The sequence below is a fragment of the Streptomyces sp. NPDC043680 genome (assembly GCF_056436685.1).
In genome coordinates this window covers 57,672-281,911 of the sequence record NZ_JBWKCE010000004.1, presented here as the reverse complement: position 1 = coordinate 281,911, position 224,240 = coordinate 57,672, and the positions used below count along the sequence as shown (strand labels likewise).

Here is a 224,240-nt window from a genome sequence, read left to right as displayed (position 1 = left end):
GATCGCCCAGTTCTCCAGGGTCTTGGCGACCATGTCGGCCTGCTTGTTGGAGCGGCGGGTGGCGATCGAGCCCTCGTCGTAGTCGATGTCCTCGGGGTTGACGATGACCTCGATGTTCGGCGAGTGGTCCAGCTCGCGCAGCTCCATGGGGCTGAACTTGGCCTGGGCGGGGCCGCGGCGGCCGAAGACGTGCACTTCGAGGGCCTTGTTGGCCTTCAGGCCCTCGTACACGTTCGGCGGGATCTCGGTCGGCAGCAGCTCGTCGGCCGTCTTCGCGAGGATGCGGGCGACGTCGAGGGCGACGTTGCCGACGCCGAGCACGGCGACCTTCTCGGCCTCCAGCGGCCAGGTGCGCGGGACGTCGGGGTGGCCGTCGTACCAGGAGACGAAGTCGGCGGCGCCGAAGGAGCCGTCGAGGTCGACCCCCGGAATGGCGAGCGCGCGGTCGGCGGTCGCGCCCGTGGAGAAGACCACGGCGTCGTAGAAGGCGTGCAGCTCGTCGAGGCTGATGTCGTTCGGGTAGTCCACGTTGCCGAAGAGGCGGACCTGCGGCTTGTCGAGCACTTGGTGGAGGGCGGTGATGATGCCCTTGATCCGCGGGTGGTCGGGGGCGACGCCGTACCGGATCAGGCCGAAGGGGGCGGGCATCCGCTCGAAGAGGTCGATGGAGACGCCCGGCTCGGCGGCGGCCTCGGACTTCAGCAGCGCATCGGCGGCGTAGATTCCGGCAGGGCCGGCACCGACGATTGCTACCCGCAGGGGGCGAGGCATGACAAGTTCCCTTCGACCGACAAAAATGGATCAAGGGGAACACTAAGCTAAGGGCACCCTAAGCGAGCACCCGGGCCCGGCTTATAATCCCATAAGCTGAACTTATGGCCTCCCCAGGACATCCTTGGAGCCCCCGGTCACACTGGTGGCGTGGCGCGGGTGTCCGAACCGCCGGTACGAGGAGGTGCCCCGATGGACCCGGTGGCGGCGCTGGAGCGGATCGCCTTCCTGCTGGAGCGCGGGCAGGCGCCCACGTACCGGGTGCAGGCCTTCCGCACGGCGGCGGCAGCCCTGGTCCGCATGGGAGAGGACGAAGTGGCCGAACGGGTGGCCGCCGGCTCTCTGGAGGCGGTGAAGGGCATCGGCCCCAAGACCGGCCAGGCCGTCCGGGAGGCGCTCGCGGGAGCCGTCCCGTCGTACCTGCAGAAGCTGGAGGACGAGGTCGCCGCGCACCCCGAGGGCCCGCCGGCCACCCCGGGAGCCCGTGCGCTGCGGGCGGCCCTGCGCGGAGACTGCCATCTGCACTCCGAGTGGTCCGACGGCGGCAGCCCGATCGAGGCCATGGGGCGCGCCGCGGCCGGGTTGGGCCACGAGTGGGCGGTGCTCACGGACCATTCGCCGACCCTGACCGTCGCCCGGGGGCTCTCGGCGGAGCGGCTGCGCGAGCAGCTGGCCGTGGTGGCGGAGCTGAACGAGACGTGGGCGCCGTTCCGGCTGCTCACCGGCATCGAGTGCGACATCCTGCTCGACGGCACGCTCGACCAGGATCCGGAGCTGCTGGACCAACTGGACGTCGTCGTCGCCTCCGTCCATTCGAAGCTGCGGATGGAGTCGCCCGCGATGACGAGGCGGCTGCTGAAGGCCGTACGCAATCCGCTGATGGACGTCCTCGGCCACTGCACGGGCCGACTGGTGACCGGGCGGGGCCGCCCCGAGTCGCAGTTCGACGCCGAAGCGGTCTTCGCCGCGTGCGCGGAGTCCGGGACCGCGGTGGAGATCAACAGCCGCCCCGAACGCCTGGACCCGCCCCGGCGGCTGCTGCGGCTCGCGGTCGAGACGGGCACGCTGTTCGCCGTCGACACGGACGCCCACGCCCCCGGCCAGTTGGACTGGCAGCTGAACGGCTGCGAACGGGCCGCGGAGTGCGGGGTGCCGGTCGAACGCATCGTCAACACCTGGCCGCTGGACGACCTCCTCACCTGGACCCGCACCCGCCGGCCGCCCTCCGCCGCGGCAGCGGCCTGACCGGGCCTCAGACCGCCGGGAAGAGCCCGGCGCCGCGGACCAGCAGCAGGGTCACGTCGGCGGCGGCGACCGCCAGTACGGCCAGGAAGGGCACCCGGCCGCGGCGGCCGCTCGTGCCGAGCACCGCCGCGGCCGTCACGGCCAGCAGGGCCCAGCCGTACGGGCCTACGCGGCCCGGAGGCCCGAGCACCAGGGCCGCGGTGGAGCCGAGGACCAGCAGTCCTCCCAAGGCGGCCGCACGCCGCGCCCCGAGCCGGTGCGGCAGGCCCGCCACTCCCGTGGCCAGGTCGTCGTCGAGGTCGGGCAGTACGTTGGCGACGTGCGCCCCCGCTCCGAGCAGGGCGGCCGCGGCCGTGAGCCAGGCCGGCGGCCAGGGCGTACCGGGCAGGCCCAGCGTGACGAAAGCGGGGAGCAGCCCGAAGGCGAGGGCGTACGGGAACCAGGACCAGGCGGTGCGCTTCAGCCGGAGGTTGTACGCCCAGGCGGCGGCCACCCCGCACAGGTGCGCGCAGCCGGCCGGGACTCCGGCGGCCAGCGACAGTGGCACGCAGAGCAGCAGGGTGGTGAACGCGGCGGCCGTCACCGCGCCGGGCCGCACCGCCCCCGCGGCCAGCGGCTTGTCCCTCCGGCCGGTCATCAGGTCCCGGCGCAGGTCCACCCGGTCGTTGCACCAGCCCACCGAGAGCTGCCCCGCGGCCACCGCGGCCACGGTGAACGCCGACCCGGGCAGGTCCCGGCCGACGGCTGCGGCCAGGGCAGCGGTGAAGAGGGTCACGGCGGCCGCGGGCAGCGGGTGGCAGGTCTTGAGCAGGGCGACGGCGCCGGCGACGGGCGGCCGCAGCCCGGCGAGGCCGGGCCGCGCACCCTCAACGGGCCGTGCGGCGGTGGGGGTCTGCTGCACGGCACCACGCTAAGCCCGGGTCGGGGACGGCGCCGCGCCCGATTCACGGGATTCCTTGGGAAATGTCAGTTATTCCCTATGTTGGGGCAATGACCCGTGTCATGGCAGTGAGCAGTGTGTTCCCGCCCCACCGCTACCCCCAGTGCGAGATCACCGCGGCACTCTCCCGTTTCATGCCGTCACCGGCCGATTCGGCCCGTCTGCACCGGCTCCACGCGTCGGTGGGGGTCGAGACGCGCCACCTCGCGCTTCCGCTGGACCGGTACGGCCCGGCGAACGACTTCGGCACGGCGAACGCCGTCTTCCTCACGACGGCCGAGGAACTGGGCGCCCGCGCCCTGGAATCCGTGCTGGCCGGAGCCTCGGTGGCGGCGCACGAGGTCGACCTGGTCATGTCGACGACGGTGACCGGGCTCGCGACGCCCTCGCTGGAGGCCCGCCTCGCCGCCCGCGCGGGGCTGCGCCCCGATGTGAGGCGCCTGCCGCTGTTCGGGCTCGGCTGCGCGGGCGGCGCGGCCGCCCTCGGCCACCTGCACGATTACCTGGCGGGACGCCCGGACCACGCGGCGCTCATGCTCTCCACCGAGTTGTGCTCGCTCACCCTCCAGCCCGCCGACACGTCGCCCGCGAACCTCGTGGCCGGCGCCCTCTTCGGCGACGGGGCCGGTGCCCTGCTCGCGGTGGGCCGGGGCCATCCGCTGCACCGCACGGCCCCCGGGCCCTCGGTCGTGGCCGCGCGCAGCCACCTCTATCCCGGTACCGAGGGCCTGCTGGGCTGGGACATCGGCCACTGGGGGTTCCGGATGGTGCTGGGGCGGGAACTGCCCGACCTGGTCCGGCTGCACGTGGCCGGGGACGTGGAGGGCTTCCTCGCCGGACACGACCTCAAGCCCTCGGACGTCGACGCCTGGATCGTCCATCCCGGCGGCCCGAAGATCCTCGACGTACTGGCCGACGCGCTCTCCCTGCCGGGCTCGGCCTTCGGCGCGAGCCGCCGCTCGTTGGCGTCCGCGGGCAACCTGTCCTCGGCCTCGGTGCTGCACGTGCTGAGCGGGATCCAGGCGGCCGGCCCGCCCCCGCCCGGCGCAGTGGGGCTGATGGTCGCCTTCGGACCGGGCTTCGCCTGCGAACTCGTCCTGCTGCGCTGGTGAGTCCGATGGCCTTCCCGTCCGCCGTGCCCTTCCTGGCCGCCGTGCCCGTCCCGCCCGCCGTGCCCGCACTGCCTTCCCTCGCCCTGTCGACGGCCGCGACCCTGACCCCGTACCTGCTGCTGGTCGGGCTCGTGGCCGTCGAGCGGCTAGCCGAGCTCGCCGTCGCCCGCCGCAACACGGCCTGGAGCCTGGCGCGCGGCGCCCGCGAGTACGGCCGGGGCCACTATCCGCCCATGGTGGCCCTGCACACCGCGCTGCTGCTCGCCTGCGTGGTCGAACCGCTCGCCGCGCCGCGTCCGTTCCTGCCCGCGCTGGGCTGGACCGCCCTCGCCCTGGCCGTGGCGGCCCAGGGCCTGCGATGGTGGTGCATCGCCACCCTCGGCCCGCGCTGGAACACCCGGGTGCTGGTGGTGCCCGGGCTGCCGCTGGTGGCGGCAGGCCCGTACCGCTTCCTGCGCCATCCCAACTACGCCGCCGTGGTGGTGGAGGGCGCGGCGCTGCCGCTGGTGCACACGGCATGGGTGACGGCGCTGGGCTTCGGCGTGCTGAACCTGCTGCTGCTGAGGGTGCGCGTGCGCTGCGAGGAGGCCGCTCTCGCCGATACGGCGCCGGCGCGCCGCGCGGCCGTGCCGGCCGAGGACGGCGCCCGGTGATCGACCTGCTGGTGGTCGGGGGCGGCCCGGCCGGGCTGGCCACGGCCGTGCACGGAGCGCTGGCCGGGATGGAGGTGGTGGTCCTGGAGCCCCGCCCCACCCCCATCGACAAGGCGTGCGGGGAAGGGCTGATGCCGGGGGCGGTACGCCGTCTGGCGGAGCTGGGCCTGTCCGTGCCCGGCCGTCCGTTCCACGGGATCCGCTACCTGGACGGGATGACCGGCCGGCACGCGGAGGGGCGGTTCCACTCCGGCCCCGGCCTGGGCATCCGCCGTACGGTCCTGCACGCCGCGCTGGCCGACCGCGCCGCCCGGCTGGGCGTACGGGTGCTCGCCCGGCGCGCGGGAGAGGTCCGCCAGGACGAGGACCGGGTCGGCGCCGCCGGGCTGTGCGCCCGCTACCTCGTGGCCGCCGACGGCCTGCACTCCCCCGTCCGGCGGAGCCTGGGCCTGTCGGCGCCGCCCGCGCCGGGGCGGCCCGCCCGCTACGGGCTGCGCCGCCACTACGCGGTGGAACCGTGGAGCGAGCTGGTCGAGGTGCACTGGTCGCAGCGGTGCGAGGCGTACGTGACCCCGCTCGGGCCCGGGCGCGTGGGCGTGGCGGTCCTCACCGGGGACCGCGCACCCTTCGAGGAGCAGCTCGGCCGTTTCCCGCTGTTGGCGGCGCGCCTGCCCGCCTCGGCCCAGACGCCGGTGCGCGGGGCCGGGCCACTGCGCCAGCGGGCCCGGGTACGGGTCGCGGGGCGCGTGCTGTTCGTCGGGGACGCCGCCGGGTACGTGGATGCGCTGACCGGTGAGGGGCTCACCCTGGCTCTGACCGCCGCGGGCGAACTGGTCCGCTGTGTACGGGCCGGCCGGCCGCAGGCGTACGAACGGGCCTGGCGGGACCTCTCACGCAGCTATCGTGCGCTCACCGCCTCCCTGCTCTGGGCGCGTCAACAGCCCCGGCTCGCGGGACGGATCGTGCCCGCGGCCGCCCGCATGCCCTGGCTGTTCACGCGGGCCGTGAACCTGCTCGCCTAGTGCTGTGACCGGAAGGGTCCACCGGGTCGCGCCGCCCGGCACGGCACCTCGCTCCGTTGTCGGACCGCGCAAGTACGTCCAGTACGAGCCGCGGGCCTCCGCCTTGCGATGCACCGCACCGGACAACGCGACCCGGCCAACCTTCCCGGCCACAGCACTAGACGCGGCGGGGACGGGAGCGGGCACACCCGCGCGCTTGGTCACATTCAGCGGCAGCCCGCACCGCCGCGCCACTCGGGGCGGGCGAACGGGGGATCCCTCAGGGTGGCGTCACGCCCGGTGACGCTTCGAGATGCGCAGCCGCGGCGCTGCTGTTTCGCTGGTTCCGCCCGTCTTTCCCCCACACCCCCAAGGAGTGAGCATGAGCATTGCAGGTGATTCCCAGGGCCGTTCCCGGCAGTTGCGCGAGAAGGCGCAGGAGCTGAACAAGGCGGCGGAGCGCTCCACCGACCCGGAAGAGCGCCGGAGGCTCCAGGAGAAGGCCCGGCGGCTGGAGGAGCAGAGCAAGCAGGAGAGCAAAATCGACGACCGGGGTATGGATCCCATGTAGTGCGGGTCCCGCGCAGCACGCATCGGCCGGTGGCAGCGCCCCGGCCGATGCCGTACGTACAGGTGCACATGAACACGTATGGGGACGGTGGATGAAGGCGACGGAGGTCTTGGCCGACGGGTACGGGCGGATCCGGGAGGTCGTGCACGAGGTGGTCGAGGGGCTCTCGGCCGAGGAGTTGAACGACCGGACCGATGCGGGGGCCAACTCGATCACCTGGCTGGTGTGGCATCTGACCCGGGTGCAGGACGACCACGTGGCGGACGCTTCGGGCCGGGAACAGGTGTGGCACGCCCAGGACTGGGTGACCCGGTTCGCGCTGCCCCTGCCCGCCGACGCCACCGGCTTCGGCCACAGCTCGCGGCAGGTGGGTTCGGTCCGGGTGGACTCGGGCGAGCTGCTGCTGGGGTACTTCGACGCGGTCCACGAGCAGAGCCTCGGATTCCTGCGGGGTCTGGCCGCCGCCGACCTGAACCGTGTCGTCGACGAGCGCTGGGACCCGCCGGTCACGCTCGGAGTGCGCCTGGTCAGCGTCCTGGCCGACGACCTCCAGCACGCCGGCCAGGCAGCCTTCGTACGCGGCGCGCTGCAACGCCGCCGGCGGGCCACCCGCTAGCAGGTCACCCGCGGGACGTGCTGGGTGACGCAGTGGACGCCGCCGCCGCCCCAGGCCAGGGTGCGCGCCGGGGTGCCGACGACCTCGCGGCCGGGGAAGAGCGTCGCGAACTGGGCGAGGGCGAGGGAGTCCGCCGGTTCGCCTGAGGTGGGGACGACGACGCTGCCGCTCGTCAGGTAGTAGTTCGTATAGCTGAAGGTCTCCACCATCAGGCCGTTGTGGCGGAAGTGCGGCTGGTGATGCATCTCCACCACGTTGAAGGGGCGCCCGCACGCGTCGGTCGCGGCGTCGAGCACCGCCTTGTTGGCCGCCATCCGGGCGTGGTTGGGGCCGGCCGGGTCGGGCTGGGTGTGCAACAGCACCTTGGCGGGGCCGAGGTAGGCGGCGACGAGGTCGACGTGGCCGTTGGTGATGGTGTCGCCGGCGAGGCCGTACGGGAGCCAGATCAGCTTGCTCGCCCCGTACGCCGCGAGCAGCACGGACTCGATCCGGGCGCGGCTCATGTCGGGGTTGCGGTTGGGGTTGAGCAGGCATTCCTCGGTGGTGATCAGGGTGCCCTGCCCGTCGGTGATGACGGAACCGCCCTCCAGGACCATGTCGACCGGCTTGCGGGTGTCGCCCAGGTACGTACAGACGCCCACCGGCAGGAGGTCGTCCTTGTCGTAGGGGTACTTGTTGCCCCAGCCGTTGAAGCCGAAGTCCAGGCCGATCCGGTGGGTCCTGGCGGCGTTCACGGCGAAGACCGGTCCGGTGTCGCGGGTCCAGCAGTCGTTGACCGGGTACTCGGTGACCGTCACCGTGCTGCCGCACTGGGCTTGCGCCTGCGCCGCCCTGCCCGGTTCCGCGACCATGGTGACGGTCTCATAGCGGGCGATGGCCTTGGCGATGCCGGCGATCTCGGCCTGGACACTGCCGAGCAGCGAGCCCCAGCCGACCGTCTTGTCCCAGGGCCAGGCCATCACGCAGCCGGAGTGCGGCTCCCATTCGGCGGGCGCGTGGTGCGGGTCCTCGGCGGGGGTGGCGAAGGCGCGGCCGCCGAGCAGGGGGACGGCTGCGGCGGAGAGGGCGGCGGCACCGAAGGCACGCCGGGACATTTGCGGCAGGTTCATGACATGACTCCTCGGGATGAGGCCGGCGGCGGCCGGGTGGCGCCGTCCGGCGGGGAGGGCCCATAAATCTAACGTCGTTAGGTATCGGGTTGCGGGGACCTTAACGCGCCGCACCACGGTTGGGAAGCCCCTGCCCGCGGGTAACCTCACCGCGGAATTCGGCAAGGCAGACCCGGTGAAAGGGCGTCAACGTGCCTTCGGTGGATCTGGTCCGGCGCGGCATCACGGCGCTGTGCCTGCTCGCGCTCTGGCCGGCCGCCGCCGTCGGCGCAGGGCCGACGGCCGCAGCGGCAGAGGGCCCCGTGCCCGCATCGGTGGTCGGGCCCGTGGTCACTGCGGCGGACGGCCCGGTGGCCACTGCGGCGGACGGCCCCGTGGTCGTCACCGATCGCGGGCCGGTACGCGGTCGGGCCCGGGGCGGACACCTGACCTTCGAGGGCATCCCGTACGCCGCACCGCCGACCGGCCGGCTGCGCTGGCGGCTGCCGGAGCCCGCGGCGCCCTGGGCGGACGTACGCGACGCCGGCGCGCCCGGGCCCCGCTGTGTGCAGCTGCCCCCGATCGGGCCGGGCGGTCCGACCGGCTCGGAGGACTGCCTGTACCTCAACGTCACCGGGCCCGACCCGGCACCCGCGCGCTCAGCGGCCCAGGACGGGCAGCGGCGGCCCGTCCTGGTCTGGTTCCACGGTGGCGGCTTCGCCAACGGCGCCGGCGACCTCTACCGCCCGGACCGGCTCGCCCTCCAGGGCGGCGCGGTGGTCGTCACGGTCAACTACCGGCTCGGCGTCTTCGGCCTGTTCGGGCATCCGGCGCTCGGCGGGGCACCCGACTTCGCCCTGGCCGACCAGCAGGCGGCCCTGCGCTGGGTGCGGGCGAACGCGTCCGGCTTCGGGGGCGACCCGTACAACGTCACGCTGTTCGGCGAATCAGCGGGCGGGCTCAGCGTCTGCGCCCACCTGACCTCGCCGGCCTCGGGCGGCCTCTTCCAGCGGGCGGTCCTGCAGAGCGGCTCCTGCTCGACCACCATGCCGCCCTGGTCGCTGCTCCCCACCCTGGGCAGGTACGAGCCCTTCGTGCCCGAGCCGCGCACGGTGGAGAAGGGAGTCGCCGCCGCAGGCCGGCTCGGCTGCGACCGGGCGGAGCCGACCGCCGTGCTGGACTGCCTGCGCGAGCTGGACACGGCACGGCTCGCGACCCCCGAGCTGATGCAGGACTTCTCCCTCGTCTCCTACGGCACCACCCTGCTGCCGGTGGAACCGCGCCGGGCCCTGGAGCAGGGCCGCTTCCACCGGGTGCCGGTGATCCAGGGCACCACCCGGGACGAGATGCGGATCTTCCTGGGTCAGACCCTGGCTGCCTACCCCGTCGCCGACGAGGCCGGCTACCGGGCCCGGTTGGAGCGCTCCTTCGGTGCGTCGGCCGCCCGCGCCATCGCCGCCCGCTACGCCGTGCGGGCGTACCCGACGCCGGCGCTGGCCTTCGCCGCCGTGCTGTCCGACGCCTCGTTCACCTGCCCGGCGCTGCGGGACAGCCGGGCGCTGGCCCGGCACGTGCCGACGTACGCCTACCGGTTCAGTGATCGGGACGCGCCGAACTTCACCGGCCTGCCGGAGGTGGTGGGCCTCCCGTACGGCGCTTCGCACGGCTTCGAACTGCCCTACCTGTTCAGCATGGGCGTCCCGCTGACGGGACCGCAGCAGGAATTGTCGGACCGGATGATCGGCTATTGGACCGGGTTCGCGCGCAGCGGTGTGCCGCGGGCCGCCGGGGCGCCCGACTGGCCGCGCTTCGGACCCGGCCGGGCGGTGGTGTCCTTGGCGCCCGGGGCAGGGGGGATCCGCACCGTGGATGCCCGCGCCGAACACCGGTGCGACCTGTGGGACGCGCGGTGGCCGTGAGGCGGCCGGTGCCGGTGCGGTGCCGGCCGCGGGGGCGCGCCGGTCACCAGAGCGCGGTGGTGATGACCTCGCCCCCCGTCGTCCGGACCGACACCGTGCCCTTGTCCCCGTAGACCTGCTGCCGCCATGCGGTGAACACCCGGGCCAGGCGGCGGGCGTCCTCCCCGACCCCCTTGCCGACGGAGCGGGTCGCGAAGGTCAACTCGGCCTCGCCGGCTCCGCCGGCCGTACGGACCTTGGCCTGCCGGACGGGCTGCGCGGGCAGGAAGCCGTCCTCGGCTGTGCGGTGCTCGGCGTAATAGGCGTTGAAATCCCGGGTCATGTCGAACCATCCGGCGCCACCACAGGGGCCCGCGCCGTTGGTCACGTCCGGGTCGGTGGGCGGGCCGGCGTAACCCGCCTCCTCGTCGGTGGGCGGGCCCGCGTAGCCCGTCCCCTCATCGGTGGGCGGGCCGGCGTAACCCGTCTCCTCATCGGTGGGCGGGCCCGCGTAGCCCGTCTCCTCGTCGGTCGGCGGGCCCGCGTAACCCGTCTCCTCATCGGTGGGCGGGCCCGCGTTTCCGGCGCCGGCGCCGTCGTCGTCGGTGGTCAGATCGCGGTCCAGGCCGCACGTCTCGTGCGCAGGCACCGGGGGCGGCGGCGCGGCGGCCTCACCGGCATGCCGGGTCCCGCAGGCCGCCAGTACGGCGCACAACAAGGCCGCCGCCACCGCTCTGCGGGCCGCGGACCCGGTCATGGACACGGATACGGATGCGGATACGGCTTTCTTCGTCACGATCGTCCTCCCCCTCGACCATGGAGAGGTGATCGGGCCCGCCACGGTTCCGCCTCCGGGCGACGACTATCGTGAGGAGGATGACCGGTGCAGGACGGCCGCGGCCGCTTCTCTTCCTCGACGTCGACGGCCCGCTCATCCCCTTCGGAGCCACGCCGCAGCAACGGCCGTACGGCTACCCGACGTACGGGGAGGACTCCGCGCATCCGCTGGTGGCCCGGATCGACCCCTCGCTCGGACCTCGGCTGGCGGCGCTGCCGTGCGCGCTGGTGTGGGCGACGACGTGGGGGGACGACGCGAACGAGTGGGTCGGGCCCCGGGCCGGGCTGCCGGAGCTGCCGGTGGTGTCCTGGGCCGAGACCTCGGAGGCCGGGGAGGCGGGCGGACTCCACTGGAAGACCCGCACCCTCGTCGAGCGGGCGGCGGGGCGCCCGTTCGCCTGGATCGACGACGAGATCACCGACGCCGACCGGCGGTGGGTGGCCGCCCACCACCCCGGCCCGGCCCTGCTCCACCGGGTCGACCCCGCGTTCGGTCTCACCGACGCCGACTTCACCGTCCTCGCCGCATGGCTGCGCGAGGCGGGTCGTCCGGACACCTCGGTGTCGCGGGTCCGGGCCTAGGCCGACGGCAGGGTCTCCTTCCAGGAGGCGGCGACGAGCGAGCGCTGGGCCGCCTCCAGGTGCGTCGCCGCGGCCAGCCAGGCCCAGGCGTAGGCGTCGGCCGAGGGGTCGGCCAGGCGGCCGAAGGCGTCGCGGGGGCGGCGGTCCGCCTCGGCGGCGAGGGCGGCGGCCGACTCCGCCGCCGCGGTGAACCCGGACCGGCGGAGCGCACCGTTCGCGGCGAGCGGCTCGGCTCCGCGGGCCGCTTCGGCGACGGCCCGACGGCCGCCCGCGACCCCGGTTTCGAGCAGGCGGCGGACCCGCCACAACGGGGAGTCCGCCAGCGGGTCCGGGCCGGCGGAGACGGGAACCGTCGGGTCCGGACCGGCGGAGGCGGGCGGGAAGTGGCTGCCCTGCAGCCGGTCGTAGCCGAGGTCGGCGCGGCCGAGCCACTCCTCGGGCAGCCGCAGGGTGTACTCCGCACCGGGCGCCGGGCCGACCGCCAGCGGGCGCAGGGTCGCGGCCCGGTCCAGGTCGGGCCGGCCCAGCACGCGGATCACCAGTCCGGGGCGGGCGGCGATCCGGCGCAGGTTGTCCGTGTACGGGAGCTCCGGGTGGGGGTGGGCGGCGCGCAGCCGGAGCAGCGGGCCGTCCTCGCGGGTCTCGCGGACCAGGAGGTCTTCGCCGCAGGCTCCCACGACGCGCACCTCGCAGCCCAGGAGCCGGGGCCCCTCCTCCGCCTCCGGGGCGACATCACGGTCGGGGTCGGCCGACTGGGCGGCCACCGCCTCCGCCGCCGGCCGGGCGAACAGGGCTGCCGCCGGTTCCCCGGTCCACGGGACTCCGCGCAGCGGTGTCGCCTGCACCCCGCGTCCGGCGCCGAGGCGGCCGTCGGGGGACACGGTGGCCCCGGCGATGCGCAGGCCACCGCGGGCGAGGCCCGCATGGTCGAGGGTGGCACCGCCGAGCGCCACCGGGGCGGATCCTGCGCCCCGGGCGCGGGCCAGGCCGCCGGGGCGCACGTCGGAGACCGAGTAGGCGGCGCCGTCGGAGCCCATGAGGTGGGTGACCACTCCCCCGTATCCGGTGGCGGAGAGCACGGGCTCGCGGCACAGGCCGTACACGCGCAGGCTGCCGCCGGGCCGGTAGGCGCGGCGGACGGTGCCGGTGAGTTCGGGGCCGGCCGCGCCGGAGGCCAGCAGCCCGGCGGTGTACAGCAGTTCGCGGAGGGCGGAGGTGAGCTCCGCGAGCCGGTGGCCGCCGCTGCGCTCGCGGGCCGCGCGCAGCCCCCGCACGACCCGCAGCGCGGCGGCCTCGGCCCGCGGCAGCCCTGCCAGGCGGGCGGTGTGGCCGGCCCGCAGCAGCTCGGCCTGGACCACCGCACCACCGGCGGTGACGCCCGCGGCCAGGGCCTCGGCCGCCGCCTGCCACAGCCCGCCGGCGGCCCGCAGCTGCGCCCCGCTGAGCGCGGGCGCCGTCTGCGTCGCCCCGCCCGGATGGCCCGCCTCCTGCCCCGCTCGGTAGGCCCCGGGGTCCCGCGGCCGGCCGAAGCCCTCGCCGGAACCGGTCCCGCGCACCTGGTCGCCACCCGGCCCGGGCTCCGAGCCGGAGCCGGGCTCCAGCCCGGAGCCCGGGCCTCCTTGCGGCCCCGAGCGGGCGCCGGGCGTCGCGCCCCAACCGGCCTGCGGGCCGGAACCGCTCACCGGACCGGGGCCGGGCCTCGGAGCGGCATCCGGTCGCGGGGGAACGGTCTCCGGCAGGGAGGGGTCGGGACCGGGCTCCCCCTCGTGGTCCGGGTCGGGCCACGGGGTGGGGGCGGCGAGGGGGGAGGCGGCGAGGGCCGCCGTGCGGTGGAGGCAGCGGGGGGCCAGCAGGCAGCTGCACTGCGCCTGTTCGGCGGTGGCGACGGTGCCGTCCGGACCGGGCCGCAGGGTGACGAGGGCGTCCTCGCCGAAGCGTACGGTGACGCTGCCGTCGGACCCCGCCTCGGCACCGTCGGCGCAGCCCGCGATCGCGGCGTCGAGCTTCTTGCGCAGCCGGGCGGTGAGGCTCTCCACGGCTTCGGCGAGGACCTCGGGGGCGACGGGCGGCAACTGCGGCTGCGGCTGCGGCGGCAGGTGGTCGGTGCTCAACGGGCTTCTCCACGGAGGCGGTCGCCCACCCAGCGGGCGAGGGCAAGGGGGCTGAGGGCGGCCACCGGCATCCCGGCGGCGACGAGTTGGCGCGCGACGGGGACCGAGTACCGCGGCGTACCGGAGTCGTCGAGCGCGGCGCAGCCCAGCAGATGGGCTCCGGAGGCGGCGAGGGCGCGTACCTCTCCGAGGAGGCCGCCGATCGGGCCGCCCTCCTCGAAGTCGCTGACCACGACGACGAGCGTGCGGCTCGGCACGGTGATCAGGGAACGGGCGTGGGCCAGGCCCGCGGCGATGTGCGTACCGCCGCCGACCCGCACCTCCAGCAGGAGCGAGAGGGGGTCCTCGACCCGGTCGGTCAGGTCCACCACCTGGGTGGAGAAGGCGAGGAAGTGGGTGGACAGGGTCGGTACACCGCCGAGTACGGCCGCTGTGAGGGCCGACCAGATGACGGAGGCCTCCATCGAGCCGGACACGTCGACGACGAGGATCAGCCGCCAGTCGGCCTCACGACTCATACGCGTGCTGAAGACGGGCCGTTCGGGGACGACGACCGTCCTGCCGTCGGGGAGGCGGCGGGTGTGCGCGAGGTTGGCCCGCAGCGTCCGCGCCAGGTCGAGCGGGCCGCCGGGACGGCGGGTGGGGCGCGGGCCGGCGAGGCCGGAGAGCGCCGGGCGGAGCCGGGTGGCCAGCTCCTTGCCGAGTTCGTCGACGAGCCGCCGCACCAGGGGCCGCAGCCGGGCGAGTTGGGCCTCGGGCATGCCCCCGGCGAGGGAGAGCACGGAGCTCAGCAGCTCCACGGAGGGACGTACGGCCTGCGGGTCGAGCTGGGTCAGTACGTCGGCGCGGCCCGCATCCGCGGCCTCGGCGAGCACCTCCTCGCGTACGTCGGCCCCGAACAGGGCCTCCAGCTCCTGCGCCCACTCCCGCGCCGTGGGGAAGGAGGCCTCCTGGCCCCCTCCCGCGCCGGCGCCGCCTCCCGCACCGGAGTCGAGGTCGGCGGCGCCCTCGCCGCGGCCGGCGCCGTACAGCTCGTCCAGGGCATGGGCGTAACGGCGTGCGCCCGACGGCAGTTGGTCGCGGCGGCGGCCGAGCAGCAGCCGCCAGCGGTCGGCGGGGGCGAGCCTGCGGTCCTCCGGTACGGGGACGGGTCCGCGCGAGGCGGTGGCCGCCGGCCCCGCATCCCGCGGCGGGGGCGGCGTGTCGCGCCGTGGCAGCGGGAGTCCCTTGACGGCGGCGGCACCGGCGGCGTCCGCGGCGGCCCAGAGTGCGAGCAGGGCGGGGGACGCGTCGAGGGACACGTCGACGCGGTCGCCGAGCCGGTCGGTGACGGTGCCGAGCAGCCGGTCGCGGGCGGCGGGCGCGAGGGCGTCGAAGCCGCCGCGCAGGGCCGGGAGCCGGTCCAGGAACTCCTGGTCGGCGAGGGTGTCGACCCGGTCCAGGACCGGGGTGAGGGCGGCCTCGGAGGACGCCAGCAGGGGCCCGGCGGCGGCCAGGACGCCGCCGAGCCGGCGGGTCAGGGCGCGGCGGCCGTCCGGGGTGCAGGCGCTGTCGATCCAGCCGGCGGCGCGGTCGCCCAGCCGGGCGGCCGGGTCGAGGTCGAGGAGGACCCGTACGGCCAGGGCGGCGCCCTGCATCAAAGGGGAGGCGGTGGCGGCCAGTTCCGCCAGGGCCGTGTCCATGCGCAGGCCCAGGTGCCGGGTGGCGGCGCGGTCGGCCAGGGCCACGAGGGCGCGTGCGTCGGCGGGGTCCTCGCTGCCGGCCAGACCGGGCAGGGACCGTACGGCGGCTTCGAGCAGCTCACCGGCGAGAACGGTGGCGGCGGTACGGGACGCGTCGCCGGTGCCGGGCAGGTGGCCGCGGGCCAGGCCCTCCAACAGGTCGAGGGCCTCCAGCAGTTCGGGCAGGGTGGCCGTCTGCGGGAGGGTGGCCGCGGCCTCCTCCAGCCGTACGTCGACCAGCTCGGGCAGATCGCACCGCGCGGCGGCGGCCAGGCCGGCGAGGATCTGGGCGGGGGTCGGACCCCCGTCGGCGGCGGCCCGCCGGGCGGTGTCCCGGAGGGTCCCGGCCGCGGCCTGGGCGGCGGTGACCCCGCGGACCCCGGCGAGGTCGAGGCGGGCGGGGACGGAGGGCGTCCAGCGGAGGCGCCACTTGGTGCCGAGGGCGGCGCCGTCGCCGGTGGCGGCCACGGCGAGGGGCTCCCCGTACGAGGAACCGCAGACGAGAAGGCGTTGCAGGAGGACCTCGCGGCGTCCGTCGAGCGCGGAGCGCAGCGGATCGAGGCGGACCTCCCGCGCGGCCGGTTCCTCGGGGCCGGGCAGCCGCAGCTCCGCGAGCTCCGACTCGACGGAGGGGCCGAGTCCGGAGCGGGGCGCGCGGGGGCTGATCCGGCCGCGGCCGGTGCCTATCAGCACGGCTTCGAGGGCGCGGGCCAGCGCCCGTCCCCGGCCCAGCGGTTCGCCTTGGCCGAGCACGGTGGACACGGCTTCGAGGAGCTCGCCCCGGCCGGGGGCGGGCAGCCCCCGCAGGACGGCCAGGTCGCAGGCGAGCCGCAGCGTCTCCGCGGCCTCCCCGGTCCCGGCGGTGTGCCCGGCCCGCCGCAGCTCCCGGCAGATGCCGACGACGGTGGCGGACGCCGCGTCGCGCAGCCGCCGGGGATCACCGCCGGCGTCCAGGACGGCCTGCTGCCAGAGGGGGTCGCGGATACCGGCGGGATAACCGGAGCGGGAGTCGAGCAGGTCGAAGGAGTAGGGCACGAACGAGGTCACCACGGCCCCGTCCGCCACCGCTCCCCCTCCCGCGGCGGGCATCCCGTCGGCGCGGGGAGCGCCGCTGCCGGCCGGTACGCCGTGGTCTGACACGGCCACCGGGGACCCTGATCCGGCCGGCGGGGAGACCGCGGCTGCGATCGCTCCGTGCCCCGCGGCCGGTGCCGCGGCTGCGCCGGATCCGGCCGGCAGGGGTGCGGTCAAAGCCGGGGCGTGGAAGGCGCCGATCACCGCCGCCACCCGGCGGCCCCCGGCGGCGGCGTCGCTGAGGACCGCGCGCATGCAGGCCTCGCGGGCCAGGTCCGTGGCGGGGACCGGGGCGTCCTGGCGCAGGGCCCAGCCGACGCCGAGGGCCGCGCGGCGGACGGCCTCCGGGGTGCAGCCGGGAGCCAGGACCTCGACCGCCCGGTCCCACAGGTCGTCGCCGTAGCGGCCGGTGCCGGCTGCGGCGAGGGCGTCGGCGAAGTTCCGCCGCGACCGCGCCGGGGCCTCGGTGGCCGGGTCCGCAAACCGGTCCGCCTCCGGGTCCGCCGGGTCCGCGCCCGCAGCCGCGGGCTGCGGGGACCCGGGCGCGCCCGGGGGCAGCGCCGGGGAGGGGGCGTCGGGACGGGCCGGAGAGGGGTCCGTCCAGGCCGGGGACGACAGCGGGAGGTCGCAGCAGCGGACCTCCACACCGCGGGCCCGCGCCCAGCGGATCGCCGCCAGCTCCGGGGAGAAGTCCGCGAACGGGTAGAACGCCAGTCGGCCGTCCACGCCCGTGCCCGCCAAGGCGACGGGGGCGACCGTCTCCGGGTCGGCCAGGTGGTCCAGCCACGGCTGGAAGTCGGCGGGGAGCTCGACGCAGACCACCTCCGCCCCCGACGCGTCCAGCAGCGCGGGGACCACCGCGGCCAGGGCGGGGCTGTGGTGGCGCACTCCCAGCAGGTACGGCTCGCGCGACGCGGCGAGCGCGTCCACCACGGCCCGCGGACCGGCCCCCGCGTCCGTGTCGGCCTCCGCCGCCCCGGTGGCGGCCCTTGACCGGGAGCCGGACGCCAAAACCGGGCGGGCGGGCGCCGCGGCCGCGGCCGGGCGGGACCTCGTCATCGCAGGCTCCCGCGCAGGTCCCACAGGCGGCGCCACATCGCCGAGCCGTCCTCGGCGCGGCGGCGGACGGGGCCGTCCCAGTACCCCAGCAGGCGGCCGTGGTCCGCCGGGTCGTCCTTGCGGACCACACCCAGCAGGTGCCCCGGCAGCAGGTCCAGGACGTCGCCGCCCGGCAAGTACGCCGCGGCGACCCCCAGGGAAGCGGCCACCTGGACGGCTTCGGCGGTGGACATGACCGTACCGGGGCGTTCCACGTCCCAGCCCTCCGCCGAGCGCCCCGAGCGCAGGTCCCGGAAGACGGTGACGAGCGCGTCGAGGACGGCGTCGTCGACTCCGAACGCGGCGCCCGCCCGCTGCACGGCGGCCACGGCCTGGCGGCGGATCAGGGTCGCCTCCGCGTCCGCGTCCGCGATCGGCGCGACCGTCTCGAAGTTGAAGCGCCGCTTGAGGGCGGCGGACATCTCGGAGACGCCGCGGTCGCGCAGGTTGGCGGTGGCGATGACCGTGAACCCGGGGGCCGCCGAGACCACGGCATCCTCGGTGGCGGTCAGTTCGGGCACGCTGACGCGCCGGTCGGACAGGATCGACACCAGAGCGTCCTGCACCTCGGGCAGGCAGCGGGTGATCTCCTCGACGCGCACGACCCGACCGGTCCGCATGGCGGAGAGCACCGGGGAGTCGACGAGCGCCTGCCGGCTGGGGCCCTGGGCGAGCAGCAGGGCGTAGTTCCAGCCGTAGCGGAAGGCGTCCTCCGTGGTACCGGCGGTGCCCTGCACCGTGAGGGAGCTGGTGCCGCAGACGGCGGCGGCCAGCAGTTCGGACAGCATCGACTTGGCGGTCCCGGGTTCACCGGTCAGCAGCAGGCCGCGCTCCCCCGCGAGGGTGACGACGCAGCGCTCGACGAGGGCGCGTTCGCCGACGAACTTGGGGGCGATGGCCAGTTTGGCGGGGAGTCCGGCGCGGCGCTTGGGCAGGGCGAGCTCCACGCCGTCGCTGCCGCAGACGAAGGTGACCACGGCGCGGGGGGTGAGCGCCCAGCCGGGCGGGCGGGGTCCGGTGTCCTGTGCGGCGAGGAAGGCGAGTTCGGCCGCGTGGCGCTCCTCGGCGGGCAGGGTCTGCCGGGGCGGCGCGGTAGCCGCTGGCGCGGTGCTCGACGGCCCGGCGGCCTGGTCGGTGAGGGTCATGGGAGGGTCCTCTCGGGTTTTCGGGAAGCAGGAGGGTGGGGCCGGGGGGCACCCGCCGCAAGCGGGTGCCCCACGGCCGGACGGGCGCCGACCGGCGAGGGGCCGGCTCACCGCCGGCCGGAGCGCGGCGGCGTCAGCGGCGGGCCGCCCGGGAGCGGGTGCGCTTGACCTTCAGTTCCTCGAAGCGCGGTACGTCGCCCTCGCGGACCCGCTGCCAGGCCCGCCGGTAGAGGTCCGCGGCCGGTTCGCCCGGCACCAGGACGCCCAGCACCGGGGATCCGCCCGGGGCGAGGGAGTACATCGGGAGCTTCCACTGCTCCACCGGCACGGTCGGGGAGGTCATCTCGGCCCAGCCGCCGGGCAGGAACAGGGAGCGCCCGGCCCGGGTCCGGCTCGCCGACACCACCAGGTCGGTGGCGGCCAGTTCGGCGCGGGCGGCCTTCAGCCGGGCGGGCTTCCAGCCGGTCCAGCGCGCCACGTTGCGGTCGCTGGGGTCGGGCATGGCGAGCAGCGTGAGGTAGACGGTCGCGGCGTCCGCGCCCAGCCCGTGGGTCCGGGACACTTCCGCGACCAGGTCCGGTACCGATCGGCCCGGGTCCTGCGGCCACCAGGTGCCGTCCTTGTCCACCGCGCCGGCCGCCGGGGCGCCGGGGTCGGCGAGCAGTGCGGCGAAGCGCGGGTCGTGGGCGGCCCGCAGTGCGGTCTCGACCCCGGAGGGCTGCTGGTCGGGTCCGCGCAGGGCCGCCAGGTACGGGTCGGAGCCGGTGGAGTCGAGCAGGGCCGTCCGCAGCGCGGGCTTCGGCCGGTCGTCGTGGGTGGCCATGACCACTGCGCCGTAGCGCTCGTAGCCCTCGCCGGTCTCGGTCGGCGTGCCCGCCGCCTTCCGGAAGTCCGGGAGGCTGGTGTAGTGGCCGACGTTGAGGAGCAGTTCGGGCGCGGCGAGCCGCTGGCGTACGGCGGTGAGCGCGGGCGGCAGGGCGGAGCGTCCGGGGTCGCCGGCGGGCAGCCGGTGGGCCAGCCAGGCCGTGAGGGCGAGGGCGCCCGTCAGGATGTGCCCGGTGAAGGGCTCGGTGGCGGGCTCGCACGGCTCGGCGTGGTCCCCCTTCACCGTCCAGGCGACGTCGACGCCGAGCGACGGGGACGCGGCGGGGTCCAGGACCGCGGCGAGGGCACGGTGCGTGGCCCACCCCGTCCGCACACCGCGGGCGGTCTCGGTCAGCAGCCATTCGGGTACGGGCGTACGGCGGCCCACGCGCCGGAGCCACACCTCCGCGGCGGCGGCCACGTCCGGGCCGTCGGTCCACAGCCGGGCCGGGTCGGCGGGCAGCAGGGCCGCGACGAGGGCGCGCCGCACTTCGGCGTCGAGGGACTTCAGTTCGCTGCGGGCGTTCTTCGCGTCGGGCAGTTTGACGCCGAGGGCGGTGCGCAGGTCGGTCGACAGGAAGTGGTGCTCGTAGCTGTCTATGTGGGGCAGGCCGGCGAGCAGCAGCTTCGCCAGGGTGGTGGAGACGCCGGTGAGGCGGGCGAACTCCTCGGCGGCCTCGGGGAAGAACGGCGCGGGCCCGCGGTCGGCCGCCTCGGTGAGGAACTTCGCCAGCCAGTCCGGCCCGCGGTCCCGGTCGCCGAGCGGGGCCTCGCCGCGCAGGGTGTAGGGGTCGGGCGCGGCGAACCGGCCTGCCGGGTCGTACAGCAGCGCCCCGAACTCGTGCCCGTCGGGCACGGACGCACTGTGCTCGGTGAGCGCGAGGACGGCTCCGTCGCCGAGCGGGAGCAGGCTGCGGTGTGGGAGGCTGCGCTCGTTGCCGTCGGGGGTGCGCAGGTGGCGGTGGTCGAGGTGGACCAGGACCCGGCGCCAGCGGTCGGCGGAGCCCTCGGCCGAAGCCAGGCCCAGCGCGTCCACCTGGCCGAGCAGGGTGCACAGGGCGGCCCGGTGCTCCTCGGTGGTGCCGAGGGAGACGGCGCGGTAGGCGACGGCGGCGGGCTGGTCCAGCAGCGGGGTGAAGGGGAGGGAGGAGTAGGTCAGGGCGGGCATGTCGAAGTGCAGCCGGCCGGGCACCTCGGCGGCACCGGTGTCGGCGCAGGCCTCGGCGAGGCGGCGCAGGAAGCGGTGTGCGGCGTCGCTGTGGGCACCCCAGCGGTAGTAGCCGGTACCGAGCAGGCCGTGCAGGGCGTCGGCGAGCAGGTGGTCTTCGGGGCCCGCCGGCTCGTCGGACCCGGCCTGCGTGCCGGGATCCAGGCGGGCGGCGACGGCGTCCAGCGCCTTCTGCTGGGTGAGGGCGAAGCGCAGCACCTCGACGATGCCCCCGATGAGCTGGGGGGCGGTGACCTGCGGCAGCGCCGCACTCACCAGGCCGGGCAGGTCGGAGTCCTTCTCGGCGGTGGCGGCGGCCCGCAGCAGGGCGGCGGCGGTGTCGCGGTCGGCCGCGCGCAGGGCGGCCGAGCCCTCGGGGTCGCGCGGGCGCAGGGCGTACCAGAAGGGCAGCGGCGGGAGTTCGACGCTGCCGGTGGCGAAGGCCACGGCCCGGTGGTGGCTGCCAGACTTGGCGGTGACGACACCGTCGGGGTCGCTGATGCTCAGCTCGCGCCAGCGGTGCGTCAGGGCGCGCGGCCGGTCGTCACCGGGGAAGGCCAGGGCCGCGACGGGAACGTCGCTGCCCTCGGGCGCGGTGACGGTCCGTCCGGCGGTGTCGCTGCCCTGCCAGCCCTGGCCGGGCAGGCGTACGGCACGCCAGCCGAGCAGCCCGTCCACGGGGGCGCCGAGCACCGAGCCCTCGACGGCGGGTGCGGGCCGCAGCCAGCAGGCCTGGGCGGACAGCGCGGCCTCGGGGCGGGCGCGCAGTGCGGCGGGGAGGAAGCCGGGCTCGGAGAAGCGGCCGTGCTCACCGCCGGCCGGGTCGTACTCGCGCCAGCCGCTCTCGTTCGACTGGTCGCGTCGCTGCCACACCCAGTACGAGGTCCCGTCGGACAGCAGCGGCCGCTCGGCGGGCAGCCGGGTGTCCCCGCGGTGCAGGACGCCGCCTCCGGTGGCGCGGCCGCCGCCGGGCAGCGGCAGGCTGATGTTCTCGGAGCGCAGCGACCAGCTGTTGTGGTCGGCGTCGAGGGTGAGGACGGTGCCGGGCGCGGAGTGCCAGTAGCCCTGGATCTGCTTGGCGCTCCAGGAGTTCCAGAAGACGAGCAGATCGCCGTCGACGTAGTGGAATCCGTACTGGTACGAGGGTCCGCGCGGCGCCCGCAGGTCGTGCGTGAGCACGGTGGAGTGGGCGTCGATGACGCGGACCTGGGTGGAGTTGGCGACGATGAGGTGGGGCCAGGCCTCGTAGACGTTCAGTCCGTGGCCTCCCTGGCCGGCGGGCGCGAGTTCGGCGACCGCGCTCTCCCAGGCGGGCCACGTCAGTTCCTCGAAGAGGCCGCCGCGCAGGGTGCGGGCGAGGATCTCGCCGAGGTCGGCGGCGGCCGCGGCGGCCACGTCCTCGCGGGCCAGTTCCAGGGCTTCGGCGGGCAGCCAGCTCAGCCGTTCGATGGCGTCGGGCAGGCCGGGCAGGCCCGCGGCGGTGGAGGCGCGGGCCACCTCGTGCATCCACTCGGCCAGCATCGGGCGGCCGCCGGGCGAGGCGGCGAGGCGGCACATGACGTCGGCTCCCGAGCCCGCGTCGCCGAAACTGTACGCGGCGCGCCGGAACGCGGGCCGGAACCGCTGGTCGGCGGCGAGGGCGAGGAGGTCGCGGCGCTGGTCGCCGCGCGCCCAGTCGGCCAGGTTCAGCTGGTCGTGCCGGCTCCAGGCGGGGGCGTCGGTGGCGGGATCGGCGACCGGGATGCCGAGGGAGAGCAGCAGGTCGAGGAGGTTGGCGTCCTCGACGCCCACCTTCAGGCCCGCCTCGCGGCCGGGCCGGGCGAGTTCGGCGCGCAGCCGGTCGGCGGCCCGGGTGACGAGGTCGAGCAGGACGGGCGGGGTGCGGCGCGGGCCCCAGCCGGCGTGCCGGGCGGCGTGGAATCGCTCCAGCCAGCCTGCGGCGCCGTCGGCGCACTGCTCCTCGGCGGGCAGGCCGGCGTCGACCAGCCCGGCGGTGGCGCCGGATTCCTCCAGTACGTCCAGCCATAGGGCCGAGAGTTCGCCGTCTCCGCCGCCGGGCGGCATCAGGTCGAGCATGGTGCCCCGCAGGGCGGGTCGGCGGCGGGCCAGGGCGATCAGTGCGGTGCGGTGCGCGTTCCACCAGCCGTAGGCCGCCCGCAGGGTGGCGGGCAGCGGGAGGAGTTCGGCGAGGTACTGCTGCTCGGCTTCGCTGCCGGTCAGTCCGGCGTTGCGGGCGAGGCGGCGCAGTTCGGCGGTGGCCTGGGCGGAGGGCGGCAGGCCGCCTGCCGTGCGGCGCACGCACAGGCGCCGGAAGCGCTCGTAGGCCTCGGCGGGGGCGACCCGCGTGGACAGCTCCTTGCCGTAGCCGGTGAGCACCTTGACGGGGAGGGCGCCGGCCAGGGCGAATTCGAGGAACACGGCGTCGAGGCGGTCTTCGTCGATGTTCAGGCCGTACCGGCTCTCGCTGCTGCGGGCGCGGCCGAACAGCTGGGCGGCGTACGTGGTGTTCTCGACGGCGAGGAAGATGCGGGCGGCCTGCTCGTAGAAGACGGGCAGGAAGTGGGGGACGGCTGCGGCGAGCCGCTCTGCCAGTTCGTGGCAGGCGTCGAGGGCCGCCTTCGGCTTGGTCTTGGCCTGGCGGGCGGCCCGGTCGAGCTCGGGGACGACGGCGAGGGCGTGGTGGCCGTCCTCGGGGTGGTGGACGAGCACCCATTCGGGGAAGCCCAGGGCCTGGCGCTGGCCGAGGCCGACCACGGGCGGCTCGCCCTCGTCGAGGACGAGCCCCAGGAATCCGGCGGCGAGATCCTCGGCCGGGCCCAGTTCGGCGGCGGTCAGCCGGACGACGACGCGGTCGTCGCCGAGGGCGGGGTGGCGGTAGGTGCGGGCGGTGAGGTCCACGGCGGAGGGGCCGGCGCCGGGGGTGCCGGCGGGCAGCACGGCGCCTGCCTTGAGGAGCAGTTCGGCCTCGGTCGCGCGGGCGTCACCCGCCGCGCGGGCGGCCTCGGCGGCCTCGGTGGCCGTCGTAGCCGTGACGCCGGCCATGGCCGTGTCGGTCGTGGTGCCAGTGGTACCGGTGGTGCTCATCGTGCGTCCCCGCCCTCTTCGATCGTGCGCCCGGCGTACAGCGCCGCGGCCATGCGCATGCCCTCGGACCAGGCCACTGGTCCGACCTCCGCCAGGCGTACCGCCCGGCCTTCCTCGTCGTGCCAGCTCAGGGCCCCGGTGGTCGAGTCGTCGTCGTAGTACGGCTCGCCGATCCACACCGCTGCCTCCGCTCCTCGACCGGTGTCGCGGACCTTGCAGGTGGCGTAGCCCCCGGACACCCGGTAGCCCAGGCCGGTCGCCCGGGCGGCCAGGCTGAAGCGGTTCGGGAACTTCCCGCCCGCGTAGTCGCGCACCTCGGCGGCGGTGGCCGCGAGCCCCTCGGGCTTGTGCCAGGTGGGCCGGTGGATCTGCTCGACGCGCTGCACGATGCCGAGTTCGGCCGCGAAGTCCCGCAGGTCCTCCAGATCGGGCAGCAGCACCGGGTGCGGCAGGGTCACCGTGCGCGGGGAGAGCCGTACGGTCTCGCCGTCGAGGTTGACCACCTTCAGCTCGCCGGCGTCGGTGGCGTCCCGCAGGAAGCCCACCTCGTCCGGGTCGTCGCCGACGACGGCGATGTCGCGCAGCGCGCGCTGCCAGGCCTCGTCCGGCCACACCCGGGCGAGCAGCGCGGTCGGCACCGGCAGCGAGGACACCATCCACGTGTCCACCTGTGCCGCGCAGGCCAGTTCGTGCCGGTCGAGCCACGCGGCGAGCCTGCGCAGCCGGTCCACCTCCGGGTGGTCGCGCAGCGCCTTGGGCAGGGTCTTCAACTGCCGTCCCGCCGCGCGCCCGGTGGCGGACCGCGCCGCCACCTTCCCTTCCACCAGGGCGATCTCGTACCCCTCGCCCGCCGCCAGCCATGCCATCAGTGCGTGCCCCTCCGCCTGCCCGATCCGGATTCCGCGCAGCATCGACCGAGGCGGGAAAGCCCCCTGAGCTGCGGTATGCCGGGAGACTAGCGAGGGGCACTGACAACGCTCGCCCAGGGGTGGGCAGCCGGTTGGATGTCCGGTTCTGGGTAGTCTTCCCGGGGACAGGGTGCGGAGCCGACTGCTCGGGGTGGTCCATGGAACGTCAGATACGGGTGCGGGGTGCGGTTCTGGCGGCTTCGGCGCTGCTGGCCGCGACCGGGTGCTCCGGCGGGCCGTGGGGCGGGGATCCGGAGGCGTCGGCCCCGTCGTCCTCCGGTCCGGCGGCGCCCGGTGGCGATGCCAAACCCGTCGGCGGGGACGTACTGCCGGGGATGGTCAGCGCGGCCGTGGCCCGGACCCAGTTGGCGGCCCTGAAGGTGGCGGCGCCCGGGACGATGGCGGGGTACAGCCGGGCCAAGTTCACGCACTGGGCCGAGCAGGGCGACAAGTGCGACACCCGCGAGGTGGTCCTCAAGCGGGACGGCACCGGCGTGGTCCAGGACGGCGAGTGCCGAGCCGTGTCCGGGACGTGGAAGAGCCTGTACGACGGCTCCACGGTCACCGACGCGTCGAAGATGGACATCGACCACGTCGTGCCGCTCGCCGAGGGGTGGCGCTCGGGCGCGGCCGCCTGGGACGCGGCGAAGCGCAAGGCGTTCGCGAACGACCTGACCCATCCCCAGCTGCTGTCGGTGACCGCGGCCGCCAACCGGTCGAAGGGCGACCAGAGCCCCGACCTGTGGCAGCCGCCGGACCCGGCGAGCTGGTGCCAGTACGGGCGGGCCTGGACGACCGTGAAGTCCACGTACGGCCTGACGGTCACGGAAGCGGAGAAGAAGATGCTGACGAAGATGCTGGACGGTTGCGCCGCATGACGGAACGGCAGCAGGTGCAGTGGCAGGACCGGGTGGCCGCCGGACCCGGCGGGGCGATGACCGACGAGGTCGGGGTGATCACCGGGCCGGTGACCGTGCGGACGACGGTGGCGGCGGGCGGCCTCGTCCGGATCGAGATCCAGTACACCGACGCGGAGGAGTGGTACACGCTCACGGGCAGCCCGGTCCCGCACCACGGCCGCCCCGCCGACGTGCATGCGGCCGCGCTGGCGGCGGTGCGCGCGGGCCGCGCGGCACAGGTCCCGCGCACCCCGCCGCCGGGCTGATCCCGGCGCGGGGCCGGCCGGGGCGGGGTGCGCGGGCCGGTCAGGCCTCGTACTCCGTCAGGTCGATGCTGTGGATCTGGAGGAGGTGGCCGAGTTCCGGGTCGGTCGCCTCGCGCTCGGACACCATGCCGAGCTTGCGGATCACGTTCTCCGACTCCTCGTTCCCCACCCGGTTGATCGCGACGATCCGGTCCAGGCCGCGGTCCTGGAGCGCGAACTCCAAGGTGGCGTGGGCGGCCTCGGAGGCGTAGCCCTGGCCCCAGAACGGGCGGCCCAGCCGCCAGCTGATGTCCACGGCCGGCAGCACTTCCGGCAGGAACTCCGGCACGGACAGCCCCACCGCTCCGATCAGCTCCCCCGAGGCGAGCAGCTCGACGGCGAAGACGCCGAAGCCCTCCTCGTCCCATTCCTCTTCCCAGCGCTCGATCTCGTCGGCGGTCTGCTCCTGGTCGAGCGTGGCGCCGTCGCCGATCCAGCGCATCACCTCCGGGTCGGCGTTGATCTCCGACAGGGGGACGACGTCGTCGTCGGTCCAGCGGCGGAGGAGGAGTCGGGGGGTGCGGATCTCGGTCATGCCCCCCATCCTGCCGAACGTGGCCGACCAGCGGTAATCGACTCCCTCAAGGGGTGTGGAAGCGCACTTCCGGGGCGTCGGCCGCCGGGCCGTCGAGCAGCGGCTGCGGGATGCCGCGCAGGTGCTGGTCGAAGAAGGCCGCCACGTAGCGCCGGGTGAGGTCGACGGAGCGGGCGCCGGGCAGCGGTGAGTCGGCGGGCAGGCCGAGCTGGTCGCTCATGGTGGGCCAGTCGGTGAAGCTGAAGTGGTTCGAGCCGTCGAAGGTGATCCAGCGCTTCCAGCCGTCCAGCCGGGACCAGTTCGCGTCCCAGCCGCTCATCCCGCCGCCGGGCCGGGCGTCCTGCGAGCCCAGCAGCAGGAAGGGCCGGCCGCCCAGGCCGCCGTCGGGGAGCAGGGTGGGCATGCCGCCGTCCATGTTGATCCCGGCGCGGATCCGCGGGTCGGCGGCCATCGCGGCGGCCGCCGAGGTACCGCCGATGGAGTGGCCCGCCATGGCGATCCGGCCGGGGTCGATCAGCCCCGTGTGCCGCCACACCGGGTGGCGTCCGGTGAGGCGGTCCAGCAGGAAGGACACGTCCCGGGCCCGCGTCCGGGCCACCAGCCGCCGCCCCTCGTCGTCCGTGACCTTCTCGCAGGCCAGGCAGGTCAGCACCCGGCCGCCCGGGAAGGCGGTACCGGCGCTCTCGTACGCGTGGTCCACGGCCGCCACCACGTACCCGCGCGAGGCCAGCTCCTCGGCGAGGGCGGTGAGGGTGGCCCGCGGGACGGTGAAGCCGGGCGAGAGCACGACCAGCGGGTGGCGGCCGGCCACGGGGCGGGCACCGGTCCGGGCGAAGGCCTTCGTGCCAGCCAGGCTCTCCACCGGGACGGCCTGGTCGAGCCCGCGGTCCACCAGCAGCAGCCGGGCTTCCTCGTCGGTGAGGTACGGGCGCACCGGCCCGCCGGTGTCACGGTGCGCCGGATAGCGCATGGTCACCATCAGCTCCCGCGGGCCGGTTCCGGCCCAGGGGTCGGTCCGGCTGCGGTCCACCAGGTGCAGGGTGTCCTGGCCGACGGCGAAACGGCCGCTCGGAGGCGGAAGCTGCGGCACCGCGGCCTGCGGCGCGGCCGCGGCCGGCGGCACGGGCGCGGTCGGCGGCACGGGCGCGGCGGCCGCCGCCACGGCCGGGGCGGCGACGGCGAGCGGCAGCGGGAGGAGGAGGGCGAACAGGGCAACGGATGCGAGGGGGCGGTTCTGCTTCGGCTTCGGCTCATGGGGTCGAACGTAGGCAGCCGGAACTGACGGCACATCACCGTGCGGGCGGACGCACCCTCGTACGCGAGGAGGGCGGGGTCGGCCCTGCGTCCCCCCTGAGTCGTAGCTCAGGGGACGCTGATCGCGTCCAGTTTCGCCCGCAGGTAGGTGTGGGAGTCGACGGGCTCGTGCCGCACCCGGCCGATCGGCGCGGGCAGGGACTCCACCCGCGTGTGCGGATCGCACTCGTAGAAGTAGACCAGCGAGACCAGCTCCTCGGCCGGTGCGTCGGCCGGCGGCGGCAGCACGCGGTGGCGGCCGGCGCGCCACCGGTCGCCGGTCCAGCGGGCCATCAGGTCGCCGATGTTCACGGTGAGCGCGGCCGGGTCGTACGGGGCGTCCTGCCAGCCGTCGGCCTCGGTGTGGATCTGGAGCCCCCCGGCCCCCGGCTCACGGTCGAGGAGGGTGACCGTGCCGAAGTCCGTGTGCGGGCCGATGCGGAACTGGTCCGGCAGGGGCGGGCCGAGGGTCTCGGTGCCCGGGTACCAGTTGAGATTGAAGCCCCAGGTGGGATGGCCGGTGTGGCGGGTGAAGTGGTCCGCGGGCAGCCCGAGGGCGGTGGCGAGGAGCTCCAGCAGCTCGTCGGAGAGGGCCCGCATCCGGGAGAGGTACTCCGCCACCAGCGGCTGCAGGGCGGGCACCTCGGCCGGCCAGACGTTGGGGCGGAACCACTCGGCGTCCACCGAGGCGATCCCGGTGGGGTCCTCCGCCGCGCACGACCAGGACTCCTTCAGGTCGGGCGGCGACGCCGTGCCCTCCGCGTGGCTGTTGGCCTCGGCGCCCGGCCCGAGCCACCCGCGGCCGCCGACCGCCACCGCGTACGACTCCTTGGCCGTGGCCGGGAGCCGGAAGAACGCGCGGGCGGCGTCCCGGATCCGTGCGGGCAGCCGCGGGTCCACCCCGTGCCCGGTGACCAGGAGGAAGCCGGCCGCCTGCAGGGCCTCGTCGACGCGCGCGGCGATCTCCGCCCGCACGGCCGGGTCACCGGACCGCCACGGGCCGAGATCGATCACGGGAACCTGGGAACGGGCCACGGTGAGCCGCCTTCCGATCCGGTGTCGCACATCCGCTACGGAACCTAGCCTTCCAGACCGCTGCACGGCGGTGAATAGGCCACGTACGGCAGGTGGGTGGCCCACTGGGCGCGGGTGATGCGGGGTCCGGTGTGTGCGCAGGCGCCGCCGATGACCCGGGCCAGGTCGGTCCCGGCGAGGCGCAGGGAGGCGTCGAAACCGCCGGAGGCCAGCACGGCGCCGTCGGGACTGAAGGCGACCGAGCTCACCGCGGTGACGTTGCCGGTGAGCGTGACCGGCGGAGTCGGGTGCGCGGGCCGGTCCACGCTCCACACGCGGACCGTACGGTCGTCGCCGGCGCTGGCGAGGGTGCGCCCGTCGGGGCTGAACGCCACCGAGCCGACGACGTCGGTGTGGCCGAAGAGGGTGGCGAGCAGGACCGGGTGGCGCAGGTCGGTGAGGCTCCACAGCCGCACCGGCGTGTGCCCGCCGCCGGCGGAGGCGAGCGTACGGCCGTCGGGGCTGAAGGCCACGGAGAAGGCAGCGGTGTCGTGGCCCTCCAAGGCGGCCAGCGGCTCCGGACGGCGCGGGTCCGTGATGTCGGTCAGCCGCACGGCCCCGTCCTCACCGGCGCTGGCCACCGTACGGCCGTCGGGGGCGAAGGCCACCGCACGGACGGCGTCGCGGTGTCCGGTGACCCGCGTGAGCAGGGTGGCGGCGGCGGGGTCGGCGACGTCCCAGAGCCCGACGCTGCCGTCGCTGCCGGAGGTGGCGAGGGTGCGGCCGTCCGGGCTGTAGGCGAGGGAGCGTACGTCTCCTCCTTGCCCGGTGAGTGAGGCGAGCACGGCGGGCCCGGAGGGCGCCACCGTGTCCCACACCCGCACGCTCCCGTCGGCGGACCCGGTGGCCAGCAAGCGGCCGTCCGGACGGTAGGCCACGGCCCGGACGTCGTCCCCGTGACCGCTGAGGGTGGCTTCGGCGACGGGCCGGTCGGTGCCGTGCACCCGCCACAGCCGCGCGGTGTGGTCGCCGCTCGCGGTCGCCAGTTGGCGTCCGTCGGGGCGGTAGGCGACGGCGAGGACCTCCTTGGAGTGGGCGGGGAGGGAGGTCATCAGGGTGCTCAGCAGGGCGTCGCGCGTCTTGGCCGTCGGCGCGAGGCGGTAGGCGGTCAGGCCCAGCTGGACCGCGAGCCCCGGATCGGTGTTGGTGAGGTCCGTCGCGCTGTCGGCGAGGGTCTGGGCGACGGCGTCGTTGCGCTGGCGGGTGACCTCGCCCTCGGCCCGCAGGGCGTTGGCCGTGGCCACCGCCGCGACCACCACGAGCACGGCCAGCAGGGCGACGAGGGCGCGCAGGCGTCGGGCGCGCCGCCGGGCCGAGTTCCCGGCGGCGGCCTCGGCCGCGGTGCCGGCGTCCACGAAGTCCTGTTCCCCGGCGGTGAGTCCGATCCCGTGGCGGGTGACGAGGTCGCGGGCGAGGGCGAGCCGGGCTCCGCGGTAGAGGGCTCCCGGGTCCCGTCCGAGGGCCTCCCAGGCGCGGGCGGCGTCGGCGAGCTGGCGGTGCAGCCGCAACTGCTCGCGGTCGTCGGCCAGCCAGCCGCGCAGCCGGGGCCAGGCGCGGATGAGCGCCTCGTGGGTGAGTTCGACCCGCCCGTCGTCGAGGGTGAGCAGCCGCAGTGCGGCGGCCCGGGCCAGCACGGTGGCGGTGTCGGGGTCCTGGCCCAGTTCCCCGCGGGAGACGGGCCGTTTGGTGTCCTCGGTCCCCTCACCGAGGGCGATGAGGTGGACGAAGGTCCGCCGGGCCAGCTGCTGCTGGCGGCCGGTGAGGGAGGAGTAGAGGCTTTCCGCGGACTGGGCGAGGGCTCCCTCGAATCCGCCGGCGGCACGGAAGCCGTCCAGGGTCAGGGCGGCGCCGCGCCGCCTGCGCCAGGTCTCCAGCAGCGCGTGGGACAGCAGGGGCAGGACCCCGACCTGCCCGTGGGCGTGGGCGACGAGGGTGGCCTGAAGGGCTCCTTCCACGGTCAGGCCGGCCCGCCGGGCGGGTTCGACGACGGCGCGCCGCAGTTCGACGGCGCTCATCGGCCCGACGACGACCTGCGCATCGCGCAGGACGGCGACGAGGGGGGCGTGGCGCGTGCAGTGGGCGTAGAAGTCCGCGCGCACCCCGAGGACCACCCGGCAGCCGGATCCGGGCCGCTCCGCCTCCTCGACGAGGGCGGTGATGAAGCGGGCCCGCTCGTCGGCGTCGGTGCAGACGGTGAAGACCTCCTCGAACTGGTCGACGACGAGCACCAGTTCCCCCGCTCCGGATGCCGGCTCCGCCCCCTGGTGGGCGGCGAGTGCCTTCTCCAGGCGTTCCTGCGGGTGGGGACCGGGGGTGAGCACCTGCACGGTGCGGTGCGGTGCGTCGGCGGCCAGCCGCGGCAGCAGTCCGGCGTGCAGGAGGGAGGACTTGCCGGCTCCGGACGCGCCGACGAGGGCCACGGCCCGCTGTCGGGCCAGGGTGGCCAGGAGGTCCTCGACGAGGCGCTCGCGGCCGAAGAACAGGTCGGCGTCCTCGGTCCGGAAGGCCGCCAGACCGACGTACGGAACGCCGTCGGGGCCGGGCAGGTCCTCCGGGCAGGGGGGCTGCTCCTGCGCGCCCGGCTGCGCGTGCGGGGTGCCGGCTGACGGTGCGGCCCGCAGTTCGACGGCCACGGCATGCCAGCGCCGCTCCCACTCCTGCGGGTCGCCGCCGCAGGCGCGTACGTACGACAGCGTCACGTCCAGGCTGGGCAGCCGCCGCCCGGACGCGGCGCCGGACAGGGTGGCCACCGAGTAGTGGGCGCGGTGCGCCAGGTCCCGGTAGGGCGGGGATCCCGCCTCGTGGCGTAAGCGGCGCAGGGCCGCGGCGAACCGCAGCAGCGGTCCGTCGCCTTCCTCCAGCGGACGCTCCTTGCGGGCCATCCCGCCCCCTTTCCCCGCTCGGGCCTTCCCCGCTCGGGCTTCCCCACCTGGTCAGTTTTCCGCCCTCTGGGGTGGATTGTTCAGCAATTGTTTGTTCACTGCCACCGGCCCGGCGCCGAACAACGGACGGCCGCTAGACCTGGGTTCGCACACACCACGTGAGCCGGAACGAGAACGAGGACGAGAGGGAGAGGAGGGACTGCGCCGATGAGGCGTCACCGTGCAACCGCCGCGACCGCGGCCACCGCCGCGGCCACCGGCTTGGCCGCGGCCCTGCTGCTGGGCGGATGCGGAGCGGCCACGGGCGGCGGCCCGCCGCCGCGGCCGGCCTCGGCGGGACCGTCCGGCGAGCCGGGCCCGGAGGACTTGCGCGTGCTGGCACGGGCGGAGCAGGTCCTGATCAGCCGGTGCATGGGCGCGCGGGGTTTCCCGTACGAGGTCACGGAGGGCGCGGGGGCCTCCGGCGAGGCTGCGCGGTCGTTCCCGTACGGGTTGGACGACGTAGCGTGGGCCCGCGCCCACGGCTACGGGGGCCGGGAGGAGCGCCGGACGGCACAGGCGCGGCAGGCCGACCCGAACCAGCGGTACTTCCAGGGGTTGTCGCCGTCCGCACGGGCAGCCGCCCGTACCGCGCTGATGGGGTCCTCCCCCGTGGGGCTCTCGGTGAAGGCGCCCACCGGGATGACGATCACCGCTTCCACCGAGGGCTGTATCGCAGACGCCGAGCGCACCCTCTACGGGGACCTGAAGGGCTGGTTCCGCGTCAAGGTCGTCACCATGAACCTGCGTCCCGTCCGGGAGGCGCGCGTACGCGAGGACCAGCGGTACGCGGACGCGGTGCGGCAGTGGGCCGCGTGCATGCGGGCGGCGGGCCGCCCGTACGCCAACCCGGACGAGTCCCGGCAGGCGGCGGCCCGCTACGCCGAGAGCCTGCCGGCGCCCGAGGCGGACGCGGCCGAGACCGCACTCGCCGTCACCGAAGCGACCTGCGCGACCGCCACACCGCTGGCGCAGGTCTCCCGGGCCCTGGACCGCACCTACGGCGAACGGCTCCGCGCGGAGCACCGGGAGGAGATCGCCGAGAGGTGGAGGTTCCAGAACGCCGCGCTGCCGATGGCGCGGCGCATCGCACCACCGTCATCACCCGATTCGGGGAAGACCGAGACCTCTGGAGGGTCCCATGCGTAAGTTCCGCACCATGCTGCTGGCCGGCGCGCTCGCCCTGCCGCTGCTGACCGCCCCGGCCACCCTGACCGCGGCGAGCGCCGCCACGGCCGATGCCTCCGGCGTGGCCGCCGACGGCAACTACTGGGTGTGGGAGGACACCAACCGCGGCGGCCGCTCCTGTGGGTGGAGCGGCAACGACAACGACTGGCGCACCTGTGGCGCGGGCGGCAGCTTCAACATGAACGACCGGGCCTCGTCCTGGTGGAACAACGGCTACGCCGGTTCCTTCGGGGACGTGCGCGTGTACGAGAACATCAACTACGGCGGCGCCTCCACCTGCGCCCCCAACGGCGGCGCGGGCAACATCCCGTGGGAGTGGAACGACCGCATCTCCTCCCACAAGTGGGTCACCAACTGCGGCTACTGACCGCCGCTCCCCCGCCTCGGGCCCTCCCGGGCGTCACGCCCGGGGGGCCCGCAGGACGTAGCGGACGAGGCCGTCCGCGGCGCCGGTCCGTTCGAAGCCCACCCGGGCGAGGACCCCGTGGGAGGGCGCGTTGTCCTCGTCGACCGTGGCGTGCAGTGCGGTCAGGCCGGGCTGCGCGAACGCCCAGGCGACCAGGCCTGCCAGGGCATCGGTGACGAAGCCCGCGCCCCTGGCCGAGGGGACGAGGTCGTAGCCGACCTCCGCGTTCCCCTCGGCGTCCGGGGCACCGTGGAAGCCGATGCCGCCGATCGCGCGGTGGTCGTCCCTACGGACGATGGCGTACGGTCCCCAGCCCGGGCGGTACGCCCCGGCCTCGTACGCCGTGAACGCCATCCCCGCGGCGACCCGGGTGCCTTCGCCGGGGCCGTCCGCGGTCCAGGCGAAGCCGCCGGTCCCGCCGTCGCGCAGGTCTGCGGCGACGTCCGGGGAGAGCTCGCAGAGCACGACGCGGCCGGCCGGGACTGGTTCGCCGTACCAGCGCCAGACCCCCTGGGCGGGCAGCCCCGGGAGCTCGCCGCGGCCCGTCGCCCACAGGAGCGTCTGCCAGGGCCCCGCGATCCCGCGGGGCACCTGCGGGAAGAGCAGGTCGAGGACCTGGGCGCACAAGGACGCGTCGGGCTCCTGGTCTTGGACGCCGAGCCCGCCGAGGATGTCGTGGGTGTGGACCAGCATCTCCAGGACGCCCACCGCGGCGTACCCGTCCGGGCCGACGGTGCCGTAGGGATGCCAGGCGCGATCGCCCGGCCGGGCCGCGGCCACGGCGGCGGAGAGCAGGCCGGCGGTGGCCTCCAGCACCTCGATGAGACCCGCGGGGCCGGTGCCGGGGGCGGCCGTGACCTCGACGGGTACGAACGCACCGGCGGCCCGGGTGGTCAGCTGGGCGCCGTAGCGCGTGAACGCGCGCGCCATGTGGACGGCGGTGTGCTGACAGCTCCACTCCAGGCCGGCGGCCGGAACCGACCAGTCGAGGTGCGCAACGGAGCGCAGGACCCGGGCGCTGTAGGCGGTGGCGAGCTCTATGGACTGCGGTCCCATGATCGTCATGGGGAGACCCTAGGGTGGCGCGCGGGCGCGGGGCCATCGGTTTCCCCGCGCGTCCGACCGATGATTTCCCGGCGGCCGCGGGAGTCTGCATTCCAGGAGGCGGCCCGGTCGGCCGCACATCGGGAAAGGTGGAGTGATGAGCAGCAGCCTGCGCGACATCCTGGAGCCGTACGTGGACGGCGGAGCGCTGCCCGGGGCGGTGGGCCTGGTGGCCCGCGGCGACCGGGTGGAGGTCGAGGCGGTCGGATCGGCCGATCGCGAGGGCACGGCTCCGATGGTCGCGGATTCGATCTTCCGTATCGCCTCGCTCACCAAACCGGTCATCGCGGCGGCGGTGATGATGCTGGTCGAGGAGGGGCTGCTCGCCCTGGACGACGAGGTCGCGCCGTGGCTGCCGGAGCTGGCGTCGCCGGTCGTGGTGCGCACGCCCGCGAGCCCGGTCGACGACGTGCTGCCCGCGGTCCGCCCGATCACCGTGTACGACCTGCTGAGCTCATGCGCCGGGTACGGGTTCCCGGCCGACTTCTCGCTGCCCGCGGTCGGACTGCTGTTCAGCGAACTCCTCCAGGGGCCCCCGCAGCCACAGCGCGTCGTCGCACCTGACGGGTGGATGAAGAAGCTGTCGCAGATCCCGCTGCTGAACCAGCCGGGCGAGGCCTGGCTGTACAACACCACCTCCGACATCCAGGGCGTGCTGGTCGCCCGGGCCTCGGGGCAGTCCCTGCCCGCGTTCCTCGCCGAGCGGATCTTCGAGCCGCTCGGCATGCCGGACACGGGGTTCTCCGTACCGGCCGCCGATCTGGGCCGGTTCACCGGCTACTACCGCACCGGTGACGGCGGTCTGGAGCTGGTCGACGCCCCCGAAGGGCAGTGGAGCAGCGTCCCCGCCTTCCCCTCCGGGGCGGGCGGCCTGGTGTCGACCGCCGCGGACTGGCACGCCTTCGCCCGGATGCTCCTCGCCGAAGGCGCCGTCGACGGCGGCCGGGGCCGGCTGCTCTCCGCGGAGTCGGTCCGGCTGATGACCACCAACTGCCTGACGCCCGCTCAGATGGCGGCCGGGGAGCTGTTCCTGGAGGGGCAGGGGTGGGGCTTCGGCGGTTCGGTGGACGTCGCGCCCCGTGATCCGTGGAACGTGCCGGGGCGCTACGGCTGGATCGGCGGCACCGGGACGGCGGCCCACATCGTCCCCGCCACCGGCACCGTCTCCCTCCTGCTCACCCAAGTGGAGCTGGGCGGGCCGACCCCGCCGGACCTGATGCGCGCGTTCTGGCGGTATGCGGCCGGGGCCTGAGCCCGGCCGCGAACCGCCGCCCACCCGCTACAGGCGGACCTTCCAGTCGGCGGTCGCCCGCAGGGTGCGGGCGATCCGCGGGTCGCGGACGGAGGCCGTGCGGTCCTCGGCCGTGACCGACAGCTTGTGCGTGCGCAGGTCGAGCAGCCACAGCTCGGCCACGGCGACCTCGGTCCGGCCGGCGAAGCGTTTCAGCTCCCGGCCGTCGAGGTACCAGCGCACGTCCAGCTGCCGCCCGTCGGCCCCGGCCAGCCGGGGTACGGACACCTGCGCCGTGTGGCGCAGCCGCAGCGTCCGGTCGGTCGGAGTGAGCGGGCTGAGCGGCCGGGCGTGCTGGTAGAACCCGGCGATCATCGACTCGACGCCGGGCAGGTTGAAGGGCTTGCCGAGCACGCGCATGAGCGAGGCGTCGGTGGGCCGGTACAGGCCGGTGACGTAGTAGCCGCCGCCCTCGTACGCGCCGACGGTGCCGCCGTCGGGTGAGGTGGCGCCGAGCCAGCGGTACCACTTCGACCGCGCGTCGGCCATGCGGTCGGCGGTCAGGACGGAGCTGTTGGATTCGGCGGGCTCGGGGCCCTCGTACTTCTCGTAGCCGGGGGTGCCGGGGTAGAAGTACTCGTCGGCGAGCTTGCCGAGCGAGTGCCCCGTCTCGTGGATGGCGACCTGGCCGGACTTCGCGTTGCCCGCCGAGGCGGTCGAGATGCCCTCGTAGCCGAGGGTCGCGCTGGGCTCGTTGTAGCCGGCGCCGCCGTACTTGGCGCTGTTGGCGAGCACCAGGACGAGGTCGGCCGCGGGCGCCTTCGCCACGTACGCGTCCACCTTCGGCTGGTCGATGCAGAGCAGCCGCTCGATGTCCTCGCACCAGAAGTAGGAGCCGAGCGCGGTGTCGCGGACGGTGTCGGGGGTGGGGTCCCCGGAGACGCCGGACACGGCGGAGACGGCGTCGACCGTCCACACGTTGAACAGGTTCCGGTAGGTGGCGTACGGCTCGACCGCGGCCAGCTCCGCCCACTTGGCCTGCGCGTCGGCGTGGAAGCGGTCCAGTTCGGCGGCGGTGTACCCGTCGCCGACGACGACGATGTCGAGGCGGTCGGCGGTCGGGCCGTTGTCGACCAGCTTGCCGACCTTCCCGTCGGACGCCCGCTCCGCGCCGGACAGCCGGGGCGCGCTCCTCGCGCGTCCCGCGGCCGGTACGCGGGTGTGGCCGGATCCGGCGGCGGTGCCGTCCTGCGGCCCGGGTATCTCCACCTCGGCCGTCGCGGACGGGGACGCGGGAGCCGGCTGCGGCGCGGCGGCCGCGGGACCGGCCGGGCCGGCGACGAGCAGGACGGCGGTCGCGCAGGCAGCGGCGGCGGCTGCGCGCAGTGCCTGGCGCAGGGGTGAGTCCATGAAGTCCCCCTCCGGGGAAGGAAGTTAAGTGATCTGTTAACTCGGCTGAACTGGTTGCTTAAATTAGGTGCCGTGCAGGGCGTGCGCAATGGGCCGCCACCCCTGAATACTTGGGGAGTTCGAGCCAGTCAGGGGGTCTTCATGGACGAACCGGCCGTGATCGGTCGCAGAGTTGCCCGGATGCGGGCCGAACGCGGGCTGACGCAGCGGTCTTTGGCCGAGCCCGCGTACACGTCCGCGTACATCTCCACCCTGGAGTCGGGGAAGGTCCGGCCCTCCGAGACGGCTCTGCGCTTCCTCGCGGGCCGGCTCGGCACCTCGTACGAGGAACTGGCCACCGGGCGGCCCGCCCACCTGGCCACCGAACTGCGGCTCGGTCTCACCGACGCGCAGCAGACCCTGGCCACGGGTGACGCCGAGGAGGCCGCCGCCCGCTACCGGCCGCTCCTCGCGGAGGCCGAACGGCTCGGCCTGGACCCCGAACGGGCGGAGGCGCTGCTGGGGCTGGGCGAGTGCGCGCTGGAATCGGGCGAACTCGCCGAGGCCAAGAGCCGTTTCGAGGCCGCCGAGCGCCTGCTGGCGGCCGAGCCGCTGCCGCGCCGGGTCCGCCCGATCCGCGGCCGGGCCGTCGCGCACCTGCTCGCCGGGGAGCTCCGGTACGCCTGCTACCTGCTGGAATCGACCATCGACGAACTGAACGCGAGCGGGCTCGCGGACCCCGAGGCGCTGGTGCTGCTGTATGCGGCGGTGATCGGGCCGTACACGGACATGGGGGCCCATGCCCGGGCCGCGCACGCCGCCGAGATCGCCCTGTCACTGGCTCCGCGGGTCGAGGATCCGGCGCTGGTGGCGGGCATGCACCGGCAGGTGGCGCGGACCTTCCTGACCGCGGGCCGCCCGGCCGACGCGGACGCCTCCCTCGCGAAGGCGCAGGCGATCTACCGTCAGCTGCGCCTGCGCACCGATCTGGCGCACTGCCACTGGATGCGGGGGTACGTACAGGCACAGAACGGGGATCTCGCTGCGGCGGAGGCGGAGTTGCGCACGGCGCGGGACATGCTCGCGGCGCGGCGGGCCGCCCTCTACACCGCGCAGGTCGAGGTCGAACTCGCCGACGTGCTGCGCCGCCTCGGGCGGTGCGAGGAGGCGGCCGAGCTGCTGTCGGGGCTGCTGGAGCTGGGGGACAGCCACGGTGCGGTGCACGCGGGCGGCGCCCACCGGCTCCTCGGGCTGATGGCCGAGGAGCGCGGCGAGACCGAAGCCGCGGAGCAGCACTACGTGCAGGCGCTCACCCTGCTGGAGCGCAGCGGGGCGACGGGCGATCTCGCGGACCTGTGCCGGCTGCTGGGCGACCTGCTGCGCCGTACCGGACGGATCGAGGCCGCGCTGGACGCGTACCGGACGGGGCTGGGGCACCGGGCGGCTCCGGGTACGACCACGCTGGGCCCGGCGCCCGCCGCTCCCCCGAGGCGGTGAGCGCCGCGGAGGAGCGGTCCGGTCCGTGCGGGCCGCGACCCGGTCAGTGGTTCTCGGTGGGCCGCAGGTCGCGCGGGATCAGCGTCCAGGTCGTGGCCGCCGCGGCGATCGCGAGGGCTCCCGCGAGCAGGAACGCCGGGGTGATGGCGAGGGTGTAGGCCTGCGAGGCCGCCTCGATCAGGGTCCGGCCCGGTGCGCCGCCGAGCTGTTCGGCGAGGTGGGCGGCGGCGCCGACGGACTCGCGGGCCGCAGCGCCGGCGGAGCCGTCCAGGGGCAGGGCGGGCAGGTTGCCGCGGTACAGCGCGGCCGCGGTGCTGCCGAGGATCGCGACGCCCATGGCGGAGCCGAGCTCGTAGCAGGTCTCCTCGATGGCGGCGGCGCTGGAGATCTCGGCCGCGGGCGCGGCCGAGATCAGCGTGACCGAGGCGACGGTGGTCGCGATACCGGCGCCGAGGCCCATCACGGTCAGGGCCGCGGCGAACTCCGGGTAGCCGAGCGGGGAGTACTGCTGGAGGGTCCAGGGCAGGGCCATGCCCGCGGCGAGGAGCACCAGTCCGGCGCCGAGCACGTGGCGGATCGCGAAGCGCTGCATCAGTGCGGGCGCCACCATGGAGGCGCAGATGAGTGCGAGCGGTGCGGGCAGCAGACGCAGGCCCGCGGCGAGCGGCGGATAGCCCTGTCCGTACTGGAACCACTGCGTGACGAGGAAGAGGACCGCGCCCATCCCCACCATGGGCAGGAAGATGGCGGTGGCGGCGACGCCGAAGGCGGGCTCGGTGAACAGCCGCACCTGGAGCAGCGGGTTCGGCACGCGCAGCTGGCGGCGTACGAAGACGGTCAGCGCGAGGGCGGCTACCGCGAGCAGGGCCCAGGGAAGCGGGTCGCTGACGCCGGCCTGGCCGAGCTCCTTGATTCCGCCGGCGAGGGCGAGCATGCCGACGATCGACTGGCCGACGCCCCACCAGTCCCACGCGCCGGTGGCGTGCGGGGAGCGGGACTCGGGGAGGTAGCGCAGGCCGGCCGTGACGATCAGGGCGGCGACGGGGAGGTTCAGCAGGAACGCGGAGTGCCAGCCGTGGCTCTGGACGAGCAGGCCGCCGACGACCGGGCCGAAGGCCATGCCGCCGCCGAAAACGGCCGCCCAGACGGCGAGGGCGAAGGCGCGCTCCTTGGCGTCGGTGAAGACGCTGCGCAGGATCGACAGCGTGGCCGGCATGATCGCCGCGCCGCCGACGCCGAGCAGGGCGCGGGCGGCGATGACGTGCCAGGCCTCGGTGGACAGCACCGCGATCAGCGAGGCGAGACTGAAGATCCCGAAGCCCGTCATCAGCACGCGCTTGCGGCCCCAGCGGTCGCCGAGGGCCCCGGCGGTGACGAGCAGCCCGGACAGGGCGAGTGCGTAGACGTCGATGATCCACAGCTGTTGGACGGCGCCGGGCCGGAGGTCGCCGACGAGGGAGGGGAAGGCCACGTTGAGGATCGTGGTGTCCATGGAGATGAGCAGGAGGCTGCCGGAGAGGATCGTGAGGACGGTCCACCGGCGCGGGCCCGGCGCCGTGCGTATCGCCGTGGCGGCGTGGCTGCGTGCGGGGGCGGTGGCGGCGGGCATGGGGGTTTCCGTTCAGGGGAGGGTGGCGGGCCCGGATGCGGGTCGTGTGCCGCCGAGGAAGGACTGGAGGACCAGGCGGCCGATGTCGCGGGGCGCGAGGTGGCCGTCGCGTACGCCTTCGGCTGCGGCATCGAGCAGTCCCCACAGCGAGTACCAGATCCAGTACGGCGGCAGGTCGGTGCGCAGCCGCCCGAGCCGCTGGCCGAGGGCGATGAAGCCGAGTGCGCGCTGGTCCTGGCGGTCCACCCCGGCCCGGAACTCCGGGTCGGCGAGAACGGTGGCGTCCCGCGAGGTGAACCCGTAGAGGTGCGCGGCCGGCATCAGGTCGCGGACCAGCTGTTCCAGGGCCGCGTCGAACGCCGCACCGTCGGCGGTCTCCGGCAGGTCGACCGGGGTCAGGCAGGCGTCGACGACGTGGATCGCGCGGACGGCCACGGCTTTCAGCAGGGCCTCGCGGGTCGCGTAGCGCCGGCTCAGGGTGGCGCGGCTGGTCCCGATGCCGACGGCGATCTGCACCATCGAGGCGCTGTGATCGCCGGCGAGGATGCGCGCGGCACTGTCCAGCAGTTCTTCTTCCCGCATCACAATGAACCTCCTTCGCCTCAGATGATACAGATTTGTATCATCTGAGGCAAAGAAGGCTCATCTCACGGTCATGTCTCGCCGCTTTGTGTCACGGTCGTCCCTCGGCGAACGGGCCGGGAAGGAGCGGCCGGGCCCTCAGTCTTGCCGGGCCCCCAGTCTTGCCGGGCTCTCAGTCCTCGCCGGTGCGGGCACGGGCGCCCGAGCGGGTGCGCCCCGCCGTCTGGGCGCGCGCCGGGTGCCTGCGGACGTACTCGTGTTCCAGCTCGTTCATCCGCTGGGTATGGGTGACCAGCGCTTCGTCCGATCCGTGCAGCAGGGTCTCGTGGCGGGTGCGGTGGATGGCCTCCAGCTCCTTGAGCAGCCTGCCTTCCTCCAGGTCACGTGCCGACGGACCGCCCTCGTGCTGCGTCATGGCCGGTACACCTCCTCCTCCCCCTCGTTCGCCCTGGGGCCCGGTCACTCCATCATCCCCTTCCCCGGCCCTTTCGTCAGCGCTGCCGGGCGGCCGCGGCCCGGGCCGTGCAGGTTCGGGTCACCTCGTCGGCGAAGACGCGGGCCAGCGGGGCCAGTGCGGCCCAGCGGCGGACGGCCCAGCCGACCGCGAGGGGCGGCAGGGCGGGGATCGGGACGAGCCGCAGCGGGCCGTCGGAGCCGGGCACCCGCCAGCCGGGCAGGGCGGGGACCACGGCGTGGCCCAAGCCCAGTTCGGCCAGCAGGAGGGCGGTGTCCCAGTCGGCGACGCTGGTGTCGGAGCGCACCCGGACGCCCGCTTCCGCCAGGGCGGCGTCGAGGTGGGCGCGGGAGGCGGAGTTCTCCGGAAGCCGGATGTGCCGGATCCCGCGGAGATCGGCCGGCTCGATCCGGGACCGGGTGGCGAGGGGGTCCTCGGCGCCGACCGCCAGCACCCAGGGCAACTCCATCACGGGGCGCTGCTCGATGCCGCGGACCGGTCCGCCGATGGTGATCCAGGCCAGGTCCAGGTCGTCGGCGGCGAGGGCGTCGAAGCAGCTGCGGCTGGAGTTCTCCGTCTGGAACTCCAGGCTGACCCGGGGGTGGGTGCGGCGGAAGCCCACCACCGCCTCGGACATGAAGTGGCGCACGGTCGTGGCCCCGGTCGTGATGCGTACGGAGCCGCCGTCCCCGCGTACGAGGTCGTCCAGGCGGCGCAGCGCGCCGTCCAGGCCGGCGATGCCGTCGGCGGCGGCCGCCTGCAGAATGCGGCCCGCCTCGGTGGGGACCACGCCCCGGGCGTGGCGTTCGAGCAGGACCGCGCCGGTCTGCTTCTCCAGCCGCCGCACGTGCTGGCTGACGGCCGACTGGGTGCAGCCCGCGTCGCGGGCGACGGCGCTGAGGCTGCCCGCCCGGCAGACGGCCACGAAGACGCGGAGATCGTCGAGAGTCATGGGACCCAAGCTATCGCTTGGGAGTTGGTAGGGATCCGGTGGATTGACTTGGGTGTGGGGGTGGTCGATGATCTTCGCAGGGCCCAGGGCGGCAACCCGTCCCTGCCGTGCGCCACGGTCCGGAACACCTGTGCACGTCAGGACGGGTGCCGACCCGCTCAACCCGATCGGGGCAGGGCGCCGGGGACCCGGCGGCCCGGTCTCAGGGGGTGAAGGTCCAGCGTTGGGCCGGGCTGCTGTCGCAGGCGGCGCGGGTGAGCTTGGTGCCGTTGGCGGTGCCCGAGCCGACCGGGGCGAGGCATTGGCCGAGGGTACGGAGGCTGCCGTCGGGGCCCTGCCGCCAGATCTGCCCGGTGGCGCCGCCGCAGGTCTGGACGGTGATGCGGGAGGCGCTCGTACCGTCGAGGCAGACCCCGCCGAGGCCGGTGACGCGGCCGTCACCCTGGAGGGTCCAGCGCTGGTTCGGGCCGCCGTGGCAGGTGTACAGGGTGGGTTCGGTGCCGGGGGTGGTGGCGCTGTACGGAAGGTCGACGCATGTGGCGGAGGCCGCGTTGACGAGGCCGGCGTCGGCCGGGAGCGGGGCGGGCCGCCCGGTGAGGGTGATCTCGGCGGCGCTGCTCCAGGGGCCGCGGCCGCCGGCTTCGGTCAGGGCCTTCAGGCGGAGGTAGCGGCCCGTCTTCGCTGCCATGGGAACGGTTTTGGCGGCCGGGGTGTCGGCGAAGGTGCCGGTCGCCACCGGTGTGCCCCAGTCGGTGGTGGTGTCGGAGACGTAGACCTCGTAGCCGCCGATCCGGCCGTTGACCCCGCCGTCCTGACGGGGCAGGTAGCCGAGTCCGTCCACGGCGTAGCGGGCGCCGAGGTCGATCTGGATCTCGTGCGGGAGCGGGGCCGGGGTGGTGGAGGACCAGGCGGTGTGCCAATGGCTGGCCGGGTTGCCGTCGAAGGCGCCCACGGCGGCGCCGTTCTCCGCGGCGGTCTCCTGGCTGTCGGCGGAGACCAGGGACCAGCCCGCCCGGGAGATGGGGGCGGAGCCGGCCGGGACGGGGTCGGCGGCGGGGACGGAGGTGCCGGTGGCGGTGATGCTGAACGCCCCCGCCTTGCTCCCCGACTTGACCCACAGGATGCCGCCGCGGTCGGCGGCGTCGAAGAACCAGCCGGTGGCGGCCGCGTCGTAGGCGGCCTTGGAGGTCTGGCGGGTGAGGCCGCCGCCGTCCAGGGTGACGTCACTGGGCGCCGACGCGACGTGGAGTGTGAACTCGTAGCCGCGCGAGGCCGCTTTGCCGGTGTAGCTGCCGGTGGGGGCGCCGACGGCGACGGTGACGGTACCGGAGCCGGCGGCCGGGGCGGTGACGTCCACCTGCTGCCGGGCGTAGGCACCCGACTGGTAGGCGCGGGTGAGGCCGTCGTCCTCGTAGAGGCTGAAGGAGGAGGCGCCGCGGGGGTGGATGTCGTAGGTGAGGGTGGAGACGGGCTTCTCGCCCGTGTAGTTCATCTGCGGCCACATCGGCACGATCGCCCCTCCCTTGACGAACAGGGGCAGGGTGTCGAGCGGGGCCTGGTAGTTGTTCAGCCAGCCCGGACCGGCGTACGTCCTTCCGCTCCAGTAGTCCGTCCAGGTGCCGGCGGGCAGGTAGATGCCGTCGCGGACGGAGGTGTCGGAGACGACCGGCGCGACGAGGAAGGAGTCGCCGGCCAGGAACTGTCCGCTGGTGAGATTGCCGCGGGCCACCGGGTCGTCCGGGTACTCCAGGACCATCGCGCGGGTGCTCGGCACGCCGCTCTCGTGGGCGGTCCGGCTCATCGTGTACAGGTACGGCATGAGGCGCATCTTCAGCTGGAGGTACTTGCGGTTGATGGACAGGTACGGCTCGGCGAAGCGCCAGGGCTGCTTGTCCTGATAGCCCGCGGACGGGTTGGTCGCTCCCCAGCCGGACATGGTCATGAAGGCCGGGGTGAAGGCCTTCCACTGGAGGTCGCGGGTGTACGTCTTGGGGCTGCCGCCGAAGATGCCGTCGACGTCACCGGAGGCGTAGTTGAGGGCGGACAGGCCCGCGCCGGTGATCGCGGGGACGTGCCAGCGCATGTCGTCCCACGTGCCGTTGGTGTCGCCGGTCCAGACGACGGCGTTGCGCTGGGTGCCGGCCCAGCCGTCGACGGTCCACACGTAGCGGCGGGCGTCGGAGTTCTTCTCGATCCCGTCGACGGCCTGTTGCACGCCGGTGAAGGCGGTCTTGTAGCCGCCGCCGATCCAGGCCACGTCGGTCTTCACCCCGCGGGTGCCGGCGGTGCCCACTTCGGTGGCGATGTCGGTCAGGCCCGTCGAGGTCCACAGGCCCGTCTGGAAGCCCTTGGCCCGGAGGGCGTCGACCGTCGACTTCAGGGGGGCGGTGTAGCCGCAGCCGTAGCCGTCGTTGGGCAGGAACCAGCCCGAGGGCATGTCGGCGGCCCGGGCGTCGGCCGCGTAACCGGCCACGTCGGGGGTGGTCTGGTGGCGCAGCCGGTTGTGGTCGCCCTGGTAGTCGGGGTTGGAGGCGTTGAAACAGTCCGCGTTGCCCAGTTCCAGGCCCCACATGGGGGCCATGAAGGGTTTGCCGCTCACATCGGTGTAGGCGTCGAGGACGGATTTGAGGGAGTCGCCGGTGAAGTACCAGGCGTCGAAGCGCTTCTCGTCGTGGGTGAGGGTGGTGGGGGCGTTGAATCCGTACGAGCCGGGGGCCCAGGTGTTGCGCATGACGCCGTAGCCGTTGGTGGACATGTAGAAGGGGGCCGGACTGGCGTTGTCGTTCTCGCGCCACTTGTTGTCCACGGCCACGGGGACGGTCTTGCCCCGCAGGGCCCATTCACCCAGACGCAGGCCGGTTCCGTAGAACTGCTCGTCGGCGCCGCGGGCCAGGTACTGGGTGGTCCGGGTACCGGTCCAGGAGGTGGGCTGGGTCTCCTGCCAGACGAGGGTGGCGTTGTCGGCCCGGTAGACGGAGAACTGCAGGGGGGACTTGTTGACGCGGATGGAGAGGGCTCCGGTGGTGATGCGGTAGTACGCGCCCGCGTCGCTGAAGGCGGTGCTGACGGGGCCGAAGTCGGTGGTGGGGGCGAGGTCGCGGCCGGCCGGATCGTTGGTGAAGGCTCCGTCGGGCGAGAGCCAGAGCCGGAAGATGTCGGCGCGGGCGACGACGACGCGGGCCTTGGCGCCGCTGGACGCGGTGACGGTGAAGGTGTTTCCGGTCTGGGTGAAGCCGGTGACGTTGCCTGCGGTGGCGGGGGCGGGCGCCGCCGCGGCCGGGGAGGCCACCGGCCCGGCCGCGGCCAGCCCAGCCGCGGCGAGGGCGCCGGCGAGCAACGCGGCCAACGGGACGCGTCGGCGCCGGTGCGGGCTCCGGCGGATGCTGATCAGTCTCATGGGGCAGCTCCTCGTGCGGTCCGGATCGCGGACACACCGCTTTGGCATGCGCCTGGCAAGATAGCGGCCCATGGAGATCACTTGAAGAAAGATGCTCGAAGTCGTCTTCAAACAAGCAACTTTGAGCACGGGTCACCGGGCGCGGAAAGCCCGCCTCCGGACCGGTGGGGTGGCCGGGGCAGGGGGGGCGGGCGAGGGGCGGGCAAGGGGCGGCCGCCCCGGTTTCCCGGGGCGGCCGCGTGCCGTCGGAGTGGGTGGCTACTTGGGTGGCAGGGCCTTCTTCAGGGCCGTGGCCAGGTCCTTGGCCAGTTGCTCGTCCGAGGGCGGGTTGTCGCCCTGCAGGCGGGCCATTTGGGCGGTGAAGGTCTGGGTGAAGGCGCCGTAGAGGGGGGTGCGCGGTCGCTGCACGGCCTTCTCCAGTGCGGGCAGCAGGGTGCCGCGCGCGTAGCCGGGGCGGCCGTACGCGTCCCGCGGCATCCGGTCGGTGCGCTCGCTCGTCGGGGCGGCGGTGGGCTGGCCGGGTGTCTTCGCCGCCCGGCAGGTCAGATCGTTGAAATCGTACGCGGAGCGCCTGGTGGCCGCGAAGCCCGCATCGAGCAGGCAGCGCTCGCTCTCCTTGCTGGTGAGGAACTGGATGAGCTCCCGGGCGGCGTCGGGGCGCTGCGACCCCCGCGCCAGGGCCAGGTTCTGGCCGCCCAGCACCGCTCGGCCGGGGAGCGGGGCCACCCCGAGCTTCTCCTCGGAGAAGGACTGGTGGAGCGTGCGGTAGGCGTACGGCCAGTGGCGGAGGAAGGCGGTACGGCCGCCCGCGAAATCGGTGAGCGTGTCCGCCTCGTCGGAGCGGACGGCGTCCGGCAGGGTGTAGGCGGCCTGGGTGCGGTTGCGCAGCTCGGCCACCCCCGCCTTCAGGGCGTCCACGGAACCTGCGTAGCGGCCTTCCTTGTCGGTCACGGTGAAGCCGTCGGTCGCCGAGGCGAAGGCCTCGATGCCGTTGACGGTCAGGCCCTCGTACGAGGCGTCGAGCTGTGCGGTCCAGCCCTTCTCATAGGCTTCGTCCGGCTTCCTGCCCGGCGCGCCGAGGTCGCCGATCAGTTTCTGGACGACGGGCCACGTGGTGCCCTTGCCGAGGTCGGTCTCCGTGACACCTGCGCTCTTCAGGTAGTCGCGGCGGTAGTAGAGCAGCCCGACGTCGCTGTTGAAGGGGACGGCGTACACCTTGTCTTCCCAGCGGGCGGTGGCGGCGACGGACTCGATGACGTCGGAGTCCACCAGCTTGTCGGGGAGCGGCTGGACGAGACCTGCGGCGGCGAACTCCGGTACCCAGGTCACGTCGAGGTTGACCACGTCGTACTCGGCGCTGCCGGACTGGAGTGCGCCGAGGAGCTGGCTGCGCTGCTGGTCCGCCGAGCCCGGCAGCTCGACCAGGCGGGCCCGGTGGCCGGAGCCCTTGGTCTCCTGCTGCCGGTTCCACTCCTCGATCAGCTGCTGGCGGATGCCGCCCTTGCCGGTCACGTCCCGGCCGCTGGCCAGGACGATGTCGCCCGGCGGTTCGACGGTGCCCGCGGTCGCGGACTGTTCGCCGCCGGCTGCGCCGGATGCATCCTGCGCGCCGGAGTCGCAGCCGGCCGTCAGCAGCATGACGAGGAGCAGGGCGCCCGCGCCGCGCCGCCGTCCGTGGCCGTGCCTCATCCTTCGTCCCCCGTTCCGGTCCTGGCGACCTCGTCCCGCAGCCGGGCGACGAGATCGCCCTTGGTGTCCAGGCAGCGGCCGCCGCTCGCCTCGGAGATGAGCGCGTCCGGTTTGCCCTTGTCGCAGCCGCCGCTGTCCAGGGAGGCCATGACGACCGGGATCTTCTTGTCCCGCGCGGACCGGAGCAGATCGTCCAGCCGGCTGCCCTCGGTCAGCCGGTTGTTGTCCTCGTCGTCGGTGAGGTAGACGATCAGCTGCGGGCGGCGGCTGTCGGTGCCGCGCCCCTTCATGTCCTCCAGGGCTGCGTCCAGCGCCAGGTACGGGTCGGCTTGCAGGTCCCTGACCCGGGCGGTGGTCTGGATGACCCGCTGGGCCTCTTCGCGCGGGTGCGTGCCGAACCGCAGCAGCTCGCTGTACGCGCGGGGGCTGCCCGGCTCGGCGGGAACCGCCCAGACGCCGTACTCGTCTCGGCCGCCGAGACCGGCGAGGGACTGGCCGATGATGCCGGGCGCGCCGCCAGGGCCTTCCCACAGCCCGCCCATGGAACCGGACGAGTCCAGCAGGAAGAGCACCCGGCCCGGCCCGTTGGCCTCCCGGTAGCCCTTCAGCGCCCCGGTCAGCGCGGCGGGAAGGGCGGAACCGGTGAGCGGGCCGGGGTTCTCCAGCGCCCCGAAGCCGCTGAAGGAGGTGCCGGTACCGGTGCCGAGCGGTGGGTGCGCGGCCGAGGCGCTGCGGAAGCCGTCCTTCCCGAATACGGCGAGTCCCCCGCCGGCCGCCGGCGCGGACGCCTTCGCCCCGCCCTTCCCGGCGGCCTTGGTGCCGGTCAGCCAGAGGCGGAACCGCTCCGCGGCGGCGTCCCGCGCGTCCTTGTCCCGGTCGGCGCCGACACCGAGCCAGCGCACCCGTACGAACGTCGGGCTCAGGCCCGGGACGTCGATGGGGTATTCGGCCATCCGGCGGATCCGCGTCGTGCTGTCGCAGCCCACTCCGGTGCGGAGCAGGAATTCCGGCACCAGCGCCGCGGTGCGGTTGTCCACCGCCTCGTCGTCGGGCAGGGTGCACAGCAGCTCCCCGCCGGTGCGCGACGGGGGTCCCGGCTGGGCCACGGCGTGTTCGCCGGCGACCGGATCCTGCTGGCCCGGACCGTAGAGGCCGACCGTCGCGAGCAGGCCGGAGTCGGTGTTCTCCGGGTCGGGGCGCCGTATCTCTGCCTTCGGCGCGCGGTTCTTGAGCGCGGTCGTCAGGGCTGCGAGACCTCCGACCCGGTCGGCGAGCGCCTCCGCCGCCATGTCCTGCGGGACGGCGAGTACGACCGGCGAGTACGCGAAGGGCTCGGGGTCGGCCTTCATTTCGGCATAGGCCCGCTCGCTGGGGGCGGGACGGGCACGGTCGACGCTCGCGGACGAGGCCGGGATCCAGATGTCCGGCTGGGGTCCGATGTCGCGCTGCGGGTTGTTGTCGCCGCCCGTCGGCCGCTGCCACGGGTCGGACTGCCGGTTGAACGCGGCGATGACCGAGGCGGCTCCGGCACTGTAGACGGTGATGCCGCTGTGCCTGCACCCGCTGCCGGTCCTGTTCTCGTCCGACGTGAGGTACGCCTCCGTCGCCTTGCGGACGGTGGCTTCCAGATCGGGGTCGGTGAGCAGCCGCAGTTCCAGCGGTGGCTTGCAGGGGGGCCGGTCGTCGCCGCCGAAGGCGGCGACGCCGGTGGCGACGAGGCCGGCGATCGCCAGGGGGACGCCGATGACGGCCGCCATCCTGCGGCCGGTGAGGGGACGGAGCCTGCCGAGCCGGCCGGGCTTCCCGAGAGCGCGCAGACCGCGGAGGGCGCTGAGCCCGAGTGCCCTGAGCCCGCCGAGTGCGCCGGATCCACCGTCCCCGTCCGGTGCGCCGGGGGTCCCGTCGGGAACGTCGGGAACCGCGCCCCCCTCCGGAGGCCGCGAGCCGCCCGCTCCTCCTGCCGGTTGCGTCGGGGGCCGTCCGCCGCCGACGGGGTCCGGGCCGGCCGGGATCGAGGGCGTGCCCGACGGGCGTAAGGGCGGGACGGCGAGCAGTACGTCGGCGCCCGAGGTGGCGGAGCGGCTCTGCGGCTCCCAGTCCTCGGGGGGCTCGCGCAGCGTCTTGTAGTGCCTGGGCATGTGGTCCTTGAGCCGGCCGGCGAGACCGTCGAAGCCGACCTCGCCGCCCTCGCCTCCCAAGCCCTCGCTCAGGAAGCGCACGAGCTGTGCGGTGAACGGCGTGGGCGTGTCGTCGCCGCCCGCGTCGATGCGGTTGTTGGCCTGCACGCTCATCAGCAGCGAGGTCCGCCGGCGCTGGGCGGCGCCGAGGGCGTCCCAGGCCGCCGAGGCGTTGCCCGCGTAGCAGCAGTCGAGGATGACGACCACGTGCTCCGCCCTGGCGCCGGACAGTACGGCCAGGACGCTCTTCCACGGTGCGGCGCCCAGGAACACCGCTTCGGCACCCGGGACGATCGTGGCCCGCCGCATCAGCAGCCAGAGCTCGTCACCCGTGCTGGGCACGGCTCCGTGGCCGGAGAAGTAGAGCAGGAGCAGCCCGTCGGCCGCGTCGACCGCGGCGTGCAGCTGCTCGTCGAACTCGTCCACGGAGCGCGGCCGGCTGACGGTGATCCCGCCGTCCGCGAACACCCCGCCCTCGCGGAGCGAGCGCTCCAGTCCGGCGAGGTTGTGCTCGACCGCCTTGAGGTCTCCGGACACCCCGGCGGGGTGCTCGGGCTGTTTGAAGTCGTACGCGGGGACTCCGACGAGCAGCGCCCGGTTCACCTTCCCCCGCGGGTCGAAGCGCGCCACCGGGCTATCTCCCGTCGCTGTCCGCCGTGACCTCGGCCTCCGGGGGCTCGCCGCGTTCCACGGCGCGGCGGTTCTCCCGCCAGGCCCGTACCCCGCTCTGCACCTGCTCGAACACCACGTCGAACAACTTGGGCGAGACCGCTCCGATCAACACCAGCGTGATCTCCAGCCCGGCCCCCATCGGGCTGGCGGACCCGTCCTGCGCCCCCGCCCGTTCCTGCACCTCCAGCTCACCACTGTTCCTGAGCGCTTCGAGCTTCTGCTCCCGCTCCAGCCACGCCTTGAGCGCCCTGATGTCGCTCTCGCTCGCGCCCTGCATCAGGCGCACGCGGATGGCGGTGTTCGCCATGGCCTCCCCCTTAGCAACAACTCAGCATCATGACATGTGATTTGGGCGGTGGGGGACCCCTTGGTCAGCACCGCACCGGCGAGGCTGACCATCTCGGGTTCCCGGATGCGGGACGGCAGCCCGGTGCCGGCTGCGTCCTCGTTGTCAGACCCCTGCGCGACGATCGGGGCATGACGATCACCACCGCTCCTGCCCTGGCCACCCGTGACGAGTACGCCGACGCGATCGGCACGGCCATCAGGGCGTCCGCCGCGTACTACGGCTCCGGCGAATCACCGCTCGACGACGCCTCGTTCGACCTCCTCGTCTCGCTGATACAGGCCTACGAGGAGCGGTATCCCGAGCACGTGGACCCGGCTTCGCCGACCGGGAAGGTGGCTTCAGGAGCGGTTCCGGCCGGGGACGTGGTGCACACGGCGGCGATGCTGTCGCTGGCCAACGCGTTCGGCCCGCAGGACCTGCTCGACTGGGAGGCCTCGCTGGTGCGGCGCCTGGGGGGACCCCCGGCCGGAGGGTACGCGGTCGAGCCCAAGCTCGACGGGGCCTCGCTGGCCGCGCGGTACCGCAACGGCCGGCTGGTCCGGCTCGTCACCCGGGGCAACGGCACCGCCGGCGAGGACGTGTCCCACGCGATCGGCACCATCGTCGGACTGCCGCCCCGGCTGGCCACGGACGCCTCGTTCGAGGTGCGCGGCGAGGTCCTGCTGACCACCGCGCAGTTCGAGCGGGCCAACGCGGTACGCGCCGCGCACGGGGCCGGTCCCTTCTCCAATCCGCGCAACGGCGCGGCCGGCACGCTGCGGGCCAAGGGCCGCCCGTACAGGGTGGAGATGACCTTCTGGGCCTTCGGCGCGGTCGAGTTCGGTGCACCGCTGCCGGGGGTGAGCCACGCGGAGGTGATGGCGCACGTCGCCGAGGCGGGCGTCCAGACGGCCGCCGCCACCCCCGCCGGACTGACGGTCGTGGCCTCGATCGCCGAGGTCCAGGCACAGGTCGACCGGATCGCGGCCCTGCGCGCGGGGCTGCCCTTCGGGATCGACGGGGTCGTCGTGAAGCTGGACTCCCTGGCCGAGCAGGTCGCGGCCGGGACCGGCTCACGCCATCCGCACTGGGCGACGGCGTACAAGCTGGCGGCCGTCGAGCGGCGGACCCGGCTCCTGGACGTGACGTGGGCCGTGGGCCGTACCGGCGTGCTGGCACCGACCGCCGTTCTGGAACCGGTGGAGATCGACGGCTCGGTGGTGCGGCACGCCACCCTGCACAATCCCGCCGACATCGAGCGCCGGGGCTTGCGGATCGGCGACACGGTGACCGTGTACAAGGCGGGCGACATCATTCCGCGCGTCGAGGCGCCGGTGGTGGAGCTGCGCACGGGTGAGGAGCGGCCCGTCGAGCCGCCCGCGGTGTGCCCGGGCTGCCAGGGCGACATCGACCGGTCCCAGGAGCGGTGGCGGTGCGCCAGGCCCGCCGACTGCGGGCGGATCGCCTCGATCCTGTATGCCGCAGGCCGCGACCAGTTGGACATCGACGGCCTGGGCGAGAGGTACGTACGGGCGCTGGTCGAGGCGGGGCGTGTCCGGGACGTGGCGGACCTCTTCACCCTGGACCACGCCGCGCTCGCGCAGGCGGCGGGCAGCGAGAAGCGGGCCGTCAAGCTGCTGGAGCAGATCGAGGCCGCCAAGGGTGCCGGGCTGGCCCGGGTGTTCTGCGCGCTCGGTGTTCTCGGCACCGGGCGGGGGATGTCGCGGCGCATCGCCCGCCACTTCGGGACGATGGAGGCGATACGGGCCGCCGACGCCGCGGCCATGACCGAGGTCGAACTGGTCGGCGGGGCCAAGGCCGCGGCCATCGTCGCCCAGGTCGCGGAGCTCGGGCCGGTCATCGACAAGCTGGCGGCGGCGGGGGTCGTTCTGGCCGAACCGCGCGCTGAAGCGGGCGAGGACGTGGACGGTCCGCTGGTCGGCGAGACCGTGGTGGTCACGGGCCGGATGACGGGCGCGCTGGCCGCCCATGACACCCGGGACAAGGTACGGGCGCTGATCGAGCGGGCGGGGGGCAGGTCCGCGAGCAGCATATCCGGGCGTACCACCCTGCTCGTGGCGGGCGAGAAGGCCGGCAGCAAGGTCGCCAAGGCCCGGGAGGCGGGTGTCGAGGTCGTGGGAGAGGAGGCGTTCGCCGAGCGGATCGCCGCGTTCCTCGCCCACTGAGCAGGCTTGCCCCCGCTGTCCGGAGCGGCCGCGGCGCCGGTGCGCGCCGGGACGGGGGTACCGTCCCGGGCGCACCGGCGCCGTCGCGGCCGGGCCGTGCTACGCGGCGGCCGCCTTGGTGACCTCCGGGTTCTCCGCCAGCCAGGCGCGCACCGCCTGCTGCTCCTTGCCCTTGCCCGTTTCCTGGATCTTCGCCTCCAGGCCGGTCAGCTGGGCCTCGGTCAGCTTGAACGAGCGCAGCCACTTGGCGACTTCGGGCTCGTCCTCGGCGAATCCCTTGCGGGCCACGGTGTGGATGCCGTCGCCCTTGCCCCAGACGCCCCGGGGGTCCTCCAGCTTCCTCAGGTCGTACGAGGCGTACGCCCAGTGCGGGGACCAGAGCGTGACCGCCACCGGTTCCTTCTTGTCGTAGGCCCGCTTCAGCTCGGCGAGCATGCCGGGGGTCGATCCGTCGACGACCTGGTACTCGCCGTCGAGGCCGTACTCCTTCAGGAGCTTGTCCTTCAGGAGGGCCATCTCGCCCGCGCTGGGCTCGATGCCGATGATCCTGCCCTTGAACCGGTCGCCCTTGCCCTTGAGGTCGGCGAGCGAGCGGACGTCCTTCATGTAGGAGGGGACGGACAGCTCCAGGGAGGTCGGACCGTACCAGGAGCCGAGGTCCTCCAGCTTGTCGCCGTACTTCTCCCAGTACTGGGCCTGCGTGCCGGGCAGCCAGGCGTCGGTCTGGAAGTCGACCTGGCCGCCGGCGAGTCCGGTGAACAGGGCGCCGAGCTCCAGCTGCCGGGCCTCGACCTGGAAGCCGCGGCGCTCCAGGAGCTCCTTCCACAGGTAGGTGGAGGCGATGCCCTCGTCCCAGGGGATGTAGCCGATGCTGACCGTGCGGCCCTTGCCGATGCCGTCGCCCTTCGCGGCGGCCGGGCGGCCGGAGCCGCCGAAGGTGTTCAGGCCGCCCGCGACGAGGGCGAGGACCACGGCCGCGGTGACGGCGTAGGCCGGCTGCGGGCGGTGGCTCCACACCTTGGCGAGGCCGTTCGCGGCGCTCTGGGCCTTGGCGAGGGCGCGGCGGCCGAGCGGGGAGACCTGGCGGCCCAGCGCCCCGGTCATCCGGTCCAGGTACATGGCGAGGATGACGATGGAGATGCCCGCCTCGAAGCCGAGGCCGATGTCGACGCTGCCGATGGCGCGGTAGACCGCCCCGCCGAGGCCGCCACCGCCCACCATGCCGGCGATGACCACCATGGACAGGCCGAGCATGATGACCTGGTTGATGCCCGCCATGATCGTGGGCAGGGCGAGCGGCAGCTGGACGCGGACGAGGGTGTTGCGCGGGGTGGTGCCGAAGGCGGCCGCGGCCTCGACGAGTTCGGCGTCGACCTGGCGGATGCCGAGCTCGGTCATCCGGACGCCGGGCGGCAGCGAGAAGATGATGGTGGCGATGATGCCGGGCACCACTCCCACCCCGAAGAAGATGATGCCGGGGATGAGGTAGACCATCGCGGGCATGGTCTGCATGAAGTCCAGTACGGGCCGCAGCACGGCGCTGACCCGGTCCGAGCGGGAGGCCCAGATGCCCAGCGGGACCGCGAAGACCAGCGTGACCAGGGTGGCGACCAGGACCAGGGACAGGGTGGACATGGCCTCGCCCCACAGGCCGACGGAGTCGACCAGTGCGAAGCCCGCGAAGGCGAGGAGCGCGGCGAGCAGGCCGCGCAGCCACCAGGCGGCGACGGCGAGGATCCCCGCGAAGAGCAGGGGCGCCGGGGCGGACAGGACGGCGTGGACGCCGTCGTACAGGCCGGTGACGAGCGCGCTGATGGCGTCGAACAGCCAGGACAGGTGGCGCTGGAGGAAGTCGACGCCGGAATCGACCCAGGCGCCGAGGTGCAGGCGGGGCATCAGGCGGCCACCTCCGCGCAGCGCACCGGTTCCCGCTGTTCGTCACCGATGAAGGCGACGAGTCGGTCCTGCGGTACGGAACCCACGACGACACCGGCCTCGTCGGTGACGGCGACGGGGTGCGGGACGCGGGCACTGACCGCGCACAGGTCGGCGAGCGGGGTGTCGGCGGTGACGCTGGGGCAGCCGCAGGCACAGCCGCCGGCGGCGGGCTCGGTCATGACGGCGTCGGCTGTCAGGACGCGCGAGCGGTCCACGTCCTGGACGAAGGAGGCTACGTAGTCGTCGGCGGGCCGGGTGAGGATGTCCTCGGCGCTGCCCTGCTGCACGATGCGGCCGTCGCGCATGACCGCGATGCCGTCGCCGAGCCGCATGGCCTCGTTGAGGTCGTGCGTGATGAAGACGATGGTCTTCTTCAGCCGCTGCTGGAGCTCCAGCAGCTGGTCCTGCATGTCGCGGCGGATGAGCGGGTCCAGCGCGCTGAAGGACTCGTCCATCAGGAGCAGGTCGGCGTCGGTGGCCAGGGCGCGGGCGAGGCCCACACGCTGCTGCATGCCGCCGGAGAGCTCGTCGGGCCAGGACTTCTCCCAGCCGGCGAGCCCGCACAGCTCAAGGGACTCGGCGGCGCGGCGCTCCCGCTCGGCGCGGTCGACGCCCTGCACCTCCAGCCCGTAGGCGGCGTTCTCCAGGACGCTGCGGTGCGGGAAGAGGGCGAAGTGCTGGAAGACCATGCTGATCTTCCGGGACCGGACGTGGCGGAGCTCACGTCGGGAGAGGCCGGTGAGGTCCTGTCCGTCGAAGAGGATGCGTCCCGCGGTGGGCTCCAGCAGTCCGTTCAGCATGCGCAGCAGCGTGGACTTGCCTGATCCCGACAGACCCATGACGACGAAGATCTCGCCGGGCTCGACGCGGAACGAGGCGTCGATCACAGCGGCCGTCGTGCCGTCGGCGCGCAGCTCGTCGCGGCCGGTGCCGCTGCGGAGCGCGCGCACCGCGGCGCCGGGTCGTCTTCCGAACACCTTGTAGACGTGTTCGGCTTGGAGCGTGGACACATACACCTCGCGGGTCGTACCGGAGAACGGCCCGCGCCGGTGGGCCGGCCGGGCCGTGGAGCGGTGCGGGATCCGCCCGCCCCGTGCCCGGCCGCACCGCGACCGGGCGGAAGGGTCCGCTCCGGTTGCGCCGCTGCCCGGCCCCTGCCGGGGGTAAACGCCGAGGTGAGCCACCTCACGCCGGACACGCTCAGGCCTGCGGCCCCGGCTCCGGGTCGTCCAGCATGGAGCTGCGCAGGTGGGCGAGGAGCCGGCTCAGCAGCCGCGAGACCTGCATCTGGGAGATGCCGAGGGCCTCGCCGATCTGGGCCTGGGTGAGCTCCTCCCCGAAGCGCATCTGGAGCATGCGGCGCTCGCGCCCGGTGAGCTGCTCCAGCAGCGGCGCGAGGGTCTGGATGTCCTCGACGCGCTCCAGGGCCGGCTCCTCGGCGCCCATGACGTCGGCGAGGGTGTGGCCGTCGCCCGCGTCCCCGCCGTGTTCGGGCTGCGGGGCGTCCAGGGAGCCGCTGGTGTGGCCGTTGGCGGCGACGAGCCCCTCGACGACCTCGTCCTCGGAGAGGGACAGGTGCGCGGCGAGGTCGGCGACCGTGGGCACGCGGTCGAGGGTGGTGGTCAGCTCCTCCCTCGCCTTGGCTATGTCGATGCGCAGCTCCTGGAGCCTGCGCGGGACGCGGACGGCCCAGGAGGTGTCGCGGAAGTGCCGTTTGATCTCGCCTGTGATGTACGGCATGGCGAGGGTGGCGAATTCGGTTTCGCGGGCCGGGTCGAACCGGTCAATGGCCTTGATGAGGCCGATGGTGCCGACCTGGACGATGTCCTCGATGTCGCCTACGTCACCCCGGATGCGGAAGCGGCGCACGGCGTACTGGACGAGTGAGGCGTTCATCTCGATGAGCGCGTTGCGGACGTACTGGTGCTCGGGGGTTCCCTCGGCGAGCTGGCTCAGCCTCTTGAAGAAGACCCTCGACAACTCCCTCGCATCCGCGGGGGCCACCTCCCTGGGCTCCTCGATCCGGGGCAGGTCCGCGATCCGGGCGGCTTCGGTGCCGCGGCGGGGATGGGGGACGGCTGCGACGGTTTCAGTGGTGGAGGACGGGGCAGGGGCGGGCATGGGGTTCGCTCCTTGGGCTTTCGGCTTGCGGCGCGTGACCTTGACTGCGTAGAGGATGGTCTCTTTCCGCTTGTACGTCAAGAAATGCCAAATGCACAGGATTACCCCTATGTGATACGTGTCACCCCTGGGGCCCGGTCGGTCAGCTGACGCGGAATCCGGTTCCTATGCGGTCGCGCCGGTCCCGGGTGAAGGTCAGCCGGCCCCAGGTCGGGAAGGCCAGGTCCGTCACCGCGAGCAGCCTGCCGCAGTGGTCGTGCAGGGTGCGGCGGACGGACAGACCGCAGGACGCCGCGGCCGCCGGCGGGTGCGTCCTGCGGGTCATGGTGAGGGTCTCGGCAATCCTGCCCTCCTCGGCCGTCCGCTCCAACCAGCGGTGCAGGGGACCGAGATCCTCGTCCCGCACCGCCGAGCGGTCCAGATATCCGGCCAGTTCGGCGGTCGCGGCGACCACGTCCGGCCGCAGATACGTGACGGCGTGCCACAGGGTCTGCCCAGCCGGACCGCGCTCGCGGTCGTGGAGGACGAGGGTGGGCTCCCCTCCTCGCATCCCGAGCAGCGCGGCGAGCGAGGGCGGCACGGTGACCAGGGTGAGCCAGCTGCCGGACTGCCCGCGGCCCCGCTCCTGCCCCGGCGCCCACCCCTGCTGCCGGGGCCGCCCGTCCCCCTGCCGCCCAGGCTGCGGGCGGTCCGCCGTCACGGCTCCGGCGGCTGCCGACCGGGTACCGCGGCGCCCCGTGACGATCAGGCCGTCCTCGCGCAACTGCTGGAGGGCGGCCCGTACCGTCTGGCGGTTGACCCCGTAGCGGGCGGCCAGGTTCCGTTCGGACGGCAGCCTGCCGGCGGTCCCCTGCGCGGCGGCGCTCTCCAGATCACGCCTCAGCTCCGCGGCGATCCGCTGGTACTTGGGCAGGGCGGCGGGGCCGCCGCCCCGTGAAGGGGAGGGCATGGCTTCTCCTCTGACGGGTGGTCAAGGACTGCGCGGTCTGCCCGACCAACGTAGCATTGGTCTATACCTGTCGTGGACGCCTGCGCGGAACCCGGAGCAGCTTGGCCGAATCCCGCCCTCCGAGGCCCGCTCCCCCTCAGCCCCGGAGCGGGTTGGGCAGCGGCAGGTAGCGCGCATCGGCCCCGTCCGCCCGCGTCCACCGCAGCAGCAGGTTCGTCTTGGCCGGGAGGGTCGGCGACGCGAGCAGCTCCGCGATCTCGGGCAGACCGTGGGCCGCGTCGTACCGCAGGAACTCCTCACGCACCGCGGGCCACACCAGACCGGCGGCCGCCGGGTGCTCCTCGGCCAGCGCCCCCGCCACCTCCGCCAGATGGTTGACCACCAGGCAGTAGACGAGCCGCTGCCAGGCGGCCCGCCGCTCCGTGTCCCGCGGCAGCTTCACCCCTTCCGCGTCACGGAACAGGGCCTGCACCGGCACGCCCTCCGCGTCGACCGCGACGAGGGTGTTCTGCAGATGGGCCTCCAGTACGACGCCCCGGCGGGCGAACAGGTCCAGGACCGGCGGGACGACATGGCGCAGGTACGCCCGCCACCAGCCCGCCGGATCGGCGGATCGCGCGAGCGGGCTGTCCGCGTGCCCCTCGGCGAGGGAGGCGGCCAGCAGGGCGGTGGCCCCCGGCTCCAGCTGTGCGCGCAGACCGTCGCGTACCAGGACGGCGAGTTCCTCGAAGGCGAAGGCGGCGGTACGGTAACCCCGGTCGGCGAGCCAGGCCGCGTTCGACCCGGCCTCCCGCAGCCCGGCGAAGCCGGCCCCGGTCGCCGCATCCGTGGTACGCAGTTTCCGCAGGTCGTGCCGCCACAGCCGGCGTACGTCATTGGTGATCCGCACGTCCAGGCTGAACTTCACGAAGAGGTCGGTGTCCGCGCCGGGTACGTACACCGTCCGGATCGAGGCGGTCGGCCAGGCCGGAAGCCGGCCGGCACCCAGCCGCAGCAGCCTTCCGTCGGCGAAGGCCGCGCGGACGGCGGGCGAGCCGCCCACCAGGTCCAGCTGCCAGGGATGGGCGGGCAGCAGCCGGTAGCCGGCGGGCGGGCGCGGCCCGTCGAGCAGTCCGGCCAGGGCGTCGATCGCCTCGGCGGCGGGCGCCCCGCCCTCCTCGGCCACCTGGTCCTCGCGCAGTCCGAGGAAGACGAGCGGGAAGCGGGCGTGCGCCTCCGGTGCGTACGGAAGCCAGCTCGCGGCCGGTGCGCCGCCGCGCGCCTTGGGCGCGGGATGGTAGGGGTGGCCCATGACCAGGGACTGCTCGGAGCGGATGTACGGGTCCTGCGGTGGGTGCGCCGCCGCACGGGCGGCCAGCAGGGCGGCGACGGCCTCACGGCTGTCGGCGATCTCGACCGGGAGTTCGTCGTTCGTGAGGCCCGTGTACTGGAGCAGCTCGTCGGCGGTGAGTTTGACCAGTTCGGTGTGGCTGAGCCGGCGCCAGCCCTCCGCCGTGCGCAGTTCGCCGCGCCCGGGCCGGCGCCCGCCCCGCACCCGCAGCAGCCGCCCGCTGCCGCGCAACCGGTGGACGTCCCCGCCCTGCGGGTCGGCCGCCTCCCGGAGCAGGCAGTTGAGCAGAGGGGCGGCGGCGTACGCGTCGGCTGCGGCGTTGAGGTCCACGGATTCCATTCGGTCCATCCAGTGCGCCGGAGGTTCGCGGGGCGTACCAGCGGCCGTGATCTTCAGTATCCGCGAATACCCGGGTATCCGCGATGATGACATGATCATCACGTCGTACGTGAGAGGAGCAGGGCCCTGCACCCCAGCATGAACCTCCCCGCCTCCCCCGCCGAGGAGGCCGTCTCGGCCGAACTGGCCGAGGTGCGCCCCACCCTCGGCAGCGCCTACCTCGCTGCGCTCGACGGCGCCCGGGCCGCCGTGCTGACCCGCCTGTGGCGGGCGCTCGCCGTCGAACCGCTGCCGTGGGTGGTGCGCCGCAAGCGGGGCTCCGACGGGCTGGTGGTCCTGCTGGCCGGGGGCGGACGGCTGGAGGGCCCGCTGCCGGACCCGTACGCCACCGGGCCGTACGTGTCCGAGGTGCTGCTCGACGGCCGGGCGTACCGGCAGGCCGCGCGGCTGGTCAGCGCACTGGGCCTGCCGCACGGGGAGGCCTTCGCCGCCGAGCTCGACGACAGCACCGCCTCGCTGGCGCTGTCCCGTGCGGGCCGGCCGGCCGGGCCGCAGCCCGAGCCCGCCGCGGTGTGGGAGTGGGAGCAGCGGCTGGTCGACGGGCACCCGTACCACCCCAACTGCCGTTCCCGGCCCGGCTTCTCGGTGGCCGAGCAGCTGGCGTACGCGCCCGAGCACCGGCCGCTGGTCGAGCTCGGGCTGCTCGCCGTACCGGCCGGGGAGTGCCTGGTCACGGGCGCTTGGCCGGACGCGTTGCGGGACGGCCCGCGGCTGCTGCTCCCGGTGCACCCGTGGCAGGCGGAGCACGTCCTCGCCCGGGCGGATCCGGCGCGGGGCGCGGTCCGAGCCGGCTTCCCGGCCCACCCGCTGATGTCGCTGCGGACCCTGGCTCCGGCAGCGGGCGGCGGCCCCGTGCCGGAGGCGCACGTGAAGACGGCCCTGAGCACCCGGCTGACCTCCTCCGTACGGGACATCTCCCCCTACTCCGTCGAGACGGCCGCCGCGGTCTCCGCCTTCGCGCAGGCGCTGTGCGAGCGGCTCGACGGGCGGCTGCACATCACACGCACCCTGGGCGCCGCCACCGCGCACAGCCCCGACCTGGCGGCGGTGCTCCGCGAGCCGCCCGAGCGGTACGCGGACGGGGCGGCGGGCGAGCGGCTCCTGCCGGTGGCGGCCCTCGCCGGGACGGCGTACGCGCGCTCGGCGTCCTGGCGGGCCGAGTTCGCGCGGCTCGCGCTCGACGTGTGCCTGCGGGTGCTCGACCTCGGGGTGGCGCTGGAGGCGCACGGTCAGAACCTCCTCGTGGTGCTCTCCCCCACCGGAACGCCGCTGCGGCTGGTCTACCGGGACCTCGCCGACATCCGGATCAGCCCGGCCCGGCTGGGCCGGCACGGGCTGCCGGGGCCGCCCCTCGCGGGGCGGCTGATCACCGACGACGAGACGGCGCTGCGGCGCAAGTTGTTCGGTTCCCTGCTGACGGGAGCGCTCGGTGCCACCGCCGGCTCGGCGGCGGCCTTCGGCGAGGCCCTGTCCATGGCCGCCGCCGACCTGCCCGCCACCGCCGACACGCACGCCCTGCTGAGCGCGCCGCTGCCCACCAAGGCCCTGACGCTGATGCGACTGAGCCCCGAGGTGCCCGGCGACCAGTGGGCCGAGCTGGACAATCCGCTGGCCGGGGGCGAGTCGGGCGCCAGGGCGCACTGCGCTCCGGGAGCGTGACGACCTCGTACCCCTAACCGTCGGACCGGGCCCTGCGGGCCGCCTTCGCCGAGTGCCTGCACGGTGAGGGCGGCCCCGGGGGCCCCTGACCGGGTTGCCGTCGAGGGCGGCTCTGCGGGGCGGGTGGGCCCTGGGCCGTTCGGGGGGCAACGCGAGCGCCGTGGGCCCGCCTTCGCCGTGATCGGCGCGGGCGATGGCAGGAAGGAGGAATGAGCCTCCACCGCCGCCGCGTCCTGGGGAGCGCGGCCGCCGCCGTCCTCGCCGCCCTCGGGGCGGCGGCGCCCGCGCGGTCCTCCCCGTCGGGGCCGGACTTCGGGGCCCTGGCGCGCGCACTCGACGGGCGGGTGGTACTGCCCGGAGACCCGGACTACTCCGAGGCCCGGCGGCTGTTCCAGCCCCGCTTCGACACCGTTGCGCCGGGCGCCGTGGCCTATCCCGCGCACGCCGGCGACGTGGCCGTCTGCCTGGACTTCGCCCGCCGCTCGGCCGTCCCCGTGGTGCCGCGCGGCGGGGGCCACGGCTACGCCGGCTGGTCGACCTGCGCCGGCGGGCTCGTCGTGGACGTCGGCGCGATGGCGCAGGTGGCGCTCGACGGCGCCGGGACCGCGCCCGGGGTGCGGATCGGCGCGGGGGCCCGGCTCGGGGACGTGGCCGCGGCCCTCGCCGCCCGCGGACTGGGCATCCCGACCGGGCTGTGCCCCTCGGTCGGGATCGCCGGTCTCACCCTCGGCGGTGGGCTGGGCCTGGCCTCCCGGGCGTACGGCACCACCTCGGACCGGCTCACGGCCGCGACCGTGGTCACCGCCGACGGCTCGGTGCGCGAGGTGGACGCCGACCGTGACCCCGGCCTGTACTGGGCCCTGCGCGGGGGCGGGGGCGGCAACTTCGGGATCGTCACGCAGTTCCACTTCCGCACCCACCCGGTCGCCGACGCCGCCTTCGCCGAACTCCACTGGTCCGCCGCACGATCCCCGGCGGTGCTGCGCGGCTGGCAGCGCTGGCTGACCGCCCTGCCGGAACCTTTCTGGAGCCAGGTGGAGTTCACCGTCGACGGCGGGCCGGTGTCGGCCCCGGCCCTGCGGGTGGTCTGCCTCGACGGGCGCGACGAGCTGGACCGGCAGCTGACCCGGTTGTCCGGCCTGGTCGGCGGGGAGCCCCGGGACGACTGGACCGTCGTCCGCGGCTACGGGGACACCGTACGGGCCGTGGCGGGCTGCCTGGAGCTGAGCGCGGCCCAGTGCCGGCTGCCGGGATCCCTGCCCGGCCACGGTCCGCAGGGGCGGCTCGGCCGCGACGCGTACGCCGCCCGTTCGGACTTCTGGGCCGGCCCGGGGCTGCCGGAGGCAGCCGTCGACGCGGTCCTGGCCGCACTGGCGCGGTACGCGCAGGCGGCGCCGCGCGGCGGCATCGGGGTCGTGCAGTTCGACGGGGTCTGCGGCGGGGCGGTCAACCGGGTCCCGGCCGCCGCCACCGCGTTCGCCCACCGCGACAGCGCCTTCCTCGCCCAGTACCTCGCCTACTGGCCCGCGACCGCCCCGCCCTCCGAGGTGCCCCGGCACCAGGCCTGGCTCGACGGGCTGTGGCAGGACCTGCGGCCCTGGGCGAGCGGCAGCGCGTACCAGAACTACACCGACCCGAAGCTGTCCACTTGGCGCGAGGCGTACTACGGGCCGAACCTGCCCCGTCTCGAAGAGATCCGGCGCCTCCACGACCCGGACCGGCTGTTCCGCTTCCCCCAGGCGATCTAGGCGATGCAGGCGATCGAGGCGATGCAGGCGATGCAGTGCAGGCGATTCAGAGGAGCCCGAATGCGACGTGTGTTGACGGTGGCCGCGGCAACGGCCGCCCTGTTGCTGCCCAGCGGCCCGCTGCCCGAGGCCGAGGCGGGCAGCGCCCTGCCGGGCCCCGGCCGGTGGTCCGCCCGGGAGGCGGAATCCTTCTGGACGGCGGACCGCATGGCCTCCGCGGTGCCGATGACCCCGGGGTCGGCGGCGGCCGCCACCGACCCCGGCACCGGCCAGGACTTCGACGGGATCCCGGTCGTGGGCCGGATGTTCGTGATGAAGGGCGGCGGAGCGTACTTCTGCACGGCCAGCGTCGTCTCCTCGCCCGGCCGCAACCTGGTGCTCAGCGCCGCGCACTGCCTGCTCGGCACCGATGCCCGCCAGGTGGCCTTCGTACCGCTCTACACGGCGCAGACCCCTCAGCCGTACGGCATGTTCCCGGTGGTGCGCGACACCGCCGGACGCTCCAAGGTGTGGATCGACCCCCGGTACAAGAGCCTGGGCCCCGACAAGGGGGCGACCCTGGACGTGGCCTTCGCGCAGGTCGGGCCGGATGCGGACGGCTTCCCGGTGGAGGACGTGGTCGGCGGCAACCGCCTGGTCACCGGCGCCGGCTACGCGCACCCGCGGGTGTCGCTGATCGGGTATCCCGCGTCCGCCGCGCGGCCGCGGCTGTGCGTGAACCGTACGACCAGGTTCACCAGCACCGATCCGGGCATCCCGGGATCGTTCCTGCGGATCGACTGCACCGGCTACCCCGGCGGGACCAGCGGCGGCCCGTTCCTGACCCGCTACGACAAGGACACCGAGACCGGCGACGTGGTGGGGGTGATCGGCGGCTGGAAGACCGGCGGGGACACCGCCGACACCTCTTACAGCTCCTACTTCGGCCAGGACGTCAAGGCCCTGTACGAGAAGGCTGTTGCCGGGGCGGGGACGGGGTGAGCGCCGGGACCCGGCGGGTCCGGCGCGGGTTGCCCACCGTACGCGGCGTCTGCACCAGGCCGTCGGCGGTCAGCGGGTCGGCGGGTGCCAACGCGAGCTGACGCCGCAGGTTCGCGAGGGCCGCGTGGACGGGCGCGAGGATGAGCGCGGCGCGCGGGTGGGTGTACGCCAGCGCGTGCGCGGTGGTCTCGATGGTCTCGGCGGCGTCCTCGGCCGCGCCGCGGCTCCAGCCGCCCGGCTCGCCGCAGCGCCGGGGGACGACGGCGTCGTACAGGTGGCAGGCGGCATCGGCCGCGGCATCGGCCCTTTCACCGACGCCCGGCGCCGCGATGATCGGCAGCAGCTCCATGCCCCGTCAACGAGCGGGCCCGCGCCGGGGAACGGACACGGCGCCGACCGGTCCTCACACCACTGCCTGGAGCCACAGCGGGAGCAGCAGGAGCGAGACCACCGAGCTCTTGATCACGAGGGAGGCGGAGAGGTCGACCCCGACGTCGTAGCGCTGGGCGAAGATGAACAGGTTCTGCGGGGTGGGCATCGCGGCGATCAGGACGAGGTACGTGAGCCACTGGCCGCCGACTCCGAAGAGCGCCCCGCACACCGCCCAGGTCAGCAGCGGGAAGCCGAGGCACTTGAAGGCGACGAGGGCCATCTCCTCGCGGCTGGTGCCCCGGACGTCCAGCCCCTGGCCGCCGAGGTGCAGACCGAGGGCGAACAGCGCGACGGGCGAGGCGCTGTCGCCGACGAAGGCGGCCCCGTCCAGCAGCACCTCGGGCAGGTGCACCGACAGCAGGTTGAGCAGGATCCCGGCGTTGCAGGCCAGGACCAGCGGGGTCACCAGTGAGGCGCCGACGGCCCGCGCGAGCCGCTGCCCGGGGCCGCCGGCGCCGGGGCCGGTCCGGCCGAGCTCCATGATGGCGATCACCACGAGGGACAGCACGCAGACCTGGAACAGCAGCACGGGGAAGATCGGCGCGGCCGTCCCGAAGAAGGTGATGAAGACGGGGACGGCGAAGTAGGCCGTGTTCACCTGGACCCCCGCCATCACGCGCAGCGCCACGGCGCGCGGCTCGCGTACGCCGTAGGCCGCGGCGGCGAGGGCGACGGCGAGCACCGCGAGGGCGGCGGCCGCGGCATAGCCGCCGATGGCCCGCCAGTCGAAGAGGGCACCGAGGTCGCTGGCGTAGATGTTGCCGAACAGGTAGCAGGGGACCGCGAAGAGGAAGGCGTAGTCGGCGAAGACCTTCGAGGCCTCGGCGGGGATGATCTTTCGGCGTGCGAGCAGCGCACCGGCCCCGAAGGCCAGCAACACCGGCACCAGCTTCTCAAGTGCGGCTGCCAAGCCCATGCGTACCGGCTCCCCCGTGATCGACTGCGTGCAGCCTACCCGGACCCGGTGCCCCACCCGGGCCTGCGCCTCCGCCCCCGCGCACCAGGTCGTATCGGCACCGGAGGATCTAGTCTGTCCGATCATGAGCGACCGCGCCCCTACTCCCGCCGCCGCCCGGGCGCCCCGTGCACTGACCCGGTTCTCCGTGGCCCTGCGCACGCCCCCCGGGGCGGCCGAGCCGCTGCTGGCGCAGGCCCCCAGGGCCTGGCAGCGCCGCCTGCCGTACCTGGTCGCCGCCGTCTGCGTGCTGACGCTGGTGCCGGTGACGATCACGGTGCTGGTTTCCCAGTACCGGCTCGGCGGGGGGTGGGCCGGCGCGCTGGGGGTCGCGCAGGCCGTGCCGCTGCTGCTGGCCGTGACCCGGCCGCTGGCCGCCTGGGGTCTGGTCCTGGCCGCGGACACGCTCGGGGCGGTGCTGCTGATCGACGCTGGCGGGGTGGCCGGGCACGCCTGGCCCTGGACCCCGATGGCCGTCGTGGGCTACCTGGTGCTGATGGTCTGCCTCGGACTGCGGGAGACCGTCCGCACGCTCGTCGCGGTGTGGCTGGTGACCGGCGGCGTCGGGGTGGTGCTCGGCTTCTACCGGCCCACCGGGGTGACCGACACGATCGCCCTGCTGTTCGTCCTCGGCGGCACCGTCCTCGCCCTGACGGGCGCGCTGCGCGGGCTCGGCGAGGCCCAGCGGCGGATCGCCGAGCAGGAGAGCATCAGCGAGGCCGAGCGGGCCCGGCGCACGCTGCTGGAGGAACGGGCGCGCATCGCACGCGAGTTGCACGACGTGGTGGCCCACCACATGTCGGTGATCACCGTGCAGGCCGATTCGGCGCCGTACCGGCTGCCGGGGATGCCCGAGCCGGTGCAGGAGGAGTTCGCCGCCATCGCGGCCAGTGCGCGGGAGTCCCTGGGCGAGATGCGGCGGCTGCTGACCGTGCTCCGCGGCGACGGGAAGGAGAGCGAGCGGGCGCCGCAGCCGGGGCTCGTGCGGCTCCAGCAGTTGATCGAGACGACGGTGCGGGCCGGTCAGCCGGTGGAGCTGTCGATGGCCGCCGGCGTGCCGGAGGCGGTGCCGCCCGCCGTGGACCTGTCGGCGTACCGCATCGTGCAGGAGGCCCTCGCCAACGTGGTGCGGCACGCCCCGGGCGCGCCGACGCGGGTCTCGGTGAGCCGGGCCGCCGAGGAGGCGGACGAGGTGCTGCTGGTGCTGGTGGTCAACGGGCCCGCCCCGGAGGCCGTGGTGGCGCTGGAGAGCACGGGCACGGGGCACGGCCTGGTCGGCATGCGCGAGCGCGTACGGTTGACCGGCGGGACACTGGACACCGGACCGCTGCCCGACGGCGGCTTCCGGGTCGCCGCCCGCCTGCCCCTGAACGCTTCGGACGAGGACGCCAGTTGACCATCCGCGTGATCATCGTCGACGACCAGGCCATGGTGCGGGCCGGGTTCGCCGCGCTGCTGTCGGCGCAGGCCGACATCGACGTGGTGGGTGAGGCCCCCGACGGCCGCCAAGGGGTCCTCGTGGCCCGCTCGGTCCACCCGGACGTGGTCCTGATGGACGTACGGATGCCCGAGATGGACGGGCTCGCCGCGGCCCGGGAGATCCTCGACCCTCCGCCGGGCGTGGTGCACCGCCCGAAGGTGCTGATGCTGACCACCTTCGACATCGACGACTACGTGTACGAGGCGCTGCGGGCCGGGGCCTCCGGGTTCCTGCTGAAGGACGCCCCTCCCGCCGATCTGATCGCGGCGGTCCGGGTGGTGGCCTCGGGCGAGGCGCTGCTCGCACCCTCGGTGACCCGGCGGCTGATCGCGGACTTCGTGCAGCAGCGCCCGGCCCCGCGCAAGGACCCGGCGCTGCGGATGAACGGGCTGACCCCGCGGGAGACCGAGGTGCTGGAGCTGATCGCGCGAGGGCTGTCGAACCAGGAGATCGCCGGGCACCTGGTGGTGGCCGAGCAGACCGTCAAGACGCACATCGGGCGGGTGCTGGCCAAGCTGGACCTGCGCGACCGGGCGCAGGCCGTGATCTTCGCGTACGAGGCGGGGCTGGTGCGGCCGGGCGACAGCGCCTGAGCCCGTCCCGCCGGCGCCCGGTGCGGGGGCCGTCTCCGGGGGGCCGTCTCCCGGGTGGGCCGTCTCCGGGGGAGCCGTCTCCTCCACCCCCTACCGGGGTATGACACCGAACTTGGCTCCACGGTCCGACGTACGGCCCGGCACCCCCTTCCTACCTTCCTCCTCGTCACGAGGAGAGGAGAAGGGGCATGCGCCGCTTCGGAAGGACCCTGGTCGCGGCCGCGCTGGCGGTGACCGTGGTCGCGGGCACCGCGGGATGGGCGGCCGGCGACAGCCAGCAGGCGGTCACCGGCCCGCCGCCGGGCGCCGCCGCCTGGCGGGCCGACACGTCCGGCCCGGCCCTGCCCGACCCGGCGAGCGCCCGCCCGCACGACGTGGCGCGGTTCTTCGCCGGGCTCGACCGGGCGCGGCAGCGGGACCTGGTGCGCCGCCACCCGCTGGTGGTGGGCAATCTGGACGGGGCCCCGGTCGCCCTGCGGTACGAGGCCAACCGGCAGGCGATCCTGGCGACCGGCGAGGCGCGCTACGCCTCGCTGGCCTCGCCGGGACGGCAGATCCTCGCCTTCGATCCGCGGGGGCGCGGACAGGTGGCCGAGGTGTTCGGGGACCTGGAGCGGGCGGCCCGCGTGTCGGTGATCGTGCCGGGTTCCGACAGCGACGCCACGAGCCACGACGCGCCGCGCGCCGCTCACACCGGCCCGGCCGGGATGGCCCGGTCCCTGCGCGCCTCGGCCGGTGCGGACACCGCCGTGGTGGCGTGGACCGGCTACACCACACCGGTCGGCGTGGGACTGGACGCGGCGGGCGGGCGGCTCGCGGAGGCGGGCGCGGTCCGGCTGGCCCGTTTCACGGAGGGGCTCGACGCGGTCGGCGCGCCCGATCCGGTGCTGTTCTGCCACAGCTACGGGTCGGTGGTCTGCGGGCTGGCCGCCCGGCACACCGATGCCACCGACCTCGTCGTCCTGGGCTCCCCCGGCGTGCGCGCGGGCAGCGCCGCCGCTCTGCACACCCGTGCCAGGGTCTGGGCGGCGCGCGGCCCCTCCGACTGGATCGCGGACGTACCGAACGTGGAGTTCGCCGGGATCGGCCACGGCGCCGACCCGGCCTCCCCCGCCTTCGGCGCCCGGAGGGTGCCGGCCGCCGATGTCCGGGGGCACACCGGCTACTTCGCGCCCGGCACCCAATCCCTGACGGCTTTCACCGCCCTCGCGAAGGGAGAGGTCCGATGAGCGTGCCGACCCTGCTGAGGCGGACGGCCGAGCGGATCGACCGGCGGACCCCCGCGCACCGCGACCGGGCCGTCGACGGGCTGCGCGCGCTCGCGCTGCTGGCCGTACCGACGGGCCACTGGCTGCTCGGCGGGTTCACCCTGGACGCGCAGGGCGCGCTGCACAACGCGAGCCCGCTGTCCTCGTTCGGTGCTCTCGCGCCCGCCGGCTGGATCCTGCAGATGCTCGGCGTCTTCTTCCTCGTCGGCGGCTACGCCTCGGTGCTCTCGTACCACCGCAGGAAGGGCTCCGCCGGCGCCTGGCTGAAGGGCAGGGCGGCCCGGCTGGGGCGGCCGGTGCTCGGCGTCACGGCGGTGTGGGCGCTGGCCGCACCGGTGCTGTACGCGGCGGGGGTGCCCGGAACCACGCTGCGGACCGCGGCGACGCTGGTGGTCCAACCGCTGTGGTTCGTGGGCGTGTACGTGGTGATCACCGCGCTGACCCCGTACTGCGTGCGGGCGGCGCGCCGTCTCGGCGGCTGGGCGGCGGCTCCCCTGATCGCCTTCGTCGCGGTGGTGGACCTGCTGCGCTACGGCCCGCTCGCGGACTCCGTACCGTCCTGGCTCGCGCTGCTGAACGTCCTGCCGGGCTGGCTGTTCGCCTATCAGCTCGGAGTGTCCTGGGGCGAGGGGCGGATCGGTCGGCACGGGGCCCGGCTGCTGCTGGCGGGCGGGACGGCCCTGTTCGCCGCGCTGCTGCTGGTCTTCCACTACCCGGTGTCGGTGGTGGGCGTGCCGGGTGCCTCGCGCACCAACTCGCACCCGCCGTCGCTGCTCGTACTGGCCCTGGCCGCGGCGCAGTCGGGGGCGGCCGTCCTGCTACGGGAGCGGCTGGCGCGGCTGCTGTCCCGGCCTGCGCTGTGGGCTCCGGTGGTCGTGGTCAACCTGTGCGCGATGACGATCCTGTGCTGGCATCAGAGCGCCATGCTGGCGGCGGCGGTGCCCGGTTCGTTCGCCGGCGCGGTGCCCGGACTGACGACGGCTCCGGACAGCCTCGGCTGGATCGCCGCCCGAGTGGCCTGGATGCCGGTGTTCGCCGCGCTGTTGGTGCTCCTCGTCCGGTACGCGCGGCGGTTCGAGGAGCCGTGGACCCGGGTCACCGCCCTGCGGCGGACGGCCGCGGGGCTGCTGGCCGCCGGGTTCGCGGCGTTCGCGCTCGGCCTGGCCTGACGGCTCGCGCCGGGCCTGGCCTGACGGCTGCCGTCCGGCGCCGGGTCAGGCGATGGAAGCGGCCACGATGGCCGCCACCGCCAGGTTGCACGAGGCCGTGACCCAGACCGCCGGGTGGGGCTCCGGGTCGACGACGATGGCGCCGAGCCGGCCGGGGGTCACCAGGTCCAGGACGAGGAAGGCCACGGCCATCAGGACCAGGCCCAGGAGGCCGAACGCCGCGGTGGACAGCAGGCCCTTGCCGAAGTCCTCGTACGTCGTCCAGATCGAGGTGAAGACGATCCCGCCGACACCGAGGAGCGCGGAGCTGAGCATCACGGCCGCGTTGCGGTTGCGCTCCTCCCAGATCTGCTTCGGGAGCTTCCCCGGCGTCAGCACGTCCACCAGGACGATGCCGAGGATCAGCAGGACCAGGCCGAGGGCGCCGTAGGCGCTGGTGCGGCCGAGTCCGCTCAGGATGTCGCTCATGGGAAGCCTGTCTCCGCTGGGGGTGGGAACGGGTGGGAACCTGTGGTCGGGGTGGCCGAATCTATCGCACGGACTCCCCGCGGACCACGGGGAGTCCGCGGGTTGGCACAGGCACAGGGGGCGGAGCATGGCCGGGCTGAGGGCGGCGCGGGCCGGGGAGGCACATGAGCTCAGCGCGCTCGCGCTGCGCTCCAAGGCCCACTGGGGGTACGGGGCCGCGTTCCTGGCCGCGTGCGCGCCCGAGTTGGAGATCCAGGAGGGGGAGCTGGCGGCCCGCCGGATCGTGGTGGCGCAGGAGGGCGGGCCCGCAGGCGCGGTCCTCGGGCTCGCCTCCTTGGAAGGGTCGCCGCCGCGGGGGCGGCTGGGGCTGCTGTTCGTGGAGCCGGAGGCGATCGGGCGGGGCGTGGGGCGGCTGCTGTACCGGGACGCGCTGCGGCGGGCCGTGGAACTGGGCTTCGAGCGGCTGGTGATCGACGCCGATCCGCATGCCGCCGGGTTCTACCGGGCGATGGGGGCCGTGGCGCCCGCCGGGCGGTCCGGCCACGACGACGTGCCGCCGGGCCTGGTGCGCTTCGAGGTGACCCCCGTCCCGCTCGCCGGCTGGGCGCGGGCCTGGACCGGAGGCGGACCCGCGGTGCACGTGGGCAACGTCGCCGAGTACAACGCCCAGTTCGCAGACGCCTCCCTGGACCGCGGGCAGCGGGCCGCGCACCACTATGCCTGCCTGGCCGCCTTCTACAGCCCGCTCCCGGGGGCGCTGGTCCTGCCGCTGCCGGTGTCCCGGGGCTGGATCGGGCTGGTCTGCCGCCCGCTGGGCTGGGAGGGGGTGGAGGTGTACGACGGGCTCGCGGAGCAGGGGCCCGCCCTCTCGGATGCCGTACGGGCCCGCCCGGCGCTGGCCGCACTGCTGACCTCGGGCGGGCTGCCCCTCGTACCGTGGGGGCGGACCGCCGCGTTCGGGCGGCTGGCGGGGTGGCCGTGGCGGCCGCGGCAGCTGCGGTACGAGTCGAAGGCGGCGGCGCACGGCCTGTTCGCCCGGATCCTGGCGGACGGCGGGCATCCCGCGATCGTGCTCCCCGCCCAGTGGCGGGCCCGGAGCCGACGGGCCGCGGCCGGGATGCTGGCCGCCCGCGTCGAGGCGGGCCGGTGCACGGTGCTGAAGTCCGAGCACGGGGTGGGCGGTTCGGGCACCGTGATCGCACCGCCCGGCCGGGTCCGGGCCGCCGGCGGGGCCCGGGCCTTCCTGCGCGGACTGCCGCGGGGGCCGCTGCTCGTGGAGGAGTACGTGTCCGGCCCGGCGGAGCCCGGTGCCGTACGCGACCTGACCTACGACGGCTTCGTCGACGCGGCGGGCGGGGTGCACGAGGTCGGCGGCGCGGTGATGGACGTCGAGGGCTCCGGCTACCGCGGAGCGACGGTCGGGCCCGGCGTGGTGCCGGCCGGGGCGCTGGAGCCGCTCCTCGGGTTCGGCGGCGCGGTGGGCCGGGAGCTGGCCGCGGCCGGCTACCGGGGCTGGTTCGACGTGGACTTCGTCGCCGACGGCGACGGACGCCTGGCGCCGACCGAAGCGAACCTGCGCCTGACCGGGCCGTCCATCGCCTTCATGGTGGCGGCCCGGCTGGACGCGCTGCGGGGTGCGGGACACCTCGTACGGATCGTCGACCGGGTGGAGTTGGGTGCCCGGCTGCCCGATGCCCCGCTGGAGGAACTGTGCCGGGAGTGGGCGCGGGCCTGTGCCGGACTGGGGGCCGTGTTCGTGCCGGCGATCACGACCGGGGCTTTCGACCCCCAACCCTGGCTGGGAGTCCTGCTGGCCGCGCACAGCGCCGGGACCCTGGATGCGGCGGAGGCCCTGATCCGTTCCCGGGCCCTGGAGCCGGGTGCGCCGTTCCGGTGAAACCCCGCCGCCGGAGTGTGCGGCGGGGCGCCCTCAGGCGTCCTCGCGCAGGTGCTGCGCCTGCGCGGTGAGCCAGGCCGGGGGGACCATCTCCGCGTTGCGGCCGGCGCCCTCCGCGGCCCGGTCCAGGGCGTCGGCGGCCGCGCGCGGGGCGGGCACCGCACGGGCCCGGGCCGCTTCGACGAGCGCCTGCGCCGCCGCGGCCTCGGCGGCCCCGGCGCGCTCCAGGGAGGCGGCCGCGCGCTCGGCCATCTCGGCCGCCTGCCCGTACCGGCCCAGCGTCCACTGGGCCCAGGCGATGTTGTAGAGGCACACGCCCTCGGTCCGCGGGTTCTCCATGGCCGAAGCCGCGCGCAGCGCCTCCTCCAGCGGGGCCAGGGCCTCCTCGGGCCGGCCCAGGGCGAGGAGGGCCACGCCCTGGGCGTTCAGCGCGTAGTCCGTCGCCTCCTGGACACCTGCGGCCGCGTAGGCGCGTACGGCCCGGTCGCCCGCCGCGATGGTCTCCTCCCAGCGCCCCAGGGACAGCAGGGCCGTGAACCGGGCGTTCCAGGAGCGGGCCTCGGTGAGCCGGTCCCCCGAGGCCGCGGCGAGTTCGCTCAGCCGGTCGGCGCCCGCCAGGGCCGCTTCGCCGTCGCCGAGGGTGCTGTGGGCGAGGCTGAGGCTGAGGACGGCGTGGGCCTCGGCTTCGGCGTCGCCGTTCTCCCGGGCCAGCTCGCCGGCCCGGGCCAGCGGGCCCGTGGCGTCCTGGAGGCGGCCCAGCTGCCGGTGCGCGTCGCCGAGGCCGAACACGGCCTCCTGGAGCGCCGGGCGGTCTTCGAGGCGCTCGGCCACCTCGGCGGCCTCCGTGAAGAGTTCGAGCGCGTGCGGCAGCGGGCCGCCGCTCAACCGGGCGTGGCCGAAGCTGATGAGATGGGCGAGACGTGCCCGGTCGTCGGTCACTTGTTCCTCCAGCGTCAGGTGCATCGAGATCGCCGCGAGCACGGAGCCATGCCAGACCATCCATTCCCCGATGGCGGCGAGGACCAGCGCGGCACCGTCCATGTCCCCGGCCCGCACCCGGTGGTCGAATGCGCGCCGGTGCGCCTGTACGTCGTCCAGCGTGCGCCAGTCCCGGCGCGGCGGGGCGATCCGCACGTACCAGTCGGCCGCCCGCAGTTCCAACGCCCGCCGCCCCAGCGGTCCTTCGGCGGGAAGGGCGCCGTAGGCGAGGTCGGCGTCCATCGGGTGCAGCGCATACGTGCGGGTTCCCCGGTCCACGGACAGCATGCGCATCCTCAGCAGCCCGGACAGGGCGGCCGTGACGTCGAGGGCGGGATCGAGGCCGCCGGCGATCCACTCGACCGCCTCCCGCGTCGCGGGGGTGCGCAGCACCGCGAGGACGTTCAGCACGCTGCGGCTGTCGGCGCCGAGGCGCCGGTAGCGGTCCTCGGCGAGGCCGGCGACCACGTCGCCGCGCAGGGTGAAGTCCTCCAGCACGTCCTCCAGGGTCGGCAGCATCAGCGTGTCGTCGGCCATGGCGCCCACCAGCAGCTCCAGCGCGCGGGGGACCCCGTGGACACGGACCGCCGCCTGCAGCAGCTGCTCGTCCGACAGCTGCGCCACTCCGAGGCTGCCGTCCTGGTCGAGTTCGCGCAGCAGCGCGACGGATTCGGCGGGCGGCAGTCCGTCGGACAGCTCGACCTCGGCGGCGAACCGGCGCAGCTCGGGCGGGAGCCGCAGCGGCAGCTGCGAGGTGATCAGCAGCCGCGGCGTGGCCCGTGCCCGGAAGAGGCAGTCGAAGAAGGCGTCGAGCTCCTCGTCGTCGAGCCGGCCGTCGTCCAGGAGCCGGTCCTCCAGGTTGTCGACCAGGATGACGAAGAGCCGGTCCCCCATCGCGGCGAACAGTTCGCCGATCTTGTCCGGGACGGGGCGGTCGGCGGCCCAGACCTCCAGGAGGCGGGCTTCGTGTGCGGGGCCCAGGGCGCGGGCGCAGTCGAAGTAGAGGCGTTCGAGGGAGACCCCGGAGGTGCGGGTACTCAGGTTGATGAGGCCCGCCGGAAGCGGCCCCTGCGCGTGGCCCGGCCACTCACCGCGTTCCAACGTCTCCATGACCTTGGCGGCGACGGCGCTCTTGCCGATGCCGCGGCGTCCCGTGACGGTCACCATGCGGATGGCCGAGTCGGCGAGGTGGCGGCCGATCAGGTCCCGCGCCTCGGTGCGGTCCTTGAACAGCTCCAGCCCGTGGGCGACCGGCAGCCCGATGACCTTCGAGGTGGCCTGCGGGGTCGGTGTGTCCTGGCCGGGCGGCTCGGCGCCGACGTCCGGCAGCGCCGCCGGATCGGGGATCGCCAACAGCGCCGCCAGCTCCGCCCGGCGGGCTTCGGCGACCCCGTGCAGCGTGTGGTCGACACGGACCGCCGTCAGCCGGCCCAGCCCTTCTCCACGGTGGTGTTCGGCGACGACCCCGACGAGGTACGGCCCGGCCCATACGGCGGCCCCGGACATGCCGGACCACGGTGACACGGCGGGATCGGGGTCGGCCGCGGCCACCGGCACCGTGATCTCCAGGGTGCCGGTACGCAGGTTGGAGAGGGCGGCAACGGTCCCGTCGGCCTGGTGCAGTTCCCGGAACTGCCTGCCGTCGGAACCGCGCCGGCGCTTCCACAGGGGAAAACCCGCCGCGTGGACGTCGATGACGGCATGGCGGTCGTCGCCGATGCGGCCGAACCGCGCGGGCGGAACGGGCCCCGCGCCCGCCGGGGGTGTGAAGGTCAGCACCGCCACGTCGGTGGCCGGATCCGACCAGGCGAGCTCCGCCCCGGCCGCCCACTGGCCCGGCCGGTCGGCGTCGAACCGCACCCGCACCGCCGCGGCCCCCGCCACCACGTGGAAGGCGGTCAGCACCGCCGTGTCACCCACCCGGTACCCCGAGCCGCGCCGCCCGCCTCCGGCGGAGGTGGTGACGATGACCTCGGCGATGCGGTGCGGGTCCAGTCCGCCGCTCCAGGCGGGCGCCTCAATCCTCACCGAGCAGCTCGTCCCCGGAGATCAGGGCCATCTGCTCCGGCGCGTCCGCCCGTACGGGCTGGAGCGTCAGCGTGAGCTTCTGGGTGACCGTGGCCGAGCGCTTGGCCGAGGCTCCGGCGTCGAACACCCAGAACCTCACCTTCACGCCCGGTTCGCGGGTCCGCTCCACTCCCACGGTCAGTTCCAGTTCCACGCGCTCCGCCTTGAACTTCAGGTCGGAGTCCTCGCCGTCGGACATGGCCCGGCTCAGCTCCCGGCGCAGTTGCGTGATCATGTCCGCCAACTCGACCGCATCGTTCACAGGAAAGGCCCCCCAGACCGGATCCGCACGTCAACTACGCACGATAGTAGGCAACATCATCGCGCATCATCGCGCACGGGCGGACCCGGGTTCAGGGGGTTTCCCCGTCGTCGGAGGGCGGGGCGGGCTCGCGGCTCAGGAAGTGGGCCACGATGGCCGCCGCGATCATCAGCGGGATGTTGAAGGCGTAGACCAGGGCCGCCTGGAGCGGCCAGTCCCGTTTTCCGGCGAGGCGGTAGAAGTTGTCCTGGGGCCACCAGGCGACCAGCAGGTAGACCACCGCCAGGTGTGCGGCCGTGGTCAGGGCCCGGCCACGGCCCTGGCGCAGCATCGCCGCCCGGCCCGCGAAGAGGAAGACCACCCCGACGGTGAAGGCGGCGCCCTCGAAGAGGTAGAGGACGAAGAAGAGGAAGGCCCAGAAGCCGGGCACCCCGGCCAGGTCGGTCGCCCCGGGCCACAGGGCCCGGGTCAGCAGGTAGAGCACGAACCCGGCGACGCCTGGCCCGAGGGCCCCGCAGCCCACGGTGCAGGAGGTGGGGAGCTGCGCACCGCGTGCGGCCGTGTACTTGCCTCCGTACTTGCCTCCGCTCCGGGCGGCTCCGCCGGCCGGCTCGCCCTGCCGGGGCTGCGCCAGGGCGGCCCGGTCCTCGCGGCCCGCGCGGGTGCGGGGCAGGGCCCGGAGCGGGAACACCGCGTCCGGGGTCTGCGCCGGGAGCACCTTGCCGGCCAGGTGGTCGCGCAACGTTTCGATGTCCGGCAGGTCGGCGGCCGGGGGCCGGGCTTGCGCGCCGGCCGGCGGGGCGAGGTGGGCGACCAGCCGCCGCCCGCCGGGCCCGGTCTCCGTCTCGGCCACGAGCGCGGCGCCGACGGCCCGGTGGCCCCGGATGGCGGCTTCGACCGGGTGCGGGTCCAGTTCGCGGCCGCCGGTGGTGATCCGGTCCTGGACCCGGCCCGTGAACTCCAGCAGCCCGTCGGGGCGCAGCCGCCCGAGGTCGCCGGTGGGGATCGGGTCGCCCCCGTCGGGCGGGGTCAAGTGGATCTCGGCGCCGCGCAGTTCGACCCGGCAGCCGGGGAAGGCGGTTCCGATCAGGCAGAGTTCCGCGGGGTCGTCCAGGGGGCGGGGCAGCTGGGACAGTTCGAAGCCGGTTCCGGTGCCGGCGGTTTCCGCGAGCGCGTAGACGTTCACGACGCGGGCGCCGGTGCGCAGGCTGCCGTGCAGGGCGTCCTGTTCGTCGAGGAAGAGGCGGTCCCCGGTGACGGTGACCAGCCGCAGCGAGCGCAGGGCCGGGTCCGGGTCCGGCCGGCCGCGCACCCCGGGCGCCTGCTGCCCGCGCAGCAGCAGCCGGGCCGCTCCGGCCGGGTCGGTGTGCAGGACGTCCACCTGCTCCGCCTCGACGGCCCGGCGTATCTCCTCGGGCTTCCAGGGCGAGCGGCCGGGAAGGACCAGGGCCCCGCCCGAGCACAGGGCGCGGGTCCATCCGGCGGCGAAGGCGGCGAGATCCGCTCCAGGGGTGATCAGGTGCCGGTCCTCGGGGGTCAGCCTGCCCAGCTCGGCCCAGCTCTCGTACGCGGCGAGCAGCCGGGCGTGGCCGACGGGGACCGGGCGGGCGGACACGGCGCTCGTTAAGAGGACGGCCGCCGGGCCGGCGGGCGCGGTGCGCGGCGGCGGCCCGGTGGGCCGGTCGGCGATCGCGGCCGCTTCCGTGTCGAGGCGGAGCACCCGCAGGTCCCCTCCGGTGTCGAGGCCGGCGTGGTGGGCGGTGTCGGTGAGCAGCGCACGGGGCGTGAGGGCGGCGAGCTGCTGCTGCCCCGTGCGCGGGTGTTCCACGTCGATGACCGCGTAGCTCCCCCCGGCCTTGAGGACGGCGAGGAGGGCGGTGACGAGCTCGGCCTGCCGGGCGGTGCCGATGGCCAGGAGGCCGCCCTGCGGTAGACCCGCGGCGAGCAGGTGGTGCGCCAACCGGTCGGCTCGGGCGTCGAGTTGTCCGTAGGTGAGGCTGTCCGGTCCGGCGATGACGGCCCGCGCCCGAGGGGCCCTGCGGACCCACTGCTCGAAGCGGCGCAAGGCGGTGTCGACGGCCGGCCGGTGGAGGTGGTCGGAGTCGTCGGGCTCTGCTCCCTGCGTCATCCGCCGATGATGGCACCCCCCGCTGACATCCGGACCGGGACCACTCACCTCAACCGGCCATTGACCTCAACCACGGTCGAGGTCCTAGCGTTCGGACCATGGACATGGAAGTCACCGCTTGGACATCGCTGCACAGCGCGATCAACGCCCAGCAGGACCGGCGGCCCGTCTCGCGGGCGAGCCTGCGCCGGGTCGCCGCCTTCGCCCGCCCGCACCGCCGCGGGCTGACGCTGTTCCTCCTGCTGAGCGTGGTGACCGCGCTGCTCGCGGTGGCCACGCCGGTCCTCGCGAGCCGGGTCGTCACCGCGATCGTGGACGGCCGGGACAGCTCCGTGGTCACCCGGCTCGCCCTGCTCATCGCATTGATCGCGGTCGCGGAGGCCGGGCTGGGGCTGCTCACCCGCAAGCTCTCCGCCACCCTCGGCGAAGGGCTGATCCTGGACCTTCGGACCGCCGTCTTCGACCACGTCCAGCGGATGCCGGTCGCGTTCTTCACCCGCACCCGGACCGGCGCGCTGGTCAGCCGCCTGAACAACGACGTGATCGGCGCGCAGCGGGCGTTCAGCAACACGCTGTCCGGCGTCGTCGCCAACACGGTCACCCTGCTGCTGACCCTGGCGGTGATGCTCGGCATCTCCTGGCAGATCACCCTGCTGGCCCTCGTCCTGCTGCCGGTGTTCGTGCTGCCCGCCCGCCGGATGGGAGCGCGGATGGCCGCGATGCAGCGGGAGGCGTCCGCGCTCAACGCCTCGATGGGGACGCAGATGACGGAGCGCTTCTCCGCGCCCGGCGCCACCCTGGTCAAGCTCTTCGGGCGCCCGGCGGACGAGTCCGCCGAGTTCGCGGCCCGCGCCGCCCGCGTGCGCGACATCGGCATCCGTACGGCGATGGCCCAGTCGGCGTTCATCACCGCGCTCACCCTGGTGTCGGCCCTCGCCCTCGCGCTCGTCTACGGGCTGGGCGGGTACTACGCGCTGCGCGGGACCCTGGACGCCGGGAACGTCGTGGCCCTCGCGCTGCTGCTGACCCGGCTGTACGCGCCGCTGACGGCGCTCGCCGGCGCCCGGGTCGAGGTGATGAGCGCCCTGGTGAGCTTCGAGCGGGTCTTCGAGATCCTCGACCTCAAGCCGCTGATCGAGCAGCGGCCGGATGCCCGCCGGGTCCCGGACGGGCCGGTGGCCGTGGAGTTCGACCGGGTCTCCTTCGGCTACCCCTCCCCCGACAAGGTCTCGCTCGCCTCCCTGGAGGAGGTCGCGACCCTCGACGCGCGGGGCGGCACGCAGGTGCTGCACGAGGTGTCGTTCCGCGCCGAACCGGGCCAGATGATCGCGCTGGTCGGCTCTTCGGGCGCCGGCAAATCGACCATCGCGCAGCTGCTGCCGCGGCTGTACGACGCCGACGCGGGCGCGGTCCGGCTGGGCGGGATCGACGTACGGGAGCTCACGGCCGACTCGATCCGCGAGACGCTCGGCATGGTCACCCAGGACGGGCACCTGTTCCACGAGTCGGTACGGGCCAACCTGCTGCTGGCGCGGCCCGGGGCGACGGAGGAGGAGCTCTGGGAGGCGCTGCGCCGGGCCCGGCTGGACGGGCTGGTCGCCTCGCTCCCCGACGGGCTGGACACCGTCGTCGGCGAACGCGGCTACCGCCTGTCGGGCGGCGAGCGGCAGCGGCTGACCATCGCCCGGCTGCTGCTGGCCCGGCAGCGGGTGGTGATCCTGGACGAGGCCACCGCGCACCTGGACTCCACCTCGGAGGCGGCGGTGCAGGAGGCTTTGGGCGAGGCCCTGGCGGGGCGCACCGCGGTGGTGATCGCGCACCGGCTGTCGACCGTGCAGGCGGCCGATCTGATCCTGGTGGTCGAGGACGGGCGGATCGTGGAACGCGGGACGCACCCCGAGCTGCTGGCCGCGGGCGGGCGCTACGAGGAGCTGTACCGGACCCAGTTCGCGGCGGCCGAGGAGGCGGCGGCCGATGCCGCGCCGGGCGGCGCGGTTCCCGCTGCGGGCGCATGATGCCGACGGGCCCGCGCGCCGGGCACCCGCCGACCGTGGAGCAGCCGACCGTGGAGCAGCCGATGGACATCAAACTGGAACTGGTCACCGTCCCCGTCACCGATGTCGACCGGGCCAAGGCCTTCTACGAGCGGGTCGGCTTCCACGCCGATCACGACGTCACCGTCAGCGAGGACCTCCGCTTCGTGCAGCTGACCCCGCCGGGGTCCGCCTGCTCGATCGCGCTGGGCATGGGCCTCACCCGGATGGCCCCGGGCTCGCTGGACAACCTCCAGGTCGTCGTCGCCGACATCGAGGAGGCCCATGCGGACCTGCGGGGCCGGGGCATCGAGGTGAGTGGCATCCAGGACATGCCCTGGGGCTCGTTCGTGTACTTCGCCGACCCGGACGGCAACCGCTGGTCGGTCCAGCAGACGACGCCCCGCACGGCGGCCGGGGCCTGAGCGGCAGGTCGGCCTCCGCACGGTTGACCCCGCACCGGTTGCCCCCGCACCGGTTGACCTCCGCACCGTTGACCTCCAAGCGGGGTGAACGTCGACAATCAGCGCCATGGACGACGACACCCCGCCCGGCCCCGTGCACCCGGTCGCCGTGGCGGTGACGGTGGTGATGGGGGTGTCCGGCACCGGGAAGACGACCGTGGGACGCCTGCTCGCGGAGGCGCTCGGCGTCCCCTACGCGGAGGGCGACACCTTCCATCCGGCGGCCAACGTCGCCAAGATGTCGGCCGGGATCCCCCTGGAGGACGCCGACCGGTGGCCGTGGCTGGACGCCATCGGCGACTGGATCCGGGCGCGGCGGGGTTCCGGGGGTGCGGTCGTGGCCTGTTCGGCGCTGCGGCGTGCCTACCGGGACCGGTTGCGCGCCGCCGCGCCCGGCGCGGTCTTCGTCCACCTGCACGGCGAACGCCCGCTGATCGAGCGGCGCATGGCCGGGCGGACGGGTCACTTCATGCCCCTCGCGCTGCTGGATTCGCAGTTCGCCGCGCTGGAACCGCTCCAGGAGGACGAACCCGGGGTCGTCGTCGACGTCACCGGATCACCGCAGCAGATCACCGCACGGGCCCTGGCCGCGCTGGCCGAGCTGCCCGCCGAGAGGGAGTGACGGTCAAGGCCTCCGCCGGCGGCCCGCTTCCAGCTGGGCCGCCGCCAGGGCGAAGCCGTCCGCCGCGGTGGTGCAGCGGTCGGCGAGGGCGGTGACCTCGGCCCGGAGGGCGTCGCCCTGCGGGCCTTGGCCTCCCAGCTCCTCGACGGCCGCGCGCAGCCGCTCCGCATGGGCGCGCAGGACGGCGCTGTGGGTGCGCAGGCCGAGGGACGGGTCCGGCGGCCGCGGACGCAGCCGGGGCGCGGGGCTCACCGGTTCCGCCACGGCTGGACGAGGAGGATGCCGCCGGTGCCGATGAGGCCCATGGTGTGGACGCATCCGGCGTGCCCGGCGCTGCGGGCGGGGATCGTGCGCCCGCCGGTGCTGCGGTCGCGGTCGAAGAGGGCGCGCAGGGCGGCGCCGAGGCCGAGGAGCGGCTCCGCGGCCATGGCACGGCCGGTTGCCACCTGCCAGCCGGCATGGTCGTTGAAGGGGTTCGTGTCCGTCAACGCGTTCCAGGCCAGCAGGTCGGCGAAGGAGGAGGCCAGCAGCGCGAAGGCGCGCTCGGCTCCCCGCTCCCGCAGGACCTTGCGGAACAGGCGGACCGCCGCGGCCTGTCCGTCCTGCTCGACCGCCCGGAGGATGGCCGCCGCCTCGGGGTCGTCCAGCAGTTCGGGGCGGTCCACGCGCGCTGCCCGGATCCGTGCCTTCAGCCCGCAGACGGCGAGGCTGACGGCCAGGTTCTCGCGGCCCGTGAGCACCCCCGCGAGCCAGCCCGCCCGTGCGACACCGCGGCCGCGGGGGGCCCAGCCCAGGCCGGAGGGATCGGTGAGGAGGCGCAGCAGGGTGCGCCAGGCGGGTCGGCGGCCGGGAGGTCGGCTCCGGCCGTGGCGGCCCGGATGGGCCCGCAGGCCGGGCCCGAGGGCCAGCCGCGAAGCGTAGAGGGCGGCTTCACCGACGGCGTCGGCGGCCTCGGCGAGTTCGCGGCACAAGGCGTCCAGCAGTTCGACGTCCGGGTCGGTGGACGGGGAGGTCGCGGCGTCGGACATGGAATCCTCGCGGGGCGGTAGTCGGGACGGGAGCCGCGTCAGCGGCGGGTGAGGGTGAGCCGGATCCCGCGCGGGTCCAGTGCCGTCGGCAGTGGTCCCGGCGGGTCCAGCACCGGCCGTACGGCGGAGATGCGCGTGCGGCGCAGGATCTCGGCGCAGAGAGCGGTGGTGACGAGCAGCCCGAGCCGGTCACCGGGGCAGCGGCCGGGGCCGTGGCCGAAGGGGGACATCCGGATGTCCCGGTCGGCGCCCGGACTCTTCCACCGGCCGGGTACGAAGACGTGCGCGGCGGGCACGTGTTCGGGATCGCGCTGGTGGAAGTGGGCGGGCAGCAGCACCGCGGTGCCCGCCGGGTGGCGCACGCCCCGCCACTCGGTCTCCGTGCGGGTGACCCGGATCAGGTCGGGCACCGCCGGATACAGGCGCAGGGTCTCCTGGACGCAGGCGCGCAGCCTGGGCCGTTCGCCCGGGGCGCCGCCCGCGGCGGCCTCGGCCGCCGCGGCGTCCTGCTCCGCGGGGTGGCTGCCGAGCAGGAGCAGGGTGCGCAGCACGGTCGCGGGGATGGTGTCCACGGCCCGCAGCCACGGGCGGACCGCAGCCTCCGCGGCGCCCGCAGCGTCCGCAGCGGACCGGCCGACCGCACCGGCGGGACCGAGAGCACCGCCGGCGGGGCCGGCCGGACCGGCGGCGCCCACCGCGGCGAGCCGCCGGGTGGCCCGGGCCGGCAGGGCGTGCGCGTCGGCCAGCGCAGCCCGTGCCCGGTCCCTCCGCCGCAGCGGGCCGGGCCGGGCGAGGAACTCCTCGGCGCCCCCGGCCCCGTCACCGAGCACGATGCGGCGGGCGGTGCGGGCGACCGCATCCCGTACCCGTCCGAGGTCCAGGACTGCACCGGCGGTCAGCTGCCGGGCCTCCTGTGTGAGGACGGCGTGGAGGGTTCCGCACGCGGGCGGGACCGGGCCGCCGACCGCCCCGGCGGGTTCGGCGTAGAACTGCCGCAGTTCCTGCGGGTCGAGGAGGACGAGCACGTTCCCGGTCAGCCCGCGGACGAGGACGGGGGCTCCGCCGTGGCGGGCGCGCAGCGAGCGCAGCGTGTCGGGGGAGAAGACCGGCCGGGGGCCGGCGAAGCCGCGGCCGAGGAGCGGAAGGGCGCGGCCGGCGACGAACCGTACGGTCTCGGCGCACCCGGCCCGCGCCGCCCCCGCCGCGCGGGGACCGGCCGTGACGGCGGGCCCCGCCCTGGACGGGTCGCGGCCGTGCCCGCCGGGGCGTCTGAGTACGCCGAGGGCGGCCTCGTGAAGCGTGCGCATCCGTATCCCTCCGCGCAGCCGGGACCAACGGTCGGTGACTTCCAGCTCACCGTACGTCGGCCCCGGGGCGAGCGCCCTGCGGGAACGGCCCAACCGGGTCGGGCACCCGTTCAGCGAGTGGCAGGGCGGGCGAAGGCCGCCTCGCGGAAGGCGGCGCGCAGGGGCCCCGGGGGGCGGGTCGGCAGCAGGAGCGCCCAGCGGCGGAGGCGGGGTGAGACCCATACGCAGGAGGAGTCGCCGTGGTACCAGACGCCCTGCGGGGCGGGGTGCCACAGGAGGCCGCGGGCGGGCGTGAGTTCGCCGGTGCGGATCCGGAGGGACTCGGTGGTCCAGGCGCGGGTGACCGGGTGGTCGGCCGGGGAGAGGAGGTGGCTCAGGAAGCGCACGAGGTCGGCGAGGGGTGCGTGCAGGGCGGCGCCGGCGAAGCGCGTGCCGGTCATGCCGAGGGGGTGCCAGATCCGGGTGGCGGCGAGTTCGGCGAGGGGGGTGCCGCCGAGGTGTTCGGCGAGGCGGGTGAGGGCGGCGGTGTGGTCCGGGGGGCCGCCGGTACGGGTGAGCAGGTGGTGGGCGGTGGTGGCGCCGACGGCCCCGTGGCCGGCTTCGGCCCCGTAGGCGGTGAGCGGGGTGTGCAGCCGCAGGGTCTTCTCGGCGACGAGGCTGCCGATCACGGGCCACAGCGCGAGGACCGCGGTCAGCGCGCCGACGTCGAAGGGAGTTGCCTCGTCCGCATGGTTCGCCGACCCGGCCTGGATCCCCTCCGGGCCCCCGACCGCCCATACGGCGCCGGGGTCCGCGGACCGCAGTACGGTCCCGATCCGGTCGGCCGCGCCGCTCTCAAGCGTCATGGTCCCCGACGCTAACCGCCCCGTGCCGCCCGCCGGGACCACCCCGCCGCGCGCCGGGACCGGGGCCACTCGAATGCCCCGGCCCCGACGCTGCGGTCAGGAGGTCCGGTCAGGGCGGTCGGTCACCCGGAGGCTGTTCAGCAGGGGTTTGCCGTAGCCGGTGTGCGTCACGAAGCGGAGGTCGAGGACCCCGTCCGTGACCGTGACCGTGTAGGTGCGGGTCAACGCGGTGTACGTGCCCGCCTCATAGGCGATGTCCAGGGAGGGCAGGACCTGCGCACCCTCGGCCAGGACGTCGAAGACGCGCTTGTTCGGTTTGGTCGAGGACAGCTCGGCGAAGCCGAGTTCCACGGTGTACGTACCGTTCGGGACGTTGTCGAAGCGGTAGGCGTACATGCCCTCGCGGGCGTTGCGGAACAGCCGCTGGTCGTCCGTTCCCGCGATGGTGCGGCCGGTGGACTCCACCGAGGAGGTGCCCTGGTAGCCGTAGGAGCCGGCCGTGTACTTACGGTCCGCGGACCAGCCGTCGCCCAGGACGTCCGTGGACGGGGAGGCGGAGCCCGCGTCCAGGGCGACCTGGTAGCGGGGGACCACGATCTTGACCGGCACCGTGAGCACCGGTGACCGCCCGCTCGCCGAGGTGATCTTCAGGTCGGTGGTCAGGACCGTGCCGGGGGCCAGGCCCGCGGCGTCCGCGTTCAGGGTGAGCGCGCTCTTGCCGCCGGTGGGGAGGTTCCCCGTGCCGGGGGTGGCCGTCAGCCAGGCCGCGTCCTCGGACACCGTGAAGTCCGTGCCGAGGCCCGGGTTGGTGAGGTCGAGGGTGCGGGTGCGCTTCTGGCCCGCCGGGAGGACCACCTCCAGCGCGGCCTTGGACGCCGTGACCCTGCCCGTGCGCAGCGCCCGGTCGGCCACGGTGACGGCGGCCGGTGCGACGTCGACCGCCAGCTGCGCGGACTCGTACGCGGGGGCGGTCAGAGACACCGTGCGGGCCCCGGCCGGGCTCTGGACGACGTAGCCGCCGTCCGCCGCCGTGGTCGCCGTCACGGCGGTGTCGCCCGTGCCCACCGTGACCGTGGCGCCCGCGACGCCCTTGCCGTCGTTCGCGTCGAGCACCCGGCCCGCGACCACGCCGCTCTTGGTGGTGCGGAAGGAGACGGTCAGCCCGTCGCTGAGGACGGCGGTGTTGAAGGAGTAGGCGAAGGCCTCCGTGCCCGTCGCGTTCTCCACGCCGATCGTGGCCGAGGAGCCGCCCTTGATGCCGGTCCCGCCCGTCCCCTTGTAGGCGTACGTGACCGTGCCGTCCTCGCCGATCGCCGCCGTGAACGAGAACTTGTCCCCCTGCGCCGACCAGTGGGCCACCTCGCGCCACTCGATGACGTACTGCCGGTGCGGGGCGGTTCCGGTGACGGCGGTGAAGACGCCCGAGCCGCTGCCGGGCGCACCGACGACGAGGTCGTCCCAGAAGGGGTAGAGGGCCGCGTTCGGCGTGGCCGCGCTCGGGAGGGCGCCGTTGATGTCGCCGGTGTGGGCGCCGCCGAAGCTGACCGTGCCGTTCGTCCCGATCCAGGCCTGCCCGTACGTCTTTCCGTACAGCGGCAGCGGGAAGGGGAGGTCGACGCGTTCGGTGGTGTTGTCACCGGTCAGCGCGAGCTGCCGGTCCCCTGCCGGGTACGGGCGGCCGCCCGAGGCGGCGCAGGCGTAGCCGTACCCGTCGGTGCGCTCGGGCAGGGTGACGGCGACGGTGGCGTCGCCCGCGACGGCGAGCTGGGCGCTGCCGCCGGTGAGGCAGCGGGAGGAGTGGGCCGCCCGCACCTCGTACGTGCCGTGCGGCAGGGTGAGCTCGAAGCGTCCCTGCGCGTCGGCGGTCGCGGTCACCGGCGTGTCGGTGACGGTGACGGTGGCGCCCGCGGCGGGTCCGGCGGCGGAGGAGACGGTGCCGGTCACCTTTCCGGAGGGGGCCTGGGTGAGGGTGAAGTCGCCGGTGGCGGTGGCGTTCTCGCTCACCGTCGCCGTGGCCGTCTCCTGGCCGTAGCCGAATTTCGAGGCGGTCATCGTGTAGGCACCCACCGACAGGGAGGGGAAGCCGTAGCTGCCGTCCGCCGCGGTGGTCGTGGTGCGGGAGATCGGTCCGGTGGCGGTGACCTTGGCGCCGGCGACCGGGGCCCCGCCGGAGCGGACCGTGCCGCCCAGCGCGCCGACCGCGCCGCGCGGGGCGCCCGACACGGCGGCGAGTGCGTCGAGCTTGCCCTGGCCGAAGACGTTGTTGTCGGCGGCGTTGCCGCCGCACTGGCCGTTGTCGGTGTCCTGGGCGGTGCCGTTCAGCAGGGCCTCGGTCTGCGCGACGTCGCCTTCGAGGGCGGGCGCGGCCGACCACAGGAGCGCCACGGTGGCGGCGGTGTGCGGCGAGGCCATGGAGGTGCCGGAGAAGGCCTCGTATCCGCCGCCGGGAACGGAGGAGCGGACGTTCACGCCGGGTGCCGCGATGTTCGGCTTGACGATGCCGGCCGGGCCCGCGCCGCGGGAGGAGAAGGAGGCGATGGCGCCGTTGATGTCGAAGGCACCGGAGCTGTAGGAGTTCGCGTAGTCGCCGGGCGAGCCGCTGGTGGCGCAGCCGGGGCCGGCGTTCCCGTTGGAGAAGGCCGGGAAGATTCCGGCGGCGCGCCAGGTGTCGACGATCTGCTGGTACCAGTCGTCGTGGGTGGAGCTGCCCCAGGAGTTGTTGACGATGTGCGGGGCGAGGTCGGGGCGCGGGTTCTGCCCGTTCAGGTCGGTGGGGGCGACGATCCACTGGCCGGAGGCGAGGAGGGAGGCCTCGGAGCAGGAGTTGGTCTCGCAGCCCTTGGCGGCGATCCACCGGGCGCCGGGCGCGACGCCCGTCTTGTTGGCGCCGCCGTCGTCGCCGACCATCGTGCCCATGGTGTGGGTGCCGTGGTCGTTGTTGTCGCAGGGGGCCGCGCCGGGGCAGACGCCGGCCGGGTCGAACCAGTTGTGGTTGTGGTCGTAGGTCCCGTCGGCGTTCCTGCCGCGGTACTGGCGGTTCACCGCCGGGTGGGTGTAGTCGACCCCGCTGTCGATGTTGGCGACGACGATGCCCTCGCCGCGGACCCCGAACTGGTCCCACACCTGCGGGGCCTTGATCCGGTCGATGTTCCACTCGACGGCGTCGGCGCCGGCCTGCTCCCGCTTGCCCTCGGCGGGCTTGGGGAGTTCGACCTTGTCGTCGGCGTCGATCCGGGAGACTTCGGGGCGCTGGGCGAGGGTGCCGGCGAGCTTCTCGCTGCCGACGACGCGGACGGCGTTGACGATCCAGTACGAGGTGTACTCGGCGTTCGCCCCGTCCAGGGCCTTGATCAGCCCGGCCTGGCTGCGTGCGGCGTGGTCCTTCTTGGTCCGCAGGACCGTTTCGGCCTTGGCGGCGCGGGTCTGCTGCCGGGCCGCGGCGCCGAGGTCGGCCGCGCTGTCGAGGTAGACCCAGAAGACGGCTTTGGCGGAGCCGTCGAGCTGGGCGCGGAGTTTCGGCTCGATCTTGCGTTCGGCGGCGGTGGGAGCGGGGCCGGGCTCCGGCGCGGCCGCCGCGACACCGGCGCCGACCGGCAGCAGCAGGGCCGCGGCGAGGGCGGCGAGCGCCGCGCGCAAGGGCCGTAAGGAGCCTCGTGAGGAACGCGAGCGTCGTCGTCTGTTGCGTGGGGCCACGTGTGGTCTCCTCGTACGCCGGGTGCGGGTGTGTGCGGGATGTGCGGACAGGACGTGCGTGAGGTGCGCGGTCATGGTGAAGGAATCGCCATGGACACAACAAGGGGGCCAATTGAGCCGTGTTGCGCCGCCCCGGGGTGGCCCTTCCGCGCCGGGCGGGCGAGCCTGAAGGCATGACCCATCCCGCGCCCGGCGAGCCCGATGTCCCGCTCGCGTCGGCCCGGGGGCGCTGGATCCTGCTGACCACCGTCCTCGGGTCGAGCATGGCGCTGCTGGACTCCACCGTCGTCAACGTGGCGCTCCCCCGGATCGGGCGGGACCTCGGCGCCGACCTGGCCGTGCTCCAGTGGACGGTCAACGCTTATCTGCTGACCCTCGCCGGGCTGATCCTGGTCGGCGGCGCCCTCGGGGACCGGTTCGGGCGGCGCAAGGTCTTCGTACTCGGGGTGGTGTGGTTCGCGGCCGGCTCCCTGTTCTGCGGGATCGCCCCGAACGCCGGGGTGCTGATCACCGCGCGGGCCCTGCAGGGCATCGGCGGCGCCCTACTGACCCCCGGATCACTGGCCATGATCCAGGGGTCGATCCGGTCCGAGGACCGGGCGCGGGCCGTCGGCCTGTGGTCCGGGTTCGGCGGGGTAGGCGCGGCCGTGGGGCCGTTCCTCGGCGGCTGGCTGGTGGACGGGCCCGGCTGGCGGTGGGTGTTCCTGCTGAACGTGCCGCTGGCCGCGGTGTGCGTGCCCGTCGCCCTGCGGCACGTACCGGAGTCGCGCGATCCGACGGCGCACGGGCGCTTCGACGTGGTCGGCGCCGCCCTGGGAGCCGCGGCTCTCGCCCTGCTGACCTACGCGCTGATCGAGGCCCGCTCCGCCACCGTGCCGGTGGTGTGCGCGGCGGTCGGCGGTGTGGTCCTGGCCGGTGTGTTCGTGCGGGTAGAGCGGCGCCGGGCCGATCCGATGGTGCCGCCCTCGATCTTCGGCTCCCGCCAGTTCACCGCCGTCAACCTCGTCACCCTGTGCGTGTACGCGGCGATCGGCGGATTCTTCTTCCTCGTGGTGCTCCAGCTCCAGGTGGTCTCCGGGTACTCGGCGCTGGCCGCGGGCGCGGCGCTGCTGCCGACGACCGTGCTGATGCTGCTGCTGTCGGCCCGGTCCGGTGCCCTCGGGGAGCGGATCGGCCCGCGGATCCCGCTCACGGTGGGGCCGCTGCTGTGCGCGGGCGGCATCCTGCTGATGCTGCGCGTCGGCCCGGGAGCCTCGTACGTGCGGGACGTCCTGCCGGCCATGTTCGTCATGGGCATGGGCCTGGTGACGCTGGTCGCACCCCTGACGGCGACCGTGCTGGCCTCGGTGGACCCGGGGCGGGCGGGCCTGGCCAGCGGCATCAACAACGCGGCCGCGCGCGTCGCCGGCCTGCTGGCGGTGGCGGCGCTGCCGCTGCTGGCCGGGATGGGCCCCGACGCCTACCTCTCGGCCGAGCTGTTCGACGACGCCTTCGGCTGGGCCATGCTGTGGTGCGCCGGGGCGATGGTCCTGGGCGCCGCCGTGGCCTGGGTCACCGTACGCCGGCCGGCGCCGGGGGCCTGCCACCCGGAATGCCGTACGTACTGCGCCGTGAACGCCCCGCCGCTGGAACCCCCGCGGCACGCGGCGGACGAGGGCCCGCCGAAGCCGGGCGCGGCCGGTCCGGGCACCCCGGGTCCGGGCGCGCCGGGACCCGGCGCGCGGTAGGGCGGCGGAGCGGCGCCATGTGCTGGAGCGCCACGGCGGATCTGGTGGCGGGCGCGGCCGTCACCGCCGTCGGCGTCGTCTGGCGTGACGCGCGTACGCCGCCCCCGCGCTTTGCCCCTCGCCGCCCTGCCGGTGCTGCTCGGGGTGCACCAGCTGGTGGAGGCCGCCGCGGCGTGAATGTTCCGTGGATGCCGCTGGTGCTCGCGGGCTACCTGTTCGCCACGCTCGGCGCCCTGCTGCTTGCCCGCGACCGGCGTCTGCGGCTCCTCGGCGGTGTGCCGACGGTCGGGGCATTGGCCTGCTCAGCGCTGTGGCGGCTGGAATTCGCCTCCACCCGGAGTGCCTTCGCGGTGGTCGCGTCCCTGCTCGTACCGGGTTGGGTCCGGCGCCCGCAGGGCCGTCGTTCCGTCACGTGACCGGCTGGAAGTTACCTAGACGTATGTAGTGACTTCACATGCGGGCAGCAGTAGAACTCGTTCCCATTCCGCCGAGAGTGAGGAACGTCACATGAGTGACAAAGCCCTGCACGAAACCGGCTCCAAGGGGATCTCCCGTCGTGGATTCATGGCAAGAACGAGTTCCATTGCCGGCGCTGCCGCGCTCGCCGGTCAGGTCGCGGCCGGGCCCGCGCGGGCGGCCACGAACCAGACGGCAGGCCCGATCGAGAACGGCGCACGCGTACCCGCCCTGGTGGTCGGCACGGGGTACGGCGGATCCGTCGCCGCCCTCCGGCTCGCCCAGGCGGGCGTGGACGTGCACATGGTCGAAATGGGCATGGCCTGGGACACCCCCGGCTCCGACGGCAAGATCTTCTGCAACACGACGAGCCCGGACCAGCGGGCGTACTGGCTGCGGACCAGGACCAAGCAGCCGTTGAGCAACTTCCTCGGCTTCCCGATCGACAAGGACGTCCCCCGCTACACCGGGATCCTGGACGCCGAGGAGATGGGAGGAATCATCGTCTACCAGGGCCGCGGTGTGGGCGGCGGTTCGCTCGTCAACGGCGGGATGGCCGTCACCCCGAGGCGGTCGAACTTCGCCGCCATCCTGCCGACGGTGGACGCCGAGGAGATGTACGCCACCTACTACCCGCGCGCCAACGCCGGGCTCGGGGTCGGGCTCGTCGACCCGGCCTGGTTCGACACGGTCGACTGCTACCAGTTCGCCCGGGTCGGCCGCAAGCACGCGCAACGCTCCGGCTTCCCGTTCGTCTTCGTCCCCGACGTGTACGACTGGGACTACATGAAGCAGGAGGCCGCCGGCACGGCCCCCAAGTCCGCGGTGGCCGGAGAGATCCTCTACGGCAACAACCACGGCAAGAAGTCCCTGCAGAAGACCTATCTGGCCCAGGCCAGGGCCACCGGGCGGGTCACCATCTCCCCGCTGCACAAGGTCACTTCCGTCAGACCCGCGGCGGCGGGCGGCTACACCGTCGTCATCGACCAGATCGACACCTCCGGGACCACCACGGCCACCAAGTCGGTGACCGCGGACAAGGTGTTCTTCGCCGCCGGCAGCGTCGGCACCAGCAAGCTGCTCGTAGGGCTCAAGGCGACCGGCGCGCTGGCCGCCCTGAACGGCGAGATCGGCAAGGGCTGGGGCGACAACGGCAACGTCATGTGCGGGCGGGCCAACCACATGTGGGACCCGACGGGAAACGTCCAGGCATCGATCCCCTGCGGAGGCATCGACAACTGGGACGCTGGAGGCGCGTTCGCCGAGGTGGCACCGCTCCCGACCGGCATCGAGACCTACGCCTCCTTCTACCTGTCGATCACCAAGAACCCCCACCGCGCCGAGTTCACGTACAACGCGGCGTCGGGTGCCGTCGAGCTGAACTGGCAGACCGCGTGGAAGCAGCCCTCCATCGACATGGCCAAGACCATCTTCGACAAGATCAACTCGAAGGAGGGCACGATCTACCGGACCGACCTCTTCGGCAGCTACAAGATCTGGGGCGACCACCTCACCTACCACCCGCTCGGCGGCGCGGTCCTCGGCAAGGCCACCGACAACTACGGGCGCCTGCACGGCTACACCGGCCTCTACGTGATCGACGGCGCGCTGATCCCCGGAAACACCAGCGTGAACCCGTTCGTCACCATCACCGCGCTCGCCGAACGCAACATCGAGAAGATCATCGCCACTGATCTGTGATCACTGATCTGTGTCCTCCAGGCGAAGCGCACAGCAGCCGGGGCCGTCGGAACGCACCGACCGGCCCCGGAACCCTTGCCGCCGCGGCGCCCGGTGACCCCGCTCAGTGCCCCGGCAGTACGCAGACGCTGTCGAGGCCGAGCACGTGGTTCAGCCGTCCGAAGGCCAGCCACGAGCCGATGCTCATCGTCAGTTCCACGATTTCCAACTGGCTGTAGTGGGCGGTCATCCGGTCCCAGAACGCGTCGTCGAGGTTGTGGTGGTCGAGGGTGTAGCGCTCCGCGTACTCCGCGGCCAGCCGGGTCCGCTCGTCGAAGCGGTACGTGGTGCGCCACTCGGTGACGGCGTCGGAGAACTCCTCCTCGACCTTCTCCCCGTCCCGCTCCGTGCGCCAGTCCAGGCAGAACGCACAGCCGTTGATCTGCGCCACGCGCAGCCGCGCCGCCTCGAACTCGCGCAGCCCCAGGGTGGTGTGCGCGTACACGGACAGTGAGAAGTTGGCGGCGGCCATCCCGATCCCGGGGACCATGTCGCCCCACACGTACTCGATCGGGTGCTGCCCCTCGGGTATGTCGATCCTCATGACGGTTTCCTTCCGAGTCTGCCGATGGCGGGGCGCAGGGGGACGTCGAGGGCGTCGTAGAGGCCCGGAGCGGCCTCCACCAGCCAGTCGATGGCGCCCACGAGCCGGCCGACCGCGGTGGCGTTCCCGCCCGCGGAGCGGTTCTCGCCCTCGTCCACGGCCTCGACGGTGACCTCGATGTGCGGGCGCCCCTCGATGATCACGCGGTGGGCGCCGTCGCCGCCGTCGGGCGGCGACGGCCAGTCGGGGGCGCAGGAGGCGTGGATGCGGGTGACGTGCTCGATGACGATGCGCGGCTCGCCCCCGACGATGCCCTGCACCTCGAAGCGGATGGCGCCCTGGGTCCCCGCCTCGAAGGCGCCCATCGTGCGGGTGCGCACGGTGGTGTCGAGCGCACGGCGCTCCACCGTCTCGCGTATCTCGTCGAGTTCGGCGCCGAGGGCCCGGGCCATCATCCGGATCTGCCCGCCCCACACCATGCTCGGGACGGACGGCATGAGCATCATCGGCTCGTAGGCCATGGGCTGCCCCATGCCGACGAGGAGGCGGACCGAGTCCGGCTGGTCGTAGGTGGAGTAGTCGAATATCTCCTGGCACCGGATGGCGTCGACGGTGGTGCCCAGCCCACTGAGCAGCAGCGGCAGTACGTCGTTGCCCCAGCCCGGGTCGACTCCGGAGGCGAACAGCGAGCCGCCGCCCTCGGCGACGGCGGCCGCCACCGGGTCACGGAACTCCGGCGGGGCGTTGCGGTGGTCGTAGAGGGGATACAGCGCGGGGCTGACGACGACCGCTCCGGCCCGGATCGCCCGGGTGATGTCGGCGAGCGCCTCGTCGGGGCGGACGTCCCCGGACGCCGCGTACACGACGGCCCGCGGACGTGCGCTCAGCACCGCTTCGACGTCGTCGGTGGCCAGGATCCCCGTGTCGTGGTCGAGTTGGCCGAGCCGGCCCGCATCGCGGCCGACCTTGTCCGGATGGTGCACGATGACGCCGGCCAGTTCCAGCGCCGGATGGGCCGCTACGGCACGGATGGCCAAACGGCCGACGTTGCCGGTACCCCAGACAACCGTGGAAATCATGCGCGGAGGGTAGCGACAGGACCTGCAGGTTCCTAGAGCCGCGAGGGGAAACTTCCCCCGCCCGCGTCACTGGTTCCGGGCACCGAGGACGAACAGCAGATAGACGAAGAAGGCGAAGAGGTGGCCGACGAACAAGTACGCGATCAGCCGGATCACCAGACCGCGGGGGAACTTGGACTGCATGTGCACGGAAGAGCTCCTTGGTGGTCAGGGGCGGGGGGCCGGGCCGGCAGCGGTGCCGGTGCTGCCGCCGCCGAGGCACAGGCCGGCGAGGCCGGCCTGCAGCAGCGTGTGGACGAACAGCAGGTCGGCCCCTGCTGCGGTGGCCGCACCGATCCGGTGCGGGGTGAGTGAGTCGAAGTGCGCGCTGTCCCCGGGCTCCAGCAGGTACTCGCTCTCCCCCAGGTGCAGCCGCAGCCGCCCCTTGAGCACGTGGAGCCACTCCTCCCCGGGATGGATGCGGACCAGCTCGCCCTGGCTCCGGCCGCGGGGCACGTGCACCCGCAGGGCCTGCATCCCGCGGCCGGAGCCGCCTGCCTGCCAGTACGTCCAGCCGTCGGCCTCCCGGGCGCCCGGGCCGCCGGCCCGTACGACGGGGTCGGCGACGGCGGGGATCTCGCCGAGCAGCTCGGAGACCGTCGTACCGTAGGTGCGGGCGAGTCCGAGCAGCAGCGGCAGCGAGGGCTGGCGCTGCCCGGTCTCCAAGCGGGACAGGTGGGCGGGCGAGAGCCGGGCCCGCGCGGCGGCGGCCTCCAGCGTGAGTCCGGCGCGGCGGCGCAGTTCGCGCAGCTGGGGGGCCACGGCGGACAGCTCGTCAGGGCTGCCGACGGGGTCGGCCGGGGCGTCGGGGCCCTCGGGACCGGGGGCGGGACCGGGTGTCATGCCCCGATTCAGCCAGAGAGTTGCCTGTCTGGCAAACCATCTTGCCTCTGAGGCAAATCTACGGCTCGGTCCGGGCGCTCTGGCCCAGCACCGTCTCCACCGTGTCCGCCTCGGCCGCGCTCTTGTCCGGGCGGTGGCGCAGCACCCGGGCGAAGCGCAGCGCGACCCCGGCCGGGTAGCGCGGGGAGCGCTGGAGCCCGTCGTAGGCGATCTCCACCACCAGTTCGGGCCGCACCCGCACGGTGAATCCGTCGTCCTCCACCGCTAGCTCCCCCAGCCGTTCGGTCTGCCAGCGCAGCATCTCGTCGGTGAGCCCCTTGAAGGTCTTGCCGAGCATGGCGAAGGTGCCGTCGGCGGCGCGCGCCCCCAGGTGCAGGTTCGACAGCAGACCGGTGCGCCGCCCGTGGCCGCGTTCGACGGCGAGCACCACCAGGTCCAGGGTGTGCACCGGTTTGACCTTGAGCCAGTTCTTGCCGCGCCGTCCGGCCGCGTACACCGAGTCGAGCGCTTTGACCATGACCCCCTCGTGGCCGCGGCGCAGGCTCTCGGCGAGGAACTCCTCGGCTTCGGCCTCCTGCGCCGCCGGGTCCTCGACCGCCAGCCGGCGTACCCGCGCGGACTGCGGCACGAGCGCGGCGAGCTCCGCGTACCGCTCGCGCAGCGGCAGGTCGAGGACCGCGCCGTCGCCAACGGCCAGCACGTCGAAGAAGTACGCGGCGGCAGGCAGGATCTGCCGGGCGGCGGCGACGTCCAGGCGGGACCCGACCCGGCTCGCGATCTCCTGGAAGGGCACCGGCCGGCCGTCCGGCGTGTGACCGATCACCTCGCCGTCGAGGATGAAGCGCTCCCCCGTGAACGTCCGTGCCAGTTCCGCCACCTCCGGCAGGCGGCCGGTGATCTCGTCCAGGGAGCGGGTGTAGACGCGTACGTCGTCACCGTCCCGGTGCACCTGGACCCGGATCCCGTCGAGTTTCTCCTCCACGGCGCAGGGACCGAGCGCGGCCAGCCCCGCGGCGACCGACCGGGCGGTGTTCGCCAGCATGGGCTGGACGGGCTGCCCGACCCGCAGGGTGATCCCGCGCAGCGCCTCCGCGCCCTCGGCCAGGACCGCCGCCGCGACCCGGGGCAGCGAGCCGTCCAGCATCACGGCCCGGCGCAGTTCTGTGGCCGGTACTCCGGCCGCCGCGGCCACCGCTTGCAGGGCCACTGCGTCCAGCGCTCCCTGGCGTACCTCCCCGGAGAGCAGGCTGCGCAGGAACCGCTGTTCGGGTGCGGTGGCGGCGCCGAACAGGGCGTCCACGATCCGCTGTCGCGCCGCCTGGGCGCCCGCCCCGGCGACGGCGGCGAGTTCGGTCACCGCAGCGTCGACGGCCCGGACGCTCAGGGTGGGCCGCTCGGCGGGCTCGACGTCCCGGCTGAGCGTGCGCCAGCCGATGCCGGGACGGCCTTGCGGAAGGCGCCCGGCGAGGTACGCGATCACGAGCCCGGCCTCGTCGGGCGGCGCGGCGGCGAAGAGCTCGGCGAGCAGGGCGGTCTTCCGGGAACGGGCGGAGGTCTCGGCGACCTCCCGGGACACGCGTGCGACCTCGGCCAACAGCATGCCGCCATCCTCCCGCCGGCCGGCGCCGGGCGCAGGTCGGGCGGAGGTGACGGGGCGGATACCGCAGGCGCGGTACGCCGGCGCCGCTGGAGTAGTCCTGGAGGAGGTGCCCGGGTCCCCCTGGAGGCGCTCAGGGGGCGGGGACCCGGCGTTTAGGGTTCCCGTATGAAGCTCCGACTGCTCCGACTGCCGAAGCCCGACCCGCCCCGGCGGCGCCGGACCCGCCTGCTCGCGGGCGCCGCCGCCCTCGCCGTGGTCGCCGGGGCCGGGACGTGGACGGCCGGCGCGGCCGCGGACGGGCCGCCCGTGCACCGCAGGGACCAGGTCCTCCAGATGCCCGGCGCGGCGATCGACACCTCCTACTTCACCTCGGGCGGGACAGGCGGGCGGACCCGTCCCGCCGTGCTCCTCGGGCACGGCTTCGGTGGCAGCAAGGACGACGTCCGCGCGCAGGCGGAGCGGCTGGCCCGGGAGGGGTACGCCGTGCTCACCTGGTCGGCGCGCGGCTTCGGCCGTTCGGGCGGTCAGATCGGGCTGAACGACCCGGACTACGAGGTCAAGGACGTCTCCCGGCTCGTCGACTGGCTCGCGCGCCGCCCCGAGGTACGGCTCGACGGGGACGGCGATCCGCGCGTCGGGGTGGCCGGCGCCTCGTACGGCGGGGCGGTCTCGCTGCTCGCAGCAGGATACGACCGGCGGGTGGACGCCATCGCTCCGCAGATCGCGTACTGGAACCTCGCGGACTCCCTCTTCCCGCAGGGCGTCTTCAAGAAGCTGTGGTCCGGCCTCTTCTTCACCACCGGTTCGTCGGCCGTGGTGCCGCCCGCCGCCGGGGCGGCCGGGGCGGCGCCGCAGGCGTCCGCGGCCCCGGGCTGCGGCCGGTTCCAGCCCGAGCTGTGTGCCATGTACGAGCGGGTCGCGGCGGCCGGGAAGCCCGACGCCGAGGCCCGCGCGCTGCTGGAGCGGCGCAGCCCCGCGGCGGTCGCGGAGCGGATCAAGGTGCCGACCCTCGTCGTCCAGGGCCAGGACGACTCCCTCTTCCCGCTGGACCAGGCCGACGCCATGGCGCAGGCCGTCGCGGCGAACGGCGCCCCGGTCTCCGTGGACTGGGCCTCGGGCGGCCACGACGGCGGCATGCGCGAGTCCGCCCGTATCGAGGGGCGGGTGACGGCCTGGTTCGACCGCTACCTCAAGGGTGACGGGGGCACCGACGCCGGCCCTGCCTTCCGCGTCTCGCGCTCGGGCGGCATCGACTCCACCGACGGGGCGGTCCGGCTGCGCGGCGCGAGCGGCGACGCCTACCCCGGTCTGACGGCCGGCCCACGGGAGTTCGCCCTGACCGGCCGGGAGCAGCGCTTCACGAACCCGCCGGGCGGGGCTCCGCCCGCGATGTCCTCGCTGCCCGGGATCGGCGGGCAGCTCGCCGCCTTCGGGGCGGGGCTCTCGGTGGACTTCCCCGGGCAGCACGCCCGGTTCGAGTCGGAGCCGCTGACCGAGGAGGTGCGGATCACGGGAACACCGACGGTCACCTTGAAGGTGAGCTCGACGGCCGCGGACGGCTCGGCCGTCCTGTTCGGCAAGGTGTACGACGTGGGGCCCGACGGACGTGAGGCGGTGCTGCCGAGCCTGCTGGTGGCTCCCCTACGGGTGGAGAACGCCGGGCAGGGCACGACGGTGCGGCTGCGGCTGCCCGCCGTCGACCATGCGGTGGAGGCCGGGCACCGGCTGCGGCTCGTCGTCGCGGCCACCGACCTGGGCTACGCGACCCCGGCCGCTCCGGCCACCTACACCGCGGCGGTGGAGGGCCCGCTCGCCGTGCCGGTCGCCGAGGGCGTGCGGACGGCCTCGGCGGGGCTGCCCGCGTGGACCTGGTGGCTGCCGCTCGGCGCGGCGGCGCTGGCCGCGGCGCTGCTGGGGATCCGGCGGACCGGCCGGGAGGCCGCGGGGCCGCGGGGACGGGGACCGCAGCCCGACCCGGCGCTCGCCGACGTACCGCTGGAGATCACGGGACTGACGAAGCGCTATGCGAAGGCCCAGGACCGGTACGCGGTGCGGGACCTCTCGTTCCGGGTGGAGAAGGGGCAGGTGCTCGGGCTGCTCGGGCCGAACGGCGCCGGGAAGACGACCACCCTGCGGATGCTGATGGGGCTGATCTCGCCGGACGCCGGGGAGATCCGGGTGTTCGGGCACCCGGTGCGGGCCGGCGCGCCGGTGCTGTCGCGGGTCGGGGCGTTCGTCGAGGGGGCCGGTTTCCTGCCGCACCTGTCGGGGCGGGCCAATCTGGAGCTGTACTGGCGGGCGACCGGTCGCCCGGCCGAGGACGCTCACCTGGCGGAGGCCCTGGAGATCGCCGGGCTCGGCGACGCGCTGGAGCGCTCGGTGCGCACGTACTCGCAGGGCATGCGCCAGCGCCTCGCGATCGCGCAGGCCATGCTCGGCATGCCGGACCTGCTGATCCTCGACGAGCCGACGAACGGTCTGGACCCGCCGCAGATCCGGGAGATGCGGGACGTGATGATCCGGTACGCGGCCGGCGGCCGGACCGTGATCGTCTCCAGCCACCTGCTGTCGGAAGTGGAACAGTCCTGTACGCACCTGGTGGTCATGGACCGGGGGCGGCTGGTGCAGGCCGGCGAGGTCGCAGAGATCACCGGCGGCGGGGACACGCTGCTGGTCGCGCTGGCCGGGCCGGTGGACGAGGGGGTCGTGGGCAAGGTGGCGGCCCTGGAGGGGGTCGCCTCCGTGACGGCCGCCGATGACGGGCTGCTCGTACGGCTGGAGGGTGCCACGCCGGCCTGGCTGATCGCCGAACTCGTCCGGCTGGAGGTGCCGGTGACGGCGGTGGGGCCGCACCGGCGGCTGGAGGACGCGTTCCTGACCCTGATCGGAGGTGCGGCATGACGGCCCTGGACACGGCTCCCGGGTACCGGCCCGGCGCCACGCTGCCGCTGCGCGTGGAGGCGCTGCGGCAGTGGCGCAGGCGGCGGACGCTGGTGATGGGCGGGGTGCTCGCCGCACTCCCGTTCATCATGGTCATCGCGTTCGCGGTGGGCGGCGGTCAGGACGGCGGCCGGGGCGGCCGGGACGGCCGGATCACCCTCATCGACACGGCGACGGCCTCGGGGGCGAACTTCGCCGCCACCTGCCTGTTCGTGTCGGCCGGGTTCCTGCTGGTGGTGCCGGTGGCGCTGTTCTGCGGGGACGCGGTCGCCTCCGAGGCGAGCTGGTCCTCGCTGCGCTACCTGCTCGCCTCGCCGGTGCCGCGGGCGCGGCTGCTGTGGAGCAAGCTGGTGGTGGCGCTCGGCTTCAGCCTGGCGGCGATGGTGCTGCTGCCGGTGGTGGCGTTGGCGGCGGGCACGGCCGCGTACGGGTGGGGGCCGCTGAAACTCCCGACCGGCGGAGCGCTTCCCGCGGGGGAGGCCCTGCCGCGGCTCGCGCTGGTGGTGGCGTTCGTCTTCGTTTCGCAGCTCGTGACGGCCGGGCTGGCGTTCTGGCTCTCCACGCGGACGGACGCGCCCCTGGGCGCGGTGGGCGGGGCGGTCGGCCTGACGATCGTCGGCAATGTGCTGGACGCGGTGACCGCGCTCGGGTCCTGGCGGGAGTTCCTGCCCGCGCACTGGCAGTTCGCCTGGGCGGACGCACTGCAGCCGCAGCTGGAATGGGGCGGAATGGTCAAGGGCGCGGCGGTGTCGGTGTCGTACGCGCTGGTGCTGTTCGCGCTCGCGTTCCGGGGCTTCTCCCGCAAGGACATCGTGTCCTGACCTGCCGGAAGCGGTCGAGGGCTGCCGCATGGTCGGGGGCCGCCGGGTGGTCGGGGCCGCCGGCGTCCACGTGGCCCCGACCGGCGCGGCGGCGTCGGCCTCGTACAGGCCGACGGCCCCAGGGAGTCGGCCGTCCGTGGCAACGGGGTCCGCGCCGTTGTACGCCTGCCGGGCGACGGCCCCGGCAGGCGGGACAATCGCGCTCGTCACGACGTACGGACGCGCCGGCGCGGCACCGAGGGGCACCACCGATGCACACAGCAGGACTTCCGGCCCGCCGGGCCGTTCTGGCCGGGGCACTCGCGGCCACCGCCGCCGCGCTCTCCGGATGCTCGTCCCCGAGTACCGCGAAGGCCACGACTGCAACTCCTCCGCCACGGCCCGCCACACCCGAGGCCGCGTTCACGCGCCTGAATCGCGAAGGCGCTGGCGCCGGCGTACGAGCTGACGGCCAAGAGCCCCGGCGCCGACCCCGTCGACACCATGATCCGCCACCAGGTCAAGGTGACCGCCGACGAGTTGCGGACCAACGCCGACCTGGGGCCCCTCGTGAAGAAGGGCGCCCTGGCCGTCGTCGGTGCCTACTACTCGCCGGACACGGGCAAGGTGGAGGTCCAGACGGGCTCTCCCGGCTGAGCGCTCACCTCCGCGGCTGCGCGAGCACGTCGATCTCCGCCGGCAGTTCCGGCATCCCGGTACACGCGGTTCACAGGATCCGGGCCGCGCCGACGGAGGGTGCGGCCGTCGTGATCCGCGGTGGCGCGTGCCCCGCGCGGGCGAAGGCCTCCGTCACCGCCCGGGTCACCACCGGCTCGGCCTCCGCATCGAGGAGGGCCAGCGCGGAGCCGCCGAAGCCGCCGCCGGTCATCCGGGCCCCGTACGCGCCCGCCGCGTTCGCGGTGGCCACCGCGAGGTCGAGCTCCGCGCAGGAGACCGCGTAGTCGTCGCGGAGCGAGCGGTGTCCCTCGGTCAGCAGCGGTCCCGTCTCCCGCAGCCGCCCGGCCCGCAGCAGGGCCTCGACCCGTACGACGCGTTCGTTCTCGGTGACGACGTGTCGGACCCGGCTGCGCGCGACCGGGTCCGGCAGGCGGGCGAGCGCCTGCTCCAGCTCGCGGTACGGGAGGTCGCGCAGCGCGGGCAGGCCCAGGGCGGCGGCCGCCCCGTGGCAGGAGGCGCGGCGCTCGGCGTACGCCCCGTCGGCCAGGTCGTGCTTGACCCGTGTGTCGATGACCAGGAGGCGAAGGCCCGCGGCCGCGCAATCGAAGGGGATGTGCGCCTGTCGGAGGCTGCGGGTGTCCAGGTGGAGGGCGTGGTCGTCGATGGCGCACGCCGAGGCCATCTGGTCCATCACCCCGCACGGCACGCCGACGTAGGCGTTCTCCGCGCGGCGGGCGAGCGCGGCCAGTTCGGGGCGGGTGAGCGGGATCCCGTACAGGTCGGTGAGGGCCAGCGCGGTGGCCACCTCCAGGGCGGCGGAGGAGGACAGCCCGGCCCCCGCCGGCACCTCGGACCGTACGTGCAGATCGGCGCCCCCGACCGGAAGACCGGCCTCCCGCAGGGCCCAGAGCACGCCGGCCGGATACGCGGCCCAGCCGTCGGAGCCCTTCGGGGGCCGCGCGGGGTCGAGCTCGGCGGGGTCGAGGGTCACCACCCCGGAGGGGGTGTCGGCGGAGTGGAGCCTGAGCATCCCGTCGGTGCGCCGGGCGGCGGCCGCCTCGGTGCGCTGCGGGAGGGCGAAGGGCAGGGCGAAACCGTCGTTGTAGTCGGTGTGCTCGCCGATCAGGTTGACCCGGCCGGGTGCCGCCCAGACCCCCTCGGGCGGGTACCCGTACAGCTCCTTGAACTCCTGGGCCGTCCCGCTCACCGGCTCGCCACCTCCCGCAGCCGCGCGGCCGCGTCCTCGGGCCGCACGTCGTTCATGTAGGCCTCCATCCCGGATTCGGTCCCCGCCAGGTACTTGAGCTTGTCGGCGGTGCGGCGGACGGTGAAGAGCTCCAGGTGGAGCGCGAAGTCGGCGCGGCCCTCGCGCGTGGTCGGCGCCTGGTGCCAGGCGGAGACGTACGGGGTGGGGTCGGACCGCCCGAAGAGCCGGTCGAAGCGGCGCAGCAGTTCCAGGTAGACGCGGGGGAACTCGGCGCGGGCCGGGCCGTCCAGGGCGGTCAGGTCGGCCGCCCGGCGGTGCGGGTAGAGGTGGACCTCGTACGGCCAGCGTGCCGCGTAGGGCACGAAGGCGGTCCAGTGCTCGGCTTCGAGGACGACGCGGGTGCCTTCGGCCCGCTCGGCGGCGAGCACCTCCTCGAAGAGGTTGCCGCCGGTGGCCGCGCGGTGGGCGGCCACGGTGGCGAGCATGCGGGTCGTGCGCGGGGTGACGAACGGGAACGCGTAGATCTGGCCGTGCGGGTGCGAGAGGGTGACACCGATCTCGGCGCCCCGGTTCTCGAAGCAGTACACCTGGCGGACGCCCTCGCGGGCGGAGAGTTCGGCCGTGCGGTCGGTCCAGGCGGCCAGCACCAGCGCGGCGCGCTCCTCGTCGAGCTCGGCGAAGGAGGTCCGGTGGTCGGGGGTGAAGCAGATGACCTCGCAGCGGCCGGTGTCGCCGGCGAGCGAGGGGAAGCGGTTCTCGAAGACGACGACCTCGTAGTCGGGGGCCGGGACCTCGCCGGCCCGGCCTTCGGTGGAGGGGCAGAGCGGGCAGGCGTCGGCGGGCGGCAGGTAGGTGCGGCCCTGGCGGTGGGAGGCGATGACGACGGCGTCCCCGAGGAGGGGGTCGCGGCGCACCTCGGAGGTGGTGGCGGAGGCTTCGAGGGGGCGGGTGTCGGGGATGGCGCGGGCTGCGTCGTCGTCGGTGTCGTAGTAGAGGATCTCGCGGCCGTCGGCCAGGCGGGTGCTCGTTCGCTTCACGGGGCCAGCTTCTCTCACTGCCGCCGCCTGGGTCACTGGCGGGTACCGACCTCGTACGAGCGGGCCTGGGCGCCGTTCCTCTCCAACGGGCCGGTCATGGGTGCGGGCGAAGCGGAGCGGGTCCGTCGGCGGGGGCCGGCCGCCGCGCGGGTCCCACCGGCGCTACCTTGACGACAGGACCGGGGTTTCAGGTGCCGGCGACACAAGGGGCGGGGCGGAATGGGACGTGACGACGGTCAGGTATGGCGGCTGGAGCGCCGGTGGGGGCAGGAACACGGCCGGGAGCTCGTGGGCGAGATCGCGATCGCGGGGTTCGACTTCCCGTGGTTGAGCGGCCGCTTCACCCCGCAGCCTGCGTTCGCGGTGTTCAAGCCCTGGTTCGACGAGGCCCGCGCCGTGCTGGCGGAGGAGGACTTCGAGCGGTTCGACGAGGTCTACGCGTCGATTGCGCGGAGGCTCACCCTGGTCTCTCCGACCGGCCCGGTCGCCGAGTTCCTGCTGCACATCGAAGGAGACGAGGCGCGGTTCCGGTGGAGCGACACCCCGTTCGAGCCCTGACGGCGCCGCGCGCGCCGGTGCCGCATGCACCGGCACCGCACGCGCCGGCGCCGACGCCGACGCCGTGCGGCTGTCCTGGACATGCCGCTTAGGGTGAGGAGGCACCCCGCCCAGGTCGTCGGGCAGTCCGGACCCGGCCCCGTTACCCAGGAGTCACCCATGGCGCGCTCGCTCGACGGCCTCGTCTTCGCCCCGGTCGCCGACCAGGCGCCGGGCCAGGTCGGCCGGGAGACCCGGTTCGTGTACCACGAACAAGGCGACCGGATCTGGGCCGAGTACTCGGGTGGCGACGTGGCCAGGGGCCACCTGGTCGGCACCCGCTCCGGCGATGGGCTCGACTTCCGCTACGTCCAGCTCCGGCACGACGGCACCACCGCGTCCGGGCACTGCACCTCGCTCGTGACGGAACTCCCCGACGGCCGGCTCCGCCTGGCGGAGACGTGGACGTGGGAGTCCCATCAGGGCAGCGGCACCAGCGTGGTCGAGCAGCTGCCTGCCTGAGGCCTCGGATCTCAGCGGATCCGGGCTGCCTGGCGACCGCCACCGACCGCCGCCGGTCACAGCCGGACGACCGCGCCCCCGCAAGCGGTTTCCGGCGACCGCCCCCACCACCGGCCGGTTCCGGCCAATCGCCGCCCCCGCGCTGCGGCCGGACCCCGACCCACCCCGTCGGCACACCGGCGCCCCCACACCCGCCAGGTCGGCCGGATCGCGCTGCTCCACCCTCCGGGCTGCTGTGTACTCACTCCTCCGCTCCCCCGGCGCACCCGCCCCGGCCTCCGCCCCTGGAGGCAGGGGTCTCCTCGTCATGCCGCCGTCCGAGGGGGCGGAGCGACTTCCCTCACCGACGAGTTGGAGGAGGAACACCATGGCCCGGAAGCAAGCCGAGGAACCGAAAGCCGCTGCCCTGCCCGCGCCCCCGGAGTTCACGTACGCCTGGGGGCAGCACAACAAGACCATGGAACAGCTCTCGCTGGTCGACATGGCCCGCCGGGTGCCGGCCGCGCTCGCCCAGACCGCCCGGCTGGCCTGGGCGGTGAACCGGACCGCGTTCGTCTGGCTCGTCTGCGCCCAGGTACTCGGCGGCGTCTGCACCGCCGCCGCCCTCACGGCCGTCTCCCGGGCCATGGGCCCTCTGCTCGCCGCCGGCACCGTCGAGGAGCGCGTCACGGGCGCCGCCTGGCCGCTCGCCGCCGCAGCGGCCATGACGGCCCTGGGGGCGCTGGCCTCCCTCGCGTCCGGGAGTGCCGCCCGGCGCCTGAATCCCGGCATGTCGACCATCGCCGATCTGGCGATGGTCGACGCCCACATGGACGTCGAGCTGTCCGCCTACGACGCCCCCGACTTCTCCGAGCGCTCCGAGGCCGCCGAAACCGGATCCGCGCGCTCCGCAATGCTGCTGCAGGACGCGCTCGGCTTCTCCGGCGGCCTGATCGACATGGTCGCCGTCGCGTCGGTCCTGTCCGTCGTCCACCCCGTGCTGCTGCCCCTGCTCCTGCTGTCGGTCATCCCCCGCGGCCTCGGCTCCGTCTTCGCCGCCCGCCTCGACTACCGCCTCCACAACGAGACCGTCGCCTCGCGCAACATCCGCCACATGATGCGCTGGCACCTCACCACCCCCAAGCTCGCGGACGAGCTGCGCGGCAACAGCATGCGCCCGTACGCCCACCACTGGTACGCCGCCGTCTGCGCCCGGATCGACTCCACCATGGTCGGCTCCGCGCCCCGCTACCTGGCCGTCCACCTCACCGCCGCGGTGGTCTCCGGCCTCTTCACCGTCCTGACCTGGGCCTGCCTCGGCGCGCTCGTGGTCGGCGGTTACATGGCACTCGGAGCCGCCGGTACCGCGATCGTCGCCATGCGCACCTCCACCGCCGCCCTGTCGCAGCTCGTGGTGTACGGCGCCGCCATGTTCCAACACGCCCTCTACCTCGGCGACTACGCCGCCTTCATCCGCCAGGCAGCCGAGCAGTCCGGGCCGCGCGGCCCCCAGGAGCTGGAGGCCCCGGGGAAGATCCGCCTTGAGGCGGCCACGTACACCTACCCGGGCAAGGACAGCCCCGCGCTCGGACCGGTCGACCTCACGCTCCACCGCGGCGAGGTCGTCGCCCTCGTCGGCGAGAACGGCGCCGGCAAGTCCACCTTCATCCGCCTCCTCACCAGCCTCACCGCCCCCACCACCGGCACGGTCACCTGGGACGGCGTACCGACCGCCGACGCCGACCAGCGCTCCGCCTGGCGGCACGTCGGGCTCGTCACCCAGTCCTACGGGTACTGGCCCTTCTCCGCCCGCGAGAACATCACCCTCGGCCAACCCGACCCCCGCGGCGAGGAGGCGGTCTGGGACGCCCTCGCCGCCGTCGGCATGAAGGACACCGTCGCGGCGTTCCCGAGCGGCCTCGACACCCTGCTGGCCCGCTCCCTGTGGGGCGGTCACGAGCCCTCCGGCGGCCAGTGGCAGCGCATCGCGTGTGCCCGGGCCTTCCACCGCAGGCCGGGCCTGCTCGTCATGGACGAGCCGACCTCCGCCATGGACCCCCGGGGCGAGCACATGGTCTTCTCCGGGCTGCGCGACATGAAGGACGACCGCATCACGGTCATCGTCACCCACCGCATGGAGAACTGCCGCCTCGCCGACCGCATCATCGTCCTCGACGCCGGCCGGATCACCGAACAGGGCACGTACGAGGAACTCGTCCGCAATGGCGGCTCCTTCGCCGAACTCGTCCGTCTCTCCCAGGACCGCTAGTGCTGTGACCGGAAAGGTCCACCGGGTCGCGCCGCCCGGCACGACACCTCGCTGCGTTGTCGGACCACGCAAGTACGTCCAGTACGAGCCGCGGGCCTCCGCCTTGCGGTGCACCGCACCGGACAACGCGACCCGGCAAACCTTGCCGGCCACAGCACTAGGCGGCGTCCGCCGCACGGCGGGGGCGTCGGCGCCCCCGCCGTGCGGCACTGGTCGCGCGGTCGTCCCGCTCGGGGACACCGGTCTGCCGGGAGCCGCCCCGACGCCGCTGTGGTACCGGGACGTCCTCCTCGACCTCCCGAACCCGGTGGCGAGGGGGCGTGAAGGGTGACATAACGTGCCCTCCATGGATCAGGAGCACATAGCCGGGGGCGGCGAAGGGGCGGCCAGGCGGCGCTTCCTCGCCCTCGCGACGGGGGCGGCCACCGTTGCCGGGCTGGGAGCCGTGGGCGGCTGTGCGAGCCCGGGCGGGGCAGGCCGGGCGGACCTGGGACCGGGGGCCGGCAAGGGCCCCGCCGCCAGTGGCTCCGCCGGGAAGACGACCGGTCCGGGCGCCTTCGACGTCAAGGCCGAGAACGCCCGCCCCGGGAACGCCGACTGGCACGTCACCAAGGCCGGGCCCGCGCGGGCCATCGAGGGCTTCGCCGACCGGGTCAGTGTCCTGCCCGGCGAGTCGTTCGGGCTGCACGTGTCCACCACCGCGCCCCGGTTCACGGTCTCCGCCTACCGGATGGGCTGGTACGGCGGCGCCCGCGCCCGGCTGGTGTGGCGCTCCGAGGCGCTGCCCGGCATCCGGCAGCCCGAGCACACCGTGGACTCCGCGACGCGCATGGTCCGCACCCGGTGGCCCCGTACGGCCACGGTCGACACCAAGGGCTGGCCGGAAGGCTGCTACCTGCTGCGGCTCGACGCACAGGGCGCCGAGGGGCAGCGGTTCGTGCCCGTCACCGTCCGGTCGGCGGCCACGGCGGGACGTACCGTCGTCGTGAACGCGGTGGCGACCTGGCAGGCGTACAACCGGTGGGGCGGTTACGGCAGCTACGACGGCCCGAGCGGCGGCTACGCCTCCCGGTCCCTCGCCGTGACCTTCGACCGGCCGTACGAGTACGACGACGGCGCGGGTCTCTTCCTGGTGTACGAGGCGCCGCTGCTGGCCCTCGCCGAGCGGCTCGGCCTACCGCTGGCCTACGCGACGACCACGGACGTGGCGCGCGAGAAGCGGCTGCTGGAAGGAGCCGCCGCGGTGCTGTCCCTCGGCCACGACGAGTACTGGTCGCCCGAGCAGCGGGCCCGCTTCACGGCAGCCCGGGACGCCGGGACGAACATCGCGATCCTCGGCGCCAACTGCTGTTTCCGCAGGATCCGCCTGGAGCCCTCCGACCTCGGGCCGGACCGCACGGTGGTCTGCTACAAGTCCTCCTACGACCAGGACCCGGGGTTCAAACGGGGCCAGCCGGCCACGGTCGACTTCCGCTCGGCCCCGGGGGCCGACCCGGAGAGCTCGTTGCTCGGCGTGATCTACGACGGGTACCCGGTGGACGCCCCCTACGTGGTGACCAACCCGGGGCACTGGCTCTTCGAAGGGACCGGCGTGAAGGCCGGCGACCACTTCCCGCACCTGGTGGGCGTCGAGTACGACAAGGTCGACACCGCTTTTCCGACGCCCCGCCCGATCGAGATCCTGGCCCACTCACCCGTGGTGTGCGAGGGCCGGCCGAGCCACCAGGACACGGCCTATTACACGGCGTCGAGCGGCGCGGGAGTGTTCGCCACCGGGACGATGCGGTGGGTGGAGGCCCTGGACGCCACCGGCGACGGGCGCAGCGGGGCCAACCACGGACTGGACGCGCGCTCAGGAGCGTTCACCTCGCGCGTGACGGAGAACATGCTGCGGGTGTTCGCGGCAGGGCCGGCGGGGCGGACACATCCGGCGCAGGACAACGTCAAGGCGGTGTACGGGGGTTCGTGACGGTGGCGTCGGCCGTGCCGGATGGCCGGATTGTGGTGGACTCCTCCCGGAACGGGTGATTAGGATCGTGATCACGGCATCGCGTGCCGGTCACCGACCGGGTGAGGCATGGAGGTGCCCGTGATGTGCCTTGCGGAGGCATTCACCCATGTCAGTCCACCTGAACCACACGATCATCCACTCCCGTGACAAGCGGGAGTCCGCCGAATTCCTGGCGCACGTCCTCGGCTTGGAGGTCGGGGCGGAGTGGGGCCCCTTCATCCCGGTGTCCACCGGCAATGACGTCACCCTGGACTTCGCGACCGCACCGGCGGAGTCCATCGCGGTGCAGCACTACGCGTTCCTGGTCTCCGAGGAGGAGTTCGACGCGTCCTTCGAGAAGATCCGGTCGGCGGGGATCCAGTACTTCGCCGACCCGTACATGAAGCAGCCGGGCGAGATCAACCACAACGACGGCGGCCGCGGACTGTACTTCCTCGACCCGTCGGGACACGGGATGGAGATCATCACCCGTCCGTACGGGTACACGGAGAACACCGGCTGACGCCCACGCCGTCGGGCCCGCTCCCCGGGAGAGGCGGGAAGGGGGTGGGCCAACGACGGGTGCCGGGACTCGGCTCGCGATCCGCCGGACGAGCCCTGGCCGAGGCCACGGCGCGTCCTGCATGATGCATGCCCGTCCGAGTCTTCTGGAGGAGCCGGCCATGCGCACCGTCCACACCTTCGCTGCGGCACTCGTCGTCACCGCGGCCCTGGCCGGCTGCTCCGGCAGCCACCCGAAGCCGGCGCCCACCACCCCACCGCCAACGCCGCCGGGCTCGACCGCCGGTTCCTCCCCGGCCTCCACCACGGAGCAGCAGACGGCCGCGTGCATCAAGGCCATCGTGGAGCAGGGTTCCACGAAGCCCGGACAGCTGACCGTCGACCCCCGCCCGGAAGCCTGCACCGGCCTCGACGACACCACCTACGTGAACGCCTACTACGACGCCCTGAAGGAGATCAACGAGAAGGGTCGGGCCGCGCTCGGCGGCGGATCCACCGGCGGCTGACACGCCGTACGCGCGTCGGCGGATCCCGGGCGAACGCCGAACGCCCAGCCGGGGCGGGGCTCCAGTCTGGGCGTTCGGGGTGTTCGTACCGCTCACCGCCGACAAGCAAGCCCTCGTCATGGCCACCATCGCCGCGGCACTGGCGCTGTGGGAGCGGACGCAGATCGTGCCCCCGGTCGCCACCACGGCGCTGGAGCAGTCCAGCCCGATCAAACTCGTCCCGCCCCAGGCGGTGTAGGTAACGTGCCGTTGGCGCCGCCGCTCGCGCTGCAAGGCCCGCCTGAGCGAGTACTACCGGACCAGGTACCAGCAGGCCAACGGCAAGGACAAGGTCTTCGAGCAGAGCCTGAAGCGGCTGTATGGCATCACGCTCGCCGAGTACAACCGCATGGCGGCGGTGGACCACGATCACGTCACGGGCAAGATACGAGCCCTGCTCTGCCACCACTGCAACCTGCTGCTCGGCAACGCAAGAGACTCCCCAGAGCGGCTCCGCCTGGCGATCGTCTACCTGGACCGCCACCGCACCCTCGCCGCCGGACTCGCCGAGCGGCTCCAGACCGAGGAGACGTCGTGAGCACCCATCCCCTTCGCTTCCGCCTCCACGGCGGCCGTAACGTCCACAGTGCGGTTCACGTCTGGCGCGCCGCCCTTTGCGGCTTGCGGTCAGATCATCGTCGACAAGGACGAACGTCAGGACGAAAGGACCCGGATCACCTGCAGCGCCTGCAAGGCAGCTCTGGGCCTGACCGCTTAAGGGAACGTTATGCGCTCCCCGGAACGACTTCCTCCGCAAGGGTTGACGCGGGCTCACCCTCGGGCGGATTGTGATCGCCTCGGCCGCACGACGCTGGAGGTCTCGTGAGCGAGTTCCACACAAGGGTGATGACACCGTCGAACGGCACAGCCGTCCGAACGGTACTGGCTGGACCGGACTCGGAGATGAGCGACGAGGAGCTCCTCAAGCGGTACCCCCGCGTCGCTGAAATCCTGGCACGCTGGGACAGCGAGGAACTGGACTAGGAGCACGATGCCTCGCCGGAAGAAGCCGCCCATGGCCCATTTTCGAGCCGTGGGCCGACCGTAACTTGACCACGATCCGCCACCACGCCGACCGTCAGCGCATCGGAATCATCGTGCACTCCGCGACCGGCGACGAGCAGAGCTGGTACCTCAGGCGGGAGTACCACGGCGGCAGCCCCACTCGCCGCGATGACGCGCAAAGTGCCGTAACGGCCGCGTGCGACGGTTACCCCGCGTTGGTGCAAGCCGAGGAGGCTCAGCGGGAGCAGGACCAGCGATGGGAGCGCGCCGCCCGCTTGCAGGGTGGCGCAATGGCACGTGCTGTGCGCGTCCCATGGGAGGTCAGTCGAAGTGACCGCTGCTTGAGCAGCCTTCACGCCCGCCCCCACATCCAGCGGGGCGGGCGTTCTGCTGTCCGGAATCTTGCTCTGTCATATGCCTACCGCCCACCGGCCTGCGGGTCTACGGTGTGCACGCCGGAGCCCCGGGGCCGGCGTCCCTCCCGGCCCTCCCCACGGGAGGGCTGCCGCGCGTCCCCGCCACGGGTAGTCGCATCCCGCGCCGGGGTTGCCGCGACGGCAGCCGCAGGCCGATCCGTGTCCGGAGTTCCTCGGCCGCCGCGCCTCCCCGAGCGTCGTTTAGGGACCGCCTGCGTCGTCGTCGCCCGGCCGCCACGGCGCCGGGATGCGCACAGGCGCCGGCCGGGTGAACCTGAAGGAGATCCCGACCCCTCATACACAAGGGATAGCCATGATCAAGAAGCTGCACGAAATGGGCATGCGAAGCGAGCACGCATACATGGCAGCGTTCGCCTCGATCGGTCTTTCCATCGCCACATGGGTGACGTCCCTCAACGTCGAACCGGGGGCCGGCATCGCTCGCGCCGACCGGTGGGGAATCTTCGTTGGCGAATGGGCCCCCACCTTCTTCGGGCTTGGCCTGGCCCTGTCCCACTACGAGCAGTCGGAGGGCACCCTCCTCGCCAGCGTCAGCGACATCCGCGAGGAACGAGGGGCCATGTAGCACCTGCCGCAGTCCCGCACGCCGAGCGCCGTGTCCGGCCGGCAGGGCGTACACGCCTCAACGCCGTCAGCGAGCGCCCGGCGGACCGTCTCCCGGTCGGCAGCCCGGCAGCGACTGCGGATGTCCCAGCAGTCGCCGCGGACGGGTTGCCGACCCGAGCCGATGCCGTGCTCGATCAGCCAGGCCGGCGGTGGGAGCGGCGGCAGGCGGGCGGCTTCGGCGGCCAGGCGCTGCTCCTCCGCGGCTGAGGCTCAGGGCCAGCCACGTCTCCATAGTGCGGAGGCGGGGCAGGCCAGGCAGGAGATCGGACACAAGTCCGATTCCACGTCGATCGGCGCACGCCGTTGTCAGTTGCGGGGATGCGGCCGGGCAGATGTGCACCACCGCCCGACCGTGGCATGAGCCTCGTCGGAAGCATGCTGGAGCTGGATCGAGTCGTCGTTCAGTTCGATTGCGACCCGCCGGATCCTAAGCGGCGGGTACGACACTCGCTCGCAGCCATTCGGCGAGCAGCTCCTCGTACTCCTCCGAGCGGGCCCGCCCGGCCAGCACGAGCGCCCGCCGGTCGCGGTTAATCTCCGCGAGCGGGTGCACAGGGCCGGAGCCGGCAGGGGTGGGGGACATGCCGAACCGGATATCGGCCGGAGGTGAGCCCGCCGTAGGCTTGCCCGCATGATTCGGACTGTCGTGCTCGATGTCGGCGAGACCATCCCCCGAGACGACCGCTACTGGGCATCATGGGCAGACTGGCTCAACATCCCCCGCCACACGCTATCCGCGCTCGTCGGCGCCGTCGTCGTCGATGGCCGCGACAACGCCGACGCGCTGCGCCTGCTCCGCCCCGGCATCGACGTGGGCGCCGAGTACCGGGCCCGCGAGGCCGCCGGCCGCGGCGAACAGCTGGACGAGACCGACCTGTACGACGACGCCCGTCTCGCGCTCACCGCACTACGGGCCGCAGGCACCCGCGTCATCGTCGCCGGCAACCAAACGACGAAAGCCGCCGACCTGCTGAGGGCCCTCAACCTGCCGGCCGATTTGGTCGTCACCTCCGGCGAGTGGGGTGTAGCCAAGCCCAGCCCAGACTTCTTCCACCAGGTCATCGGCGTATCCGGCGCCCCCGCCGAGGAAACCCTGTACGTCGGCGACCACCCCGAGAACGACATCTTTCCCGCCCGCACAGCCGGCCTGCTGACCGCGCACCTGCGCCGCGGCCCCTGGGGCTTCTGGTGGGCCGACAACGAGATCGTGCGCCGGGCCGCCGACTACTCCATCGACTCCCTGCTCGACCTCGTCGACATCGTCAACCAGTCCTGACGAACAGCCTGTTCGAGGCGGCGAGGGCCGGTAGCGTGCGCTGACACGCACCTTGAACGGAGCACGATGGCCAGCCACCTCGGGCAGCGCCTCGCCACAGCCCGCCGCACCCGCCGAATGAGCCAGGACCACCCCGCCCGCGCAGCGCACGTCTCCCTCAGCATGCTCCGCAAAGTCGAGCAGGGCACCCGTACCCCGGCGACGACACCCTCGAAGCCATCGCCGGCACGCTCGGCATGGACCCCGGTCGGCTCCTGCCCCGGCCACGACCGCTCCGCCAGTCGCTCTTGCGTGAGATTCTCGCCAATCCGGGCGACGCGGATGCGGTCCCCCACGGACTTCTGCGCATCGAGGATCCAGCGATCTTGTGCAGGCGGCACCCGCCCAGGTCAACCCAGCAAGATCATTTTGTCAGCAGCAGAGCTGAAGCATTCTGTGATCAACGTCGATCCGGTCGACCGAAAGAGCCAGCGGTCGGTGATGGGTTGGGGGACGCGATCCACCCGACAGAGTTCCAGGAGACTCCAGCAGACTCCCTGTAGATTCCAAGGAAACGCCAACGCCCAGACGAGAGAGGTACTCTCACCTGGGCGCTTGCGGCGAAGCCGCGGATGAACTTTGCAGGGGCGGCAGGATTCGAACCTGCGGCATCTGGTTTTGGAGACCAGCGCTCTGGCCAACTGAGCTACACCCCTTCGCTGAGACCAACCATGTCATGACGCGGCCCCGGGATCCACTTGTTTTTGGATCAAGTGGGTCGGGCTGCGCCGCAGCACCTCGCCCTTGGACCGCGTCAGCGTGGCGCAGGGTCCGGCCTGCAGGGCTGTTCGGCCTGGCCACCGCCGCCGACCGGGACCCTCCCGGCTCGTGCTCGGCGCGGGCCGGGTCGCGAGCCCTCTTGCGTACGGCTCCCCACCCCGCGGCTGACCGGGCCGGTCACCCGCCGTGAGCCGTGGCCAGGGCCTTCGTCTCCGCGAAGGCGGGCACGCGGCCGGTGCCGCCCCGTCCGAACACCGACAGGGACGCGGCCGCCATGCCGTACGCGACCGCGTCGGCAAGGCTGTCGCCCAGGGCCAGTCGCGCGGTGGCGGTGCCGGTGAAGCAGTCCCCGGCGCCCGTGGCGTCAACGGGGTCCGGCACGACCGGCACGGGGTGGTACTCCGCCCGCGTGCCGTCGTCCAGAACAGCCGGTCCGCGCCCGCTGTGGCGACGACCGTACGGGCCCCGAGCGCGCGGCAGCGGGCCGCGGCGGTGAGCGGATCGCCGGTGTCCACGAGGGCCAGGGTGTCGGCCGGGCAGGACGTCTTCAGGAGTCCGGCCGGCGGGGCGATCCCGGCCAGCAGGTCCCGCGCCTCGGACCGTCCCGCGAGCCGGGGGCGGAAGTTGGAGTCGTACGAGACGTGCCCGTCGGCCGCGTGCACGGCCCGGGCCGCGGCCAGCACCGCGGCCCGCCCGCCCGGTGCCAGGGTTCCGGTGATCCCGCTGGTGACGAGCGCCTTCGAGCGGGTCAGCAGCTTCCGCCAGGAGGCGACGTGTCCGGTGGAGAGGGTCGAGCCGGCGCTGCCGGTGCGCCAGTAGACGAAGGCGCGGTCGCCCCCGGTGTCGGCGGCGAGCAGGTATGGGGAGACGTCCACGCCGAGTTCGGCCGCGCGGCGCAGCAGGGGCACCCTGAGCTCGTCGTCCCCGACGACGGCGAGCAGGGCGGTGCGGGCCCCGGCCGCGGCGGCGGCCGCAGCGGCGTTCAGGGCGTCACCGGAGTAGGAGAGGCGGGCCGAGGTCCGTCGACGGCCCGGCCGAGGGCGGTGTCGGCGTGGATCTCGACCAGCACCTCGCCGAGACGAGCACGTCGTACTCCGCCGTCCGCCCCGGCCCGGTCATGGCCCGGTCCCGCAGCCGGCGTCGGCACGGGCGGCGCCCCGCTCGCCCCACCCGGCCGACGCGGCGAAGACGGCGGCCAGTTCACCCGGATCGTCCGGCAGCCCGGCGCCGATGCCGACGGCCGCGGCTCCGGCGTCGAGCCACGCGCGGGCCTCACCGAGGCGGATGCCGCCGGTCGGGATCAGCAGCGCCTCGGGGAGCACCGCCGTGAGGGAGCGGATGGCGGATGAACCGCGGGCCCCGACGTGCGCCGGGAAGACCTTGGCGGCGCCTGCGGACCGGACGGCGGAGGCGATCTCGGCGGGGGTGAAGCCGCCTTCGACGAACCCGCCTCACGCCGCACGGCGAGGCCGCCGCCGTCACATCGGTGAGGCGGTGGGGGCCTCCGGGCGAAGCCACCGCCTCCAGGATCCGCATACCGAAGTCGAGCACCTTCCGGATCCTCGCCTCGCTGGTCGAGCAGGGCTTCGTCCGCGTCGACGCGGACTTCCGCTACGGGGTGGGCCCGCGCCTGCGGGGGCTCGCCGCGCTGGTCGGTGGCGGCGAGCCGGCGGACATCGGGCGGATCCTGGGCGAGTTGCAGCAGGACACCGGCCAGATCGTGCACCTGGCCCTGCACGGCGGGGAGTCCCTCACCTACATCCGGAAGCTGGAGGGCGGCCAGCCCTTCCGGACGGCGTCGCGGATCGGGATGCGGATGCCCCTGCACAGCACCGCCGTTGGCAAGAGCATCCTGGCCCACCTGCCGGAGGAGGAGTTCGACGCGTTCGTCCGGGCCGCCGGACTGCCGGAGCGCACCCCGCGGACGCTGACCGACGTGCGCGCCCTGCGGGCGGAACTGGCGCTGGTCCGCGCCCGGGGCTACGCGTTGGACGACGAGGAGAACGAGCCTGCCGTCCGCTGTGTCGGCGCTCCGGTCCTCGACGCCGGAGGACACCCGGTCGGCGGAGTCAGCGTCACCGCGCTCGCCCCTCTCGTCGTGCGCGAGGAGATCGAGTCGTACGCCCCGATGGTGCACGCGGCCGCCGAGGCACTGGCTCCCCTGCTGTAGCGACCCCGGAGGGCGGTGCCCGGGGCCGTACGGGGGGATGCGATGCTTGCGGCGCCGAGGCGGCCCCACCCGGTCGGACGCGTCCGTACGGCCCCGTTCGGCACGGGCCGCGAACTCGCCCTCCGGATTTTCGCGATAAGTGTTATCCGAGCTCCCCTCGACGGTCTCCCAGGTATTGGGCATCATCGACGGCCGGTACGGACAGGGAACAGCACATGACTACTGAGCACACGGCAGCGCTGGTGGCAGCGGCCCGCGCGGGCGACCCCCGCGCGCAGGACGAACTCGTCGGCACCTATCTGCCGCTCGTCTACAACATCGTCGGGCGGGCCCTGAACGGGTCCTGCGACGTGGACGACGTGGTGCAGGACACGATGCTCCGCGCGCTCGACGGGCTGGGCGGGCTGCGCTCGGACGAGAGCTTCCGGTCCTGGCTGGTCGCGATCGCCATGAACCGGGTGCGTGCGCACTGGCAGGCCCGGCACAGCGCCCCCGGCGAGAGCGGCCTGGAAGCCGCCTGGGAGCTCGCCGATCCCGGCGCCGACTTCGTGGACCTGACCGTCGTACGGCTCCAGTTGGAGGGCCAGCGGCGGGAAACCGCCCGGGCCACCCGCTGGCTGGAGCCCGAGGACCGGGCGCTGCTGTCGCTGTGGTGGCTGGAGTGCGCCGGCGAGCTGACCCGCGCCGAGATGGCCGCGGCCCTGGAACTCTCCCCGCAGCACACCGCGGTGCGGGTGCAGCGGATGAAGGCGCAGTTGGAGTCGGCGCGGGTGGTGGAGCGGGCGCTGGACGCCCAGCCGCCGTGCGAGACCCTGCGGACGGTGACGGCCGGCTGGGACGGGGTCGCGTCGACGCTGTGGCGCAAGCGAATAGCCCGGCACGCGCGGGAGTGCCTGCGCTGCGCCGGTCTGTGGAACGGCCTGCTCCCGGCGGAGGGGCTGCTCGCCGGCCTTGCCCTGGTACCGGTGTCGGCGGCCCTGCTGGCCGGCGTACGGTCGGCGGCGGCGGGCGGTTTCGTCCCGGCGGGCGCGGCGTACGGGGCCGACGGCGGCGCGGGCGCGGCCTACGGAGCCGACAGCGGCGCGGGCGCGTACGGAGCCGACAGCGGCGCGGGTGCATACGGATTCGACGGCGGGGCCACGGGCTCGGCCGCGGGCCCGGGCTCCGGCTCCGCGATACCCGCGCAGTCCGCGGACCACGCGACGGAGCTCATCCCGACCGTCTCCGCGCAGGGCGGCGCCCCGGCCGGCACCCCCGGCGGCGGCCGCAGCGTACTGCGCAAGCGCCGCCGCAGCCGTCGGCGGGCCATCGGCGGTGCGGTGATCGCCGCGTGCGTCGCGGGCGGCGGCCTCGCCTACCTCGGCGGCTTCCCCGGTTCGGGCGACACCGAGGCGGAGGGCGCCGCGCCTTCGCCGCTGGCCGCGCTGTCGGCGCCCGAATCCGCGAGCGCCGCGCCCTCGGACTCCGCCTCGCCGTCCGCACCGCCCTCCCCTTCGGCGTCGGCCTCCCCGAGCCCGTCCGCCGAGAGCCCCAGCCCGAGCCCGACGCCGACCGCCTCCAAGACGCCCTCGCCGCGGACCTCCGCGCCCGCTCCGGCGCCCGCCCCGCAGGGGATCGCGGGCCAGGTCATCGCCCTGGTCAACGAGGAGCGCGCCGCGGCCGGCTGTGGCCCCCTCAACGAGGACTCGCAGCTGCGCTCCGCCGCCCAGGGGCATTCCGACGACATGGCGAACCGGGACTTCTTCTCCCACACCAACCCCGACGGCGCCGACCCGGGCAAGCGGACGACGGTCGCGGGCTACCGCTGGTCCACGTACGGGGAGAACATCGCGAAGGGCCAGCAGACGGCGGCCTCGGTGATGGACGCGTGGATGAAGAGCCCCGGCCACCGGGCCAACATACTCAACTGCTCGTTCAAGGACATCGGCGTGGGCATGCACCAGGGCCCCGGCGGCCCCTGGTGGACGCAGAACTTCGGGGCGCGCATGTAGCCCCGCCGGGCCGCCGGCGACCCGTTCCCCCGGCCCGCTCCTGCGACCCACTCCCCCGGCGCGCTTCCCCGGCTGCTTCAAAGAAGGGGGCAAGATAGGAGCTGGAGCCGAACAAGCAGATCACAGTGGGCAGGGTGGAGTGCATGCCGAGGATGGAACTCCGTCCGCACCAACGCGAGGCCGTCGATGCCGTGGTGCGGGCCCTGGAGCTGCCCGCCGGCGGCCGGGTCCCGGCGGCCGGGCTGCGGACCCAGGTCGTCATGGCGACGGGTGCGGGCAAGTCCCTCGTCGCCGTGCGCTCCGCCGAGGAGCTGCGGGCCGGCCGGGTGCTGGTGCTGGTGCCCTCGCTGGACCTGCTCGTCCAGACCGTGACGGCCTGGCGGAAGGGCGGCCGCACCGGCCGCTCCCTCGCCGTGTGCTCGCTGCGCGCCGAGGAGGCGGGCCTGCCCACCACCACCGATCCGGCCGAACTCGCCCGGCGGGGCGGCCGGGGCGGGGAACGGGTGACGGTGTACGCCACATACGCCTCGCTCGGCCTCGGCACCATCGAGCGCGCGCACCTCGCCGGACTGCCCGGCTGGGACCTGATCGTGGTCGACGAGGCGCACCGCACGTCCGGGCGGATCGGCAAACCCTGGGCGGTGGTGCACGACAACACCCGTATCCCCTCCCTGCGGCGGCTCTACATGACCGCCACGCCCCGGGTCTGGCAGGACCCCGACGAGGGCGAGCAGGGTGCCGCCGGAGGCTCGGGCCCGCCGGCGCGGGGGCGGGGCGAGCTCGTCGCGTCGATGGAGGACGACCCGCAGGGCCCGTTCGGCGCCCGCTGCCACACCCTGACCCTCGCCGAGGCCATCGACCGGGGCATCTGCGCCCCGTACCGGGTCGTCTGCGTGGACGTCACCGACCCCGCGTTCCAGGCGGCCGTGCTGCTGGGCCGGGACGGCCGCTCGGACGCGGTGCGCGGGGCGCGGCTGGCGGCGCTGCAGGCAGCTCTGGTCAAGGCGTCCGCCGAACAGGGCTTCCGGCGGACGCTGGTGTTCCATCACCTGACGAAGGAGGCCGAGGCCTTCGCCGCCGGGCTGCCCGAGGTGGCGGCGCGGCTGAGGGCGTCGGGCCGCGGCCGGCGGCCCGGGTATCCCCGTACCGTCCGGGCGGACTGGCTGTGCGGACAGCATTCGGCGGCGCACCGGCGGCAGGTGCTGGAGGCGTTCGCCGCGGACGGGGGAGCGGAGAAGGCCTTCCTCGGGAGCGTCAGGGTACTCGGCGAGGGTGTGGACACCAAGGAGTGCGACTCCGTCTACTGGGCGGACGTCCGGGGTTCCATGCCCGACCTCGTGCAGGCGGTGGGGCGGGCGCTGCGGATCCGGCCGGGCGAGGGCAAGGTCGCCTCGCTGGTGGTGCCGGTCCTGCTGGGGCCGGGCGAAGGCCCGCAGACGATGCTGACCTCCCGGGCGTACGGGGACCTCGCGCGGCTCCTGGAGGCGTTGCGGGCGCACGACACCCGGCTGGTGGAGGCCCTTGCGCAGCCGCAGGTGCCGGGGCGGCCGTCTGAGCCGGTCGAGGCCGCGGCAGCCCGGTCCGCGGTCGAGTCGCTGCTGAGCTTCTCCACCCCGCGGGACCCGGCGCTGCTGGCCGCCTTCATCCGGCTGCGCGTGCTGCACCCCGAACACGGGAACTGGCGGCGGGGGGTGGAGGCGGCGCGGATCTACGCGGCTGCGGCCGGGGACCTGAAGGTGCCCTTCGGGTTCAAGGTGCCGGCCGGTGACCCGGCGTGGCCGCCGGCCCTCGCCGGGTTCCCGCTCGGGCAGTGGATCGCGGACGCGCGGCGTACGTACCGGCGGGGTGCGCTCGGCCGGGAGCGGGTCGCGCAGCTGGACGCGCTCGGGATGGTGTGGAGCCACTTCGACGTGGCCTTCGAGGAGGGTCTGGCGGCCGCCCGCGGCTGGGCGGCGGAACACGGGCACCTGCTGCCGCCGGTGGACGCCACCTGGCACGGCGCGCCGGTCGGTGTCTGGGTGAAGAACCAGCGGGCGGCGGCCCGCCGCGAGGGGCCCGGGGCGCTGCCGGAGGAGCGCCGGGAGGCCCTGGAGGCCGTCGACGCCTCCTGGTGCCCGGCGTGGGACATCTCCTGGCAGCGGGCCTTCCACCTGACCCGGGTCCATCTGGATGCGGGCGGCCGGCTGCCGGTCTCCCGGGGTGAGGCGGTCGTCCAGGGCGAGGACCTGGGGGTGTGGGTACGGGCCCAGCGGTCGGCCTGGGACCGGCTGACCTGGGCGCAGCGCTGGCTGCTGGAGCACACCCTCGGGGTGACCCCGGCGACAGGGCCGGAGCTCCCGCGGCCGCGGCGCAGCCAGGCCGAGAAGTGGGCGGCGCACCTGGGGGCGGCCCGGGAGTTCCGCGCCCGCGAGGGCCATCTGCGGGTGCCGCGCACGCACGTGGAGCGGGTCGGCGGCCAGGAGTTCCGGCTGGGTTCGTGGATCGCCAACCAGCGGGCCCGGGCGGACCTGCTGACCGCGGACCGGGTCGCGGCCCTGACCGCCCTGGACATGCAGTGGTCCACGCCCCGGACCTGATCCGCCGGACGGCCGGCGTTCTCAGCCTCGCCCGGATGAGGCCCTGGGCCGCTCCCGAGGCGTTCGGTGCCCGGTGATGTGCGGTGGCGGTAGGAGTGTGCGGCGAGGGACAGGCCGATGCCCCACACCAGGAACTGCGGGATTCCGTAGACGACGATCCAGGGGCTGAAAACGCCGTCGTCGTCGAAGTCGTCGATGGTCTGCGCGGCGGCCCGGACGGTGTACAGCAGGAGGAAGGCCGAGACGGCGAAGGCGGTGGCGGTCAGCGTCCGGCGCGGAACCCTGTGTCCGGCCAGGAACGGAGTCCAGCTCGGGAAGACCAGGCCCCACGGCCGGACCAGGCTCAACGCCAGTATGCCCGCCAGCAGGGCAAGGCCGCTGAGTACGAAGAGGTACGGGCCGCCGCCGACCGCGTACCACTCCCGGAATCTGTGCTGGTCCGCCCAGAGGGGTATTCCCAGCGCCCACACCGCGTGGAGCGGGATGAAGCCGAGGGTGGCCGAGAGTGCCGAGGCACGAGCGGCTCGGACGGCCCATCGGGGCGGGGGCGCAACGTCGGCAGCGGTAGCCCCTGGCCGGGGGAGCAGGAGCCACGGTTCCACGGGCCGGTTCCCCATGGCTCGAGCCCGGGGTTGAAGACCACTCGGCCTCCGGGACGGCCGAGCCACCGGGTCGCTCCCCCGAGCGGGGGAGCCGGTCTCCTCCTCATCCGCCTGGCAGGTCATGCCGATGACGCCTCACCGCGTCCCGGGTCAACAGCTGTGCCGAAGCGGTTGACCCCTCGGACAGGACCTAGTGGTGGAAGCCCGGGCGGGGTGCGGTCGCCGGGACGGGCTGGGGGGTCGCCGTCAGGTGGTCCACGGCCCGCCGCAGGTCTGCGGCGAGCAGGGTGATCTGGTCGCGGGTCACCCCGTGCCGGACCAGGACGCGCTGGACGACCGTGTTCCCGCGGGCGGGGGGCAGCGGGTAGGAGGGCACCTGCCAGCCGCGCATCCGCAGCCGGTCGGAGAGGTCGTACAGGCTGAAGCCGGCCGCGGCCGGGTCGGTGAGCCGATAGCAGACGGCGGGGAGGGCGCCTTGGCCGTCATACAGGAGGGTGAAGGGGCCCATGGCGGCGATCTCACCGGCGAAGTGGCGGGCGGTGTCGGCGCAGGACTGCTGGACGCGCCGGTAGCCGCCGCGGCCGAGGCGCAGGAACAGGTAGTACTGGGCGATGACCTCGCCGCCGGGGCGCGAGAAGTTGAGGGCGAAGGTCGGCATGTCGCCGCCGAGGTAGTCCACGTGGAAGACGAGCTCGGCGGGCAGCAGGTCGGCGGTGCGCCAGACGATCCAGCCGACGCCGAGCGGGGCGAGCCCGTACTTGTGGCCGGAGGTGTTGATGGAGGCGACCCGCGGCAGCCGGAAGTCCCACGGCACGTCGGGGTGGAGGAAGGGGGCGACGAAGCCGCCGCTGGCCGCGTCGACGTGGATCGGGATGTCCCAGCCGTGCGCGGCCTGGATCAGGTCGAGTTCGGCGGCGAGGTCGGCGACGGGTTCGTAGTCGCAGGTGTAGGTGACGCCGAGGATGGCGACGACACCGATGGTGTTCTCGTCGACGTACGTGCCGAGTTGGTGGGGGCGCAGGCCGGTGGCGCCCTCTTCCAGGGGCACCTGGCGCAGTTCGACGTCGAAGTACCGGGCGAACTTCTCCCAGCAGACCTGCACCGGTCCGCACACCAGGTTCGGCCGGTCCGCGGGCAGGCCCTGGGCGTGGCGGCGGGCGCGCCAGCGCCACTTGAGGGCGAGGCCGCCGAGCATGGCGGCCTCGCTGGAGCCGGTGGTGGAGCAGCCGGTGGCCGAATGGCCCGCCGGCGCGTGCCACAGGTCGGCCAGGATGTTGACGCAGCGGGCCTCGATCTCGGCGGTCTGCGGGTACTCGTCCTTGTCGATCATGTTCTTGTCGAGGCATTCGGCCATGAGGCGGCGGACACCGTCGTCGGACCAGGTGGTGCAGAAGGTGGCCAGGTTCTGGGCCGCGTTGCCGTCGAGGAGGAGCTCGTTGTGGAGCAGCTCGTAGACCACCTGCGAGGGCGAATGGTCCTCGGGCATCCGGCACTTGGGGAGGACCTGGCCGCTCAGGGCGGACGTGAACACGTCCGTGTCGGCGTCGGGGATGCGTGCGTGCTTCGTCTCATGGAGAGGCATATCCGGACTATAGGTGACAGATAGCAGTAAATCCGGCTTCAGGTTCCGGCCGACTCTGCGATGTGACCCCCTCCATAGAGCACTGGCCCGGCAAAAAAAATTACTGTCCAGTAAGATGATCTCCATAGATCTTCCCGTTCGAGCCGTGGAAATCGGCTCGGACGGGAAGATTCGACCAACTGGTTCTATGGGCAACATATCCGCAGATGTCCGGATAACACCGCTGGGTTCAGAGCCTGCTGATACCTCTTCGGGCCATGAACAAGATCACTCGCCGGCAGGCCATGGGCACCACCGCCGGCGCACTCACCGCCCTCGGCCTCGCCGGCGTCACCGCGCACGCGGCCGCCGCCGACTCCCGCGCCCCCTTACCCGCCGGCACGGTCGACGAGGTGTACCAGGGCCGGCGCATCCAGATCACGCCTGGCGGGGGCGGCCACCACGGCGGCCACCACTCCCCCGGCCTGCCCACCGTTCGGATAGACGGCCGCGAACTGCACGTGATGCGCAACGCCGACGGCACCTGGATCAGCGTGGTCAACCACTACGAGACCTTCTCCGACCCCGCCTCCCTGGCCCGCGCCGCCGTGCGCGAGCTCCAGGGCGCCCCGCTCCTCCCGCTCTCTCCCACGGGAGGCACGGCATGACCGTCCGCAAGAACCAGGCCGCGCTCACCCCCCAGGAGAAGCGCGCCTTCACCAACGCGCTGCTCGAACTCAAGCGCACGGGCGTCTACGACCGGTTCGTCACCACCCACAACGGCTTCATCATGGCGGACACCGACTCCGGCGACCGGGTCGGCCACCGCTCCCCCTCCTTCCTGCCCTGGCACCGCCGGTTTCTGCTGGAATTCGAGGCTGAGCTGCAGAAAGTGGATCCGAAGGTTTCGCTTCCCTACTGGGACTGGACGGCCGACCGCACCACCCGCTCCTCCCTCTGGGCCGCGGACTTCCTCGGCGGCACCGGACGCGCCCGCGACGGACAGGTACTCGACGGGCCGTTCGCGTACGCCGCCGGCAAGTGGAACATAGCCGTACGCGTGGACGGACGCGCCTACCTGCGGCGCGCCCTCGGCACGGGCGTGGCCGAGCTGCCGACCAAGGCCGAGGTGGACGCCGTGCTGAACATGCCGGTCTACGACGCGGCACCCTGGAACAGCTCCTCGAACGGCTTCCGCAACCATCTGGAGGGCTGGCGCGGCGCCAATCTGCACAACCGGGTGCACGTCTGGGTCGGCGGCCAGATGGCCACGGGGGTGTCCCCCAACGACCCGGTGTTCTGGATGCACCACGCGTACGTCGACAAGCTGTGGGCCGAGTGGCAGGCCCGGCACCCGCAGTCGCCCTACCTGCCCGCCGTCGGCACCGCGAACGTCGTGGACCTGCACGACACCATGCGGCCGTGGAACGACGTGACCCCGGCCGACCTGCTCGACCACCGGAAGTTCTACACCTTCGACACCGAGCCGGCAGCGGCCGCCGCCAGCCAGCGGTAGTGCAGTTCGGGGCGGCCGACCTGGCCGTACCGGGGGGTGCGGTCCGCGCGTCCGGTGTCCACCAGGTACTCCAGATAGCGGCGGGCGGTGATCCGCGAGGTCCCGGCCGCTTCGGCAGCCCCGGCGGCGGTCAGCCCTTCGGGCGCCGCCCGCAGCAGCGCGGCGACCCGGTCCAGGGTCGACGCGCTGAGGCCTTTGGGCAGCTCGGCGGGGCTCGGGGCGCGCAGGGCGGCGAGCGCCCGGTCCACGTCGTCCTGACCGGCCGCTTCCCCAGCCGTCGCGCGGAACTCGGCGTAGCGCAGCAGCCGTTCGCGCAGCGTGGGGAAGGCGAAGGGTTTCAGTACGTACTGGACGACGCCGAGCGAGACGCTCTCGCGGACCACGGCCAGGTCCCGCGCCGAGGTCACGACGATCACGTCGACGGGATGCCCCGAGGCCCTGAGCCGGCGCGCGAAGCGCAATCCGTGGCCGTCGGGCAGGCCGAGGTCGAGCAGCAGCAGGTCGACCCGGGTCCGCTCCAGGACCCGGGTGGCCTCCGCGAGGGAGTGGACGGCGCCCACCGCCGTGAAACCGGGCACCCGTCCCACGTACAGGGCGTGCGCGTCGGCGGCGACCGGATCGTCCTCGACCACCAGTACCCGCACCTCGGCGGCCTCCGCGCCGCCCGCTTCGCGCCCGCGCGGCCCGCTCACGCCTGCGGCTCCCTTCCCATGGGCAGTCGTACGGTGAACTGCGCGCCGCCGCCCGGGGCTTCGGCCGCCTCCGCGCTGCCTCCGTGCCGGTGGGCCACCTGCCGCACCAGGGCGAGACCGAGGCCGCGCCCTTCACCCTTGCCCGACCAGCCGCGGCGGAACACCTCGGCCGCGGCGCCCTCGGGCAGACCGGGGCCGTTGTCGGTGACGCGGAGCAGCAGCCCGTCCTCGTCGGGCCGGACCGTGACGGCGACCCTGGCCCCCGGCACCCCGGTCACCGCGTCGACCGCGTTGTCCAGGAGGTTGCCGAGGACGGTGACGAGGTCCCTGGCCGGGAGCGCGGCGGTCCGCCCGACGGCGGCCCGGCTGTCGGGGGTGACCACCAGCTGGACGCCCCGCTCGTGGGCCTGGGCGGCCTTTCCGAGCAGCAGGGCCACCAGGACCGGCTCCCCGACGGCGGTGACCACCTCGTCGGTGAGCGCCTGGGCCAGCTCCAGTTCGGCGGTGGCGAACTCCACGGCCTCGTCCGCCCGGCCGAGCTCGATGAGGGAGACCACCGTGTGCAGCCGGTTGGCGGCCTCGTGGGCCTGGGAGCGCAGCGCCTGGGTGAACCCGCGCTCCTGGTCCAACTCACCCGTCAGGGACTGGAGTTCGGTGTGATCGCGCAGGGTCACGACGGTGCCGCGGCGGCCGCCGCCCGCGACCGGTGAGCTGTTGACCACGAGGACCCGGTCGGCGGTCAGGTGGACCTCGTCGACCCGGGGCCGGTCGGCCAGCAGGGCGCCGGTGAGCGGCGCGGGCAGCCCGAGGTCGGCGACGCCGGTGCCCCGGATCTCCCCGTGGACACCGAGCAGCTCCCGCCCCGCGTCGTTGACCAGGGTGATCCTGCGCTGGCCGTCGAGCAGGAGCAGCCCCTCGCGGACCCCGTGCAGGGCCGCCTGGTGGTAGTCGTACATCCTGCTGAGCTCGGCCGCGTTCATGCCGTGGGTGTGCCGCCGCAGGCGCGCGTTGACGACGTACGTACCCGCGCCGCCGAGGGCCAGGGCCCCGGCCGCGACCCAGGCGAGGGCGGTGAGCTGCTCGGCGAGCCGGGCGCTGATCGCGCGGACGGTGATGCCGGCGCTGACCATGCCGACGATCCGGCCCTGGTCCAGCAGCGGGGTGACCACCCGGATCGAGGGTCCGAGGGTGCCGGTGTAGGTCTCGCTGAAGGTCTCGCCGCGCAGGGCGCGGGCGGTGTTGCCCATGAAGGGCGCGCCGATGCGCCGCGGGTCGGGGTGGGTCCAGCGCCGCCCGTCCGGGGCCATGATCGTCACGAAGTCCACCCCGGAGTCGACCCGGACCCGCTCCGCGTAGGGCTGGAGGGCGGACGAGGGGTCGCCGCCCCGCCCGGCGCCGCGTACGGCCTCGACGACGGACGGGGAGTCGGCGACCGCGCGGGCCACGGACCCGGCCTGGCGCCGGGCCGCTTCCTCGGCCTGGCCGCGGGCGGAGGCGTAGGCGAAGACCGCGCAGCCGGCGACGACCACGGCGACCAGCAGCACCTGCATGGCGAACAGCTGGCCGGCGAGACTGCGCGGCGGTCGGAGGAAGCGGAACATGGCGCTCAGTCTGCCCTCCGCCGTGAACTCAATGAACGCAAGGGTGACCGGGGTCACAGCGGTGGGCGATGGTCTCCCGGAACGCAATCACCACCAGGAGGCGACGTGGCCGCCAGACCAGACAAGACCCACTATCTCTACATCGCGGTGATCGCCGCGGTGCTGCTCGGCATCGCCGTCGGCTTCGCCGCGCCCGGCACCGCCGTGGAGCTCAAGCCGCTGGGCACCGGCTTCGTGAACCTCATCAAGATGATGATCTCGCCCGTGATCTTCTGCACGATCGTGCTGGGCATCGGGTCGGTGCGCAAGGCCGCCAAGGTGGGTGCGGTGGGCGGTCTCGCCCTCGGCTACTTCATGATCATGTCCACGGTGGCGCTGGCGATCGGCCTGCTCGTGGGGAACCTGCTGGAGCCGGGCAGCGGACTGCACCTGACGGAAGCGGTGCGCCACGCGGGTGAGGCCCAGGCCAAGGCGGGCGCCGCGCAGAGCACGCCCGACTTCCTGCTGGGGATCATCCCGACCACGCTGGTGTCGGCCCTCACCGGCGGACAGGTGCTCCAGACACTGCTGGTGGCACTGCTCTGCGGCTTCGCGCTGCAGGCGATGGGACCGGCGGGCGAGCCGCTGCTGCGCGGGATCGGGCAGGTGCAGAAGCTGGTGTTCCGGGTGCTGGCGATGATCATGTGGGCGGCGCCGGTGGGAGCGTTCGGGGCCATCGCGGCGGTGGTCGGTGCGACCGGCATCGACGCCCTGAAGTCCCTGGCCGTCATCATGATCGGCTTCTACACGACCTGCCTGCTCTTCGTGTTCGTCGTCCTGGGGACCCTGCTGCGGGTGTGCACGGGGATCAACGTGTTCTCGCTGCTGCGCTATCTGGGCCGGGAGTTCCTGCTGATCCTGTCGACCTCTTCGTCGGAGTCGGCGCTGCCTCGGCTGATCGCGAAGATGGAACACCTGGGCGTGGCCAAGCCGGTCGTCGGGATCACGGTGCCCACGGGCTACTCGTTCAACCTGGACGGGACCGCGATCTACCTGACGATGTCCTCGCTGTTCATCGCGGAGGCGATGGGCAAGCCGCTCGCCCTGGGCGAGCAGATCTCGCTGCTGCTGTTCATGATCATTGCCTCGAAGGGCGCGGCCGGGGTCACCGGAGCGGGGCTGGCGACCCTCGCGGGCGGTCTGCAGACGCACCGGCCGGAACTCGTCGACGGCGTCGGGCTGATCGTGGGCATCGACCGCTTCATGAGCGAGGCCCGGGCCCTGACGAACTTCGCGGGCAATGCGGTGGCGACGGTCCTCATCGGCACCTGGACGAAGGAGTTCGACCGCGAGCGCGCCACCGAAGTCCTGGCCGGGCGGCTGGCGTTCGACGAGGCCACGCTGATCGACGACGTCCACGCCGCCGAGCCCGCGGCCCCCGTACCCGGCCAGCCGGCCGGCGCCAAGGACGGCGTACCGGCCTGACCGGGACGCCCTGACGGGCCGACCGGGCAGGGCTCGCCCCCACGGTGCCCAGCCCGGTCGGCCCGCACACCCGCCCCATAGGCGTTTTTCAGCCACCGGCCTGCAAAGTGTCCTGCTGTAAAAGGTACTTCCGTACCCGGGCACACGTCTGACATCTTGCGTCCACCACTCGTTTCGTACGGCCCGACCGGTGCCACCCGCACCGTCGGGCCGTCTTCGGAGGACGCATTGATACCCCACATATCCAGCCGACCTCGACGCACGCTCGTGCTGGCCGCCACCCTCGGCGCCGCACTGGCCCTCGGGACCCCTGCCGCTCTCGCCGGCACGGCTCCGGTCGGCCCCTCCGCCCCGTCCGCCCGTGCCATGGCCCCGGCCGCGGCGCCGACTTCCCAGAGTGCGACCTGGGTTGCCGGCACCCGTGCCTACCTGGTGATCACCGCTCCCGGTGACAGCTCCGCGGTGCGCTCGGCCATCGCCGCCAACGGCGGCACGGTCTTCTCGAACTTCGACTCCATCGGCGTGATCGTCGCCCACTCCGCCTCGGCCGGCTTCGCCGCCACCATGCGCGGGGTCAGCGGCGTCCAGCAGGTCGGCGCGACCCGTACCTCGGACGTGCCGGCCGACGCCTACAACCCGGCGCTCCCCGCCAACCCGAGCCAGGCCAGCACGCCCGCCGGCGAGCCCGTCCGCGCCGACATGAGCCAGATCAAGGCGGACCAGGCGTGGGCCGTCACCACCGGCTCCTCCTCCGTCAAGGTCGGCATCCTCGACACCGGTGTGGACGACCAGCACCAGGACCTGGCGCCGAACTTCAACGCGGCCGACTCCGTCTCCTGCGCCTACGGCAAGCCCGACACCCGTGCCGGTGCCTGGCGGGACGTGGACACCCACGGCACGCACGTCGCGGGCACCATCGCGGCGGCCAAGAACGGCAAGGGCGTCATCGGCGTGGCCCCGGGAGTGAAGATCTCCGCGGTTCGCGTCGCCGAGCCGGGCAACTCCTTCTTCTTCGCCGAGAACACCATCTGCGGTTTCGTGTGGGCCGGTGACCACGGCTTCAAGGTCACCAACAACAGCTACTACACGGACCCGTGGCAGTTCAACTGCCCGGACAACATCGACCAGGCCGCCATCATCGAGGGCGTCAAGCGCGCCCAGCAGTACGCCGAGGGCAAGGGCTCGCTCCAGATCGCCGCCGCGGGCAACGAGGACTACGACCTCGCCCACAAGACGACCGACTCCGCGAGCCCGAACGACTCGACGCCGGTCACCCGCACCATCACCAACGCCTGCCTGGACATCCCGACCGAGCTGCCGGGCGTGGTCACGGTCGCGGCGAACGGCACCGGCGTCACCAAGGCCTCCTTCTCCAACTACGGCCAGGGCGTCATCGACGTCGCGGCGCCGGGCAGCAACGTGTACTCCACGCTGCCGGGCGGCACGTACGGCTCCAAGAGCGGCACCTCGATGGCCACCCCGCACGTCGTGGGCGTCGCCGCGCTGATCGCCAGCACCAACCCCGGCATCACCCCGGCGCAGATCCGCGACAAGCTGGCCACCCAGGCCAACGACATCGCCTGCCCCTCGGACAGCCGCTGCACCGGCACCACGGCGAACAACGCCTTCTTCGGCGAGGGCCAGGTCGACGCGCTGAAGGCGGTCGGCTCCACCCCGCCGCCCGGCAAGTACTTCGAGAACCTCGGTGACTTCGCCATCAACGACAACGCCACCGTGGAAAGCCCCATCACCGTCAGCGGGGTGAGCGGCAACGCGCCCGCGACCCTCAAGGTGGGCGTGGACATCAAGCACACCTACATCGGTGACCTGAAGGTCGACCTGGTCGCCCCGGACGGTTCCGTCTACACCCTGAGCAACCGGGCGGGCGGCGGCACCGACAACATCATCCAGACCTTCACCGTCAACGCCTCCTCCGAGGTGGCCAACGGCCTGTGGAAGCTCCGCGTGAACGACAACGCGAACGCCGACACCGGCAAGATCGACGCCTGGAACCTCACCTTCTAGTCGCGCTGAAGCCCACGAGCCCCCGCTCCGCCGACGGAGCGGGGGCTCGTGTGCGTCCTTCGGACCCCCCGCCCCCGCCGGATGCACCCGGGCGCGGGTTTCACCGGCGCAGCACGCAGTCCCCGCAGAAGCCGCCGCCCGGCACCTTGTAGTAGAGGCAGCAGCTGCGCCGTACGAAAGCCACCCCCAGGCCCTCCTCGTGGAGGAAGGTGCCGGTTCCGCCGAGCGCCCCGCCGTCGGCCAGCAGGTCGGCCACGCGTTCCACGGCCGCCCCGCCGGGCACCCGGTCGATCAGCACCCTCAGGGCGCCCACCAGCGCCGACGCGGTGTTCCCGCGCAAAACCTTGGGCGACACCCCGAACCGCTCCCGCAGGGCCGCGTCGAGGAGTCCGAGGTGGCCGAGCACGCGCGCGCCGAGCACCTCGGCGGGCAGCACCCCCTGTCCGGGCGCGGGCAGCCACAGCTGGAGCGAGCCCGCCGCCGGCATCCGCCACCACACCCGGTCCGCCGACAGGTCCGGCACCCGCCCGGCCAGGGCGGCGCACCCCAGCCCGAGCGACCACAGCCGCGAGGCGATCCCGAACTGCGCGGTCGACGCCGCCACCCGCCCGGTCCCGCTGCCGATCCGCCGCCCCACCTCGTCGACGTACGTCCCGAGCTGCTCTCCGTAGAGCTCGGCCAGCGGCCGGTACCCCTCACCGGGCGGCTGCGTCCCGTACGGCACGCTGAAGAACGGCCCCACGGCCGCCAGCCGCCGCAGTACGTCGTCCATGTCCATGGGGACGATGATCTCAGGAGGCGCCCGGGTCCCCCGCCGGCGGAGCACCCGGGCGCCGGGGCGGGGGCAGGATCCGTGTCACCGCCCCTCGATTCGACCCGTCGGATGGCCCAGTGCCGTGGTCCATTCGGGGAACCGGTCCGGCGGGCCACTTCCGCCTCCGGACCGGGCCCTGCGGGCGGCTGCGCGGCCGGGCCGCCGGGGAGGGCGGGGGCGCGGCGCGCGGACGGCCCCGAGGCCCTCGGCGCGACCCTCGCGGCGGCCGGGCCGAGCACCCTCCGGCCGGGCCGGACCGACCCTACATCTTCGCAGGTCAGAGCCATTTTCAAGGCACGGGAACGGATGTCCGTGGTTCAGGATTGCGGACCCTGGGATCCGGGGATCCACGTCCTCGGAAAACATGGCCGCGGCGTTGCCATTTTGGGGGTTCATGAGAGCACATTTAGGGGCTACATTGAGCCACTCGCGTTCACCTGACAGCCCGTTGCCTTTCACCCGCGTTTTGCGCGGGGGGTGACGTCAGGAGCGCACACTGTGCAACCACCCCACCGCCCAGAAGGACCGAAGGCTCCGTGCCCGTACCCGTACTCCTCGCCGGCCGCACCGTGCGGCTGGAGCCCCTCGCCCCCCACCACACCGAGGCCTTGGCCGTGGCCGGGGCCGAGGATCGTACGACTTACGCCTTCACCCCCGTACCCCATGGGGTGCAGGCGTCCCACGAGTACATCGACCGCGCCCTCGCCGACCAGGCGGCGGGTCGATCGCTCTCCTTCGCGGTGGTCAGAGCCACCGACGGCCGGGTCGTCGGTTCGACCCGCTTCCTCGAACTCGATTACTGGCAGGGCCCTCTGGTATGGCCCGCCGTGACGGGTGTCCCCTTCGGCGATCCGGCGACGGCGATCCCCGATGCCGCCGAGATCGGCAATACCTGGCTGTCCCCGGGCGCCCAGGGAACCGGCATCAACACCGAGGCGAAGCTGCTCATGCTCCGCCACGCCTTCGAGACCTGGGGCGTGCGCCGCATCTCGCTGCGGGCCGATGCCCGCAACGTGCGCTCGCGCGCGGCGATGGAGAAGCTCGGGTTCACCTGCGAGGGGGTCCGCCGGGCCCATTCGCGGGGGCTCGACGGCGCCGTGCGCAGCACTGCCTTCTACTCGATCCTCGACGAGGAGTGGCCGGCCGTGCGGTCGATCATCGAGCTGAGGCTGTCGGCGGGGGCGCCGCGCAAGCGCCGGCGCAAGACGCTGATCCCGGCGTAACGGTCCTGCAAACGGCGTAACGGCCCTGTCGGCGGTGCTCGCCCCGGCCCTTCCCCCGGCGTCAGCCGAGGAAGGCCGGGGCGAGGGCCGAGGCCATGAGCTTGACGGGCTCGCCGCTGCCGTCGGCCGGCACCCGGTACAGGTCGGCGCCGAAATCGCCGGGCAGGGAGTAGACGACGGTCCTGTCGTCGGTCCACACCACCTGGTCGTCCACGCTGCGCGCCTCCGCGAGCGGGGTCTCCCGCAGGGAGGCGAGGTCGAGGGCGTAGAGCCGCCACGGGGCTTCGGCCGGCAGGCCGGGAACCCGCTTCTTGAAGACGAGCCGGGTCCCGTCGGGGGACAGGGACGGGCATTCCAGGTTCTCGCGGAGCGTGGTCACGGTGCGTTCGGCGAGGTCGCCGCGGACCAGGTGGGTCTGGCCGCCGGTGGCGAGCGTCGCGTAGAAGGTCCGCTCGTCGGCGGCGAAGGTCACGCCCCAGAAGTTCACGTCGGCATTGCGGTACGCCTTGCCGTCCTTGCGGATGGCGAAGTCCTCCAGCGAGGCGTCGAGCTTGCCGGTGCGCAGGTCGAGCAGTGATGTCCGGGTGGAGAAGCCGGTCCCCGCGTAGGAGTCCCCGCCGACGAAGACCGTCCAGGCGACCAGGTGCCCGCCGGGCGAGACCCGGGCCCGGGTGGGGATGCCGGCCAGCGGATGCGCGGAGACCTGCCGCAGCCCGGAGTCGAGGACCACGGCCCGGTAGCTCTCCTGCACTCCGCCCTTGTCGGCCTGGAGGCAGATCCCGGTGCCGCCCGCCGAGTGGAAGCGCAGGCAGCTCAGCCCGGAGGCGGTACGGGGGCCCGCGGGTGCGTCGGCGGGGACGGTGGCGAGCTCGTCGCGGTGCGGGCCCCACGCCATGTTCCGGAACACGATGCGCCGCCCGCCGTCCCCCGGGGCCAGGGACACCTCGCCCCGGGTGATCTGCGGGCCGCCGGCCTGGGGCTGGTCCTTCTGGCCGGCCCGGGAGGAGGCACGTACGACGGCGAGCACCCCCACGGCGGCGAGCAGGACGACGGCGCAGACGAGGATCAGGATCCGGCGTTGGACGGTCATGGGGGCCTTTCGGGGCGGCGGGTGGGGGGAGGCGGTCAGGCGCCGGGGGCCGGGCCGGCGGCGGCGCGTTCCGCCTCGGCTTCCGCGGGACGCAGCCGGGCGCACACCGCGGCGGCCCCGGCGAGGAGCACGGCGGCGACGGCCAGGGCGGGCCGGGCGCCCCACACGGTCCAGGCGGCGCCGAAGCCCAGCGAGGCGGCGAACCGGGCCAGGGCCTGGCCCGTCTGGACGAGGGCGAGGCCGCCGCCGCGGTGCTCCTCGGGCACGGCTGCGGCGGCCGCGGCCATCAGGACGCCGTCGGTGGCGGCATAGAAACCGCCGTGCAGCAGGAGTACGGCGTACGGCAGCACCGGGTGCCGTACGTCGGTGAGCAGGACGCCGTACGCGAGGAGCAGGGCGAGGTGGCCGCCAAGGAAGACGCGCCAGCGGCCGATCCGGTCGGCGAACCGGCCCAGCGGCAGCGCGAGCAGGAAGAACGCGCCCGCGGTGCCCAGCGGCAGCAGGGCGAACCAGCGGTCGGCGAGCCCGGTGGCCTGTTGCAGCAGCAGGAAGACGAAGCCGTCGCTGACGGTGCACAGGCCCAGCAGCAGCGCGCACAGGCCGATCCGGCGCAGGTCGCGGCGGCCCAGCAGCCCGAGGGAGGCCTTGAGGGAGACCGGTTCGGCCGGGGCTGCGCCGGAGCGCTCGGTGCGACGGCCGGGTACGAAGAGGACGAGGACGAGCACGCCGAGGGCGGCGACGCAGGCGCTGACCGTGAAGACGGCGTCGTAGCCGTCGGCGGCGCCGCGCAGGATGAGGAACGCGAGGACCGGTCCGATGAGGGCGCCCGCAGTGTCCATGGCCCGGTGCACGCCGAAAGCCCGGCCGCGTTCCTCGGGCGCCGCCGCCAGCGAGATCAGCGCGTCGCGCGGAGCCGTGCGCAGGCCCTTGCCGGTGCGGTCGAGGGCGAGGACGGCCCCGATGGCGGGCAGGGTGTGCACGAGCAGCAGCAGCGGTTTGCACAGGGCGGAGAGGCCGTAGCCGAGGCCGGCGAGGGCCTTGTGGCGGCCGAAGCGGTCGCCGAGGTGGCCTCCGGCGAGTCGGACGAGGGCGCTGACGCCGTTGTAGAGCCCGTCGAGCAGCCCGAAGCCGAGCGGGGTCAGGCCGAGGCCGGCGACGAGGTAGAGCGGGAGCACGGCCGTGACCATCTCGGAGGAGACGTCGGTGATCAGGCTGACCGTGCCGAGAGCGAGCACCGTGGGGGCGAGCGCGGCGCGTCGCCCCGGGCTGGTGCCCGGGGCGACGGCCTGTTGCTCGGGGGTCACGGCGGGCGCGGGGGTACCGCGACTGTCCGCAACGTACATGGTCAGGACGTCCAGATACCCGTGATGTCCTTGGCGGTGGCGGCGTTCCCGGCATGGGTGGTCAGGCCGGCCAGGCCCTCCAGGGTGCGCAGCACGTCGTAGTGGTTGTACGTGGTGGCCGAGGAGCTGCCGGGCGTGACGGACTGGCCGTAGAACACGGTCGGGATCTTGTTGCCGGAGAGCCGGTTGTCCTCGTCGAAGGTGACGACGAGGAGGCTGTTGTGGGTCTTGGCCCAGTCCGCGTAGGCCTTGATGTTGTTCTTGAGCCAGGTGTCGCCGGTGCCGACGGAGCAGTCGTGCATGTCGCTGCACAGGTTCGGGACGACGAAGGACACCTTGGGGAGGGTGGTGTAGTCCGTGGGGAACTGGGCCATGGTCTTGGCCGTGCTGGTCGGCACGTTGGAGAACGCGAACCAGGGGTTGTGCTTGCGGGCGTACTTGCCGCTGCTGCAGGTGGTGGAGCCCTGGCTGGGCAGGGTCTCGTTGTAACTGGCCCAGCTCTTGCCCGCGGATATGAGCTCGGAGGCGAGGTTGGGCGCGGAGCTGAAGCCCGGCGTGTAGCAGCTGTCGTCGGTGACGCCCTGATGGGAGCCCGAGAACAGCTGGAGGTAGTTGGGCTGGCTGGGGTGCGTGACGCCGTACGACTGGGTGAGGTTGGCTCCCCCGGTCTTCAGGGAGTTGATGTACGGGGCGCTGGAGCTGCCGATGACCTGGCTGTAGGCGTGGTTCTCGAAGACCACGACGACGACGTGGTCGGGGGCCGGGAGCCCGGCTGCGTGCGCCGGCTGGGCGGCGCCGATACCGGCCCACAGGGCCGTGCCCGCGGCGGTGACGCCGAAAGCGGTGGCGAGGGCGGTCTTGCGGCGGGACCAAGAAGAGGTCATGCCAAACACGGGGGATACCTCCGGGCAGAGGGGGTCTGGTGGCGGCGCGGACGCACCATACCCAGGGGCATGTGCATGGGCCAGGGACAGACGGCGAACGGAGCGGGAACTCCGGTGACCGTCCAGGTGTTCGGCAACGGCCAGCCCCAGAGCAACCCAAGAGCTGGAAAAAATGGGAACCCCGGACCGCGTAAGGTCATCTTTCGAACAGATAGCGACCACCCCGCCCCCCATCGGGCAGCACCAGCTGGAGAGCCACCGCACATGTCGTACGCACCCGACGGACAGCACCAGCCGTACCGGTCGGAAGGGCAGTACCAGCAGCAGCCCTACGGCACGTCGTACGCACAGCCGTACGAACCCCAGGACCAGTACGAGCCTCCGTACGGCCCGCCACAGCCGCCGTACGGCGAGCAGTACTCCGAGCCCGAGCCGCCGCGACGGCGCCGGGGGCGCCGCTGGCTCCTGGCGGGTGTCACCGTGCTGGCCCTCGCGGGCATAGCCGCCGGCGTGATGTACCACTTCGAGATACCCCCCTTCACCGACAAGGGGAAGAGCGTCTCCTACGGCGAGCCCGCCGCGGGGGGCAAGACGGACGGCTCGGGCGGCGCCTCCAAGCCGCCCGCCAACTCCAAGGCCCTGATGCCGACCGGCCCGAAGGCCGAGTTCAAGAACTCCATGACCCTGAGCGACGGCACGCACGTCTCCGTCACCACCCTGGACGGCAAGAAGTCCGGCTTCAAGGGCAAGGTCTGGGTGTGGGCGCCCAAGGAGTACAACGACCCGAAGTTCGCCAAGAGCGGCTTCCCGGTCATGATCGCCCTGCCGGGCGGCGCCGGCTACCCGAGCAACTACTGGATGGGCACCGACCTGGGCCTCCAGACCAGCATCAGCAAGTGGTACGCCGAGGGCAAGAGCAAGCCCTTCATCCTCGCCATGCCGGTGCTGAACCCGGCCGGGGACGAGAAGGGCATCTACTGGGACGGCTCCGACATCCCCGGCCAGCCCAAGATGGGCACCTGGCTGACCGAGGACGTCCCGGACCTGATGAAGGCGAACTTCCGCACCGTGAAGTCCCGTGACGGCTGGGCCTACATGGGCTCCTCCACCGGCGGCTTCGCGAGCCTGAAGGCCGTCCTCCAGCACCCGGACAAGTTCAAGGCCGCCATCTGCTCCGGCCCCGACATCGTCCCGGACTCCTCCCTGTGGAAGGGCCACGACAAGGAGAAGGCGGAGAACAACCCCGAGCTGCTGGCGAAGGCCCTGATCGACAAGAAGGGCAGCCCGGACGTCTACCTCGCCTTCCAGGTCGGCGACAACGAGAGCAACAAGAAGACGCTGCCCGACGTGCAGAAGTTCGTCGCCACCTACGGCAAGGGGCCGATCCACACCAGCCTGAGGGTCATCCCGGGCGGCCAGCACAACGCCAAGACCTACGTGCCGAACATGGGCGAGGGCCCGATCCAGTTCATCAGCAAGGTCATGGAAGGACCGGTGGAGTAACCGCCGGCCCGAACGCCTCCTCGCCCTGCGGCCCGCCGAACTCCATCGGTGGGCCGCAGCCGTCCCAGGGCGCCCACCCGGCCTCCCCGGTCACGGCGAAACGCACCCAGGCCTCGTGCATCCGGTCCGCCAGCTCCTGCGGGGCGTCGGGCCCGGCCAGCCAGTGCGTCTCCGGCACGTGGAGCGTGTCGAACACGAAGCCGAGCTCCAGCGCGTGGCAGGCGCCGAGGCCCGGCACGCCGGAGGGCCAGCCGAACTCGTAGACGAAGCTCGGGGCCGTCCGCGCCCCGGCGAGCCGGCGCAGCGGATCGCGCAGCAGCCGGTCGGTCAGCAGGTGGCCCGCGAGTTCGGCCGGCCCCGCCTCGGGCAGGGCGGCGCGCAGCGCCCGTACGGCGGCCCGGTCCTTGCCGGTGTGGATGCGGGCCAGCGCCACCGCGAGCGGGCCGAGCCGGTCCAGCAGCCGCATCAGGCCGGTGGGGGCGAGCCAGAGCCGGTACTCCTCGGTGGTCCAGCCCACCAACAGCGGTACACCGCTCCGCGCGGCTGCTTCGAGCGGCTCCTCGGGAAGCGTGTCGGGGTCGGAGACCAGGCCGAAGGCGGGTCCGCCGAGCAGCGCTCCGGCGCGGCGCAGCACCACCCGCTGGGCGGCGATCAGGTCGGGCAGGGCGACGGCGGCGAAGGCCTCCGCGGTCGCGGGCACCTTGAGCAGGGAGGCCATCCGCCGGACCATGGTGCGGACGTGGTCGGGCGGCAGTACCTCGGGCGCGCCGCTCTGCAGGACGGCCTGCGCGAACAGCCCTGCGGCACGGGGGGCGGCGAGCAGGGCGCCGACGCTGATGGCGCCCGCCGACTCGCCGAAGACCGTGACCCGGGCGGGGTCCCCGCCGAAGGCCGTGATGTTCTCCCGGACCCACCTGAGGGCGGCCATCTGGTCGAGCAGGCCGCGGTTGGCGGGGGCGTCGGGGAAGAGTCCGTAGCCGAGGACGCCGAGGCGGTAGTTGAGGGAGACGAGCACGACGCCGTCGCGGGCGAAGGCGGATCCGTCGTAGACGGGCACGGCGGAGGAGCCGCGGGTCAGCGCGCCCCCGTGGAGCCACACCATGACCGGCAGCCCGGCCCCGGCGGTGGGCTCGGGGGTCCACACGTTGAGGTTGAGGCAGTCGTCGCCGGGGATCTCCGGATCACACAGCAGCGCGGCGAAGGTCTTGGGGTAGGCCGCCTTGGGTGCGGTGGGCCCGAACGCACCGGCGTCGCGTACGCCGTCCCAGGGGGCCGGGGGTTCGGGGGCGGCGAAGCGGAGGGCTCCGACCGGTGCCGCAGCGTACGGGATGCCCCGGAAGGCGGCGACCCCGTCCGGTCCGGTGCGTCCCTCGACCACGCCCTGCCCGGTGCGGACCCGGGGTCGGCCGCTGCTGCCCGCTGCGCTCATCACGCCCTTCATGGAAAGGTGCCTCCGTGGAACAGGTGCATCAGATGTTCCGCGTGGTGCGTCCCACCTCCCCCGCACGGTCGCACACGCCTCCAACGGGTGACAAGGCGTGACCCGTCCAGGGGCGGGCCGGGTTGGGCCGGGCATGCGATCCATGCCCAACCACCCCGGCGCCCGGAGCCTCGTCCGGGCCTGCTCGCTCCCCTTCCTCCTGCTCGTGGCCGCCGGAACGGCGCAGGCCGCGGGGCCCGACTTCCAGTACGTCGGCCAGGACGACCAGGTCCACGGGCTGACCGCCCCGAAGGGCTGCGTCCGCGCCCTGGGCGGCGGCTCCCGGGCGGCCACGAACTCCACCCGCGGGACGGCGACGTTCTACCGGGAGCCGGACTGCTCGGGCCGCCCGCTGGCGGTCCTGGAGCCGGGCCGGGTGGGCCAGATCCGGCCCTACTTCGCGTCCGTGCGGTTTTCCGTCACCAGGTAGGCGAAGCGCCCGTGACCCCTTGGCCTCCGCTGCGTTGTATGCCATGTCAAATGCCGCACTTACTGCTGCGGCGCCCCACATCTCACGAGGAGATCTTGATGTCGCGTATCGCGAAGGCAGTCGCCGTCACCGCTGCCGCCGGTAGCGCCCTGGCCGCCGGCGCCGGGCTGGCCGTCGCCGATGCCGGAGCGCACGGTGCGGCGGTCGGCTCCCCCGGTGTCCTGTCGGGCAACGTCGTTCAGGTTCCGGTGCACATCCCGATCAACGTCTGCGGCAACTCCGTGAACGTCGTCGGCCTGCTGAACCCGGCGTTCGGCAACACCTGCATCAACCAGTCGGGCGACAAGCACCACACCGAGGACAAGGGCGGCTACGGCGGCTGATTCCAGCCCGCCTGACCTGACCAGGCCGAGGGCCCCCGCCGGTTACGGCGGGGGCCCTTCCCGTGCGCCCCACCGGTCACGCGGTCCTTCGCGGATCGCGCCGTCACCCGGTCGCGCCGTCACGCCCTCACTCGGTCGCGCCGTCACTCGTAGCGGTAGACGCCCTCGTGGCTGAGCATGTCGCGCGGGGTGAGGTCCCACGGCGGCATCGGCTCGTCGAGGGCGATCACCCGCCTGCGCTGGAGGTCGCCCGGGGGCAGGGGGGCGGCGGGCAAGTAGCCGGAGTCCGGGTGCCGGCGCTGCCAGCGGTCCCAGAGGAGGTCCACGAAGGCGTGGTGCAGCCAGAACGCCGGGTCGTTGGGGGCCGTACCGCCCGTCATGTGGCCGCCGATCCACTGGTGCACCTTGTTGTGGTTGCGCCAGCGTTCGCTCTTGGGGGCGGCCCAGCCCTCCAACTTGTTGCGGAAACCGCCGGCCCCGGCCGTGGAGTCCCACGGCGAGCTGTCGTACGTCGGATCGTCGAGCGCCCACTGCAGTTCGGCCGCGGTGGGCAGTTTGATGGGGTTCTGGGGGCGGCCGAGGTTCCGAGTGAGGAAGCGCTCCACCGTGAAGCCCACCGTGATCACCCAGTTGCCCTTCTCGTAGGCGAAGGGGCCGGTCATCACCTGGCGGTCGTCGGCGCGGCCGGTGCCGCCGAGGAAGTCGTCGGCCCACAGGGAGGAGACGGGACTGCTGTCCGTGGTCCAGTCCCAGTAGGGGACCGAGACGCCCGGGTCGACGCCTTGGAGCAGCCGCTCGAATTCGAGCAGGTAGCGCCGGTGCCAGGGGAAGAACGACGGCGACATGTGCCCGACGCGCAGCTTGCGGTCCCGGTCGGGGACGAAGTACTTGTCGTGGGTGCGGACCAGGTCGTCGTACGCACCGTTGCGCTTGAGCTCCAGCACGGCCGCCGTGAAGCGCTTCTTCTGCGCGCTGGTCAGGTTCCTCTGGTTCTGCCGGATGTACATGCGGGGCTCCTCCCGTTCCGTCCGTCAGCCGTGGTGCGGGACCGCGAGCGCCAGCTGGTTGGTGCCGAGTTCGTCGACGGCGGCGCGGGCGAGCTCCAGCGGGGTCTCGAAGGACTGGAAGTGGTTGATCCCGCTCAGGTAGCTGCCGTCGGCGCGCCGCATCACGTGCAGGGGGCGGCCGTCGATGCGGACCCCGGCGGCGTCGACGGCGATGTGCCGGCCCCGGTACGTCTCCTCTGTCAGCGGTGCGGGGGTGAGCGTCTGCCGGGGGCGCCGGGCGCGCAGGACGGGGGCCAGGGCCGCGGCGGCGCCGGCGAACACCGCCGCGGTGAAGGCGGTGCGGAGAAGTGTGCGCCGGCTGAGTGGTGCGGCGGTGGGTGCTGCGTACATGCGGTCTCCCTCGCTCGGTGGTCCGCGCTATGGGGTCTAACGCGGCGCGGCGGGCGAGGTCACCTCGACCGTGCGGGGTGCTTGTAGAAGAGCGTGGTGGGGTGCAGGCGGCCTGCCGGGTCGGCGGCGTAGTCGGGGATGGTGCCGGCTTCGGTCCAGCCCGCGGAGCGGTAGACGCGCTCGGCGCCGCTCCCGGTCTCGGTGTCGAGGAACAGCAGCAGCACTCCGGCCCGGGCGGCCGCCGCCTCGGCCTCGGCGAGCAGGGCGCGGGCCGTGCCCCGGCCGCGTGCCCCGGGGTGGACCATGAGCTTGCGCAGCTCGGCGCGGTGGCGGCCGTTGGGCTTGGACTCCCGGCACCAGCTCACCGTGCCGTCGAGCGGGGCGCCGTCGGCGGGGCGGGAGATCCAGAGGGCGAGCGAGCCGTCCTCGACGGCGGGGCGCAGGGAGTCCCACCAGGAGGCGGCCTGGCGGTGGTCGAGGTCGGCGAGGAAACCGAGCGAGGAGCCGCCGCGTACCACCGCGAGCAGGAGGTCGGCCAGCTCGTCGCGGTGCGTGGTGAGCCCGGCGGTGTCGAGTCGGGTGATGACGGGAGCCATCCCCCGAGGATAAGGACCGGCCGCGCGCCCCCGGGGGCCGGGGCCGACGCCCCGGCCCCCACGGTCCCCTCAGGGCGCCGGGAGTTCCGCGAAGTCGGCCACCAGGGCGCGGTGGTGGCCGGCGGTGCCCAGGGCCAGGGAGTCGGCCTTGGCGCGCTTGAGGTACAGGTGCGCCGGGTGCTCCCAGGTCATGCCGATGCCGCCGTGCAGCTGTACGCACTCCTCGGCGGCGCGGACCGCCACGCCCGAGCAGTAGGCCTGGGCGACGGCCACCGTGAGCGGGGCGTCCGGAGCGCCGGTGGCGAGGGCGTCGGCCGCGGCGCGGGCGGCCGCCCGGGCGGAGGCCACGTCCAGCCAGAGCCGGGCGAGCCGGTGCTTGAGGGCCTGGAAGGAGCCGACGGGCCGGTTGAACTGGTGGCGGCCCCGGACGTGGGCCACCGTCTCCGTCAGGCACCACTCGGCGATTCCGAGTTGCTCGCCGGCCAGCAGTCCGGCCCCGGAGAGCAGTGCTCCGGCCACGGCCGCGCGCGCGGTGGCCGGGTCGGCGAGCCGGGTCCCGGCGGCCCCGTCCAGCGTGACGGTGGCGAGCGGCCGGGTCAGGTCCAGCGGGACCAGCGGCGTGCGGGTCACGGCGGCGGCCGGAACGGCGTACAGGCCGGTGTCCGCGAGCACGAGCAGGACGTCGGCGGCCAGCGCGTCCGCCACCGAGGTGACGGTGCCGGTCAGCTGCCCTCCCCCGGTGTCCCGGACGGCGGCCGGCAGCGGGGCCCCGGGCGCCAGGGTGAGCGGCACGGCCGGTACGCACACCTGCCGCCCGGAGGCCAACTCGCGCAGCAGGGCGGCCGTGTGGGCCGAACCGGCGGGATCGCAGCCGAGCAGGATCTCCGCCGCCAGCACCGCGCTCGTCAGGTAGGGGACCGGCGCCACGGCCCGCCCCAGCTCCTCCAGGACCACGGCCGCCTCGCGGTGGCCCGCGCCCTGGCCGCCGAACTTCTCCGGTACGAGCAGCCCGGCCGTGCCGATCTCCGCGGCGAGGGTGTGCCACAGAGCGGGGTCGTGCGGGCGGTCGCTCTCGGCCCGGGCCAGTACGGCCGACGGCGCGCACCGGTCGGCGAGCAGGGCCCGTACGGCGGACCGCAGTTCCTCCTCGGTCTCCGAGTACAGCAGGTCGTAGCCTTCGCGCGGGAACGTCATCGGGCCAGGTCCTTCCAGGCGAGGTCCTTGTCGTCGCGCGGTTCGGCGGGCAGGCCGAGGACGCGTTCGGCGACGATGTTGAGGAGGATTTCGCTGGTGCCGCCCTCGATGCTGTTGCCCTTGGCACGCAGATAGCGGTAACCGGCGTCCCGGCCGGTGAAGTCGACCAGCTCGGGCCGGCGCATCGTCCAGTCCTCGTACAGCAGCCCCTCCTCGCCGAGGAGTTCCACCTCCAGGCCGCTGATCTCCTGGTTGAGCCGGGCGAAGGTGAGCTTCATCCCCGATCCCTCGGGGCCGGGCTGCCCGGCGGCGAGCTGCTGGCGCAGCCGTTCGCCGGTGAGCCGGGCGACCTCGGCCTCGACCCAGAGGTCGAGCAGCCGCTGGTGGAGGGCGTGGGTGCGCAGTGCGGGGCGTTCGCGCCAGGCGGCGGCGAGGGGGGCGATCATCCCTCCCTCGCGGGGGATCCGCATGCCGCCGATGGAGACGCGTTCGTTCATGAGGGTGGTGCGGGCCACCTCCCAGCCCTGGCCGACGGCCCCCAGGCGGTGGGCGTCGGGGATCCGGACCCCGGTGAGGAAGACCTCGTTGAACTCGGCCTCGCCGGTGATCTGGCGCAGCGGCCGCACCTCGACGCCCGGGGCGTGCATGTCGCACAGGAAGTAGGTGATGCCCCGGTGCTTGGGCAGGGCGGGGTCGGTGCGGGCGATCAGGATGGCCCAGCGGGCGGTGTGGGCGCTGGAGGTCCACACCTTCTGGCCGTCCACCACCCATTCGCCGGCCGACTCGTCGAGGACGGCGCGGGTGGCGAGCGCGGCGAGGTCGGAGCCGGCGCCGGGCTCGCTGAACAGCTGGCACCAGACCTCCTCGCCGACCCACAGGGGGCGCAGGAAGCGCCGCTTCTGCTCGTCGGTGCCGTAGGCGAGGATCGTGGGCGCGGCCATGCCAAGGCCGATGCCGATCCGGCGCGGGTCGTTGTCGGGGGCGCCGGCGGCCTCCAGTTCGGCGTCGACGACGGCCTGGAGGGTGCGGGACGCGCCGAGTCCACCGAGGCCCTCGGGGTAGTGGACCCAGGCGAGGCCGGCGTCGAAGCGGGCGCGCAGGAAGTCCGTGCGGCCGGTGGTGGCGGGCGGGTGGACGGCGAGCAGGTCGCGGACGCGCAGGCGCAGGGTGTCGGCGGTGACGGCGGCGGTCATCGGGCGGCTCCCGCGGCGGGGGCGGTGGCGGTGGCGGCGGTCATCGGACGGCTCCTGCGGCGGGGGTGGGGGCGGTTGCGTCCAGGGCCGGTACGACGACCAGGCGGCCGGTGGTGCTCCCGTCGGCGAGGCGCTGGACGGCGTCGGCGGCTGCCGCGAGCGGGACGCGTTCGCTGACCAGGGGGCTGATGGCGCCCTGGGCGGCGAGGCGGGTGAGTTCGGTGTGGCAGGCGAGGATGGCGGCCGGGTCCTTGGTGGCGTAGAGGCCCCAGTGCAGGCCGAGGATCGCGTAGTTCTTGACCAGGGCGTGGTTGAGGGCGGGGGCGGGGATGGTGCCGCTCGCGAAGCCGACGACCACGATGCGGCCCTCGAAGGCCACGCACTTGGCGGAGGCGGTGTAGGCGTCGCCGCCGACCGGGTCGTAGACCACGTCGGCCCCGCGCCCGCCGGTGAACTCCTTGACCCGGGCGACCAGGTCCTCGCTCGTCCGGTCGATCACCAGGTCGCAGCCGAGCTCCTCGGCAGTGCGCGCCTTCGCCTTGCCCCCGACGACGCCGATGACGGTGGCGCCGGCGGCCTTGCCGAGCTGGACGGCGGCGCTGCCGACACCGCCGGCCGCGGCGTGCACGAGGAGGGTCTCGCCGGACTGGAGCCGGGCGCGGCGGTGCAGGCCGAACCAGCCCGTCTGGTAGCCGATGTGGAGGGCGGCCGCCTGGGCGTCGTCGAGGGTCTCGGGGGCCGGCAGCAGGGCGCGCGCGGGCGCGGTGACGTACTCGGCGAAGCCGCCGTGGGGAAGGCTCGGGTTGGCGATGACGCGGCGGCCGTCCTCGGTCTCGCCGCAGATCTCCACCCCGGGGGTGAAGGGCAGCGGCGGGCGGATCTGGTACTGCCCGCGGACGAGCAGGGCGTCGGGGAAGTTGACGTTCGCCGCGAGCACCTTGAGCTTCACCTCGCCCTCGCCGGGCACGGGTTCGGGGACCTCTTCGAGGCGCATCGCCTCTCGGGGCTCGCCGGGGGTGTGTACTCGCCATGCCTGCATCCGGGGCCTCCAGCCGCCGTCGAGGGGAACCACGCTCCGCGGGCATACTAAGCGGTCGCTTGCCGCTTTGGGAACCGTCGGTCCGCGGCCGGTGTCCGGTGCCGGACGGCCGTCGTCCGGTGCCGGACGGCCGTCGCCTTGGCGGCCGACGGCCGTCCGGGGGTGCGAATTCGAGCCCGTTCGGGGGGTGGTTTGGGCAAGATGGGGACGCACATGTCTTCTGCATGTGTGGCCGGCACGTGGGTTCTGCGCGTGTGATCTGCGCGTGTGCTGGCGCGTGGGTTCTGCGCGTGCCATGGCTTGACGGGGAACAGCACCTGTACGGGGGAGCACCAGATGAGAAGAAGCATGTCCGCGGCCGTGGCCGCCGTCGTCCTGGCGGGCCTGATGACGGCCGCGGGGCCGGCCGTGGCGGCGGGGACGACCGTGGTGGCGGGGACGACCGGGCCGGCGTGTACGCCGGACATCCTCAGGCTGCCGGCGCTCGGGGCCGGGCCCGCGACGGACAGCGCCGTGCGCGCCTTCGGGAGCGGTGGCCTGCTGGCGGGCGACAGCGCCGGACTGCCCGTGTACTGGACGGCCGACCACGCGGTCCACACCGTCCCGATGCCCGAGGGCTTCGTGTTCGGCGAGGTCCGCGCCGTGAACGCGAAGGGCCTGATGGTGGGCACCGTCCGGCGCGCCAACGACTACGGCAGCGCCGTCGGGTTCACGTACCAGCAGGGTGCGGCGGCGGTCCGGCTGGTCAGCGGCGGAACCACCGCGAGCGCGGTGACGGACGTCAACGACTCGGGCCGCTTCGTCGGCATGGAGGCGGGCGTCGCCAAGGAATGGCTGAACGGCGCCGTGGTGCGCGAGCTGCCCGTCCCCGCGGACGCCCACCCGAGCACGAAGATCGTTTCGGTGGACGGGATCAACGCGCGCGGCGACATCGTCGGAACGGCCCTGACCTCCTACGTGGAGGAGGACGAGCTCAGGAGCATGAGCTTCCCCGTCGTGTGGCCCGCGGGGGGCGGCTACCCGCCGTACAGCCTCCCCGTGTGGACCCAGGACGACCGGACGGTCCACACGTCCGCGGCCGGCATCGACGACCGCGGCCGGGTCGTCGGACACGAGGACCGCAGTTACCGCGACTGGCAGGAGCGCAAGCCGGCCATCTGGAAGAAGCCGTACGACGCCCTGCCGAACGATCCCGGCCGGGTCGCCGGCTATGAGCACCTCACCTTCGACGCCGTCAGCCCGAGCGCGAACGTGGCCGTCGGATCGGCCGTCACGTTCGTCGACGGGTACCCCAACTTCCTTCATGCCGCGTACTGGCCGGGCGTGGGGGCCCCGATGGCACTCCCGCACCCCACGGGCGCGAGCCCGGACTCGCGCAGCTCGGCCTTCGCGGCCTCGGACGACGACCGGGTGGGCGGCACCTTCTACGACTGGGAGGCCATGAAGAGCAGCGCCGTGGTGTGGAGCTGCGCGAGCAAGCAGGCCTACGTGCCGAAGTAGCAGGGTGCTGCGGCTTGATGACCGGGTGTGGGTGACCGGGTGCGTGGTGGCCGTGGACATGGTGACCGGGTGCGTGGTGATCCCTCGCGGGGTGACCGGGCGTATGGTGACCCGCGCGTGGCGATCGCGTGGGTGGTGACCGCGTAGGTGGTGACCGCTTAGTGGTCGGCTCCGGAAGTCCTTCGGGGGTTGATCAGGCTGCCGGAGCGACGGAGGATTCTTCTTATCGGTCGGCGGATGCATGTCGGTCGATCCGGGCCAGTAGATCGTCCAGGTCGGAGGTGGTGAACTTCCACTGGAACGGCTGCGCCGTGGCGTTGTAGCGGTCTTCGAAGGCTCGGAGCCGGTCCCTGACCTCGATGAGGTCGGTGAAGTCGTTGGGCGAGAGGGCCTTGCGCTGGACGGCGGAGAAGTAGATCTCGACTTGGTTGAGCCAGGAGGCGTGCACGGGGGTTGTGGACCATGACCGTGTTCGGGAACGCCGCGGTGAGCCGGTCGGCGGCCTTCTGGCCGCGGTGGGAGGAGCCGTCGTCGACGATCCAGAACACGCGCCTGGCGCTGGCGTAGCGTTCGACGCTCATTACCCGGGTGACCAGGTTCATGAACGGGACGATGCCGGTGCGCGGTTCGGTGCGGCCGCACATCGTCGCGGCGTGGACGTCGTAAGCGGCGAGGTAGGCCAAGCGCCGCCGCGGCCGTAAGTGTGGCTCACCCGCATCGCGCGGATCCGGCCGGGGGCGAGGGTGGGATGGCAGCGGCAGCGGGCCTGGATGGAGGTCTTCTCGTCCGCGCTGATTACGTACTCGCCCTTGCCGAGCGATTCGCCCTGCCAGGTACGGGCGTAGAGGTCCAACACCTGCTGGGCCTTGGCGCGGAAGTCCGGATCGGTGATGAAGATCCAGGAGCGGTACTGCCAGGGTTTGAGCGCGTCCTCGGCCAGCCAGCGAGGCCAGCGCCTTGACCTGGGCAGCCTGCAGCGCCGTGAACGAAGGAGGGCGGCCGGGGCGACTGCGGTCGGCCAGACCTGAAATGCCGTCCTCGGCGAACCGGCCCCGCCACTTCCGCACGGTGTCCAGGTGCAGGCCCGTCTCCCGGGCGATGCCCGCGTTGGGGCGGCCCCTGGCCGCATGCAACACAATCTGCGCACGTATCCGGGCCTGGTGGGGGTCTTGTGGCCATGGGCCATCTTCTTCAGCCGATGCCTTTGCGAGGCGGTCAGCGACATCGGGCAGGCGGAGGCAACGGGCAAGGCAGGCAGGCCGATCAGCAGAAGTAGATCTCCTGGAGGTGGGGGAAGAGACAGACCCGGTGGACTTGGCCCAGGTCTCCTCGTACCTGACCGGGCACTTCCAGCGGTTCTGTCGCTACTGCATCCGCGCCACCACTCCGGCCGGCGGTGGCCTGCGTCCACGGCCCGGCCACCGCCGCCGCCCATGAGAACGAGGAGGGGCGGGTCGCACAGGGCACGCATCAGGGAGCAGTGGATTGACCCGGAGGCGGGTCAGCGGGTATCGGTTCGCATCGTGGTGACTGCCACAGTGGTGTAGTGCATTGTGAAGCTGCCTCCTGCCGCGTCGATGGCGGCGCCGACGCCAGCCAGCACGTCCTCCAGCTTGGTCTGCGGGAGCCGGGTGAAGGCGCCCTGGGTGGGTAGCTGATCCAGCCACTCGTCCCGTGTGTAGGGCTGTTGCCAGTCGAATCGCCACTGCTCGGGGTCGGCGAACCCATCCACCTCCCGTATCCCGTCGGCTGCCTTGGTGGACAGTGCCGTGTACCCGACCACGGCCGGCACCGTCCATTGACGTGCGGCGAGCGAGTCGGGCATCACCCGGCGGTAAACCTCGGCGAAGGCCTTTGCCACTGCGGGCAAGGGCTGACCCGCGTTCCAGAAGAGGGCCAGCAGACCGCGGGGACGCAGAGCCTGTGCCGCCTGGGCAGCCCCAGCAACCGGGTCCACCCAGTGCCAGGTCTGTCCGGAAACGACGGCATCGAACTCTCGGCCCGCCGGATCCCAGGCTTCGAACGCCGCCACCTCGACGTCGAGTCCACGCTGGCGTGCCAGGTCGGCCATCCGAGCGTCGACGTCGACACCCAGCACCCGACATCCGGCCGCCTCGAACTGCCGGGCCACGATGCCAGTGCCACAGCCGACATCGAGGACATCGCGGCCAGGGCTGGCGGCAACGATCCGGTCCACCAGCGCTTGGGGGTAGCTGGGCCGAGCCCGGTCATAGCGTTCCGCGTCCGAACCGAACGACTCCGCCACCTGCCGGTTTTCATGGGATGCGTGTTCGGAGCGAGGAGTTCGCTCCGGCGGTAAAGTGGGCATGCGCCCACTATTAGTGGGCGCATGCCCACTCGTCAATCCAAACAGACCGATCAAGAAAACAAGGAGAGGCGCGATGCCTACGGGAGTAGCCATCCGCGACGTGCGCGGCCAGCTGTTCGACGCCGCCGAGCGCGTCCTGCTCCGGGACGGACCGAGCGCGCTCACCAGCCGGGCGGTCACCACGGAGGCGGGCTGCGCCAAGGGCGTCCTGCACCGGCACTTCGCCGATTTCGATGCCTTCCTCGCCGAGCTCGTACAGGACCGCATCGCCCGTATCGACGACCGGGCGGCCGCCCTGCGCAAGTCCGCCGGAACCGGCACCGTCGCCCACAACCTCACCCAGGCATTGCTGGACCTGTTCGAGCCGGTTGCGGTGGCTATCGTCAGCCTCGTCACCTCGCGGGACGGCCTGCGCGCCCAACTGCGCGAGGTCAGGCCCGCCGGCGTCCCGATCCTCACCGATGCCGCGACCGCCATCGTTTCCTACCTCACCGCCGAGCGCGAACTCGGCCGCATCAGCGCGGACGCTGACCTCGACACACTCGCACCCACTCTCATCGGAGCCGCGCACATGCTGTTCGCCGACCGACAAAGCATCCCGCCAGCGGCTGGAGACGTCCGCAAAGTCGTGAACGCAGTCATTGCCGGCGTTGAGCAAGAACCGCTGCGGTGAACGCCCCGACAGCAGGCGCATACCCAAGGTTCGGGCACCCGCACACGGAAGAGGCGGCCTTCACGTACTCGAGCCGGACTGTCGTCGTGCATGGCGATTCTCGTCAATGAGCGTCCGTGGCAGCCAACAAGCAGGGCATCCCGCCTCGCTGCCCCCGACATCCGGCCAGGCACCACCACGTACAACACGGGGCCCGAAGTCAACCCCCGAAAGACTTCCAGAACGGACCACTTAGGTGGTGACCGCGTGCGTGGTGTCCGTGCGTGGTGACCGCGGGCGTGGTGACTGCAGGCATGGTGATCTGAGCGCCCGCACGCTATCGATGGGCTCATGGAGAACCCCTCGCACCCTCCCGCGCCCGGTCTGCCCGCGCCTCCGCCGCCCGGTGCCGCCGCCCTGCCTCCCGGTACGTACGCCGGGCAGGTGGTCCTCGTGACCGGCGGGGGCACCGGGCTCGGCAAGGCGATCGCCGCCGAGTTCGCCCGGCTCGGCGCGGACCTGGTCATCGCCGGGCGGCGGCCCGAACTGCTCGCGGCGGCCCGGGAGGAGCTGGCGGCCGTCCCGGGCGCGGGCCGGGTGTCGGCGGCCGTCTGCGACATCCGGGACCCCGAGCGGGTCGCGGAGGTCTTCGACGCGGCGCAGACCGCGCTCGGGCCGCCGGACGTCCTGGTCAACAATGCGGCCGCCAATTTCCCCTGCCCGGCCGAGGACTTGTCCCCGAATGCCTGGCGGGCCGTCGTCGACACCACCCTGACCGGCACCTGGTTCATGACCCGCGAGTTCGGTCGCCGCCACCTGGCGGCCGGCACCCCCGGGTCGATCGTGAACATCGGAGCGTCCTACGCCTGGACGGGCGGCCCCGGCTTCGCCCACAGCGCCGCGGCCAAGGCGGGGGTGAAGAACCTGGTGGAGACGCTCGCCGTGGAGTGGGGCCCGTACGGCATCCAGATCAACGGCCTCGTCCCCGGCCTGTTCCCGCACACCGACATGACCGGGGACATCCGAAGCGGCCTCGACCGGGCGGCGCCCGGCGGTCAGGACGGCCGCCAGCCCGCCCTGCGGGTCGGCGCGCCGCGCGAGATCGGCTGGGCGGCCACCTTCCTGGCCTCCCCCTACGCCCGCTTCGTCACGGGCCACACCCTGGTGGTCGACGGCGCGAACTGGCAGCGCCGCTCCCTGGTCAACCCGGAGGTCACCCCGCTGCGCGAGCAACTGGGCCGCGGTCCGTTCGTCCCGTGAGGGCGGAGCCCCGCGTCCGGGATCGGTGGGTTCGGGGGCGTCCCGTCAGTCCACTGTCCTTCCGGGGCGGGCCGGTTTCCGTTGCCGTGTCTCCTTGCGGGGCCGAGTGTCTCCCCCTTCCGAGCCCAGGTCAGGTCAAGCCGCAGACGGCGACGATGAGATGGGCATCCGGAGGCGTTCCCTTCGCATCGGATCGCTACGCGCTTCGCCCGGCTCGGCGTCCGCGGTCCGTCTGGGTTGTCCGCGCTCAGCCTCCGGTGAAGCGGGGCGGGCGGCGGGTGGCCTTGGCCGTGTAGCCCTCGCGGCAGTCCTCCGAGGTGAGGGTGAGGGCCGCTGTCAGGGCCACGCGGTCCAGGGCCGGGGGCAGGGCGGCGTCGGCATAGGCGTCGATCGCGCGCTTGATGCCCTGGACGGCCAGGGGTGCGTTCGCCGCGATCTCCGTCGCCAGCTCGCGGGCTGCGGTGTCCAGGGCGTCGCGGGGTACGAGGAGTTGGACGAGTCCGAGGCGTTCGGCGGTTGCGGCGTCGATGCGGCGGCCGGTCAGGGCGAGGAGCTTGGCCCAGCCCGCACCCGCCTCGCGGGCGATGCGCAGATCGCCGCCTGCGTCCACCGCCACGCCGAGCTGCGCCTCCGGCAGGGCGAAGACGACGTCCTCGGCGGCGATGCGGATGTCGGCCATGAGGGCCAGCTCGAAGCCGAAGCCCAGGCAGTAGCCCTGGACGGCGGCGAGCACGGGTTGCGGTAGGCGTCCCAGGACGGCGAAGCGCTCGTGGGCCCAGCGGATCCCCTCGTAGTAGTTGCGGGTCCGCTCGGCGGGCGAGGCGCCTGTGATGGCGCTGCCGGGGGCCGTCACGTCGATGCCCGCGCAGAAGGCCCGGCCCTCCGCCCGCAGGAGGACCACGCGTACCGCCGGGTCGAAGCGGATGCGGTCCGCCAGCAGGCCCAGCTGGCGGGTGGACTCCCAGCTCCAGCCGTTGAGGGTGGCCGGGCGGCAGAGGGTGAGGAACGCGATGCCGTCCTCGACCTCCAGACGGATACGTTCCTCACCCTCTGCGATCTCCGTGCTCGTGGTGTCGATCAACGGCCCCCCAGCGACTGATGGGCCGTCAGCTTAAGGGGGCGGTGCTCAGCGCGGGAAGAGCTCGAACGCCACCGCAGGGCGGCCGCCGAAGCGGGCGGCGGCCTGTCGGGCGTTGTCCGTGAGGAAGCTGCGGCAGTACTCCTCCGGGTCCTGGTCGGTGAGGACTTCTATGTACGCCTTGTGCTCCATCAGGGACCTGATCGAACGCTCCAGGCCGGGGCCCGCGTCCACCGCGTGCGTCGGCGTGGACGAACCCGCCACGGCGACCCAGCGCACGCCGTTCCACGGCTCCAGGCCCTGTTCGGAGATGAGCTCCGGGAAGATCCACCGGTTGCCCGCGTCGGCGGCGGCGTCGAGGGCGGCCCGGCCGACGGCCTTGTGGTCGGGGGTGTTCCAGTAACCGCCGCCGCCCTGGCCGCCCCAGGTGTCCCGGTGGTTGAGCGTGACCAGCAGCTCGGGGCGGTACCGGCGGATCGCCGCCGCGATGTCCCGGCGCAGGTCCAGGCCGTACTCGACGACACCGTCGCGATAGTCGAGGAACTCCACCGTGGAGACCCCGACGACGGCGGCGCTGGCCCGCTGCTCGGCCTCGCGCAGCGGGGCGCACTCCTCGGGCGGGAGCGTGTCGATGCCCGCCTCGCCGCGGGTGGCCAGCAGATAGACGACCTCCCGGCCGCCGTCCGTCCAGTGTGCGATCGCGGCGGCGCCCCCGTATTCCAGGTCGTCGGGGTGGGCGACGACGGCGAGGGCGCGCTGCCAGTCGGCGGGCATGGGCTCCAGGGGCGCGAACTGATCCATTCCTTCGGTCATGCCCGCACCCTAGATGATCGATTCCCAGGGATCGGCTGCGCGTATGAGGCAGGGGAGCAGAGTTGGGCGCCCTCGCGACCGCGTACGGGTACTGTGCGAGCCACAGCCGCTTCTTCTGGGGCCTTCGGCTGCACCGGGTGTGCACCCTCCAGGGCCTGCCGGTCGCCTTCGCCCTCACCGGAGCGAAGGCAGACGAACGCGAGACCCTGCTGGACCTGCTCGCGGCCGAGCAGGGCATCCGGCTCCTGCGGCCGACCTGCAAGAGCGAGCCAGAGCAGCCCGGCGCACGACTGTTCGCGCTGGGCGGGTGCTCACTCGGGGATCTCTGCTCGGCGGCGCGGGGTGCGATGGCGGCGGTGGTAGGAGACGGTGACGACGGCGGTAAGTGGGCCCCAGAGGAACAGCGGCTGGTAAAGGATGCCGACGACGAGGTTGCCGGTCTGCGTCATGTCATCGTGAGGAAAGGTCCACCACCAGGGGACGGAGGACCAGAGCAGGGTCAGGGCCGCCGCGCCGAGGGCGGCAGGAACCACGGCGGCCATGGGGCGGACTGTTCGCCCTCCGATCAGCGGTATCCAGTGAGGCACGACCTCGCCCCACGGCCGTACCAGACCGATCGTGAGGAAGGCTGCGAGCTCGCAGAGCACGCTGAGTGACAGCATCCATACCTTCGCGCCGACCGTCTGGAAGCTCTCGAAGCCAACGTCGCTGTACCCGGCGGGGTATCCGAGCACCAGGACAATGCGCCACAGTCCGCTCGGCAGGACCACCCATGTCGTCAGATGCGCAGCCCATGCAGCCCAACGGGGCGGCGGCGCTCCGGAGATGACCGTCGAGTCGGTCGATTGAATGCTCGTGCCACACATGGTCACGCGCAGCCAGACAGGCTTCATCAGCCTGCGCGACCGACCCCTACGGCCCCGTGGAACGAGAGCGGGACGGTGGCCTCCCCCGCATGGGGAAGGCCACCGTCACCCTCCGAAGCCATGGCCTCCGCGAAGCCTGCCGCGCTTGGCTTCGCCCGGACCGGCCCGCGGGAGTCTGCTCCTGCGGGCCGGTGGAGGGTCAGAAGGTGACGACCGAGCGGAGGACTTCACCGCGGGACATGCGGGCGAACGCGTCTTCGACCCCGTCCAGCGGGATCGTCTCGGACACGAAGGCGTCGAGGTCGAGACGGCCCTGCAGGTAGAGGTCGATGAGCAGGGGGAAGTCCCGCTCCGGCAGGCAGTCCCCGTACCAGGAGGACTTCAGGGCGCCGCCGCGGCCGAATACGTCGAGGAGCGGGAGTTCGAGCTTCATGTCCGGTGTCGGGACGCCGACCAGGACGACCGTTCCGGCGAGGTCGCGGGCGTAGAAGGCCTGCTGGTACGTCTCGGGGCGGCCCACCGCCTCGATGACCACGTCCGCGCCGTTGCCGCCGGTGAGTTCCTGGACGGCCTTGACCACGTCCTGCGTGCGGGCGTTGACGGTGTGGGTGGCGCCGAGGCCCCGCGCCCACTCCAGCTTGCGGTCGTCGAGGTCGACCGCGATGATCCGTGCGGCGCCCGCCAGCCGCGCGCCGGCGACGGCCGCGTTGCCCACTCCCCCGCAGCCGATGACCGCGACGGAGTCGCCGCGTCCGACGTTGCCGGTGTTCAGGGCCGCGCCGAGGCCGGCCATCACCCCGCAGCCGAGGAGTCCGGCGGCGGCGGGCGAGGCGGCCGGGTCGACCTTGGTGCACTGCCCGGCCGCGACCAGCGTCTTCTCGGCGAACGCCCCGATGCCGAGCGCCGGGGAGAGCGGGGTGCCGTCCTCCAGGGTCATGGGCTGCGCGGCGTTGTGCGTGGCGAAGCAGTACCAGGGGCGGCCGCGCTTGCAGGCGCGACAGGTGCCGCACACGGCCCGCCAGTTGAGGACCACGAAGTCGCCGGGCGCGACGGAGGTGACGTCCGGGCCCACGGCTTCGACCACCCCGGCGGCCTCGTGGCCGAGGAGGAAGGGAAACTCGTCGTTGATGCCGCCCTCGCGGTAGTGCAGGTCGGTGTGGCATACCCCGCAGGCCTGGACCTTGACCAGTGCCTCGCCCGGTCCCGGGTCGGGCACGAGGATCGTCGTCGTCTCCACCGGTGCGCCCTTGCTCCGTGCGATGACTCCTCGTACGCGATGCGTCACGTCGTACCCCGCTCTGATCGGTTCTGTCTGGATCCACGAACGTACACGGACGGGGCGGCGCAGGGGAGTTGTGTCACGCCGCGGCGTCGGCGGTGGCGAGTTCCGGCGGTAGCGCGGCGCGAAGTGCCGCCCCGAAGGCGGCCACGGCCGGGTGGGCGGCGGCGCCGCTGCGGAAGGCGACCCTGGTGCGGCGTTCCATGCGGAGGCGGGTGAGGGCCACCGCCGGGTCCGCGGGTCCCATGACGCCGAGCTGCGGTACGACGGCCACGCCCTGGCCGGCCGCGACGAGCGCGAGCACGGTGGCGAACTCGTCGACGTGGTGGCGGATGCGCGGGCTGAAACCGGCGGCCTGGCAGGCCCGTACGGTCATGGCGTGGCAGAGGGTGCCCGGGGTGGCGACGATCCAGGGGGCGTCCGCGTGGCTCCGCAGGACCGCCCGCTGGTCCGCGGCGGCCTCGGCGGGGGCACCCGGAGCCTGGGGCGCGGCGAGGTACATGGCTTCGCCGTAGAGCGGCTCGGCGGTGATCCCCGGCTCCTGGGGCGCGGGCACGAAGTCGTACTCGTGGACCAGCGCCACGTCCAGGTCCCCGGCCCGCAGCGCGTGCGCGACCGCCGCCGGGTCGGTCTCGGAGACCATCGGCTCCAGCCCCGGGTGCAGCCGCGCCAGCGCGACCAGGGCGGCGGGCACGACGGCCCGGGTGGCGGTGGGGAAAGAGCCGATCCGCAGGGCACCGGCCAGTCCGCTGCGCGCTTCGGCGAGATCGGCCTCCGCCTGCTCCAGCCGCTCCAGTACGGCATCGGCGTGCCGGACGAGGTGCTGTGCGGCGGGGGTGAGGCGGACCCGGCGGCCGGTGCGCTCCAGGAGGGGCAGGCCGGCTTCGCGTTCCAGGACGCCGAGTTGCTGGGACACGGCCGAAGGGCTGAAGGCGAGGGCGTCGGCCACCGCCGCGATGGTCCCGCGGCGGGCGAGTTCGCGCAGCAGGCGCAGGCGTCGTACGTCGAGCATCGACTCAGCTTACGGTTGAGGTAAGGAATGCGAACTGGATTTGGCGCTACAGGGCCGCCAGGCTCGTCGGCATGGCACAAAACCTCTCCCTGTACGGGATTCACGTACCGCTCGTCACGCCCTTCACCACGGCCGGGGCCGTCGACCCCGGCGGCCTGGAGGCGCTCGCCCACCGGGTGCTGGACGAGGGGGCCGACGGGATCGTCGCCCTCGGCACCACCGGCGAGGCGGCCACCCTCGACGAGGCTGAGCGCGACCTCGTCGTCGACATCTGCGCTCGGGCCTGCCGGGAGCGCGGGGCGGTGCTGACCGTCGGCGCGGGGGCGAGCGGGACACGGGCGAGCGAGGCGGCGCTGGCCGGCCTGGCGCGGTGGCCCGAGGCGCGGGCGGCGCTGGTAACCGTGCCGTCGTTCCTGCGGCCCTCGGCAGCCGGGGTGTTGGCTCATTTCACCCGGCTGGCCGAGGTGAGCCCCGTGCCGCTGATCGTCTATCACATTCCGTACCGCACGGGGCAGCCGCTCGACGCGGCCGCGCTGCGGGCGCTCGGGGAACTGCCGGGGGTCGCCGGGGTGAAGTACGCGACCGGCGGCATCGACCAGGACACGGTGGCGCTGCTCGGTGACCTGCCGGACGGCTTCGCCGTGATGGCGGGGGACGATGCGTACGCGTCGCCGCTGCTGGCGCTCGGGGCTGCGGGCGGGATCCTGGCCTCGGCGCATCTGGCGACGGCCCGGTTCGTGGAGCTCGCGGCGGCTTGGCGGGCAGGTGAGGCCGCTCGGGCGCGGGAGCTGGGGCATGCGCTGGCCCGGCTGTCGGCGGCGGCCTTCGCCGAGCCCAACCCGGCGGTGATCAAGGGGGTCCTCCATGCGCAGGGCCACATCCCGACGCCGGACGTGCGCCTGCCCCTGCTGCCCGCGAGCGCGGCCGCGGTACGGGCCACGCTGGCGCAGCTGGCGCGCACGCCGTAGGGCCGGGCGGCCGGGGGCCGGAGTCCGAGGACACTGCCCGCGCCCCGGACCCCAGGGGACGGCGCCCGGGCCTCCGGGCCCCCGTGAGCGGGTCCGGGGCTCCGGATCACGGCGGGCGACAGGGCGGATCGCGCCGGAAAGGGCGTGCGATGAGGGATTCGCCTGCAACAGGTGGGACGCCCGAATCGGATACGGATAGAGGCGACTTGTCCGTTTTACCTTCGGGGTCCTTTAAACCGTGATGTGAGTCACTGCGCCGACCTCAACATCATTTGCCCGCCGGGGCACCATTCCCTTTTCCCGGAAAGGATTTCGGCTATTGGCCGGAGAAGTCCCCAAGGTCATTTTCCGGGCCGATACGGGGAAGTCGATCACCCGGTGGAATTCGAGCCTTGTTCCCGCCCGGCGGACTCGCTTACGGTCACGTCGTTCCCGGCGGGCAGCTGCCGAATCCGGCCGCCGCCAGGGCTCTCCCGTACCCCACACGTGAGGAATTCCGCCATGCCCGCACTGGGTAAGCACCGCCGCCCCAAGCAGAACCCGGTCGTCCGCAAGCTGGCCTTCGCCGGCACCGGCGGAGCGGCCCTGGCCCTCCCGCTGATCAGCGCCACCACCGCCGGGGCGGCTGTCACGCAGCCCGCCGCGGCGGCCGCGGCGAACACCGTGGCGCTGCCCGCGGCCAAGGTGACCGCCGAGAAGAAGGCCTCACCGGCGACCTACTCCGTGGCCGTCGGCGACACCCTGTCGAAGATCGCGGCGGAGCACTCGGTGAGCGGCGGCTGGCAGGCCCTCTACGCGGCCAACAAGACCGCCATCGGCAGCAACCCCTCGGTCATCCGCCCCGGCCTCAAGCTCAGCCTCGGCACCGCCGCGAAGGCGGCGGCCGCCAAGGCGAAGGCGACGCCCGCCGCCGCCAAGCCGGCCGCCACGTACGCCAACAACCTCGACGGGTGGATCCGCGAGTCGCTGAGCATCATGGCGAAGCACGGAATTCCCGGCAGCTACAACGGAATTTATCGCAATGTGATGCGCGAATCCTCGGGCAATCCGCTCGCCATCAACAACTGGGACTCCAACGCGGCGGCCGGCATTCCCTCCAAGGGTCTGCTCCAGGTCATCGACCCCACCTTCCGCGCCTACCACGTTCCCGGTACGTCGCTGGACTCGTACGACCCGGTCGCCAACATCACGGCCGCCTGCAACTACGCGGCCGCCCGCTACGGTTCGATCGACAACGTCAACGGCCCCTACTGACGCGGGCCCACCGGGTGCCCACCGGGCACCCGCGGGAAGACCGGCCCGCTCCGCGCGGCGTCAGAGCCAGCCCTGGCTGCGGGCCGCGCGGACGGCCTCCATGCGGTTGCGGGTGCCGGTCTTGCCGATGGCCGCGGACAAGTAGTTGCGCACCGTCGACTCCGACAGGTGCAGCCGCTCCGCGATGTCGGCGACGGTCGCCCCGTCCACGGCGGCGTTGAGCACATCGGCCTCACGCGCGGTCAGCGGGTTCGGGCCCGCGCTGAGGGCCGCTGCCGCGAGCGCGGGGTCGATCACCGTCTCCCCCGCGAGCACCCTGCGGACCGCGGCGGCCAGTTCCTCCACCGGCCCGTCCTTCACGAGGAACCCGGCGGCCCCCGCCTCCATCGCCCGGCGCAGATGGCCGGGCCGGCCGAAGGTGGTCAGGATCAGCACCCGGCAGTCGGGGCAGCGCGTGCGCAGCTCGGCTGCCGCGTCGAGGCCGCTGCGGCCCGGGAGTTCGATGTCGAGCAGGGCCACGTCGGGCTGGACGCGGAGCGCCGCGGGCACGATCTCGTCGCCGGCGCCGACCTGTGCGACCACGTCGATGTCCTCCTCCAGCCCGAGCAGCAGGGCCAGGGCGCTGCGCATCATGCCCTGGTCCTCCGCCAGCAGGACCCTGATCATCGACACTCCCCGTTCCCCCCTGCTTCGGCCGGCTCCGCCGGCAGCTCGGCGGTGACCCGGAAGCCGCGGTCCGGTGCCGGTCCGCTGCTCAGGGTGCCGCCGGCCGCGGCGAGGCGCTCGGTCAGGCCGGTCAGCCCGCTGCCCGCCGGTGTCGAGCCTACGCCGCTGCCGTCGTCGGTGATCACCAGGCGGACCCGTTCCACGGAGCTGCGGACCTCGATCTCGCACCGGGTGGCCCGGCTGTGCCGGATGGCGTTGGTGACGGCCTCGCGGACGACCCATCCCAGCAGCGCCGCCGACTGCGGGGGCAGCGGTGGTCCGGACTCCCGGATGAGGGGCTCGATGCCCGCGGCGGTCAGTACGCCCCGGGCCCGGTCGAGCTCCGCCGCGAGGCTGGCCTCGCGGTAGCCGGTGACCGCCTCCCGGATCTCGGTGAGCGCCTGGCGTCCCACGGACTCGATGTCCGAGACCTGGCCGAGGGCCGCTTCCATGTCGCGGGGTGCGATACGGCGGGCCGCCTCCGCCTTCACCACGATCACCGAGAGCGTGTGGCCGAGCAGGTCGTGCAGATCGCGGGAGAACCGGAGCCGCTCGTGGTCGACCGCGGCGCGCGCCAGCTCCTGACGGGTCTCGTGGAGCTCCTTCACCGCCTCGGACAGGGCGAGGATGGCCGCGGTGACCATGCCCGACAGGAACGTCCCGTAGACGATGCCGAGGGCGTCCCAGCCCTCGTCCCGCGCCGCGACCACCCCGGCGAGGGCGGTGATCACGACCATCACCGGGGCGAGCGCCCGGCCCCGGACCACCGCACCGGCGGCGAGCCCCCAGAGCGGGAAGAACAGCAGCCAGTTGTCGCCGTAGGCGAGGCCGAGGGCGCAGGTGACCGCGCCGAGCGCGGCCAGGCACCAGCGGGTACTGAGGTGCTCGCGCGCCCGCGTGACGAAGGCGCGGAACACCAGGGTGACGTAGAGGGAGTTGAAGACGAGCAGGCCGAGCCCGCCGATCCAGGGGTTGGGCGTCTCCCCCTGGATGATGTTGGAGATGGCCCCCATGCCCACGAGCAGCCAGGGCAGCAGGGTGTGGACGCCACGGATCTCCGATGTCCGCCTCATCGGGTGCTCCGTCCTCCTGCGGCTTCCCGGACGGCCGGCCAGGCCGTGGGGGGCTGTGGGCGTCGTGTGCGTCGTGTGCCTCGTCTGCGTCATGTACGCCACGGTAGGAACCGTGCCGGGGCCGGCGGCAGATGCATCCGTACGGAACCCGGTAGTACGGATGTCACTGGTCAGGGCTCGGAACGCGGGTCCCGCGGACCCGGCGGGCGCGGACCAGGGTGCGCACGGGGGCCTGCAGGCCGTAGCCGACGTTCTTGCGGAGGGCTCCGGCCCCGGCCCGTTCCACCGCGGTCAGCTGGTGGCCCATCAGCTCGGCCATCGCCGCGATCACCGGGCGCAGGCCCGGCTCGACGAGGTCGAGGATGCCCGCGGTGGCGGCCAGCGCGGTCCGGGCGCGTGCGCACTCGGCGCCGAGCAGCTCCCGCACGGCAGGGGTGTCACGGGCCCGTTCCAGGTCGGCCCGGGTCACGCCGTGCTCGGCGAGGTGGGCGCGCGGCAGGCAGAGCCGGCCTTCGGCCAGGTCCCCGGCGAGGTCGGCGAGGAAGTCCACGCGCTGGGCGGCGTCGACGAACCGCCGCCATCCGGCCGCCTGTTCCCCGTCGGGGCCGCCCTGGTACTGCAGGCCGGTGAAGACCAGCAGCCCCGGCCAGGCGTAGGCGTCGAGGTAGCCCTGGAAGTCCTCCTCCGTCGCGAAGCCGTCGAAGCGGGCCTCGGCCGTGGCCGCGCCTTCCAGGAACCGCTCGACCCAGTGCACGGGCAGACCCCGGGCGTCGACGGCGTGGGCGTACGCGCGCAGCAGCGGGTCGGGGCTGTCGCCGGTCTGCAGCGCCGCGTCCACCCGCTCGGCCAGCACGGCCAGACCGGCGGACCGTTCCTGCAGGGTGCCGGTCTCGGCCACGTCGTCGACCAGGTTCATGAATCCCACCCCTGCCGTCAGCCAGGGCACCAGCGGCGGCGCGGCGAGCAGCCGCAGCGTCAGGTACGGGGCGGGTTCGCGGCGCAGGACCCGGCGCGCCACGTGCGTGTAGTCGGCCCGCAGGGCAGGGCCGGCGATCCCGGCCGCCGTGAGAGTGGTGCGCCAGCTGGGCATGGGTGGTGAGCTCCTCGAACGGTGTGCGACCGTGCGCGCGTGCGTACGGGTAGGGGTACACGGTCTCAGGAGCGGTAGACCTTCTTCACCTTGCCCTGGGTGTCGGCGTAGAGGTAGCCGCCCTGCCCGTACTCGTCGCTCAGGTAGGGCCGCATCGAGGGGGTCTGGTCGAACAGCCAGGGCTCGACGATGACGTAGCGGGAGGTGGGGTTGGCCACGCCCAGCTCCTGCTTGGCCTTTTCGAGGAGGCCCGGGAGGGCGTCCCAGTTCACGGTGGCCATGTCGATCAGCGGCTCGTCCTCCTTGATGGTGCCGCCGGGGCCCGTGCGCCTGGCCTCGCCGTCGCGGTACTCGTAGCGGTCGTACGTCTTGGCTCCGGAGGCGGTGGGGATGGAGGCGAGCACGTACTCCTCGTAGACCACCATCTCCACGAAGGCGGTGGTACCGGTCTTCTGCTTGAACGCCTCGATGGCGGTACGGACCTTGGCCGGGGCGAGCAGGGAGCCCTTCGGGGCGGTCTTGCCCTTGGGGGTGGGGCTGGCCCCCCGGGTGGCCGGGCCGGCGGAGGGGGACGCGCCGGAGGAGGCGGTGGGGCCCTTCGCGGTGTTGCGGCCCGTGGAATTGCCGTCGGGCAGGAACTTGAACAGGACGACCGCGCCGACGGTCAGCACCAGCGCGAGCACCCCGCCGATCAGCGCGGCGCGCCGGCCCGCGGGGCGGGTCACCGGGACGGGACGGGTGGCCGCGTACGGGGAACCGCCGCCGGGGGTGAACGGAGCCGCGTAGGGCTGGGGGTGAGTGGACTGCGGACCCTGGGCCCGGGGAGGCGGGGTCGGCGCGCTGGGCGGTCCGTACTGGCCCAGGGACACCGGGGGTACGACCGGCGGGGCGGGCGCGGCGGGCGCAGCGGCACCCGGGAGAGCGGCGCTCGCGTTCCGGAGCAGCTGTTCCAGCTGCTCCGCGTCGGGCCGCACGGCCGTGTCCCGGACCAACAGCCGTTCCAGGACGGGGCCCAGCGGGCCGGACCGCACCGGCGCCGGGATCGGCTCGTCGAGCACGGCGACGACGGTGGCCAGGCTGGTCGCCCGGCGCAGCGGATGGACGCCCTCCGCCGCCACGTACAGCAGCATGCCGAGTGACCACAGGTCGGAGGCGGCGAGCCCCTCCTCGCCGCGCACCCGCTCCGGCGCGATGTACTCGGGCGAGCCGATGAGCACCCCGGTGGAGGTCAGCGCGGTCGAGTCGTGCAGCGCCGCGATCCCGAAGTCGGTCAGTACGGCGGACCCGTCCGGACGCAACAGCACGTTGGCCGGTTTCACATCGCGGTGCAGCACCCCTTCGGCGTGCGCGGCCCGCAGCGCGGACAGCACGTCGAGGCCGAGCCGCAGCACCTCCGCCACCGGCATCGGCCCGGACCCCAGCCGGTCGTGCAGGGAGCCGCCCTTGACGAGCTCCATCACGATCCACGGATGCCCGTCGGAGCCCTCCGCGGGTTCCACGATGTGGTGGATCGTCACCACGTGGGGGTGCGCGAGGCGGGCGAGCGCCCGCGCCTCGCGCACCGCCCGCTCGCGCAGCTGGACGGCAAGCCCGGGTTGGGCCGCGGCGGTCGCCGGGTCCGGTGGACGCACCTCCTTGAGCGCGACGTCGCGGTGCAATGCGATGTCGCGGGCACGCCAGACCGTGCCCATACCGCCGGCCCCCAGGGGCGCGATCAGTTCGAAGCGGCTGTCGACCAGCTGTCTGCCGGCCTCACTCGTGTCCATGGCCGGTCATCGTAGGCGCAGCCGGTGTCAACAGCGTCGCCGGTCCACGGTCACGGCGCCCTGAGCGGTGGCCACCGTGCGGTCGTAACAGCCGTGTCCCGGGTCAGCCCCGTACACCTGGTAGCGCTCCGAGCTGGTGCCGACCGCGTGCCGCTGCTCGCGCGGGACGTTGGCCGTGTAGCTCGCGTCGCCCGTGTACCGGTCGTCGAGCCAGGACCGGTCCACGCGGTGGCCGCCGCGCAGGGTGACCGTCTCGGCGCGGTCTCCGAGCGCGATGACGGTGCGCAGGCGGTCCGCCGCGCTGAGGGTGGTCTCGCCGTCCATCGTGTACGTGCGCGCGGTGCGGACGGTGGTGGGGCCGCGGGTCACGCTCTCCTCGTCGGTCCAGGTAGCGGTCAGCGCGTCCTGGTTCTCGTCCTGCGTCCAGCGGTGCACGGAGGTGGTGCGGACGGCGCGGGTGACGGTGGTGGTCACCCGGCCGTGGGAGGTGTCCAGGCGGCCCGCGACGGTCAGCCGGTGGCCGCCCTCGGTGTCGAGGCGGTGTTGCGTGGTGGGCGAACCGGGCGTCCAGTGGCTGGAGTTGGCCGGATCGCTCTCCTCGTGCCGGGTGAGGGTCCCGGTGACGACCTCCCGGTGCTCGTCCTGCCACAGCAGCAGGTTCACCGGGGTGCTCCAGCCGCTCTGGCCGGCCGGCACCCCTGCGACGGCCACCTCGATCCGGTGCGGGCGGCCGTCGTTGAGGAGGGCGGCGTACGGGGTCAGGTCGTAGACGATCGGCTGGACGTCGAAGGCGCGGGGCGCGGGCGTGACGTACCAGAGGAAGGGGTTCGACCAGCCGCCGGTCCACACGGTCGGGAAGGGTGCGGCGATGCCCGCGAGTTGCCCGTCGACCAGGATGCGGACCTCGCGGTAGGGGCCGTCGGCGGCCTTGCAGGAGTACGGGGCCGCGTCGGGGGTGGTCATGTACCAGTACTCCTCGCAGCCGCCGCCCGAGCCGGTGGCGTACACCTCGGCGAGGAGCCGCTCGGTGTTGCGCGGGGTGGTGAGGGCGGGGGCGGTGAGCGGAAGGACGCGGTCGGGGGTGTCGGGCGCCGGGTTCCGCCCCTCGGCGGCGTAGAAGGTGAGGGTCACCTTGACGTCGATGACACCGGTGTAGGTCTCGTTGACGACGTTGCCGATGAGCATTTCGACGGGCTGGGGGCGGCTGAGCGTGTCGCGGTAGCGGGTGACGTCCTTCTCGACGGACCAGGTGATGCCGTCGGGCGAGGGCTCGGGGGTGGAGGTCCGCAGGATTTCCACGCCGCCGAGGGAGAGGTGGCCGAGGCGGTCGTACTGGCGGCCCTTGACCTTCCCGTCGAGGCGCAGGACCACCTTGGACCAGCGGGCTCCGCCGCCGGCGCCTCCCCCGCAGCCGGTCGGCGGCACGTAGCTGCCCACGTAGGGGGTGAAGTCGCGGAACTGGGCCTCGGCCAGGGTCAGCTCGCAGGAGGCGGTGGCGGGCCGGGACACCGGCGGTGCGGCGGTGAGCGGGTCGTGCCAGTCGGTCCCGAACTCCGCGGGCGGCTCGGTCGCGGGGGCGGGCTGCCCCGCGCCCCCGGAGCCGGGTACGGCACCGGCGGGCACGGTGGGTCGGCCGGGGGCGGCGCCCGCAGGTCCCGCGGCGGCGGCCAGGGTGCCTGCGGCGAGCACGAGCGCGCCGAGCAGCCCCATGATCCTGTGTCGTGTCATGGCCCCGCAGTGAATAGCGCCCGGACCCGCCGGCACCAGGCCCACTGCCCTGCCCCTGGCCGAATCTCGCCCCCGCCGTGCGCTACGCCGGCGCGGGCAGGACGGCAATGCCGTCGTCGTCCGCGTGGAAGTGTCGCCGGGACGGAAGGTGACGGTGCCGATGGTGATCGGGGCGTCCACCGTGCCCACGCCCGTTTTGCCGCTCTTGCGGGGGACCGTACCCAGGGCCTTGATGCCGAGGTCGAGGCCCGCCAGGGCAACGCTGTCGCGGACCGCGCCGTTGACGATCAGGCCGGCCCAGCCGCTGCGCTGCGCCGCCCCGGCGATCAGGTCGCCGTTGAGGGCCCTGCGCAGGGAACCGCGGCCGTCCACCACGAGGACGGCGCCCTCGCCGGGCGAATGGAGCAGCTCCCGCAGCAGGGCGTTGTCCTCGTGGCAGGAAAGCGTCCGCACCGGGCCGGCGAACAGCCTGCGCCCGCCGAACTGGCGGAAGGCGGTGGTGCAGATGAGCAGGGCTTCGCCGTGCGCGTCGTACAGGTCGCTGGTGGGGACGGGTGTCACGCTCATGTTGCTCCGGGCTCCTCACAGCCGGTACGTCGCGCCGTGCGGCCCAGCGTAGGCCCCGGCGTCAGTCCCGGGAGTGGCCGAACAGCAGCCGGTAGCCGATGAGCAGCACCAGCGAGCCGGCGATCGCGGAGCCCCAGGTGGCGGGGTCGTAGAACTCGTTCGCGATCGGCTTGTCCAGGAACTTCGCGGAGAGCCAGCCGCCGGTGAAGGCGCCCGCGATGCCGATGAGGGTGGTGCCGATCAGGCCGCCGGGATCACGTCCGGGCAGCAGAAGCTTGGCGACGGCTCCGGCGAGCAGCCCCAGGACGATCCAGCTGATGATCCCCATGCCGTGTTCACTCCGCTTCGTCGGTGCAGGTGAGTACGTGGATGCACTCTCCGGCAAGGACGCGCGTCCGACCGGTCCGGTTCTCCCGTCAGGCCGCCACCCGCTGGGTCAGCGGCACCGCGGCGGCGGGCTGCGGGCTCGGCTGCGGACCGGGCTCCGGGCTCGGCTGCGGACCGGGCTGCGGGCTCGGCGCCGCGCGGGTCAGCAGCAGCACCCCGCGGGCCGCGGCCAGCGCACCGGCGACCGCCAGCAGCAGGCCCGGCGCGCCCCCCTGCAGCCGCTCCCCCAGCAGGACCATGCCGATGGCGGCCGCGGCGAGCGGATTGGCCAGGTTCACCACGGCGAGCGGGGCGCCGAGCCCGCCCCGGTAGGCGCGCTGCGACAGCAGCATCCCGCCGACCGCGAACAGCATCACGAGCAGGGCCACCGACACGACCCGGACGCTGAGCAGGGCGCCGCCCCGGCCGGCCGCCACCGCTACCGTCTGGGTCAGGGCGGAGGCCACGGCCGAGGCCAGCCCCGACGCGGTGGCGTGCCGCAGTCCCGAACGCACGTCGCGGCGCGCGGTGAGCAGCAGGATCACGGCGGTGGTCGCCCCAGAGACGGCGAGGGCCTCGGCGAGGGTGAGGGTGTCGTCGGGGGCCGGGCCGGAGGCCGGGAGCAGCAGCAGGCCGAGCCCGGCGACCGTGGCCAGGGTGCCCCGCCATTCGGTGGCGGCGACCCGCCGGCCGGCCCGGTGCGCCCCCAGCGGGACGGCGGCCACGAGGGTGAGCGCGCCCAGCGGCTGGACCAGGGTCAGCGGCCCGTACCGCAGGGCGGCGGCGTGCAGCAGCGCTGCGGCGGCGTTGAGCCCGGCGGACCACCACCAGGCGCCGTTGCCGAGCAGGTCCCGGGCGCTGCGGGCCACGGCGGCGCGGGCCAGCCGCTCCTGGGCCACGGCGGCGGCCGCGTAGGCCACCGCGGAGGCGAGGCAGAGCAGGACGGCGAGGACGGTGGCGTTCACCGGCCCACCCCCGCAGCCGCGGCCCGCGCCCCGGTGTCCCCGGCCCCGGCCAGGGCGGCGGGCCGCGCCCGGGGCAGGTGGCGTACGACCGGCACGGACCGGGACGCGGTACGGGCGACCGGGCGCGGCACCATCAGCAGCGCCGCCCCGAGCAGCACGGTGGCGACGATCGCGTCGAGCCAGTAGTGGTTGGCCGTACCGACGATCACGAGCAGGGTCACCAGCGGATGCAGCAGCCACAGGGCGCGCAGGCGGGAGGTGGTGGCGGCCATCATGCCGAGCGCCAGCATCAGGGCCCAGCCGAAGTGCAGCGAGGGCATCGCGGCGAACTGGTTGGCCATGGTGTCGGCGGCGGGCGCGGCCCGGTAGACGGCGGGCCCGTAGACCTGCGCCGTGTCCACCAGGTGTGTGGCGGCGAGCATCCGCGGCGGCGCGAGCGGGAAGGCCAGGTGCAGACCGAGGGCGGCGCCGGTCAGGACGGCCAGCACGCGGCGCACCCACAGGTAGTGGCCGGGTCTGCGCAGGTACAGCCAGACCAGGAAGACCACGGTGGCGGGAAAGTGCACCGCCGCGTAGTACGTGTTCGCGGTGTGGACGAGCAGGTCCCCGCCGGCCCCCGGGGCCGCCTCGCCACCGTGCAGCAGCAGGCGCTGGACCACGCCCTCGCCCGGCAGGTGCAAGGCGCGCTCGGCGTCCCAGATCCGGGCGGCGTTGCGGAAGGCCTCGTCCGTGCGGTCGGTGGCCAGCAGCCGACCGGCCTTGTAGACGGCGAACAGGCCCGCGACGAGGAGCAGCTCGCGTATGAGGCGGCGCCGCTGCCCGGTGCCCGGGCCGGCGGCGGGCCCGTCGGGTGTCGTGTGGGAGGTCATTCCCCCGGTCTCTCTTCCTGTACTCGCGCTGTACTCGCGCGCCGCTCGTCAGGCCGATGGGGCACCGGTGCACGGCGGCCGGTTCCGGCCACCCGCTCCATCGACACGCCAGTGTATCGATACATTCGCGTATCGATACGCGGGTGTACCGATACGCTGCCGTTTCCCGTACACTTTTTGCAGGAACCCGCCTCAACCCGCCGCGGACCCCCCGAGGAGAACCGCCCACCATGACGTCGACGCCGCCCGCCGCGCGCCGCTCCAAGATCACCCCGGAACGGGTGCAGGAGTTCTACGACGCCGTCCTGGATCAGCTGCGCGAGCACGGCTACGAGGCGTTGACCATGGAAGGTGTGGCCGCCCGGGCCTGCTGCGGGAAGTCCACGCTCTACCGGCAGTGGAAGACCAAGCCGCAGCTCGTGGCGGCCGCGCTGCGCGCGAACCGGCAGGGCACGCTCGTCGCCGTGGACACCGGGACGCTCGCCGGAGACCTGCGCGAGGCCGCCCGGATCGCGGCGGGCAACTCGGGCCGCGACACCCGGCTCACCGAGGCCCTCGCCCACGCGGTGCTGAGCGACAAGGAACTGCAGGCGGCGCTGCGCGAGGCCCTGATCGAGCCCGAACTGGCCGCGTTCGACGCGATGGTGGCCCGGGCGGTGGAGCGCCGCGAGATCGCCCCGGACCACCCGGCCGTGGAGTTCCTCCCGGCCCAGCTGATGGGCGTCCTGCGGATCCGGCCGGTGCTGGAGGGGCGGTACGCCGACGCCGACTACCTGGTCCGCTTCGTGGAGGCGGCCCTGCTCCCCGCCCTGGGTCTGGCTCCGCTCCTGGCCCCGGCCGTGACCCCGGAGCCGGCCGTGACCCCGGACCCCGGCCGGACTCCGGCCCCCTGAACCGGCGGGCCGCCGTCACCGATGACCGGACGGCGGCCCGCCCGCGCTGCCTCGTGGGGACGGCGGCAGCGCGCCACCCGGACGGGGTGGCGGTCGCTCACTCGACGAGGGAGCGACCGCCGCCCGGTCTGAGCGGCCCCGGCCGCATCCCGGCCCGTCCCGTGCCCCTTGGCCGGCGCCGCCGTCAGGGACGCGCGGCCCCCATGGCCCGGACGAACTCCCCCGGATCGGCTTCGAATCCCCGCACGGCCGCGTCCAGCGACCAGCCGCCCGCCGCGTCCCGCGTGAACTGCGCGACGGTGGCGGCGGTGGCGGTCGGCACGCCCGCGAAATCGCCCACGGCGAGATCCGTGTAGCCCTCGCGGATCCGGATCCCCGTGCCGCCTATGGCGGCGAAGGTCTTCGTCCGGGCGCCGCGCGGACCGGTGTCCTGGATCACCACGCCCACCACCACGCGCGCCAGCTCCGGTGCCATCCGGTTCAGTTCGAGGGTCATCACCTCGTCGTAGCCGAAGCCCTGACCGGTCTGGCTGTCCCGGTTCAAGGTGATCGTGCCGTCCGGGGACCGGCTGCCGAAGTGCACGAGGTGGGCGGGCTCCCCGTGGGGGTCCGCCGCGGTGTAGACCGCGGCGATGATGTCCAGGTCGTGCGCCGGCGTGCCCGCGGGGCTCGGATCCCACCGCAGTGCGATCTCCACCTTGGCCAGGCTCTTGCGCACCCCGCTCACCGAATCGCTCACCGAACTGCTCACCGAACTCCCCCTCCGCTTGCCGGGTGTTGCCCGGCCATGCTGTCATGCGGCGGCCGCGACGGCCCGTACGACCGTACGTTCCCGGCCAGTTCGGCAGCGGGCGGTCGAGGAGGCCGTCACTGTCCCGGGGCCACCCGTACGGTCTCCACCCAGGCCGGCGGCTGTGGCGCACCGGCCCCGATCAGCGCCGCGATCAGCCGGCAGGACGGGCTCTCGTCCGGCCACGGCGTGTATCCGTCGGTCAGCACGACGACGATGTTCGGCCGGTCGGGCATGGCCAGCGCGGCGCGGATCCCGACCCGCATGTCGGTGCCGCCGCCCCCGGCCAGGGTGACCTGCTCGGTGCTCGTCACCCGGTTCACGGTGTGCACGTCCGCATCGCAGGCCAGGACCGCGACCCGGTTGCCCCGGACCCCCACCTCGCGCAGGACTCCGGTCACCTCGCCGAGCGCGGCCGCGAGTTCCTCCTCGCCCATCGAGCCCGAGGTGTCGATGACGACTGCGACCCGCGGCAGCGGCCGGCGCAGGCTGGGCAGCACCACCCGGCCGCCGAGGGCGGGGGTGCGGCGCGAGGGGCGGCGGTACGTGTAGTCCACCGCGCCGCCCGCCCACGCGGCGGCCTCCCGTACGGCGCCGGACAGCGCGCGGCGCCAGTCGACGGTGGGCTCCAGCAGCTCCCGGGTCCAGCGCTGCCAGCCCGCCGGGAGGCTGCCCCGGGTGCGCTGGTGGGCCCGCATCGCCTGGGCCGTCTGGCGGCGCAGCGCCTCCGCCTCGACCGGGCCGATCCGGGCGGGCGACGCGCCTTCGCCCAGGTCCCAGGGCATCGGCGTCCCGTGGGCGCCCGAACCGCACTCCGCCGCGTGCGGCGGGGAGGGTGGAACCGCCGGCAGGTACGACTCGAACATCCCCCCGGTGGGCAGGCCGAAGAGCTTCGGCTCCATCCGGCCCTCGGGCAGTGCCAGGCCGTCGGCCAGGAGGTCGTCGTTGATCTCGCAGTCCTGGGCGATGTTGATCCGCTGCCGGTCGCCCTGGTCGGCGGCCGGCAGCCGGTCCGCCCTGCCGTGGTGGTCGCGCAGCAGGTGGGCCACCTCGTGGATCCACACCCCGGCCAGTTCCGGCACGGGCGTCGCGTCGACGAAGGCGGGCGCGACGTAGCAGCGCCAGTGCCGGTCCACGCCCATCGTGGGGATCGCAGCCGAGGGGACGACGGTGAGCGCGTACAGGGCGGAGGCCAGGTACGGCCGCGCCTCGGCCGCCTTGAACCGGGCGGCGAGCAGTTTCGCCCGGTCCAGCCGGGCGTGCGCCGCCGCGCCTTCCGGGTCCTCCTGGGGCAGGCCGTTCGCCGACACGGTCATGCGCCGGTCAGCCGCCGCCCGGCAGCGCGCCGGAGAGCTGGAGCAGTTCGATGAACGCGTCGATGCCGGCGGGCACGGGCCAGTCCAGGTCCCGCATCGCCGCGAGGTCGGTGGCGGCGCGCGCGGCGACGTCGGGCACGCCGGCGTCCACGGCCTTGGCGAGTACGGCCCAGCCGGCCTCCCAGCGGGGACGGGTCGGCTCGGCCTGGACGGCCGCCACCACGGCGATGAGGAAGGCCAGCTGGCGGTCACCGCGTTCGGGCAGGGCGAAGGCGTCCGGGTCGGCCAGGACCCGGTCGGGGTCGGGCAGGTCCAGGTGCTCCATGTACGAGAGCAGCTCGATCCCGGCGGCCTCCCCGACGGCGCCGGTCAGCGCCGCGGCCAGGGCCTCCCGGCCCGCGCCGGTCGCGTACCCGGTGGCCAGCAGGCGCAGCGCCATCTCCCAGGTGCGCGGGGAGGGCCAGGCCCGGCCGCGGCCCTCGGCCTCGTCGGGCATGTGGTGGACGAGCCCGGGGCGGGCGGTGAGGAAGCCGGAGATGACGCCGCGGGCCCGTGCCACGGCCCCGGGGACCCGAGCGGGGTCGACCGTGGGAAGGGCCACCTCCGGCCAGGTGCCGGCCATGCCGCGGGCCACGGTGCGCGGGTCGTGGGTCCAGTCGAGGTGGACGAAGCGGTTGGCGAGCGGCGGGCTGAGGTGCCAGCCGTCCGCCGCGCTGGACGGCGGGTTGGCGGCGGCCACGATCCGGACCGGCTCCGGCAGGACGAGGCTGCCGACCCGGCGTTCCAGGACCACGCGCAGCAGGGCCGCCTGCACGGCCGGCGGAGCGGAGGACAGCTCGTCGAAGAACAGCAGTCCGTGGCCGGTGCGGGCCAGGCGTACCGCCCAGTCCGGCGGGGCCATGGGGACGCCGGTGGTGGCGGGGTCGTCGCCGACGACGGGCAGCCCCGCGAAGTCCGAGGGCTCGTGGACGCTCGCGATGACCGTATCCAGCCCGACGTCGAGAGCGGTGGCGAGCCGGTCCATGCCGGCGGACTTCCCGATGCCCGGCTCGCCCCACAGCAGCACCGGCTGATTGGCCGTCACGGCCAGGGCTAATGCCTCCAGTTGGGGGTTGGAGGCGGGTTCGGTGCGGGTGGCGCGAAGCCGGGCGCCCAGGGCGTCGGCGGCCGCGAGGGCCGGCGGCGGCGTGCTCATGCGTCTTCTCTCTCGTCGGCTCAGTAGCCTTCGGCCATGTAGTCGTCGAACCACTCGGAGCCGATGTCGGGGAACTCCTCCTCGACGCGGCTGCGCAGGAAGTCGAGGTCGGTGCGCTTGAACTGGCGGATCAGCTGGGCGAGCGACAGTTCCTGGTCGTCGACGACGTCGATGCGGGACCCGGCGGCCAGGAGCGCGCGGACGAGCCCGGCCGACCCCCCGTACCGGACGGCCACCAGCAAGGGGGTGAGGTCCGTCTTGGAGCGGGCTTCGAGGTCCAGGCCGGCCGCCAGCAGCCGGGGCAGCAGGACTTCGTGGTCGAGGAGGTGGAGCACGTGCAGCAGCGTGTACCCGCGGGCGTCGCGGACGTGGGGGTCGGTGCCCGCGTCGAGCAGCGCGGTGACACCCGGGGTGTCGCCGTGCTGGACCCGCAGGAACAGGTCCCGCCGCTCGTCCCGCAGGGCGCGCGGCAGCCGCCCCTCGCCGCTGGTCCAGGACTGCTGGACGGCGAAGCAGCCGGCCACCGCGCCGCCGAACGCCCGCATGGCCCGCTCGCGCTGCTGCTCCTCCGCGCTGTGCGGGAGCAGGTCGAGTACGCCGCCCTGGGAGCGGACCTCGTGCCACGCGCCGCGGCAGCGCACCCGTACGGCCTTCGGTTCGGGCGGCTCGGGCGGTCCCGCCGCGGGAGCGGCCTGCGGGAAGAGGGCGGCGCAGACGAGGGGGTGCAGTTCGGCGGGGGTGATCCGGCCGGTGCGCAGGAGTTCCAGGTCGGGTGAGCGCTGCCAGGCGTACTGCGGCAGCCGGGGGACCCCCTCGTGGCCGCGGTTCTCGCCGACCCGGATGCGCACACGGGCGTCCGCGCCGGTGCCGGCCGGCTCCAGCAGGAGCGGGTGGCCGTGGGGGATCCGGAAGGTGTCCCCCGCTCCGGCCGCCGTGAGGCGCCGTACCTCGGCCACCAGTCGGGCCAGGTCGATGCGGGCGCCCGCCAGGACCCGCTCCGGATCGAGGGGCCGGCCGTACGTCGGGGGCCTGGGCACGGTCAGGTCACGTTCCAGGCCGGCGGCTGCGTAGGCCTCTTCGGCGCGGCCGCCCTGGTGCAGGAGGGCGACCCATTCGGTGTGTCCGGCCGGGTCGGCTCCGCCTGGGTCGGCGGTGGGCAGCTCGTCCGGGCCGAGCGGGGTCCCGTCCGGGCGGAGGAACGGCAGCCGGCCCGGGAGGCCGCCGAGGAGCTCGGGCAGCGCGGCGGTGTGCCGGGCGTCCCACAGGGGGCGGGCCGCGGTCCAGTCCTCGCCCTGGAAAGCCACCGCGTAAAGATGCTCCGGGTGGACGAGGTCCGGGGCGGTGAGCGGGGCGCAGTGCAGCCGGAGCCGCTGGGGGCCCTCCATCATCGGGCCGGTGGTGACGGACAGGACGGGGGCCTCGGCGGAGGTGCCGTAGCGCGCCAGCAGGACGCGTACGTCCGGCATGAGGGTGGTGCGGCCGCCCAGCAGGCGGGGCAGGTGCCAGCGCAGCAGGTCGGGTGCGAGGTGGCGCAGGTCCGCCTCGACCCCTTCGGCGACCGGGGCCCCGTGGCGGGCCGCGACTCCGGGCAGGTCGAAGGCGACGTCGACGGCGGCCGCCGCGCAGGCGGCCCGCCAGTCGCCGGCCAGGCGGTGCTCGGTGGCGCGGCGGATCATCCAGCCGGGTACCGCGTGGCGGCGGATCCGCTGCCAGACCGGGCCGTCCTCGGGGAGGAGGCCCCCGGGCGGTGTGGCGGCCGCGCTCACCGGTACACGCTCGTGATCGCGGCGAGGTCGGGGTGGGCCGGCCGGGCGGGCCGCAGCCGGGTGGTGAAGGAACGCTTCACCTTGCGGGGCAGGCCGGGGCCGAGGCCGACGTACTCCAGCGGGGAGCCGTCGGGCACGGCGGCCAGCAGGCCCTTCGCGCCGCGTCCGGTGAGCCCGGTGTGGCGCAGCTCCAGGCGCCGCAGCGGGCTGCCGGGAAGGGCGGCGGCGAGGGCGTACGCCCCCTCGTCGCCGGTGGTGTTCCCGGCGGAGCCGAGGCTGCGCTCGGACATCGCCCGCCCCAGGTCGAGGGCTTCGATGCCGCCGAGGGCGTCGGCGAGGGCGCGGGCGCCGGCGGGGCCGATGCCGTTGCCGCCGAGCCCGAGGCGGACCGGCCGCGCGGGGTCGGATGCCGCGGCCTCGGCCAGGACCGCAGCGCCCTCGTCGCCGAGGTGGTTGGCGGGGAGGTACAGCTCGCGCACCCCGGCCTCCCGGATGAGGTCGGCGAGCAGCGGCGCGGCCTCGGCGGTGAGGCCGTTGCCGCCGAGGAAGAGCCGTTCGAGCGGGGTCCCGCGCTCGCGGAGGGCGTCGAGGAGAAGGCGTACTCCCCCGTCTTCGATGCCGGTGTTGACCAGGTCGAGGGTGCGCAGGGTGCGGTTGCGGCGCAGCAGCGCGGCGAGCGTGCGGGCGCCGTCCTCGCGCAGCGGGTTCCGCTTGAGCCACAGGGCCCGGACGGTGGTGTCGTCCGCGAGGGCACCGGCGAGCGCCGCCACCCCGTCGGGGCCGATGCGGTTGCAGCCGAGGTAGAGGGTGTGCAGCCTGTGACCGGCCGGGGTTCCGGCGTCCGGTCCTCCCGACTGCCCCTCGCGGAGGGCGTCCGCGAGGGTGCGGGCGCCCTCGTCGCCGATGGAGTTGGTGCCGAGGAGGAGGTGCCGGGCGTGCGGGGAGTGGGCGGCCGCGGACACGACGCGGGCCGCGCCGGCGGGCCCGAGGCCCTGCTTGCACAGGTCGACGCGGCCGTCCGCACGGAGGGTCCCGACGGGGAACGCCTCGTCCGCCTCGACGGCGCCGCCCGCGGCGAGGCGGGCGAGCAGCGGGTCGAGTCCCGCGGGGTCGGCGAGCGGCAGGTCGGGGTGCTCGATCGCGGGGCACCGTACGGGTGTCGGCTGTGTCATCACCACTCCACCGGTTCTTCGCCGGTGACCGGCGTCCACAACGACATGACGACCTCACGAACACGTGAAGAAGGCGCAAGACCGGTCGGATTCGAACCGACGTCCTCCAGCTCGATGCGTGGGCGCGACGACCTCTGCGCTACGGCCTTGCTGGCGGAGATCATACCGCCTCGCCGGCCGAACTCGATCACCAGTTTGAAATGCCATCCGGCCACCGCCGGACCGTCAGCCGTCCCGTCCTGTACCGATGCGCCCGGCCCCGGAGCGTTTCCGAGCGGCGTGATCCGGCCGGCGCTCGCCGGAGACGGAAATGCCCGCATGCGGGTGATTCGTACGCCTTCGTCGACGAGAAGAGTGTTTCCACCCCTTTCGCACCGAACCGACCGTCGCAGCAGCCCCCTTCATCCCGTTCGGGCCCGAATCCGCCGGAGAAATACCCGTCGAGCCGGATCGTTACCTCAAGTTTTGCTCAGATCCAGTGACATGCCGCGTGCCACCTTCCTAGCTTCCTCGTACACGCGTCTCGACGCTTCTCACGTCTCCGCGGCTCCACGCGTACCGGCGATCCCGCTCCGCGTCCCGCGACCCCAGGAAAGAGTGCAGCAATGAAGGTTCCCAAGGCCGGTGCTTTGGCCGCAGTGATCGGCCTCGCCCTGACCGCCTCCGGCTGCGGCGGCGACGACGGCCCCCAGGGGAACCTCTCCATCGGCATCAAGTTCGACCAGCCGGGCGTCGGCCTGCGCGAGACGGGGGGCACCTTCTCCGGCTTCGACGTGGACGTCTCCACGTACATCGCCAAGGAGCTGGGCTACAAGCCGGAGAACATCGAGTTCAAGCGCGTCGACAGCTCCGACCGCGAGCTGCTGCTCCAGTACAACGAGGTCAAGTTCGTCGCGGCGAGCTACTCGATCAACGACAAGCGCAAGGAGAAGGTCGACTTCGCCGGCCCCTACTTCCTCGCGCACCAGGACCTGATGGTCCGGGCCGGTGACACGTCGATCACCAAGCCCGAGGACCTCAACAACAAGAACCTGTGCTCGGTCACCGGCTCCACCTCGGCAGAGAACATCAAGAGCAAGCTGGCCCCCAAGGCGAGCCTCCTGGAGCTCGAAAGCTACTCGGAGTGCGTCTTCGCCCTCGCCGACGGCCGCGTCGACGCCATGACCACGGACAACTCCATCCTGGCCGGGTACGCCGCCCAGAAGGAGAACGCCGGCAAGTTCAAGCTGATCGGGCTGAGCCTGAGCAACGAGAACTACGGCATCGGCGTCAAGAAGGGCAACAAGGAGCTCCAGGGCAAGATCAATGCCGCCCTCAAGAAGATGGTCGAGGACGGCTCCTGGGAGGCGGCGGTGAAGAAGAACTTCGGTTCGGCCAACTACAAGAGCGAGCCGGCTCCGCCGATCACAACGGGCAGCTGACGATCGCCGACGCGGTGGCCGGGTCCGACCAGTCGGCGTCGAAGGCCGCGTTGACGACGTAGAGGCGTCCGCCGTGGACCGCGGCCGTCGTCGGCTCGTCGAAGCGCGGGTCGGTGATCCGCTTGACGAACGCGGCCCGGCGCCCGTCCGCGCTGAGCGTGAACACGTCGACGGCGTAGGCCCAGTTGCGTACGACGTACAGGGTGCGGCCGTGCAGGACGAGTCCGTCGCCGTTGCCGACCGCCCCGCCGTCGAGCGGGATCCGGGCGGCGGCGCCGGTGCGCGGGTCGACGCGGAAGAGCGCCTGGGCGTTGTCGTTGACCACCACGAGGGCGCGGCCGTCCGGCGTGCGCTCGATGCCGTTGGAGCCCCAGACCTGGCCACCCGGCGGGGTGGGCAGCCATTCACCGCCCAGCGGCAGCGGGCGCGGCGTCGCGCCGGCGCCCGGAGGCAGGAAGTACAGGGCGTCGTTGAAGGAGTCGGTGAACCAGGCCCCGCCGCAGCCGATGACCACGTCGTTGACGAAGGCGGTGCCGGTCGCCGCCCGGTGAGTGGCCAGGATCCGGCCGTCGGCGGCCCGTACGACGCGGATCTCGCCGCTGTCGCCGCCCGCGACGAGCAGTCTCCCGTACCCGTCGAGCTTGAGGCCGACCGCCATCGGGCCCGTTCCGCACACGAGGATCCGGCCCCTGCCCGTGGCGAGATCCGCGCGGTAGATCGACCCGTCCAGCAGCGACCCGGTGTAGGCGGTGCCGCCGGGTGAGACGGTGATGCCTTCCGGCTGGAAGCCGGGAGGGGTGGCGATGGTGTCCGGGCGGCCGCCCGCGGCCGCGGTCCCGGCGCCGGTCCGGTCCTGGGCCCGGGCGGGCGGGGCGAACGGGGCGAGCGGCCCCGCGACGGCCGCGCCGCCGAGCGCTGCGGCCGCGCCGAGGAGGAACCTGCGCCGACCCAACCGTATGGCCATGTGATGTCCTTTCAACTGCCTTGAGAACAGCGGTGGTTGCTGCTTCACGGACTGACCCCGCAACCTCAGCACATCACTGCCGTCCGGAAAAGGGATGCCGAGGGGCAGAATCCGGACTCCTGAAACATGGCGTTTACCTGTTGGGCACATGACAATGTGAGCCTCGCTCTGCCACTGACGCCCCGCCAACTGCACCGGCGGGGGCGGTGTACGTGAAGAGGTGCCCCCACACCATGAGACTTTTCCGCCACACACCCTGGGCAGCCGGGCTCGCCGCCGGCGCCCTCCTGCTCGTGCCGGCCACCGCGTCGGCCGGCTCGCAGCGTTCGGCGGCTCCCCACGCCGACGCCGCGGCCGCGGTCACCACCGCGACCACCGTGGACGCGTACTACGCCACGGCCGAGGGCAAGACCGGTGCCGCGCTGAAGACCGCGCTCCACAACATCATCAAGAACCAGTCCAAGGTCACCTACGACGGCGTGTGGAACGCGCTGAAGGTGACCGACCAGGACCCGGCGAACCCGAACAACGTCATCCTGGTCTACTCCGGCCGCTCGCAGTCCAAGTCCACCAACGGCGGCGGCGTCAACGACTGGAACCGCGAGCACGTCTGGGCCAAGAGCCACGGCGACTTCGGCACCGTCACGGGCCCCGGTACCGACCTGCACCACCTGCGCCCCGAGGACGTCACGGTCAACAGCACGCGCGGCAACAAGGACTTCGACATGGGCGGTAGCCCGGTCGCCGAGGCCCCCGGCAGCTACACCGACGCCGACTCCTTCGAGCCGCGCGACGCGGTCAAGGGCGATGTCGCGCGCATGCTGCTCTACATGGCCGTCCGCTACGAGGGCGAGGACGGCTTCCCGAACCTGGAGATGAACGACCGGGTCAACAACGGCACGGCCCCCTACTTCGGCCGGCTCGCCCTGCTCAAGCAGTGGAACCAGCAGGACCCGCCGGACGCCTTCGAGCAGCGCCGCAACCAGGTCATATTCGGCACGTTCCAGCACAACCGGAACCCGTTCATCGACCACCCGGAGTGGGTCAACTCCATCTGGTGACCCCCGCCCCGCCCGGGATTGGCCCGCTCCCGGGCGGGTATGCGCAGGTCAGAGCTGCTGTCCGCGCCCGGCGGCGGCAGCAAGTGGAGGTTGCCATGGACGGAGGGGGACTGTCCGACCGCGAGCGGCACGCGCTGTCCGCGATCGAGGCCCAACTCAAGGCCGACCGTTCGCTCGACCGGATCCTTCGCTCTGCACACCTGCGTCACCGCATGCTGGCGGCCTGTGGCCTCGCCGCGGTGACGCTGGCGCTGCTGATCGCCGCTTCGGTCACCGTCTCACTGCCGCTGATCTGGGCTTTCGCCGGCGCCTGGGTGCTCACCGTGATCACCGCCCTCCCGCTGGCCGCCCAGTGGGTCCGGCGCCGGTGGCAACGCCGCGACCGGACCGGAACGGGTACGACGAGTACCCCTGCGTGAACAGGAATCCGGGGCCGGGCCGGTTCAACCGCCCGGTCCCCGGAGCCGGTCCGCGAGGGCCTTGAACTCGGCCCAGGCGGGCTTCGGCGTCCGCGCGTCCCACACCTTCTGCGACAGCGCGGCCAGCGGCAGCCGTATCCCCTCGGCCACCTGGGCCGGGGTCTGCGCGCCGGACAGGTCGCACCAGACGGCGAGGCGCGCGCCCAGCACCTGGCCCCCGTAGCCCGCCGGCACCGCGGTCGTGCCGCGCAGCACCAGCGGGGTCCACTGCTCGTAGATCCGCCGACCGGTCGGATAGGTGAACTGGTTGGGCTCGCCGAGCACGTAGTAGAGGAACTCGTCGTTGAGGTTGACGAGCCTGCGCCCCTGCCGCAGGTACTCCAGCGGAGGCCGGGCCCCGTTCTCCTTGCCCGTCCAGTACTCCACCTGGATGTCCTTGGCGGCCTGGACGACGCCCCCGGCGAAGAACCCGTCGTTCCACGCCTTGGGTGCCTTGCCCGCCGGACGGACCACGGCGGCCCGGTCGTTCAGCCAGCCCGTCGCCAGGTCCTGCACCCGGGCGGAAGCACCGTAGCGCTGCTGCGCGGCCCGCGCGAGCTGCGGGAAGGAGGCCTGCGGGTTCTTGTAGACGAGGGCCTGGTACTCGTCGGCGCCGAGGTGCCAGTACCCGCCGGGGAACAGCGGGAGGTACTCGCGCAGCAGTTCGTCCACGAGCTTGGCGGCCGCGGGGTTCGATATGTCCACGGCGCCCTTCACCGCCCTGCCCTGGACGTCGCGCAACTGGAGCCCGGGGTGGGCGCGCAGCACCGCGCCGAGGTGGCCGGGCGAGTCGATCTCGGGGACGACGGTGATGTGCAGGCGGGCGGCGAGCGCGGTGATCCTGCGGACCTCGGCCTTGCTGAGGTGCGGGGTGGAGACGATCTCGGGGTGGGTGTCGGACTCGATCCGGAAGGCCTGGTCGTCGGAGAAGTGCAGGCCGAGCTGGTTGAGCTTGAGGTCGGCGAGCTCGTGCAGCCGGTCCTCTATCCAGCCGGGCGTGAAGTACTTGCGCGCGATGTCGAGGTTCAGGCCGCGCTGGGGCTTGGCCGGTGCGTCGCGCACGGTCCCCTCCGGGGCCGAACCGCCCGACTTCACCTCCTGTTTGAGGGTGCGGGTGCCGTAGAACACCCCGGCCTCGTCGGGGCCGGTGACGCGCACCCGGCCGTCGCGCACGATGAGGGTGTACGACTCGGGGGTCCCGGAGCCCTTCGCACCGAGGGCGAGTTCGACATCCCCGCGGTTCACGGTCGCGGACTCGGCGTATCCCAGGTGCAGTTCGCCCGCGAGCAGCCTGCCCTCGTCGGCCAGGGCCTTGCCGTCGACCGGTGCCACGACCACCCGGGCGCCCGCGGCGGGCTTCCAGCCGGGGCCGCGGGCCGGCGTGTGCTCCCGTACGGCCGGAATGGTGCGGGGGGCGGCGGACAGGGGGTACGCCGGGGTCGGCTCGGGGTTGGGCGAAGCACTGGGCGCCGTGGTGGCGGCCGGGGTGGCGGGGGCCGGGGAGGCCGCACCCGGCGCGCGGTCCTCGTGGGCGGTGGCGCAGCCGGGGACGGCAAGGGAGACCAGCGCGGCTGCCGTGGCCGTCGCGATGGCGTGGACCCTCCTGTACTGCCTGGAATTCCGCATCATGCACCCATGTCCCCCGTACCAACGTGGCACGGGGGACGCGGGCGCGCGACCGGGGGCGTCAGGCCAGGGCGGTCAGGGCGGCGGTGGCGAAGGCAGGGTCCTGCTCGGGTGCTCCGCCGCCCACGCCGATCGCGCCGATCAGCCGGCGTTCGCGGTGCACGGGGAGCCCGCCCGCGATGAACAGCAGCGGCCGGTCGAGGGCCGTGGGCAGGGTGTGGAAGGGCCCGCCCGACTGGACGGCCTGGACGAGGTCGGCGGTCGGGGCGTTCAGCTGGAGGGCGGTGAAGGCCTTCCGGGTGCTGGTCTCGCCGGAGACCAGCATGGCCCGGTCGTCCCGGCGGAAGGCGAGCAGGTGGCCGCCCGCGTCGAGGACGGTGACGCTGACCGTGGCGCCGGCCTGCTCGGCGGCGTCGCGGGCGGCGGCGAGGAGCAGTTCGGCGTCCTCGGTGGTCAGCGGGGCGACGGCGGTGCGGGGGGTGGTGGTGCGGGACATGCGGGGTGCTCCAAGGTGTGCGGACGTACGACGGGTCGTGGATCAGTGGTGGACGGCGACGGGGGCGGAGGCGGTTCCGGCGGAGGCGACGATGCGGCCGGGGCGGGAGGAGGCCGTACGCCGCTCCAGGGCGCCGGAGACGAGGGCGAGGGCCAGCGCGGAGGCGGCCAGCGCGGCGCCGACCCAGTTCGGGGCGGTCCAGCCGAGCCCGGCGGCGATGACCAGCCCGCCGATCCAGGCGGCGAGCGCGTTGCCGAGGTTGAAGGCGCCGATGTTGACGGCGGACGCAAGGGTCGGGGCGCCGGCGGCCTGGTCGAGGACCCGCTTCTGCAGCGGCGGTACGGTCGCGAAGCCGAGCGCCCCGATGAGGACGACGGTGATCGCGGCGCCGGCCTTGGTGTGGGCGGTGACCGTGAAGACGGCCAGGACGACGGCGAGGGCGCCGAGGGACACGTACAGCATCGGCATCAGCGCCCGGTCGGCGAACCGGCCGCCGACGAGGTTGCCGCCCACCATGCCCAGCCCGAAGAGGACGAGGAGCCAGGTGACGGAGGTGTCGGCGAAACCGGCGACGTTCGTCATCATGGGCGTGATGTAGGTGATCGCGGCGAAGACGCCGCCGAAGCCGAGCACGGTCATCGCCATCGCGAGCAGCACCTGCACGTTGCGGAAGGCGGCCAGCTCGTGGCGGATCCGGACGCCCTCGGGGCGGGGCAGCTCGGGCACCAGCCGGGCGATGCCGAGCAGGCCGAGCACGCCCAGGGCGGCGACGATCAGGAAGGTGACGCGCCAGCCGAGGGTCTGGCCGACCAGGGTGCCGAGGGGGACGCCGACCACGTTGGCCACGGTCAGGCCGGTGAACATCATCGCGATCGCGCCCGCCTTCTTCTCGGGGGCGACGAGCCCCGCGGCGACGACCGAGCCGATGCCGAAGAAGGCGCCGTGGGCGAGGGAGGCGACGACGCGGCCGACGAGCATCACGCCGAAGGCCGGGGCGAGCGCGGAGAGCACGTTGCCGACGACGAAGAGGCCCATGAGCAGCATCAGCATGCGCTTGCGCGGGATGCGGGTGCCGAGGACGGTCATCAGCGGGGCGCCGAGCACGACGCCGAGGGCGTAGCCGGTGACCAGCAGGCCGGCGGTGGGGATGGAGACGCCGTAGTCGCCGGCGACCTCCGGGAGCAGGCCCATGATCACGAATTCGGTGGTGCCGATCCCGAAGGCCCCGATGGCGAGGGCGAGCAGTGCGAGAGGCATGAGGGGAGGTGCCCTTCAGGGGAGGTGGGGGTGCCGCAGGGCGCGTATGTTGCCTACGCCGCTTACGTGCGTCCACATTAATTGCAGACGCGGGATATTTGCAAGCGCGGGCTATTGCGGAGGTGTCCTATCCTGGGGTCCTGGGGCCGCAAGGACGCCCTGACGACGCTCCCGAGGAGGAGTCCATGACGGCGACGGACAGCGCGCTCACCGCCCTCTCCCAGGGCTGGTGCGCCCTCTCGCTGCTCCACGGGCGGATCGAGGCGCACATCGAGCGGGCCCTGCAGGCCGGCCACGGACTGAGCGTGCGGGAGTACTCCCTGCTGGACGTCCTGAGCCGCCAGCACAGCGGCCCCGGCGGCCACCTGCGAATGCACCAGGTCGCCGACTCGGTGGTGCTCAGCCAGAGCGCGACCACCCGCCTCGTCAGCCGGCTGGAGGACCGCGGCCTGCTGAACCGCTACATCTGCGACACCGACCGCCGGGGCATCTACACCGACGTGAGCGAAGCGGGCCTGGCCCTGCTGGCCGCCGCCCGACCGACCAACGACACCGCCCTGCGCGAGGCGCTGGACGAGGCCGCACAGAACCCGGAGCTCGCCCCCCTGGTCGCGGCGGTGGAGAACACCCGCCCCACGACGCGGTAGGGACCGCCCGGCGCATCCTGGCCGGACACCACCGGCCCTTCCTCCCTCACCCCTGGGAGGGACTGGCGCTGGGCGGGGACGACGGCTGGGGCTGCGGGGGTGAGGAGACCGGCGCCGACGGGGTCAGGGAGCGCGAAGGGGGCTTCGGGCCCGAGGGCGTCGGGCCGGGGCTTCGGGGTGGGGTGGAGGAGGTCCGGGGCGTCGGCGGGCGCGGCGTGGACGGCTCCGGAGAGGCGTGCGGGGTGCCGGGCTCCGTTGTACGGGGGGACGCCGGGATCTCGGGCGGTGAGGCCGGCGGCACGGGCCGCGGCGGCGCCTGCTCCGGCCCCAGGACGAGGTAGCCCGCCACGGCGGCCGCAGCCGCCGCGAGTCCCGCGAGCGGCAGGGCGAAGCGCCGCAGCCACAGCCGTCCTGCCGACCGGTGCCGCGCGTGCGCTCCCGGCGGATCCGCGGGGCGCAGGTCGCGGAGGGTGATCTCGTCCGCGCGGGCGTCGAGGGCCTGGCGCAGCCTGCGCTCGACGGCGCTTTCGGCCTGCGTCATATCCGTCCCTCCAGAATCCGCTCCAGCGCGTCCAGGGCCCGGCTCGCGTTCGATTTGACCGCGCCCCGGCTGATCCCGAGGGTCGTCGCGATCTCCGCCTCGCTGAGGTCCGCCCAGTACCGCAGGACGAGGACCTCGCGACGGCGCGGGGTCAGCCGGCCGAGGGCGGCGAGCACCTCGCGGTGTGCCTCGCCGAGCACCACGTACTCCTCCGCGGACGGTATGTCGGCCGGGGCGGGCGGGGTCCACGCGCGGGCGGTGCGCCTGCGGCGCAGGACGGAGCGGGAGGTGTTGACCACGGCCGTGCGCAGGTAGCCGAGGGCGTTGTCGACCTCGCCGATGTGCTCGCCGTGACGCCGGTACAGGGCCGTGAAGGCGTCCTGGACCACGTCTTCGGCGGTGGCCAGGTCGTCGACGAGCAGCAGCGCCAGCCGGACCATGCCCAGCCGGTGTGCGTGGTAGAGCTCGGTCACGGTGGGGCGCGATGCGTCCCCGCGCGGTGCGGTCTCGTACGGTGCGGCCTCGTACGGTGCGTCCGCGTACGGTGCGTCCGCGTACGGTGCGTCCGCGTACGGGTACCTGGGCGCGGGCACCGGCCCGTACGGCCGCGCGGACTTCGGCGGAGTGAGGTGCTCGCGGCGCAGCAGCCACGCCCGAAGGCCCCGCCACGCCCGGCCGAAGCCGGGCACGAGGGGGCCTGCGGGGCATGCCGGTGATGCCGTCGGTGCGAGGTGGAGCACGGGGTCCTCAGCCGTTGGCGCGGCGCCGTACGGCGTACAGGGTCCCCGCCCCGGCGGCCAGGAGCACGGCGGCTCCGGCTCCCAGGGCGGTGGTGGTCGCGGAGGAGCCAGTATGCGCGAGCTCGTTCCCGGCCTGGTCGGCGGGGGCGGGCGCGGGGGCGGTGGGCACGGCGCTCGGCCGGGCGGCGGGGTCGGTCGTGGGCGGCACGCTGCGCGACGGCGTCGGAGCGGCGCTCGGGGCAGCGGTGGGCGGCATGCTGCGCGACGGCGACGGCGCGCTGCTCGGAACGGCGCTCGGCGCCACGCTGGGCACGGGCGACGGCGTGGCCGAAGCGCCCTGCGCCGCGAAGGCCGGACCGGCGAGGGCAACGGCCGCCGCGGCGGCGGCAGCGGTGACGGCCGCCCGGCGCACGGGCAGGGGAACGCGCTTCAGGTTGTTCACAGGAGACTCTCCACGATCGGCTGGGGGCGCGGAACTGCGCCCTTCACCCCCCACGACGCGCGACCCCGGGGGAGGTTGCCGCCTTCGCCGGAAAACTTTCCGCGCACCGCCGCGCCGTTTCACGCCGAGCTGCTTCCCGCCGAGCCGCTTGGGGCCGAGCCGTTGCATCGGCCGGTCGGTTCACCCCGTCGGCAGGGGGAGCCTGCGGACCACTTCGAAGCTCAGGTTCCCGTAGGCGGTGAAGAAGGGGGCCGCCGCCACTTCGGTGGCGCCGCCCGCGTCGCGGGCGAGGACGCGCGCCCGGCGTGCCGTGCGGTCCAGGTCCGGGGCGTGCCGGCGGCCCAGCCGGACGGTCCGGGTGACGCCGTCCGCCCTGACGTTCAGGAAGCAGTCCCAGGTGCCCGGCGCGAGCGGTTCCCCCGCGGCGAGGGTCGCGAGGTCCGCGTCCGCCGAGAAGCCGGCCATGGCCAGTTCCGGGTCCCTCTCCGTCAGTTCCGGCGTCGGTCGGGCCAGGACGGGGACGGTGTGCTCCTGGCCCGTCTCCCGTGCCCGCAGGACGAGTTCGCTCTCCATCCGGCCGGTCCCCAGACCTTGGATGTACGCGTGCCCGGTCAGCCGCAGCCGGCCGCCCTGCCAGGACATCGACGCCAGGTGGTGCCGGGCCTTGAGCCGGTCGGTCACGTCGAAGAGGACGTCCGGCAGAGCCGCCGCCGGATCCCGGAAGAGCGGGTAGCAGCGGTACACCCGTCCGTTGTCCACGAGTTCCGCCGGCTCCGGCTCCTTCGCCGGGTCGTACTCGACCAGCTGCTCGAAGGCCGTGAGCGGCCCGCAGGCGAAGGCGTACAGCCGTATCCAGTCGATCCGGGCCAGCTCCCCGCCCATGTCCGGCGTCCAGTACGTCTCGACGAGCGCCCGCGCCCGCCCGTACACCTCGGCGGTGTAGCCGGGGTCCGTGTGGCGGGCCAGGACGGCGGGGCGCAGCGCCGTGCTCAGCAGGCTGCGGAAGTGCCGGCCGAGCATGCGGCGCCGGCCCACCGGGTCCTGCACGCGCTCGGCCACCAGCGCCATGACGCGCTCGATGTGCGCCACCGTCTCCTCGGCGCTCCGGGGCCGGGAGGTGATGTTGCGTCCGTCGTCGCGGCGGCGCAGGAAGTAGCAGTCGTAGTCGCCGACCACCGATATCTTGCCCGCGGCCAGGAACACGGAGGTCATGAAGATCTGGTCCTCGCCGTACCAGAGGTCCTCCGGGTAGCGCAGGTGCCCGTCCTCAAGGACCTGCCGGCGCATCAGCTTGGCCGAGTGCAGGGAGCGGTAGACCTCGGAGGTGTAGAGGTCGGCCTCCTCGGCATGCCGGTACGCCTTCTCCGACACGGTCCGGCCCAGGCCCACCTGCCGGGCGAGCACCAGGTCGCTGCCCTGTGCCTCGGCCATCGCCACCAGCCGTTCCAGGGCCTCGGGTCCGAGGTAGTCGTCGGCGTCGAGGACGAAGACGTACCGGCCGCGGGCCAGGTCGAGGGCCCGGTTGCGCGGGGCGCCCGGCCCTCCGGAGTTCGGTTGGTGCAGCACCCGCAGCTGCGGGTACCGGGCGGCGTAGCGCTCCAGCTCGGCGCCGCTGCCGTCGGTGGAACCGTCGTCGACGGCGATGACCTCCAGGCGCTCCATCCCGATGCTCTGCTGCACGACGGATTCGAGGCAGTCGCTGAGGTACGGCAGCGCGTCGTAGACGGCGATGATCACGGATACGTCGGGAGTGGGCTGGCGGTGCATGCCCCGAGCATAAGGTTCCTCATCCGGCGCCCCGGGGGACGGTCCGGCGCAGCGCCTCGCCGAGCAGGCCGATGCCCTCCTCCAGTTCGCTCGGCGGGCCCGCCGCATAGCCCAGGACCAGGCCGGGGGCGCCCGGGCGGATGCGGTGCCAGGACAACGGGTGCGCCTTGACGCCCAGGGCCAGGGCCTCCGCCGCGAGCACGGTGTCCTCGAAGACGGCCCCGTCGAAGGTGACCATCAGGTGCAGACCCGCCGCCGCGCCGTGGACCCGGGCTCCGGGCAGGTGCGCGGCCACCGCGCGCAGGGTGGCGTCCCGGCGGTTGCGGTGGCGGCGCCGGACGAAGCGGAGGTGGCGCTCCAGCTCGCCGGAGTCCATCAGCCGCGCCAGCACGAGCTGGGCGAGGACGGGGCTGCCCAGGTCCGCGTAGCGCTTCGCGGCGACCACGGCGTCCCGCAGCCTCGGGGGGACCAGCAGCCAGCCCAGCCGCAGGGCGGGCGCGAGGAGCTTGGACACGCTCCCGGCGTAGCAGACGCCCTCGGGCAGCAGGGAGCGCAGCGCCGGAACGGGAGCGCGGTCGTAGCGGTGCTCGGCGTCGTAGTCGTCTTCGATCACCACTCCCCCGGCCGCCGCCCAGCCGAGCAGCTCGCGGCGGCGCTCCCCGTCGAGTACGACTCCGGTGGGGAACTGGTGCGCCGGGGTCAGCAGCACCGCCTGGGCACGGCTCGTCCGGAGCGCGGCGGTGTCGAGCCCGGCCTCGTCCACCGCCACGGGCACCGTCGCCAGCCGCCCGTACTCCAGCTGTTGCCGGGCCCCGAGGGAGCCGGGGTCCTCCACCGCCACCCGCCGTACGCCGTCCTCCCGCAGCACGTGCGCGAGCAGACCGAGCGCTTGGGCGACCCCGGAGACGACGACCACCTCGTCGGGATCGGCCCGGATGCCGCGGTTGCGGGCCAGCCAGCCGGCGACCGCCGCCCGCAGCGCGGGGGCGCCCTGCGGGTTGCCGTAGCCGAAGTCCGCGGGGGTCAGCCCGGCCAGGACCCGGCGCTCGGCCTGGAGCCAGGCGGTGCGCGGAAAGGCGGTGAGGTCGGGGACGCCGGGCGAGAGGTCGATCCGGCAGGGCACGGCGCGCAGCGCGTCCACGAGCGCCTCCGCTTCCCGCGGTGCGAACGGGTCGGCCGGGGGCCGGCCGGCGCTCCCGGACGCGGGCGGGGTGGCGGTCGCCGGGGGCGCGGCGATGACGGGCGCGGCGACGACGACCGTCCCTGCGCGGCCGCGGCCGACCACCTGCCCGGAGTCCGCGAGGCGCCGGTAGACCTCGGTGACCAGGCCCCGGGAGACGCGGAGCTCCGCGGCGAGCACCCGGCCCGCCGGGAGCCTGCTGCCGACCGGGAGGGTGCCGTCGGCGATGGCCGCGCGGATGCGGTCCGCCAGCCACTCGGTCCGCCCGCCCGCCGGCGCCCGGCCGATGTCGAGCTGCAGGAAGTCGGACCCGGCGCCGTCGGGCCGCGCACGGCCACCGCGCGGGGGACCCGCCGTTTTGGACCCCTGAGACCTGCTCCGTTCGGCACTGTCCACGGGTCCAATGCTGGCAGAGCCTGGACCGTATGAACACCTCCCCGCCCTCGCCGCGCCGTGCGCTCCGCGACCTCACCCCCGGCACCCTCGGCATGGTGCTGGTGGGCAGCAGCGTCACCGTCTCCCGCTCCCTGGTGCATGCCCCGCTGTTCGCCACCCAGGCCGTCCGGTACCTGGCGGCCACCCTGCTGCTGCTCGCGTTCGCCCGGGCGGCCCGCGTCCCGGTCCTGCGGCCGCGCGGGCGCGAGTGGCTGTGGCTGGCCGGGATCGCCGCCACCGGCCTGGTCCTGTTCAACGTGGCCGTCGTCCGCGGGGTGGGGCATGCCGAACCGGCCGTCATCGCCGTCGCGGTGGCCTCCGTACCCGTCCTCCTCGGGGTGGTCGGGCCGCTGCTGGAGGGGCGGAGGCCGAGCCGTCGGATCCTGGTGGCCGCGGTGCTGGTGGTGGCCGGGGCCGTGCTGGTCGAGGGCACGGGGCGGACCGATGCGGCCGGGGTGGCCTGGGCCGGGCTGGCGCTGGCCTGCGAGGCGGGGTTCACCCTGCTCGCGGTGCCGGTGCTGCGCCGTCACGGCCCGTGGGGGGTGTCGGTGCACGCGGTGTGGCTGGGGGCGGTGATGCTGACGGTGGTGGCCCTGCTCACCGGGAGTCCGGCCAGTCTGCTCACCCTCGGCCCGGCCCAGTGGGCGGCCGCCGGGTACCTCGCGGTCATGGTGACCGCGGTGGCCTTCCTCCTCTGGTACCGCACGGTGGCCGCGGTCGGTGCGGGACGCGCCGGGCTGCTGACCGGCGTCGCGCCCCTGTCGGCGGCGGCCGTCGGAGCCCTCTCGGGCGGCGGGATGCCCGGACCGCCGGTCTGGCTGGGCTTGGCCGTGGTGGTCACCGGGCTGGCCGCGGGGCTGCGCCCGCAGCGGGCCGCTGCCCTGCGCCCGGAGCCGGGCGCACAGGACCGGGCTCCCACGCCCCCTTGAGGGGCACGGCCGGTGGGATCACCATCCGCAGATGGCGACGCCCGCGTACAGCGCTTCCCGCTTCAACGGTTGCCCCTACGGCGTTTCCCCGTACGGCAGTTCCCGTACACCAGGTGGATGCGGTACTTCTCCCCCACCGCCAACCACCTTCCGGGCCCGGCAGGCGGTGAGGCACGGGCCGGCAGGACGCCGCGCTCAGGGCCGCCGCGCGTAGCAGAAGAGGTGCTCCTCGGGGTCGGCGAGGCCGCCTTCGGGCCGGAACAGGCGCGTGTGCCGGTGCAGCAGCTCCAGGCCGGCCGCCTCGATCCGCTGCACGTACTCCTGCGCGGACAGGCTGCTGACGGTGACCTGGTGGCCCATCCACTCGATGGCGAGGTCGCGGATGTCCCCCGGCACCGTGGCCACGAGAAGATGGCCGCCCGGCGCGACCCACGAGGCCATCCGCTCCAACGACGCGGCCACCTCTTGCTGTTCCATCATCAGCAGCGGGAAGAAGGCGCACACCGCGTCGAAGGCCTCCGCAGGGGTGTACGTGCGGACGTCCGCCTGCTCGAAACGGGCCTGCGGGACCCGCTCGCGGGCGAGGGCGACCATCGCGGCCGAGACGTCGATCCCGGTGACCGAGTGGCCGGCCGCGGCCAGCGTCTCGGCGGTGGGGCGGCCGGTTCCGCTGCCCACGTCCAGCACCCGGGCGCCGCGGGGCAGCCGGGCGGTGAGCCAGTCGAGGGCCTCCTGCTGGGCGGGGATCCGCCCGAAGGCCTCCTCGTAGCGCTCCGCCAGTGCGTCGAACACCTCTGCCGCCGACTTCCCACCACTCATCGCGCTGCCTCGTTCCTTCTCATGTCCAAGGCGGGCAGCCGGCGTTGAGCTCGGCCGCCGAGGTCCAGGGGTTGCCGTTCACCTCGCTCGTGGCCCTGAGTCTGACGTACCGGGCGGCCCTCGGCGAGAAGGAGGCGTCCTGCTGGGCGGGGTGTCCGCGAAGCTGCCGGTCGTGGCGGCCGTCCCGTTGACGAGGAGCACGCCGATGGGGTCCTCGTTGCCGGGCAGCACGTCCCCGGTGGCGCGCCGCGTGTAGTCGATGACGCGGAGGGCCGCGCTGTCCACGCGGACGGAGAGCTCGGGCGAGCTGATCGTCACGGGCACGGCGGCCGCCGCGGTCCCGGGCGGGAGCAGGTGTCAGGTCGAGGCGGGCGCGAGGACGACGGCCGTCCCGTACGCGCACACCTCGGTGCCGACGTCGGCGGCGTCGGTCACGTCGAAGCGCATCATCAGCACGGCGTTGGCGCCGCGGGCCTTGGCGTGCTCGATGAGGCGTTCCATGGCCTGGTTGCGGGTCTCCACCAGGGTCTTGGTCAGCCCTCTGAGCTCGCCGCCGATCATGGATTTGAGGCCCGCGCCGATCTGGCTGCCCAGGTGGCGGGAGCGCACGGTGAGGCCGAACACCTCCCCGATGACCTGTTCGACCCGGTAGCCGGGTGCGTCGTTGGTCGTGACGACCAGTACGCCGGTCTGCTGGGCCCCGGGGCCGCCGCCGAAGTCTTCGATACCCATGGGGCCACTGTGGCCGCGTACGGGGACCCGCGCATCCGCAGGAGGGGCGGTCACGGCCGATCGGGCACCGAGGCCGACGGGTCCCTCGGCCGGCGGGACGTCACGGGCGGCGACACGGCACGGGCGGCGCGGGCCGCGAGCCCGGCTTCATGGGTGAGGACGACGGCCTGGGCGCGGCTGGACAGCTTGAGTTTGCCCGGACAGCGGCGCACGTGCGTCTCGACCGTGGCGGCGCTGAGGACGAGCCGCTGCGCGATGTCCGTGACGCGCACCCCGACCTCGTCCGCGTCGTAGTGGACGCGGACGGTGGTCCGCGCGGCCGGGGCGTGCTTGATCACATTGGTGAGAGCCTGCTGCACCACGCGGTACCCCCAGAGGTCGATCCCGGCCGGAAGGGGATACGGCGTCCCCGTGGTCCGCACCTCGACGGGTACGCCGGGCTCCCCCACCCGCTTGACCAGCTCGTCCAGGCGCCCCAGCCCGGACACCGGGTGGTCGCCCTCCGGCCCGGGTCCGGGCCCCTCCTCGCGGAGCACCAGCAGCATGCACCGCATCTCTGCCAGGGCCTCGTGGGCGCTGTCGCCGATGGCGTCGAGGGCCCGGCGGGCGTCGGCGGGTCGGAGGAGAAGACGTATCCGGCGAGCCCGGTCCGGACGGAGATCACCGAGACGTGGTGGGCGATGACGTCGTGCAGCTCGCGGGCGATCTGGATGCGTTCCTCCCGCACGGCCCTGCGCACCTTCTCCTCCTGTTCCAGGCGGTGTTGCAAGGTGAGCTCGCTCAGCCGCCGGGAGCCGTCACCCGTCGCCCGTCGCCAGCAGACGAGGGTCGTGACGGTCACGAACCCGACGCTGAGCGGGCCGCGCCGTGCTGATCAGGACGGCGACGGGGAAGCGCCGGCGCAGCACGAGCGGAAGGTACACGGCGGCCGGCAGGAGGTAGGCGAGTGCGCCGGTGTCCCGCCAGTAACCATGCGGATCAGGCCAGTTGCGCAGCATGGTGGCCGAGATCCGGACTGAGCCGAGGGCGTACACGATCTCGGCGACGGCCGGAAGCAGGGCGCGGAGCCGGACCACGGCCGGATGTGCGGACACCTGCCCGCCAACCCCCTTGTGTATCCCCTAGGTTGTACAGGGTCACCTCCTCCGGGGGTAGGCGGGTTCCACGCTGCGGATGGGCGACATCCCCGGCGTCCGCTGCTTGGACTTTCCTCGTCCGACCGGGAGTCGGCCACGCCCTGGCCCCTGGGCCCAGCGGGGCCGCGCCCGTTCGAGGGCGGGCACGGCCCCGCCCCCCGGCCCCCGCCGCCTCCCGTCGATTCTGGCCGAAACCCGTGCACGAGAGATTGGCACGCCCCGCCCGACTCCCTACGATGGGCCGCCACCCCGGCCGCAGGGCCTTCGACGAGGTCCACCAGGAGGGCACATGGAGTCAGGGCAGACCCCCGGGACACCCTCACCGCTCATCGACATGCACACCCCGAGCGTCGCCAGGATGTACGACTGGCTCCTGGGCGGGGTGGAGAATTACGCCAGCGACCGCGAGGCCTGCGCCCGGCTCCTGGAGATCGCCCCCAGCACCCAGCTGCTGGCCCGCAACAACCGGGCGTTCCTGCGGCGTGTCGTCCGCATCCTCGTCGAGGAGTACGGGATCAGGCAGTTCCTCGACCACGGGTCCGGTCTGCCCACCCAGGACAACGTGCACGAGGTGGCCCAGCGGGCCGACCCCCGGTGCCGGGTGGCGTACATCGACAACGACCCGATGGTCCTCGCGCACGCACAGACCACGCTGCACGAGGACGGCCGCACCCTGGTCCTGTCGAAGGACATGCGTCGGACCGCGGAGATCCGGCAGGAGACGGACGGCTTCCTCGACTGGGACCAGCCGATCGCCGCCCTGTTCGTCTCCGTGCTGCACTGCCTGAAGGACACGGACGACGAGAACGACCCGGCCGCGGTCGTCCGCAACACGGCGGCCCTGCTGCCGCCGGGCAGCTTCATGGTGATCTGCCAACTGGTCAGCGAGGACCCCGTCGTCCGCGACGAGGTGACCCGCCTGATGGACGTCACCACGCACGGCACGTGGGGCCGGGTCCGCGAACCCCACGAGGTACGCCGGTACTTCGACGGCCTGGACATCCTGGCCCCCGGCCTGGTGGACGTGGTCGACTGGCGTCCCGACGCCGCACCCCCGCCCCCGGCCCACCGCCCCCGGGACTGGGTCGAGTGGGGCGGGGTCGGCCGGCTCCGGGCCTTCTAGGACTCCGCGTCGCCGAAACGGTGCTGGGCCTGGAGGATCAGGTCGATGCTCTCGTCCTTGGACGCCGCCGCGTTGCGGAGGTTGCTCAGGGCGTTGCGGTAGTCGTCGAGGGCCCGCGGCTTGGTGACGTAGTTCGCGCCGTTGATGTGTTCCACGTAGGCGAGCTCCGACTGCTCGCCGTTGCTGAACTTGAGATGCGTGATCGGGTACGGGGGTGTGACACCCCACTCCCGCGACATCTTCAGGATGCGGATGCTGACCTTGTCGGTGTCGCCGGCGTGCAGCAGGTGCTTCAGCTGCTCCTGCATCACCTCGGCGTCACCGCACCGGCGGTGCAGGATGCTCTCCTCCAGCAGGGCGACCACCCGGGGCAGCGGGCCGTCCAGCAGGCGCAGCTGCCGCTCCGCCCGCAGCTCGACCACCCGCTCGACCTCCTCCGGCTCGGCGCTCGGCATGACGGCGCGGACCATGTGGCGGGCGTAGGCGCGGGTCTGGAGGATTCCGGGGACGACCAGGTTCTCGTAGACGCAGATCTCCTCGGCGTCACCCTCCAGCTGGATGAGGCGCTTGAGGAAGCCGGGGGTGACGTCGCTGAACTGCTCGTACCATTCCGCGTCCTGGGCATGCTCCAGGAGCCGCTCGATCACCCGCATCTCCTGCGCGTCGACCTCGTAGAACCTGGCCAGGGCGAGCACGTCCCGCGGCCGGGGAGGGCTCTCGCCCCGCTCCAGGCGGCTGATCTTCGAGACCGACCCGCGGATGACCGGGGCAACCTGCCTCAGGGTGAGGCCTCGGGCCTCACGGCACCTCCTGAGCTCCTGCCCGAGCAGGCGGTCGGTCGCCGCCCGTCCCGGATCCTGGCCCAGCGGCACGACGGGGGCGACCGAGTCGGGCAGCGGCTCGGGGAGGGCAGTCATAAGAACTCCCATATGACCGGGGTGGACGTCCGTCCCAGAATGAGGCTCACCCGCCTGCCGCTCCAAGCCTTGGCCCAAGCCTTGGGCTCATTCAGGTCAACCGGTCGAATTCCGAGCGCTTGGCACCTTCGATGAAGGCCGCGATCTCGGCGGCCGTGAAGACCAGCGCCGGACCGTCGGGGAAACGGGAATTCCGCACCGCCACGGCGCCCCCGCCCAGCACCGCGAGCTCCACGCAGTTCCCGTTGCCCACACTGGCACTGCTCTTCACCCAGACCGCACCGGGAATCCCGCTCGCCACCACGCCATTGCCCACCTGCATGATTCGACCCCTCCTCGCCGGACGTGCATGATCATGCAATCCCATATGGGATTGCATGAAAAAGCGCTCATGGAAATGCTAGCCAGCCTCCGGGGGTGCGGGAGTCCCCCGATGGGGTGCACCGACCCCCCATTCTTCATATGATCTGACACCCAATCACTGCTACGTATATATTGGGCATTTCGGGTTAAACGGCGGTGCGTCACCCGGGCACCACGACCCGTCCTCGCCATAGTCGTCCCTGGCAGCCGCCCGGCTGCCGCCCCGCGCCGCGGACGGACCGCGGGCGGGCGGATGTCTTCGTAGAGGAGCCTGCACATGCAGAAGCCCACCAGGAACATCCTCGCTCTCACCGCCGGAAGCCTGGTGCTCGGCTTGATCGGCGCGGGCGCCGCCGTCGCTGACGACCACGACACAAGGGGCGACTCGGATTCACAAGAGATCGTTCTTTTCAAGCCGTCCGGCGACAAGTCCGGCAACCACTCCGGCCGCGACTACACGGTCGGCAGGGTCGTCTCGCGCATTCCGCTGACGGTCCGCAGCAAGCCGACCACCCGCTCGTCCGCCGTGGGCCACCTGAAGCCGCAGGACAAGGTCGGCCTCGTGTGCAAGCAGCACGGTGAAGAGGTCGACGGCAACAGCCTGTGGTACCGCCTCTACCTCAAGCACGACGACGAGGGCAGGCCCGGGGACGACGAGGCCCGGGACGACGAGGCCCGGGACGACGAGGCCGGGGACGAGGAATCCGGCGACGAGGAATCCGGTGACGACGAGTCGAAGGAGAAATCGTCCAGGGACAAGGGGTCCAAGGAGGACTCGTCAGAGGAGGACGGCGGGAAGCACAACGAGGGCAAGCACGCCGAGGGCGGCGGCAAGCACGAGGGAGGCAAGCCCAACGGCGGCAAGCACGACGGCGGCAGGCACGACGGCGGCAAGGGCAAGCAGGACGAGTCCAGGGAGGACGAGTCCGGCGAAGACGGGGCGCAGGAGGGCGGCCGCGAGGACGAGAACGCGGACGGCACCGAACAGGAGGGCACGGAGGCCCGCGCCCTCGGCGAGCACAAGAAGGCCTGGGCCTCCGCCCGTTACGTCAAGAACCTGGAGAGCGTGAAGTGGTGCGACTGACCGGCTGAACGCCTTCAGTCCCCCGGGCGTACGGTACGCGGCCCCACGCATTCCGCACCGTACGCCCGAACCCGCTCACGCAGTTCCCGGTCGGCCGTGACCACCACGCAGCCTCGGTCCGCGAAGGACGCGGCCAGTTCCACGATCCGGTCGTCGCCGCTGCCGGGCGCCGGGTCCACCCGTACGCCGGGGACGGACTCGACGCCCCGGGCGGCGCCTTCGACGACGAGCACGATCTCCTCGCTCCCGCCCTTCCCGGGCCAGGAGCCCCGGGACGCCGCCCGTTCCGCCAGCCGGTCGCGCAGCCGCTCGGCCGCACCGCGCCGGTCCCGCCACCAGCCGTCCGGCACGGACCCGACGACATTGGCAGCGTCCACGATCAACACCTTCATGCCCCCAGTATGGGCGGCGCACTCGGCGGCGCTCCCGGCGGCGGCCCCGCGGCTAGAAGGCGCCGTAGTTGACCTGCCAGGTGGGCAGCCCCATCCGGCGCCACACCGCGACCACCCGGTCGCGGTCGTCCAGCGACACCCGCACCGCGTACCGGTGGCGCACATGCGCGTCGAACAGTTCTGCCTTGACCACGTCGTCGCGCCGGGTGTCGCCGAGCGGACGCATCCACAGCTCGTCGTACGGCACCGCGTGCCGCCGCAGCCATGCCTCCGTCTGCGGACGGTGCTCCTCCCCGCGCCCGGACAGCAGCACGATCGTGTCGCCGTCGGCGCGCCGGAAGGCGTCCAGCGCGTAGCGCACCGGTTCGTTCAGCGCGTCGATCTCGCAGCGCGTGAAGTCGTACGGGCTGCGGTCGCCGGTGAGCGCCAGCGTGCCGTCGATGTCGCACATCACCGCCGAGGGCAGTGCCGGGTCCGCCACGTACGGTTCGACGGTCGGCTGGTCGTTGAACCACTCCGCGGTGAGCCGCCAGCCGCCCTTCTTGGCGCTGGCGTGCTTGGAGGCCAGGATGCGGATGACCTCCTCACCGACCGGCCGCTCGCGGGCGGCGTCCCGGCGCAGGCACTCCTCCAGCGGCACGTCCGTGAAGTCGTGCACGACGAAGGTGGCGAGTCCGCCGACCGCGGCCTTCAGCCGCTTGGGGATCCGCGAGGTCAGGTGCGTGTTGTCCACGACCACGTCGAAGCCGTCCTCGACGGCCGCGCGCACCGCCGCGTCCTGGACGGCCAGCACGGTCTGCTCGTGCCGGTGGGAACGGCCCCGTTCGGGGTCGGGTACGTCGAGCATGGCCCTGAGGTCGTCCAGGTTGACGCGGCGCATCCGGCCGCCGGCCTCGGCCTGCAGGGCGCGCGCCGCGGTCGTCTTACCGGAGGCGGGCAGCCCCGTCATGACATGGACGACGGGGCGGGCGGGCTCTTCGGACACGGGTCAGTTCTCCTCATCGGTCGTGAACGGGTTGGACGCCTCAGGCCGCAGCTGCCGCCATACGAGGAGCTCGGTCGGCCGGCCGTCCAGCCGCAGGAACATCGCGGCGCGGATGTCCCGGTCGGGCAGGGCCTGCACGGCGCGCGCGAACGCGGCGCGGTCGCCGGCCAGGTGCGCCAGTTCCCCGAAGGCCGCGTCGATGGCGCGCCCGCGGCGGGCCGCTGCGTCCTCCAGTCGGGCGATGACCTCGCGCACCCAGGTGTCGAACTCGTCCGGGACCTGCTCCAGCAGGGCGTCGAGCGGCTTGCCGCCGCCCGCCTCGATCTCCTCGGGCGAGCAGCCGAGGGCCTGCCGGAGCGCCTTGGCCGGCAGGCCGGCGAAACGCTGGATGCCGTGGGCGCGCCAGATGTCCCGCTCGGTCACGCCGGTGAGCACCTTGTGCAGGCGTACGTACTCGGACAGCTTGGCCTTCGCGCGCACCCCGGAGGCGAACCGGAGTACGAAGCCTTCGGCGTCGGTGCCGGTGGTGCTCCGGCCGCCGGGCAGGGTGTTGGACTCGGTCAGTGCGATCAGCTCGTCGAGCGGCATGGCCGGCCAGACGGTGACGACGGATCCGATGCCCTCCCAATGGGCTGCGGCCTCGGTGAGCTCCACCTCGGTGCCGTCCGGCCCGAAGGCGGCGAGGAGCACCAGGTCGCGGCGGTCGCCGTAGTCGACGACGATGCGGTTCTGCGGGTACAGGATCTCCGCGAGGTAGGTCACTCCGGGGACGAGGGCCGTGGTGTCCCGGCTGTCGAGCCGGCGCTGCGCCCAGGCCGCCTGCGTGCTGGTGAAGGACCCCCGGGTGGCGGCCCGCCAGCGGCCCGCGTAGTGGAAGACCACCGCGAGGCTGCCGTCGACCTTGTCGTACACCTCGAAGGGCTCGTCGGGCAGGGCCGGGGCGTAGGGCCGGCCGGACTCGTGCTCGCCGACGTTGAAGAACTTCGGCAGCGGGAGGGCGACGACGGCGCCGGTGGTGTCCTCGGCGACCAGTCCGCGACAGCGCATGGTCGCCCGGTTCCAGGCGTGTTCGTACTGGGCCGTCCTCGTGTACGAGTAGAGGGACAGCGGCAGTTCGGGGTGCGGCTTGCGGATCACGTGCCCGGCCTCGATGGCAGCCGCGAGGTCCTGCGGCGGTATGAGGTCGTGCAGCGTCAGGTAGGCCTGGGGGCCCATGGGTTCCTCCCGGTTCGAGATGCTCCATTCTCACGTGCAGGAGGACGGGCCCGGTACCGAATTATGCCTGGTCCGGGTGGGTGTGGGGTGGACCGCCGCCGGGGCCCCGGACAGGGTCTAGGAGGAGACGCAGAGTTCGTTGCCCTCGGGGTCGGTGAGGGTGGTCCAGGTGTGGGGGCCCTGACGGCCGTCGTGGAGGCGCTTGGCGCCCTTGGAGATCAGGCGTTCGACCACCTCGTCCGGGTCGTCGGGGCCGGTGCGCACGTCGAGGTGGACGCGGTTCTTGACGGCCTTGGGCTCGGGAACGAGCTGGAACAGGAGGCGCGGCGCGCGTTCGAGGCCCTCGGGGTGGCGGATGGCGGCTCCGGTCTTCCAGACGAGGGTGCCGCGGTGGGTGGTGGTGTCGTCCTCGTCGGCGTGCCCGGCGGCGATCAGGCCGCGGATGAAGCCTTCGTCGCTGGGCTCCACTTCCCAGCCGAGGGCCTCGGCCCACCAGTCGGCGAGGGAGTGCGGGTCGGCACAGTCGATGGTCACCTGGAACGTGTAGGCCATGGCGGGACCCTACTCCGGGCCCGGCGCGTGCGCGCCCCGAGGAGGCGTTGAGATGCGATCCACCCGGCGCGGGCTCCTGCGGACGCTGGCCGCGCAGTTGTTCCCGCCCGGACCGGAGGGCGCGGAGGGACCGCACGGGGTGCTGCCGCCCCTGCTGGTCGTGCTCACCTTCGTGAGCGGGCTGGTCGACGCCGTGAGCTATCTGGCCATGGACCACGTGTTCGTCGCCAATATGACCGGCAACGTGGCGTTCCTCGGCTTCGCGCTCGCCGGCGAGCGCGAACTGTCCATCGCCGCCTCGCTGCTGGCGCTCCTCGCCTTCCTGGCCGGGGCGGCCGCGGCCCGGCGGCTGCCGGGCGACGGTGCGGCGCCCCGGATGTTCGGCCCGCTGGTGGCGGCCCAGGCGGGGCTGGTGGCCGTGGCCCTCGCCGTGACGACGGGCGGGGCGGGGCGGCTCGCGGTCGTACTGCTGCTCGCGCTCGGCATGGGGCTGCAGAACGCGGTCGCGTACCGCAACGCGGTACCGGACCTGACCACCACGGTCGTCACCCGGACGCTGACGGGCCTGGCCGTCGCTCCGTGGGGGCGGGCCTCGCTCCGGCGGGTCGTGTCGGTGGCCGCCCTGTTCCTCGGCGCCCTGACGGGCGGCCTGCTGACCCTGCATCGCGGGCCCCGGTGGACGCTGGCGGTGGCGGTGGTCCTGCTGCTCGGGGTGGCCGCTGCGGCGTACCGGCACCGCCGGCGGAGAGGGCCCGCGTAGCGCTGCACCGGCCCGGCCTGGTGCTGTGGCCGGGAAGGTTTGCCGGGTCGCGTTGTCCGGTGCGGTGCATCGCAAGGCGGAGGCCCGCGGCTCGTACTGGACGTACTTGCGCGGTCCGACAACGCAGCGAGGTGCCGTGCCGGGCGGCGCGACCCGGTGGACCTGTCCGGTCACAGCACTAGCCGTGCCGGCGCGCTGCCCGGCGGGCGCCGAGGAAGGCCGCGAAGGTCAGCAGCCAGGCCCCGACCGCGATCCAGAGCAGTACCTCGCCCAGCCGGCCGAGCCAGCCCACCCCGGTCGGCCCGGCTGCCGAGAGGCAGGCCGTGGCCGTCATGCCGAGCGGGAAGACCGTCGCCCAGCGGCGGATGTCGTAGTGCGGGCGCCATAGGTGCAGTTCGGCGGCGAGGAGGAGCACGTACCAGGCGAGGGACAGGGTCAGCGTCACCAGCGTGGCGGTACGCAGGGCCGTGTGGACCGCACCGGTCCACACCGGGGAGGCGGTGAGCCTGGATGCCGTCAGGGCGCAGATGGCCAGCGCGCCGCCCGCCACCCACTGGTCGCCCGCGCCCCGGACCACCTCGCGGACGTCGAAGCGGGCGAGGGCCACGACGTAGAGCACCAGGCCGAGGCAGAAGGCGGCCAGGGCGGCCCGGGCGAGCCAGTCGAGGTGGAGGGCGGCGGCCAGGACCGCCGCCAGGACGGCGAGGCCCTGGGTGGCCACGCAGACGAGGAACACCGCCCCCGGCATCCGCCGCTTCCATCGGCGTACGACGTTGAGCAGCAGCACGGGCCACAGCGCCGCGGCCAACGCCAGCAGCGCGGCGGCGGCCGTCTGCCGGCCGAGCAGGGAGACCCGGGCTCCGAGCACCGTGGTCGCGGCGACCGCGGTGAGGGCGGCCGGGGTGTCGGCCTCGACGCGGAAGCGGCCCCGGTCGCGCACCAGCCGGGCCGCGAAGGTGCCGGCGAGGACGAGCCACAGCACGGCGGCGATGGCCAGGGCCGCCGCCGACAGCACTTCGTGCCCGGTCAGGTGCAGTCCGACGGAGAGGATTCCCGCGGCCATGACCGCGGCGCCCGCCGCCGGGGGGAGTCCGGTCCACCGGTGGCGGGTGGGGCGCGCGGTCGCGTGGGTCACGCTCCGAGCGGACACCGCACGGGTGCGACCCGCGAGCGCGGTGGTCCACCCGGGCCAGGGTTCAGTCCGAGCGGACGGCCGTGAGGATGAACATGGCCCCTTCGGGGTCGCGGAGGGTGACGCAGCGCTCGGTGGGGCTCGGGATGATGGTCGAGAGGGTGGTTCCGCCGGCTGCGACGGCCGCGGCGATCGCCTCGTCGAGGTCGGCGACGCGGAAGTGCACGTGCCAGCGGGGGCGGGTCTCCTGGCCGCAGACCGGGCTCTCCTCGCTCCCGCCGTTGAGGCGGGCGACGGGTTCGCCCGCCTGCCGCAGGACGACCTGGGCGTCCTCGTAAGAAACCTCGCAGCAGCCGGGGCGGCCGGTGGCCCATTCGAGCACCTCGCCGTAGAAGATCGCGGCCTCGAAGGCGTCCCTCGTCCGCAGCTCCAGCCAGGCGGGCGCGGGTCCGACACCCACCCTCCAGTCCGCCGAGACCCCGCCCTCCCAGATCCCGAAGGCCGCACCGTCCCGGTCGGCCACCAGCGCACCCCGGCCGCCCGTGGGGAAGGAGACCGGGCCGACGGCAATGGTGCCGCTGCGCTCGCGGATCCGGTCGACCGCCACATCGGCGTCGTCGACGGCGAAGTAAGGGGTCCAGGCGGCCGCCACCGCCAGGTCCTCCGCCAGGGCCCCGATGCCGGCCACCGGCACCCCCTCGACCACGGCGACCGTGAAGTTCTCCCCCAGGCGGGCCGGCCGGAACTTCCAGCCGAGGACCGCTCCGTAGAACTGCTGTGCTCCCAGGAGATCGCGCGCCATCAGGCTGACCCAGCACGGGGCGCCGAAGACCTCCCTCGTAGAAATCTCCACCACTCACGCTCCGTCCATCGACCGGCCCGTGCCCGGGTTCCCGCGGCGGGTGCATTTCCATGATGCGCCACAGGTGATGTGCACCGTGTCTGCATTGATCCGCAATTATCACTTTAGGTAGCGTTGCCCACACTCCGGGCGACTCGCTCGACCTCCCGCCACGCATGGCGAGGGCTCAGACAGGAGGTGCACGCGGGTGCTGGGGTGGCCACACAAGACGGGCCCGAAGGCCAGGACGCGGCGAGCGGCGCTGCGGAGCGGGGCGTGGCTCGACGACCGCCTGCCGCTCGTGGAGACGACCCGGGGCGTGCTGCGGAAGGTGTTCCCGGACCACTGGTCCTTCCTGCTCGGCGAGCTGGCGCTCTACTCCTTCGTCGTCCTGTTGCTGACGGGCGTGTTCCTGACGTTCTTCTTCGAGCCCTCGATGGCGGAGTCGGTGTACCGCGGCTCGTACGCGGAGCTGCGCGGGGTGCGGATGTCCCGGGCGTACCTGTCCACGCTGAGCATCAGCTTCGACGTGCGCGGCGGGCTCTTGATCCGGCAGATCCACCACTGGGCGGCGATCCTGTTCGTCGCGGCCATCGGGGCGCACATGCTGCGCGTGTTCTTCACCGGTGCCTTCCGTCGCCCGCGTGAGGCCAACTGGACGATCGGGGTCACCCTGTTCATGCTGGCGCTGCTGGAGGGGTTCGCCGGCTACTCGCTGCCGGACGACCTGCTGTCCGGGACGGGCCTGCGGATCGCCCAGGGGATCATGCTCTCGCTGCCGGTGGCCGGGACGTACGTGAGCATGTTCGCCTTCGGCGGCGAGTTCCCCGGGCAGGACATCGTGTCCCGGCTGTACCCGGTGCACATCCTGCTCGTCCCGGGTCTGCTGCTGGCGCTGATCACCGTGCACGTCCTGCTGGTGTTCATGCTGAAGCACACCCAGTGGCCCGGGCGCGGCAGGACCGGCCGCAATGTCGTCGGGCTCCCGTTCTTCCCCCAGTACGTGGCCAAGTCGGGCGGGCTCTTCTTCAGCGTCTTCGCCGTGTTGGCGCTCCTGGGTGGCGTGGCGCAGGTCAATCCCATCTGGGTGTACGGCCCCTACCGGCCCGACCTGGTCTCCACCGGGTCCCAGCCGGACTGGTACATCGGTTTCCTGGAGGGGGCGCTGCGGCTGATGCCCGGTGTGGAGACCCGTGCGGGGGGCCACACGGTGAGCTGGAACCCGCTGGTGACGGGTGTGCTGTTGCCCGGCCTGCTCTTCATGGTGCTGTACGCCTATCCGTTCTTCGAGCGCTGGATCACGCGCGGCGCCGGCGAGCGGCACGTGTGCGACCGGCCGCGCGACCGGCCGGTGCGGACGGGGCTGGGGGTCGCGGCGCTCTCCTCGTACGGCGTGCTGCTCGTCGCCGGCGGGCAGGACATCGTCGCGTTCGTCTTCGACGTGCCGGTGGGCGCGGTGACCTGGGTGTTGCGCGTGGCGTTCCTCGCCGTGCCGGTGCTGGCGTTCTGGCTGACGAGACGGCTGTGCCTGGCGTTGCAGGCGCAGGAGCGGGAGCGGCTGGTCGAGGGGGACGAGTCGGGGCTGGTGCGCCAGGGCGTCGAGGGCGGTTTCCACCCGGAGCACCTGGCCCTGCCGGCCGAGGAGGCCTACGCCCTGCTCGTACGGGAACGGCCGCGGCCCGTGGAGCCGCCGCCTGCGGCCGGCGGCGGTCGGTTGCGGGCGCTGCCCGGCCGGGCGCGGGCGGCGATCAGCTCCTGGTACTACCGCGACCGGGTCCCCTCCCCCGCGGCCGCCGAGCAGCAGCAGCGGATCGCAGCCCTCATCACGGGCCCGGACCGGCCCGAGCCGCCGCCCGGACAGGAGGACTGAGCGGGGCGGAGCCGGGGCAGCCGGGGCGCGGCCGAGCGGGGCGCCTACTCCGGGTGGTCGAGGTTCTGGAAGGAGAAGCCGAGGACGGCGGGCAGCAGGACACCGAGTCCGATGAGGCAGATCCACAGCCCCTGCACCACGCCCAGGCCGATCAGCGCGCTCCCCGCGGCGGCCATCACCGGGAAGTAACTGCGGGCCGGGAAGAAGCCCCGCCGGCCGCCCGCGTCCCGGACCTCCGCCGCCTTGCGGTCCTCCGGCCGCTCACCGCCGCGCCCGTACTGCCGCCAGAAGAAGGCGGCGACCAGGCTCGACATGAGGAAGGAGACGCCCAGGGCCGCGGTCCCGGCGGGTTCCAGGGAGAACGAGGCGTAGACGAGCGTGGTGGCCGCGAAGAACAGGGCCGTACCGGTGAAGAGCCAGGCTTCACCCTTCACGGGTCACCTCCGGGTGGTGCAGGTCGAAGGCCGGGGACTCGGAGCGGATCCGGGGCAGGGCGTGGAAGTTGTGCCGGGGCGGCGGGCAGCCGGTCGCCCATTCGAGCGAGCGGCCCCAGCCCCAGGGGTCGTCGGCGGTGACGCGCTGGCCGTACCGCGCGGTCTTCCAGACGTTGTAGAGGAAGGGCAGCGTCGACAGGCCCAGCAGGAACGCCCCGATGCTGGAGACGGAGTTGAGGGTCGTGAAGCCGTCCGCGGCCAGGTAGTCGGCGTACCGGCGGGGCATGCCCGCCTCGCCGAGCCAGTGCTGGACGAGGAAGGTGGTCTGGAAGCCGATGAACAGCGTCCAGAAGTGGATCTTCCCCAGGCGTTCGTCGAGCATCCGGCCGGTGAGCTTGGGCCACCAGAAGTAGAAGCCGGCGAAGGTGGCGAAGACGATCGTGCCGAAGAGGACGTAGTGCAGGTGGGCGACGACGAAATAGCTGTCCGTCAGATGGAAGTCCATCGGCGGGGAGGCCACGACGACGCCCGTCAGACCGCCGAGGAGGAAGGTGACGAGGAAGCCGAGGGACCACAGCATCGGGGTCTCGAAGGAGATCGACCCCTTCCACATCGTGCCGATCCAGTTGAAGAACTTCACCCCGGTCGGGACGGCGATCAGGAAGGACAGGAGCGAGAAGAACGGCAGCAGCACGGCTCCCGTCGCGAACATGTGGTGGGCCCATACAGCGGCGGACAGGCCGGTGATGGCGATCGTCGCGCCGATCAGGGCGGCGTAGCCGAACAGGGGCTTGCGGCTGAAGACCGGGAGGATCTCGCTGACGATCCCGAAGAACGGCAGCGCCACGATGTAGACCTCCGGATGCCCGAAGAACCAGAACAGGTGCTGCCACAGCAGGGCGCCCCCATTGGCGGGGTCGAACACGTGGGCGCCCAGCTTGCGGTCCGCCTCCAGGGCGAGCAGGGCGGCCGTGAGGACGGGGAAGGCCAGGAGCGCCAGGATGGAGGTGAAGAGCACGTTCCAGGTGAAGATGGGCATGCGGAAGAGGGTCATGCCCGGTGCGCGCAGGCAGACGATGGTCGTGATGAAGTTGACCGCGCCGAGGATGGTGCTCAGGCCGGACACCGCCAGTCCCATGACCCACAGGTCGGATCCGGAGTTCGGGGAGTGCACGGCGTCGTTCAGCGGGGCGTACGCGAACCACCCGAAGGGCGCCGCCCCGTCGGGGGTCAGGAACCCCGAGACCACCAGGAGCCCACCGAAGAGGTACACCCAGTAGGTGAAGGCGTTGAGCCGGGGGAAGGCGACGTCGGGCGATCCGATCTGCAGGGGCATGATCGCGTTGGCGAACCCCGTGAAGGTCGGGGTGGCGAACAGCAGCATCATGACCGTCCCGTGGACGGTGAACAGCTCGTTGTACTGCTGGTTGGACAGGAGCTGCGTCCCCGGGCGGGCCAGTTCGGCCCGCATGAGCAGGGCCAGCACCCCGCCGAAGAGGAAGAAGGCGAACGCCGTCACGAGGTAGAGGTTGCCGATCACTTTGTGGTCGGTGGTCGAGAGCCAGCGCAGCACCGCCGAGCCCTGGCCGACCCGCCGCTCGCTGCGCCGTTCGGCCCGTTCGGCGGCCGGCGCCTGCTGCGGTGAGCGGTCCACTGACGTCATCCGTCCTCCAGAACCTCGCCTGTACCCCCTCCCCTACAGGCTGGGGCGGCTCACCACCGGGCGGCGCGCCGCTGAGGGCTCCGGCCGGGCCCGTACGCCGGATCCCGGGGCCCTGCCGGAGGAGCGGGGCGGGACGGTCGGATTCCGGGCCGTTCAGGCGTCGCGGCGCCGGTCGTCGCTGCCGCGGCGGTGGGTGTGGCGGCTCATCGCGTCGATGCGGTCCGCGAGCTCCGCGTGCTCGGCCCGCAGATGGGGGCGGGTGTCGGTGATGCGCTGTTCGCCGGTGGTGTCGGCCGCGCGGGGGTGCAGCCGCAGATGGCGCCGCTCGGCGGCCTGCCGGCTGGCTACGCCGAGGGGCGCCGCGAGCTGGGCCCAGCCGGCCCCCTCCGGGCCGCCTCGATCAGGCCGCTCTCCCAGCGGCGAGTTGTTCCCGGAGGTGCCGCAGGGAGCAGGAGCGAGGCGAGCGCCTGCTCCGGGCCGGCCGCGGATGCCGCCGCCGGGCTCGGTCGGGTCGGGGGCCTGTGCCGCCGAGACCGCCTGCTCGATGGCGGCGAGGGCCGCCGCGACGGCGAGCGGGGAGGCGGGTCCGGCCGGCGGCCCGTCCTGGTCCTGTGGCATGGGGCCGGCCCCTCCGCTCCGGTCACCCCCGGGGCGACGCTTCGATTGTCGACCCGGGGTTGACGCGTGCCAAGAGGAGGGGCGTACCCGTCAGCGCGCGGCCGCCTCCGACGTGATCAGGCTGCACAGGCCGGGCATCCCCCCGTCCGCCAGAGCGCGGCGCTGGCGGTCCGCCGGGGTGCCCTGCTGGAGGAGCTGGTGGAGCAGGGCGCCCACCTCGCGCTGGTCCCCCGCTTCCTCCAGGGCGGGCCCGATGTGCCGCATCAGCATGCACAGGACGTCTCCGGCGCTGCGGCTGCGACCTTCGGGGTCCACGAGGGTGCTGTTGAGGCCGTGCCGGGCGGCGTGCCAGTTCGCCGCCTGGAGCAGTTCGGGGCTGCACACGGCCGGCGGGGCCCCGGCCTTCTCCTCGGCGATCGCGGTGCTGACCAGCGCGCGGGCGATTCCGGCGAGCAGGACCGCATCGGTCGCCTCCAGCTGCACGTCGAGGCAGCGCACCTCGACCGTCGGATACCGCTCCGACAGCCGTGCCTGCCAGTACAGCTGCCCCCGGTCGGCGATCACCCCGGACTCCAGCAGCGCGTCGACGCGCTGCTCGTAGTCGGCGAGGGCGGTGAAGCACGGGGGCGGGCCGCTGACCGGCCAGCGTCCGAAGACGATCGTGCGCCAGCTCGCGAATCCGGTGTCACGCCCGTCCCACAGGGGCGAGTTCGCCGACATGGCCAGCAGCGTCGGGAGCCAGACGCGCAGCCGGTTCAGGACCGCCACGCCCATTTCCCGGTCGGGTACGGCCACGTGCACGTGCATGCCGTTGATCAGTTGTTCGTCGACCAGCCGGCGGGCCTCCTCGCGCATCTTCAGGTAGCGCAGCTTCTGCGTGACCGGGACCGGCTCCACGTCCTTCAGCGGGGCCGTGGCGGAGGCCGCGATCCGGCATCCGCTGTCCTCGGCCGCTGCTCCGACGGCGTGCCGCAGCCGCAGCAGGTGGCCGCCGACCTCTTCCAGGTCGGTGCAGATGGGGGTGGCGACCTCGACCTGGGCCTGCAGGAGTTCGTTCTGCACTTCCCCCTCGTCCGCCCAGGAGCCGAGGCCGGCCGCGGCCCGTACCTCCTCCGCCCGCGGGAGGGGCAGGAAGGTGGTGGGGTCCAGCAGCACGTACTCTTCCTCAACCCCGACAGTGATCATGTCCGACGGCTCCTTATGCCGCTGGGCGTGTGACCGTGCCGCAGCCCGGTCAGCCGCCGAACTCCTTGACGAACGCCTTGCAGAAGGCGTCCAGGTCGTCCGGCTTGCGGCTGGTGACCAGGGTGGAGGGCCCTTCGTGGCTCACGTGCACCTGCTCGTCCACCCAGGTGCCGCCCGCGTTGCGGATGTCGGTGCGCAGGCTGGGCCAGGAGGTCAGCGTCCGGCCGCGTACGACGTCGGCCTCGACCAGCGTCCACGGGGCGTGGCAGATCGCCGCGACGGGTTTGCCCGCCTCGAAGAAGGACCGGACGAACCCGACGGCCTGCTCGTCCATCCGCAGGGCGTCCGGGTTGGCGACGCCGCCGGGCAGGACGAGGGCGTCGAAGGCATCCGCCGTGTCCCCGGCCAGGACGTGGTCGACGGTGAAGCGCCCCGCCTTGTCGAGGTGGTGGAAGGCCTGCACCTGGCCCGCCCGGGTCGAGACGAGCTGAGGGTTCCATCCGGCCTCGGTCGCGGCCTTCCAGGGTTCGGTGAGTTCGATCTCCTCGACGCCTTCCGGCGCCGTCAGGAACGCGATGCGCACCAGGGTCACTTCCTTCCGGAGTGGGGACGTGGTCACGTACGGGTTGTCCGTAGGCCCTGCGCCTGCCCGGAGAGGTTCGCCTCAAGCAGGCCGCGGGCCGCGCGCGTACTGCACGAGGGAGAGATGCCCGAGTAGAATCACTTTCAAAGCATTTGACCGTTTTTATAATCTCTTTATGGCCTTGAGTCGGGGCCGTTCAGGGCTCCCGGCCTCCCTCCCGGAGGCGACATGGACGAGCCCGTCGGCGTGCCGGACCCTGGGTCCGCGACCGATTCCGCAGCCCTCCTGCGTGCGGTGCGCGCCCTGACCGCGGAGATCGCAGAGCTCCAGGCCGAGTGCGCCGACCGGCATCTGCTGGATCTGGCGACCGGCGTCCTGGTCGCCCAGCTCTCCGTGCCCCCGGCCGACGCCGCCGACCATCTGCGCCGCCTCGTCGCGCAGACGGGCCTGGGCACCCCCGACGTCGCCGCGGACATCGTGAACGCCGCCGCCGGAACCGCGGCCGCCGCCGGGGCGGATCCGGCCGCGCCGCGCCGCTTGCGGCGTACCGACGCCGCCGTGGCCGCGGCCGCGACCACGGGGCAGGCCGCCGCGGCCCTGCTGGACGCCGGGCTCGGCCACCTCGGCGCACAGGAGGTGTGGCTGTGGCGGCGGACCGCGACCGACTGCCTCCAGCTCGCCGCCCAGGCCGGAGGCAGCACCCTGGCGTCCTCGCACTGGCAGTGGCTGCTGCCCCAGCTCGGCGGCGCCCTGCGGGCCGCCCTCGACCACGGGGAAGCCCGGTGGCTGCCCGCCGGGCCGCCGCCCGACCACCCCCTGCCAGGCCCTTCCCCCGAGGCCGGGCGGGCCGTCCTGCCGCTGCGCCACAAGGGCTCGGTCGCGGGGGTGCTGCTGGTGTGCTGGCCCGGACCGGTGGTCTTCGATCCGCCGGTGGTGCGGGCGGTGGAGGCCGTCGGCGACACCGCGGCCATGGTGCTGGACGCGGACCCGGATCCGGAGGGCCCCGGCAGCGCGAGCGCGCTCGGCGCCCTGCTGGACTGCCTGGGCGATGCGGCGCTCGTCCTGCTCCGTCCCGAGGGGGCGCCCGACTGGTCCGTCGGCCATGCCAATCCGATGGCGGCCCGGACGCTCGCCGAGGTGCCGCGGCCCGTCGGACGGGTGCTGGCCGAGGTGCTGCCCGCGCACTGCGCGGAGCTGGCCCGGCTCGTCGAGCAGGCCCGGGCGGCCGCGGCTCCGCGCCGGGCGGACCGGCTGCCCGGCCGCGACGGGGCCGCGCTGGTCGACGTACGGGCGCTGCCGCTCGGGCCCGGGAGGTGCGTCGTCCTGTGGCATCCCTCGGACGACGCGTCCCGGCTGCTGCCCCGTGTCCTCGACCGGCTCGACCGGCTGGCGCTGTTCGAGGAGGACCTCGTCTCCGGGGTGTCGCGCTGGAGCGAGCGGGCGTACGAGGTCTTCGGCGTGGAACGGGACGCACCGCCCGTCCCGCTGTGGGACCTGATGCCCCGTATCCACCCCGACGACAAGGACGGCATGGCCCGGCTCCTGGAACGGCTGACCGTGCATCAGGAAGGGGCGCAGGCCCTGGTCCGGGTCGTACGCGAGGACGGCGGGCTGCGCCACGTGCGGATCAGCGCCGAGCCCCTGCTCCGGGGGGCGGTCACGGTCGCGGTGACCGGCGTCTTCCAGGACGTCTCCGACCGTTACCGCACCGAGCTGGCCCTCGGGGCCAGCTTCGACCAGCTGACGGCCATGGAGGCACAGGCGGCGGTGCGCCGGCAGTTCGTCCGCCAGCTCCAGCAGGCCATCGTGCCCGAGGTGCCGGACGCGCTCAGCCTGCCCGGGCTGCTGGCCAGCGCCCGCTATCGGCCCGCTGCACAGGACTACAAGGTGGGCGGCGACTGGTACGACGTACTGCCCCTGGGCGGCGGCCGGGTGATGCTGGCGGTCGGTGACATCGCGGGACACGGCATCGAGTCGGCGACGGCCATGGTGGCGCTGCGCAACGCGCTGCGGGGGCTGGCGTACACCGGCGCCGCGGCGGGTCAGCTGATGGGCTGGCTCAACGACGTGGCGCTGGCCGCGCCCGGCCACCCGACGGCGACCGCCGTCTGCGCCCTGTACGAGCCGCGCGAGCGGGTACTGCGCTGGGCCAGCGCCGGACACCCGCCGCTGGTCCTGCTGCGGGAGGGCCGGGCGTCCCGGTTGGAGCCGCCGCACGACATCCTGCTCGGGGCGGTGCCGTCGGTGTCGTACACGGAGACGGCGACCGCCCTGCGCCCCGGCGACCTGCTGGTGCTGTACACGGACGGGCTCGTCGAGCGCCGCCACAGCCCGCTGGACGAGGGCGTGTCGCTGCTGATGACGGCGGTGGAGCAGCTCGCGGACGCCGGGATCGAGGAACAGGCCGACCGGCTGCTCACAGGGGCGCGGGAGAACACGGACGACGACACGAGCCTGGTGCTCGTCCGGGTGGTGCAGTGACCCCGGGCGACCGGCCCCTGCCCGTGCTCGCCCGCCCCGGGACCGTGCGCGCCGGTCTCACCCCAGCCAGGTGCGGATGCGGGCGGCCAGGTCGTCGGCGTCGACCGGCTTGGTGACGTAGTCGTCCGCACCGGCCGCGAGGGCCTTCTCGCGGTCGCCCGGCATGGCCTGGGCGGTGACGGCGATGACCGGGACACGGGTGTAGCCGGGCAGGGCCCGGATGGCCGCGGTGGCGGCGTAGCCGTCCATTCCCGCCATCATGACGTCCATCAGGACCAGGTCGACGTCGTCGTGTTCGGACAGCAGCTCCAGGCCGGACCGGCCGTCCTCGGCCCGCAGGACGTGCATCCCCTCCCGCTCCAGGATCTCGGTCAGGGCGAAGACGTTGCGTGCGTCGTCGTCCACGATGAGCACGGTGGGCCCGGCCGGCGGTGCCTCCACCGGGGTGCCGGCAGCCCGGGCGTCCGGGCCCGGGGCTTCGGACACCGGCGGGAGGGACGGCTCCGGCCCGGTGGCCGCCGCCGCCCGCTCCGCGGTCCCCAGCGGCAGGAAGAGGGTGAAGACGCTGCCCTCGCCGGGAGTCGAACGGACTTCGATCGCGCCGCCCATGAGATGGGCCACCTCCCGGCTGATGGACAGGCCCAGCCCGGTGCCCCCGTAACGGCGGCTGGTGGTGCCGTCGCCCTGCTGGAAGGCGCCGAAGACGATCTCCAGGCGGTCCTCGGGAATGCCGATGCCGGTGTCGGCCACCCGGAAGGCGAGAACGCCCGCCCGGCCCGGCCGGACGGTGGCCGGGAGCTCGTGCTCCGCCGCCGGGCCCACGCGCAGCTCGACGTGTCCCTGCTCGGTGAACTTCAGGGCGTTGGCGATCAGGTTGCGCAGCACCTGGCGCAGCCGCGCCTGGTCGGTGAACAGCATCTCGGGCAGATCACCGCCGGTGAGGACCCGGAACTCCAGTCCTCGGGCGGCCGCGACCGGCTGGAAGGTGGAGTCGAGGGACTCCAGGAGCCGGTGGAGCGCGAAGGACTCGGGGTGCAGGTCCATCTTGCCCGCCTCGACCTTGGACAGGTCGAGGATGTCGTTGATCAGCTGGAGCAGGTCGGAACCGGCGGAGTGGATCACCTCGGCGTAGTCCACCTGCTTGTCGGTGAGGTTGCCGTCGGGGTTGCGGGCGAGCAACTGGGCGAGGATCAGCAGGCTGTTGAGCGGGGTGCGCAGCTCGTGGCTCATGTTGGCCAGGAACTCGGACTTGTACATGGACGTACGGGACAGCTGCTGGGCCCGGACCTCCAGCTCCTGCCGGGCCTGCTCGATCTCCAGGTTCTTGCGCTCGATGTCCCGGTTGCGGTCGGCCAGCTGGGCCGCCTTCTCCTCCAGTTCGGCGTTGGAACGCTGCAACTCCTCCTGGCGGGCCTGGAGTTCGCGGGAGCGGGTGCGCAGTTCGGTGGTCAGGCTCTGCGAGCGCTCCAGCAGCTCGTCGGTACGGGCGTTGGCGATCAGGGCGCTCACGCTGACGCCGACGGCCTCGATGAACTGGTCGAGGAAGTCGCGGTGGATCGCGGTGAAGGGGCTGAGCGCGGCCAGTTCGACGGCGCCGAGTACCTGGTCCTCCACCACGATCGGCAGCACGAGGAGCACGGCCGGTTCGGCGGCCCCGGCGCCCGAGGCGATCGTGGCGTACCCGGGCGGCAGCCGGTCGACCTCCAGGGGGCGTCGGGTGCCGGCCGCCTGGCCGACCAGGGACTGGCCGAAGCGGAACCGGCGGGGCGGCGAGGCCGGGTCGTCGGGAGTCCCGTACGAGGCCGTCATCACCAGGTAGCCGCCCGCCTCGTCGTGTTCCGCGAGGAAGAACGCGCCGTACTGGGCGGCCACCAGCGGCGGCACCTCCGTCATGACGAGCCGGGTGAGGGCGGTCAGGTCCCGGGGGCTCTGGAGCAGGCCCGACACCCGGGCGAGATTGGTCTTGAGCCAGTCCTGCTCCTGGTTGGCGCGGGTGGTCACGCGCAGGGACTCGACCATCGCGTTGATGTTGTCCTTGAGGTCGCCGACCTCGCCCGGCGCCTCCACCGTGATGGAGCGGGTGAGATCGCCCTCGGCGACGGCGCTGGTGACGGCGGCGATCGCCCGCACCTGGCGGGTGAGGTTGCCGGCGAGCTCGTTGACGTTCTGGGTGAGCCGCTTCCAGGTGCCGGAGACACCCTCGACCTCGGCCTGGCCGCCGAGCCTGCCCTCGCTGCCGACCTCGCGCGCGACCCGGGTGACCTCGGCCGCGAAGGAGGAGAGCTGGTCGACCATCGTGTTGATGGTGGTCTTCAGCTCCAGGATCTCCCCCCGGGCGGAGACGTCGATCTTGCGGGTCAGGTCACCGCCGGCCACGGCCGTGGTGACCTGCGCGATGTTGCGCACCTGGTTGGTCAGGTTGTCGGCCATGGAGTTGACGTTGTCGGTGAGGTCCTTCCAGGTGCCGGAGACGCCCTGGACGGTGGCCTGGCCGCCGAGCTTCCCCTCGGTGCCGACCTCGCGCGCGACGCGGGTCACCTCCTCGGCGAAGGAGGACAGGCGGTCGACCATGGTGTTGATCGTCTCGCTCAGTTCGAGGATCTCACCGCGGGCGTCGACCCGGATCTTGCGGGTGAGGTCGCCGTTGGCCACGGCCGCGGCGACCTGGGAGATCGAACGGACCTGCGAGGTGAGGTTGTCGGCCATCGTGTTGACACCGGTGGCGAGCTCCTGCCAGATGCCGCTCACCCGGTGCACGCGGGCGTGGCCGCCGAGCAGGCCCTGGCCGCCGACCTCGCGGGCGACCCGGGTGACCTCGGCGGTCACCAGCGACAGCTGGTCGACCATGCCGTTGTAGACCGCGGCGATCTCGCCGAGGAGACCTTCGGGGCCTTCCGGCAGGCGGGTGGTGAAGTCTCCGTCGCGAACTGCCGTCAGGCCGTCCAGCAGCCGCCTCAGCCCCTCCTCGCTGAGTCCGGGGCCCTGTCGCGCTTCGTCCATGGAGCCTCCGTGTCCACTCTGGCACCACTCTGGCACGGGCCGCGGAACGGGACACCTTCGGGCGAATCCGGCACCGGGTGCGTGGTGCGGGCAGCCCTGCGTGGGACCTCGTAGGGAAGTACTCCCCTCCATCGGGACTCCCGTCCACCGGGCCGGTGGCCATCGGCAGAGGCGGCACCACATGACCAGGCGATCCGCGAGGCGGCCGGGCCCCCGCCCTGCGCGCCGGGCGGGGGCCCGGCCTGCCCGCGCGGTCCGCCGCGCGGGCGGACGGCCGGTGAGGCGGCCGGACAGGCCGTCCGTGTCGCCACTGCTGCGCACGGTGTCGGACTACGCGTGGCGGCTGCTGGTGGTCGGCGCCGTCGTCTACACGGTGTTCATCGTCCTCGGCCGGTTCCACGAGGTCGGGGTGGCGGTCTTCCTCGGTCTCGTCTTCACGGCCCTGCTGCGCCCGCTGACCGGTCTGCTGGCGCGGTGGATCCCGCGGGGGCTCGCCGTGGCCTGCGCGCTGCTGGGCAGCATCGTGGTGCTGCTGGGCGCGCTGGCCTTCGTCGGCGAGACGGTGGCCGCCGAGTGGAATTCGCTGGTGACGGAGTTCCGGGCGGGGCTGGAGCGCCTGGAGCCGCTGCTGGAGCGGCCACCCCTGCGGCTGAGCCCGAACGCGCTCCATGACGTGCAGGCCCGGATCGGGGACTACCTCTCCAGTCACCGCGCGGCGCTGCTCAGTACCGCGGTGAGCGGAGCGGGGCGGCTGGTGCAGGCCCTCACGGTCGCCGTGCTGGCCCTGTTCTGCTCGGTGTTCTTCATCCATTCGGGTGAGCGGCAGTGGGGCTGGGTCTGCTCCCAGTTCCCCCGGAGCCTGCAGGGCAGGCTGGCGGTCGCCGGGCGGGCGGCCTGGCGGACCTTCACGGGGTACACGCACGGCATCGTGCTCGTCGCCGGCACCAACGCGATCCTCGTCGGGATCGCCCTGTTCGCTCTGGGGGTGCCGCTGGCGGTGCCGCTCGCCCTGCTGGAGTTCTTCGCCGCGTTCGTCCCGCTCATCGGCTCCCCGGTGGCCCTCGCCGTGGCCGTGCTGGTCGCGCTGGCGGCCAAGGGTCCGCTGATCGCCGGGCTCGTGGTGGTGCTGATCGTGGTGATCGGCCAGATCGAGGGCCACCTGCTGCACCCGCTGCTGATGAGCTGGGCGGTGCGGCTGCATCCCGTGGTGGTCGCCCTGTCGGTGGTGGCAGGGGCGATCGCCGCGGGCGTGCTGGGCGCGGTGGTGGCGGTGCCGCTGGTGTCGGTGCTCTGGTCGGTACGGCAGGCTCTGCGCTCTCCGCCGCTGCCTTGACGTGGCCCTGAGCTGCGGCTCCGCGCCGCCGCCCGGCCGCCGCCCCGAGCTTGTCGCACACCGGTCCGCTTCGTATCCGGTCCGGGCGGGTATATCTGTCAGGACAGCTCACGAGACGGCCGTGCCCGCACACCTGCGGCGCGACCATCCGTCGGAGGAGCCGACATGCTGCACACAGAGGTCACCGAGGGCATTCCGCAGGACACGCTCAGCGTGAGTACGGACGAGGCCCGGTTGCTGTCGGGGTCGCTGTTCCACCGGCTGCGGGCACTGGACGAGGGCAGCGCCGAGTACTCGTACGTCCGCAACACCCTCGTCGAGCTCAACCTCAGCCTGGTGAAGTATGCCGCCCGCCGCTTCCGCGGCCGCAGCGAGCCGATGGAGGACATCGTCCAGGTCGGGACGATCGGCCTGATCAAGGCCATCAACCGGTTCGACCCGGGGCGCGGTGTCGAGTTCACCACCTTCGCCATGCCGACGATCGTCGGCGAGATCAAGCGGTTCTTCCGTGACACCAGCTGGGCCGTGAAGGTCCCGCGCCGGCTCCAGGAGCTGCGGATCGACGCGGCGAAGGCCCACGACGCCCTGGAGCAGGACCTGGGCCGCGAGCCGACGGACGCCGAGCTCGCCGGGCACCTGCAGGTCACGGCCGAGGAGCTCGCGGAGGGGCAGAAGGCCGCGCACGCCTACTCGGCGCGCTCCCTGGACGCTCCGGCGCAGGAGGAGGGCGACCGCGGCGCGTACGCCGACCGGCCTTCGCTCGGCGAGGAGGAGACCGCGTACGACCGGATCGAGTGCCTGGAGTCCCTCAAGCCGATCCTGGCGGGGCTGCCCGAGCGCGAGCGGACCCTGCTGTCCCTGCGCTTCGGTCAGGAGCTGACCCAGTCCGAGATCGGTGACCGGCTCGGGCTGTCCCAGATGCACGTCTCGCGGCTGCTCAGCCGGACGCTGGCCGGCCTGCGGACGAGCCTTCTCGAAGACCAGTGACCGGAGGCGGCTCCGGGGGGCCCGCCCGGGTGGGCGGGGTGGGCACTTCGGCCCAGACCTTCTTGCCGGCCCTGCCGTCGGCGTAGGGCTCCCATCCCCAGGTGCGGGAGAGCCGCGCCAGGACCACCAGACCGTGCCCTCCCGGCAGGGCGGGGTCGGCGGGCGACTTGAGCCGGGGGCCGACGGGGCTGGTGTCCCCGACCTCCATGCGCAGCCGGCCGGAGTCGTGGTGCAGGACCAGTTCGCGGGGGCCGCCCGCGTGCAGACAGGCGTTGCTGACGAGCTCGGAGACCATGAGCAGGACGTCCTCGGCGGCCTCGGCGCCTTCGCGCCCGGCGTCTGCGCCCCGGGCGTCGCCGTGGGTCTCGGGGCTCCCGGATTCGGGAGCTGCGGCCACGCGGGCGGGGTCGGCGCTGTCCGCGCTTGCGGGGAGCCAGTGCCAGTCCGTGAGGGCCCGGCGGGTGAAGTCGCGGCAGCGGGTGACGACGCCTGGGCTCCCGGCGTCGAGGAGCAGTCTGCGGGTCTCCTCGCTCATGGCTTCTCGCCCGCCCGAACCGAGAAACGTCGCACCATCGTCATCGTTCCCGTCTCCTGCCTGCCCCGACATCTGCACGGCGCCTACCCCGCGGTGGGGGCGGCGATTCACCGGCCGGGGCGCGTCGGCGCCATGCAACCGGCCTCCGCCCCCGGATGGGGCGGAGGCCGGTCGCGCGCAGGCCCTGAGGGCGGACTACCAGCGATACCAGCGGCCGCCGCCGCCCGACGGGCGGGCAATGAAGCCGATGAGCCACAACACCAGGACGGCGATCGCGATCCACCAAAAGATCTTGACCGCGAAGCCGGCGCCGAAAAGGATCAGTACCAGAAGCAGAACAAGTAGCAGGGGAACCATGGCTATCAACCTCCACAGCGCCGTCTGCCCACCCCGAAGGGCGGCAATCCCCCCGATCCGCTGTTTCTCCGCAGGTGCGTCTGCGTAGGCGGTGCGTCTGCGCAGGCGGTGCGTCACGACCCGATGGACTGCCCGAAGGTGAAGAAGCCGTCGGGGTCGACCCGTTTCTTGATCTCGACCAGCCTCGGGTAGTTGGCACCGTAGTACGCGGTGCGCCAGTCGGGCAGGTCCGGGTCGATGAAGTTCTGGTAGGCGCCTTCGCCCGTGTACGGGGCCATCGCCTCGCGCAGTCCCGCGAGCCAGCGGAGGTTGGCCTCCATGGTGGCGGGGCTGTCGTGCTCGGCCCAGGAGGTGTCCAGGCTGACCAGGCCGAGCGCGTCCCGGTGGACGAAGGCGGTGGCCCCCGGGGCGACCCGGTTGATGGCGCCGCCCCAGGTGTACAGGGCCAGCCCGCAGCCGTCCGGGTTGCCGCTGCCCGGCCGGCGCTCCAGCCAGGCCAGGACGGTGGCGACCGCCTCGGCGGGCAGGGGCCGGGTGGTGAAGCCCGTGCGCACGGCGAACGCGCCGGCCGACGTCTCGTGCAGGAGGTAGTCCTTGGCCTCCCAGAACGTACGGTCGGCGATGTCCTGGCGGATCGGGCGGGTCGCCGCGAGGAGCGGGGCGAGGAGTTCGCGCAGTTCGCTCGCGGGGCCGAGGTGCAGGCCGACGGCCGAGACCACCGGGTCCGACCCGGCGGCGCTGATCCCGAGCCGGACCGAGAGTTCGTCCGGGGCGTGCCGGGTGATCTCCTGCATCAGGGAGAACACCTGGGGGGCGTCCGCGCCGTCCCACAGCAGCAGGCAGGTGGAGACGTCCGTCACCGGGGTCGCCCGGAAGGTGAAGGACAGGTTGATGCCGAAGTTCCCGCCGCCGCCGCCGCGGCAGGCCCAGTACAGGTCGGGGTTCTCTTCGGCGTCGCAGGTCAGCAGCTGCCCGTCGACCGTCATGAGGGTGGTGCGTACGAGGGCGTCGGCGGTCAGTCCGAGCTTGCGGGAGGTGGAGGAGGAGCCGCCGCCGAGGGTGAGGCCGGCGATGCCGACCGAGGCCCCGTTCCCGAGGGCGAAGGCCATCTCGTGGGGCTGGAGGGCGGCGTAGAGGTCGGCCATGCGGGCGCCGCCGGCGGCCGTGACCAGGCCGGTGGAGCCGTCTGCGGTCACGGAGTTCAGCGCGCTGAGGTCGAGGACCAGACCGGTGCCGGCGGAATAGCCCGCGTAGCTGTGCCCGCCGCTGCGTGCGACGAGTCCGGTGCCCGTGTCGCGGGCCCATGCGAGGGCGCGGCGTACGTCGGCGGTGTCGGCCGCGCGGAGCACGCCGCTCGGGGTGGTGGTGAAGCGTTTGTTGAACGGCGCGGTGGATGCGTGGAATCCCGGGGCGCCGGGCCGAAGGACCCGGCCCGTCACGGTCTTCTCCAGACGCTGCCAGTCGGACTCGGATGGGCGGTTCACTGGACCTCTTCCATGGGGGAGATCTCTTCTATGTAGGAGATCCCGGTCGCGGCGTGCGGGCCGTAGCGCTCCCAGACCTCGCGCAGCCGCAGGCGGCCGTCCTCGGCGAGCTCGGGCGTGTTGACCGTGCGTCCGCAGACCACCTCGCCGGTCGAGAACACGAGGGTGTATCCCATCCGCAGGGTGCCGTCCGGCTCGCAGGTGCCGACGGTCCACCCGCGGCGCACGTCACCGCCGGCGACCTCGCCCCAGACGAGGTCGTCCTGCTGGTGGTAGACGGCGACGGTGCGGACGTCGCCCTGGGGTTTGCGGAAGGTGCGGCCGTCGTAGTTGATCACGTGGCCGATTCCGCTCCGGTCGGTTCCCCGCCGTCGCGGCGCAACTCCTCGGCGAGGAAGTCGGCCGACATGTCCCGGCCCCACCAGATGGCGTAGTAGGAGAAGTCCTCGCCGTGCTCGTTGACGACGTGGTGCTCCGTCCCGGCCTTCATCAGCGCGATGTCGCCGGCCGCCAGGGCGTGCCGGCGGCCGTTGCAGACGATCTCGGCCCGGCCGGACAGGGCGATGAACATTTCGCGTTCGTGATGGGAGTGCGCATCGGACACGTCGCCGGGACGCAGAATGCACCAGGCACCTCGGAAAGGGGCGTTCAGGCCCGGCCACGGCTGGAGGAGTGCGAGATCCAGGCCGTGTTCACGGACCGCATTGTCCGGCTCCGCCTTGCGAATGGCCACGTCGGCCTGTTCCAGGTCCGTCAACGTTCCCCTCCGATCGACGTCGTGCAATTCCCGTACGGGCGACGTCGATCAGGCTAGGAGCCGACGGCTCCCTTTCGACAGGGGAACTATTCCCTGTCGAAAGGGAATCTGCCGCCGATCCGGGTGCGGGGCGAATCGGCGGTCAGCCGTGTCCGAGACCCGCGTCGCGTGCCATGACGATGGCCTGCGCGCGGTCCGCCACGCCGAGTTTCCCGAATATCACGGACACCCGGTTGCTGATGGTCTTGGACGCGAGGACGAGCTCCCGGGCGATGGCCGCATTCGACTTTCCGGCGGCGATGCGTTCGAGGACTTCCCGTTCCCGGTCGGTGAGCTGCGGGAACGGGTAGCCGTACCGCCCGGCCGCCCGGGACATGAGCGTGCCGAGCCGGCTGGCGATCGACTTGTCGACGATGGCTTCGCCGGCCGCGACGGCCTGGATGCCGCGCAGGATCTGCTCCGCGTCGGCCCGTTTGAACAGATAGCCGCGTGCGCCGGCCTGGAGTGCGGAGGTGACGGCTTCGTCGTCGTCGGCCGCGCTGAAGACGAGGACACCGGTCTCGGGTCTGAGTCTCAGCACCTGGCTGATCACCCGCGTTCCGGAGCACTCGTCCATCAGCGGGTCCACGACCAGCACGTGCGGTCCGCAGCGGGACGTCTGCGCGATCACCTCGTCCGCCGTGCCGGCTTCACCGACGACCGATATGCCCCCCGTCCGTTCCAGGACGGAACGGACACCGTGCCGAATCGCGGGCTGGGCGTCGGCGAGTACGACGGTTACCGTGGTGCGGGGTCTGCGCAGTCCCGGCAGCTCGGCGTCGATCCAGCGGCTCGTGTTGTCTCTTCGCCCATCGAAATGTGACGAGAGTGGCCAGAGTAACCCCTTGATGTCCGCTTTCTGATTCATACCTTCCCCCCAACTCGGCCATTCACCTGGTCAGACCGACCTGTAACAGAATGGTGCAGGGGTCAGCTGGACCGCAACGGGCAGGGAGGCACCGCACGCTCCGATAATTATGTCCGCGGCGGCATCGGCATTCGAGGCGTCTTCGACACGCCTCAGGGGCGTGTCAAGAATTGAATTCAGGTCAGATCACGCTCCGACCGTGCCGACCACGCCGCGGTCTTTCGCCTGGCGCAGGATGGCTTCCCGCTCACGCCAATGCGCCCAGAAAGCTCCGGTATATCCCAGTCCACTCAGGCTGGTCAGGAAGGGATTGTCCGCATAGTTGTTGTCGTGCTCGCTGGAGCCCGCCAGCGTCGGCAGCATCACCCGGTGGTGGTCGGCGGGGTCCACCAGGTCCCAGAGGAGCTCCACCGACCGGCTCCAGCGCCCGGACGGATCGGTGAGCGTGCCCGCGTCCTCCAGCAGGTCCGGGGAGAAGTAGCAGACCAGGCGGAAGTTGCCCGACTCGTCGAACATGAACTGCCGTTCGTACTCGACCGGGCCGGAGCACTTGGCCGGCGGTTTGAGCACGATCGGCTCGGTCGCGGTGTTGGACTGGAGCCCCGGCACCGTGCGCACCCCGTCGCACTGCCGGGCGAGCGACATGCCGAGCTGGGTGTGGGGGAAGAGCCTCAGCCCCAGCGAGAACCCGGTCACGGTGGCGTCCAGCGCCATGAACGCCTCGACGCACTCCCGCATGGTCTGCGGCGTCTCGCCGGGCATGCCGAACAGGGCCTCGACCATGGTCAGCATGCCGTGGTCGTGGCAGAGCCGGACCAGCTTCTCGGTGTCGGCGAAGGTGTAGTACGGGGTGCCCTTCCCGGTGACCTTCCAGTCGCGCAGCATGTCGGCGCGCAGGTGGTCCGATCCGACGTTCACCCCGCGGCAGCCCGCCGCGGCGAGCAGCTCGGCGAACTCCTCGTCGAACGGCGAGGGCTGGCAGTAGACCCACAGGCGCAGGGCGTTCAGCGGGTTACCCGGGTCTGCGTGCCTGCGCCGGACGATCTCGCGCAGCAGCTGCTTCGCGTGCGATATGGAGAGGTTGAACTCGCTGTCGGTGGTGTGCTGGTCGAGGATCCCCTGCGCCGCCAGGGACTGCATCTCGTCGACCACGGCACGGACGTCGCGCCGGCCGAAACGCGTCCCCTTCGCGTCGGGCTCCACGCAGTGCGAACAGCGGTAGGCGCAGCCGTTCTTGGTGAGGATGCCCGCGAGCCCGCCGCGCTGGTAGTAGAGGAGGTTGTCCACCTTGTGGGGGGTGCCGGAGCGGCGCACGTAGGTGCCGGAGCGGTCCACCTGCCAGACACGGTCCTCGAACTGGCCGGCCGGCAGCGGCACCGGGGTGGGCCGCGCGGAGACGGTCAGCGCCGGGGGCGGCACCCGGACGACGCCCTGCGGGGTGTTGCGCAGCAGGCCGGAGACCGTACCCGGGTCGCGGCCCGTGGCAAGCGCGTCGGCGAGGTCGCAAAGGATCTGCTCACCGGGGCCTTTGACGCCGTAGTCGATGCCGAAGTAGTCGACCAGGGCGAAGGGCATCGAGGAGAATCCGATGCCGCCGCCGACGATCGGCGCGTCCGTGAGCCGCCTGATCTCGGTGATGATCTCCTTGTGCTCCCCGACGAAAGGGCGCTGCTCGAAGGCGTAGACGGTGTCGGTATTGCGGATGGTGACCCCGACGAGCAGGGGACTGCGCCCCGCGAAGTACTCGCAGAGGTACGACTTCCAGTCCTCCCGGTGAAACGTGAGGTCGACGACCTCCACCTCGAAGTCGGCGGCTTCCAACGAGGTGGTGAGCACGTCGAGCGCATAGGGCGCGATCGGCGGGTGCACCTTGTTGGGATTGACCAGTAGTACGAGTCCTCTGCCCATCGGATCTTCTCCCCCGTGGCCGGTTCTTGTCCTGTTGCCTTGTGCCTTACTTGACGATGCCGAGGCAGATCCCGAACTCGGGCTTGGAGTCCAGCAGGTAGGCGCCGGCCGACTGGAGGATGCGGTCCTGGGCCGTGGCGTGCTGGCACATGACCGTGGCGTCGCGCATCCAGCGGTCCATCGGCGAGGACCGGTTGATCGACCAGGTCTGGAGCAGGTCGTAGAGCCGGTTCACGATGGCCCGCGAGGTCCGGAAGGCGTGCACCCAGGCCAGCGGTGATGCGGCCCGCTCCACGGGGGTGAGGTCGTCGGGTGTGCCGCCCGCGGCCAGGACCTCCCACTGCCGTCCCATGCTGGAGTAGACGCCGCTGCGGGTGGCGTTGAAGTCCGCCTCGCACTCCGCGAGCGCGACCTGCACCCGGAACATGTCCGCCCACGCGGTGTCGGTCATCCGGTCCGTACGGCCCAGCACCGTCTCCCGAGTGTGGTCCAGCGCCGCGCGGGCCACCCCGAGTGCCACCCCGCACATGCTGCGGGTGAAGGAGTCGGGCTGGGCGAGCGGGCTCGGGCGGCCCTTGACCTTGCCGAAGGTGAAGGTGTGCTCCTCCGGTACGAACACGTCGCTGATCGTGTAGTCGCAGCTGCCCGTGCCGCACATGCCGGTGGTGTACCAGTTGTCGACGACCTCTACCTGCTCGCGGGGCACGAGGAACTGGCGCGAGGCGTGCGCGTTGCTGCCGTCCGGGCTCGCGTACGGCTTGCCGTCCTCGTAGAGGAACGCCCCGGAGGTCACCCAGTCGGCATGGGTGATCCCGCTGCCGAACGACCACCGGCCGCTGAGCCGGAAACCGCCGGGCACCCGCTCGGCCCGGCCGGTGGGCTGGAGCAGTCCGGCGGTGACCAGGTCCGGGGTGGGGAACATCTCCTTGGCGACCGCCGGTTCCAGGAACGCGCTGTAGACACCGGTGCTCGCACCCATCACCGCGCACCAGGCGGCGGAGGCGTCCCCGTACGCGAGCGCCTCGACGACCTCGGTCTGCTCCATGGAGGTCAGCTCCAGGCCGCCCCACTCACGGCCGAAGGCCATCCGGAACACCCCGGCCCCGCGCAGCAGGTCCACGACGTCGGCGGGCAGCCGCCGCGCCTGCTCGATCTCGTCGGACCGCTCCCGCAGCAGCGGCGCCAATGCCTGCGCGCGCACGAGGAGCTCCGCCGCCGTTTCCGGCATCTGGGCGACCGGAGTCCGGACCGTGTTCATATGTGCTTCCCCCCAGCTGATTGGTCTCGCAGGTCGTTCGGGTACGGGTGGTGCGCTGTTACTTGACGAGGCCGAGGCTCATGCGGAACTTGGGCGGACGGCCCAGCAGGTAGGCGCCGGCCGATTCGAGGATGAGGTCCGAGGCGGCGACGTGCTGGCACATGGTCGCGGTGTCGCGCATCCAGCGGTCCATCGGCGAGGACCGGTTGATCGACCAGGTCTGGAGCAGGTCGTAGAGCCGGTTCACGATCGCCCGCGAGGTCCGGAAGGCGTGCACCCACGCCAGGGAGGAGGCGGCCCGCTCGACGGGGGTGAGATCGTCCAGGGTGCCACCGGAGGCCAGGACCTCCCAGTGCCGCTGCGAGCTGGAGTAGACGCCGCTGCGGGTGGCGTTGAACTCCGCCTCGCACTCCGCGAGCGCGACCTGCACCCGGAACATGTCCGCCCACGCGGTGTCGGTCATCCGGTCCGTGCGGCCCAGCACCGTCTCGCGGGTGTGGTCCAGCGCCGCCCGGGCGACGCCGAGCGGTACGGCGCACAGGCTGCGCATGAAGGAGTCGGGCTGGGCGAGCGGGCTGGGGCGGCCCTTGGGCTTGTAGAAGGTGTAGGTGTGCTCCTCCGGTACGAACACGTCGCTGATCGTGTAGTCGCTGCTGCCGCTGCCGCACAGGCCGGTGGTGTCCCAGTTGCCCACGACCTCGACCTGGTGGCCAGGTACCAGGAACTGGCGGGAGGCGTGCGCGTTGCTGCCGTCCGGGCTCGCGTACGGCTTGCCGTCCTCGTAGAGGAACGCCCCGGAGGTCACCCAGTCCGCATGGGTGACCCCGCTGCCGAACGACCACCGGCCGCTGAGCCGGAAACCGCCGGGCACCCGCTCGGCCCGGCCGGCCGGCGCGATCAGCCCGGCGGTGATCATGTCCAGGCCCGGGAACATCTCCTTGACGGTGGCCGGCTCCAGGAAGTTGCTGATCGCCCCGGTCATCGCGCCGATCGCGGCGCACCAGCCCGCGGAGGCGTCCCCGTAGGCGAGCGTCTCGACGACCTCGACCTGTTCCATCGAGGTCAGCTCGGGGCCGCCCCACTCCCTGCCGAAGCACATCCGGAACACACCGGTCTCGCGCAGCTGCCGTACGACGTCCGGCGGCAGCTGCCGGGCCTCCTCGATCTCCTGCGACCGCTCGCGCAGCAGCGGGGCCAGCGCCTTCGCGCGGGCCAGGATCTCCGCGGCGGTTACGGGCGCCTCGGTGCCCGGATTCCGGGTCGTCGTGGTCATGTGGTGATCCCCCTCAGGTGACAGGCACGTGCGGTCGTCGCGGTTTTCGCAGTCATCGCGGTTTTCGCGGTCATCGCCGCCGGTCCTCGCGGTCATTCGTCGACGTCGAGCAGACCGGCCGGCATCGCGAACGGTGCGTCCGGTTCCGGCGGGCCGACCGGCTCGGTGTCGAGCCGGACCAGCGCCGCTGCGGTGGCCAGGCGGTCGAGGCAGGTCCGCGTGTCGTCGGCCTCGCACACCACGAAGGAGTGGCGGGCGAGGTAGCCGCCGGGCGGCAGCCGCAGCGTGGTGCCGGGCTCGGCCATCGGCGCCGCGGCGACGAGGCCCGGTGCCCGGGTCGGCACGGTCACCGAGCGCAGGACGCAGTCCTGCGCGGGATAGCCGAAGCGGATGCCGGCGACCGCCGTGCGGGTGGGGCAGGTGTCCGGCCGCCGGCCGGTGGCCACGTCGAACAGCACCTCACCGGGCTCGATTCCGGTGGCGGTCCGACCCAGGAAGGGGATCAGGTCCCCGCCGAGCCGGCCGTTGATCTCGATGATCAGCGGCCCGCGGTCGGTCAGTCGGACCTCGCTGTGGGTGATGCCGTCCTCGACGCCGAGCGCCTGGTGGGCCCGGGCCAGGGTGCGCATCAGCTCGCGGTCCTCCAGCAGCGGGTCGGCCGCGTCGACGAGGTGCCCGACCTCCTCGAAGTACGGCTGGTCGCTGCTGTGCTTGCGGGCCACGAACATCGGCAGGTACTCGCCCTTGTGCACGGCGCCGTCGACGCTGATCTCCGGCCCCGGGGCGTATCCCTCGACCAGGGCGCTCGCCCGGTAGGGCCCGGGGTCGACCTCGCTCGCGGCCAGGGCGATACGGAACGCCGCGTCCAGTTCGGCCTCGTCGGCGGCGAACACGACGCCGATGCTGGCCCCCATCGCCCGAGGCTTGATCACCACGGGGTAGCCGATCCGCTCGGCCGCCGCCCTGGCCTGGGCGGCCGTGGTGGTCAGCTCGAAGCCGGGCTGGTAGAGGCCCGCGGCGGTGAGCTCCGCCCGGGTGAGCTCCTTGTCGCGGCAGCCCCGTACGCCGGGCACGGACAGCCCCGGCACGCCGAACTCGGCGGCGAGCAGGCCGGCGTCCAGGACCAGCGGCTCGTCCCAGCACATCAGGCCCACGATGCGCCGCCGGGACGCCACCTCGCGGGCCGCCGCCCCCATCGCCTCGGAGTCGAAGACGTTGGCGACGATGATCTCGTCGAAGTACGCGCGCTGCCACGTGGGCTTGAGGTTGTTCAGCAGGACCATGTCCAGCCCGGCCTCGCGGGCGCGGCGCCGGATCGGCGCGACGAGGTACTCGCGGTACACCTTCAGACCACTGCCGATGACCAGCAGCGCACCCGGCCCGGCCGTCATGCCCTGCCCCCCGCGGCCTCGACGTCCTGCGCGGCGGCTCGGCGGGCCATGAGGTCGGTGAGGATGTCCTGCGAGCGGTGCGCGAGGACGCTGATGAGGGAGTCGGCGATGCCGTGCGTCTCCTCGTTGACACCCTGCAGGTACACCGCTCCCCAGGCCGAATCCCCCAGGTCCACCCGGTAGGAACGGCTCACCGACACCTCGTCCAGCCCCACCTGCGCGGCCAGTTCCCGGACCAGCGCGGGCTTTCGCGGGTCGTAACCGGTGCCCAGCAGCACCAGATCGCACCGCAACGGCTCCGTCTTGCCGCTCAACCGGTCCCGCAGGTCCAGCACCACCTCCTCGCCCTCCACCCGGGCCCCCACCACCTCGGTCATCGCCCGCACCGAGGAACGCTGTTCGCCGGTCATCTTCTGCCGGTAGAGCATCGTGTACAGCTCTTCCAGGAACGGCGGGGCGAGGCCGGCGTAGTTGGTGAAGCGCATCTCGTCGAGGACCTGGGCGCGCACCTCGGCGGGGCTGTTGTAGAAGTCGTCGACGAAGGAGGGGAAGAAGAGCTCGTTCACGAACTTGCTGGACTGGTAGTTCTGGAGTCCGATCGAGCGCACCACCATGGTGATCTGGCTGTGCGGCAGGTTCTCGTGGAGGGCGAAGAACATCTCCGCGGCGCTCTGCGCCCCGCCCACGACCACCGCGCGGACCGGCTTGTCCTTCGGGATCCCGGCGATCCGCGACCGGTACTGCGCGCTGTGGATCACCCGGTCCCCGGGCAGACCCGCGAACACCTCCGGGATGCGCAGATCGCGGCCGCCGCCGACCACCAGGTCGCGGCACCGGATCTCGTCCCCGTCGGTCAGCAGCACGCTCCAGCCGGCCAACGACCCGTCCGCGCCGCGGATCGGTTCGACCCGTGCGGCGCGGGCCCCGTACCGGATCTGCACCTTGTGGAGGGAGGCGGCCACCCACTGGAGGTAGTCGGAGAACTCCCAGCGGAAGGGGTGGAAGGTCCCCATGTTCACGAACTCGTCCAGCCGCCCCTGCTCGTGGAGGAACTTCAGGAAGGAGAACCGGCTGCAGGGGTTGCGCAGGGTCACCAGGTCCTTCAGGAAGGACACCTGGCTGCGCGCCCACGGCATCAGCAGATCACGCTGCCACTTGATGTCGGGACTCTGCTCCAACAGGAGTGTCCCCGCAGCCAGTTCATCCGACCCCGACTCCTCGATGGCCACTGCGAGCGCCAGATTCGCCGGACCCGCACCGATCGCCAGAACACCCACCTCGCGCACGGTCATGCTTCCCCCTCGATGTCGATCCGGACCATTCCGGCGGCGGTCTCCGCCCGCCGCAGTGCCTCGGCCGCGCTGTCGGCGGTGGCCATGACGATCCCCGCCCGGTCCCAGGAATGCCGCAGGCCCGTGAACCGGTCCCCCGGCGCGGCGGTGACCGCGACCAGGAACACGCCGTCCACCTGCCGGGCCTCCTCGACGCCGTGCACGGCCGTGACCCGGCCCGGCGCGGCCGCCAGGAACCGTACGGCGGCGCCGCCCTTGGGCCGCCGGGGCAGCTCGCCCGGCAGCTCCTCGCCCTTCATCACCGCGTAGTAGCTGCGCAGGAGCTCCACGGGGTAGGCGACTTGGATCGTGTCGAGGATGCCGCCGCCGGCGAGTCGGCCCGCGCACTCCACCAGGTACGGGACACCGTCCGCGGCGACGATCCACTCGCAGTGCACGACCCCGTCGCGGAAGCCCACGGCGTCGATCACGCGCATGGTCCGGGCCCCGAGCAGCGCGGCGAGTT

196 protein-coding genes, 1 tRNA gene and 7 pseudogenes (2 of these 204 cut by a window edge) are annotated in these 224,240 nt (G+C 73.6%); 74 read left to right on the top strand and 130 right to left on the bottom strand.

Annotation, left to right across the window (positions count from 1 at the left end):
• On the bottom strand, positions 1-771 hold the 5' portion of the coding sequence (locus AC0666_RS10920; RefSeq protein WP_468963679.1) for an FAD-dependent oxidoreductase. Its footprint begins 591 nt before the window's first position; 771 of the gene's 1,362 nt are visible here — the first part of the coding sequence; the start codon lies at positions 769-771; its stop codon lies off the left edge, out of view.
• Positions 772-963: 192 nt separating this feature from the next.
• Here AC0666_RS10920 and AC0666_RS10915 point away from each other — a divergent pair, with 192 nt between their 5' ends.
• Positions 964-2,016: a PHP domain-containing protein gene (locus AC0666_RS10915; protein ID WP_361719850.1), complete on the top strand. Its 1,053-nt coding sequence runs from the start codon at positions 964-966 to the stop codon at positions 2,014-2,016.
• A gap of 7 nt (positions 2,017-2,023) precedes the next feature.
• On the opposite strand, the gene AC0666_RS10910 is transcribed toward AC0666_RS10915, so the two are convergent.
• Entirely contained in the window at positions 2,024-2,917 is an 894-nt protein-coding gene (locus tag AC0666_RS10910) for a UbiA family prenyltransferase (RefSeq protein WP_478707462.1), read from the bottom strand.
• A gap of 89 nt (positions 2,918-3,006) precedes the next feature.
• Between AC0666_RS10910 and AC0666_RS10905 the strand changes: the two genes are divergently transcribed.
• The 5 genes from AC0666_RS10905 (at position 3,007) to AC0666_RS10885 (ending at position 6,909) form a co-directional block, all read left to right on the top strand.
• Positions 3,007-4,068 (top strand): type III polyketide synthase, encoded by a 1,062-nt coding sequence (locus AC0666_RS10905; RefSeq protein WP_478707461.1) that lies wholly within the window; start codon positions 3,007-3,009, stop codon positions 4,066-4,068.
• Between the two features lie 101 nt (positions 4,069-4,169).
• Positions 4,170-4,721 (top strand): isoprenylcysteine carboxyl methyltransferase family protein, encoded by a 552-nt coding sequence (locus tag AC0666_RS10900; protein WP_468964297.1) that lies wholly within the window; start codon positions 4,170-4,172, stop codon positions 4,719-4,721.
• A complete protein-coding gene (locus tag AC0666_RS10895) occupies positions 4,718-5,743 on the top strand; it encodes an NAD(P)/FAD-dependent oxidoreductase (protein ID WP_468963676.1) in 1,026 nt (341 codons plus the stop codon). Before AC0666_RS10900 ends, AC0666_RS10895 begins: the two co-directional genes overlap by 4 nt.
• A 361-nt stretch (positions 5,744-6,104) precedes the next feature.
• Positions 6,105-6,293 (top strand): DUF6381 family protein, encoded by a 189-nt coding sequence (locus AC0666_RS10890; RefSeq protein ID WP_361719838.1) that lies wholly within the window; start codon positions 6,105-6,107, stop codon positions 6,291-6,293.
• Positions 6,294-6,384: 91 nt separating this feature from the next.
• Complete coding sequence (locus AC0666_RS10885) at positions 6,385-6,909, top strand: mycothiol transferase (protein ID WP_468963675.1); 525 nt, start codon at positions 6,385-6,387, stop codon at positions 6,907-6,909.
• On the opposite strand, the gene AC0666_RS10880 is transcribed toward AC0666_RS10885, so the two are convergent.
• Positions 6,906-8,018 carry an agmatine deiminase family protein gene (locus tag AC0666_RS10880; RefSeq protein WP_468963674.1) on the bottom strand — a complete coding sequence of 371 codons (1,113 nt, stop codon included), beginning with the start codon at positions 8,016-8,018 and terminating at the stop codon, positions 6,906-6,908. The two genes, AC0666_RS10885 and AC0666_RS10880, sit on opposite strands and share 4 nt — an antisense overlap.
• A 191-nt stretch (positions 8,019-8,209) precedes the next feature.
• Here AC0666_RS10880 and AC0666_RS10875 point away from each other — a divergent pair, with 191 nt between their 5' ends.
• Positions 8,210-9,916 (top strand): carboxylesterase/lipase family protein, encoded by a 1,707-nt coding sequence (locus tag AC0666_RS10875; protein WP_468963673.1) that lies wholly within the window; start codon positions 8,210-8,212, stop codon positions 9,914-9,916.
• Between the two features lie 43 nt (positions 9,917-9,959).
• Here AC0666_RS10875 and AC0666_RS10870 read toward each other — a convergent pair whose 3' ends face one another.
• On the bottom strand, positions 9,960-10,691 hold the full coding sequence (locus AC0666_RS10870; protein WP_468963672.1) for a hypothetical protein: 732 nt from the start codon (positions 10,689-10,691) through the stop codon (positions 9,960-9,962).
• Between the two features lie 80 nt (positions 10,692-10,771).
• Between AC0666_RS10870 and AC0666_RS10865 the strand changes: the two genes are divergently transcribed.
• Positions 10,772-11,314: an HAD domain-containing protein gene (locus tag AC0666_RS10865; protein ID WP_478707460.1), complete on the top strand. Its 543-nt coding sequence runs from the start codon at positions 10,772-10,774 to the stop codon at positions 11,312-11,314.
• Here AC0666_RS10865 and AC0666_RS10860 read toward each other — a convergent pair.
• The 5 genes from AC0666_RS10860 to AC0666_RS10840 all read right to left on the bottom strand — a co-directional run bounded on the left by AC0666_RS10860 (position 11,311) and on the right by AC0666_RS10840 (position 24,484).
• Positions 11,311-13,425 (bottom strand): hypothetical protein, encoded by a 2,115-nt coding sequence (locus AC0666_RS10860; protein WP_468963671.1) that lies wholly within the window; start codon positions 13,423-13,425, stop codon positions 11,311-11,313. The genes AC0666_RS10865 and AC0666_RS10860 overlap by 4 nt on opposite strands.
• Positions 13,422-17,279, bottom strand: coding sequence for a vWA domain-containing protein (locus tag AC0666_RS10855; RefSeq protein WP_468963670.1), 3,858 nt, complete (start codon positions 17,277-17,279; stop codon positions 13,422-13,424). Before AC0666_RS10855 ends, AC0666_RS10860 begins: the two co-directional genes overlap by 4 nt.
• Positions 17,276-18,463 (bottom strand): ATP-binding protein, encoded by a 1,188-nt coding sequence (locus AC0666_RS10850; RefSeq protein ID WP_468963669.1) that lies wholly within the window; start codon positions 18,461-18,463, stop codon positions 17,276-17,278. The genes AC0666_RS10855 and AC0666_RS10850 overlap by 4 nt, the downstream gene beginning before the upstream one ends.
• Before the next feature lie 133 nt (positions 18,464-18,596).
• Positions 18,597-23,618: a DNA-binding protein gene (locus tag AC0666_RS10845; protein WP_478707459.1), complete on the bottom strand. Its 5,022-nt coding sequence runs from the start codon at positions 23,616-23,618 to the stop codon at positions 18,597-18,599.
• Complete coding sequence (locus AC0666_RS10840) at positions 23,615-24,484, bottom strand: DUF4132 domain-containing protein (protein ID WP_478707556.1); 870 nt, start codon at positions 24,482-24,484, stop codon at positions 23,615-23,617. Before AC0666_RS10840 ends, AC0666_RS10845 begins: the two co-directional genes overlap by 4 nt.
• Positions 24,485-24,684: 200 nt before the next feature.
• Here AC0666_RS10840 and AC0666_RS10835 point away from each other — a divergent pair, with 200 nt between their 5' ends.
• Together AC0666_RS10835 and AC0666_RS10830 are read left to right on the top strand one after the other, a co-directional pair.
• A complete protein-coding gene (locus AC0666_RS10835; RefSeq protein ID WP_468963667.1) occupies positions 24,685-25,404 on the top strand; it encodes an HNH endonuclease family protein in 720 nt (239 codons plus the stop codon).
• Positions 25,401-25,691, top strand: a complete 291-nt coding sequence (locus AC0666_RS10830; protein ID WP_468963666.1) for a hypothetical protein — start codon at positions 25,401-25,403, stop codon at positions 25,689-25,691. The genes AC0666_RS10835 and AC0666_RS10830 overlap by 4 nt, the downstream gene beginning before the upstream one ends.
• Positions 25,692-25,731: 40 nt before the next feature.
• Here the strand turns inward: AC0666_RS10830 and AC0666_RS10825 are convergent, their stop codons facing one another.
• The 4 genes from AC0666_RS10825 to AC0666_RS10810 all read right to left on the bottom strand — a co-directional run bounded on the left by AC0666_RS10825 (position 25,732) and on the right by AC0666_RS10810 (position 31,514).
• Positions 25,732-26,265, bottom strand: coding sequence for a GNAT family N-acetyltransferase (locus tag AC0666_RS10825; protein ID WP_468963665.1), 534 nt, complete (start codon positions 26,263-26,265; stop codon positions 25,732-25,734).
• Positions 26,266-26,311: 46 nt separating this feature from the next.
• Positions 26,312-27,553 carry an alpha/beta hydrolase family protein gene (locus AC0666_RS10820; protein ID WP_478707458.1) on the bottom strand — a complete coding sequence of 414 codons (1,242 nt, stop codon included), beginning with the start codon at positions 27,551-27,553 and terminating at the stop codon, positions 26,312-26,314.
• Positions 27,554-27,627: 74 nt separating this feature from the next.
• Positions 27,628-28,593, bottom strand: a complete 966-nt coding sequence (locus AC0666_RS10815) for an isopenicillin N synthase family dioxygenase (protein WP_478707457.1) — start codon at positions 28,591-28,593, stop codon at positions 27,628-27,630.
• Between the two features lie 44 nt (positions 28,594-28,637).
• Positions 28,638-31,514 carry an nSTAND1 domain-containing NTPase gene (locus AC0666_RS10810; RefSeq protein ID WP_468963662.1) on the bottom strand — a complete coding sequence of 959 codons (2,877 nt, stop codon included), beginning with the start codon at positions 31,512-31,514 and terminating at the stop codon, positions 28,638-28,640.
• A 207-nt stretch (positions 31,515-31,721) separates the two neighbouring features.
• Between AC0666_RS10810 and AC0666_RS10805 the strand changes: the two genes are divergently transcribed.
• Together AC0666_RS10805 and AC0666_RS10800 are read left to right on the top strand one after the other, a co-directional pair.
• The gene (locus tag AC0666_RS10805) at positions 31,722-32,702 is read left to right on the top strand and encodes a hypothetical protein (RefSeq protein ID WP_468963661.1); all 981 of its coding nucleotides are present in this window, start codon (positions 31,722-31,724) and stop codon (positions 32,700-32,702) included.
• The gene (locus tag AC0666_RS10800) at positions 32,695-33,108 is read left to right on the top strand and encodes a peptidase inhibitor family I36 protein (protein WP_468963660.1); all 414 of its coding nucleotides are present in this window, start codon (positions 32,695-32,697) and stop codon (positions 33,106-33,108) included. The genes AC0666_RS10805 and AC0666_RS10800 overlap by 8 nt, the downstream gene beginning before the upstream one ends.
• A gap of 33 nt (positions 33,109-33,141) precedes the next feature.
• On the opposite strand, the gene AC0666_RS10795 is transcribed toward AC0666_RS10800, so the two are convergent.
• Positions 33,142-34,212, bottom strand: a complete 1,071-nt coding sequence (locus tag AC0666_RS10795) for a GNAT family N-acetyltransferase (protein ID WP_478707456.1) — start codon at positions 34,210-34,212, stop codon at positions 33,142-33,144.
• Between the two features lie 136 nt (positions 34,213-34,348).
• Between AC0666_RS10795 and AC0666_RS10790 the strand changes: the two genes are divergently transcribed.
• Complete coding sequence (locus AC0666_RS10790; protein ID WP_468963658.1) at positions 34,349-35,503, top strand: serine hydrolase domain-containing protein; 1,155 nt, start codon at positions 34,349-34,351, stop codon at positions 35,501-35,503.
• A gap of 27 nt (positions 35,504-35,530) precedes the next feature.
• Here the strand turns inward: AC0666_RS10790 and AC0666_RS10785 are convergent, their stop codons facing one another.
• Complete coding sequence (locus AC0666_RS10785; RefSeq protein WP_478707455.1) at positions 35,531-36,892, bottom strand: M64 family metallopeptidase; 1,362 nt, start codon at positions 36,890-36,892, stop codon at positions 35,531-35,533.
• Positions 36,893-37,033: 141 nt separating this feature from the next.
• Between AC0666_RS10785 and AC0666_RS10780 the strand changes: the two genes are divergently transcribed.
• Entirely contained in the window at positions 37,034-38,368 is a 1,335-nt protein-coding gene (locus tag AC0666_RS10780) for a tetratricopeptide repeat protein (RefSeq protein WP_361724816.1), read from the top strand.
• Positions 38,369-38,411: 43 nt separating this feature from the next.
• Here the strand turns inward: AC0666_RS10780 and AC0666_RS10775 are convergent, their stop codons facing one another.
• The 8 genes from AC0666_RS10775 to AC0666_RS10740 all read right to left on the bottom strand — a co-directional run bounded on the left by AC0666_RS10775 (position 38,412) and on the right by AC0666_RS10740 (position 50,207).
• Positions 38,412-39,977 (bottom strand): MFS transporter, encoded by a 1,566-nt coding sequence (locus AC0666_RS10775; RefSeq protein ID WP_478707454.1) that lies wholly within the window; start codon positions 39,975-39,977, stop codon positions 38,412-38,414.
• A gap of 12 nt (positions 39,978-39,989) precedes the next feature.
• Complete coding sequence (locus AC0666_RS10770; RefSeq protein WP_478707453.1) at positions 39,990-40,559, bottom strand: TetR/AcrR family transcriptional regulator; 570 nt, start codon at positions 40,557-40,559, stop codon at positions 39,990-39,992.
• A gap of 172 nt (positions 40,560-40,731) precedes the next feature.
• On the bottom strand, positions 40,732-40,974 hold the full coding sequence (locus tag AC0666_RS10765) for a DUF6158 family protein (protein WP_361724813.1): 243 nt from the start codon (positions 40,972-40,974) through the stop codon (positions 40,732-40,734).
• A 76-nt stretch (positions 40,975-41,050) separates the two neighbouring features.
• Positions 41,051-41,965, bottom strand: coding sequence for a LysR family transcriptional regulator (locus tag AC0666_RS10760; protein WP_468963654.1), 915 nt, complete (start codon positions 41,963-41,965; stop codon positions 41,051-41,053).
• A 202-nt stretch (positions 41,966-42,167) separates the two neighbouring features.
• Complete coding sequence (locus AC0666_RS10755) at positions 42,168-45,362, bottom strand: TIM-barrel domain-containing protein (protein ID WP_468963653.1); 3,195 nt, start codon at positions 45,360-45,362, stop codon at positions 42,168-42,170.
• 258 nt (positions 45,363-45,620) lie between these two features.
• Complete coding sequence (locus tag AC0666_RS10750) at positions 45,621-47,051, bottom strand: extracellular solute-binding protein (protein WP_468963652.1); 1,431 nt, start codon at positions 47,049-47,051, stop codon at positions 45,621-45,623.
• Positions 47,048-49,858, bottom strand: coding sequence for a VWA domain-containing protein (locus AC0666_RS10745; RefSeq protein WP_478707452.1), 2,811 nt, complete (start codon positions 49,856-49,858; stop codon positions 47,048-47,050). Before AC0666_RS10745 ends, AC0666_RS10750 begins: the two co-directional genes overlap by 4 nt.
• 4 nt (positions 49,859-49,862) lie before the next feature.
• Positions 49,863-50,207, bottom strand: a complete 345-nt coding sequence (locus AC0666_RS10740; protein WP_468579310.1) for a hypothetical protein — start codon at positions 50,205-50,207, stop codon at positions 49,863-49,865.
• Between the two features lie 170 nt (positions 50,208-50,377).
• Between AC0666_RS10740 and ligA the strand changes: the two genes are divergently transcribed.
• Positions 50,378-52,414 (top strand): NAD-dependent DNA ligase LigA, encoded by a 2,037-nt coding sequence (gene ligA, locus AC0666_RS10735; RefSeq protein ID WP_478707451.1) that lies wholly within the window; start codon positions 50,378-50,380, stop codon positions 52,412-52,414.
• Between the two features lie 99 nt (positions 52,415-52,513).
• Here ligA and AC0666_RS10730 read toward each other — a convergent pair whose 3' ends face one another.
• The 5 genes from AC0666_RS10730 to AC0666_RS10710 all read right to left on the bottom strand — a co-directional run bounded on the left by AC0666_RS10730 (position 52,514) and on the right by AC0666_RS10710 (position 59,100).
• Positions 52,514-54,310 carry an ABC transporter permease/substrate binding protein gene (locus AC0666_RS10730; protein ID WP_478707450.1) on the bottom strand — a complete coding sequence of 599 codons (1,797 nt, stop codon included), beginning with the start codon at positions 54,308-54,310 and terminating at the stop codon, positions 52,514-52,516.
• Positions 54,310-55,362, bottom strand: coding sequence for a quaternary amine ABC transporter ATP-binding protein (locus AC0666_RS10725; RefSeq protein ID WP_361712565.1), 1,053 nt, complete (start codon positions 55,360-55,362; stop codon positions 54,310-54,312). The genes AC0666_RS10730 and AC0666_RS10725 overlap by 1 nt, the downstream gene beginning before the upstream one ends.
• A 190-nt stretch (positions 55,363-55,552) precedes the next feature.
• Complete coding sequence (locus AC0666_RS10720) at positions 55,553-56,473, bottom strand: SigB/SigF/SigG family RNA polymerase sigma factor (RefSeq protein ID WP_468963648.1); 921 nt, start codon at positions 56,471-56,473, stop codon at positions 55,553-55,555.
• Positions 56,474-56,615: 142 nt separating this feature from the next.
• On the bottom strand, positions 56,616-57,422 hold the full coding sequence (locus AC0666_RS10715; protein WP_478707449.1) for a GntR family transcriptional regulator: 807 nt from the start codon (positions 57,420-57,422) through the stop codon (positions 56,616-56,618).
• 136 nt (positions 57,423-57,558) lie between these two features.
• Positions 57,559-59,100, bottom strand: a complete 1,542-nt coding sequence (locus AC0666_RS10710) for an IucA/IucC family protein (RefSeq protein WP_468963646.1) — start codon at positions 59,098-59,100, stop codon at positions 57,559-57,561.
• A gap of 129 nt (positions 59,101-59,229) precedes the next feature.
• Between AC0666_RS10710 and AC0666_RS10705 the strand changes: the two genes are divergently transcribed.
• From AC0666_RS10705 to AC0666_RS10695, 3 genes are all read left to right on the top strand, one after another.
• Positions 59,230-60,810: an IucA/IucC family protein gene (locus tag AC0666_RS10705; RefSeq protein ID WP_478707448.1), complete on the top strand. Its 1,581-nt coding sequence runs from the start codon at positions 59,230-59,232 to the stop codon at positions 60,808-60,810.
• A 209-nt stretch (positions 60,811-61,019) separates the two neighbouring features.
• Complete coding sequence (locus AC0666_RS10700) at positions 61,020-62,558, top strand: FAD-binding oxidoreductase (RefSeq protein ID WP_468963644.1); 1,539 nt, start codon at positions 61,020-61,022, stop codon at positions 62,556-62,558.
• A 60-nt stretch (positions 62,559-62,618) separates the two neighbouring features.
• Complete coding sequence (locus tag AC0666_RS10695; protein WP_478707447.1) at positions 62,619-63,539, top strand: serine protease family protein; 921 nt, start codon at positions 62,619-62,621, stop codon at positions 63,537-63,539.
• On the opposite strand, the gene AC0666_RS10690 is transcribed toward AC0666_RS10695, so the two are convergent.
• Together AC0666_RS10690 and AC0666_RS10685 are read right to left on the bottom strand one after the other, a co-directional pair.
• Positions 63,493-63,888, bottom strand: a complete 396-nt coding sequence (locus AC0666_RS10690; protein ID WP_468963643.1) for a hypothetical protein — start codon at positions 63,886-63,888, stop codon at positions 63,493-63,495. The two genes, AC0666_RS10695 and AC0666_RS10690, sit on opposite strands and share 47 nt — an antisense overlap.
• 54 nt (positions 63,889-63,942) lie before the next feature.
• Complete coding sequence (locus AC0666_RS10685) at positions 63,943-64,887, bottom strand: AEC family transporter (protein ID WP_468963642.1); 945 nt, start codon at positions 64,885-64,887, stop codon at positions 63,943-63,945.
• Between the two features lie 124 nt (positions 64,888-65,011).
• On the opposite strand from AC0666_RS10685, the gene AC0666_RS10680 reads away from it, so the two are divergent.
• The 4 genes from AC0666_RS10680 (at position 65,012) to AC0666_RS10665 (ending at position 69,436) form a co-directional block, all read left to right on the top strand.
• Entirely contained in the window at positions 65,012-66,322 is a 1,311-nt protein-coding gene (locus AC0666_RS10680; RefSeq protein ID WP_478707446.1) for a sensor histidine kinase, read from the top strand.
• Positions 66,319-66,999 (top strand): response regulator, encoded by a 681-nt coding sequence (locus AC0666_RS10675; RefSeq protein ID WP_468963640.1) that lies wholly within the window; start codon positions 66,319-66,321, stop codon positions 66,997-66,999. The genes AC0666_RS10680 and AC0666_RS10675 overlap by 4 nt, the downstream gene beginning before the upstream one ends.
• A 188-nt stretch (positions 67,000-67,187) precedes the next feature.
• Complete coding sequence (locus tag AC0666_RS10670; RefSeq protein ID WP_468963639.1) at positions 67,188-68,228, top strand: alpha/beta hydrolase; 1,041 nt, start codon at positions 67,188-67,190, stop codon at positions 68,226-68,228.
• Positions 68,225-69,436, top strand: a complete 1,212-nt coding sequence (locus AC0666_RS10665; RefSeq protein WP_478707445.1) for an acyltransferase family protein — start codon at positions 68,225-68,227, stop codon at positions 69,434-69,436. Before AC0666_RS10670 ends, AC0666_RS10665 begins: the two co-directional genes overlap by 4 nt.
• A 45-nt stretch (positions 69,437-69,481) precedes the next feature.
• Here AC0666_RS10665 and AC0666_RS10660 read toward each other — a convergent pair whose 3' ends face one another.
• Positions 69,482-69,904 (bottom strand): DUF350 domain-containing protein, encoded by a 423-nt coding sequence (locus AC0666_RS10660; RefSeq protein ID WP_356846041.1) that lies wholly within the window; start codon positions 69,902-69,904, stop codon positions 69,482-69,484.
• Between the two features lie 127 nt (positions 69,905-70,031).
• On the opposite strand from AC0666_RS10660, the gene AC0666_RS10655 reads away from it, so the two are divergent.
• Positions 70,032-71,801 carry a GNAT family N-acetyltransferase gene (locus AC0666_RS10655; protein WP_468963637.1) on the top strand — a complete coding sequence of 590 codons (1,770 nt, stop codon included), beginning with the start codon at positions 70,032-70,034 and terminating at the stop codon, positions 71,799-71,801.
• Between the two features lie 33 nt (positions 71,802-71,834).
• Here AC0666_RS10655 and AC0666_RS10650 read toward each other — a convergent pair whose 3' ends face one another.
• The 3 genes from AC0666_RS10650 to AC0666_RS10640 all read right to left on the bottom strand — a co-directional run bounded on the left by AC0666_RS10650 (position 71,835) and on the right by AC0666_RS10640 (position 77,236).
• Positions 71,835-74,807: a trypsin-like peptidase domain-containing protein gene (locus AC0666_RS10650; protein ID WP_478707444.1), complete on the bottom strand. Its 2,973-nt coding sequence runs from the start codon at positions 74,805-74,807 to the stop codon at positions 71,835-71,837.
• Positions 74,797-75,108 (bottom strand): trypco2 family protein, encoded by a 312-nt coding sequence (locus AC0666_RS10645; RefSeq protein WP_356846039.1) that lies wholly within the window; start codon positions 75,106-75,108, stop codon positions 74,797-74,799. Before AC0666_RS10645 ends, AC0666_RS10650 begins: the two co-directional genes overlap by 11 nt.
• Positions 75,109-75,199: 91 nt before the next feature.
• Positions 75,200-77,236, bottom strand: coding sequence for an AMP-binding protein (locus AC0666_RS10640; RefSeq protein ID WP_478707443.1), 2,037 nt, complete (start codon positions 77,234-77,236; stop codon positions 75,200-75,202).
• Positions 77,237-77,334: 98 nt separating this feature from the next.
• Between AC0666_RS10640 and AC0666_RS10635 the strand changes: the two genes are divergently transcribed.
• From AC0666_RS10635 to AC0666_RS10625, 3 genes are all read left to right on the top strand, one after another.
• Positions 77,335-79,251: an ABC transporter ATP-binding protein gene (locus AC0666_RS10635; RefSeq protein WP_468963633.1), complete on the top strand. Its 1,917-nt coding sequence runs from the start codon at positions 77,335-77,337 to the stop codon at positions 79,249-79,251.
• 62 nt (positions 79,252-79,313) lie between these two features.
• The gene (locus AC0666_RS10630) at positions 79,314-79,694 is read left to right on the top strand and encodes a VOC family protein (protein ID WP_468579607.1); all 381 of its coding nucleotides are present in this window, start codon (positions 79,314-79,316) and stop codon (positions 79,692-79,694) included.
• Between the two features lie 106 nt (positions 79,695-79,800).
• Positions 79,801-80,355 carry a gluconokinase gene (locus AC0666_RS10625; RefSeq protein WP_478707442.1) on the top strand — a complete coding sequence of 185 codons (555 nt, stop codon included), beginning with the start codon at positions 79,801-79,803 and terminating at the stop codon, positions 80,353-80,355.
• 3 nt (positions 80,356-80,358) lie between these two features.
• Here AC0666_RS10625 and AC0666_RS10620 read toward each other — a convergent pair whose 3' ends face one another.
• The 5 genes from AC0666_RS10620 to AC0666_RS10600 all read right to left on the bottom strand — a co-directional run bounded on the left by AC0666_RS10620 (position 80,359) and on the right by AC0666_RS10600 (position 87,171).
• On the bottom strand, positions 80,359-80,607 hold the full coding sequence (locus AC0666_RS10620) for a hypothetical protein (protein ID WP_468963632.1): 249 nt from the start codon (positions 80,605-80,607) through the stop codon (positions 80,359-80,361).
• Positions 80,604-81,383, bottom strand: coding sequence for a serine/threonine-protein kinase (locus tag AC0666_RS10615; protein ID WP_468963631.1), 780 nt, complete (start codon positions 81,381-81,383; stop codon positions 80,604-80,606). The genes AC0666_RS10620 and AC0666_RS10615 overlap by 4 nt, the downstream gene beginning before the upstream one ends.
• 38 nt (positions 81,384-81,421) lie before the next feature.
• Entirely contained in the window at positions 81,422-82,690 is a 1,269-nt protein-coding gene (locus tag AC0666_RS10610; protein WP_468963630.1) for a cytochrome P450, read from the bottom strand.
• Positions 82,691-82,800: 110 nt separating this feature from the next.
• Positions 82,801-83,535: a serine hydrolase domain-containing protein gene (locus AC0666_RS10605; RefSeq protein ID WP_468963629.1), complete on the bottom strand. Its 735-nt coding sequence runs from the start codon at positions 83,533-83,535 to the stop codon at positions 82,801-82,803.
• Between the two features lie 96 nt (positions 83,536-83,631).
• The gene (locus AC0666_RS10600) at positions 83,632-87,171 is read right to left on the bottom strand and encodes a S8 family serine peptidase (RefSeq protein WP_478707441.1); all 3,540 of its coding nucleotides are present in this window, start codon (positions 87,169-87,171) and stop codon (positions 83,632-83,634) included.
• Between the two features lie 230 nt (positions 87,172-87,401).
• Between AC0666_RS10600 and AC0666_RS10595 the strand changes: the two genes are divergently transcribed.
• From AC0666_RS10595 to AC0666_RS10580, 4 genes are all read left to right on the top strand, one after another.
• Positions 87,402-88,955, top strand: a complete 1,554-nt coding sequence (locus tag AC0666_RS10595; RefSeq protein WP_478707440.1) for an MFS transporter — start codon at positions 87,402-87,404, stop codon at positions 88,953-88,955.
• Between the two features lie 84 nt (positions 88,956-89,039).
• Positions 89,040-89,132 (top strand): DUF6629 family protein, encoded by a 93-nt coding sequence (locus AC0666_RS10590; protein ID WP_468963626.1) that lies wholly within the window; start codon positions 89,040-89,042, stop codon positions 89,130-89,132.
• Positions 89,129-89,371, top strand: a complete 243-nt coding sequence (locus tag AC0666_RS10585; protein WP_478707439.1) for a DUF6629 family protein — start codon at positions 89,129-89,131, stop codon at positions 89,369-89,371. Before AC0666_RS10590 ends, AC0666_RS10585 begins: the two co-directional genes overlap by 4 nt.
• Before the next feature lie 91 nt (positions 89,372-89,462).
• Positions 89,463-91,112, top strand: coding sequence for a GMC oxidoreductase (locus tag AC0666_RS10580; protein ID WP_478707438.1), 1,650 nt, complete (start codon positions 89,463-89,465; stop codon positions 91,110-91,112).
• A 103-nt stretch (positions 91,113-91,215) separates the two neighbouring features.
• Here AC0666_RS10580 and AC0666_RS10575 read toward each other — a convergent pair whose 3' ends face one another.
• From AC0666_RS10575 to AC0666_RS10555, 5 genes are all read right to left on the bottom strand, one after another.
• The gene (locus tag AC0666_RS10575) at positions 91,216-91,695 is read right to left on the bottom strand and encodes a carboxymuconolactone decarboxylase family protein (protein WP_468963623.1); all 480 of its coding nucleotides are present in this window, start codon (positions 91,693-91,695) and stop codon (positions 91,216-91,218) included.
• Positions 91,692-92,774 carry an NAD(P)H-dependent amine dehydrogenase family protein gene (locus AC0666_RS10570; RefSeq protein ID WP_478707437.1) on the bottom strand — a complete coding sequence of 361 codons (1,083 nt, stop codon included), beginning with the start codon at positions 92,772-92,774 and terminating at the stop codon, positions 91,692-91,694. Before AC0666_RS10570 ends, AC0666_RS10575 begins: the two co-directional genes overlap by 4 nt.
• Positions 92,775-92,840: 66 nt before the next feature.
• The gene (locus tag AC0666_RS10565; protein ID WP_356846189.1) at positions 92,841-92,957 is read right to left on the bottom strand and encodes a DUF6126 family protein; all 117 of its coding nucleotides are present in this window, start codon (positions 92,955-92,957) and stop codon (positions 92,841-92,843) included.
• Positions 92,958-92,981: 24 nt separating this feature from the next.
• Complete coding sequence (locus AC0666_RS10560; protein WP_478707436.1) at positions 92,982-93,656, bottom strand: helix-turn-helix domain-containing protein; 675 nt, start codon at positions 93,654-93,656, stop codon at positions 92,982-92,984.
• Between the two features lie 58 nt (positions 93,657-93,714).
• The gene (locus AC0666_RS10555) at positions 93,715-95,256 is read right to left on the bottom strand and encodes an ATP-dependent DNA ligase (RefSeq protein ID WP_478707435.1); all 1,542 of its coding nucleotides are present in this window, start codon (positions 95,254-95,256) and stop codon (positions 93,715-93,717) included.
• A 165-nt stretch (positions 95,257-95,421) separates the two neighbouring features.
• Here AC0666_RS10555 and AC0666_RS10550 point away from each other — a divergent pair, with 165 nt between their 5' ends.
• The 3 genes from AC0666_RS10550 to AC0666_RS10540 all read left to right on the top strand — a co-directional run bounded on the left by AC0666_RS10550 (position 95,422) and on the right by AC0666_RS10540 (position 99,653).
• Entirely contained in the window at positions 95,422-98,157 is a 2,736-nt protein-coding gene (locus AC0666_RS10550; protein WP_478707434.1) for an alpha/beta fold hydrolase, read from the top strand.
• Positions 98,154-99,017: an ABC transporter permease gene (locus AC0666_RS10545; RefSeq protein WP_468963618.1), complete on the top strand. Its 864-nt coding sequence runs from the start codon at positions 98,154-98,156 to the stop codon at positions 99,015-99,017. Before AC0666_RS10550 ends, AC0666_RS10545 begins: the two co-directional genes overlap by 4 nt.
• 483 nt (positions 99,018-99,500) lie before the next feature.
• Positions 99,501-99,653: a hypothetical protein gene (locus tag AC0666_RS10540; protein WP_468963617.1), complete on the top strand. Its 153-nt coding sequence runs from the start codon at positions 99,501-99,503 to the stop codon at positions 99,651-99,653.
• 70 nt (positions 99,654-99,723) lie between these two features.
• Here AC0666_RS10540 and galK read toward each other — a convergent pair whose 3' ends face one another.
• Positions 99,724-100,881, bottom strand: coding sequence for a galactokinase (gene galK, locus AC0666_RS10535; RefSeq protein ID WP_478707433.1), 1,158 nt, complete (start codon positions 100,879-100,881; stop codon positions 99,724-99,726).
• On the bottom strand, positions 100,878-101,918 hold the full coding sequence (gene galT, locus AC0666_RS10530) for a galactose-1-phosphate uridylyltransferase (protein WP_478707432.1): 1,041 nt from the start codon (positions 101,916-101,918) through the stop codon (positions 100,878-100,880). Before galT ends, galK begins: the two co-directional genes overlap by 4 nt.
• A 219-nt stretch (positions 101,919-102,137) precedes the next feature.
• Between galT and AC0666_RS10525 the strand changes: the two genes are divergently transcribed.
• The 10 genes from AC0666_RS10525 (at position 102,138) to AC0666_RS10480 (ending at position 110,289) form a co-directional block, all read left to right on the top strand.
• Positions 102,138-102,476 carry a hypothetical protein gene (locus AC0666_RS10525; protein WP_468963614.1) on the top strand — a complete coding sequence of 113 codons (339 nt, stop codon included), beginning with the start codon at positions 102,138-102,140 and terminating at the stop codon, positions 102,474-102,476.
• 159 nt (positions 102,477-102,635) lie between these two features.
• Positions 102,636-102,977, top strand: coding sequence for an avidin-fold protein (locus AC0666_RS10520; protein ID WP_468963613.1), 342 nt, complete (start codon positions 102,636-102,638; stop codon positions 102,975-102,977).
• Positions 102,978-103,344: 367 nt separating this feature from the next.
• On the top strand, positions 103,345-105,225 hold the full coding sequence (locus AC0666_RS10515) for an ATP-binding cassette domain-containing protein (RefSeq protein WP_468963612.1): 1,881 nt from the start codon (positions 103,345-103,347) through the stop codon (positions 105,223-105,225).
• 346 nt (positions 105,226-105,571) lie between these two features.
• Positions 105,572-107,194, top strand: coding sequence for a N,N-dimethylformamidase beta subunit family domain-containing protein (locus AC0666_RS10510; RefSeq protein WP_478707431.1), 1,623 nt, complete (start codon positions 105,572-105,574; stop codon positions 107,192-107,194).
• A gap of 148 nt (positions 107,195-107,342) precedes the next feature.
• Complete coding sequence (locus AC0666_RS10505) at positions 107,343-107,738, top strand: VOC family protein (protein WP_468963610.1); 396 nt, start codon at positions 107,343-107,345, stop codon at positions 107,736-107,738.
• A 160-nt stretch (positions 107,739-107,898) separates the two neighbouring features.
• Entirely contained in the window at positions 107,899-108,243 is a 345-nt protein-coding gene (locus tag AC0666_RS10500) for a hypothetical protein (protein WP_468963609.1), read from the top strand.
• Between the two features lie 79 nt (positions 108,244-108,322).
• On the top strand, positions 108,323-108,481 hold the full coding sequence (locus tag AC0666_RS10495) for a hypothetical protein (RefSeq protein WP_468963608.1): 159 nt from the start codon (positions 108,323-108,325) through the stop codon (positions 108,479-108,481).
• Between the two features lie 150 nt (positions 108,482-108,631).
• Positions 108,632-108,820, top strand: coding sequence for an endonuclease domain-containing protein (locus AC0666_RS10490; protein ID WP_478707430.1), 189 nt, complete (start codon positions 108,632-108,634; stop codon positions 108,818-108,820).
• 284 nt (positions 108,821-109,104) lie between these two features.
• Positions 109,105-109,266, top strand: coding sequence for a hypothetical protein (locus AC0666_RS10485; RefSeq protein ID WP_468963606.1), 162 nt, complete (start codon positions 109,105-109,107; stop codon positions 109,264-109,266).
• Positions 109,267-110,016: 750 nt separating this feature from the next.
• Positions 110,017-110,289, top strand: a complete 273-nt coding sequence (locus tag AC0666_RS10480) for a hypothetical protein (RefSeq protein ID WP_468963605.1) — start codon at positions 110,017-110,019, stop codon at positions 110,287-110,289.
• On the opposite strand, the gene AC0666_RS10475 is transcribed toward AC0666_RS10480, so the two are convergent.
• A complete protein-coding gene (locus tag AC0666_RS10475; RefSeq protein WP_468964292.1) occupies positions 110,220-110,411 on the bottom strand; it encodes a DUF6233 domain-containing protein in 192 nt (63 codons plus the stop codon). The two genes, AC0666_RS10480 and AC0666_RS10475, sit on opposite strands and share 70 nt — an antisense overlap.
• Positions 110,412-110,757: 346 nt before the next feature.
• The gene (locus AC0666_RS10470) at positions 110,758-110,913 is read right to left on the bottom strand and encodes a hypothetical protein (RefSeq protein ID WP_478707429.1); all 156 of its coding nucleotides are present in this window, start codon (positions 110,911-110,913) and stop codon (positions 110,758-110,760) included.
• 48 nt (positions 110,914-110,961) lie between these two features.
• Here AC0666_RS10470 and AC0666_RS10465 point away from each other — a divergent pair, with 48 nt between their 5' ends.
• Positions 110,962-111,606: an HAD family hydrolase gene (locus AC0666_RS10465; protein ID WP_478707428.1), complete on the top strand. Its 645-nt coding sequence runs from the start codon at positions 110,962-110,964 to the stop codon at positions 111,604-111,606.
• Between the two features lie 621 nt (positions 111,607-112,227).
• On the opposite strand, the gene AC0666_RS10460 is transcribed toward AC0666_RS10465, so the two are convergent.
• The 4 genes and pseudogenes from AC0666_RS10460 to AC0666_RS10445 all read right to left on the bottom strand — a co-directional run.
• Positions 112,228-112,301 (bottom strand) — tRNA-Trp (locus AC0666_RS10460).
• A 241-nt stretch (positions 112,302-112,542) separates the two neighbouring features.
• On the bottom strand, positions 112,543-112,755 hold the full coding sequence (locus AC0666_RS10455; protein ID WP_478707427.1) for a PfkB family carbohydrate kinase: 213 nt from the start codon (positions 112,753-112,755) through the stop codon (positions 112,543-112,545).
• Positions 112,756-112,838: 83 nt separating this feature from the next.
• A pseudogene (locus AC0666_RS10450) lies at positions 112,839-113,351 on the bottom strand (PfkB family carbohydrate kinase); the annotation flags it as partial.
• 129 nt (positions 113,352-113,480) lie between these two features.
• A pseudogene (locus AC0666_RS10445) lies at positions 113,481-113,783 on the bottom strand (bifunctional 4-hydroxy-2-oxoglutarate aldolase/2-dehydro-3-deoxy-phosphogluconate aldolase); the annotation flags it as partial.
• Between the two features lie 68 nt (positions 113,784-113,851).
• Between AC0666_RS10445 and AC0666_RS10440 the strand changes: the two are divergent.
• The 3 genes from AC0666_RS10440 to AC0666_RS10430 all read left to right on the top strand — a co-directional run bounded on the left by AC0666_RS10440 (position 113,852) and on the right by AC0666_RS10430 (position 119,102).
• Positions 113,852-114,535 (top strand): IclR family transcriptional regulator, encoded by a 684-nt coding sequence (locus AC0666_RS10440; protein ID WP_478707426.1) that lies wholly within the window; start codon positions 113,852-113,854, stop codon positions 114,533-114,535.
• Between the two features lie 215 nt (positions 114,536-114,750).
• Positions 114,751-116,526, top strand: a complete 1,776-nt coding sequence (locus tag AC0666_RS10435; protein WP_478707425.1) for a sigma-70 family RNA polymerase sigma factor — start codon at positions 114,751-114,753, stop codon at positions 116,524-116,526.
• Between the two features lie 143 nt (positions 116,527-116,669).
• On the top strand, positions 116,670-119,102 hold the full coding sequence (locus AC0666_RS10430) for a helicase associated domain-containing protein (protein WP_468963600.1): 2,433 nt from the start codon (positions 116,670-116,672) through the stop codon (positions 119,100-119,102).
• 792 nt (positions 119,103-119,894) lie between these two features.
• On the opposite strand, the gene gad is transcribed toward AC0666_RS10430, so the two are convergent.
• A complete protein-coding gene (gene gad, locus AC0666_RS10425; protein ID WP_468963599.1) occupies positions 119,895-121,286 on the bottom strand; it encodes a glutamate decarboxylase in 1,392 nt (463 codons plus the stop codon).
• Positions 121,287-121,543: 257 nt separating this feature from the next.
• Between gad and melC1 the strand changes: the two genes are divergently transcribed.
• Both melC1 and melC2 read left to right on the top strand, forming a co-directional pair.
• Positions 121,544-121,933, top strand: coding sequence for an apotyrosinase chaperone MelC1 (gene melC1 / locus AC0666_RS10420; RefSeq protein WP_468963598.1), 390 nt, complete (start codon positions 121,544-121,546; stop codon positions 121,931-121,933).
• Positions 121,930-122,781: a tyrosinase MelC2 gene (gene melC2 / locus AC0666_RS10415; protein ID WP_468963597.1), complete on the top strand. Its 852-nt coding sequence runs from the start codon at positions 121,930-121,932 to the stop codon at positions 122,779-122,781. Before melC1 ends, melC2 begins: the two co-directional genes overlap by 4 nt.
• Here the strand turns inward: melC2 and AC0666_RS10410 are convergent.
• Together AC0666_RS10410 and AC0666_RS10405 are read right to left on the bottom strand one after the other, a co-directional pair.
• Entirely contained in the window at positions 122,733-123,473 is a 741-nt protein-coding gene (locus tag AC0666_RS10410; RefSeq protein WP_468963596.1) for a response regulator, read from the bottom strand. The two genes, melC2 and AC0666_RS10410, sit on opposite strands and share 49 nt — an antisense overlap.
• On the bottom strand, positions 123,470-125,074 hold the full coding sequence (locus AC0666_RS10405; RefSeq protein WP_468579369.1) for a sensor histidine kinase: 1,605 nt from the start codon (positions 125,072-125,074) through the stop codon (positions 123,470-123,472). The genes AC0666_RS10410 and AC0666_RS10405 overlap by 4 nt, the downstream gene beginning before the upstream one ends.
• A gap of 105 nt (positions 125,075-125,179) precedes the next feature.
• Here AC0666_RS10405 and AC0666_RS10400 point away from each other — a divergent pair, with 105 nt between their 5' ends.
• A complete protein-coding gene (locus AC0666_RS10400) occupies positions 125,180-126,538 on the top strand; it encodes a cation:dicarboxylate symporter family transporter (RefSeq protein ID WP_468963595.1) in 1,359 nt (452 codons plus the stop codon).
• A gap of 267 nt (positions 126,539-126,805) precedes the next feature.
• Positions 126,806-128,563, top strand: coding sequence for a S8 family peptidase (locus AC0666_RS10395; protein WP_361712456.1), 1,758 nt, complete (start codon positions 126,806-126,808; stop codon positions 128,561-128,563).
• A 100-nt stretch (positions 128,564-128,663) separates the two neighbouring features.
• Here AC0666_RS10395 and AC0666_RS10390 read toward each other — a convergent pair whose 3' ends face one another.
• Positions 128,664-129,341 carry a (2Fe-2S)-binding protein gene (locus AC0666_RS10390; protein ID WP_468963594.1) on the bottom strand — a complete coding sequence of 226 codons (678 nt, stop codon included), beginning with the start codon at positions 129,339-129,341 and terminating at the stop codon, positions 128,664-128,666.
• A gap of 572 nt (positions 129,342-129,913) precedes the next feature.
• Here AC0666_RS10390 and AC0666_RS10385 point away from each other — a divergent pair.
• Complete coding sequence (locus AC0666_RS10385; protein WP_468579372.1) at positions 129,914-130,600, top strand: GNAT family N-acetyltransferase; 687 nt, start codon at positions 129,914-129,916, stop codon at positions 130,598-130,600.
• A 61-nt stretch (positions 130,601-130,661) separates the two neighbouring features.
• Here AC0666_RS10385 and AC0666_RS10380 read toward each other — a convergent pair whose 3' ends face one another.
• From AC0666_RS10380 to AC0666_RS10370, 3 genes are read right to left on the bottom strand one after another with little or no spacing between them, the layout of a single operon-like run.
• Positions 130,662-131,690 carry a TolB family protein gene (locus tag AC0666_RS10380; protein WP_468963593.1) on the bottom strand — a complete coding sequence of 343 codons (1,029 nt, stop codon included), beginning with the start codon at positions 131,688-131,690 and terminating at the stop codon, positions 130,662-130,664.
• A gap of 35 nt (positions 131,691-131,725) precedes the next feature.
• The gene (locus AC0666_RS10375) at positions 131,726-133,033 is read right to left on the bottom strand and encodes an MFS transporter (RefSeq protein ID WP_468963592.1); all 1,308 of its coding nucleotides are present in this window, start codon (positions 133,031-133,033) and stop codon (positions 131,726-131,728) included.
• A gap of 2 nt (positions 133,034-133,035) precedes the next feature.
• Entirely contained in the window at positions 133,036-133,917 is an 882-nt protein-coding gene (locus AC0666_RS10370) for an alkaline phosphatase family protein (RefSeq protein ID WP_468579375.1), read from the bottom strand.
• A 264-nt stretch (positions 133,918-134,181) separates the two neighbouring features.
• Between AC0666_RS10370 and AC0666_RS10365 the strand changes: the two genes are divergently transcribed.
• Positions 134,182-135,420: an alpha/beta hydrolase gene (locus tag AC0666_RS10365; protein WP_468579376.1), complete on the top strand. Its 1,239-nt coding sequence runs from the start codon at positions 134,182-134,184 to the stop codon at positions 135,418-135,420.
• Here AC0666_RS10365 and AC0666_RS10360 read toward each other — a convergent pair.
• Positions 135,398-136,849 (bottom strand): carboxylesterase/lipase family protein, encoded by a 1,452-nt coding sequence (locus AC0666_RS10360; protein ID WP_478707424.1) that lies wholly within the window; start codon positions 136,847-136,849, stop codon positions 135,398-135,400. The genes AC0666_RS10365 and AC0666_RS10360 overlap by 23 nt on opposite strands.
• A 154-nt stretch (positions 136,850-137,003) precedes the next feature.
• Between AC0666_RS10360 and AC0666_RS10355 the strand changes: the two genes are divergently transcribed.
• On the top strand, positions 137,004-137,330 hold the full coding sequence (locus AC0666_RS10355) for a hypothetical protein (RefSeq protein ID WP_478707423.1): 327 nt from the start codon (positions 137,004-137,006) through the stop codon (positions 137,328-137,330).
• A gap of 98 nt (positions 137,331-137,428) precedes the next feature.
• Positions 137,429-137,713 (top strand): chaplin, encoded by a 285-nt coding sequence (locus tag AC0666_RS10350; protein ID WP_468963589.1) that lies wholly within the window; start codon positions 137,429-137,431, stop codon positions 137,711-137,713.
• Between the two features lie 143 nt (positions 137,714-137,856).
• Here the strand turns inward: AC0666_RS10350 and AC0666_RS10345 are convergent, their stop codons facing one another.
• From AC0666_RS10345 to AC0666_RS10320, 6 genes are all read right to left on the bottom strand, one after another.
• A complete protein-coding gene (locus AC0666_RS10345) occupies positions 137,857-138,720 on the bottom strand; it encodes a tyrosinase family protein (protein ID WP_468963588.1) in 864 nt (287 codons plus the stop codon).
• Positions 138,721-138,744: 24 nt separating this feature from the next.
• A complete protein-coding gene (locus tag AC0666_RS10340) occupies positions 138,745-139,110 on the bottom strand; it encodes a tyrosinase family oxidase copper chaperone (RefSeq protein ID WP_468963587.1) in 366 nt (121 codons plus the stop codon).
• A gap of 59 nt (positions 139,111-139,169) precedes the next feature.
• Positions 139,170-139,706, bottom strand: coding sequence for a GNAT family N-acetyltransferase (locus AC0666_RS10335; RefSeq protein WP_361712436.1), 537 nt, complete (start codon positions 139,704-139,706; stop codon positions 139,170-139,172).
• A 69-nt stretch (positions 139,707-139,775) separates the two neighbouring features.
• Positions 139,776-140,900, bottom strand: coding sequence for an acyl-CoA dehydrogenase family protein (locus tag AC0666_RS10330; RefSeq protein ID WP_478707422.1), 1,125 nt, complete (start codon positions 140,898-140,900; stop codon positions 139,776-139,778).
• A complete protein-coding gene (locus tag AC0666_RS10325) occupies positions 140,897-142,093 on the bottom strand; it encodes an acyl-CoA dehydrogenase family protein (protein WP_478707421.1) in 1,197 nt (398 codons plus the stop codon). Before AC0666_RS10325 ends, AC0666_RS10330 begins: the two co-directional genes overlap by 4 nt.
• Before the next feature lie 40 nt (positions 142,094-142,133).
• A complete protein-coding gene (locus tag AC0666_RS10320; RefSeq protein ID WP_478707420.1) occupies positions 142,134-143,132 on the bottom strand; it encodes an NADPH:quinone oxidoreductase family protein in 999 nt (332 codons plus the stop codon).
• Positions 143,133-143,480: 348 nt separating this feature from the next.
• On the opposite strand from AC0666_RS10320, the gene AC0666_RS10315 reads away from it, so the two are divergent.
• Positions 143,481-144,632, top strand: coding sequence for a hypothetical protein (locus AC0666_RS10315; protein ID WP_478707419.1), 1,152 nt, complete (start codon positions 143,481-143,483; stop codon positions 144,630-144,632).
• 223 nt (positions 144,633-144,855) lie between these two features.
• On the opposite strand, the gene AC0666_RS10310 is transcribed toward AC0666_RS10315, so the two are convergent.
• From AC0666_RS10310 to AC0666_RS10300, 3 genes and pseudogenes are all read right to left on the bottom strand, one after another.
• The gene (locus AC0666_RS10310; RefSeq protein WP_468964347.1) at positions 144,856-145,080 is read right to left on the bottom strand and encodes a hypothetical protein; all 225 of its coding nucleotides are present in this window, start codon (positions 145,078-145,080) and stop codon (positions 144,856-144,858) included.
• Positions 145,081-145,588: 508 nt separating this feature from the next.
• Positions 145,589-145,783 (bottom strand): annotated as a pseudogene (locus AC0666_RS10305) (helix-turn-helix domain-containing protein); the annotation flags it as partial.
• A gap of 350 nt (positions 145,784-146,133) precedes the next feature.
• A complete protein-coding gene (locus AC0666_RS10300) occupies positions 146,134-146,961 on the bottom strand; it encodes a class I SAM-dependent methyltransferase (RefSeq protein ID WP_478707418.1) in 828 nt (275 codons plus the stop codon).
• Between the two features lie 73 nt (positions 146,962-147,034).
• Here AC0666_RS10300 and AC0666_RS10295 point away from each other — a divergent pair, with 73 nt between their 5' ends.
• The gene (locus AC0666_RS10295; protein WP_468963581.1) at positions 147,035-147,634 is read left to right on the top strand and encodes a TetR/AcrR family transcriptional regulator; all 600 of its coding nucleotides are present in this window, start codon (positions 147,035-147,037) and stop codon (positions 147,632-147,634) included.
• A 330-nt stretch (positions 147,635-147,964) separates the two neighbouring features.
• Complete coding sequence (locus AC0666_RS10290) at positions 147,965-148,873, top strand: SDR family oxidoreductase (protein ID WP_478707417.1); 909 nt, start codon at positions 147,965-147,967, stop codon at positions 148,871-148,873.
• Between the two features lie 247 nt (positions 148,874-149,120).
• On the opposite strand, the gene AC0666_RS10285 is transcribed toward AC0666_RS10290, so the two are convergent.
• Together AC0666_RS10285 and AC0666_RS10280 are read right to left on the bottom strand one after the other, a co-directional pair.
• Positions 149,121-149,954, bottom strand: a complete 834-nt coding sequence (locus tag AC0666_RS10285) for an enoyl-CoA hydratase/isomerase family protein (protein WP_468963579.1) — start codon at positions 149,952-149,954, stop codon at positions 149,121-149,123.
• A gap of 45 nt (positions 149,955-149,999) precedes the next feature.
• The gene (locus AC0666_RS10280) at positions 150,000-150,764 is read right to left on the bottom strand and encodes a PIG-L deacetylase family protein (protein WP_468963578.1); all 765 of its coding nucleotides are present in this window, start codon (positions 150,762-150,764) and stop codon (positions 150,000-150,002) included.
• 83 nt (positions 150,765-150,847) lie between these two features.
• Between AC0666_RS10280 and AC0666_RS10275 the strand changes: the two are divergent.
• Positions 150,848-150,985, top strand: a pseudogene (locus AC0666_RS10275) (IS982 family transposase); the annotation flags it as partial.
• A gap of 90 nt (positions 150,986-151,075) precedes the next feature.
• On the opposite strand, the gene AC0666_RS10270 reads toward AC0666_RS10275, so the two are convergent.
• The 3 genes from AC0666_RS10270 to AC0666_RS10260 form a co-directional block, all read right to left on the bottom strand.
• The gene (locus AC0666_RS10270; RefSeq protein WP_478707416.1) at positions 151,076-151,657 is read right to left on the bottom strand and encodes a hypothetical protein; all 582 of its coding nucleotides are present in this window, start codon (positions 151,655-151,657) and stop codon (positions 151,076-151,078) included.
• A 172-nt stretch (positions 151,658-151,829) separates the two neighbouring features.
• Entirely contained in the window at positions 151,830-152,915 is a 1,086-nt protein-coding gene (locus AC0666_RS10265; RefSeq protein ID WP_468963576.1) for an S-(hydroxymethyl)mycothiol dehydrogenase, read from the bottom strand.
• A 73-nt stretch (positions 152,916-152,988) separates the two neighbouring features.
• Positions 152,989-153,921 carry a LysR family transcriptional regulator gene (locus tag AC0666_RS10260; protein WP_468963575.1) on the bottom strand — a complete coding sequence of 311 codons (933 nt, stop codon included), beginning with the start codon at positions 153,919-153,921 and terminating at the stop codon, positions 152,989-152,991.
• 71 nt (positions 153,922-153,992) lie between these two features.
• Here AC0666_RS10260 and AC0666_RS10255 point away from each other — a divergent pair, with 71 nt between their 5' ends.
• Positions 153,993-154,889, top strand: a complete 897-nt coding sequence (locus tag AC0666_RS10255) for a dihydrodipicolinate synthase family protein (RefSeq protein WP_468963574.1) — start codon at positions 153,993-153,995, stop codon at positions 154,887-154,889.
• 501 nt (positions 154,890-155,390) lie between these two features.
• Positions 155,391-156,143, top strand: coding sequence for a transglycosylase SLT domain-containing protein (locus tag AC0666_RS10250; RefSeq protein WP_468963573.1), 753 nt, complete (start codon positions 155,391-155,393; stop codon positions 156,141-156,143).
• A 60-nt stretch (positions 156,144-156,203) separates the two neighbouring features.
• Here the strand turns inward: AC0666_RS10250 and AC0666_RS10245 are convergent, their stop codons facing one another.
• The 9 genes and pseudogenes from AC0666_RS10245 to AC0666_RS10205 all read right to left on the bottom strand — a co-directional run bounded on the left by AC0666_RS10245 (position 156,204) and on the right by AC0666_RS10205 (position 165,272).
• Positions 156,204-156,809 carry a response regulator gene (locus AC0666_RS10245; RefSeq protein ID WP_468963572.1) on the bottom strand — a complete coding sequence of 202 codons (606 nt, stop codon included), beginning with the start codon at positions 156,807-156,809 and terminating at the stop codon, positions 156,204-156,206.
• Positions 156,806-157,921, bottom strand: a complete 1,116-nt coding sequence (locus tag AC0666_RS10240; protein ID WP_478707415.1) for a sensor histidine kinase — start codon at positions 157,919-157,921, stop codon at positions 156,806-156,808. The genes AC0666_RS10245 and AC0666_RS10240 overlap by 4 nt, the downstream gene beginning before the upstream one ends.
• A gap of 163 nt (positions 157,922-158,084) precedes the next feature.
• A complete protein-coding gene (locus tag AC0666_RS10235; RefSeq protein WP_468963570.1) occupies positions 158,085-159,011 on the bottom strand; it encodes a squalene/phytoene synthase family protein in 927 nt (308 codons plus the stop codon).
• 65 nt (positions 159,012-159,076) lie between these two features.
• Positions 159,077-160,777 (bottom strand): serine/threonine-protein kinase, encoded by a 1,701-nt coding sequence (locus AC0666_RS10230; protein ID WP_478707414.1) that lies wholly within the window; start codon positions 160,775-160,777, stop codon positions 159,077-159,079.
• A gap of 27 nt (positions 160,778-160,804) precedes the next feature.
• Positions 160,805-162,505: a peptide-N4-asparagine amidase gene (locus tag AC0666_RS10225; protein WP_468963568.1), complete on the bottom strand. Its 1,701-nt coding sequence runs from the start codon at positions 162,503-162,505 to the stop codon at positions 160,805-160,807.
• A 189-nt stretch (positions 162,506-162,694) separates the two neighbouring features.
• Positions 162,695-163,072 (bottom strand): annotated as a pseudogene (rraA, locus tag AC0666_RS10220) (ribonuclease E activity regulator RraA); the annotation flags it as partial.
• A 61-nt stretch (positions 163,073-163,133) separates the two neighbouring features.
• Positions 163,134-163,400: a GlsB/YeaQ/YmgE family stress response membrane protein gene (locus tag AC0666_RS10215; RefSeq protein WP_468579407.1), complete on the bottom strand. Its 267-nt coding sequence runs from the start codon at positions 163,398-163,400 to the stop codon at positions 163,134-163,136.
• 88 nt (positions 163,401-163,488) lie between these two features.
• The gene (locus AC0666_RS10210; protein ID WP_468963566.1) at positions 163,489-164,403 is read right to left on the bottom strand and encodes a hypothetical protein; all 915 of its coding nucleotides are present in this window, start codon (positions 164,401-164,403) and stop codon (positions 163,489-163,491) included.
• Positions 164,400-165,272: a phosphatase PAP2 family protein gene (locus AC0666_RS10205; protein ID WP_478707413.1), complete on the bottom strand. Its 873-nt coding sequence runs from the start codon at positions 165,270-165,272 to the stop codon at positions 164,400-164,402. The genes AC0666_RS10210 and AC0666_RS10205 overlap by 4 nt, the downstream gene beginning before the upstream one ends.
• 230 nt (positions 165,273-165,502) lie before the next feature.
• Here AC0666_RS10205 and AC0666_RS10200 point away from each other — a divergent pair, with 230 nt between their 5' ends.
• Positions 165,503-166,165: a TetR/AcrR family transcriptional regulator gene (locus AC0666_RS10200; RefSeq protein WP_468963564.1), complete on the top strand. Its 663-nt coding sequence runs from the start codon at positions 165,503-165,505 to the stop codon at positions 166,163-166,165.
• A 184-nt stretch (positions 166,166-166,349) separates the two neighbouring features.
• Here AC0666_RS10200 and AC0666_RS10195 read toward each other — a convergent pair whose 3' ends face one another.
• From AC0666_RS10195 to AC0666_RS10170, 6 genes and pseudogenes are all read right to left on the bottom strand, one after another.
• A complete protein-coding gene (locus AC0666_RS10195) occupies positions 166,350-166,892 on the bottom strand; it encodes a TerD family protein (RefSeq protein ID WP_468964290.1) in 543 nt (180 codons plus the stop codon).
• A gap of 140 nt (positions 166,893-167,032) precedes the next feature.
• Positions 167,033-168,271 carry a vWA domain-containing protein gene (locus AC0666_RS10190; RefSeq protein ID WP_468963563.1) on the bottom strand — a complete coding sequence of 413 codons (1,239 nt, stop codon included), beginning with the start codon at positions 168,269-168,271 and terminating at the stop codon, positions 167,033-167,035.
• A 7-nt stretch (positions 168,272-168,278) separates the two neighbouring features.
• Entirely contained in the window at positions 168,279-169,466 is a 1,188-nt protein-coding gene (locus tag AC0666_RS10185) for an AAA family ATPase (RefSeq protein WP_478707412.1), read from the bottom strand.
• 20 nt (positions 169,467-169,486) lie between these two features.
• Positions 169,487-171,232: an ankyrin repeat domain-containing protein gene (locus tag AC0666_RS10180; RefSeq protein WP_478707411.1), complete on the bottom strand. Its 1,746-nt coding sequence runs from the start codon at positions 171,230-171,232 to the stop codon at positions 169,487-169,489.
• Positions 171,229-172,404, bottom strand: a complete 1,176-nt coding sequence (locus tag AC0666_RS10175; protein WP_478707410.1) for a leucine-rich repeat domain-containing protein — start codon at positions 172,402-172,404, stop codon at positions 171,229-171,231. The genes AC0666_RS10180 and AC0666_RS10175 overlap by 4 nt, the downstream gene beginning before the upstream one ends.
• A gap of 76 nt (positions 172,405-172,480) precedes the next feature.
• Positions 172,481-172,553, bottom strand: a pseudogene (locus AC0666_RS10170).
• A gap of 456 nt (positions 172,554-173,009) precedes the next feature.
• Between AC0666_RS10170 and AC0666_RS10165 the strand changes: the two are divergent.
• A complete protein-coding gene (locus AC0666_RS10165) occupies positions 173,010-173,825 on the top strand; it encodes a glutamate ABC transporter substrate-binding protein (protein ID WP_468963559.1) in 816 nt (271 codons plus the stop codon).
• Here the strand turns inward: AC0666_RS10165 and AC0666_RS10160 are convergent.
• Complete coding sequence (locus tag AC0666_RS10160) at positions 173,809-174,789, bottom strand: SMP-30/gluconolactonase/LRE family protein (protein WP_468963558.1); 981 nt, start codon at positions 174,787-174,789, stop codon at positions 173,809-173,811. The genes AC0666_RS10165 and AC0666_RS10160 overlap by 17 nt on opposite strands.
• A gap of 233 nt (positions 174,790-175,022) precedes the next feature.
• On the opposite strand from AC0666_RS10160, the gene AC0666_RS10155 reads away from it, so the two are divergent.
• Complete coding sequence (locus AC0666_RS10155) at positions 175,023-175,850, top strand: endonuclease I family protein (protein ID WP_478707409.1); 828 nt, start codon at positions 175,023-175,025, stop codon at positions 175,848-175,850.
• Positions 175,851-175,945: 95 nt separating this feature from the next.
• On the top strand, positions 175,946-176,269 hold the full coding sequence (locus AC0666_RS10150) for a DUF3040 domain-containing protein (protein ID WP_361712380.1): 324 nt from the start codon (positions 175,946-175,948) through the stop codon (positions 176,267-176,269).
• Positions 176,270-176,293: 24 nt separating this feature from the next.
• Here the strand turns inward: AC0666_RS10150 and AC0666_RS10145 are convergent, their stop codons facing one another.
• From AC0666_RS10145 to AC0666_RS10135, 3 genes are read right to left on the bottom strand one after another with little or no spacing between them, the layout of a single operon-like run.
• Positions 176,294-177,937, bottom strand: a complete 1,644-nt coding sequence (locus AC0666_RS10145; protein ID WP_468963556.1) for a beta-N-acetylhexosaminidase — start codon at positions 177,935-177,937, stop codon at positions 176,294-176,296.
• 58 nt (positions 177,938-177,995) lie between these two features.
• Positions 177,996-178,430, bottom strand: a complete 435-nt coding sequence (locus tag AC0666_RS10140; RefSeq protein WP_478707408.1) for a GlcG/HbpS family heme-binding protein — start codon at positions 178,428-178,430, stop codon at positions 177,996-177,998.
• Between the two features lie 42 nt (positions 178,431-178,472).
• A complete protein-coding gene (locus AC0666_RS10135; RefSeq protein ID WP_468963554.1) occupies positions 178,473-179,687 on the bottom strand; it encodes an MFS transporter in 1,215 nt (404 codons plus the stop codon).
• Positions 179,688-179,872: 185 nt separating this feature from the next.
• Here AC0666_RS10135 and AC0666_RS10130 point away from each other — a divergent pair, with 185 nt between their 5' ends.
• A complete protein-coding gene (locus AC0666_RS10130) occupies positions 179,873-180,334 on the top strand; it encodes a MarR family winged helix-turn-helix transcriptional regulator (RefSeq protein ID WP_468963553.1) in 462 nt (153 codons plus the stop codon).
• 46 nt (positions 180,335-180,380) lie between these two features.
• Here the strand turns inward: AC0666_RS10130 and AC0666_RS10125 are convergent, their stop codons facing one another.
• The 5 genes from AC0666_RS10125 to pdxR form a co-directional block, all read right to left on the bottom strand.
• Complete coding sequence (locus AC0666_RS10125) at positions 180,381-180,875, bottom strand: hypothetical protein (RefSeq protein ID WP_478707407.1); 495 nt, start codon at positions 180,873-180,875, stop codon at positions 180,381-180,383.
• The gene (locus AC0666_RS10120; RefSeq protein ID WP_478707406.1) at positions 180,872-181,564 is read right to left on the bottom strand and encodes an RNA polymerase sigma factor; all 693 of its coding nucleotides are present in this window, start codon (positions 181,562-181,564) and stop codon (positions 180,872-180,874) included. The genes AC0666_RS10125 and AC0666_RS10120 overlap by 4 nt, the downstream gene beginning before the upstream one ends.
• 58 nt (positions 181,565-181,622) lie before the next feature.
• Positions 181,623-182,057, bottom strand: a complete 435-nt coding sequence (locus AC0666_RS10115) for an LAETG motif-containing sortase-dependent surface protein (RefSeq protein WP_468579430.1) — start codon at positions 182,055-182,057, stop codon at positions 181,623-181,625.
• A 180-nt stretch (positions 182,058-182,237) separates the two neighbouring features.
• A complete protein-coding gene (locus AC0666_RS10110) occupies positions 182,238-183,824 on the bottom strand; it encodes a glycosyltransferase family 2 protein (protein ID WP_468963550.1) in 1,587 nt (528 codons plus the stop codon).
• A gap of 19 nt (positions 183,825-183,843) precedes the next feature.
• Entirely contained in the window at positions 183,844-185,400 is a 1,557-nt protein-coding gene (gene pdxR / locus AC0666_RS10105; protein ID WP_468963549.1) for a MocR-like pyridoxine biosynthesis transcription factor PdxR, read from the bottom strand.
• Between the two features lie 29 nt (positions 185,401-185,429).
• Between pdxR and AC0666_RS10100 the strand changes: the two genes are divergently transcribed.
• On the top strand, positions 185,430-186,368 hold the full coding sequence (locus tag AC0666_RS10100) for a DMT family transporter (protein WP_478707405.1): 939 nt from the start codon (positions 185,430-185,432) through the stop codon (positions 186,366-186,368).
• A gap of 195 nt (positions 186,369-186,563) precedes the next feature.
• On the opposite strand, the gene AC0666_RS10095 is transcribed toward AC0666_RS10100, so the two are convergent.
• The 6 genes and pseudogenes from AC0666_RS10095 to AC0666_RS10070 form a co-directional block, all read right to left on the bottom strand.
• Positions 186,564-187,187 carry a class I SAM-dependent methyltransferase gene (locus AC0666_RS10095; protein WP_468963547.1) on the bottom strand — a complete coding sequence of 208 codons (624 nt, stop codon included), beginning with the start codon at positions 187,185-187,187 and terminating at the stop codon, positions 186,564-186,566.
• A gap of 78 nt (positions 187,188-187,265) precedes the next feature.
• The gene (locus AC0666_RS10090) at positions 187,266-187,511 is read right to left on the bottom strand and encodes a hypothetical protein (protein ID WP_468963546.1); all 246 of its coding nucleotides are present in this window, start codon (positions 187,509-187,511) and stop codon (positions 187,266-187,268) included.
• Between the two features lie 33 nt (positions 187,512-187,544).
• Complete coding sequence (locus tag AC0666_RS10085; RefSeq protein ID WP_361712587.1) at positions 187,545-187,919, bottom strand: YbjQ family protein; 375 nt, start codon at positions 187,917-187,919, stop codon at positions 187,545-187,547.
• Positions 187,920-187,969: 50 nt separating this feature from the next.
• On the bottom strand, positions 187,970-188,464 hold the full coding sequence (locus AC0666_RS10080; protein ID WP_478707404.1) for a LuxR C-terminal-related transcriptional regulator: 495 nt from the start codon (positions 188,462-188,464) through the stop codon (positions 187,970-187,972).
• A 116-nt stretch (positions 188,465-188,580) separates the two neighbouring features.
• Positions 188,581-188,646, bottom strand: a pseudogene (locus AC0666_RS10075) (histidine kinase); the annotation flags it as partial.
• 70 nt (positions 188,647-188,716) lie between these two features.
• A complete protein-coding gene (locus tag AC0666_RS10070; RefSeq protein WP_468963545.1) occupies positions 188,717-189,013 on the bottom strand; it encodes a hypothetical protein in 297 nt (98 codons plus the stop codon).
• Positions 189,014-189,344: 331 nt separating this feature from the next.
• Between AC0666_RS10070 and AC0666_RS10065 the strand changes: the two genes are divergently transcribed.
• Positions 189,345-190,178 carry an SAM-dependent methyltransferase gene (locus AC0666_RS10065; RefSeq protein WP_468963544.1) on the top strand — a complete coding sequence of 278 codons (834 nt, stop codon included), beginning with the start codon at positions 189,345-189,347 and terminating at the stop codon, positions 190,176-190,178.
• Here AC0666_RS10065 and AC0666_RS10060 read toward each other — a convergent pair.
• A complete protein-coding gene (locus tag AC0666_RS10060) occupies positions 190,175-191,095 on the bottom strand; it encodes a helix-turn-helix domain-containing protein (protein WP_478707403.1) in 921 nt (306 codons plus the stop codon). The genes AC0666_RS10065 and AC0666_RS10060 overlap by 4 nt on opposite strands.
• 91 nt (positions 191,096-191,186) lie before the next feature.
• A complete protein-coding gene (locus tag AC0666_RS10055) occupies positions 191,187-191,417 on the bottom strand; it encodes a DUF397 domain-containing protein (RefSeq protein WP_468963542.1) in 231 nt (76 codons plus the stop codon).
• A 318-nt stretch (positions 191,418-191,735) separates the two neighbouring features.
• Here AC0666_RS10055 and AC0666_RS10050 point away from each other — a divergent pair, with 318 nt between their 5' ends.
• Positions 191,736-192,542, top strand: a complete 807-nt coding sequence (locus AC0666_RS10050) for a hypothetical protein (protein ID WP_468963541.1) — start codon at positions 191,736-191,738, stop codon at positions 192,540-192,542.
• A gap of 14 nt (positions 192,543-192,556) precedes the next feature.
• On the opposite strand, the gene AC0666_RS10045 is transcribed toward AC0666_RS10050, so the two are convergent.
• The 4 genes from AC0666_RS10045 to AC0666_RS10030 all read right to left on the bottom strand — a co-directional run bounded on the left by AC0666_RS10045 (position 192,557) and on the right by AC0666_RS10030 (position 195,686).
• Positions 192,557-192,934: an NYN domain-containing protein gene (locus AC0666_RS10045; RefSeq protein ID WP_468963540.1), complete on the bottom strand. Its 378-nt coding sequence runs from the start codon at positions 192,932-192,934 to the stop codon at positions 192,557-192,559.
• A gap of 52 nt (positions 192,935-192,986) precedes the next feature.
• Positions 192,987-193,919: a phosphatase domain-containing protein gene (locus AC0666_RS10040; protein WP_468963539.1), complete on the bottom strand. Its 933-nt coding sequence runs from the start codon at positions 193,917-193,919 to the stop codon at positions 192,987-192,989.
• A gap of 3 nt (positions 193,920-193,922) precedes the next feature.
• Complete coding sequence (locus AC0666_RS10035; protein WP_478707402.1) at positions 193,923-195,134, bottom strand: RNA ligase; 1,212 nt, start codon at positions 195,132-195,134, stop codon at positions 193,923-193,925.
• Positions 195,135-195,251: 117 nt separating this feature from the next.
• Complete coding sequence (locus tag AC0666_RS10030; RefSeq protein WP_468963537.1) at positions 195,252-195,686, bottom strand: VOC family protein; 435 nt, start codon at positions 195,684-195,686, stop codon at positions 195,252-195,254.
• 52 nt (positions 195,687-195,738) lie between these two features.
• Here AC0666_RS10030 and AC0666_RS10025 point away from each other — a divergent pair, with 52 nt between their 5' ends.
• Positions 195,739-196,446, top strand: a complete 708-nt coding sequence (locus AC0666_RS10025; protein ID WP_478707401.1) for a YoaK family protein — start codon at positions 195,739-195,741, stop codon at positions 196,444-196,446.
• 178 nt (positions 196,447-196,624) lie between these two features.
• On the opposite strand, the gene AC0666_RS10020 is transcribed toward AC0666_RS10025, so the two are convergent.
• Together AC0666_RS10020 and AC0666_RS10015 are read right to left on the bottom strand one after the other, a co-directional pair.
• A complete protein-coding gene (locus AC0666_RS10020; protein ID WP_468973077.1) occupies positions 196,625-197,581 on the bottom strand; it encodes an SLAC1 family transporter in 957 nt (318 codons plus the stop codon).
• A 61-nt stretch (positions 197,582-197,642) separates the two neighbouring features.
• Entirely contained in the window at positions 197,643-198,380 is a 738-nt protein-coding gene (locus AC0666_RS10015) for a VOC family protein (RefSeq protein ID WP_361712585.1), read from the bottom strand.
• 247 nt (positions 198,381-198,627) lie between these two features.
• Between AC0666_RS10015 and qcrB the strand changes: the two genes are divergently transcribed.
• On the top strand, positions 198,628-200,289 hold the full coding sequence (qcrB, locus tag AC0666_RS10010) for a cytochrome bc1 complex cytochrome b subunit (protein WP_478707400.1): 1,662 nt from the start codon (positions 198,628-198,630) through the stop codon (positions 200,287-200,289).
• Positions 200,290-200,333: 44 nt separating this feature from the next.
• Here the strand turns inward: qcrB and ctaF are convergent, their stop codons facing one another.
• The 5 genes from ctaF to AC0666_RS09985 form a co-directional block, all read right to left on the bottom strand.
• Positions 200,334-200,723 (bottom strand): aa3-type cytochrome oxidase subunit IV, encoded by a 390-nt coding sequence (gene ctaF / locus AC0666_RS10005; protein WP_468973083.1) that lies wholly within the window; start codon positions 200,721-200,723, stop codon positions 200,334-200,336.
• Positions 200,713-202,386, bottom strand: a complete 1,674-nt coding sequence (gene ctaD, locus AC0666_RS10000) for an aa3-type cytochrome oxidase subunit I (protein WP_478707399.1) — start codon at positions 202,384-202,386, stop codon at positions 200,713-200,715. Before ctaD ends, ctaF begins: the two co-directional genes overlap by 11 nt.
• A 153-nt stretch (positions 202,387-202,539) precedes the next feature.
• Complete coding sequence (locus AC0666_RS09995) at positions 202,540-203,004, bottom strand: hypothetical protein (RefSeq protein WP_478707398.1); 465 nt, start codon at positions 203,002-203,004, stop codon at positions 202,540-202,542.
• A 90-nt stretch (positions 203,005-203,094) separates the two neighbouring features.
• Positions 203,095-204,189, bottom strand: coding sequence for a carboxylate-amine ligase (locus tag AC0666_RS09990; RefSeq protein ID WP_468973092.1), 1,095 nt, complete (start codon positions 204,187-204,189; stop codon positions 203,095-203,097).
• A 49-nt stretch (positions 204,190-204,238) separates the two neighbouring features.
• Positions 204,239-204,772, bottom strand: a complete 534-nt coding sequence (locus AC0666_RS09985) for a type 1 glutamine amidotransferase domain-containing protein (RefSeq protein WP_361712581.1) — start codon at positions 204,770-204,772, stop codon at positions 204,239-204,241.
• Between the two features lie 228 nt (positions 204,773-205,000).
• On the opposite strand from AC0666_RS09985, the gene AC0666_RS09980 reads away from it, so the two are divergent.
• Positions 205,001-207,253, top strand: a complete 2,253-nt coding sequence (locus AC0666_RS09980) for a SpoIIE family protein phosphatase (RefSeq protein ID WP_478707397.1) — start codon at positions 205,001-205,003, stop codon at positions 207,251-207,253.
• 57 nt (positions 207,254-207,310) lie between these two features.
• On the opposite strand, the gene AC0666_RS09975 is transcribed toward AC0666_RS09980, so the two are convergent.
• Positions 207,311-210,253 (bottom strand): HAMP domain-containing protein, encoded by a 2,943-nt coding sequence (locus AC0666_RS09975; RefSeq protein WP_468973099.1) that lies wholly within the window; start codon positions 210,251-210,253, stop codon positions 207,311-207,313.
• Between the two features lie 301 nt (positions 210,254-210,554).
• Between AC0666_RS09975 and AC0666_RS09970 the strand changes: the two genes are divergently transcribed.
• Together AC0666_RS09970 and AC0666_RS09965 are read left to right on the top strand one after the other, a co-directional pair.
• Positions 210,555-211,586, top strand: a complete 1,032-nt coding sequence (locus AC0666_RS09970) for an AI-2E family transporter (RefSeq protein ID WP_478707396.1) — start codon at positions 210,555-210,557, stop codon at positions 211,584-211,586.
• Between the two features lie 165 nt (positions 211,587-211,751).
• On the top strand, positions 211,752-212,573 hold the full coding sequence (locus tag AC0666_RS09965; RefSeq protein ID WP_468973105.1) for a SigB/SigF/SigG family RNA polymerase sigma factor: 822 nt from the start codon (positions 211,752-211,754) through the stop codon (positions 212,571-212,573).
• On the opposite strand, the gene AC0666_RS09960 is transcribed toward AC0666_RS09965, so the two are convergent.
• The 12 genes from AC0666_RS09960 to AC0666_RS09905 form a co-directional block, all read right to left on the bottom strand.
• Positions 212,524-213,108 (bottom strand): ATP-binding protein, encoded by a 585-nt coding sequence (locus tag AC0666_RS09960; RefSeq protein WP_478707395.1) that lies wholly within the window; start codon positions 213,106-213,108, stop codon positions 212,524-212,526. The genes AC0666_RS09965 and AC0666_RS09960 overlap by 50 nt on opposite strands.
• Before the next feature lie 195 nt (positions 213,109-213,303).
• Positions 213,304-213,465: a hydrophobic protein gene (locus tag AC0666_RS09955; protein ID WP_468973245.1), complete on the bottom strand. Its 162-nt coding sequence runs from the start codon at positions 213,463-213,465 to the stop codon at positions 213,304-213,306.
• Between the two features lie 113 nt (positions 213,466-213,578).
• On the bottom strand, positions 213,579-214,949 hold the full coding sequence (locus AC0666_RS09950; RefSeq protein ID WP_478707394.1) for an FAD-binding oxidoreductase: 1,371 nt from the start codon (positions 214,947-214,949) through the stop codon (positions 213,579-213,581).
• Positions 214,946-215,287, bottom strand: a complete 342-nt coding sequence (locus AC0666_RS09945; protein ID WP_478707393.1) for an avidin-fold protein — start codon at positions 215,285-215,287, stop codon at positions 214,946-214,948. Before AC0666_RS09945 ends, AC0666_RS09950 begins: the two co-directional genes overlap by 4 nt.
• Positions 215,284-215,682, bottom strand: coding sequence for a cupin domain-containing protein (locus AC0666_RS09940; RefSeq protein ID WP_468973248.1), 399 nt, complete (start codon positions 215,680-215,682; stop codon positions 215,284-215,286). Before AC0666_RS09940 ends, AC0666_RS09945 begins: the two co-directional genes overlap by 4 nt.
• Before the next feature lie 166 nt (positions 215,683-215,848).
• Positions 215,849-216,613 carry a response regulator gene (locus AC0666_RS09935; protein WP_468973114.1) on the bottom strand — a complete coding sequence of 255 codons (765 nt, stop codon included), beginning with the start codon at positions 216,611-216,613 and terminating at the stop codon, positions 215,849-215,851.
• 186 nt (positions 216,614-216,799) lie between these two features.
• Positions 216,800-218,521, bottom strand: a complete 1,722-nt coding sequence (tsrT, locus tag AC0666_RS09930) for a tryptophan 2-C-methyltransferase (protein ID WP_468973117.1) — start codon at positions 218,519-218,521, stop codon at positions 216,800-216,802.
• A 46-nt stretch (positions 218,522-218,567) separates the two neighbouring features.
• Positions 218,568-219,779, bottom strand: coding sequence for an acyl-CoA dehydrogenase family protein (locus tag AC0666_RS09925; protein ID WP_468973120.1), 1,212 nt, complete (start codon positions 219,777-219,779; stop codon positions 218,568-218,570).
• Between the two features lie 58 nt (positions 219,780-219,837).
• Positions 219,838-221,052, bottom strand: a complete 1,215-nt coding sequence (locus AC0666_RS09920; protein ID WP_468973122.1) for an acyl-CoA dehydrogenase family protein — start codon at positions 221,050-221,052, stop codon at positions 219,838-219,840.
• A 92-nt stretch (positions 221,053-221,144) separates the two neighbouring features.
• Complete coding sequence (locus AC0666_RS09915) at positions 221,145-222,443, bottom strand: ATP-grasp domain-containing protein (protein ID WP_478707392.1); 1,299 nt, start codon at positions 222,441-222,443, stop codon at positions 221,145-221,147.
• Complete coding sequence (locus AC0666_RS09910; protein ID WP_478707391.1) at positions 222,440-223,735, bottom strand: lysine N(6)-hydroxylase/L-ornithine N(5)-oxygenase family protein; 1,296 nt, start codon at positions 223,733-223,735, stop codon at positions 222,440-222,442. The genes AC0666_RS09915 and AC0666_RS09910 overlap by 4 nt, the downstream gene beginning before the upstream one ends.
• On the bottom strand, positions 223,732-224,240 hold the final stretch of the coding sequence (locus AC0666_RS09905) for an ATP-grasp domain-containing protein (RefSeq protein ID WP_478707390.1). The gene runs 766 nt beyond the window's last position; the window shows 509 of its 1,275 coding nt (coding positions 767-1,275); the start codon falls outside the window, past its right edge — the gene reads right to left on this strand; its stop codon occupies positions 223,732-223,734. Before AC0666_RS09905 ends, AC0666_RS09910 begins: the two co-directional genes overlap by 4 nt.

Bases quoted from the DNA above. Each gene is read 5' to 3' on its own strand.
- AC0666_RS10915 (WP_361719850.1), top strand. From the start codon at position 964: ATGGACCCGGTGGCGGCGCTGGAGCGGATCGCCTTCCTGCTGGAGCGC.
- AC0666_RS10905 (WP_478707461.1), top strand. From the start codon at position 3,007: ATGACCCGTGTCATGGCAGTGAGCAGTGTGTTCCCGCCCCACCGCTAC.
- AC0666_RS10890 (WP_361719838.1), top strand. From the start codon at position 6,105: ATGAGCATTGCAGGTGATTCCCAGGGCCGTTCCCGGCAGTTGCGCGAG.
- AC0666_RS10885 (WP_468963675.1), top strand. From the start codon at position 6,385: ATGAAGGCGACGGAGGTCTTGGCCGACGGGTACGGGCGGATCCGGGAG.
- AC0666_RS10880 (WP_468963674.1), bottom strand. From the start codon at position 8,018: ATGAACCTGCCGCAAATGTCCCGGCGTGCCTTCGGTGCCGCCGCCCTC.
- AC0666_RS10865 (WP_478707460.1), top strand. From the start codon at position 10,772: ATGACCGGTGCAGGACGGCCGCGGCCGCTTCTCTTCCTCGACGTCGAC.
- AC0666_RS10855 (WP_468963670.1), bottom strand. From the start codon at position 17,279: ATGACGAGGTCCCGCCCGGCCGCGGCCGCGGCGCCCGCCCGCCCGGTT.
- AC0666_RS10850 (WP_468963669.1), bottom strand. From the start codon at position 18,463: ATGACCCTCACCGACCAGGCCGCCGGGCCGTCGAGCACCGCGCCAGCG.
- AC0666_RS10845 (WP_478707459.1), bottom strand. From the start codon at position 23,618: ATGAGCACCACCGGTACCACTGGCACCACGACCGACACGGCCATGGCC.
- AC0666_RS10840 (WP_478707556.1), bottom strand. From the start codon at position 24,484: ATGGCATGGCTGGCGGCGGGCGAGGGGTACGAGATCGCCCTGGTGGAA.
- AC0666_RS10835 (WP_468963667.1), top strand. From the start codon at position 24,685: ATGGAACGTCAGATACGGGTGCGGGGTGCGGTTCTGGCGGCTTCGGCG.
- AC0666_RS10830 (WP_468963666.1), top strand. From the start codon at position 25,401: ATGACGGAACGGCAGCAGGTGCAGTGGCAGGACCGGGTGGCCGCCGGA.
- AC0666_RS10825 (WP_468963665.1), bottom strand. From the start codon at position 26,265: ATGACCGAGATCCGCACCCCCCGACTCCTCCTCCGCCGCTGGACCGAC.
- AC0666_RS10810 (WP_468963662.1), bottom strand. From the start codon at position 31,514: ATGGCCCGCAAGGAGCGTCCGCTGGAGGAAGGCGACGGACCGCTGCTG.
- AC0666_RS10805 (WP_468963661.1), top strand. From the start codon at position 31,722: ATGAGGCGTCACCGTGCAACCGCCGCGACCGCGGCCACCGCCGCGGCC.
- AC0666_RS10800 (WP_468963660.1), top strand. From the start codon at position 32,695: ATGCGTAAGTTCCGCACCATGCTGCTGGCCGGCGCGCTCGCCCTGCCG.
- AC0666_RS10795 (WP_478707456.1), bottom strand. From the start codon at position 34,212: ATGACGATCATGGGACCGCAGTCCATAGAGCTCGCCACCGCCTACAGC.
- AC0666_RS10790 (WP_468963658.1), top strand. From the start codon at position 34,349: ATGAGCAGCAGCCTGCGCGACATCCTGGAGCCGTACGTGGACGGCGGA.
- AC0666_RS10785 (WP_478707455.1), bottom strand. From the start codon at position 36,892: ATGGACTCACCCCTGCGCCAGGCACTGCGCGCAGCCGCCGCCGCTGCC.
- AC0666_RS10780 (WP_361724816.1), top strand. From the start codon at position 37,034: ATGGACGAACCGGCCGTGATCGGTCGCAGAGTTGCCCGGATGCGGGCC.
- AC0666_RS10775 (WP_478707454.1), bottom strand. From the start codon at position 39,977: ATGCCCGCCGCCACCGCCCCCGCACGCAGCCACGCCGCCACGGCGATA.
- AC0666_RS10770 (WP_478707453.1), bottom strand. From the start codon at position 40,559: ATGCGGGAAGAAGAACTGCTGGACAGTGCCGCGCGCATCCTCGCCGGC.
- AC0666_RS10765 (WP_361724813.1), bottom strand. From the start codon at position 40,974: ATGACGCAGCACGAGGGCGGTCCGTCGGCACGTGACCTGGAGGAAGGC.
- AC0666_RS10760 (WP_468963654.1), bottom strand. From the start codon at position 41,965: ATGACTCTCGACGATCTCCGCGTCTTCGTGGCCGTCTGCCGGGCGGGC.
- AC0666_RS10755 (WP_468963653.1), bottom strand. From the start codon at position 45,362: ATGAGACTGATCAGCATCCGCCGGAGCCCGCACCGGCGCCGACGCGTC.
- AC0666_RS10750 (WP_468963652.1), bottom strand. From the start codon at position 47,051: ATGAGGCACGGCCACGGACGGCGGCGCGGCGCGGGCGCCCTGCTCCTC.
- AC0666_RS10740 (WP_468579310.1), bottom strand. From the start codon at position 50,207: ATGGCGAACACCGCCATCCGCGTGCGCCTGATGCAGGGCGCGAGCGAG.
- ligA (WP_478707451.1), top strand. From the start codon at position 50,378: ATGACGATCACCACCGCTCCTGCCCTGGCCACCCGTGACGAGTACGCC.
- AC0666_RS10730 (WP_478707450.1), bottom strand. From the start codon at position 54,310: ATGCCCCGCCTGCACCTCGGCGCCTGGGTCGATTCCGGCGTCGACTTC.
- AC0666_RS10720 (WP_468963648.1), bottom strand. From the start codon at position 56,473: ATGCCCGCCCCTGCCCCGTCCTCCACCACTGAAACCGTCGCAGCCGTC.
- AC0666_RS10715 (WP_478707449.1), bottom strand. From the start codon at position 57,422: ATGCCCTCCCCTTCACGGGGCGGCGGCCCCGCCGCCCTGCCCAAGTAC.
- AC0666_RS10710 (WP_468963646.1), bottom strand. From the start codon at position 59,100: ATGGACCGAATGGAATCCGTGGACCTCAACGCCGCAGCCGACGCGTAC.
- AC0666_RS10705 (WP_478707448.1), top strand. From the start codon at position 59,230: ATGAACCTCCCCGCCTCCCCCGCCGAGGAGGCCGTCTCGGCCGAACTG.
- AC0666_RS10700 (WP_468963644.1), top strand. From the start codon at position 61,020: ATGAGCCTCCACCGCCGCCGCGTCCTGGGGAGCGCGGCCGCCGCCGTC.
- AC0666_RS10695 (WP_478707447.1), top strand. From the start codon at position 62,619: ATGCGACGTGTGTTGACGGTGGCCGCGGCAACGGCCGCCCTGTTGCTG.
- AC0666_RS10690 (WP_468963643.1), bottom strand. From the start codon at position 63,888: ATGGAGCTGCTGCCGATCATCGCGGCGCCGGGCGTCGGTGAAAGGGCC.
- AC0666_RS10685 (WP_468963642.1), bottom strand. From the start codon at position 64,887: ATGGGCTTGGCAGCCGCACTTGAGAAGCTGGTGCCGGTGTTGCTGGCC.
- AC0666_RS10680 (WP_478707446.1), top strand. From the start codon at position 65,012: ATGAGCGACCGCGCCCCTACTCCCGCCGCCGCCCGGGCGCCCCGTGCA.
- AC0666_RS10670 (WP_468963639.1), top strand. From the start codon at position 67,188: ATGCGCCGCTTCGGAAGGACCCTGGTCGCGGCCGCGCTGGCGGTGACC.
- AC0666_RS10665 (WP_478707445.1), top strand. From the start codon at position 68,225: ATGAGCGTGCCGACCCTGCTGAGGCGGACGGCCGAGCGGATCGACCGG.
- AC0666_RS10660 (WP_356846041.1), bottom strand. From the start codon at position 69,904: ATGAGCGACATCCTGAGCGGACTCGGCCGCACCAGCGCCTACGGCGCC.
- AC0666_RS10655 (WP_468963637.1), top strand. From the start codon at position 70,032: ATGGCCGGGCTGAGGGCGGCGCGGGCCGGGGAGGCACATGAGCTCAGC.
- AC0666_RS10640 (WP_478707443.1), bottom strand. From the start codon at position 77,236: ATGACGCAGGGAGCAGAGCCCGACGACTCCGACCACCTCCACCGGCCG.
- AC0666_RS10635 (WP_468963633.1), top strand. From the start codon at position 77,335: ATGGACATGGAAGTCACCGCTTGGACATCGCTGCACAGCGCGATCAAC.
- AC0666_RS10630 (WP_468579607.1), top strand. From the start codon at position 79,314: ATGGACATCAAACTGGAACTGGTCACCGTCCCCGTCACCGATGTCGAC.
- AC0666_RS10625 (WP_478707442.1), top strand. From the start codon at position 79,801: ATGGACGACGACACCCCGCCCGGCCCCGTGCACCCGGTCGCCGTGGCG.
- AC0666_RS10615 (WP_468963631.1), bottom strand. From the start codon at position 81,383: ATGTCCGACGCCGCGACCTCCCCGTCCACCGACCCGGACGTCGAACTG.
- AC0666_RS10610 (WP_468963630.1), bottom strand. From the start codon at position 82,690: ATGCGCACGCTTCACGAGGCCGCCCTCGGCGTACTCAGACGCCCCGGC.
- AC0666_RS10605 (WP_468963629.1), bottom strand. From the start codon at position 83,535: ATGACGCTTGAGAGCGGCGCGGCCGACCGGATCGGGACCGTACTGCGG.
- AC0666_RS10595 (WP_478707440.1), top strand. From the start codon at position 87,402: ATGACCCATCCCGCGCCCGGCGAGCCCGATGTCCCGCTCGCGTCGGCC.
- AC0666_RS10580 (WP_478707438.1), top strand. From the start codon at position 89,463: ATGAGTGACAAAGCCCTGCACGAAACCGGCTCCAAGGGGATCTCCCGT.
- AC0666_RS10575 (WP_468963623.1), bottom strand. From the start codon at position 91,695: ATGAGGATCGACATACCCGAGGGGCAGCACCCGATCGAGTACGTGTGG.
- AC0666_RS10570 (WP_478707437.1), bottom strand. From the start codon at position 92,774: ATGATTTCCACGGTTGTCTGGGGTACCGGCAACGTCGGCCGTTTGGCC.
- AC0666_RS10565 (WP_356846189.1), bottom strand. From the start codon at position 92,957: ATGCAGTCCAAGTTCCCCCGCGGTCTGGTGATCCGGCTGATCGCGTAC.
- AC0666_RS10560 (WP_478707436.1), bottom strand. From the start codon at position 93,656: ATGACACCCGGTCCCGCCCCCGGTCCCGAGGGCCCCGACGCCCCGGCC.
- AC0666_RS10555 (WP_478707435.1), bottom strand. From the start codon at position 95,256: ATGCTGTTGGCCGAGGTCGCACGCGTGTCCCGGGAGGTCGCCGAGACC.
- AC0666_RS10550 (WP_478707434.1), top strand. From the start codon at position 95,422: ATGAAGCTCCGACTGCTCCGACTGCCGAAGCCCGACCCGCCCCGGCGG.
- AC0666_RS10545 (WP_468963618.1), top strand. From the start codon at position 98,154: ATGACGGCCCTGGACACGGCTCCCGGGTACCGGCCCGGCGCCACGCTG.
- AC0666_RS10540 (WP_468963617.1), top strand. From the start codon at position 99,501: ATGATCCGCCACCAGGTCAAGGTGACCGCCGACGAGTTGCGGACCAAC.
- AC0666_RS10525 (WP_468963614.1), top strand. From the start codon at position 102,138: ATGGGACGTGACGACGGTCAGGTATGGCGGCTGGAGCGCCGGTGGGGG.
- AC0666_RS10520 (WP_468963613.1), top strand. From the start codon at position 102,636: ATGGCGCGCTCGCTCGACGGCCTCGTCTTCGCCCCGGTCGCCGACCAG.
- AC0666_RS10515 (WP_468963612.1), top strand. From the start codon at position 103,345: ATGGCCCGGAAGCAAGCCGAGGAACCGAAAGCCGCTGCCCTGCCCGCG.
- AC0666_RS10510 (WP_478707431.1), top strand. From the start codon at position 105,572: ATGGATCAGGAGCACATAGCCGGGGGCGGCGAAGGGGCGGCCAGGCGG.
- AC0666_RS10505 (WP_468963610.1), top strand. From the start codon at position 107,343: ATGTCAGTCCACCTGAACCACACGATCATCCACTCCCGTGACAAGCGG.
- AC0666_RS10500 (WP_468963609.1), top strand. From the start codon at position 107,899: ATGCGCACCGTCCACACCTTCGCTGCGGCACTCGTCGTCACCGCGGCC.
- AC0666_RS10490 (WP_478707430.1), top strand. From the start codon at position 108,632: ATGGCGGCGGTGGACCACGATCACGTCACGGGCAAGATACGAGCCCTG.
- AC0666_RS10480 (WP_468963605.1), top strand. From the start codon at position 110,017: ATGATCAAGAAGCTGCACGAAATGGGCATGCGAAGCGAGCACGCATAC.
- AC0666_RS10470 (WP_478707429.1), bottom strand. From the start codon at position 110,913: ATGTCCCCCACCCCTGCCGGCTCCGGCCCTGTGCACCCGCTCGCGGAG.
- AC0666_RS10465 (WP_478707428.1), top strand. From the start codon at position 110,962: ATGATTCGGACTGTCGTGCTCGATGTCGGCGAGACCATCCCCCGAGAC.
- AC0666_RS10435 (WP_478707425.1), top strand. From the start codon at position 114,751: ATGACTACTGAGCACACGGCAGCGCTGGTGGCAGCGGCCCGCGCGGGC.
- AC0666_RS10430 (WP_468963600.1), top strand. From the start codon at position 116,670: ATGCCGAGGATGGAACTCCGTCCGCACCAACGCGAGGCCGTCGATGCC.
- gad (WP_468963599.1), bottom strand. From the start codon at position 121,286: ATGCCTCTCCATGAGACGAAGCACGCACGCATCCCCGACGCCGACACG.
- melC1 (WP_468963598.1), top strand. From the start codon at position 121,544: ATGAACAAGATCACTCGCCGGCAGGCCATGGGCACCACCGCCGGCGCA.
- melC2 (WP_468963597.1), top strand. From the start codon at position 121,930: ATGACCGTCCGCAAGAACCAGGCCGCGCTCACCCCCCAGGAGAAGCGC.
- AC0666_RS10405 (WP_468579369.1), bottom strand. From the start codon at position 125,074: ATGTTCCGCTTCCTCCGACCGCCGCGCAGTCTCGCCGGCCAGCTGTTC.
- AC0666_RS10390 (WP_468963594.1), bottom strand. From the start codon at position 129,341: ATGGACATGGACGACGTACTGCGGCGGCTGGCGGCCGTGGGGCCGTTC.
- AC0666_RS10380 (WP_468963593.1), bottom strand. From the start codon at position 131,690: ATGACCGTCCAACGCCGGATCCTGATCCTCGTCTGCGCCGTCGTCCTG.
- AC0666_RS10375 (WP_468963592.1), bottom strand. From the start codon at position 133,033: ATGTACGTTGCGGACAGTCGCGGTACCCCCGCGCCCGCCGTGACCCCC.
- AC0666_RS10370 (WP_468579375.1), bottom strand. From the start codon at position 133,917: ATGACCTCTTCTTGGTCCCGCCGCAAGACCGCCCTCGCCACCGCTTTC.
- AC0666_RS10365 (WP_468579376.1), top strand. From the start codon at position 134,182: ATGTCGTACGCACCCGACGGACAGCACCAGCCGTACCGGTCGGAAGGG.
- AC0666_RS10360 (WP_478707424.1), bottom strand. From the start codon at position 136,849: ATGAGCGCAGCGGGCAGCAGCGGCCGACCCCGGGTCCGCACCGGGCAG.
- AC0666_RS10355 (WP_478707423.1), top strand. From the start codon at position 137,004: ATGCCCAACCACCCCGGCGCCCGGAGCCTCGTCCGGGCCTGCTCGCTC.
- AC0666_RS10350 (WP_468963589.1), top strand. From the start codon at position 137,429: ATGTCGCGTATCGCGAAGGCAGTCGCCGTCACCGCTGCCGCCGGTAGC.
- AC0666_RS10345 (WP_468963588.1), bottom strand. From the start codon at position 138,720: ATGTACATCCGGCAGAACCAGAGGAACCTGACCAGCGCGCAGAAGAAG.
- AC0666_RS10340 (WP_468963587.1), bottom strand. From the start codon at position 139,110: ATGTACGCAGCACCCACCGCCGCACCACTCAGCCGGCGCACACTTCTC.
- AC0666_RS10335 (WP_361712436.1), bottom strand. From the start codon at position 139,706: ATGGCTCCCGTCATCACCCGACTCGACACCGCCGGGCTCACCACGCAC.
- AC0666_RS10330 (WP_478707422.1), bottom strand. From the start codon at position 140,900: ATGACGTTCCCGCGCGAAGGCTACGACCTGCTGTACTCGGAGACCGAG.
- AC0666_RS10325 (WP_478707421.1), bottom strand. From the start codon at position 142,093: ATGACCGCCGCCGTCACCGCCGACACCCTGCGCCTGCGCGTCCGCGAC.
- AC0666_RS10320 (WP_478707420.1), bottom strand. From the start codon at position 143,132: ATGCAGGCATGGCGAGTACACACCCCCGGCGAGCCCCGAGAGGCGATG.
- AC0666_RS10315 (WP_478707419.1), top strand. From the start codon at position 143,481: ATGTCCGCGGCCGTGGCCGCCGTCGTCCTGGCGGGCCTGATGACGGCC.
- AC0666_RS10300 (WP_478707418.1), bottom strand. From the start codon at position 146,961: ATGCCCACTTTACCGCCGGAGCGAACTCCTCGCTCCGAACACGCATCC.
- AC0666_RS10295 (WP_468963581.1), top strand. From the start codon at position 147,035: ATGCCTACGGGAGTAGCCATCCGCGACGTGCGCGGCCAGCTGTTCGAC.
- AC0666_RS10290 (WP_478707417.1), top strand. From the start codon at position 147,965: ATGGAGAACCCCTCGCACCCTCCCGCGCCCGGTCTGCCCGCGCCTCCG.
- AC0666_RS10280 (WP_468963578.1), bottom strand. From the start codon at position 150,764: ATGACCGAAGGAATGGATCAGTTCGCGCCCCTGGAGCCCATGCCCGCC.
- AC0666_RS10270 (WP_478707416.1), bottom strand. From the start codon at position 151,657: ATGAAGCCTGTCTGGCTGCGCGTGACCATGTGTGGCACGAGCATTCAA.
- AC0666_RS10260 (WP_468963575.1), bottom strand. From the start codon at position 153,921: ATGCTCGACGTACGACGCCTGCGCCTGCTGCGCGAACTCGCCCGCCGC.
- AC0666_RS10255 (WP_468963574.1), top strand. From the start codon at position 153,993: ATGGCACAAAACCTCTCCCTGTACGGGATTCACGTACCGCTCGTCACG.
- AC0666_RS10250 (WP_468963573.1), top strand. From the start codon at position 155,391: ATGCCCGCACTGGGTAAGCACCGCCGCCCCAAGCAGAACCCGGTCGTC.
- AC0666_RS10245 (WP_468963572.1), bottom strand. From the start codon at position 156,809: ATGATCAGGGTCCTGCTGGCGGAGGACCAGGGCATGATGCGCAGCGCC.
- AC0666_RS10240 (WP_478707415.1), bottom strand. From the start codon at position 157,921: ATGAGGCGGACATCGGAGATCCGTGGCGTCCACACCCTGCTGCCCTGG.
- AC0666_RS10235 (WP_468963570.1), bottom strand. From the start codon at position 159,011: ATGCCCAGCTGGCGCACCACTCTCACGGCGGCCGGGATCGCCGGCCCT.
- AC0666_RS10230 (WP_478707414.1), bottom strand. From the start codon at position 160,777: ATGGACACGAGTGAGGCCGGCAGACAGCTGGTCGACAGCCGCTTCGAA.
- AC0666_RS10225 (WP_468963568.1), bottom strand. From the start codon at position 162,505: ATGACACGACACAGGATCATGGGGCTGCTCGGCGCGCTCGTGCTCGCC.
- AC0666_RS10215 (WP_468579407.1), bottom strand. From the start codon at position 163,400: ATGGGGATCATCAGCTGGATCGTCCTGGGGCTGCTCGCCGGAGCCGTC.
- AC0666_RS10205 (WP_478707413.1), bottom strand. From the start codon at position 165,272: ATGACCTCCCACACGACACCCGACGGGCCCGCCGCCGGCCCGGGCACC.
- AC0666_RS10200 (WP_468963564.1), top strand. From the start codon at position 165,503: ATGACGTCGACGCCGCCCGCCGCGCGCCGCTCCAAGATCACCCCGGAA.
- AC0666_RS10190 (WP_468963563.1), bottom strand. From the start codon at position 168,271: ATGACCGTGTCGGCGAACGGCCTGCCCCAGGAGGACCCGGAAGGCGCG.
- AC0666_RS10185 (WP_478707412.1), bottom strand. From the start codon at position 169,466: ATGAGCACGCCGCCGCCGGCCCTCGCGGCCGCCGACGCCCTGGGCGCC.
- AC0666_RS10175 (WP_478707410.1), bottom strand. From the start codon at position 172,404: ATGACACAGCCGACACCCGTACGGTGCCCCGCGATCGAGCACCCCGAC.
- AC0666_RS10165 (WP_468963559.1), top strand. From the start codon at position 173,010: ATGAAGGTTCCCAAGGCCGGTGCTTTGGCCGCAGTGATCGGCCTCGCC.
- AC0666_RS10160 (WP_468963558.1), bottom strand. From the start codon at position 174,789: ATGGCCATACGGTTGGGTCGGCGCAGGTTCCTCCTCGGCGCGGCCGCA.
- AC0666_RS10155 (WP_478707409.1), top strand. From the start codon at position 175,023: ATGAGACTTTTCCGCCACACACCCTGGGCAGCCGGGCTCGCCGCCGGC.
- AC0666_RS10150 (WP_361712380.1), top strand. From the start codon at position 175,946: ATGGACGGAGGGGGACTGTCCGACCGCGAGCGGCACGCGCTGTCCGCG.
- AC0666_RS10145 (WP_468963556.1), bottom strand. From the start codon at position 177,937: ATGATGCGGAATTCCAGGCAGTACAGGAGGGTCCACGCCATCGCGACG.
- AC0666_RS10140 (WP_478707408.1), bottom strand. From the start codon at position 178,430: ATGTCCCGCACCACCACCCCCCGCACCGCCGTCGCCCCGCTGACCACC.
- AC0666_RS10135 (WP_468963554.1), bottom strand. From the start codon at position 179,687: ATGCCTCTCGCACTGCTCGCCCTCGCCATCGGGGCCTTCGGGATCGGC.
- AC0666_RS10130 (WP_468963553.1), top strand. From the start codon at position 179,873: ATGACGGCGACGGACAGCGCGCTCACCGCCCTCTCCCAGGGCTGGTGC.
- AC0666_RS10125 (WP_478707407.1), bottom strand. From the start codon at position 180,875: ATGACGCAGGCCGAAAGCGCCGTCGAGCGCAGGCTGCGCCAGGCCCTC.
- AC0666_RS10110 (WP_468963550.1), bottom strand. From the start codon at position 183,824: ATGCACCGCCAGCCCACTCCCGACGTATCCGTGATCATCGCCGTCTAC.
- AC0666_RS10100 (WP_478707405.1), top strand. From the start codon at position 185,430: ATGAACACCTCCCCGCCCTCGCCGCGCCGTGCGCTCCGCGACCTCACC.
- AC0666_RS10095 (WP_468963547.1), bottom strand. From the start codon at position 187,187: ATGAGTGGTGGGAAGTCGGCGGCAGAGGTGTTCGACGCACTGGCGGAG.
- AC0666_RS10085 (WP_361712587.1), bottom strand. From the start codon at position 187,919: ATGGGTATCGAAGACTTCGGCGGCGGCCCCGGGGCCCAGCAGACCGGC.
- AC0666_RS10080 (WP_478707404.1), bottom strand. From the start codon at position 188,464: ATGCTGCTGGTGCTCCGCGAGGAGGGGCCCGGACCCGGGCCGGAGGGC.
- AC0666_RS10065 (WP_468963544.1), top strand. From the start codon at position 189,345: ATGGAGTCAGGGCAGACCCCCGGGACACCCTCACCGCTCATCGACATG.
- AC0666_RS10060 (WP_478707403.1), bottom strand. From the start codon at position 191,095: ATGACTGCCCTCCCCGAGCCGCTGCCCGACTCGGTCGCCCCCGTCGTG.
- AC0666_RS10055 (WP_468963542.1), bottom strand. From the start codon at position 191,417: ATGCAGGTGGGCAATGGCGTGGTGGCGAGCGGGATTCCCGGTGCGGTC.
- AC0666_RS10050 (WP_468963541.1), top strand. From the start codon at position 191,736: ATGCAGAAGCCCACCAGGAACATCCTCGCTCTCACCGCCGGAAGCCTG.
- AC0666_RS10045 (WP_468963540.1), bottom strand. From the start codon at position 192,934: ATGAAGGTGTTGATCGTGGACGCTGCCAATGTCGTCGGGTCCGTGCCG.
- AC0666_RS10035 (WP_478707402.1), bottom strand. From the start codon at position 195,134: ATGGGCCCCCAGGCCTACCTGACGCTGCACGACCTCATACCGCCGCAG.
- AC0666_RS10030 (WP_468963537.1), bottom strand. From the start codon at position 195,686: ATGGCCTACACGTTCCAGGTGACCATCGACTGTGCCGACCCGCACTCC.
- AC0666_RS10025 (WP_478707401.1), top strand. From the start codon at position 195,739: ATGCGATCCACCCGGCGCGGGCTCCTGCGGACGCTGGCCGCGCAGTTG.
- AC0666_RS10015 (WP_361712585.1), bottom strand. From the start codon at position 198,380: ATGGCGCGCGATCTCCTGGGAGCACAGCAGTTCTACGGAGCGGTCCTC.
- ctaD (WP_478707399.1), bottom strand. From the start codon at position 202,386: ATGACGTCAGTGGACCGCTCACCGCAGCAGGCGCCGGCCGCCGAACGG.
- AC0666_RS09995 (WP_478707398.1), bottom strand. From the start codon at position 203,004: ATGCCACAGGACCAGGACGGGCCGCCGGCCGGACCCGCCTCCCCGCTC.
- AC0666_RS09990 (WP_468973092.1), bottom strand. From the start codon at position 204,189: ATGATCACTGTCGGGGTTGAGGAAGAGTACGTGCTGCTGGACCCCACC.
- AC0666_RS09980 (WP_478707397.1), top strand. From the start codon at position 205,001: ATGGACGAGCCCGTCGGCGTGCCGGACCCTGGGTCCGCGACCGATTCC.
- AC0666_RS09975 (WP_468973099.1), bottom strand. From the start codon at position 210,253: ATGGACGAAGCGCGACAGGGCCCCGGACTCAGCGAGGAGGGGCTGAGG.
- AC0666_RS09965 (WP_468973105.1), top strand. From the start codon at position 211,752: ATGCTGCACACAGAGGTCACCGAGGGCATTCCGCAGGACACGCTCAGC.
- AC0666_RS09960 (WP_478707395.1), bottom strand. From the start codon at position 213,108: ATGAGCGAGGAGACCCGCAGACTGCTCCTCGACGCCGGGAGCCCAGGC.
- AC0666_RS09955 (WP_468973245.1), bottom strand. From the start codon at position 213,465: ATGGTTCCCCTGCTACTTGTTCTGCTTCTGGTACTGATCCTTTTCGGC.
- AC0666_RS09935 (WP_468973114.1), bottom strand. From the start codon at position 216,613: ATGAATCAGAAAGCGGACATCAAGGGGTTACTCTGGCCACTCTCGTCA.
- tsrT (WP_468973117.1), bottom strand. From the start codon at position 218,521: ATGGGCAGAGGACTCGTACTACTGGTCAATCCCAACAAGGTGCACCCG.
- AC0666_RS09925 (WP_468973120.1), bottom strand. From the start codon at position 219,779: ATGAACACGGTCCGGACTCCGGTCGCCCAGATGCCGGAAACGGCGGCG.
- AC0666_RS09920 (WP_468973122.1), bottom strand. From the start codon at position 221,052: ATGACCACGACGACCCGGAATCCGGGCACCGAGGCGCCCGTAACCGCC.
- AC0666_RS09915 (WP_478707392.1), bottom strand. From the start codon at position 222,443: ATGACGGCCGGGCCGGGTGCGCTGCTGGTCATCGGCAGTGGTCTGAAG.
- AC0666_RS09910 (WP_478707391.1), bottom strand. From the start codon at position 223,735: ATGACCGTGCGCGAGGTGGGTGTTCTGGCGATCGGTGCGGGTCCGGCG.